The following is a 227,633-nucleotide window of genomic DNA, read 5'->3' as shown; positions in this document are numbered from 1 at the left end:
GAAGGCGAGGAAGAGCCCGGTGGCCGGCAGCAGGTACTTGGCGGGCAGCCGGCGCGGCGAGAGGTAGATCCAGAACGTCGCGCCGACGGCGGCGGCCAGCACGCCGAGCGCGGCCCAGTGCCCGCCGTCGTACAGCCGGGGCGCCGCGAAGACGGCGAGGGCGGCGACGCCGCCCAGCAGGGCGGTCTTCACCAGGAGCGCGGTGACGGCGCCCGACCGGCGGGGGGCCCGGCGGGGCGGGCGGTCCGGGGTGGCGGCGGAGTCGTCGTCCGGGCGCCTGCTGTCCTGAAGGGTGGGGGAGGTCATGGGTGGTCCCTGGTCCGGAGGGCGCCCGGAGGTGGTGGCCGTCCGGGTGGCTGCGCGCGTGCGGGGGGCCGGCACGCGAGGGCGCGGTGTACGAGGGCGCGGTGTACGAGGGCGCGGTGTACGGAAGAGCGGTGCACGAAGGAGCGGCGGGCAGGAGGCAGGAGGCTCAGCGGGCCTGGCCCAGGGCGGCGCGGATGGCCTCCCCGGCCTGCTTCATGGTCGTGGCCGGGTCCGCACCCGCCACGATGTTCGCCTCGGCCTGGCCGAGCGGCCCCCAGATCGCGTTCATCGCGGGGATCGTCGGCAGCGGCTGACCGCCCGCCCCGGCGGCCGCGAGGGCGGCGATGTCGGGGTCGGTCGCGGACGCCTTGGCGAGCGCGGAGGTCAGCGCGGGCGGCTCCGGCGAGGCCTGGTAGAGCGCCAGCTGGCCCGACTCGGAGCCGATCTCGCGGAGCAGGAACTCCTGGGCCAGCGGCAGGTTCCTGGCCTTGGCGGAGAGGTAGAAGCTCTGCACCCCGACGAACGGCCTGGCCTGGCCCTTGCCCGCCCAGCCGGGCACCGGCGAGATCGCGTAGGGCAGCCCGGCCTGCTTGAGCTGGCCCAGCGCCCAGGGTCCGGCCACCAGGAACGGCGTCTTGCCCCCGGTGAACAGCGCGATGGCGTTGGTGTCCACCGAGCGGCTGAACAGCCCGCCGCCCTTCTCTCCGTACTGCTTGAACAGCTCGCCGGCCGCGATCGAGCCCGGCCCGCCGACCCCGAGGTCCGCGGTGTCGTAGCCGCCGTCCGCCTTGGTGCCGAACAGGTAGCCGCCGGCCGAGGTGAACAGCGGCTGCAACGCGTACGCGTTGCCCTGCTGGCCGATCGGCAGGGCGAGCGGGACCTCGCTCCGGCCCGCCTTGACGGCGCCCTGCCCGGCGGCGGCGAGGTCCTCGAAGGTGGCGGGCGCGTCCGGGGCGAGTCCGGTGTTGCGGAACAGCACCAGGCTCTCGGTCGCGTACGGCAGCCCGTACGGCCGGCCGTCGTGGTTCACGGCCTCCAGGGCGGCGGGCTGGAACAGCGCCTTCTGCGCCGCGGTCAGCGGGACGGGCGCGACGACGCCGTTCTGCACCAGGTTGCCCAGCCAGTCGGAGGCGCCGACCACCAGGTCGGGGCCCTTGCCCGCGTTGGTGGCCGAGACGTAGGCCTGCTGGGTGTTGACGGACTGCGGGACGACGGTGACCCGGACCCCGTGCTCCTTGCCGAACCGGTCGGCGAGCGGCTGGAGGGCGGCGGCCTGCTGGGTCTGCGCCCAGATCACCAGGTCGCCCTCCGCGGCCGGGATCGCCGGGTCGGTCATCGTTCCTCCCGGGGCCGCGCCGCTCGCTGAGGACGGGCCGGCGGCCGGCGCGCCGGCGGGCGAGGTGCCGCCGCAGGCCGTGACCAGCAGGGCGAGGACGCCGAGGGCGGCGTGTCTGCGGTAGCGCATCGTCCGAGACTCCTTCGTCTGGGAGGGGCCCGGGAGAGGCCGGGCCCCGGGAGGGCGGGGCGGGTCAGATGCCGTCCGCCGGGCGGTGCCAGCGGTCGACGGTGAGGTCGAGCCGGGTGTCCCGGTCGACGGTGAGCGGGTGCATGACCCGGAGGCCGTCCCCGTCGACGGCGTCCAGGCCCCAGCCCCGGGAGACGCCGCCGTCGAAGCCGGTGCCGCGCGGGACGGCGATCCGGCCGCGGAAGCGCCCCGGGCCGTCGGGCCGGCAGGGCAGCGGGCCGAACATCACCGGCGCGTCGTCCGGGGTGCCGTCCGGCACGGTGACGACGACCTCCAGGACGGGCCTGGCCGGCAGCTCCGGCGCCACCTCGACCTCGGTGTGCGCGCTCAGCCCGTGCGCCCGGACGGTCACCGCGGTGCGTCCGGCGGCCAGCGGGCGCAGCAGCCCGTGCGGTGAGACGGCGGCGACCTCGGGCCGCTCCGCCCGGCAGTCGGCCTCCAGCGCGGTGTACCGCACGCCGTCGGCCCGGACGGCGACCGGGTTGACGGCGCTCCAGGTCTCGCCGGGGGCGAGCCGCAGGTGCGCGGGGGCGGTGAGCGAGACGACCGGCGAGGGGGCGCCGAACAGGTGCAGCAGCGCGTGCCGGGCCCGGTGGCGCCAGGCGTCCTCGTGGTGGGGCGCGGTCGGGTCCTCGTAGTAGAGGAGGTCGGCGCCGCTGGTGTAGCCGGCCTCGTCGAGGAGCCGGACGGCCAGCTCCCTGGCCGGCCGGGCCAGGATCAGGCCCTCCCGGCCGCCGATGTCCAGCCAGAGCCGGCGGGGTCCGCGGCGGCGGTAGCGCTCGTACACCACCTTCTCGCCGAGGTCGGCGGGGTCGACGTGGGTGAGGAACGGCGAGAGGACGGCGGCCAGGCCGAACACCTCGGGTCGGCGGAAGGCCATGTGGTAGGCGACCAGGCCGCCCATCGAGGAGCCCATCACCGCGGTGTGCCCGGGCCCGGTCCTGGTCCGGTAGCGGGCGTCGACGAACGGCTTGACCTCGTCGGCCAGGAACGCCTCGTAGCGGTGGCCCTTGAGCGGGGTGCCGGGCGTGCGCCAGTACTCGGCGACGTGCGAGTACTCGGTGCCGCGCTCGGCACCGGCGTTGGGCACGCCGACCGCGATCAGCTCGGGGATCAGGCCCTCGGCGTAGAGCCGCTCCAGCGTCCGGTCCAGCGCCCAGGTGGGGCGCTGTCCCTGGTCGAAGACCTGCTGGCCGTCCTGGAGGTAGAGCACCGGGTAGTCGGCGTCCCGGTCCTCGTCGTAGCCGGGCGGCAGGTGGACCAGCAGGTCCCGTTCGTTGCCGAGCGGTTCGGAGCGGAAGCCCGGGATGCGTTCGATCCGGCCGCGGCGCACGGCGGCCCCGGCGCCGCTCACCGGGCCACCGACCAGACGTGCACGGCCGGGCCCTCGGCGGGCAGGTCGCGACCGGGGACGAGCTGCGGCCCGCCGAGCAGGTGGGTGGCGTGCCACTCCCCGGCCACCGGCGGGTGGTCGGCCCGGCTGATCTGCACCAGGATCCGCTCGTGGTCGTCCTCGCGCTCGAACAGCAGGACGTCGCGCTCGGCGAGCAGCCAGCGCAGCCCGCCGCCGGCGAGCGCGCTGTGGCCGCGGCGCAGCCGGATCAGCTCGCGGTAGGTGCGGTAGGTGTGCCGGTCCCAGGTGGACTCGTCCCAGGGGAACGGCTTGCGGCCCTCCTCCAGGCCCTCGCCCAGCACGCCGACCTCGTCGCCGGAGAACACCATCGGAGTGCCGGGAAGGGTGAACAGCAGGGCGGCGCCCAGCAGTTGGCGTTCGGGTCCGGCGAAGCTGCGGAACCGGGCGGTGTCGTGCGAGTCCAGCAGGGTGAGGTTGTGCACCCGGCTGCGCCAGGGCAGGGCGGCGCCGAACGCCGTCATGGTGGCCCGCAGTTGGGCGCCGCCGTAGTCGGGGATCGGTCCGGGCACCGCCCAGAAGTCCTTCTGGTCGTGCCGTTCGGCGAGCCAGGACCAGACCGGGCGGGTGAAGCCCGCGTAGCTCATGGTGCCCTGCCAGCCGTCGCCGCCCAGGGCGAGCGAGGCGTCGTGCTGGTGCTCGGCGAGCAGCACGGCGTCGGGGTTGGCGGCCCGGACGGTGGCCGCGGTGGTGGTGGCGACCAGGCGGTTGAGCTCGACCTCGCCGCGCCGGCCGGCCATCTGGGCCACGTCGACCCGCCAGCCGTCCAGGTGGAACGGCGCCCGGAGGTACCGGGCGACCACCGAGCCGGGGCCCTCGTAGAGGCGGCGGCGCAGTTCGGCCGAGCGGTGGTCGAAGGTCGGCAGGGTCCGCACGCCCAGGAAGGTGGCGTAGTCCTCGGGGCCGCCCTCGCCGAAGAAGTAGAAGCCGGCCTCGGGGCCGTCCGGGTCCTGCTGTGCGGTGCGGAACCACTCGTGGTCGCTGCCGGAGTGGTTGAGGGTGATGTCGCCGATCACCTTGATGCCGCGCCGGTGGGCCTCGGTGGTGAGCGCGATCAGCGCCTCGTCGCCGCCGAGCGCCGGGTCGACGCGGTCGAAGGAGACGGCGTCGTAGCGGTGGTTGGAGCGGCCCTCGAAGAAGGGGGTGAGGTAGATGACGGTGGCGCCGAGGCGCTGGATGTGGTCGATCCGGCGGGCCACGCCCCAGAGGTCGCCGCCGTACATCTGCTGGAGGGCGGCGGCGTCGCCGGTGTGCAGCGGGGCGTCCCATTCGGCGGGGCGGGCCCAGGCGGCGAGCGGGGCGTCGCCGCCGCGGGCGTAGCGGTCGGGGAAGACCTGGTAGACCACCGCGTCGGCGGCCCAGGCGGGCGGCGCCGGGTGGGTGGTGAGGCGGAAGTCGGTGGCGTCCGGCAGGTCGTGGTCGTGCAGGCCGGCCGCGGTGAGCCAGCGTCCGCCGTCCGGGGTGTGCAGCCAGAACCGGTAGTTCATCTCCGGGTTGACCATCGTCAGGCGGGCCCGCCACCAGGTCGCGTCGGCGTCCGTGCGGTCGGGCACCGCGGCCTCGAAGTGCGGTTCGCCGTCCGGGACGGAGCGCAGGAAGACCCGCTCCACCCGCCGGCCGGCCGGCACCCGGACCAGCAGGTCGACGGTCTGCCCGAGCCGTGGCGCGAGGTCGCCGACGTAACGCGCGGAGCCGTCGTGGTGCGGCTGGTGGCGGGCGGCGAGGCGGTGGCTGCGGGCCGTTTCCATGGAGCTCCTCGGTCGGGTGAACAGGGTGATGGAGGGCGGCGTTCCGCTTACCGGGGCCGACGAGGGAACCGTAACGGCGATGAAACAGTTGCGCAATACGTTGCTAAGATTGTTTCACCAGCCTCGCTGACCCACGGCCGGCGGTTTGTAAGATGCAGGCTCGACCAGTCGGGAGGACCAATTGAGCGGCCCGTCACTACGGGACATCGCCGCCCGGGCAGGCGTCAGCGCCGCCTCGGTGAGCAGGGTGATCAACGACCGGCCGGGCGTCTCCGGCGACACCAGGCTCAAGGTCGCCGAAGCCATGCGGGAACTCGGCTGGCAGCCGGACCAGGGCTACGACCCGCACCAGGGCGCGCTGGTCGGCATCGTCGTCCCCGAGCTCGACAACCCGGTCTTCCCCCTGCTCGCCTCCGCGATCGAGGTGCAGCTCGCCAAGCACGGCCTGACCGCCGTGGTCGGCACCTCCACCCGCCAGGGCACCGCGGAGCTGGGCTACATCGACGTCCTGCTGCGCAAGGGCGTCTCCGGGCTGGTCCTGGTCTCCGGCCGGCACGCCAACCCGCACGCCGACCACGGCTTCTACCGGCTGCTGCACGAACGCGGCATCCCGATGGTGCTGGTCAGCGGCCGGGTCGAGGGCCTGACCGTGCCCACCGTCGCCACCGACGAGGCACTCGGCGCCCGGATCGCCGTCGCCCACCTGCGCGAACTGGGCCACCGGCGGATCGGGCTGGCCGGCGGCCAGGGGTACCTGCGGCCCTCGATCAACCGCCTGGACGGCTACCGGCGCGCGATGCGCGAGCTGCTCGGCGAGGACGCCCCGGCCGACTGGTACGCGGAGTCCTCCTACTCGATCGCCGGCGGCGCCGCGGCCGCCCGCCGGCTGTTCGACGCGGGCGTCACCGCGATCGTCGCCGGGAGCGACCTGATGGCCCTCGGCGTCGCCCAGGCCGCCCGCGAGGCCGGCCGTTCGGTGCCGGGCGACCTCTCCGTGGTCGGCTACGACGACTGCTACCTGGCCGCGCACAGCAACCCGCCGCTGACCACCGTGCGCCAGCCGATCCAGGAGATGGGCTCGGCCGTCGCCGAGGCCCTCTGGCGCCAGCTGGAGGGGCACGGCGGGCAGGTCGGGGACTACCTGTTCACCCCGGAACTGGTCGCCCGCGAGTCCACCGGCCGGGTGCGCAACGGCTGACCCGACGCCGAGGGCCGGGACACCCGTGGTGTCCCGGCCCTCGCGCGCACCGCGCCGTCAGTCGAGCGGCACCGTCAGTCGTTCGGCACCGTCGCGTACTTCGGGGTGCCCTCGGCCATCTGCAGCAGGGCGTCCTTGCGGTCCCGCTTCGACAGCTTGTCGATGTACAGGGTGCCGTAGAGGTGGTCGGTCTCGTGCTGGAGGCAGCGGGCGAAGAAGCCGGTGCCCTCGACGCGGACCGGCTTGCCGTCCCGGTCGACGCCGGTGACCGCGGCGTAGTCCGGGCGGGCCAGCTCGGCGTAGGCGGTGGGGACGGAGAGGCAGCCCTCGTTGCCGTCGTCGAGGACGCGGCGGCGGTCGGCCGGGTACTCCTCCAGCACGGGGTTGATCACGTGGCCGATGTGGCGCACGCCCTCGTCGTCCGGGCAGTCGTAGACGAAGACCTTGAGGTCGACGCCGATCTGGTTGGCGGCGAGGCCGACGCCCTCGGCGGCGTACATCGACTGGAACATGTCGTCGATCAGCGCGGACAGCTCGCCGTCGAAGGCGGTGACGTCCTTGACCTCGCGGTGCAGCACCGGGTTGCCGACGACGGTGATCGGGCGCGCGGTGCCCTTGCTGAGGTCGGGCTCCTCACCCATCACCTTCACGGGCGTCTCGGGCGCCGTCCCCTCCACGTCGTGCTCGTGCTGGTGCTGCTCGGCCTGCTCCGCCATGTCTTCCGCTTCCGTCGGTGTACGCGTTACCTCACCAGGGTACTCAGCACACTTCTTCGAGGTCCCGGTAAGCCCGGGTTGCGGGGGCGGCCGCCGCCCAGCGGTCCAGCAGGGTGCGGACGAGGTGCGCCGGGGCGGCGATCCCGCACTCCCGCTCGACCAGCCAGGACATCCCGGCCGCGCCGCCCTGGCTGAGGTGGCTGAGGTGGCCCGGGTGGGCGGCGTCGCCGTCGTCGTGCGGGTCGTGGTGGGCGGCGACGCCGTCGTCGGAGGCCATCCGGCTCTCCGAGCAGGCCCGGCACAGCAGCCGCACCGAGGAGGTCCAGTCCTCGGCCGCGTAGCCGGCGTCGGCGACCAGCTTCTCCAGCGCGTCCCGGTCCCCGGCGGTGGCGGCCTGGAGCAGCACCACGTACGTCGGCACCGGGGACGGCGCCCACAGCTCGATCTCGTCGAACACCGGGTAGGCGACGCCGTCGGTGACCCGCTCGCCGTGCGGGGCGCCGTCGTGCAGCACCACCTCGCCCCAGCGGCGGCCGGAGGAGGGCAGCGGGATGGACAGCACCTCGATCCTGGCCGGGTCCAGCCGGCGGCCCCAGACCACCTCGGACTCGCCGTCCGGGGAGAGCCGCACCGGGGTGGTGCCGAGGTCCAGGCTGACCGGGCCGTCCGGCTGCCCGCCGGGGCCGCCCGGCAGCTTCAGCCCGTACGCCTGCCAGGCGCGGCGGGCCAGCGGCCAGTCCTGGAGGGCGGTGGCGGTGATGCCGAGGTTCCACCAGTCCGGGGCGCCGTGCTCGCGGTCCAGCAGGGCGACGGCGCGCAGGCCGGCCGAGCGGGCCTGCTCCCAGTCCCGGCGGAACTTGTGCAGCAGGGCCAGGTTGAACCAGGAGTCGGAGAGCCACGGCTCCAGGTCGGCGGCCATCACCAGCAGCGCGCCGGCGTCCTCGTAGCGGCCGTCGCCGATCAGCGTGAAGGCCCGGTCGGTCGTCTGCCGCCAGGTGGCGGACGGCCGGTGCCGTGCCCGGTGGAAGATCCTCACGTTCGTCCCTGCCGTCGTCGTCCGCTCAAGTCCCGTGCCACCGTGCCCGTACCGCCTCGGGCGGCGTTCGGAGCCCGGTGCCCCGGGTCGGTGTTCCACGCTACGACCGCATCCAACCACGCCCGCCCCCGGCCGCGCTCCCCACCGCCGAGGTTGGGGCCCGCCCCTCCCCAGCCTGCCCGTCCGATGCCGCCCGCTCAACCCCTGACGGCCGGATCCCGGTTCCCCGGCGCCGCGACGGCGCCGCGACGGCGGCGGACGGCCCGGCGCGCCCGCGCCCCGCGCACCCCGGCTCGCCCCTCAGCGGCGGGTCTGCCCGCCCACCCTGGCCAGGGCGTCCACGACGCGGGCGTCGTAGACCCGGCCGCGGCCCAGCCGCAGCGCCTCCAGCGCCTCCAGCCGCCCGACCGCCTCGCCGACGCCCCGGCCGCGGGCCGCCGTGAGCAGGTCGTCGTGGGCGTTGGCGACCCGGATGATCCGGGACGCCAGCGGCACCGGGCCCTCACCGCCGGCGGGGCCGGAGCAGGGGTCGGCCAGCCGGGCGACCTGCTCGGCGACCTGCCTGGGCACCCCGGTGCGGCTGATCACCTCGCTGCCGAGGCGGGCGATCCGCTGCTGCTCGGCACCGGGCAGCAGGGCGGTGGCGCCGTCCGGCACCGGTTCGACCAGGGACAGCTGGCCGACGTCGTGCATCAGCGCGGCGTACTCCAACAGGGCGAGCTCGCGGGTGCCCAGACCCAGCTCGCGGCCCAGCGCGCACGCCGTGTCCGCGACCCGGCGCGCGTGCCCGTGCGGGGTGTAGCCGGCCACCTCGGTGGCCCGGGCGAGGCTGGCGATGGTCTGCCCGGTGGTGGCCCGCACCGCGGCGGCGCGCCGGAAGGACACCTGGGCGAGCAGCAGCGGGGTGCAGAACAGCGGCAGCGCCCACAGCCCGACCTCGCCGGCCGCGAGGCTGACCAGCATCCCGGTGGCGACGATCGCCGAACCGATGCCGAACAGCGAGCGCAGCTCGTCCTCCAGCGCCGCCGGGAACCGCAGCCCGCCGCCGGAGCGGCGCAGCAGGGCCGCCAGGGTCGCGTCGCAGAGCGCGGCCAGCGCGGCGACGGTGGTCAGGAAGGCCCCGTACGCCGGGCCCGCGGGCGAGAAGCGGTCGACCGCGCCGCCGGTGTACAGCGGCTGGAAGACGGCGGCGGCGAAGCCGACGGCGAGCAGCCGGCGGGCGGCGCCGTCGCGGCGGGCCGGGTCGCCCCAGGGCGGACGGCGGTGCGGCTGTCCCGGCCGGTGCGGCAGGGCGAGTCCGGCCAGCCGGCCCAGCAGCAGGCCGGCCCCGGTCACCGCGACCACCTGGAGCGTCCCGTGCGCGGTCGGCACCCCGCGCAGCGGCCCGAGCAGGGCGTACGCCAGCGCCCCCGCCGCGCCGATGGGCGCCTGCTCCCGATCCCCCGGAAGGGTGATGCGGACACACTCGCCCAGCGCGATCAGCGCGGTGAACGCCAGCGCGACCCCGGGTTCCGCGATCCCGCGCACCCCGACCGCGCCCAGCGCGAGCACCAGCAGCGCGGCGGCGGCCGCGTGCACCGCGCGCGCGGTGCGCCCGCAGGGCGTGCGGCCGAGGGCCACCCGCCGCAGGGCGCGGCGCCCGGCCGGCCCGGATCCCGGCACCACCCACCCGAGCGCCGTACGACCGGAAGCCCTGAGCCCCGAAGAGACGGCTCCGGGGACCGCCCGTCCGGGGGCCCTCACGGCTGCCCGGCCGCGGGGACGTTCCCGCCCTGGGGCGGCACCCGGCCCGGCGCCGCCCTGGCCGGCTCGGGCACCCCGAGCGGGATGTCGGGCACCGCCTCGATGCAGTCCTCGGAGTGCACCACCGGCCGCCAGTCGTGCCCGGCCAGCGCGCCGATCAGCGCCCGCACCATCACCGGGTCGAACTGGCTGCCCGAGCAGCGCTCCAGCTCCGCCACCGCCTCACTGACCGGCCGGCCGCGCCGGTAGGAGCGGGTGGAGGTCATCGAGTCGAAGGCGTCGGCGACCGAGATGATCCGGGCGAACTCGGGGATCCGGTCGCCGGCCAGCCCGCTCGGATAGCCCCGGCCGTCCATCCGCTCGTGGTGGTGCAGGATCCCCGCGTGCGCCTCGCCGAGGAAGTCGATCCCGCGCACCAGTTCGTACCCGTACACCGGGTGGATCTCCACCGCCCGGCGCTCCGCCTCGGTCAGGGGACCGTTTCTGCGCAGCAGCTCGGTGGCCACCCCGAGCTTGCCGACGTCGTGCAGGATGCCGGCGAAGCGCAGGGTACGCAGCCGCTCGGCCTCCATGCCGAGCTGAGTGGCGATCAGCACCGAGGCCCGGCCGACCCGTTCGCTGTGGCCCCGGGTGTAGGAGTCCTTGATCTCCACGGCCTGCACCAGTGCCTGCACGGTGGCCTGGTGGGCGTCCCGCTCGCGCTGGCCCTGGGCGAACACCCAGGCCGAGATGGACAGCGGCAGCAGCGCCAGCAGCGCCGCGAACGCGCCGTACGGGCCCTGCCAGAGCACCGCGACCATCAGTCCGCCGGCCGCGTGCACCAGCACCGGCAGCCCGCACACCGAGTGCGCCCCGCGCAGCAGCACCCAGACCTTGCGACCCTCGGTGAGCATCCGCATGACGCCCACCACCACCCCGTTGACCAGGCAGAACACCGCGACGGCGGCGAACCCGGGCAGTAGCGCGGCGGGGAAGCGGGAGCCGAGCAGCAGCTGCGGGCCGTACAGCAGGTGGAAGACGACCGAGGAGGCGAAGGCGCACAGCGCGAGCTGGGAGCCGTTGAACAGCTGTCGCGGGCGGCAGCCGCGCCCGCTCGGTCCGCCGAGCAGCGCGGCCGGGGCGGCCACCAGGGCGGCGGCGGCCGGCGGCAGCATCAGCACCCCGGCGAACAGCACCGGGAAGAAGGCGTTCACCCCGGGCCTGGCGGGCGTCCGCTCGGGCAGCGCCGGCCGGCGCAGCAGCCGGCGCACCAGCACCAGGCAGGGCGTGGGCAGGCCCTGGGCCAGTGACTCCCAGCAGCCGTGCAGGAAGGCCAGCAGTCCGACCTTGGGCCAGTCCACCGGCCCGCCGAGCCAGCCCGGCACTCCGGGGGCGGCCGGCAGCAGCGGCACCAGACAGCACAGCGCCGCCACCGGGACGGCCACCAGGTAGCGCGCCGCCCCTCGCGGCAGGGTCGCGCCTCCACAGTCGGTAGCGATCTCGACCTCCCCGCCGTACGGACCGGTGTTGCCTCAGCACGCCGGGCGAACCGACGGTGAGCGTCCGTCAGGAGGATAGGCCGCCACCCGGGCGTGGGGACGCATGATGGCGCAATGGCGCAGTTGGCGCATCGCCAACTCACTCGAACGAGTGACAGCGCATGTGCGCAGAACAGGAGCGGCCCCGGGAGCACACACTCCCGGGGCCACTGGACACCCTGATCCGAACCGTCCGACGGCCTGCCCGGGCCTCCCGACAACCTGCCGAATCGCCCGACAATCCGTCCGAACCATCCGACCCGCCGTCACCGACGGGCCGGCACACGCCTACCGTCGGCCGGTCACTCCGCCTGGGCGCCGGCCTCGACCGGCGCGCCCGGACGCCCGGGCGCTTCCCCCGCGGCCGCCCCGCCCGGCCTGGGCGCCGGCCTGGCCGCCTCGGCGTGCAGCTCGACGGTGGTCTCCACCGCGACCACCACCTGCTCGCCCGCGCGCTGCCCCGACCGGATCGAGTCGATCCTGGCCAGCACCTTGCTGCGCAGGTCGGCCGGGGTGTCGTCGCACCCGCAGGAGCGCTTGATCAGCGCCTTGATCGCCTGCTCCAGGCCGTACTGCTTCAGGCAGGGCGAGCACTCCTCGAAGTGCACGCGCAACTTGACGCAGTCGCCCTCGGTCATCTCGTTGTCGAGAAATTCATAGAGGTGGTCGAGGACCTCGCCACACTCGGTTTCGTGCGGATCGCCGCAGCTCATGAGCCCGAGCCCTTCGCTTCCTGCCCTGCCCCGCTGCCGGCCGGGACGAGCCCGCGCTCACGGGCGTAATCCTCCAGCATGCCGCGCAGCTGACGGCGGCCGCGGTGCAGCCGGGACATCACCGTACCGATGGGAGTACCCATGATGTCCGCGATCTCCTTGTACGCAAAGCCTTCCACGTCCGCGAGATAGACCGCGATCCGGAATTCCTCCGGGATCGCCTGGAGCGCGTCCTTCACATCACTGTCGGGGAGGTGGTCGAGCGCCTGGGTCTCGGCCGAGCGCAGACCCGTCGACATGTGCGACTCGGCCCTGGCCAGCTGCCAGTCCTCGATCTCCTCCGCCGCGGTGCGCTGGGGCTCCCGCTGCTTCTTGCGGTACGAGTTGATGAACGTGTTGGTGAGGATGCGGTACAGCCAGGCCTTGAGGTTCGTGCCCTCGCGGAACTGGTGGAAGGACGCGTACGCCTTGGCGAACGCCTCCTGGAGCAGGTCCTCCGCGTCGGCCGGGTTGCGCGTCATGCGCAGCGCCGCCGAGTACATCGGATCCAGGTAGCCCAGGGCGTCGCGCTCGAAGCGCTCCCGCCGGGTCTCCTCGCTCTCCTCCGCCGACACCCGGTAGGTGTCCTCACCGATCGCCTCGGCCAGCTCCTCACCGGTGAGCGCCTCGCCCGTGGGCATGGCGTCGCCCGGGCCACGGCCCGGATCGGCCTCGTGCTCGGTCCCGACGACCGGACCCACCTCCTCGGCATGACGGGCACGGCCCACGGCGGGCCGCCCAGAAATGGAGGATATCGGGCTGACGGGCTTCTCGCCCGCGTCGAACCACTCCGGCCAGGAGGGGGCGAACGCCACAGCGGCCTCTCGCTCCTCAGGCCGTTCGGGGCACGCGATCGAACCCATCTGCCCTGCCTCTCACCGGTGACTCGTGCTGACGGAGACGACAACCACCCGCACCCCGCGCACATTCCCGCTCACGGAGACCATTCACTCGCACGAGTGAGCGAACGGCGACGCTCCGCTCACCGGCCCCCGACCAGGGCCAGCACCCAGTCCCCCACCGCGGCGCAGATCAGGTCCAGCACCTCGTCCTGCCCCACCGGCGCCCGCTTGGGCACCTCGAAACCGTGGCTGCCGTACGGCACCGCCACCAGCTCGTGCCCCGCGGGCAGCCCGGGGAACTCCGCCGGCCCGCCGAACGGGTCCGCCGCGCTCTGCACCACCAGCGTCGGCAGCCCCGACTCCAGCAGCTCGTCGGCCCGGCTCTTCTCCGGCCTGCCATGGGCCCCTCCTCCGCGATGGCGGGCGGAGGAGGGAGGGTGCAGCGGGAACGCCAGCGCCACCACCCCCACCGCCCCGGTCGCCGCGCCCGTCCGGCAGGCCACCCGCGCCCCGGCGCTGCGCCCGCCCACCACCAGCGGCAGCCCCTGCCCGGCCAGCCTCCCGGCCACCGGCCGCCAGCCGAGGTCCAGCGTCCTCGGCGCCGGCCCCAGCCGCTTCCCGGCCACCCGCCAGGGCTGCTCGACCAGCGCCACGGTGATCCCCCTGGCCGGCAGCTTCCCGGCCAGCGCCACCAGGTCCCTGGCCTCGATCCCGCCGCCCGCGCCGTGGCCGAGCGCCAGCACGGCCACCGGCTTCGCGGCCCGGTGGTAGCTGATCCGGGCCTCCCCGGCCTCGGTGGGGACCAGCTCGGTGGTGCTCATCTCGGCGTCTCCAGGAACCTTCGGAACGGAACAGGGCAGGACAGGACAGGACGGGTCAGAACAGGGTGGTCTCGTACTCGGCCTCGGCCCACGGCTCCTTGAGCCCGGGGCCGTTGTTGCGGATGCTGCCGACCGCCGGCGAGACCGGGGTGGCCAGCAGCGCGCCCGGCGGCGGGGGTATCAGCAGCCGGCGCACCTCGTCCGGGTCGGTCAGCCCCGGGTCCAGCCACGCGTCCCAGTCCCGCCGGTCCAGGAACAGCGGCATCCGCTCGTGGATCGGCGCCAGCGCCTCCTCCGCGTCCGTCGTGACGATCGTGAACGTCACCAGCCAGGCCTCCGGGTGCCCGGGCGGCACCGCCCGGTTGCGCCAGAACTCGTACAGCCCGGCCAGCGCCAGCGGGGTGCCGTCCGCCCGGGAGACGAAGTACGGCTTCTTGCGCGCCTTGCCGCGCTCCCCCGGCACCGTCTGCCACTCGTAGTACCCGTCCACCGGCAGGATGCACCGGCGGGCGGCGAAGGCCTGCCGGTACGAGGGCTTCTCGTGCACCGTGTCCGACCGGGCGTTGATCATCTTCACCGCCGTCTCGGCGGAGTTCGACCACTGCGGCACCAGCCCCCAGCGCAGCACCCGCAGCTGCCGCACCGGCCGCGGCCGCTCCCTGCCCAGCCGCTCCAGCACCACGAACGCGCTGTTCGTCGGCGCGACGTTCCAGTTCGGGTCCAGGGTCTCCCCCGGGTCCCAGTGCTCGACGTCGAACAGCTCGACGACGTCCTCGGGCTTGCTGCTGGCTGCGAACCGACCGCACATGCGGGCCAGCTTGCCATGCCGCCGGCCCCGGGACTTCCTCGTCCCCGCACCGGAACCGCCCGCTCCCGCCCGCCCGTCCCCGCATGGGAGGCTGCCCCGAACGGCCCAACGGGACGGGCCCGGTACGACGGACGGAGGCGGAGAGGCACCGATGAACACGGACGACCACACCTTCGGCGACCTGTGGAACCAGGTCACCGGCACCCAGAGCACCCCGCCCGGCTGGCTGGTCCTGGCCACCGGGGCCGTCGCCCTGCTCACCGTCCTGGCCCGCCCGCTCTGGCACGTCGCCCGCAACGCCGTGACCATCGCCCACGAGGGCGGCCACGGACTGGTCGCCCTGGTCACCGGCCGCAAGCTGGCCGGCATCAGGCTGCACTCCGACACCTCGGGCCTCACCCTCTCCTACGGCCGCCCCACCGGCCCCGGCATGGTCCTCACCGCCGCCTCCGGCTACACCGCCCCCGCCCTGCTCGGCCTCGGCTGCGCCGCCCTGCTCGCCACCGACCGGATCACCCTGCTGCTCTGGCTGGCGATCGTGCTGCTGCTCGCCCTGCTGCTGCGCATCCGCAACGCCTTCGGCTTCCTCACCGTGCTGGCCTCCGGCACCGCCTTCTTCCTGGTCTCCTGGTTCGGCAGCGCCGAGGTCCAGGCCGGCTTCGCGTACCTCGGCTGCTGGTTCCTGCTGTTCGGCGCGGTCCGTCCCGTCCTGGAACTCCAGCACCAGCGCAGGATCGGCTGGGCCCGCGACTCCGACGCCGACCAGCTCGCCCGGCTCACCCACGTCCCCGCGATCGCCTGGGTCACCGTCTTCCTGCTCGTCGCCCTGGCCTGCCTCGGACTCGGCGCCTCCTGGCTGCTCCAGCCGCTGTCCTAGCCGGTCCGCGCGACGCGCCGCCCCGAACCGTCCCGACACCCACGCCCGCCCGCACGCCCACACCCACGCCCGCACGCGGAATCCGTTCCGGCACGGCCCCTAGACTTGCCCCATGACCGAGACCCCGTGGCCCGCTCCCGTCGCCACCAGCCCCGTCGACGCCACCGTCAGCATCCCCGGCTCCAAGTCGGTCACCAACCGGGCCCTGGTCCTGGCGGCACTCGCCGACGGTCCCGGCTGGGTGCGCCGCCCGCTGCGCAGCCGGGACTCCCAGCTGATGGCCGACGGCCTGCGCGCCCTCGGGGTCACCATCGAGGAGAAGGTCAACAACGACTCCGGCGGCACCGGCGGCGGCGAGGCCTGGCGGGTCATCCCCGCCCCCGCGCTGCTCGGCCCCGCCTCCGTCGACGTCGGCAACGCCGGCACCGTGATGCGCTTCCTGCCCCCGCTCGCCGTCCTCGCCGACGGCCCGGTGCACTTCGACGGCGACCCGCGCTGCCGCGAGCGTCCCCAGCACGGCGTGATCAACGCCCTGCGCGCGCTCGGCGCCCGGCTCGACGACGAGGGCCGCGGCGCCTTCCCGCTCACCGTGCACGGCACCGGCTCGCTGGACGGCGGCCCGGTCGAGCTGGACGCCTCCTCCTCGTCCCAGTTCGTCTCCGCGCTGCTGCTCTCCGGCGCCCGCTACAACCACGGCATCGAGGTCCGCCACGTGGGCGGCCCGGTCCCGTCGCTGCCGCACATCCGGATGACGGTGGAGATGCTGCGCCTGGCCGGCGCCCAGGTCGACGCCCCCGAGGACGGCGGCGAGAAGGACGTCTGGCGGGTCACCCCCGGCGCCCTGGTCGGCCGCGACATGGTCGTCGAGCCCGACCTCTCCAACGCCGCCCCGTTCTTCGCCGCCGCCCTGGTCACCGGCGGCCGGGTCACCGTGCGGGACTGGCCCGCGCACACCACCCAGCCCGGCGACCAGCTGCGCGAGATCTACACCCGGATGGGTGGCGCCTGCGCGTTCACCGACGAGGGCCTCCAGTTCACCGGCACCGGCCGGATCCACGGCATCGAGGCCGACCTGCACGATGTCGGCGAGCTCACCCCGGTGATCGCCGCCGTCGCCGCGCTCGCCGACTCCGAGTCCCACCTGTACGGCATCGCCCACCTGCGCCTGCACGAGACCGACCGGCTCGCCGCGCTCGCCAAGGAGATCAACGACCTGGGCGGCGACGTCAGCGAGACCGAGGACGGCCTGCGGATCCGCCCGCGCCCGCTGCGCGGCGGCGTCTTCCACACCTACGAGGACCACCGCCTCGCCACCGCCGCCGCCGTCATCGGCCTCGCCGTGCCCGGCGTCGGGGTCGAGAACGTGGCCACCACCGCCAAGACCCTGCCCGACTTCCCCGGGATGTGGGCCGAGCTGCTCGGCGGAGCGGCGGCGGACGCCTGAGCGGAGACTGAGCACATGCGCCGCTACGGCAAGGACGCCGACGAGGACGACATCCGCAACCGCCCCGCCCGCCGGGGCTCCCGGCCGCGGACCCGGATCAGGCCCAAACACGAGGACGCCGCCGAGGCGATGGTGCTGACCGTCGACCGCGGCCGGATCACCTGCCTGGTCGATCCGGGGACGAAGCAGGAGCACGAGGTCGTCGCCATGAAGGCCCGCGAGCTGGGCCGCAAGGGCGTCGTCGTCGGCGACGTGGTCAACCTGGTCGGCGACCTCTCCGGGGACGCCGACACCCTGGCCCGGATCGTCCGGGTCGAGGAGCGCGGTTCGGTGCTGCGACGCACCGCGGACGACGACGACCCGTACGAGCGGATCGTCGTCGCCAACGCCGACCAGCTGGCCATCGTCACCGCCCTGGCCGACCCCGAGCCACGCCCCCGGCTGATCGACCGCTGCCTGGTGGCCGCCTACGACGCGGGCATGGAACCGCTGCTGGTGCTCACCAAGTCCGACCTCGCCCCGGCCTCGATCCTGCTGGACTCCTACGCCTCGCTCGGCATCACGTACGTGGTCACCCGCCGCGACGAGCTGGAGACCACCGGCGCCGAGGCCGTCCGCGAGCACCTGCGCGGGCTGTCCACGGTGTTCATCGGCCACTCCGGCGTCGGCAAGACCACCCTGGTCAACGCGCTCGTCCCGGACCGCAGGCGGCAGACCGGGCACGTCAACGCGGTCACCGGCCGCGGCCGGCACACCACCGTCTCCGCCCTGGCGCTGCGGCTGCCCCCGCCGCCCGGCGCCAAGCCCGGCTCGAAGAAGGCGCTGGACCCCGGCTGGGTGATCGACACCCCCGGCTTCCGCTCCTTCGGCCTCTCCCACATCGACCCGTCCCGGGTCATCCTGGCCTTCCCCGACCTGGAGCCCGGCACCGTCGACTGCCCGCGCGCGTGCAGCCACGACGAGCCGGACTGCGCGCTGGACGCCTGGGTCGCCGAGGGCCACGCCGAGGCCGCCCGGCTCTACTCGCTGCGCCGGCTGCTGGCCAGCAAGGAGGGCGAGGTCGAGTAGGACGCGGAGCCGGTGGCCCGTTCGAGGTGTCGGAGCGGGCCCGCCTGGCGATCATAGGAAAGTCGGGCCGTTCACGTCCCGACCCTCGATCGACAGGGAGGGCACCCGATGGCATGGGCCCTGGTGGTCCTGGCCGGCCTGCTGGAGACCGGCTTCGCGATCAACCTCAAGCTCAGCGAGGGCTTCACCAAGCTCTGGCCCACCATCAGCTTCTGCGTGTTCGCCCTCGGCAGCTTCGGCCTGCTCACGCTCTCGCTGAAGACCCTGCCGGTCGGTCCCGCCTACGCGGTGTGGACGGGCATCGGCGCGGCCGGCACCGCGATCTACGGCATGGTCTTCCTGAACGAGACCAGTTCGGTGCTCAAGCTGGTCTCGATCTCCCTGGTGATCGCCGGTGTCATCGGCCTCCAGCTCAGCGGCACCGCGCACTGAACGGCCGCGCGCCCGCGCCCGCTCCGTCCGCCCCCCGGTCCGCTCCGTACCGCTCCGCGAGCCCGGCTGTGCCGATCGGGGGAGGCTCGCTAGGGTTTCGGACATGGCCGATTACCACGACGACCTCCGACTCGCCCACGTCCTCGCCGACTCGGCCGACTCGGTCACCCTGGAGCGCTTCCGCGCCCTCGACCTGAAGGTCGAGACCAAGCCCGACCTCACCCCGGTGAGCGACGCCGACAAGGCCGCCGAGGAGCTCGTGCGCGGCGTGCTCCAGCGCGCCCGCCCGCGGGACGCCGTCCTCGGCGAGGAGTTCGGCCTCCAGGGCTCGGGCCCGCGCCGCTGGGTGATCGATCCGATCGACGGCACCAAGAACTACATCCGCGGGGTCCCGGTCTGGGCCACCCTGATCGCCCTGCTGGAGGACGGCCCGGACGGCGTCGAGCGCCCGGTGGTCGGCATCGTCTCCGCCCCCGCGCTCCAGCGCCGCTGGTGGGCGGCCAAGGGCCTCGGCGCGTTCGGCGGCCGCAGCCTGACCAAGGCCTCCCGGCTGCACGTCTCCGGCGTCTCCCGGATCGAGGACGCGTCCTTCTCGTACTCCTCGCTCTCCGGCTGGGAGGAGCGCGGCCGCCTCGACCCGTTCCTGGACCTCACCCGGGCCTGCTGGCGCACCCGCGCCTACGGCGACTTCTGGTCCTACATGATGGTCGCCGAGGGCGCCGTCGACATCGCCGCCGAGCCCGAGCTGTCGCTGTGGGACATGGCGGCCAACTGCGTCATCGTGGAGGAGGCCGGCGGCCGCTTCACCGGCCTGGACGGCATCCCCGGCCCCGGCGGCGCCGACGCCGTCGCCTCCAACGGCCTGCTGCACGAGGAGGCCCTGCGCCGGCTGAGCGTCTGAGCGTGGTCGCGGCCCCCGCGACCGGTGGGAACCGGTCGCGGGGGCCGCCGTCCTGCCGGGCCCGGTGCTACTGCTTGCGCAGCTCCCGGACCGCCGCGTCCAGCCGCTGCCCGTAGTCGGCGTCGGCCTTGCGGAAGTTGTCGACCGCCCGCTCCACGATGTCCTCGCGGTCGGCCGAGACCTTGGCGATGAAGCCCGCCAGGTTGGCGATCAGGCGCTGCTTCTCCTCCTCGGAGAACAGCCGGTACAGGGTGCCCGCCTGCACGAAGTCGTCGTCCTCGGCGTGCGAGGGCGCCACGTGGTTGCCGGTGAGGCCGTCGACGGCGGTCGCGGCCCACAGCGGACGGCCGGTCTGCACCGGTCCGCCGAAGCTGTTCGGCTCGTAGTTCTTCTGCCGGCCGTGGCGGCCGTCGTACAGGTGGCCGTCCCGGCTGTTGGTGCGGGCCTCGGTGGCGTGCGGACGGTTCACCGGCAGGTGGTCGGCGTTGATGCCGACCCGGTAGCGGTGGGCGTCGGCGTAGGCGAACAGCCGGCCCTGGAGCATCTTGTCGGGGGACGGGCCGATGCCGGGCACGAAGTGCGCCGGGGAGAAGACCGACTGCTCGACCTCGGCGAAGACGTTGTCGGGGTTGCGGTTGAGCTCCAGCCGGCCGATCTCGATCGGCGGGTAGTCGGCGTGCGGCCAGACCTTGGTCAGGTCGAAGGGGTTGAAGCGGTACTGCGCCGCGTCGGCCGCCGGCATGATCTGGACCTGCACCGTCCAGCTGGGGAAGTCGCCCTGCTCGATCGAGCGGCGCAGGTCCCGCTGGTGGCTGTCCGGGTCCTCCCCGGCGAGGGTGTTGGCCTCGGCCTGGGTGAGGTTGCGGATGCCCTGGTCGGTCTTGAAGTGGTACTTGACCCAGAAGTGCTCGCCGGCCTCGTTCTGCCACTGGTAGGTGTGCGAGCCGTAGCCGTTCATGTGCCGGTACGAGGCCGGGATGCCGCGGTCGCCGAACAGCCAGGTCACCTGGTGGGTGGCCTCGGGCGACAGGCCCCAGAAGTCCCAGACGTTGTCCGCCTCCTGCGAGCCGCTGTACGGGTCGCGCTTCTGGGTGTGGATGAAGTCGGGGAACTTGACCGCGTCCTTGATGAAGAACACCGGGGTGTTGTTGCCGACGAGGTCGTAGTTGCCCTCCTCGGTGTAGAACTTCAGCGCGAAGCCGCGCGGGTCGCGCACCGCGTCGGCCGCGCCGAGGTTGCCCGCCACGGTGGAGAAGCGCAGGAAGACCTCGGTCTGCCCGCCGACCTCGGACAGGAACGCCGCCCTGGTCCACGGGGTCACGTCGGCGGTCACCGTGAAGGTGCCGTACGCGCCCGCGCCGCGGGCGTGCACCACGCGCTCCGGGATCCGCTCCCGGTTGAAGTGCGCGAGCTTCTCGAACAGCAGCTGGTCCTGGATGAGCGCCGGGCCACCGACGCCCGCCGTCTCGGTGTTCTGGTTGTCGGCGACGGGGGCACCCGCCTCCGTGGTCAGGGTGGGGCGCTGCTCGTCCTGGATCGTCATGGGAGTGCCTCCGCGGTGTCCGGTCGTGATGACACGATCCTAACTTGGACTTTGTCCAAGTCAACACTGGAACCAATCTCGGAGCCTGACCTATTCTGGATGCATGAGTGACCTGCTGGAGAGACTGCGCGCAAGAGGCTGGCGGCTGACCTCGCAGCGCCGGGTCGTGGCCGAGGCCCTGGACGGCGACCACGTCCACCTCACCGCGGACGAGGTGCACGCCCGCGCGGCGGCCCGGCTGCCGGAGATCAGCCGCGCCACCGTCTACAACGCGCTCGGCGAACTGGTCGCCCTCGGCGAGGTCCTGGAGGTCGCCACCGACGGCCGCGCCAAGCGCTACGACCCCAACGCGCACCGCGCCCACCAGCACCTGGTCTGCTCGGGCTGCGGCGCGATCCGCGACGTCCACCCGCACGGCGACCCGCTCGCCGCCCTGCCCGGCGCCGAGCGGCACGGCTTCGCCGTCACCGCCGCCGAGGTCACCTACCGCGGGCTGTGCCCGAACTGCCGCGGGTAGCCGACCGGTTGCCCGGCCAGGACGCGCCCTGCGTGCTCAGCACCGCACGCGGCGCGCCCTACCCGCTCAGCACCGCACGCGGCGCGCCCTACGCGCTCAGTTCCGCGCTCAGCGCGCCCAGCAGCCGTCCGGCCCGCTCCGCCACCTCGGCCGGCCCGTAGTCGATCGCCCGCCGGCACCAGTTCTCCGCCTGCGTCGGCTCCCCCCGGCGCAGCGCCAGCAGGGCCAGCCGCAGCGCCGCCCGGCCGTGCCCGGCGTCGGCGGCCCGGGTGTACCAGAGCATCGCCTCGGCCTCGCTGTCCTGCCGGGCCAGCAGCAGTCCCAGGTTGAACGCGGCGCTGCGGCTGCCCGCCTCGGCCGCCCGCCGGTACCAGCTCTCGGCGATCTCCAGCGCCCCGCGCTCGGCCGCCCGCACACCCATCCGCACCTGCGCGCGCCGGTGCCCGGCGTCCGCCGCCAGCGCGTACCAGTGCTCGGCCTCGGCGTCCGCGTCGCCGCGCCGGTCCAGCAGCGAGGCCAGCCGGAACGCGCCCTCCGCCGAGCCGCCGGCCGCCGCCTGCCGGTAACGCTCCAGCGCCCCGGCCAGGTTGCCGCGCTGCTCCTGGGCGACCGCGAGTTGCAGGGCCGCACCCCCGTGCCCCTCGGCGGCGGCGCGCGCGTACCACTCGTGGGCCTGCCGCTGCTCGCCGCGGCCGGCGTGCAGCACGCCGAGGTTGAACGCGCCGTCCACACTGCCGGCCTCGGCCGCCTTGGAGAACCAGGGCTGGGCGCCCGACTCGTCGCCGCGCTGCAGCAGCACCACGGCCAGCGCGTTGCAGGCCTCCCGGTGCCCGGCGTACGCGGCCCTGCGGTACCACTGCTCGGCCTGCTGCTCGCGGCCGGTGCCGGCGCAGAGCAGGCCGAGGTTGAAGGCGCCGTTCTGGTCCCCCGCGTCCAGCGCGGCGCGGTACCAGCGCTCGGCCGCGGCGGCCTCGCCCCGGCTCGCGTGCAGGGCGCCCAGCGCGTTGGCGGCGTTGCCGTCCCCGGCCTCGGCGGCCTCCCGCCACCACTCGGCGGCGGCGGCCGGGTCCCCGGAGTCGCGCAGCAGGAAGCCCAGCGCGCAGGCCGCGCGCGGCTCCCCGTTCTGCGCGGCCTGCCGGTACCAGCGGGCCGCCTCGTCCAGCAGGGACCGGTCGGTGCGGGCGCGCTCCTCCAGCAGCACGCCCAGGCGCAGCGCGGCGCGGGCGTGGCTGCGGGCGGCGGCGGTGCGGTACCAGGTCTCGGCGGTCTCCTTGTCCCCGGCGGCCTCGCGCATCCGGGCCAGCCGGTAGGAGGCCTCCCGGTGCCCGGCGTCGGCGGAGACCTTGAACCAGCGTTCGGCGCGCACGTCCCGCCGGTGCTCCATCAGGTCGCCCAGCGCGTAGGCGCCGAGCGGGTGGCCGTGGTCGGCGGCGAAGTGCAGCCAGTACTCGGCGGCCTCCTCCTCGCCCTGGTCCCGCAGTTGCAGCCCGAGCGCGTGCGCGGCCGGCGCGCTGCCGGCGACGGCGGCCTGGCGCCACCACTGGCCCGCCTCGGCCCGGTGGCCCTGCTGGTGCAGCAGCACGCCGAGGTTGTTGGCGGCGGCGCGCAGCCCGGCGGCCGCGGCGGCGCGCAGGTAGGGCTCGGCGTCCTCCAGCTCGCCGCGGCGCAGCAGCAGGGTGCCGAGCCGGCCGGCGGCGTCCGGGTCGCCGCTGTCGGCGGCCTGCCGGTGGCGGGCCTCCAGGGCGGCGGACTCCCGGGCGGCGAGGGCGGATTCGAAGCTGGTCGAGTCGAGGCCGGCCGGGTCGATCGCGGCGCCGGCGGCCGGCTGCCCGCCGGAGTCCTCCCCGTACGCGCCGACGGCGGCGGCGAACTGACGGGTCGGCACGTGGACCAGGCTGTCGGGCCCGTAGCCCGGGGCCGGGGGGCGCTCGGACAGTCCGCTGGTGCGCTGGGCGGGCAGGGCTCCGGGGCGGCTTCCGGGGGTCTCGGCGCTCTCCGCCCAGGCGTCGGTGTCCGCCTCGACGGCCGCCGCGGACCTGGCGCCTGACTTGCCGATCAGCCTCATGCCGACTCCCGCTCCCCCAGAGTGTCGCGGCATCGTGCCCCGGCGCGCGGCCGGGGGGACTCCCAGGAGAGGCGCCGGATCCGACGGCCGGTCAGCAGCCGTGCACCGTCCCCCATGTGTCCCATCGTCGCATCACCCAGTACCCGCGTACACCTGCCCCGGCCGAATTCCGGCGGGGCCGACCCGAAGCCGACGGAATTGCTTCGGCGCTTTGTCGATTTCCCGACACTTCAGCCCCACAAACCCCGCTGCCGTCGTCCTTGGCGACGGTCGATAGTACCGGAGCGGTTCCCGCCGCTTCCGGGTGAGAACGGTGACGGAAACACCAGAGGCCCGGAGGAATGATCCTCCGGGCCTCTGGCCTTTGTAGCGGGGACAGGATTTGAACCTGCGACCTCTGGGTTATGAGCCCAGCGAGCTACCGAGCTGCTCCACCCCGCGCCGTTGGACAAACCATAGCACGGGCGCGGGGTGGAACGGAAAACGGTTACCGCAGCTCAGCGGGCTACGGCTGCGGCGCGGGTGATCCGCCGCCGGTGGCGCCCGGGGCGGGAGTGCCGCCGGGGGCGGGCGCCGGGCTGCCGCCGCGGGCCGCCTCGGCGGCCTTCAGGGCGTCGCCGAGCGCCTTCTGGGCGGTGCCGTAGGCCACCCAGTCACCGTTCTTGAACGCGGTCTGGCTGTCTCCGTACGCCTTCTCCGCGTCCGAGAGCGCCTTCTGGAGCTCCGGCGAGATCGTCCCGCCCGGCGCCGGCGTGGTGGGCGTCGTCGGTGTGGTCGGGCTGGTGGGCGTCGTCGGCGCGGACGGCGCGGTCGGGGTGGTCGACGGGGGCGCCCCGCCGAACACCTTCTTCAGCGCGGCCTCCAGGGTGTCCTCGAACGCCACGTTGTCGTCCCCGTACACCGCCAGGACCTTCTGCATCGTCGGGTACTTGGCGCCACGTCCCCGCACGTACACCGGCTCGATGTTGAGCAGTCCGCCGCCGACCGGCAGGGTCAGCAGGTTGCCGTACTCCAGCTCGGCGTCGCCACCGCTCTTCAGCGCGAAGATCTGGTTGGCCACCTCCTGGCGGGAGTTGAACTTCGACTGCACCAGGCCGGGGCCGGGGGCGCCGCTCTCGCCGGTCATCTTCAGGATGCGGATCTTCCCGTAGTCGTCCCCCGGGTCCGCGTTGACGGCCATGAACGCCGCCAGGTTGGGCCGCTGGTTCGGCACGAAGGTGCTGGTGAGCGAGAAGCTCGCGGTGTTGGTGTCCGGCATCCGCACCGTCACGTAGTACGGCGGCTGGACCTGCCTGGTGTCGCTGCTCGGGTCCACCGGGACCTGCCAGATGTCACTGCCGTTGAAGAAGGAGTTGGCGTCGGTGACGTGGTACTGGCCGAGCAGGTCGCGCTGCACCTTGAACATGTCCTGCGGGTAGCGCAGGTGCGGCAGCAGCGTCTGCGGGATGTCCGCCTTCGCCTCCACGGTGCCGGGGAAGGCCTTCATCCAGGTCTTCAGCACCGGGTCCTTCTCGTCCCACTGGTAGAGCTTCACCTCGCCGGTGTAGGCGTCCACCGTGGCCTTGACCGAGTTGCGGATGTAGTTGACCTGGTTGGCGGCGGTCAGCAGCTCACCGCGCTGGTTGGTCAGCGAGTCCTTGGTGGCGGCGCCCAGCGTCGTCTTCGAGGCGAACGGGAAGCCGTCCGAGGTGGTGTAGCCGTCCAGCACCCAGAGCACCCGGCCGTCCTGCACCACCGGGTACGGGTCGGCGTCGATCGACAGCCACGGCGCGACCTTCTCCACCCGCTCCTTCGGCGTCCGGTTGTAGATCACCTTGGCGCCGTCGGTGATCGCCCCCGCGTAGAGGATCTGCGGCTCGGCGAAGCGCACCGCGTACGCGGCCCGGGTCAGCGGGTTGTCCAGCGAGACACCGCTGTTGCCCTCGTACGTGGTCTCGGCGTTCTGGCCGGTCTTGGGATCGGTGTAGTCGATCTCCTTGTTGGAGCCGCCCACGATCGAGTACGTGGTGGTCTTCTCGCCGTAGTAGATCCGCTGCTGGTAGTCGCCCAGCGTGCCGGTGGCCGGCAGGCCCGACTCGGTGAAGACCGGCTGGCCCTTGTCGTCGACCTGGTTGCCCTTGGCGACCACCGCGCCGTAGCCGTGGGTGTACTTGAAGTGGTCGTTGATCCAGTTGCGCTGCACGCCGTTGAGGTCCAGCTCGCGCAGGCCGATCACGCTGTCCTGCTTGTCCTGCCCGGTGCCGTAGCGGTCCACGTCCAGCGTGTTCGGGAAGGCGTAGTAGTTGCGCTGCTGCTCCAGCGACTGGAACGCCGGCGAGACGACGTTCGGGTCCAGCAGCCGGATGTCCGAGATGGTCTGCGCGTCGGGCTTGAGCGCCTCGGAGTTGGTGGTGCCCTGCGGGGAGTACGGGGTGGTCTGCGCGTCCGCGATCCCGTACGCCTGGCGGGTGGCGTCGATGTTCTTCTGGATGTACGGCGTCTCCTTGGCCTGCTCGTTCGGCTTGACCTGGAACTGCTGCACGATCGCCGGGTACAGCCCGCCGATCAGCACCGCCGACAGCACCATCAGCCCCAGGCCGATCAGGGCCGGCGCCCAGGTGCGGCGGATCGGGGTCAGGAAGAACAGCACCGCGCAGATGATCGCGACGAAGAACAGGATGGTCTTGGCCGGCAGGAACGCGTTGGCGTCCACGTAGCGCAGCCCGGTCCAGCCGGAGACGCCCTTGTAGGAGCCGGTCTTCACGGCCAGCGCGTACCGGTCCAGCCAGTACGCGACGGCCTTCAGCAGCACGAACACGCCCAGCAGCACCGCCAGGTGCCCCTGCGCGCCCGCGCTCGCCCGGCGGCCCGGGCCCTGGAGCCGCAGCCCGCCGTACAGGTAGTGCACCAGCGCGGAGGTCAGCAGCGAGACGATCACCGCGCTGAACGCGAAGCCCAGCACGAACTCGTAGAACGGCAGGTCGAAGGCGTAGAACGAGACGTCCATGCCGAACTGGGCGTCCTTCTCACCGAAGGAGGTCGAGTTCGTCCACATCAGCCAGGTCCGCCACTGCCCGGACGCCGCGGCACCGGCCACCAGGCCGATCACCAGCGAAACGCCGATCAGCGCCCAGCGCTTGAACGGCGCCAGGCCGGACCGGTAGCGGTCCAGGCTCTGCTGCTCCACCGACATCGCCGACAGCGGCGGCCGCAGCCGGTGCGCCAGCCAGATGTTGAAGCCGACGATCACCGCCATCAGCAGGCCGAACACGGCGAACAGGCCGGTCTTCGTCCACAGCTGGGTGGTGAACACCGAGGAGAAGTGGACCGACCTGAACCACAGCCAGTCCGTCCAGAACCCCGCGAACATGACGAACAGCAGGAAGAGCACCGCGAGCACGCCCAGGGTCAGCAGGGCCACCCGCGCCCGCCGGGAGGGCGGGCCTACCCTTCGCCGGAAACCCGGCCCTGAGCGTTCGGGCATCTGGAAGACCACGGTGGCACCTCGGCTGTGTCGTCTGGATTCGTTCGGTCGTCAGAGCAACTTAACCAGGCTTTGGCCGAGTTCCCACCGTTAGCAGACGGTTACGACTTCCGCCCGCCGCCGGCCGTCCGCACCGGGCCCTCCCCGGGCCCTCCCGGCCCGTCCCGGGGCCGCCCGGGGCCGTCCCGCCGCACCACCCGGCGAGCGTGTCCCGCCCGGCGTGTGAGGATTGAGACATGTCCGACGCGTCTGATCTGAACAACTCCCCCGACGACGTCTCCAAGCTCCCGGCCGCCACCCCGCTGACCCGGGCCGCGCTGGAGATCGACGAGTACGCCTCCACCCTCGGCTGGGACCTCCCTGCCCGGCTGTTCGCCCTGGTGGACAGCGCCGCCCTGCGCAAGGCCAACCCGAAGATCGCCAAGCAGCTCGGCCTCGCCGACGGCGACGAGGCCGGCCTCACCCCGATCGAACAGGACGAGCTGCCGGCCGGCATGGAGCTCGACAAGTTCCTCGGCACCATCGCCTGGCCCGACTCCGTGGCCGGCTGCGCCCTGGTCGTCGAGCGCCTGATGCTGCCGCCGGGCGCCGAGCAGTCCCGTCCGCGGGGCGCCAACGACACCCAGCTCGCCGAGTGGGTGGCCAACCACCCCAAGCGCGAGGAGGTGCGGATCACCGCCGCGGTGCTGCGCGACGGCAAGAAGGAGATCGCCCTGCGGCTGCGGTCCAAGGACGTCGCCCGCGAGGTGCTGACCGGCCCCGACCTGGTGCCCGGCCTGACCGAGGCACTGCTGGCGACCTTCGCCTGACGCCTTTCCCGACCGGTTTCCCCGACCGGCCTCCCCGGCGGTGGCTCGGTGGCTGCGAGGCGGCCGCGAGGCCGCTGTCCGGCCGGCTACGAGGCGGCGCAGGACGGCAGCGCGGAGGTCTGCCCGGAGCGGACCTGCTCCAGCGACTTCAGCGCGCCGTCCAGCGTGTCCGCCTTGATCAGGGTCAGCCCGGACGGGGTGTTCTTGGTGGCCTCGGCGCAGTTCGAGGACGGGGTGAAGAAGTACTCGGCCCCGGCGTCCCTGGCGGCGATCAGCTTCATCGAGATGCCGCCGATCGGGCCGACCTTGCCGTCGTCGTCGATGGTCCCGGTGCCGGCGACGAACTTCCCGCCGGTGAGGTCGCCGCCCGGGGTCAGCTTGTCGATGATGCCGAGCGAGAACATCAGGCCGGCGCTCGGGCCGCCGACGTCCTGGAGGCCGATGTCGATCTGGAACGGGTAGGTGTGCCTGAGTCCGGTGCCGATGCCCACCACGGCGAGTTCGGCCCGCTCGGCCGGGGCCTTCGGGTCGAGGTCCTTGGCCCGTACGGTCGGGACGGTGACGTCGGTCTTCCCGCCCGGGGCCGCGGCGGTGCCGCCGGCGGCGTCCTTGACCCGCGGCACGACGGTGAAGACCACGGACTCGCCCGGCTTGTGCTTGGTGACGGCGGCCACCACCTGGTCGACCCCGCCGACCGGTGTGCCGTCCACGGCCACGATCTGGTCGCCCGCGTGCAGCTTGCCCTCGGCCGGCGCACCCGCGGTGACCGACTTCACGATCAGCTCGCTGCCGACCGGGATGCCCAGCTGCTTGAGCGCCGCGGTGCGGGCGCTGTCCTCGGAGGAGGCGAACTCCTCGGCGTTCTGCTTCTTGGCGTCCGCGTCCGACTGCCCCTTCGGGTAGACGTTGTCGTGCGGCACCACCAGCACGTCGTCCCGCAGCCAGCCGACCACCGCGTTGACCAGGCTGGGCTCGTACTTGGCCCCGGTGACCTGGACGGTGGTCATGTTGAGGTGCCCGTCCGTCGGGTACGACTCGTGCCCGCTGATGCTGATCACCGGCTTGCCGCCCTGGTTCCCCAGCGTGTTGTACGTCGGCCCCGGGCTCATCTCCGTGTACGGCACCTTCATCAGCACCGAGACGCAGAGCAGTGCTATGAGCAGCAGGGTGGCAGCGAGCATCGTCGCGGAGCGGCGTGGCATGCCTCGACAGTACGGGACGGGGCTGACCCGGTGCCCGCCGGGCTACCTGCCGGAACGCTCACCGGGGGCGGCCGCTCCCGCGGTGGTGCGCTCCATGGCGTCCATGAAGCGCCGGTGCTCGGCGAGTGAGGCCGGGTCGCCGGTCGCCCGCGGGGCCCGCTGGGCCCACCCCGCCCAGAGGGCGGCGACCAGGACGGCGACAATCGGAATGATCAACCAGGCGAGCACACCCATACCAGCACTCCCAGCTCGTCGTGTCTATGAGCAGATTAACCACTCCGGCGGACAACGCGGCCGGCGCCGTCCGGGTTACGGGACGGCCGATCGGCTCACTTCCAGGGAGTATCCGGGGCGCCGTCGCAGACCCGTTCGTGTGAGGCCCCGGCGCGCCTGACCCGACGGACGCACGAGGTGTGCCGATCGGTTCCGCGGCACCGCGGCCGGTCTCAGCAGCCGCCCGCGCCGATCCACTCCTCCTCGCCGTCGGCGAAGACCTGGTGCTTCCAGATCGGCACCTCGTGCTTGAGGTCGTCGATCAGCCGGCGGGCGGCCGCGAAGGCCTCGCCGCGGTGGGCGCAGGAGACGGCGACGATCACGGCCTTGTCGGTGATCTCCAGCCGGCCCACCCGGTGGACCGCGGCGAGCGCCCGGACCGGGAAGTCCGCGGCCACCTTCTCGGCGATCCGGCGCATCTCCCGCTCGGCGGTGGGGTGGCAGCTGTACTCCAGCGCGGAGACCGACCTGCCGCCGTCGTGGTCCCGGACCGTCCCGACGAACACGGTGGTGCCGCCGGCCGCGTCGTCGCCGACCGCCTCGTACACCTCGTCCAGCGAGAGCGGGGTGTCACGGATGGCGAGCAGCCGGATGGGGTCGTGGTTCTCGGACATGCCCCCATGATTCCCCATCCGGGACGGCCCGGGGCAAGCCCTTTCCACGCCGCGACACGCGGATTTCACCTCGCGGGAAGTGCCGTCCGCGGCCCCCGGCCGGTCAGAACCTGCGCCGCTTGCGGGCCCGGCGCACCAGCGCCGCGGTACCGACCAGCGCCACCGTCGCCCCGGCCGCCCCCAGGCTGGTCGCCGCCTCCTTGCCGCCCAGCCGGCGCCCGGCCACCGCGTGCTTGCCGGACACCTGGGCCAGCAGCTCGGCCAGCACCTGCTCGTTGGTGTGCGCCGGGCGCCAGCCCGCCTCGTGCAGCCTGCTGCCGGACACCACCCACGGGTACATCGTGTACGCCAGGTCCCCGGCCGGGGCCGGGGTCAGGCCCAGCCGGTGCAGCCGCGCCGCCGTCCCGAGCGCCAGCGAGGCCGGCAGCTCCATCCGCCGGATCCCGGACAGCCGCTCCACGTCCTCCTGCTCCAGCCAGCCGTCGCAGCCGACCGTCACCTCGCCCTCGACCAGGCCCAGCACCGCGTACTCCAGCGCCGCCGCCAGGTCGTCCGCGTGGCAGAACTGCCAGCACGGCCGGGATCCGGCCACCACCAGCAGCCGGGGCGCCTCGAAGTGCCTGGTCAGCACGGTGTCCACGCCGGGGCCCACCACCACGGCCGGCCGCAGCACCGTGACCTGGAGGCCCGGGTGGGCGCGCGGCGCCCGGCGGGCCAGCCGCTCGATCTCCAGCAGGTCCCCGACCAGTGACGCCTCCTCGGTGGCCCGCAGCTCGGAGTCCTCGGCCAGCGGCACCTCGTTGTCGGCCAGCGCGCCGTAGACCATCGCGGAGGTGCACAGCACCACCCGGTGCACCCCGGCGGCCGCGGCCGCGGTCAGCACCGTCTGGGCGCCGCGCACGTTGTAGGCGCTGCGGGCCCGCGCGTCGGACTCCATCCCGAAGTCCATCGCCAGGTGCACCACCACGTCCACCCCGGAGAGCCGTTCGGCCACCGCGGGGTCGCGAACGTCGAGGACCCGCCACTGCACGCCGGGGACGTCGCCGCGGCGGTCGTCCACCGCGAGGACCTTCCGGACGTGCGGCGAGGCCACCAGCCGGGCGGCGACCCGCTCGCCCAGCACGCCCGCGGCGCCGGTCACGGCCACGGTCAGCGGCCGTCCGCCGTAGGCTGGAGGCGGCGACGCCGTGGTGTCCGACGCGTCCTCTCCTCCGGTCAGCCCAGAGCGAACGTCCGAGGGCGGGGAACTCACCGGCCATCCTCCACGGTTAGCTTTATGTGCGTACGGACGTGTGTCACGTACGTCCATCCTGCCCGAGGCGAAGGCCCGGCGGTGCACCCGGCGCGGGCCTGCCGCGCGGGAGCCGCCCCCGAGTCCCCCACTCCGCCGCCGCCCCGGGCGCAGATTTCACCGCCACACCCGTATGACGGCCGACCGGATCGAGGACCCCGTGAGCGACCTTCCCTTCGGATTCGGCGTTCCGCCCGAGGAGCCCGAGGACGGCAAGGGCAAGCCCGACGACGCGCAGAAGAAGAAGGACCAGGACCCGGCGGACAGCGGTCAGCCGCCGTTCGGCTTCGGGAGCGGCAACCCCTTCGGCGCGATCTTCGGCATGCCCGGCGCCCCGGGCGGCCCCGGCGGCGCCGGTGCCGACAACCCCTTCGCCGCGATGTTCGGCGGCATGAACCCCGGCGACCTCGGCGCCGCCTTCCAGCAGCTCGGCCAGATGCTCTCGTTCGAGGGCGGCCCGGTGAACTGGGACCTCGCCAAGAACATCGCCCGCCAGACCGTGGTCGCCGAGCCCGCCGAGGGCAAGAGCAAGGACCGCTCGGTCAGCGCCGCCGAGCGCTCCGCCGTCGCCGAGGCCGTCCGCCTGGCCGACCTGTGGCTCGACGGCGCCACCGAGTTCCCCTCCGGCGCCGGCACCGCCGTCGCCTGGAGCCGCGCCGAGTGGGTCGAGGCCACCCTCCCGGTCTGGAAGGACCTGGTGGACCCGGTCGCCGAGCGGGTCGGCAACGCCATGGGCGGCGTCCTGCCCGAGGAGATGCAGGCCATGGCCGGCCCGCTGATGGGCATGATGCGCTCGATGGGCGGCGCCATGTTCGGCACCCAGATCGGCCAGGCGCTCGGCGCCCTCGCCGGCGAGGTGGTCGGCTCCGCCGACGTCGGCCTGCCGCTCGCCCCGGCCGGCAAGGCCGCGCTGCTGCCGCAGAACGTCGCCGAGTTCGGCGAGGGCCTGAGCGTGCCCGCCGACGAGGTCCGCCTCTACCTCGCCCTGCGCGAGGCCGCCCACCAGCGCCTCTTCGCCCACGTGCCGTGGCTGCGGGCCCACCTGCTGGGCGCCGTCGAGGCCTACGCGCGCGGCATCAAGGTCGACACCTCCCGGATGGAGGAGCTGGTCGGCCAGCTCGACCCGAGCAACCCGGAGGCGCTCCAGGACGCGCTGGCCGGCGGTCTGCTCCAGCCCGAGGACACCCCCGAGCAGAAGGCCGCGCTGGCCCGCCTGGAGACCGCCCTCGCGCTGGTCGAGGGCTGGGTCGACGCCGTCGTGCACGCCGCCGCCGAGCCGCACCTGCCGCAGGCCGGTGCGCTGCGCGAGACCGTCCGCCGCCGCCGCGCGGCCGGCGGGCCCGCCGAGCAGACCTTCGCCACCCTGGTCGGCCTGGAACTGCGCCCGCGACGGCTGCGCGACGCCTCCCGGCTCTGGGCGCTGCTCGCCGACGCCCGCGGCGTCGAGGGCCGCGACGCGCTCTGGGAGCACCCGGACATGCTGCCCACCGCCGCCGGCCTGGACGACCCGGACGCCTTCGTGCACCGGGACTCCGCCGACGGCCTGGAGGGCGGCATCGACTTCGACGCGTTCGACAAGCTGCTCGGCGATGCCGCGGCCGGCAAGCCCGACCTCACCGAGCAGGGCGAGCAGCCGAAGGACGACGAGGACGGCACCGACGGAAAGGGCGGGCCGACCGCATGACGACCACCGGGGCTCCCGCGACCGGGGCTCCCGCGACCGGCCTGCACGCGGACGCCGTCCGCACGCTGACCGGGTGGCGGCCCGCCGACCAGGACCAGGAGCAGCTGCGGCTCGACTACCTGGAGCACCTCGCCACCCGGCCCGACGGCCTCTTCCGCTCCTGCCTGCCCGCGCACATCACCGCGAGCGCGGCGGTCGTGGACCCGGCGGCCGGGCGGGTGCTGCTCACCCTGCACCCCAAGGTCGGCATGTGGCTCCAGATGGGCGGGCACTGCGAGCCCGGTGACCGCGACCTCGCCTCGGCCGCACTGCGTGAGGCCGTCGAGGAGTCCGGCATCCCCGACCTGGTGCTGCTGGAGGCCGGCGGCGCCCCGGTGCCGGCCAAGCTGGACCGGCACCTGGTCCGCTGCACCGGCAAGGACCGGCCGGAGAACACCCACCTGGACGTCCAGTACATCGCGCTGGCCCCGGCCGGCGCGCAGGCGATGATCAGCGAGGAGTCGCTGGACCTGCGCTGGTTCGACTACGACCGGCTGCCCGAGCTCACCGACCACTCGGTGCGCGACCTGGTGGCCAGGGCGCGGCAGCTGACCGGCTGAGGTGCGACGACGGAAGGGGGCGCGGACCTGTCGGTCCACGCCCCCTTCCGTCGTTCCTCCGGTCGGTCCCGGCCCGTGGCGCCCGGCCCGGGCACCTGCCCCGCCTCAGCCGCAGGAGGCGGCCGGGTCGGGCCCGGCCGGCCCCGCAGGGGCGTGCCGGGCGCCGGGGATGTGCGGCAGCCGGGCGGCGGACACCACACCCTCCAGGTAGCCGCGGGCCCGCTCGGTTCGGGGGTAGGCCTCCAGCAGGGCCCAGAACGCCGGGCCGTGGTCCGGCACCAGCAGGTGCGCCAGCTCGTGCAGCAGCACGTAGTCCAGCACGTACTCGGGCATGCCCTGGAGGCGGTGGGAGAGGCGGATCGTCCCCTCGCTGGGGGTGCAGGAGCCCCAGCGCGAATTCTGGTTGGTGACCCAGCGGACCTGACTGGGCCGGGCCCGGTCGTCCAGGAAGGCGGCCGACAGCTCGCGGGCCCGGGCCATCAGGGCCTCGTCCCCGGGGATCCGCCGGGACTCCTGGGCGGCGAGCTTCTCCAGCATCTGCGCGACCCAGCGCTGCTCCTCCGCGTGCGACATCCGGGCCGGGATCAGCACGACGGTGCGGTCGCCCTCGCGGTAGGCGGAGACGGTACGGCTGCGGCGGGCGCTGCGGCGCACCTCGACCCGGCTGCGGTCGTGCGGCTCGGGGGGAACGGCGCCGGTGGGCGGCGCCTGCGGTGACGCCGGCCCCGGCTGCTGCCGCTGGTCCGGGCGCCCGCGCGTGTTCGGCGTCGCGACCTGCGACCCGGACGCCGCACGGGCACGCCGACGCGACGCCGGTGGATGGAAGTCCCGCTCGGCTGCCATGGCACACGACGTTACCCGGTACCACGGACAGAAGTCCGCTGCCATGGCCGGAATCTTTCATGGAGTGATCGGGAACGAAAAGTCGACAGCGGGTGTCCGGAAACCGACGCCGGAGAGGATGGCCAGTTATCCACAGGGTGCGCGAACAGATCGGGTGATCATGTGCACAGTCCTGTGGATAACATTCCGCACGACATCGGCGCGATGGGGCAAGCTGCGGTCAGCCGTCCGGAAACGATCGGAAGGGAGATCGTCGTGCACCTCGCCCTCAAGCCCGCCCTGTCCCGCAGCTGGCGGGACTCGGAGACCTTGCAGTTCGGCACCGTCACCCGGTTCGCCGGGGTCCTCGGCAACGCCGACAAGACCCTCTGCGACTTCCTCGCGCTGCTCGACGGGACGCGCGACCGACCGGAGCTCCTGAGCGAGGGCGAACGCATCGGGCTCGGCCGCGAACCGGCCGACGCCCTGCTCGCCGACCTGGAGGAGACCGGTCTGCTGGACGACGCGGCCGCGGCCACCCGGGCCCTGGCCCGCTTCCCCGATCCGCACCGGGCCCTGCTCGGCCCCGACCTCGCCTCGCTCTCCCTGGTCCACTCCGGCCCCGGCGCCGCACCGGCGATCCTGGGCCGCCGGGCCGACGCGCGGATCGAGGTACGCGGCGCGGGCCGGGTCGGCGCCGCGGTGGCGGCGGTGCTCGCCGCCGGCGGCACGGGCACGGTCACCGTCACGGACAGCGGCCGGGTGAAGCCCGACGACTGCTCGCCCGCGGGGCTGCCGCCCGAGGACATCGGGCGGCTGCGCTCGACCTGTGCCCGCGAGGTGGTGCAGCGGGCCACCGGCCGGAAGCCGGCACCGCTGCCACGGGGGAAGCCCGGCGACCCGCCACCGGACTTCGTGGTCCTCGCACCGCGGGACGGCAGCGCCGCCTTCGCGGGCGGGACGTACGAGGCCCGGCTGCTGCTCCGGGCCGGAGTGCCGCACCTGTACGTGGGCGTGGTCGAGGAGTTCGGCGTCGTCGGACCGCTGGTGATCCCGGGAATGTCGGCGTGCGGGCACTGCCTGGTGCTGCGGCGGGAGGACGAGGACGCGGCCTGGCCGCGGGTCCTCGCCCAGCTGGCCGACGGCGGCCCCGGCCGGGCCAGGACACCGGCCTGCGACACGGCCCTGGCGACGGCCGTCGCCGGCCTGGCGGCCCTGCACGCGCAGGTCTACCTGGACGGGGGCCGGCCGCCGAGCGTGGACGGGTGGTGCGAGGTGTCGGCGAGCGACGGGATGCTCCGGCGGCTGCGGCTCCGCGGGCATCCGGACTGCGGGTGCCTGTGGCAGCCGTTGCCGCCGGCGTGAGGAGGTGAGGACGGACGACGGAGGAGGGAGGACGACGGTTCCGTCCCCGGGCTGGGGTCCGGCGGCTGCGAGGCTCGGCAGCCGCCGTACCCGGCCCCGGGACGGCACATGACCCGGGCGGACGCCTGGCCGTGCGAGCCCACGGTCGGGTGAGCCACCGGCCGTGCGAGCCGACGGCCGGCGGCGGCCGGAGCCCGCTTGATCGCCCGCGCCCTGCCCTGGGCGGGGCGCGGGCCGGGTGAGAGGTGGGTGCGGGCGGAGGGTGCGGCGGGTGGTGGGCGGGCGGGGTGGGGGGGGTGGGGGGGAGGGGGCCCCGAAGAAGCGAGCAACATCACACCCCGGCGTAGGAAGTCGACGCCGCCGACTTCCTACGCCGAACCACCGAAGGCCCCCACCGGCTCCACCGGACCAAGCCCCCCAACTCCCCGCAAAGGGACGGCACTCCCGGCCCCGCCCCGCGGAATTCCGCGGGGCCGACAGCGGGGAGCGGGCACAATGGCGTAGAGATGGTCGGCCGCCCGGAACCGGGGGCCGGGGAATGGAGGCCTGGGGTGAGCGATCTTCCGCGCAAGGCAGTGACCCGCACGGCACGGCTCGCCGCCCTGCCGCTGGGGATAGCCGGTCGCGCCACGCTCGGCCTGGGCAAGCGGATCGGCGGCCGGTCCGCCGAGGTGGTCACCGCCGAACTCCAACAGGCCACCGCGGACCAGCTGTTCAAGGTCCTCGGCGAACTCAAGGGCGGGGCGATGAAGTTCGGGCAGGTGCTGTCCGTCTTCGAGGCCGCGCTGCCCGAGGAGGTCGCCGGGCCGTACCGGGCGGCGCTCACCAAGCTCCAGGACGCCGCTCCCCCGATGCCCGCCGCCAAGGTGCACACCGCGCTCGCCCAGCGGCTCGGGGACGACTGGCGCGAGCTGTTCCTGGAGTTCGACGACCGGCCCGCGGCCGCCGCCTCGATCGGCCAGGTGCACAGGGCGGTCTGGCACGACGGCCGCGAGGTCGCCGTCAAGGTGCAGTACCCGGGCGCGGGCGACGCGCTGCTCGCGGACCTCTCGCAGCTGAGCCGGGTGGCCTGGCTGCTGGGCCCGCTGATCCCGGGGCTGGACATCAAGCCGCTGATCGCCGAGCTGCGCGAGCGCGTCGCGGAGGAGCTGGACTACGAGCTGGAGGCGCAGGCCCAGCGCCGGCACGCCGAGGAGTTCGCGGGTGACCCGGACATCGTGGTGCCCGGCGTGGTGGCCCAGGCCGACCAGGTGCTGGTCACCGAGTGGATGGCCGGCACCCCGCTGGCCGAGGTGATCACGGGCGGCGGTCAGGAGGAGCGCGACCGCGCCGGGCAGCTGCTGGCCCGGTTCCTGTTCGCCGGCCCGTCCCGGACCGGCCTGCTGCACGCGGACCCGCACCCGGGCAACTTCCGGCTGCTGAAGGACGACGGCCCGGTGTCGGGCTGGCGGCTGGGCGTGCTGGACTTCGGCACCGTGGACCGGCTGCCCGGCGGGCTGCCCGCGCCGATCGGGGCCTCGCTGCGGATGGCGCTGGCCGGGGACGCCGCGGGCGTGCTGCGGATGCTGCGCGAGGAGGGCTTCGTGAAGCCCTCGATCAAGCTGGACCCGGACGCGGTGCTGGACTACCTGCTGCCGATCATCGAGCCGGCCGCGGTGGAGAACTTCCACTTCACCCGGACCTGGATGCGCGCCCAGGCGGCCCGGATCGCCGATCCGCGCTCGCCCGCTTACAACCTGGGCAAGCAGCTGAACCTGCCGCCCGCGTACCTGCTGATCCACCGGGTGACGCTGAGCACCATCGGGGTGCTCTGCCAGCTGGGTGCCAGGGCGCCGTTCCGCGCGGAGATGCTGGCGTGGCTGCCCGAGTTCGCCGAGCGGCCGTCCCCAGCGAAGCCCGAGAAGGCCACGAAGCAGGCCCGTCCGGCCCGCGAGGACGCCGGACCCGCCCGGCTCCGCAAGGACTGACCCCACCAGCACGACAACCGCAGCACGCGCCAACGACCGCAGGCCGCTCCCACCGGTGGGGAGCGGCCTGCGGCACGACGGGGCCCGGATCAGGGTCCGGTGAGGGCCGGGGCCCTGCTACATCAGCGCGACGGCGAGCGCCTTGCGGGCCCGCAGCGAGGCCCGCTCGGCCCGCTGCCTGAGCTTGCGGGCCCGGATGACCCGGCTGACGAGCCGTTGGTTCTCGGCCTCGTGCATCCTGTCTTGCATATGGGCACGGGCCAGGGATTCGTGGATGAGTTGCATCTCGAGGATCCTGTTCTGGGTCTGAAGTTCGGTGGCCTGCTCTGCGCGGGCGGTGGGATCGACGGCGGCGGGGTTCATGTCGTGGTCCTGCTCGTGGTGCTTGCTCGGGAACGGGATGCGGGCTGCGGCGTCGGCCTTGGCGGCGGCGATCCGCACGGATCGGCGGAGGGCGCTGTCCAGCGGGGGCTGCTCTCCCCGACGGATGGCCCTGGCCTCGTGGGCGGGGTTCACGCCATGACCTCGGTCTTGCGCGGACGGCCACGGGGACGCTTGCGGGCGACGACGATGCCCTGGACGAACAGCTCGCCACCCCAGACGCCCCACGGCTCACGCCGCTCCAGGGCGCCGGCCAGGCAGGTCTCCTTCACCGGGCAGGTGCCACAGAGGGACTTCGCGTACTCGACGTCGGCGGGCGTCTCGGCGAAGAAGACCTCGGGGTCGAAGGCGCGGCAGGGGATGGGGAGACCGAGGGACTCGGCCTGCTCGATCGAGCTGAGCTGCATGGAAAGAACCTCCGGGGGGTCGGCCTGGTCGGCCTTGGGGATCTGGCTTGTCTGCGGTACGGACGGGGTGGGCGGCGTGATGACCGTGGACACTGTGGGCGTCTTCCTCGTCTTCTCAGTGGTTCCGGCCCAGGTGACTGGTGGTGCTGGGCCGGAGGCCCCGGAGGGCCTGGGGTGGTCTTGCGTACCGGACAAAACAGAAGGGCCGCGGATCCCGGTGTGACGGGTTCCGCGGCCCTGGAGGTGCCGACCTGAGGCTGGCTCAGGTTAGTTCTCTCCAGGGTTCAGGGCCGCGGAAGGCCCACATCCGGATGGCCTTGGCGCCCGTGAAGGCGCCGACGGCCTGGTTAATCTGCTGCTCGTTCTGCTTCTGGGTGTTTCCGGCACCGATGACCTGCGCATAGTCGCCATGCATGGCGGCGGCTACTGCTGCCTTCGGTGCCTCGGTCGGTCGCTCGTCGCGCAGGGAGCGCGACGTGCCGAACGACGCCCAATCGCGGGACAGACCGGTCTCGACGGAGGCGCCGTCGACGTTCCTGCTGCTCGTGAAGCACAGATCAGTGTGCCCAAGGCCACTGACAGCGGGGACGACGAAGACACCGGTGGCGTCGAGACCCAGACCGGTTCCACCGAGTTCGGCGAGCACCCGCAGGCGGGCGGCACGCACGGAGGCAGCGACAACGGTCTGGCCAGTCATTTTGGTGATCATGATGTTTCCCACTGTCTTCGCCTCCTCTCGGCGTCTCGCGGAGCCTGGTCTCCCTGGCTCCGAATGTTCGGATGTCTGTCTCGGTAAAGCTGTGGGGCGAGGGGAGATCGGCACAGGTTCGACCCCGTGCGACCGCGTCCCCTTGACCGCTCCGGCAGGCTATTGCGCTCCCGGTACGTGGCGCAAACTATTTTTCACGCGAGTTCTTCGGCACGTAGCACGACGGGTTCCGAAGCCGCCCGGACAGTCCCCGTGGACCGCGCCCGGACCGGCTCACGCCGGATCGGCCGGATCGCCGTCCTCGACACCGTCCGGTTCCTCCTCGGGCTCCTCCCCCGCACACAACGAGAGCACGGCCGCCCCGTACTTGTCCAGCTTCATGGCGCCGACCCCGGAGATGACCGCCAGCTCCTGGCGGCTGGCGGGCACGTCCTCGGCGATCGCCATCAGCGTGGCGTCGGTGAACACCACGTAGGCCGGCGCGCCCTGCTTCCTGGCCCGCCCGGCCCGCCACTCGCGCAGCCGCTCGTACAGCCCCTCGTCCATCGTGGACGGGCAGCTCTCGCAGCGGCGCAGCTTGCGTTCGACGGCCTCGGTGAGCACCTTCTCGCAGACCCGGCACTTGACCGGGCCGCGGACCCGTCGCGCGGCGGAGCGCTCGCCGGACTCGACGCCCCCTCGCCCGCCTCGCGCGCCGGTGCGCGCGCCCGGGGCGGAGGAGCCGGGGCGCAGCCCGTCCAGGAAGCGGCTGGGCTTGCGGCTCGCCCGGCCGCCCGGGGAGCGGGAGAGCGCCCAGGACAGCGTGAGGTGCTTCCTGGCCCGGGTGACGCCGACGTAGAGGAGCCGGCGCTCCTCCTCGACCTGCTCGTCGGTCTTGGCGTAGATGATCGGCAGGGTGCCCTCGGTGAGGCCGACCAGGAAGACGGCGTCCCATTCGAGGCCCTTGGCGGCGTGCAGCGAGGCGAGCGTGACGCCCTCGACGGCCGGGGCGTGTTGGGCCGCGGCGCGGGCGTCCAGCTCGGCGACGTAGGCGGCGAGGTCGGTGTCCTGGCCGGCCGCGGTGCGGGTCCGCTCGAACTCCTCGGCCAGCCGGACCAGGGCGGCCAGCGACTCCCAGCGGTCCCGGACGGCGCCGGAGCCGGCCGGGGGCTCCGCGGTGAAGCCGCGGGCGGCCAGCACCGCGCGGACCTGGCCGGCCAGGTCGGGCGCGTCGTCGGTGAGCGGGTCGGAGGAGGCCCGGGCGGCGCCGCGCAGCAGCACGCCGGCGTCCCGGACCTCGGGGCGTTCGAAGAACCGCTCCGCGCCCTTGAGCTGGTAGGGGACGCCGAGGTCGGCGAGGGCCTGCTCGTAGACCTCGGACTGGCCGTTGGTGCGGAACAGCACGGCGACCTCGCTGGCGCGCACCCCGGCGGCGAGCAGCTCCTTGATCCGCCGGGCGGTGGTCTCGGCCTCGGTGGGCTCGTCCTCGTACTCGGTGTAGACCGGCTCGGGGCCGGCCTCGCGCTGGGAGACGAGCTCCAGGCGGTGCCGGGCTGCCTCGCCGCGGGCCTGGGAGAGCAGTCCGTTGGCGAGGTGGACGACCTGGGGGGTGGAGCGGTAGTCGCGGACCAGCTTGACCACCGTGGCCTCGGGGTGCCGGGTGCGGAAGCCGAGCAGGTAGTCGGGGGTGGCGCCGGTGAAGGAGTAGATGGTCTGGCTGGCGTCGCCGACGACGCACAGGCTGGCGCCGCCGTCGGGGCCGGTCCACCGGTCGAGCAGGCGCTGCTGGAGCGGGGAGACGTCCTGGTACTCGTCGACGGTGAAGTGCCGGTACTGGGAGCGGACCTGGTCGGCGATGTCCGGGCGGTCCTCCAGGATGGCCGCGGTGAGCAGCAGGACGTCCTCGAAGTCGATGTTGCCGCGGCGGCTCTTGGTCTCCTCGTAGACGCGGTAGACCTGGGCGGTCTCGGCCGGGTCGCGGGGGGCTTCGCGGACGGACTTGGCGACGGCCGCGGGGTAGTCCTCGGGGGCGATCTGGGTGACCTTGGCCCACTCGATCTCGGCGGTGAGGTCGCGCAGTTCGGTGCGCTGGACGCGCAGGCCGCAGCGGCCGGCCGCCTCGGCGACGAGCTGGACCTTGCGTTCCAGGAGCTGGGGGACGGGGCCGCCGACGGCGCGCGGCCAGAAGTACTGGAGCTGGCGCAGCGCGGCGGCGTGGAAGGTGCGGGCCTGGACGCCGTCGACGCCGAGCTCGCGCAGCCGGCCGCGCATCTCGCCGGCCGCGCGGGCGGTGAAGGTGACGGCGAGGACCTGTTGGGGGTGGTAGACGCCGCTGCGCACGCCGTAGGCGATCCGGTGGGTGATGGCGCGGGTCTTGCCGGTGCCGGCGCCGGCCAGGACGCAGACCGGGCCCTGCAGGGCGGTGGCGACGGCGCGCTGCTCGGGGTCGAGCCCGGCCAGCACGGCGTCCGGGCCGGTGGCGGCGCCGGGGTCGGCCCAGGGCGAGCCGTGGGGGCCGTCGTAGGGGCTGCCGCTCAAGAGGTCTTCCTGCATGCGTTCCATCCTCTCAGCCCGGTGGGACAACGTGGGCGGAGTTGTCCACAGGCACGGTGTGATCGCAGGATGATCGCTCCGCACGACGGTCGACGGCGCGCCGGAATGCCCGCCGTCCGGTGGACGTTCCCTCCGGAGACCGTACGCACCTCTCTTCCGAAGGAGCCCCCTCGATGTCCGGCAGCGTGACGATGTACAGCACGACCTGGTGTGGGTACTGCAACCGACTCAAGAGCCAGCTGGACCGTGAAGGCATCGGCTACACCGAGATCAACATCGAGGAGGACCCGGCGTCGGCGTCCTTCGTCGAGTCGGTGAACGGCGGCAACCAGACCGTTCCGACGGTGCTGGTGGTGCCGGCCGCCGGCGGCGAGCGGGTCGTGATGACCAACCCGAGCCTGCTCCAGGTCAAGAAGGCCCTGGCGGCCTGAGCCCCCCTCCGGGCCTGAGCCCTCTTCGGGCCTGGCCCCCCCTTCAGCCTTCAAGGGCGCCCGAACCCGGCCCCGGGCCGCCCGGGGCCGGCGCGTGTCACGGCGCGTCGGCCCGGGCCGGGTCGACGGGCGCGGCGGGGGCGGGCAGCGTGGTGCGCGCGCCGAGGTCGCCGACGCCGTAGACGAGCCGGCTGCGGTCGGCCGAGTAGCGGGTCTCGATGACCCGCACCGGGCCGCGCCGGTCGTAGGTGACGCGGGTCTGCACCACCAGCGGCACACCGGGGCCGCCCTGGAACCACTGGGCCTCCTCGGGGCCCGGCATCCGCGCGACCAGGTGGTCCACCGCGCCGATCTCGGTGCGCCCGAGGGTGGCGAGCACCGCCTCGTCGCCGCCCTCGACGGGGTCGGGCTCCATCAGCGGGGTGCCGGCGGCGAGGCCCGCCCGGTAGTGGCTCTCCTCGATCGAGTAGGGCTCGCGGTCGAGCAGCCGCAGCTGGCGGCGGACCACGATGGCCTCGCCGGGGCGCAGTCCGAGCCGTTCGGCGATGTCCACCCGGGCCCGGACGATCATCATCTCGAAGTCGGTGCCGAGTTCCCGCCCGGCTTCGGCGGCTTCGCCGAGGTAGACGGCGGAGGGCGCGGCGAGGCAGTCGCGCGGCGCGGGGGGCAGGGTGGGCCCGTAGGCGCGGTGGTCCAGGACGGGGTGTTCGCGCAGGTACGTGCCCTTGCCCTGGAGGCGGACCAGTCGGCCCTCGTTGACCAGGACGTCGACGGCGAGCCGGACGGTGTTGCGGGCGACGCCGTACTGGCGCTCCAGTTCGCTCTCGACCGGCAGGGCGGCGTCGGAGGTGAACTCGCCCTCGGCGATCCGGCGGCGCAGGTCGGCGGCGAGGCGCTGGTATTTGGGGGATTGGGCGGTGCCCCGGGGGATTGTCACCCTCGTGAATGTAGCGAGCGCGGCGAGGCGGTTTCAGCCGTTTCCGGCAATATCGTCCGAGCGGGTCGATCGCGAACCCCCGGGGACTCCCTCCGGTAGCAGAACTGGCCCGTCCGGATACGAACAGCGGGCCCGTGGCGAATGCGGGAAGGGATTGAAAAGGAAAAGGGGGGCGCATGGAATTTGCCACGCGCCCCCCGTCCGGATCTCTTTCGTCCGGACCCCTTTCGTCCCGGCCCCCTCGACGGGGACCGACCGAGAGCGGCGGGGACCGACGGGGACCGACCGAGACCGGCGGGGACTACCAGCGCGCCGCCGAGGGCAGCGGTTCCCCGTACCAGAGCTCGACCAGGTGCCGGGCGATCGAGATGCCGGACGGCGGCAGGATCTCGCCCGCCTCCATCCCGGCCCGCAGCTCCTCCCGGGAGAACCAGCGCGCCTCGGCCAGCTCCTCGCCGTCCACGGTGATCTCGGTGCCGCCGGGCAGCGCCCGGCCGGTGAAGCCGAGCATCAGGCTGGACGGGAACGGCCAGGGCTGGCTGGCGACGTAGCGCACCTCGCCGACCTGCACGCCCGCCTCCTCGTGCACCTCGCGGGCCACCGCCTGCTCGATCGACTCCCCCGGCTCGACGAAGCCGGCCAGCGTCGACCAGCGGCCCTCAGGCCACAGCGCCTGGCGGCCGAGCAGGCAGCGGTCCCGCTCGTCGGTGATCACCATGATCACCGCCGGGTCGGTGCGCGGGTAGTGCTCCGCCGCACAGGAGGTGCAGCGCCGCACGTGGCCGGCGCCGGCCTTCTCGGTCGGGTGCCCGCAGCGCGAGCAGAAGCTGTGCAGCCGGTGCCAGTGCTCCAGCGCCACCGCGTGCACCAGCAGCCCGGCGTCCCGGTCGGACAGCAGCCCGCCGACCTCGCGCAGCCCGGCCGGGCGGGCGTCGCCGTCCAGCCGCCCGGGCAGGCTCTCGCCGGCCAGCGCGAAGTACGAGACGCCGTCCCCGTCGGTGCCGAGGAAGTACCGGTCGCCGGTCTGCGGCGCCTCGAAGGAGGGCATCAGCACGAGTTCGGTGCCCTGGGCGGTGTCGACCACGAACGCCTCGCCGCCGGCGATCGGCAGGACCCGGGTGCTCGGGTGGCTCCAGGCGGCCGCCAGCCAGGGCTCGTCCAGGCGGTGCTCGGCCGCCCGGTCCACCCCGGACCGGGCCAGTGCCAGGTGCAGCGGGCGCTCGGTCTCAGGCACGGTGCTCACGTCTGTTCCATCCCCACGTGGTGAATCATCCGGATGAGTGATCTGGCTGCCATGGTGCGTGCGGCGGGGGTCATTCCCCCGGCCGGAAGTTCTCCGCCAGGTCGCCCCAGAGGTACGCGGCGGTCTCCACGCCCTTGGCCAGCAGGTCCAGCTCGACCTTCTCGTCGACCGAGTGCCAGCCGTCCGAGGGCACCGAGATGCCGAGGAACAGCACCGGCGCGCCCAGCACGTCCTGGAGGTCCGCGGCCGGACCGGAGCCGCCCTCGCGGGTGAAGAGGATCTTCTGCTCGAAGGCCCGGCCCATCGCGCGGACGGTGGACCGGAGCGCCGGGTGGTCCAGCGGGGTCAGGCAGGGGCGGGTCGCCCCCGGGAAGACCAGCTCGTGGCGGATGCCCTCGGGCACCTGCCCGGCCACCCAGGCCCGCACGGCGCCCTGGACCTTCTCCACCTCCTGCCCGGCGACCAGCCGGAAGGACAGCTTCAGGTGCGCCGAGGCGGGGACGATGGTCTTGCCGCCGGGGCCGGTGTAGCCGCCCCAGATGCCGTTGACCTCGGCGGTCGGACGGGCCCAGACCCGCTCCAGGGTGGAGAAGCCCGCCTCGCCGCGGGTGCCGTGGGACTTGGCGACCCGCAGCCACTGCTCCTCGTCGAAGGGCAGCTCGGCGAACAGCTCGCGCTCGCGCTCGGTCAGCTCGACGACGCCGTCGTAGAAGCCCGGGATCGCGACCCTGCGGTCGGCGTCGTGCAGCGCGGCGGCCAGCTCGGCCGCGACCTGGGCCGGGTTGGGGACGGCGCCGCCGAAGGAGCCGGAGTGGATGTCGGTGTCGGGCCCGTACAGGTCGACCTGGGCGTCCGCCAGGCCGCGCATGCCGGTGCAGACGGTCGGCGTGGTCGCGGACCACATGCCGGTGTCCGAGATGACGACCACGTCGGCGGCCAGCCGCCCGGCCTCGCGCCGGACCAGGCCGGCGAAGTTCGGCGAGCCGGACTCCTCCTCGCCCTCGATCAGCAGCTTGAGGTTGACGGCCGGCGCGGTGCGGCCGGTGGCGGCCAGGTGGGCGCGCACGCCCAGGGTGTGGAAGAACACCTGGCCCTTGTCGTCGGCGGCGCCGCGCGCGTACAGCCGGCCGTCGATCACGGTCGGGGTGAACGGCTCGGTCGCCCAGCCGTCCTCGCGGGCCGCCGGCTGCACGTCGTGGTGCCCGTAGACCAGGACGGTCGGCGCGGCCGGGTCCCCGGAGGGCCACTCGGCGAACACCGCCGGCAGTCCGTCCGTCTCCCACACCTCGGCCACCGGGAAACCGGTCTCGCGCAGCTTGGCGACCAGCCACTGCGCCGAGCGCCGCACGTCGCCGGCCCGGTCCGGGTCGGCGGAGACCGAGGGGATGGCCAGCCACTCGGAGAGGTCGGCGAGGAAGGCCGCCTGGTGCCGGTCGATGTAGGAGCGGACGACGCTGTCCGGGGTTCTCGTCATACCGACGACTGTAGTTCGCCCGTGCGGGTGCCCGCCCCGGCCGTCCGGCTGCCGGGCGCTCCCGGGGCTGTAACCTCCGTCACCCCCGTCGCGGCGGCAGCGCGCGACGGGGGTGACGGAGACGGCGGGAGCGGGCGGCGGCCTCAGCCCGAGCGGCGCAGCAGGGTGATCCGCGAGCGGGTCATCAGCGCCGCGAGCCCGGCCGCGAGCAGCGGCAGCAGCAGCACGGTGGCGGCGATGGTGGGCCACGGGAAGACCAGGGTCGCCTTGTTGGCGAGCTCCTCGGCGCTCATCCCGGGGTACTTGCCCGCCGCGGCCTCGACCTTGCGCAGCGCCACGCCCGGCACCACGCCGCAGACCACGCCGAGCAGGGCGCCCATCGCGGCGATCACGCCGCACTGGAAGCCGGACAGCGAGCGCCGGATGCGGGGTTCGGCGCCGACCGCCGCGAGGGTGGTCAGGTCCCGCTGGGAGTCGGCGGCCGCCAGTCCGGTGGCGATGCCGGCCGCGCCGAGGGCGACGATGGCGGCGAAGGCGTTCAGGCCGAGGCGGACCAGGTCGGCCTGGGACTCGTAGCCGCGCTCGACCTTGAGCACGTCGTGGTCGCTGAGCTTGGCGAGCGCGCCGTCGGCCCGCTGCTGGGCTCCGTCGGAGGGCATCGAGGCGGGCAGCCAGACCGAGCCGGCCGGGGTGGCCCGGAAGCCGAGCCGGGCGGCGGTGGCCGGGCTGACCAGGGCCTGGCCCGGGGCCCGTACGGTGGCCTGGACCAGTACGGCGTCCACGGTGGTCTCGGTGCGCAGGGGCTTCTCCGAGGAGGGACCGTTGCCGGTGCTCGCGGGGTTCGGGACGGTGTACTCGAGGAAGGTCTTGCCGTCCTTGATGTAGCGCGCGTCGAAGACCACGGCCTTGCCGGCGGCGAGGGCCTGGACGGCCCCCTGGTCGGTGACGCCGAAGAGGTTGCGCAGCAGGGTGGCGTCGCCGGCGACCAGCGGGCTGTACGGGGTGCCGCGGCGGTCGTTGGTCTGGCAGCGCTTGTCGGTTTCCAGGATCCGCTCGCGCTCGGCGTTGGTGAGTTCGTTCTCCGGGAGGGCGGCGGGGCAGCGCTCCTCCTTGGGCGGTTCGACGCCGATGTAGCCGCACCAGCTGCCCTCGCCGCAGTCGGCCCTGGGCTCGACGCGCTGGACGTCGGCGCGCGGGCCGAGGTCGGGGATGCCGCGTTCGACGGCCTCGCGCATCTGCGGCAGCAGCTTGAGGTCGGCGTCGGCCAGCCAGCCGGTGCCGAGCATGACGGCCCCGGACGGGCCGGCGGCGGCGTAGTCGCGCCGGTACTCCTCGTCGACGCTGGCCATGTAGACGCTGACCGCGACCGAGCCGGCGACGGCGGCCATCACGGCGGCCACGGCGGGTGCGGTGCGGGCGCGGTGGCGCACCGAGTCGCGCAGGGCGAGCCGGGGGCCGAGCGAGAGCCAGCGGCCGAGCCGGCCGAAGAGTCCGACCAGGTACGGCACGAGGACGACCATGCCGAGTTCGGCGAGGGCCGAGCCGCCGAGGACGGCGAAGCTGCTGTTGCCGATGCCGTTGGTGGCGCCGTACAGGGCGAGGGCCGCGCCGCCGCCGAGCATCAGCAGCCCGAGGGCGGCGAGCCTGCGGCTCGGCGGCTTGAGGGTGTCGCGGCCGGTGAGCGCGGCCACGACGTCCTGGCGGGAGGCCTGGACGGCGGGCACGACGGCGGCCAGCAGGCCGGTGACGAGGCCGACCAGGAGGATGCCCAGCAGGTCGAGCGGTTGCAGGTCGAAGTGGCCGAAGCGCCGGCCGGAGTGGTCCTCGGCCATGGTGCGCAGCGCGGCGACCAGGCCGATGCCGAGGCCCAGGCCGGTGAGGGCGCCGGTGACGCCGAGCACGATGCCGCCGCCGAGCACGACCGCGCGGACGTTGGCGCGCTCACCGCCGGCGGCGGCGAGCAGTCCGAGCTGGCGCCGGGAGCGGCGGGCGCCGACGGCGAAGGCGGGGCCCGCGAGGAGGACGATCTCCAGCAGAGCCATGCCGACGACGGTCGCGAGGATGACGACGTTGGTCCGGTCGAAGTAGCTGGTTTCGTCGCCCCCGCGCGACCGCAGCTCGGCGTAGTACGGGACGTCGTCGCGGGCCGGCGGGTCGGTGAGGACGGCGCGGGAGGTCAGCAGGAAGCCGTACTCGTTGACCTCGGTGACCTTGTGCCAGTCGAGCGCGGCGCCGGCCGGGAGCTTGACCAGCCAGCGGGTGGGCACGTCGGTGCCGGACGCGCGGGCGTCGGTGCTGCCGGTGGCCTTGGCGAGCCGGTCGAGCAGGGTGCCGGGGCGGGCGAAGAGTTCGGTGGAGCGCAGTTCGCCCGGGTACTCGTAGGTGCCGGTGATGGTGAAGGGGACGTCGTCCAGGCCGCGGACGGTGGTCCTGTCGCCGAGCTTGAGGCCGGAGCGCTTCAGGAAGTCCGTGGTGACGGCGGCCTCGGTGTCGGCGGCGGGGGCGCGGCCGCTGACCAGGTCGATCCGGCCCGCCCAGACCGGGTCGGCCAGGTCGGCTTCGCTGACCCGGGTGCTGAGCAGGCCCTGGCTGCTGGTCGCCGCGGTGTACGGGCCCTGGCGTTCGGGCACCAGGGTGGCGCCGGGCGGGAGCAGTTGGCGGGCCAGTTCGGCGGGGTCGGTGTCGAGGGCGCGCTGCTGTGCGGCGGTGTGCCTGGGGGTTTCGCCCTCCTTGGCGTCGTCCTTGGGGCTCTGCATGCTGAAGCCCTGCTCGGGGTCGGGCGCCTGCTTGACGGAGGAGCCGCGTTCGACCAGGTCCAGTTCGCCGGCGGCCTGCCCCATGACCCGTACCGCGTGTTCGGCGGGTGAGAGTTCCGCGCTGCGGAAGACCACGTCGGCGCCGGTGACGCCGAGGACGGGCAGGGCGACCATGGCGATGACGAGGGCGCTGCGGCCCTTGGCGCGCAGGGCGTCGCGGCGGGCGATGCGCAGGGCCACCCGCCAGGCGCTGAGCTTCACTCGTCCACCTTCAGGCTGTTGCCGGCGGCGCTGACGAGCAGGCTGGCCGCGTCCTGGCTGGTGGACTCGTCGACCATGCGGCCGTCGCGCAGGAAGACGACCCGGTCGGCCCAGGCGGCGTGCCTGGCCTCGTGGGTGACCATCATGGCGGCGGCGCCGGAGTCGCAGCGGGCGCGCAGGACGGCGAGGACGGCCTCGCCGGTGGTGGAGTCGAGGGCGCCGGTGGGTTCGTCGGCGAGGACCAGGCGGCGGTCGCCGATCAGGGCGCGGGCGATGGCGACGCGCTGCTGCTGGCCGCCGGACATGTCGTCGGGGAAGCGGTCGGCGAGTTCGGGGATGCCGAGCTCCTCCAGGGCGACGAGGGCCTCGCGGCGGGCGGCGCGGGTGGACAGCCCGTCGAGTTCGCGCGGCAGCGAGATGTTCTCGGCGGCGGTGAGTGCCGGGATCAGGTTGTAGTCCTGGAAGACGTAGCCGACGGAGCGTCGGCGGACCTGGGCGAGCTTCTTGCGGTTGAGCTCGCCGAGGGCGACGCCCTCGACCAGGACCCGGCCGCCGCTCGGGGTGTCCAGGCCGCCCGCCAGGGTGAGCAGGGTCGACTTGCCGGAGCCGGACGGGCCCATGACGGCGACGAACTCTCCTGGGTGGACCCTGAGGTCGACGCCGCGCAGGGCCTGGACCTCGGCGGCGCCCTGGCCGTGGACGCGGGTGACGTTCTCCAGGTGGAGCACCGGCGTCTGCCGGGCCTCTTCGGTGTGGGACACGAATTCCCCCCTTGTGCTGGGTGTGGGCCCGGTGTCGGGACCGGAGCCTGGTGGTTCGGGTGGTGCGGGGGCTCAGGCGCGCAGGCGGCGGCCGCGCTTGGCGGGCGCGGCGCCGTCACGGACGGCCTCGGCGGTGCGGTTCCGCAGGAGTTCGGCCTGCTGGGAGAGCCGGGTCTCGCAGTGGTCGAGCCAGCGGATCTCCGCCTCGGTCTGGAAGATCAGCTGGTCCAGGACGAGCAGCCAGGCCAGGTCGTTGCTCTCGGAGGGCACCACGCCGGGGCGCTTCTCCCCCGCGAGGGCGCGGCCCTTGAGCCGGGTGTAGTCCTGGAGTGCCTTGATGCTGTGCCGGCGCTGGCCCTGGACGACGGCGGAGACGTCCACCCCCGGGACGGTCACGGCCATGGCGAGTTTGATCGCCAGTTCGTCGCGCGGGGGGCTGGTCCGGGGCACCGGGGTGTCGAACCAGCTCCGCAGTTCGGTGCGGCCGGCGTCGGTGGCGGCGTAGAACTGGTGGCCCTCGCCGTCCTCCCCCGCGGGCTCGACCAGGCCGTCGCGTTCCAGCCGGGAGAGCGTGGTGTAGACCTGCCCGACGTTGAGCGGCCAGGTGGCGCCGGTGCGCGCCTCGAACTCGGTGCGCAGCTGGTAGCCGTAGCGCGGGCCCTGGTCGAGCAGGGCGAGCAGACCGTGACGGATGGACATACCGAGTATGTATACCCGGTATGCCCTACCGTCTCAAGCCGCGCCCGGCGTCCCCGGCGAGCGGGTACCGTCGTGCGGTGTGAGCCAGTTGCGCATCGCCACCTTCAATCTGTTGCACGGCCAGCCCCTCGCCCCCGACGGCGCCCCGCGGCCCTACCCGTCCGACGCCGGTGCGCCACTGGCCGAGGCCGTGGCCGCGCTGGACGCCGACGTGCTGGCGCTCCAGGAGGTGGACCGGCACCAGGCGCGCTCCGGCGGCACCGACCAGGCGGCGGTCGCCGCCGCGGCGATGGGCGCGAAGGACTGGCGCTTCGCCGCCGCCCTGCACGGCAGCCCGGCGCCGGTGGCGGGCTGGGTGCGGGAGCCGTCGGGGCCGAACGGCCTGCGGGTGTACGGGCCCGGCGAGACGGGCGACGGCGCCCCGCCGTCGTACGGGACGGCGCTGCTGACGAGGCTTCCGGTGCGGCACTGGCGGGCCAGGAGGTTCGCCCCGGCACCGTTCGGGCTGCCGCTGCGGGTGGCCGGGCGGCGCGGGCTGACCCCGGTGCCGGACGAGCCGCGGACGGCGCTGGCGGCCGTACTGGAGGGCGAGCGGGGGCCGTTCACCGTGGTGGCGGCACACCTGTCCTTCGTCCCCGGCTGGAACATGGCGCAGCTGGCGGGCATCCGGCGCTGGATCGCCGACCTGCCGCAGCCGTACCTGGTGCTGGGCGACTTCAACCTGGTCGGCGCGGTGCCGCGCACGGTGCTCGGCGGGGCGACGGCGCTGGAGCGCACCGCGCCGCGGGTGCGGGTGCGTGAGCTGCGGGCGGCCCGGCGGGCCCGTCCGGCCCTGGCCGAGCCGCGCCGGCGCCGGGTGCGCGAGCCGCGCGCCCGTCTCCAGGGCTGGTACGACCTGGCGCGCACGCCGACCTATCCCTCGCACCGGCCCGCGGTGCAGTTCGACCACGTGCTGGCGATCGGCGTGCCGCGCGCGGCGGTCGGCCCGACGGCGGCGCCGCGGGCGACGGTGTCGGACCACCGCCCGCTGCTGGTCGAGGTGTCCCTGTAGCGGCGTCCCTGTAGTGGTGTCCCGGCATCGGTGTCCCGGTAGCGGTGCCCCCGCGGAGGTGCCCGGCAGCCGCCTACCGGCGGGTCAGGACCCCGGCCTGCTGCGGGAGGTGGACCCCCACCGCGTGCGAGTCCCCCGGCCCGAGGGCGGGCGGGGGGTCGAACTGGAGCAGCAGCATGGCCGCGTCGTCGCCGAGCTGGCGTCCGACGTGGCGCACCACGTCCTCGTGCAGCCGTTGCAGGACCTCGGCCGGGCGGCCGGCGGCGCAGCGCGGGAAGCGCTCGGCGAGCGGGTAGAAGACGCCCGCGCGGTCGCGGGCCTCGATCACCCCGTCGGTGAACAGCAGTACCCGGTCCTCGCCCTGGAGCAGCACCCGGTGCACCGGCGGGCGGACGTCGGCCGGGTCGAGGACGCCCAGCGGCGGTACGGTCTCGGCGAGTTCGAGCGGGTGGACCTCCTCGCCGCGCAGCAGCAGCGGGGCGGGGTGGCCGCAGTTGACGATCTCCGCGGCGCCGTCGGGGCCGACGCCGATCAGCACCAGGGTGACGAACTCCTCCTCCACGCCCGGGTGGTCGTTCTCGTGCAGGGCGCGGTCGAGGCTGACGGCCAGCCAGCCAGCCACCCGGTCGAGGGCGGGCTCCTGGTGGGCGGCCTCGCGGAAGGCGCCGAGCACGGCGGCGGCCGTCTCCACCGCGCCGAGGCCCTTGCCGCGCACGTCGCCGACCACGGCCCGCACCCCGTGGCGGGTGTTGACCACTTCGTAGAGGTCGCCGCCGATCCGGGCGTGCGCGGCGGCGGCCTCGTAGTGGACGGCGGTCCGGACGGTGCCGACCCGCTCGGGGACGGGCCGCAGCAGCACCCGGCGGGCGATCGAGGCGACCAGCTGGGCGTCGGCCAGCGCCCGTTCCTGGCGCAGCCTCAGGGTGGCGCTGACCCAGCCGATCGTGGCCACGAGCAGGATCGCGAAGACACTGGCGGCGTGCACCGACTCGCCGAGCGTGTCACTGCGGATGGCCATCAGGAAGGCCGCGGCCTCGGTGCCGAGGCCGATGGCGAGCGGGTACCAGGTTCGGCGGCTGACCACGGCGGCCAGCGCGGGCACGGCGGTGAGGGCCGGTTCGACCGTCACCTCGGTGCCGCTGAGGTAGTCGAGGGCGACGATCAGCACCATGCCGATGAACGGCAGCGCCAGCGCCGTCCTCGGCCAGGTGCCGGTCGCGCGCGGAGCGGGCCCCTGGGTCGGCCCGGCGAACCGCTCTCTGATCCATCCGGTCGCGCTCAACTTCGGTTTCTCCAGCAGAAGACGCCGATGCCGGGGGCACCTGCGGTGATGACTGAGGGTAGGGAATGCGGGCCTCGCTGGCGGCCGGAGTTCGGGGGTTGACCGGTTACCGACCCCACAATAGGCGCGAAACGTGCACGACGCACAGGTTTCGGGCACTGGCATGATGACTTGGATGCTCTGCGTGACTCAATAGTCACTGTTCCCGATCAGGAGCCGTTCCAACTCTTTTCGGTCGGGAAGTCCTGCGGGACGGACGATCCGGCCACTGCGGACGTACAGGAACGAAGCCGCGACCTGCTCGGGATCCACGCCCGCGTGCTCGGCCCAGGCCAGCCGGTAGACCGCGAGCTGCAACGGGTCGGCGGTCTCCTCCCGGTGGGTCTTCCAGTCCACCACTTCGTAGCGTGACGCACCACCGGATTCCGACAACGCGTCATCTTCCCGGTAGACGGCGTCGATCCGGCCCCGCACCACCCGGCCCGCCAGCACCAGCTGGAACGGCACCTCCACCCGGTGGGGCTTGCGCTGCGCGTACGGGGTGCGCAGGAACGCCTCCTTGAGCCGCTCCAGGTCCTGCTCGTCCTCGATGCCGTCGTCGTCGGCGCCGGGCAGCGCGCCCGGTTCGATCAGCAGCAGCGGCTCGATCCTGGACTGCACCCAGGCGTGGAAGCGGGTGCCGCGCCGGGCCGCGGGCTGCGGGGGGCGGGGCATCGGGCGGGCCAGGTCGTGGGCGAAGCCGTCCGGGTCGGCGGCCAGCCGCAGTAGCTGGGTGGCGGACAGCGCGGCGGGCAGCGGCACCTCGCGCCCGGTGCGCCGGGATCGCTCCAACTCGCCCAGCAGCGCGGTCAGATCGCGGTCCCAGGAGGCCACCTGGCGCTGGTCCTCGGGGGCCATCGGCTCGGGCTCGGGGGCCGTCGATCCGGGAGCCGTCGGCCCGGCCTCGCCGCCCTGGGCCGGAGGGCCCGCCGGAGTTCCGGCGAGCCGGCGGCGCACCACCTCGGCGACCCGGCGGCGGGCGTGCTGGGCGGCCGGGTCCAGCGGCAGCGGCCAGGGGCGCTCGACGGGGGACGCCAGCGCCGGGTTCTCGGCCCCCTTCTCCGGCTGCTCGGCCCAGTGCTCGACCTCGCCCGCGCCGGGCCGCTCGCAGTGCTCGCGCAGCTGCTCCAGGAAGGCGGACGGACCGCGGGCGGTCTTCTGGCTCGGCCCCCACCAGTGCCCGGAGGCCAGCAGCAGCGACCTGGGCCGGGTGAACGCCACGTAGCCCAGCCGCAGTTCCTCGACGCCGGAGTGGTCGGCCAGCGCCTTCCTGAACGCCGTCATCGACTTCCCGTTCCACTCCCCGCGCACGTCCGGGAGGGTGTCCGCGTCCCCGCGCAGGGCGTGCGGGAGCACGCGCTTGGTGCTCGTCCAGCGTTCGCGCGGGCTCGACGAGGGAAACGCGCCCCGTACCAGGCCGGGGACGGCCACCACGTCCCACTCCAGGCCCTTGGACTTGTGCGCGGTGAGCACCTTCACGGTGTCCTCGCCGCCGGGCAGGCTGCTGTCCAGGCCGCGCTCGTACTGCTGGGCGGCGCGCAGGAAGCCGAGGAAGGCGGCCAGGCCGGGGTCGCCGTCGAGGTCGGAGAAGGAGGCGGCGACGTCCAGGAAGGCGTGCAGGGTCTCCCGCCGCCGGGCGGCCAGGGCCTGCGGGGAAGCCGTGAGTTCGACCTCCAGACCGGTGACGGACAGCACCCGGTGCAGCACGTCCATCAGCGGGTCGGCGAGTGAGCGGCGCAGCTCGCGCAGCTCGGCGGCGAGCCGGGCGAAACGCACCCGCGCCTCGGCGGAGAACGGCAGCTCGTCCGGCTGGTCGCCGTCGAGGAAGGTCTCCACCGCGTCGGCCAGCGACACCACCTCGGTCGGGTCGGCCTCGGCGACCGCGGCGGCCAGCGCCTCGACGCCCTCGTCCCGGTCGGTGCGCACGAGTTCGGCGGCCCTGCGGCCGAGCAGCGCGAGGTCGCGCGGGCCGATCCGCCAGCGCGGGCCGATCAGGAGCCGCACCAGCGCGGCGTTGGCGGTCGGGTCCTGCAGCACCTCGCAGACCGCCACCAGATCGGCCACCTCGGGCAGTTGCAGCAGCCCGCCGAGGCCCACCACCTCGACCGGCACCTCGCGGGCGACCAGCGCGGCGTGGATGTCGGGGAAGGCGGCGCCGCCGCGGCACAGCACGGCGATCCGGCCCGGCGCGGTGCCGGTGCGCACCAGGTGGGCGATCGAGTCGGCCAGCCAGTCGATCTCCTCGGCGTGGGTGGGCAGCAGCGCCGCCCGGACGAAGCCGTCCTGCTCGGCTCCGGGGGCGGGGCGGAGCGCCTCGACGCCCTCGTGCATCTCGCGCAGCGGGGCGGCGAGCGTGTTGGCGAAGGCGAGCAGCCGGCCGCCGCTGCGGCGGTTCTCGCTGAGCGCGTAGCGGTCGGCGGGGCGGCCGTCGGCCTTCGGGAAGTGCCGGGGGAACTCGTCGAGGTTGGCCACCGAGGCGCCGCGCCAGCCGTAGATCGCCTGGCAGGGGTCGCCGACGGCGGTCACCGGGTGGCCGCTGCCGGTGCCGTCGGGGCCGGCTCCGAAGAGTCCGGCGAGCATCAGCCGCTGGGCGACCGAGGTGTCCTGGTACTCGTCGAGCAGCACCACCTTGAACTGGCCGCGCAGCAGTTCGCCGACCTCCGGGCGCTGCTGGGCCAAGCGGGCGGCGGCGGCGATCTGGTCGCCGAAGTCCATCAGCCCGGCGGAGCGCTTGCGGCGCCGGTAGTCCTCGACCAGGCGCAGCAGGTCCAGCCGGGCCCTGGCGGTGGCCGGGACGGCCCGCAGGTCGTCGTTGGTCAGCCTGACGGTGGCGAGGGTGTCCAGCAGCCGTTCGTCGAACTCGCGCAGGGTCTGCGGCTCGACCAGGTGCTCGGCGAGTTCGCCGTCCAGCGCGGTCAGGTCGGCGACCAGGTTGGCGAAGGTGCCGGTGAGCGCGGGGAACGGGCCGCGGGCGGTGCGCAGCACCTTGGCGGCGAGCTGGAAGCGGGTGGCGTCGGCGAGCAGCCGGACGTCCGGTTCGATGCCGATCCGCAGGCCGTGCTCCTTGAGCAGGCGGCCGGCGAAGGCGTGGTAGGTGGAGATCTCCGGGTCGCCGAGCGGCTCGGCGGCGTCCCGGTCGACGGCCCCGGCCCTCAGGAGGGAGGCGCGCACCCGCTCGGAGAGCTCCCCGGCGGCCTTGTTGGTGAAGGTGAGGCCGAGCACCTCCTCGGGCCGCACCGCGCCGGAGCCGACCAGCCAGACCACCCGGGCGGCCATCACGGTGGTCTTGCCGGAGCCGGCGCCGGCCACGATCACGGCCGGTTCCAGGGGTGCGCCGACGGCCGCCATCTGCTCCCGGTTGAACGGGATCCCCAGCAGCTCCTTGAGCTGGTCGGGATGGCTGAGCACGGCGGTCACTCCGCAACCGTAACCGGAGTGGCGGACAATCCTCATCCGACCGGTTCGGGCACCGTCACCCGGCCGCTTCGGGCACCGTCACCCGTGCGCTTCGTTCGGGCACCGTCACTCGACCAGCTGGGCGCCGTCGCGCTGGGCGGAGCAGCTGCGGCGGAAGGAGCAGCGGTCGCAGCCGCCGCCGGTCTGCGGGACGAAGCGCTCGGCGAGGACCTTCCCCGCCGCCTCGGCGAGCAGGTTCTCGATCCACGGCTCGCCCTCGGGCGGCTCCTGCCGCTGGATCCTGGGTGCGTCCTGGGCGGCCTTGGCGGCGGGCTCGCGCAGGTGGACGAGTTCGGCGCCGCCGGTGTCCGGCGGGTGCTCGGTGAAGCCGGGCAGTTCGTTCAGCGCGCCGGCCCGGACGGCGAGCTGGTAGACGGCGAGCTGCTTGTGGTCGGGCAGCGACTTGTCGGTGGGTATCTGCTTGCCGGTCTTGAAGTCGACCACGTAGGCGCGCCCGGCGGCGTCCTTCTCCACCCGGTCCATCGAGCCGCGGATGCGCACCGAGACGCCGCCGACGTCGAGGGTGACGTCGAAGCCGTGCTCGGTGGCGACCAGGTCCCGGCCGCGTTCCAGGACGTGCCAGTTGAGGAAGCGCTCCAGGGCGGCGCGGGCCTCGGTCTTCTCCTGCTGGGACTTCCAGGGCGCGTCGAAGGCCAGCGCGTCCCAGACGGTGTCCAGCCGCTCCATGAGCACGGCGAGGTCGGCGGGGGTGCGGCCGGAGCCGACCTCGTCGGCGAGGGCGTGCACCACGTTGCCGAAGCCCTGGGCGGCCGAGCCCGCGCCGCGCGCCCTGACCTCCTTGTCCAGGAACCACTGGAGGGAGCAGCTCTCCAGCTGCTCCAGGCCGCTGCCGGACAGCCGTACGGGCACGTCGGCGCTGCGCAGCGGTTCGGGGGCGGAGGTCGGGTCGTCCAGGCCCCACCAGCGCTCGGGGTGGGCGGCGGGCACCAGCGGCAGCCCGTCCTCGTCGGCTGCGGCGGCGAGGGTGGCGAGCCGTTCGGCGGCTGCGCGGCGCAGTTCCGGCGAGCGGGCCGGGTCGACGGTGACCGCGCGCAGTTCGGCGACCAGCGCGGCGACCGACAGCGGACGGCGCGGGCGGTGGGTGACGTCCTCGACGGTGACCGGCGGGGTGCGGCGGACCACCCTTCCGGTCCGGGGGTCGACGTCCTCGCGGTAGAGCTCGCGCAGGAAGCGGGAGGGTTCGTCGCCGTCGTCGGCGGGGGCCTTGACGGCGGTGACGATCAGCCGCTCCTTGGCGCGGGTCGCGGCGACGTAGAAGAGCCGGCGTTCCTCGCCGAGCAGCGCGCCGGGGGAGAGCGGTTCGGCGAGGCCGTCGCGGCCGATCCGGTCGGCCTCCAGCAGGGAGCCGCGGCGGCGCAGGTCGGGCCAGAGGCCGTCCTGGACGCCGGCCACCACGACCAGGCGCCACTCCAGGCCCTTGGAGCGGTGGGCGGTCATCAGCCGTACCGCCTCGGGGCGTACGGTCCGGACGGTGAGGGTGTCGGCGGCGATGTCCTGGGCTTCGAGTTCGGCGAGCAGGTCGAGGGCGCTGCGGTGGCCGGTGACCTGTTCCTCGGCCCGGGCGGCCGTCTCGAACAGGGCGCACAGGGCGTCCAGGTCGCGGTCGGCGTTGCGGCCGGCCGCGCCGCCGCGCAGGGCGGACCGCTCCAGGCGCTCGCGCCAGCGGCGGCTGCCGTCCCACAGCTCCCACAGCGCTTCCTCGGCGGTGCAGCCGCCGGCCAGCAGTTCGCGGACCTTGCGCAGCAGGGTGCCGAGGTCGCGGGCGCGGCGGGCGTACGCGGGGTCGAGGGCGACGAGGCGCTCGGGTTCGGCGAGGGCCTCGCGGATCAGCTCGCCGGCCGGGCGCGGGGCGGTGGCGGGGCGGCCGTCGGCGCGCAGCGCGGCGCGTTCCTCCTCGCGCAGGGCGCGGCCGAGGCGGCGCAGGTCGGAGCCGTCCAGGCCGCCGAGCGGGCCGGTGAGCAGGGCGTGCGCCAGGTCGGTGGTGAGCGGATCGGCGATGAGCGGGTCAGTGGCGTCCGGGTCGGTGGCGTCCCGGTCGGCGGCTTCCGGGTCAGATGCGTCCGGGTCGGTGGTGTCCGGGCCAGTGACGTCCCGGTCGCCCCGCCTGTCCCGGGCGGCCTGCTGCGACGCCTGCTGGGCGCAGACCCGCAGGGCGAGCAGCAGCTGGGCGACGGCCGGCTCCTCGCGCAGCGGCAGGTCGTCGCCGTCGATCTCCAGCGGGACGCCGGCCGCGCCGAGCGCCCGCCGCACGCCGGGGATGGAGCGGGCGCCGGCCCGGACCAGCACGGCCATCTCGCCCCAGGGCACGCCGTCCTCCAGGTGGGCGCGGCGCAGCAGGTCGGCGATCGAGTCGAGTTCGGCGCCGGGGGTCGGGTAGGTGTAGACCTCGACCCTGCCGCCCTCGCGGGAGGGCAGCAGGGCGCGGTGCTGGGCGAGCTTGTCGGCGGGCAGCCGGCCCATCGGCATCCGGCGGGCGATCTCCCTGGAGGCGGCGAGCAGCACGGCGCCGGAGCGCCGGGAGACCCGCAGCACCCTGACCTCGGCGGGGCTGCCGTCGGCCCGCAGGAAGGTCTGCGGGAAGTCGAGGATGCCGTTGATGTCGGCGCCGCGGAAGGCGTAGATCGACTGGTCGGGGTCGCCGACCGCGACCAGGTCGCGTCCGCCGCCGGCCAGCTGGCGCAGCAGCCGAACCTGGGAGGGGTCGGTGTCCTGGTACTCGTCGACGAAGACGACCTCGTAGCGCCGCCGCAGCTGCGCCCCGATCTCGGGGCGTTCGGCGAGCAGCACCGCGCGGTGGACGAGTTCGGCGTAGTCGAGGACGCCGCGCAGGTCGAGCACGTCGAGGTAGTCGGCCAGGAAGTGCGCGGCAGCGGCCCAGTCGGGGCGCTGGACGCCCCGGGCGAAGCGCTCCAGCTCGGCCTCGCCGAGGCCGAGTTCGCGGCTGCGGGCGAGGACAGCGCGGACCTCGTCGGCGAAGCCGCGGGTGGTCAGGCAGGCCCGCAGGTCCAGCGGCCACTGGATGCGGGTGCTGCCGAGCCTGGCGTCCTCGGCGCCGCCGGCCAGCAGTTCGCGGACCATGACGTCCTGCTCGGGGCCGGAGAGCAGCCGCAGCGGCTCGGCGTAGTCCTCCGGGTCCTGGTGGGCGCGCAGCAGGGCGTAGCAGAAGGAGTGGAAGGTGGTGGCCTGCGGGGCGGCGGCGGTCCCGAGCCGGCCGGACATCCGGTCCCGCAGTTCCGTCGCGGCCTTGCGGCTGAAGGTGAGGACGAGGATCTTCTCGGGGTCGGTGCCGTCCTCGATCCGCCGGGCGACCGCCTCGACCAGCGTCGTGGTCTTGCCGGTGCCGGGACCGGCCAGCACCAGCAGCGGCCCGCCGGCGTGCTCGACCACGGCGCGCTGGTAGGCGTCCAGCACGGGTGGGCCGGGCTGGACGAGCGGGCTGCGCACGAGCCGGTAGGGGGAGCTCGCGCGCCTGTCGACGGCTCGCTCGCTTCGCTCACTCACGTTGCTGATCCTGGGGTCGGACTGGGGCACGGCGGGGGCGGACCCGTCGGGCCCGCCCGTATCGAGCCTACGGTCCTGCCCCGTCATTCCCGTCCGGGTGGCACCGATCGGCTCGGGCGGGGCCTACCGGATCGGCTCGCCGTCCCAGCGGGCCCGCCGGAGGTCGACCCGGGGCGGGTCGGCGAGTTCGCGCAGCGGGGTGCCCTCGTCGCCGTAGTGGTCGAGGGCGCGGTGTTCGTGCCCGGGCAGCAGCCGGCCGTCCGCGCGGATCACCCGCCACCAGGGCACCGAGCCGCCGTACAGGGCCATCACCCGGCCGACCTGCCGGGGGCCGCCCTGGCCCAGGTACTCGGCGACGTCGCCGTAGGTCATCACCCGACCGGGTGGAATCCGCTCGGTCAGGTCGAGCACCAGTTCGGCGAACGGCGGGAGGGTGCCGGGAGGGCCTTCGTCTGTTGCGTCCGTCACCTGCGGCATCCTTCCCTACGGGGGCGCACCCGCGGCCCCGTACGTACGATCCGCCGCGCCCGATCCGGCCCCTGTCCCGCACGGGGGGCCGGGGCATGCCACCATCTTCCGGGGCGGTGAGTGGTGATACGAGGACAAGACCAGATGACCGGGACGGCTGACGTGGGCGTGGACAAGGACTCCGACGAGTCCGCTGCCGCGGTGCCCCCGGCGCCCGGCGGCGGGAACGAAGGCCGCCCCGAACCGGGGCCGACGCCGAAAGTCTCCCTGATCAAGGACCGGACGATCAAGACCCCCACGCCCGCGAGGACCCCCGAACAGCCCGGGCCGCCCGCGGCCGAGACGACCCGGCCCCCGGAGCCCGAGGACCCCCGGCCCGAGGACCCGCAGTCCGGGGACCCGCAGTCCGAGGCCCCCCGGCTCCACGAGCCCGACCCGCTGGACGACGCCCCCCACCTGGACGTCGACGAGCCGCTGCTCGCCGCCCGCGCGCACCGCCCGTCCGACCTGATCCGCTTCCTGGCCGGCGTCCTCGGCATCGTCGCCGTCTTCGTCCTGGCCGGCATCGCCACCTCGACCACCACCGGCATCGAGCAGGACATCGCCTCCAACGCGCCGCACTTCTCCGCGGTGCTCTCCACCATCACCGGCCTGGTCTCCAGCGTCGCGGTCCTCGCCGTGCCGCTGGCCTTCGCCGTCGAGCGGCTGATCAAACGCGACGGCCTGCGGGTCGCCGACGGCGTGCTCGCCTCGGTGCTCGCGTACGGCGTCTCGCTCGGCATCGACTGGTGGGTGGCCGAAGGCGCCTCCGAACACATCAGGGACGCGCTGACCAGGCTGCCGCTGGACAGCAACGGCACCCTCACCGACCCGGTGCACGGCTACCTCGCCCCGGTGATCGCCTACATGACCGCCGTCGGCATGTCGAGCAGACCGCGCTGGCGGGTCGCCCTGTGGGTGGTGGTGGTCTTCAGCGGGGTCACCGAGCTGCTCGGCGGCTACACCACCCCGCTGTCGCTGCTGCTCACCGTGCTGATCGGCTGGTCCGTCGCCTACGGCACGCTGTACGCGATCGGCTCCCCCAACATCCGGCCCACCGGCCAGCACCTGATGATCGGCCTGCGCAAGGTCGGCTTCACCCCGGCCGGCGCCGTGCGCACCCCCGACGCCCCCGGCGGCACCCGCCGCTACCAGGTCACCCAGCAGGGCGGCCCCCCGCTGGACGTGCACATCATCGACCGCGAGCAGCAGGCCTCCGGCTTCTTCTACCGGGCCTGGCGGCGGCTGCGGCTGCGCTCGGTCGCGGTGCGCCGCAGCCCCCAGTCGCTGCGCCAGGCGCTGGAGCAGGAGGCCCTGATCGCGTACGCGGCGGCCGCCTCCGGTGCCCTCGCACCGCAGCTGGTCGCCACCTCCGAGCTGGGCCCGGACGCCGCGATCCTGGTGTACGAGAACGTCGAGGGCCGCACCCTGGACGAGCTGGCCGACGAGGAGGTCACCGACCCGGTGATGGCCTCGGTCTGGCAGTCGGTGGCCGCCCTGCACGAGCGCCGGATCGCCCACCGCCGGCTGACCGGCGAGTCGCTGCTGGTGGTGGACGAACGGACCGGCTGTCTGGTCAACCTCTCCGGCGGCGACATCGCCGCCACCGACCTGACCCTGCGGATCGACGTCGCCCAGCTGCTCACCACCTTCGCGCTGCGGATCGGCCCGGAGCGCACCGTCGCCGTCGCCAACGCGGTGCTCGGCGCCGAGCGGGTGGCGCAGGCGCTGCCGCTGCTCCAGCCGGTCGGGATGAGCCGCTCCACCAGGGTCGACCTCGCCAAGCTCACCAAGGAGCGCAAGACCGCCGCCCGGGCCAGGGCGCTGGAGCAGGTCGCGGCCGGCGAGCGCACCCAGGAACAGGCCGAGGAGGACATCGCGGCGGCCGGCGAGGACCTGCTGAGCCGCATCCGCGGCCAGATCCTCCAGATCGCCCCCGAGGCCCCGATGGCCCCGGCCAAGCTGGAACGGCTGAAGCCGAAGAGCCTGATCATGGTGATCGCGCTCACCTTCGCCGCCTACCTGGCCCTGACCACCATCAAGCCGGCCCAGCTCAAGCTCTCCCAGATGAACTGGGCCTGGGCCGCGGCCGCCCTGCTCGCCGCCGCCTTCAGCTACGTCGCCGCGGCGATGAGCCTGACCGGCTTCGTGCCCGAGAAGCTGCCGTTCCGGCGCACCGTCGCCGCCCAGCTGGCCGGCTCCTTCGTCAAGCTGGTCGCCCCCGCCGCGATCGGCGGCATCGCGCTCAACACCCGCTACCTCCAGAAGGCCGGCATCCGGTCCGGCCAGGCGGTCGCCTCGGTCGGCGCCTCCCAGCTGGCGGGCCTGACCGGGCACCTGCTGCTGCTGTTCAGCTTCGGCCTGATCACCGGCAGCCAGACCAACGGCGACCTCTCCGCCTCCCGCGCGGTGATCATCGGCGTGCTGACCGCCGCCGTGCTCGCCCTGGTGGTGGCCGCCGTCGCGCCCCTGCGCCGGTTCGTGCTGGGCCGGCTGCGCTCGCTGTTCTTCGGCGTGGTGCCGCGGATGCTCGACCTGATGCAGACGCCCAGCAAGCTGGTCACCGGCTTCGGCGGCATCCTGCTGCTGACCCTCTCCTTCACCGCCTGCCTGGACTTCTCGGTGCAGGCCTTCGGCGGCGACGTCAGCTTCTCGGCCGTCGCGGTGGTCTTCCTGACCGCCAACGCGGCCGGCTCGGCGATCCCCACCCCCGGCGGCATCGGCCCGGTCGAGGTCGCCCTGATCGGCGCCCTGACCGTCGCGGACGTCTCCCCCACCATCGCCACCCCGGCGGTCTTCCTCTACCGGGCACTCACCTTCTGGCTGCCGGTGCTGCCGGGCTGGATCGCCTACAACGTGCTCCAGCGCAAGAAGGCCCTCTGACCCCGGCTCGACGCAGGCAGGTGGGCCCCGGCCGTCGGGCCGGGGCCCACCTGCGTCGCCCGGACGGCCCACGACCCGCCCGAGCAGGGCGGACGCCCGTCCTGCGACATATGCACCTTTGGATCCGCCATATTCCACCTTGGCGTTAAATTTGCATGTTTGAAAAACTCCCGTCAAGGTCCCGAAATGGAAACGTGAAGTCTGTTTCCCGCCACTGCCGAGCCCGGCGGTTGCCCGTCCGTCGACCGCCGTGGAACTATCAACGGGCGGGCTCAAAGGGGGGATGTCCGCGAACAGCACGGAATTCTTGACGAAATCCCCCGTGGTAAAAGAACCAGGGAGTACAGAATGCGTGCACTGAAGCAGTTCGCCGCCGTCGCCGCCGTCGCGGCCTCCGTCGCGCTCATGGCGGCGCCGGCTCACGCGGCCGAGCGGGACAGCGTCTGCAACACCGGCGAGGTGTGTCTGTGGGCGGACTGGAACTGGACCGGCGCCATGCTCGACACGAACTACTCGACCAAGTACCTCGGCAGCGTCACCATGAACGACGGCTACAGCGCCAACGACCGGGCGTCCTCCACCAAGAACTACGACAACGCCAACACCGTCTACTTCTACGAGCACGAGGGGTACGCCGGCGGCAAGATGGCCGAGGGCCCCGGCAGCATCCGCCAGAACCTGGCGTCCAACTCCTTCAGCAGTGGCGCGGGCGCCAACGACAACATCGGCTCGTTCTGCTTCAGCAGCAACTCCGGCTGCCCCCGCTGATCCCCCGGGTGGCCGGCCCCCGCGCAGGTGGGGGCCGGCCACCCGCCGCCGTTCCGGAACCCGACCAGTGGACTTCAACGTGCCCCGATACCGGTCAGCCGTGCTCGCTCTCGCCCTCCTCTCCCTCGCCGGATGCGCGGCGGAGCGCGACACCCACCCCAAGGGCCTGTCGGCCCCCGCCGTCAACGCGTACGACGAGATCGGATTTCCACTCTCCGACTACATCTTCTCGATCCAGGAGAAGACCGACCTCGAAAACGCGGCCCGATTGACCGTCGCCGACTGCATGCGCGACCGCGGATATCCCGTCGACTGGCCGGCCCGAAATCCCCAGGGTGCCACCTGGCGCCTTTACGGCGTCATCGACATTCGTGATGCGAAAGAACTCGGATATCAGGCCCGACTGCCCGAGGGAATGACCGGGCAGGACGCCGACGCCGCGGAGAAGAACGAACGCGACGGATTGTTCGCCGGATGGTCGGCCGAAAAGAAACTCGCGTACGAGGGAAACGCCCCAGAGGCCACCGGAGCGCCGTCCGCCGGCGCCACGGCAGACGCGTCCGGGGGGAATGGCTGCCGGGACACCGCGGCCGGATTCCACCCCGCCGACGGCACCGGCTCGGACGCCGCGGAGGCGCTCCAGGGCAAAGTCGGCCAGAAGGTCGAGGAACAGCGGGCCGCCAAGGACAGCACCGCCACCTGGTCCTCGTGCATGAAGGCCGCCGGCTACGACTACAAGGGCCCCTGGGACGCCAACGACTCGCCGGAGTGGCACGGGGAGCAGCACCCCGGCGAGCGCCAGAAGGCGGTCGCCACCGCCGACGCCCGGTGCAAGCTCAGCTCGAACTGGGTCGGCATCAGGGTGGCCCTGGAGAAGCAGTACGAGTCGGACGCGATCCGCGACAACCTCGACAAGCTCAAGGAGAACAAGGCGCGCGACACCAAGCTCCTCGAACAGGCCCGCGCCGTCATCGCCCGCCACTGACCACACCCGGGCAACGGAAAAGGGCCCGCCGGACGGCGGGCCCTTCCACGTGCGGGTCGGTCAGTAGACCGGCTTGTGCGGCTCGATCTGGTTGATCCAGCCGAGCACGCCGCCGCCCAGGTGGACGGCGTTGCCGAAGCCGGCGGCCTTGACCACGGCCAGCACCTCGGCCGAGCGCACGCCCGACTTGCAGTGCAGGACGATCTTCCTGTCCTGCGGCAGCTTCTCCAGCGCGTCGCCCATCAGGAACTCGTTCTTCGGGATCAGCACCGCGCCGGGGATGTTGACGATCTCGTACTCGCCGGGCTCGCGGACGTCGATGAGGTAGATGTCCTCCTTGTCGTCCTGCCACTGCTTGAGCTGGTGCGAGGTGATGGTCGAACCGGCGGCGGCGGCCTGCGCCTCCTCCGACACGACGCCGCAGAAGGCCTCGTAGTCGATCAGCTCGGTGACCGTCGGGTTCTCACCGCAGACGGCGCAGTTCGGGTCCTTGCGGACCTTCACCTGGCGGTAGTTCATCTCCAGGGCGTCGTAGATCATCAGCCGGCCGAGCAGCGGGTCGCCGATGCCGGCCAGCAGCTTGATCGCCTCGTTGACCTGGATCGAGCCGATGGACGCGCACAGCACGCCCAGCACGCCGCCCTCGGCGCAGGAGGGGACCATGCCCGGCGGCGGGGCCTCCGGGTAGAGGCAGCGGTAGCAGGGGCCGTGCTCGGCCCAGAACACGCTGGCCTGGCCGTCGAAGCGGTAGATCGAGCCCCACACGTACGGCTTGCCGAGCAGCACCGCGGCGTCGTTCACCAGGTAGCGGGTGGCGAAGTTGTCGGTGCCGTCCACGATCAGGTCGTAGCCGGAGAAGATCTCCATGACGTTGGAGTTGTCGAGGCGGTCCTCGTGCAGCACCACGTTGACGTACGGGTTGATCTCCTTGACGGAGTCGCGCGCCGACTCCGCCTTGGAGCGGCCGATGTCCGACTGGCCGTGGATCACCTGGCGCTGGAGGTTCGACTCGTCGACCACGTCGAACTCCACGATGCCCAGCGTGCCGACACCGGCGGCGGCCAGGTACAGCAGGGCCGGCGAGCCCAGACCGCCGGCACCGACGCACAGCACCTTGGCGTTCTTCAGCCGCTTCTGCCCCGCCATGCCCACGTCCGGGATGATCAGGTGGCGGGAGTACCGGCGGACCTCGTCAACGGTGAGCTCGTCGGCCGGCTCGACCAGGGGTGGCAACGACACGGGGACTCCGATGGGTCGTGTTCGGGTGGCCAGGGCCAACCTCGGCGTGGGGTTGTTGCTCCGCCACTGGGGTGGCTCTCTACGCCAACAGTGTCACGCCCCTCCACTATTCCGAGACAGCTCGTCCGATGGGCGAGACGAGCGGCATCGGATCGTGGAACCGGCGGCGCGGCCGGGGAAGGCGCCCCGAGCCCGTGGTTGACGGGCCCGGGACACCGCGCGGCGCGCTCACACCCGGCAGGCCGTCTCCAGCCAGACGTCGCCGAGCGACTCCTCCAGCGGCACCTGCGTCCGCCATCCGAGACGGTCCCTGGCGGTGCGGACGTCCGCCTGCCGCCACGGCACCGGCTCGCCCGGTACGGCCCTGCCCTCCGGCCGGTGTCCCTCGGGGCGGTGCCCCGGCAGGTGCTGACCGGGCTGGTGGTGGCCCGGCTGGTGATGGCCCGGCAGGTGGTGGCCCGGCAGGTGGTGGCCCGGCAGGTGGTCGCTGCCCGCCCCGGCGAGCTGCGCGGGCAGCAGGACCTGCCGGTTCTCCTCGACGATCGAGCCCTCGAAGCCCGAGGCCCGCACCAGCAGCTGGGCCGCGTCCCTGGCCCGGACGGCGTGCCCGCTGCCGACGTTGATCACCCCGGTGGCGGCCGACACCGCGGCCGCCTGGATGGCCCGCGCGACGTCCCGCACGTCCACGAAATCCCGGTATCCGGACAGGTCGGGCATCCGCACCTGGTTCTCGTCCCGCTCCAGCGCCCGCCGCAGGCCCTCGGCCAGCCGCCCGAACAGCGAGGCGGTCGGCGCCCCGGGGCCCACCACGTCGAACACCCGCAGCACGGCCGCGTCCAGCCCGGAGGCCAGCACCAGCTCCGTCCCGGCCAGCTTGGACACCCCGTACGGGCCGACCGGGCGCGGCTCGGCCTGCTCGGACACCGGCACCCCGCCGGGCACCGGACCGTACTCGGCGGCCGAGCCGACGTGCACCAGCCTGGCCGGCTCCCGGCTGCGCCGGATGGCCTCGCAGACGGTCGCGACGGCCAGCGTGTTCGACCGGATCAGGGTGCGCGAGCTGCCGTAGGTGGCGCCCGCGCAGTTGATCACCACCTGCGGCGCGACCGCGTCCAGGAACCGGGCCAACGCGCCCGGGCTCCCCGTGGTCAGGTCGAAGCGGATGTCGGCCGAGTCGCGTCGGCCGAGCACCGTCACCTGCAACTCCTGGTCCATCAGCAGACGATCGGTGACCCGGCGGCCGATGAAGCCGTCGGCGCCCAGCAGCAGCACCCTCATCGGGGGCGTCCTTCCACGAAGCGAGGTCGGGGACGACCTGGCGGACTGAATTCAACGAACGGGACGAGAACGGGGATCACCCAACGGATCCCGGGTGGATCGACGGCACGGACGGACGGCACGGGCGGCGCTCAGCGGTGCGCGCCGGCCAGTACCCGGCGGGGCGGGCGAACGGGCGCGGCGCCGGGCCGGCCCCGCCACCGCCCCCGCCACCGGGGAAGGCCGGGTACTGCGAGACCGGTTCCAGGTGGATCTCCCGGAAGGCGACGGTCACCGGCTCCACGGCGAAGCGTTCCTGCGCCCGCAGCCGGCCGGTCGCACCGGCCTCCGGCAGCACGCCCGGCATGCGGACGGACACCCTCGGTGAGCAGGGCAACGCGCACGGGAGACCTCCAGGGCAGAGCGGATTCGCTGGGCGGGATCGCGGTCGGATCGACGGATTTCCGGGCGGCCCCCGCGGTCGTCCGGGGCGCCCCGAACGACGGCGGGGACGGTCGGACGGGGGGTCCGGCGGCCCCGGCGGGGGTCGCGGTGCCTCCGGGCGGCCCTCCGGCGGCCCGGTCGCGGACGCCCCGCGTTCCGTTCCCCGGGCGCCCGCTCCGGTGGGCCGGGCCCGGCCCGCCCGGGTCCCTCGGCCGCGACCGCACTCCGGTTCCTCCGGCGGCCGCGGCTCCCCCACACCTGTTCGGTCCGACAGCAGAAAGGTAGGACCGGCCCGGGCCGATCCATCGGTCACATGCCTGCCTGCCACCTGATCGAGTGAACCGCCGTGACCTCCGCCACCACCGGGCCGTTTCCGGGCGGTATGCGCGGCCGCCCGCGCGAGCCCGCCGCGGCGCCGGCGCTCAGCCCGTCGTGCCGTTCCGGTCGGCGGCGCCCTCCCGGCCCACGGCGTGCCCGATCAGCTCCCGCACCGCCCGGGCGACCGCGTCGGGGTGCTCCATCATCGCCACGTGCCCGGACTCCGGCAGCACCAGCAGCCGGGCGTCCGCGAAGGCCGCGCAGGCCCGGCGGGCCGAACGGTAGGAGACCAGCTTGTCGCGCAACCCGTACACCAGCAGCACCGGCACCCCGACCTGCTCGGCCTGCCGCCACAGCGCCTGGTCGCCGCGCTCGGTGTACGCCGAGACGATGCCGCGGGCCGAGCCGGCCAGCGCCCGCATCGCGTGCGGCACCTCCAGCCGGCGCCGGTACTCGGCCACCGCCTGGGCCCTGGCCGTCGGGCTCAGGCCGTCCGGGTCGCCGTAGACCAGCCGCAGCAGGTCCTCGGTGGCCGCCTCGGCGTCGCGGCCGCCCGCGGACAGCCGGCGCAGCAGCGCGGGCACCCCCGGCACCGCCAGCAGCCCGGTCGGCCAGGCGGAGCGCTGCGGGGGCAGCTCGGGCAGGGCCGGGGAGACCAGGGTGAGGCTGCGCACCAGGTCGGGGCGCAGGGCCGCCAGCCGGACCGAGACCGCGCCGCCCAGGGAGTTGCCGAACAGGTGGACCGGGCCGCGGCCGGCGGCCTCCAGGTAGCCGATCACCGCGCGGACGTGGCCGGAGACGGTCAGGTTGCCGTCGGCGGGCGGGTGGGAGCGGCCGAAGCCGGGCAGGTCCACGGCCTCGCCGTCGACCAGTCCGGAGAGCCGGCCCATCAGGGCCTCCCAGTTGGCGGCCGAGCCGCCGAGGCCGTGCACGAAGAGCCCGGGCTCGCGCCCGTCGGTGGCACGGTCCCCGGCGGCGCGGTGCACCGCGAGCACCGCGCCGGGGACCTCGACCGTACGTACCTGCTGCTCAGCGCCGCTCATGGTGGACGATGGTAGTGAGCCGGGACCGGGGACCCCCGGGGTGGTCGGGCCGTCCGGTGCCCCCGTCACACCACTGCCGAGGCCGAGGTCAGCGCCGTATTGTGGGCTCCTGACAATCAGGCCGACCCGCTTTTCTCGCCTCCGCCGAACGCGGGCGCGGTTACCGAAAAGTAGAATCGGTCCTCTTGCCACCCCGAACGAACCCCGAAGTGAGGAGCGCCGTGACGGCCATCCAGGAGGCGCAGGAGCGCCCGCGCGGTGCCCGCCTGCCGCGAAGCGCCCGCCGTGAACAACTGCTCGGTGCCGCCCAGGAGGTGTTCGTCGCCCAGGGCTACCACGCGGCCGCCATGGACGACATCGCCGACCGCGCCGGGGTGAGCAAGCCGGTGCTCTACCAGCACTTCCCCGGGAAGCTGGACCTCTACCTGGCGCTGCTGGACAAGCACTGCGACGCCCTGGTCGAGTCGACCCGCGACGCGCTGTCGGCGACCACCGACAACAAGCAGCGGGTGGCCAACACCATGGAGGCGTACTTCAACTACGTCTCCAGCGAGTCCGGCGCCTTCCGGCTGGTCTTCGAGTCGGACCTGACCAACGAGCCGGCCGTGCGCGAGCGGGTCGAGCGGGCCTCCGAGGCGAGCGCGACGCTGGTCAGCAAGGTGATCCAGGAGGACACCGACCTGCCCGAGGCGGAGTCCAAGCTGCTCGCCGCCGGGGTCTGCGGCCTGGCCCAGATCACCGCCAGGTACTGGCTCTCACAGGGTCTGGAGATCCCCCGCGACGAGGCGGTGCGACTGGTCGCCAGCCTGTCCTGGCGCGGCCTGAAGGGCTTCCCGATGCACCCGGGCGAGCAGTCCGGCGAGGACGCCGCCGACCAGGACTGATCCACCGACCTTCGCCTGGCCGGTGATCCGGTGCTCTATGGTGAAGCCGTACGGCGCGGTCGCCGGGAACGCTTGTCCCAGGCGGTCCGGTGCCCGTGCGTGGAGGCTGCAACCCGGAGGGACGGAAGCCGTGGAGGTCAAGATCGGCGTGCAGAACGCGCCTCGCGAGATCGTGATCGAGAGCGCACAGACTGCGGACGAGGTCCAGAACGCGGTCGCGAAGGCGCTGGAGGGCTCGGAGAAGATCTTCGCGCTGTCCGACGAGCACGGCCGTCGCATCATCGTCCCGGCCGAGCGCCTGGCGTACGTGGAGATCGGCGAGTCGGCCGCCCGCAAGGTCGGCTTCGGCACCACCTGAGGCGCCGCCGCACAGGGATCGCCCGGTGCCCCGTTCCCCTTGGGGGAGCGGGGCACCGTCGTGTGTACGGCCGCGCGGACCGGGGTACGGCGAGGGTGCGGCGCCGGTGCGCACGCCCGTTCCCCCGGGAGGCAGTCTTGCTGGTCGAGTCGATCGTCTTCGCCGTCGTCGGCCTGGTGACGGGCGGCACCGCGCTGCTGGCCCTGCCCTCGTACTTCCGGGCCTCCCGGGCCCTGACGCTGGGCACCGCGCTGGCGGCGGCGCTGGTCGGCGGGGCGATCGCGCACTTCACCCTGTACGGGCACTACCCGGCGGTGTCCGTCGCGGCCTCGGCGCTGACCTCGGGCGTGGTCACCTCGCTGCTGGCCAGGCCGGACCTCGCCGCCGGGCGTGCCCCGGCGCACCGGCACCACCCGCACCGGTCGGGCGCCCACCGCACGGCGCGGCGGCACCGGGCGGCCTGACCGGCCGGGCGGCTCCCAGGGCGGGCCCCGGCGTCGCCCCGCAGGCGGGGGTTTGAAGACGGGCCCTAGGAGGCCAGGCCGAGGGCGGCCATCCGCTTGGTGTGCGCCTCGGTGATCCGGTTGAACATCTTGCCGACCTCGACCAGGTCGAAGCCCTGCACCTGCACGCCACCGACCAGCAGGTTGGACAGCGCGTCGCGCTCGGCGACCACCCGCTGGGCCTGGCTGAGCGCCTCGCCCATCAGCCGTCGGCCCCACAGCGCGAGCCGGCCGCCGGCCCGGGGGTCGGCCTCGATCGCCTGGCGCACCTTGTCGACCGCGAACTGGGCGTGACCGGTGTCGGACATGACGCTCAGCACCAGGTCGCGGGTGTCGTCGTCCAGCCGGACGGCCACCTCGCGGTAGAAGTCGGTCGCGATGGCGTCGCCGACGTAGGCCTTGACCAGGCCCTCCAGCCAGTCCGAGGGCGCGGTCATCCGGTGGAACAGCTCCAGCGGCTCGACGAACGGCCGCATCGCCTCCTGCGGGTTCGCGCCGGTCTCGGCGAGCCGGTCGTGCAGGCGCTGGTAGTGCTGGAACTCCGCGGAGGCCATCCGGGCCAGCGCCGCCTTGTCGGCGAGGTCGGGCGCCAGCTTGGCGTCCTCGGCGAGCCGCTCGAAGGCGCTCAGCTCGCCGTACGCGAGCGCGCCGAGCAGATCCAGCACGGCCGCCCGGTAGCCGGGGTCGGCCGAGCACGTGGCCCAGTCCCCGATCGAGCCGGCCGCCTCGTCCTGCGTCTCACCATGGGTCTCCATGACCCGCCACCTTACGGCCTGTCCCCGGACTCCCGAAGACGAGCCGCGGGCCGCGCCCGGGTGGCTCCCCGGCCGTCGGCCGCGCCCGGATGACCGGCCCGACCTGCCGGTCCGGCGGCAGTTGCCGGGGGCAATGTCAGACGCGTCACGTGTTCGAGTCGTCGCCTGACTGTATGGTGGTACGGAGCCCCGTCGTGTTCGCACGGTGTCACCGCCGTCTCGGTAACCCCCGCGAGCCCGCTCCACAGCGGCACCGTCCAGCCGGACGTGTCCGCACCGGAGGCACGGGTACTCACGTACGCGGATGCCCGGTCGGAGAGCCGATCGGCTCCGACCATGGCTTGGACTTCAAGCCTTGGCACCGCATCAGTGGCCGAGCGAGGGCCGCCGAGACCACGCCCCGAGGCGGAGGTCCCGCGCAGGTCCCTCACGGGAATCCTCCCCGACGCCGCCGGCGACGCGCCCCGCACCAGGGAAGCGCGCACCGGCCGGCCGCAGGGACCGGCGCGGTTGTGCGTCCGCGCAGCTGTATCAGGGCCGCCCAGGCCCGTACGCAGCCGCGCGGCTGCCCGCCCGCCGCTCGCTCTCGGCCCCTCCACACGGAAGAGGCAGCACCCTGTCCACCACCGCTGAACCCATCAAGACGACCTTCCGGGACCTGGGGATCCTCCCGGAGACCGCCGAGGCGCTCGAAGCCGTCGGCATCGTCCACCCCTTCCCCATCCAGGAGATGACCCTGCCGGTCGCGCTGACCGGCCACGACGTCATCGGCCAGGCCAAGACCGGCACCGGCAAGACCCTCGGCTTCGGCCTCCCGCTGATCGAGCGGGTCGTCGTGCGCGCCGACGTGGACGCCGGCCGGACGACCGAGGAGCAGCTCTCCGAGTTCCCGCAGGCGCTGATCGTCGTCCCGACCCGCGAGCTGTGCACCCAGGTCACCAACGACCTCCAGACCGCCGGCAAGGTGCGCGACGTGCGCGTCCTCGCCGTCTACGGCGGCCGGGCGTACGAGCCGCAGGTGGAGGCGCTCGCCAAGGGCGTCGACATCGTGGTCGGCACCCCGGGCCGGCTGCTCGACCTGGCCGGGCAGAAGAAGCTGAACCTGTCCAAGGTCCGCGCCCTCGTCCTGGACGAGGCCGACGAGATGCTCGACCTGGGCTTCCTGCCCGACGTCGAGAAGATCATCACCATGCTGCCGGCCAAGCGGCAGACCCTGCTGTTCTCGGCCACCATGCCGGGCCAGGTGATCAGCCTCGCCCGCCGGTACATGAGCCAGCCGACCCACATCCGGGCCACCGCCCCGGACGACACCGGCGCGACCGTCGCCAACACCGAGCAGCACATCTTCCGCGCGCACTCGCTGGACAAGGTCGAGATGGTCTCGCGCATCCTCCAGGCCGACGGCCGCGGGCTGGCGATGATCTTCTGCCGCACCAAGCGCACCGCCGCCGACGTCTCCGACCAGCTGACCCAACGCGGCTTCGCGGCCGGCGCGGTCCACGGCGACCTCGGCCAGGGCGCCCGCGAGCAGGCCCTGCGGGCCTTCCGCAACGGCAAGGTGGACGTGCTGGTCTGCACCGACGTGGCAGCCCGTGGCATCGACGTCGAGGGCGTCACCCACGTCATCAACTACCAGTGCCCCGAAGACGAGAAGACCTACCTGCACCGGATCGGCCGCACCGGCCGCGCCGGCGCCTCCGGCACCGCCGTCACCCTGGTCGACTGGGACGACATCCCGCGCTGGCAGCTGATCAACAAGGCGCTGGACCTGTCGTTCAACGACCCGGAGGAGACCTACTCCACCTCCGCGCACCTGTACGAGCTGCTGAAGATCGCGCCGGGCACCAAGGGTGTCCTGCCGCGCTCGGAGCGGACCCGTGCCGGGCTCAACGCGGAGGAGGTCGAGGACCTCGGCGAGACCGGTGGACGCGGCGCCCGCTCGGGCCGTGGCGGTCGCGGTGGGCGCGGCGGACAGGACGGGCAGGACGGTCAGCGCGGGCAGCGCGGGCAGGGCGGCTCCGGCCGTCCGGGCGCCGCCGCGGTCGAGGCCGAGGAGCAGAAGCCGCGCCGCACCCGTGAGCGCCGTCGCACCCGTCGGGGCAGCGAGGTCGGCGCCGAGGGCGAGGCCGCGGCCGTCGTGACCGAGGCCGCCGAGGCCGCCGTGGCGGCTCCGGCCGTCGAGGGTGCCGAGGGCGAGGCCGCGCCGCGCCGTCGCCGTCGCCGCTCGCGCGGCGGGGCCGCGGCGGCCGAGGCCGTCGCGGTGGTCGAGGCCGTCGCGGTGGTCGAGGCCGTCGCGGTGGTCGAGGCCGTCGCGGTGGTCGAGGCCGTCGCGGTGGTCGAGGCGGCTACGGTCGCCGAGGCCGTCGCCGTCGCGCCCGTCGTGGCCGAGCCCGTCGCCGTGCCCGCCGTGGCCGAGCCCGTCGTGGCCGAGGCGGTCGTCGCCGAGGCTCCGGCCCCGGCCAAGAAGGCCACCCGTACCCGGGTCCGCAAGCCGAAGGCGGAGGCCGCCGAGGTCGTCGCCGAGGCGGTCGCGGTCGTCGAGGCCGCCGCCGAGGCGATCGTCGCCGAGACTCCGGCCCCGGCCAAGAAGGCCACCCGCGCCCGCAAGCCGAAGGCGGAGGCCGTCGAGGCCGCCGCCGACGTGGTCGTCGCCGAGGCTCCGGCCCCGGCGAAGAAGGCCACCCGCGCGCGCAAGCCGAAGGCCGAGGCCGTCGAGGCGGCCGCGACCGTCGAGGCAGTCGCCACCGAGGCCCCGGCCCCGGCCAAGAAGGCCACCCGGGCCCGCAAGCCGAAGGCCGTCGCCGAGACCGCCCCGGAGGCCCCGGCCACCGAGGCCGCCGAGGCCGCCACCGAGGTCCCGGCGCCGCGCAAGCGCACCCGCGCCCGCAAGGCCGCCGCGCCGGTGGAGGCCACCCCGGAGAGCTGACACTCCCCGCGTCTCCCCCGAGGGGGCGGGCCAGGCCGTGGTGGCCTGGCCCGCCCCCTCGGGCGTTCCCGGCCCGACGACGCGGCCCGGCGGGGGGCCGCGGGCCACGGCCTTAAGCTCGGGGCGTCGGGGAGTCGCCGGCGGGACAGCAGGCCACCGGCAGGACAGCCAGGAGAGCAGCCCATGAGCACGCCGCCGTTTCTGACGCTGCCCGGGTGCGCGCGTGCCGAGCGGGTGGTGACCGGGCGCGGCGAGTTCGCGGCGCTGCGGGCGGAGCCGGACGGGCCGGTGCGCGGTTCGGCGCTGCTGGTGCCGGGCTTCACCGGCAGCAAGGAGGACTTCATCGCGCTGCTGGAGCCGCTGGCCGCCGCCGGGTACCGGGTGACCGCGGTGGACCAGCGCGGGCAGTACCAGACCGGCGGCCCGGACGACCCGGCGGCGTACCGGGTCGGGGCGCTCGGCGCGGACGTCCGGGCGCTCACCGGGGCCCTGGCGGCCGACGGCGCCCCGCTGCACCTGCTGGGGCACTCCTTCGGCGGCCAGGTGGTGCGCGAGGCGGTGCTCGCCGCGGCCGCCGACGGCCCGCTGCCCTGGCGGTCGCTGACCCTGGTGTCCACCGGTCCCGGCGCGATCGACCCGGCCGAGGCGGCCCGTACCAAGCTGTTGCTGGACGCCTTGCAGATGATGGACCTGGAGCAGATCTGGCAGGTCATGCGGCAGCTGGAGGCGCAGAGCGGGCGGCCGAGGCCCGCCCGGGAGCCGGCCGTCGCGGAGTTCCTGCACCGGCGCTGGCTGGCCAACGTGCCGCAGTCGCTGACGGTCACCGGCGGCCACCTGGTCGCCGCGCCGGACCGGGTGGCCGAGCTGGCCGCCGTCACCGCCGGGCTGCCGCTGCTGGTGCTGTCCGGGGTGCGGGACTACGCCTGGCCGGTCCCCGAGCAGACCGCGATGGCCGAGCGGCTGGGCGCCCGCCGGGTGGTGGTCGCGGACGCCGGGCACTCCCCCAACGCCGAACAGCCGGCCGCCACGGCCGAGGCGCTGGCCGCGCTCTGGGCCTGACCGGCCCGCTCCGACCCGCTCCGTTGCGGGCCGGTTCCCCCGTTCGCCGAGAAGTGGTCTGTACCACTTCTTCAACTTCGACCGGCTTCAACACAGGACAAAATTCGTTAGTTACGGTAATCTTTGATTCTGTCCGGGAATCATCGCCAGTCTCCAGCAGGGCGCCGATCATCCGAAACCCGGACGTCACGGACGGGCAACGGCCCGGTAGCACCGCCACGTCACCGTGGTTCACGAGGCACTGGACGCACCAGGCAAGCAGGGGGAGCCCTTGCCGCAGCAGACCGCCGCACGCGCGACGACGACCCGCCCGGTCCGGCCTCACCGCCGGATCCGCAGGACCCCTGAAGGGCTGATACCGACTCAGCCGCAACCGCCCCGCCCCGCGGGGCCAGGAAAGGAGACGCCCATGACACAGACCATGCGCTTCGAGATCGTCCGACTCGACGGACCCGACGGCTCCGCCGCCGACAGCCTGATCGCCGACGCCGCCACCGTGCGCGAGTTCGTCCAGGCCGCCGCCCGCACGGGCGAACGCCTGCTCATCCGTCCGTGCCCGACCATCTGACCCGGCGCGGCGCCCCCGAACGGGAGTCCTCACCCGCCGCCGACGAGCCGGGAGCGTCCGATCCGGACGTTCCGATACCCGACTGACGCCCTGTCACCGCATTCGCCGATGACGGGGCGTCAGTGTGTCCGGCCCCGGAGCCCCGGACGTTTGCCGCCGCCCGGGACGGGACATCCCCCAACGGGAGCCGCCCGCGAAGCGCCCACCGAGCGCCGGCCGGGCGACCGCCACCGACAGGTTCCGCCGAGCCCTCCGTACGGGTGATCGTCCTTGACGCGGCGGTCCGGAGGGAGGAGCGTTGACGGCTATGAGGGGCGAGCCAAGCTGCCCGAGGTGCGCCGGTCGGGTCCGCGCCCCCGGTCTGTTCTCAGACACCTGGCAGTGCGACCGGCACGGAGCGGTCCACCCGATGCAGCCCGTGCTGCCCCCCAGTGTGGAAGCCCTGGGCGTCGCCGTCGCCCGCTCGCAGGTCCCCGTCTGGCTGCCCTGGCCGCTCCCGGTCGGCTGGCTCTACACCGGCATCGCCCACGTCGGCGACGACATCTCGGGCGCCCGGGCCACCGCCGTCGCCTGCTCCGGTCCCGCGCCGCTCGGCGGCTTCGGCGAGCTGGTGCTGATCGCCGAGGAGCTCGGGGTCGGTCTCGGGGCCCGCTACGCGGGACTGCCGGGGCCCGACCCCGGCGACTCCGTCGGCCTCTACAAGCCCGCCGACGCCAAGCTGATGGCCGCCGGCCGGCCCACCCCGATGTTCCACGTCCCGGACGCCCCGGCCGACCGCGCGGTGTTCGCCGGCGAGGCCCGCGGGCTCTGGCTCTGGGCGGTCGCCTGGCCCGAGCAGTCCGCGCTGGTGATGTACGACGAGCTGGTGCTCACCGACCTGCGGGAGGCCGGCGCCGAGCTGGGCCTGCTGCCCTGCGGGGCGCTCTCCCCGCGGCTGCTCGGGTAGGCCCGTCCCCGGACCGCCGTCGTGCGCCCGGCATCCAGCCCGCGTCCCGTCCGGCTTCCAGTCCGGCGGGTGGGAGCCCGGACAGTCGGACCGGCCCCCGCTCCCGGGGCGTGACGGCCTATCCTGGCGGCACCCGCGAGCCCCGAGGAGCCTGATCCGTGCGCATCGACCTGCACGCCCACAGCAACGCCTCCGACGGCACCGACAGCCCGTCCGAACTGGTCGCGGCGGCCGTCGCCGCGAACCTCGACGTGGTGGCGCTGACCGACCACGACACCGTGGCCGGCCACACCGAGGCCGCCGAGGCCGTGCACGCGCTGCCCGGCGGCACCCGGCTGACCGTCGTCCCCGGCGCCGAACTGTCCTGCGTCGTCGAGGACATCAGCATGCACCTGCTGGCGTACCTGTTCGACCCCGAGGAGCCGGCGTTCGCGCGCGAGCGGGAGCTGGTGCGCACCGACCGGTTCCGGCGCGGGCGGGCGATCGTGGAACGCTGCCGGGAGCTCGGCGCGGAGATCAGCTGGGAGCAGGTGCAGCGGATCGCGGGGGAAGGCTCGGTCGGCCGGCCGCACATCGCCAGCGCGCTGGTCGAGGCGGGCGTGGTGGCCACCGTCTCGGACGCCTTCACCGCCGACTGGCTGGCCAACGGCGGGCGGGCGGACGTCCGCAAGCACGAGACCGACCCGGTCGAGGCGGTCCGGCTGGTCCGGGCGGCCGGCGGAGTGCCGGTGTTCGCCCACCCGGGCGCGGTCAAGCGCGGCCGGACGGTCTCCGACCAGGTGATCGCCGACCTCGCGGCGGCCGGGCTGGCCGCGCTGGAGGTCGACCACACCGACCACGACGAGGAGACCAGGGTGCGGCTGCGCGGCCTGGCCGGCGAGCTGGGCCTGCTGGCCACCGGCTCCAGCGACTACCACGGCGCCCGCAAGACCGTCCGGCTCGGCGAGTACACCACCGACCCCGAGGTGTACGAGGCGCTGCTGGCGCAGGCCACCGGCATGAAGCCGATCGAGCGCTGAGCCGAACCGGAGCCCGGAGCAAGGGATGATGAGTCCCCCGCTCCGGGCTCCGGTCGTTTCCGCCCCCCTGCCCGACCCGGCGTCAGTCCAGCCGGACGCCGCGCCGGTCCGGGTCGCGCAGGTCGGAGCCCTGGTCCAGCCAGCGCTCCTGGAGCGCGGCCGCGCCGTGCACCCGCTTCCAGCCCGCCTCGTTGGGCGTCATCGGCAGCAGCGGCAGGAAGCGGACCGGATCGGCCGGATCGGCCAGCTCCAGGTCCTCGACCAGGCCCCCGGGTTCGGCGGCCAGCACCGAGGTGAAGGGCGCGCCGTCCCAGAGCGGGGAACCGAGGTCCAGCGAGCCCCCCGGGGCCACCACCAGGCCCTCGACCTGCGGGGTCGCGGCAAAGGTCGCCAGGGTGCGCAGCACGCTGTCGCGCCCGCCCCTGACGGTCAGCAGCAGTTCGACGCGCGGGCCGCGCACCTGGTCGGCGACCGGCGAGGTCGGGTCGGCCATCGGCGCGGCGGACATGCCGAGCGTCGCGTACCGCACCAGGCCCTGGGCGTCCGGGCCGAAGCGCAGCACCTCGATCCGGTCGGCGCCGAGGAAGGTGACCGCGGCGCGGCCGCCCGGCTCGCCGAGGGTGGAGATCAGCCGGGCCTCGACGGCGGCCAGCACCGCCTCCCGGGAGAGCTCGGGGGAGCTGCCGCCGTGGGGATCGCCGAAGGACGGGAAGTCGTGCGCCATGCCGGTGAGCGTAACCCCCGGGGCCGCGCGGGCCGCGTCCGGGCAGGTCGGGGGCGGTCGCGGGCGGGGGGTGGTACCGGATCCCGTAAAAGCTTGGGAAACCTCTGGGAAACCCGTCGGCGTCGACGCCCGGTCAGCTGTTAGGGTGAGCGACTGGCCACCGGGATCGTTCGTCCCGGGGCGGCGGCATGAAGGAGGTGGTTGCGGTGGATACCGGCCGACCATGCAGTACCGGCAGCTCTGCCCGGCCCCGACTTCCCCGTACCCCTCGCCCCGCGGGCCCAACCGGCTGAATCAGCCGCGGTAGCCCCGGGCGCAGGCCCCACGGTGAACGGACCGGCCGGGAGAGCACTTTCATCCCCTTCTTCACCGGTGTTCTCCGCCGTCGTTCCGCGGCCGAACGTTTCTTCTTCCACGTCGCCGCACGACGGTTCCTGCCTCTGGGAGCCTGCCATGTCGATGATCAACAGCCTGCGCGCCGCCGTCCGCACCAACCGCCGTCGCGGCGCGGCCGGCGTCTACGACGTCGCCGAGGACGCCGCCTCGGCGGTCGTGGACTGCGCGGTCTACCAGCACGGCAGGCGCAGGGGCGAGACGTGCAGCCCGCGCGAGGCCGCCCGCCGGGTCAAGGCCGCGCACCAACTCCCCGAGGGCGAGGGGTCGTTCAGCTGGATCGGGCTGCACGAGCCGACCGAGGCGGAGTTCGAGGGGATCGCCCAGCGCTTCGGCCTCCACCCGCTCGCGGTCGAGGACGCGGTGCACGCGCACCAGCGGCCGAAGGTCGAGCGCTACGACGACGTGCTGTTCGCCGTCTTCAAGACCATCCGCTACGTCGAGCACGACCAACTCACGCCCACCAGCGAGGTGGTGGAGACCGGCGAGCTGATGGTCTTCGCCGGCCGGGACTTCGTGATCACCGTCCGGCACGGCGGCCACGGCTCGTTGCAGGAGCTGCGCCACCGGCTGGAGGCGGACGCGGACGAGGCCGGGCTGCTCGCCAAGGGGCCCGCGGCCGTTCTGCACGCGATCGCCGACCACGTCGTGGACAACTACCTGCTGGTCGCCGAGCGGCTCCAGAACGACGTGGACGAGATCGAGTACGGCGTCTTCTCGGCCAAGGGCGGACGCAGCGCCGACGTCGGCCGGGTCTACCAACTCAAGCGCGAGGTCCTGGAGTTCAAGCGCGCGGTGGTGCCACTGCTGCGCCCGATGCAGCAACTGTCCGAGCCGCTCCAGCGGCTGGTCGACCCGGACATCCAGAAGTACTTCCGGGACGTCGCCGACCACCTGGCCCGGGTCGCGGAGCAGGTGCACGGCTTCGACGAACTGCTGAACTCGCTCCTCCAGGCGAACCTGGCGCAGGTCTCGGTGGCGCAGAACGAGGACATGCGCAAGATCACCGCCTGGGCGGCGATCTTCGCGGTGCCCACCATGATCACCGGCGTCTACGGCATGAACTTCGAGTACATGCCCGAGCTGCACCACAAGTACGGCTACCCGACGGTGCTCGGCGCGATCGCGCTGATCTGCGTCGGGATGTACCGGGGCTTCCGCCGCAACGGCTGGCTCTGACCGCACCGACGGCCGGAGCCGGGACGACGGCAGGGACCGGGACCAGGACGAGGACCGGGAGCAGGACGAGGACCGGGCCCAGGACAGGACCGGGGCCGGGGCCGGGCACGACGGCGGTCAGCGCCGCCCGCCGCGGGCGACCAGGACCAGGCCGAGCAGGATCAGCACCATCGCCGGGTAGGCGGCCACCGGGGGCCACTGGCCCAGCCAGAGGGCGGCGATCAGGGCCGCGCCCGGGGTCTCCAGCAGGATCGCGGTGGAGGTGATGGACGGTCCGAGGTTGCGCACCACCCGGTTGGTCAGCGAGTGGCCGAGCAGTTGGGCGGTGACCATCAGCAGCACGATCTGCCACCACACCCCGGCGGACCACCCGGCCAGCGGCGTCCCGGCGGCCAGGCAGACCCCCAGCAGGACCACCGCCGTGGTGGCGTAGCAGACCAGGGTGTACGCGGTGGTGCTGACGGTCTTGCGGACCTCGGCGCCCAGCAGCACGTAGGCGGCGGAGGCCAGGCCCGCGGCGAGCGCGAGCGCGTCGCCGAGCAGCGCTTGCGGGGAGAGCGAGAGGTCCACGCCGGTCAGCACCAGTACGCCGGCGAAGGCGACGAACGTGCCGATCCAGACCGGCCGCGGCGCCCTGACCCCCATCAGCCGCATCAGCAGGATGGTCCACAGCGGGGTGGTGGTGACCAGGGCGGTGGCCGAGGCCACCGAGGTCATCCGCAGGCTGGGCATCCAGAGCGCGAAGTGCACGGCCAGCAGCGTCCCGGCGGCCACCGCGAGCAGCAGCGCCCGCCGGCCGATCCCGCGCAGTTCGGCGCGGTGGCGCAGCAGCGCGTACGGGCCGAGGGCGCCGACCGACATCGCGTTGCGCCAGAAGGCGATCGCCAGCGCGGGTGCGGCGGTGGCGCTGATCAGCGGGCCGGAGAAGGAGATGCCGCCGATCGCCACGGCGAGCAGCAGCAGGTCGAGGGTCGGGAGCGGATGCGGATGCGGGTGCGGGTGCGCCGGACGCGGGTCGGCGGTCGCGGGGTCGGCGGAGGGGGCGGTCGCGGGCCGGGCGGCGGGCACGGCGCTCCTTGCTGGTCACGAGGGGTGGGGCGGCGGCGGGGCGATAGTGGGGCGGTCATACGGTAAGGCCCGTGGTGCCGTAATGGAACTGTCGCCCGGAGGGTGAGACATCCGGACGACGGGGAGGCGGCCCCGGGGGAAGCCGTACGCTGTGCGCCATGGACCGTACGCCCGCCCCCGCGACCGCCGACGACTTCCTCGACCGGGCCCTGCTGGAGGAGGCCGCGAAGAAGTCCGGCCTGCTCTGGGTACGCGCGGACGGCCAGGAGCACGCCCGGCCGCTGTGGCACGCCTGGCACGACGGCGCGGTCGTGGTGGTCGGCGGGGGCGGCGAGCAGCCGCTGCACGGCCTGGAGCCGGGCACCGGGGCCACGGTCACCGTCCGCAGCAAGGACAAGGGCGGCCGGCTGACCGGCTGGAGCGCCCGGGTGGTCGAGCTCGCACCGGACGGCGAGGCCTGGCGGGGCGCCGTCGAGGAGCTCAGGGGCAAGCGGCTGAACGCGCCCGACACCGACGCCATCACCGACCGCTGGGCCCGCGAGTGCCGGGTGCTGCGACTGGAGCCGGCCGGCCCGCTCACCGAGCGCCCGGGGGCGATGCCGGACGGTTCGCACGGCGCGCGGCCGATGGCCACCCCGGCCACCACCCGCCGCCCGATCCCGGCCGGCCTGCCCAAACTGCTGTTCAAGCGCCGTTAAAGGTTCACGCCGAGGACTCGTCCGGCGGCTACCGTGCCACCGGGCCGGGCCCCGGACGCGCGGGTAGCCTTGGCCGCGAGTGCGCCCCCGGCGCATCCGGTACGGCGTCGAGCGAGTCGAGGGAGTCCATGGCAGGACCAGGCACCCGGGTCTTCATCTCCCATCTGTCCGCCATCGCCGTCTTCGACCCGAACGGCGACCAGGTCGGACGGGTCCGGGACGTGGTCGTGTCGCTGCGGCTCGGCGGCCGCCCGCCGCGCGTGCTGGGCCTGGTGGTCGAGGTGGTCGGCCGGCGCCGGATCTTCCTGCCGATGACCCGGGTGACCAGCCTGGAGTCCGGCCAGGTGCTCACCACCGGGGTGATCAACCTGCGCCGCTTCGAGCAGCGCCCGTCCGAGACCCTGGTGCTCGCCGAGCTGCTGGACCGCACCGTCACCTGGTCCAAGACCGGTGAGGGGGTCACCGTGCTGGACGTCGGCATGGTGCAGACCCGGCTGCGCGAGTGGGAGATCAGCAAGGTCTTCGTCCAGGTCGGCCGCGCCGGGAGGCTGCGCAAGGGCAAGGGCGAGCGGCTCACCCTGGACTGGCAGGACGTCACCGGTTTCTCGCTGCCGGAGCAGGACCAGGGCGCCGCCAACCTGCTGGCCACCTTCGAGCAGCTGCGTCCCGCCGACCTGGCCAGCGTGCTGCACCACCTGTCCGCCAAGCGCCGTGCCGAGGTGGCCGCCGCCCTCGACGACGAGCGGCTGGCCGACGTCCTGGAGGAGCTGCCCGAGGACGACCAGGTCGAGATCATCGGCAAGCTCCAGAAGGAGCGCGCCGCCGACGTCCTGGAGGCGATGGACCCGGACGACGCCGCCGACCTGCTCTCCGAACTGCCCGGCGACGAGGCCGAGCGGCTGCTCCAGCTGATGGAGCCGGACGAGGCCGCGCCGGTGCGCCGCCTGCTGTCGTACGAGGAGGACACCGCCGGCGGTCTGATGACCACCGAGCCGGTCGTCCTGGAGCCGGACGCGACGGTCGCCGAGGCGCTGGCCCGGGTCCGGGTCAGCGACCACAAGCCCGCCCTGGCCGCGCAGGTCTTCGTCTGCCGGCCGCCGAACGAGACCCCGACCGGCCGCTACCTGGGCACCGTGCACTTCCAGCGGCTGCTGCGCGAGCCCCCGTACGTCCTGGTCGGCTCGCTGGTGGACGACGACCTGGACCCGCTGCCGCCGGACACCCCGCTGTCGCTGATCACCAGCTACCTGGCGACCTACAACCTGGTCGCCGCGCCGGTCGTGGACGAGGCAGACCACCTGCTCGGCGCGGTGACCGTCGACGACGTGCTCGACCACCTGCTGCCGGACGACTGGCGCGACGCCGCGCTGCACGCCGACGACGAGACCCGCGACGACGACACGGAAGGGGTGACCGGTGGACGGTGACCGGAACGGACGGCCGGACGACTCCGCGCGCCGGCGCCTCCAGGGTGAACTCCGTCAGCTGCGCCAGCTGCGCGAGCTGCGCACCCGCGAAGGAGGCCGGGACCGGCGCGCGGAGACCACGCCGATCACCGGCACCGGCCGGGCCAGGCTCGACCAGCCCCGCACCGCCCGCCCCGGCCTGCTCTCGCTGCCCTCCTACGACCCGGAGGCGTTCGGCGTCCTGTCCGAGCGGATCGCCCGCTTCCTCGGCACCGGGCGGTTCATCGTCTGGATGACGGTGGTGGTGGTCGTCTGGATAGCGTGGAACACCCTGCTGCCGGCGAGCGTGCGCTTCGACGAGTACCCGTTCATCTTCCTGACCCTGGCGCTGTCGCTCCAGGCCTCGTACGCGGCCCCGCTGATCCTGCTGGCGCAGAACCGCCAGGACAACCGGGACCGGGTCAACATGGAGCAGGACCGGGCCCGCAGCGACCGCAACATCGCCGACACCGAGTACCTGACCCGCGAGGTCGCGGCCCTGCGGCACGGCCTCGGCGAGGTGGCCACCCGAGACTTCATCCGGTCCGAACTCCAGTCCCTGCTCAGGGAGATCGAGGAGCGCCGGGAGACCTCCGGCTCCCTGTAACCGGCGGCACGCTACCGGCAAGTCAAGGCAATCCGGCGGCGCCGTACCATCAAGGCATGGCCAACGAGACAGAGGTTGCGGCCGGCGTCACGGAGGAGTCCGTACGCCAGGCGCTGGCGACCGTCAACGACCCGGAGATCAACCGCCCGATCACCGAGATCGGCATGGTGAAATCGGTCGGGATCACCGAGGGCGGCGCGGTGCACGTCGCGGTCTACCTGACGGTCTCCGGCTGCCCGATGCGCGACACCATCGTCACCCGGGTGCGCGAGGCGGTCGGGAAGGTCCCCGGCGTGACCGGCGTCGAGGTCGAGCTCGACGTGATGAGCGACGAGCAGCGCAAGGAGCTGTCCCAGCTGCTGCGCGGCGGCGCCCCCGAGCGGGAGATCCCGTTCGCCAAGCCGGGCACGCTGACCCGGGTCTACGCCGTCGCCTCCGGCAAGGGCGGCGTCGGCAAGTCCTCGGTGACCGTGAACCTGGCGGCCGCGATGGCCGCGGACGGCCTGAAGGTCGCCGTGGTGGACGCCGACATCTACGGCCACAGCGTGCCGCGCATGCTGGGCGTCGAGGGACGGCCGACCCAGGTCCAGGACATGATCATGCCGCCGCAGGCGAACGGCGTGAAGGTCATCTCGATCGGCATGTTCACCCCGGGCAACGCCCCGGTGGTCTGGCGCGGCCCGATGCTGCACCGCGCGCTCCAGCAGTTCCTCGCCGACGTGTACTGGGGGGACCTGGACGTGCTGCTGCTGGACCTGCCGCCCGGCACCGGCGACATCGCGATCTCGGTGGCCCAGCTGGTCCCCAACGCGGAGATCCTGATCGTCACCACCCCGCAGATGGCCGCCGCCGAGGTGGCGGAGCGGGCCGGCACCATCGCGGTGCAGACCCACCAGAAGATCGTCGGCGTGATCGAGAACATGTCCGGCATGCCGTGCCCGCACTGCGACGAGATGATCGACGTGTTCGGCACCGGCGGCGGCCGGATCGTCGCGGACGCGCTCACCCGCACCGTCGGCGCGACCGTCCCGGTGCTCGGCTCGATCCCGATCGACGTCCGGCTGCGCGAGGGCGGCGACGACGGCCGCCCGGTCGTGCTCGCCGCACCCGACTCCCCGGCCGGCGCCGCCCTGCGCGCGGTGGCCGGCAAGCTCGGCGGCCGCCAGCGAGGGCTGTCGGGGATGTCGCTGGGCCTGACGCCCAGGAACAAGTTCTGAGGCGGTGACCGACGAGGGGCCGGGTGACCACCCGGCCCCTCGTCGTACCGCCACGGGCCCTACGGCCGGGTGTAGGCGGCCAGTTCCGGGACGGTGGAGAAGCCGATGCCGTAGGCGCTGACGCCGCGGCCGTAGGCGCCCAGCAGGACGCCGGGGGCCTCGCCCGCCAGCACCCAGCCGTACTCGGACTCGCGGTAGCGGAAGGGCTGCGGCAGGCCGTTGACGGGCAGGCTGAGGGTGGACCAGCCGGGGCCCGCCAGGTCGTCGGCGAGGTCCCAGGCGAGGCTGCTCTGCTGGTCCAGCCAGTCCTGTCGCAGCGCGCGGTCCAGCTGCCCCGGCCAGGTCGCGGCGAGCAGGCCGGAGCCGGCCAGCCAGGCGGCGGAGGAGGCGGAGGTCGCCTCCAGGGTGCCGGTGTTGTCGGCGCTGCGGCGGCTGTCCCGGCGGGCCACGGTGACCACGACGGCGAACTTCCGCACGTCGCGCGGCTCGTACCGCTGGGCCGGCTCCTCGCCGTGGCCGAGCGAGCCGTAGTCGACACTGCCCGCGGCCCGGCCGCCGGCGCCGGCCTGCACCAGGAAGCGGCGGCCGGTCCAGCCCTCGTCCAGCCCGTACCAGGGAAAGTCGGCGGACAGGTAGGGCACCAGTGGGTCCGCCGGACGGGCCTGCCCGCCGACCACCGGGCCACCGGCCGTGGCCGTCGCCCCTCCCGCCTGACTCGTCGCGTCCATCCCCGGGCCTCCTCAAACACACGTTTGCCTGCCGTGGCGCGCTCCCATGGTGGCGCACCGCGGCGTTCCCCGGAGCCGTTCCTGGTCCGCGACGGGTCGCGATGTGACGGACGGCTCAGCGGGAACAATCAGCACAATAGCGGCGCACGAGCCGCCGCCCCGCTCAGCCGGGTGGCCGGGCGGGGCGGCGGCGCGGTTCCGGGCACCGTGCGCGGCGTGCCGGCGCGCTGCCGGAGCGCCGCGCGCGACGCGGACCGGCGGCGCGGATCAGGTGGCGTCGGGGTCGAACGGGGGCCGCTCGCCGGGCGCCAGCGGGGCCCCGGCGGAGGCGGGGGCCGGCTCGGACTTCTCGAAGCTGACGCTGCCGCTGCGGCCGTTCACCGGCGCCGCCGGCTTGTCGTCCAGGACGGAGCGGATGTCCAGCGAGTCCTTCATGTCCTTGAGGCCCAGCGGGTCCTCCTGGTCGCCCATGAGCTGCTTGCGGACGAAGGTCTTGGGGTTGAGGTCCTCGAACTCGAAGTCCTGGAACTCGGGGCCCAGCTCGCTGCGGATGTCCTCCTTCGCGTTGTCGGCGAAGGAGCGGATCTTCCGGACGACGTTCATGGTGTCCTGGATCAGCTTCGGCAGTTTGTCCGGACCGAAGATGATGATCGCCATCACGACCAGGGTCAGGACCTCCAGCCCGCTTACGTCGCTGAACACCCTTTGCTCCCTAGCTCGTCGGACGACGGTTCCTACAGGGTAATGGCCACCGGCGAGTCCCTGGTCCACGCTGGGATGAAGCCGTGGTAAAGACCTGCTGGTGGCCGAGGCCGTGCGGACGAACGGTCGAGGGCCTGTGCCCGGTCCTTCGAGGGCCGCTCTACCGGGTCTGCTGGCGCAGCGCGGCCACGCCGCCCGGGTAGCGCTCGGGGGAGCCCGACGGGGTCGCCTCGCGGGTCGCGGCGACCGGTCGGCCGGGGAAGTCCACCGGGACCTGCGCGTTCATCGGGACGAGGCCGCCACCGCGGCCGCTCCCGGCCCCGGGCGGGCTGACGGTGGTGCCGTGGCGCTCCTCGCCCTGCGGGGTGAGCCCGCCGACGCCGCCGAGCGTCACCGCGGCGACGGAGAAGGCTCCCGCGGCGGCGAAGACCAGCCGGCGGCCGCGGGCGGGGGCACGGAACGCGGTCGCGGACGGCTCCGGACGGGCCGGGGCGTCGGCGGTGGGTTCGGGACGGCCGGAGCGCCGGCCCATCAGCGGCCGCAGCACCGCGCCGCGGCCGAAGGCGCGCGGGTCGACCCCGGGCAGCGGGGAGTCGGCGCCGAGCGCGCCGGCGCCGAAGGAGGCCCCGGCACCGCGGCCGAAGGAGCCGCCGTCGAGCCGGCTGCCGCCGAGCGTGCCGGTGGCGGCGACCCCGCCGCCGGGCAGGTCGTCGTCGTCATCGCGGCGGCCGCGCCCGGCCTGCCAGTCGTGGTCGGCCGGGGCGTCCTCGGGCAGGTTGCCGACGGCCATCAGGCGGGCCATCAGCCCGGCGGACGGGCCGGGCGTGCCGGTGCGGGTCAGCAGGTGCTTGACGGCGCGGCCCTCGTCGGCCTCGGCGAGGCACTGCGGGCAGGTCGCCAGGTGGGCCTGGACCCGGTCGCGCGAGTCGTGGCCGAGTTCGCCGTCCAGGAAGCCGGAGAGGCGCTCGCCGAGGTGGTGCTCCTCGACGGCGGGTGCGGCGGGGCGGACGGGAAGCGCGTGCAGCGCCGAGTCCGCGGGCAGCGCCACCGGGGGCAGCACGGGCTCACCGGGTTCGTCGCCTCCGCGACGGCCCGGCAGGCCCCAGCTCCGTCGGGTCGGAGGCCGGTCGGACGGGTCCGACCGGTCCGAACCGGACCGGCTGGTTCCGCTCACGACCGCCTCCGTCCGCGCCCACCGGGCGCGACCGCGGCCTCGACCGCGCCGACACCGACGGGCACCGGCTCCTCCGAGCCGCCGCGGCGCTCACGGCCGGGGGCCGAGCCGGGGGCGCGGTGCTTGAGCGCGGCGCGCAGGTGCGAACGGCCGCGGTGGATGCGACTGCGGACGGTGCCGAGCTTGACACCCAGCGTGGCGGCGATCTCCTCGTAGGACAGGCCCTCGATGTCGCAGAGCACCACGGCGGCGCGGAACTCCGGGGCGAGGGTGTCCAGGGCGTGCTGCACGTCGGCGTCGAAGTGGGTGTCGCTGAAGTGCTGGGCCGGGCTGGGCTCGCGGGAGGCGAGCCGCTCGGCCGCGTCCTCGCCGAGCGCGTCGAAGCGGATGCGCTGGCGGCGGCGGACCATGTCCAGGAACAGGTTGGTGGTGATCCGGTGCAGCCAGCCCTCGAACGTGCCGGGGGTGTAGGTCGACAGCGAACGGAACACCCGGACGAAGACCTCCTGGGTGAGGTCCTCGGCGTCGTGCTGGTTCCCCGTCAGTCGGTAGGCGAGCCGGTAGACGCGGGCGCTGTGCGCCTCGACGATCTCCTCCCAGGTGGGCGGAGTCCAGGTCTGCGCGTCGGGACCCTCGGTGAAGGTCGCGAGGGCGGGCGCCTCGGTGGCCGGCGTCGCGGCGACGGGCTGGTCCAGGTCGGAGTGCGCAGGCTGGTTCATCACGGGCTTCGGCGTACGGGCTGACGCGGTGCCGCGGGGGTGCCGCCGCACAGGGACGTCGCCCTCGGCCACACCTCCTCGGTCGGCTCTTCTGCCCAGCAGGGCCACCACCATATCCACCTCACCCGTCAAGCCCGGATAAAAGTGCCCGGGAGGACTTCCGCACCCGGTCCGTCATGACAACGGCCCGCCGCCGTACGCAGTTCCCGGTCGGCCAGTAACCTGTGCCAGGAAATATCGACATCCTTCGGCACCGGGTCGCCGCCCGGAGCTCCGGAAGAGGCAGCCATCAGCGAGTTCGGGCCCGCACGCGCGGCTCTCGCCGACACCTACGTGGGCGAGGACGCGGTGCTGACCTACGCCCGGGCACAGTCCGCGCGGACCGGGATACGGGCGATCGGGCCGAGCGGAGGGGCCTGCCTACGGCTGCTCGCGGCCGCGCTGGACGCCAAGGCGGTGGCCGAGATCGGCACCGGCACCGGGGTGTCCGGGGTCTACCTGCTGCGCGGGATGCGGCCGGACGGCGTGCTCACCACCGTCGACTCGGAGCCGGTGCGCCAGCAGCTGGCCCGCGAGGCGTACCAGGCGGCCGGGTTCGCGGCCAACCGCTCCAGGTTCATACCGGGCCGGGCGCTGGAGGTGCTGCCCCGGCTCGCCGACGGCCAGTACGACCTGGTGTTCTGCGACGGCGATCCGGCCGAGTCCTGCGAGTACCTGCTGGAGGCGCTGCGGCTGCTGCGGCCGGGCGGGATGGTCTGCTTCGAGGGGGTCTTCCAGGAGGGCCGGCTGGCCGAGCCAGACCTCCAGGACCCGCAGACCGGGGCGGTCAGGGACCTGGTCAGGGACGTGCGGGAGAGCGAGGCCCTGCTGCCGGCGCTGCTGCCGGTGTCGGACGGGCTGCTCTGCGCCATCAAGCGCTGAGCGGCCGCCGAGAGGCCGCCGGGCAGCCCCTGTGCGGCCGTTCCGGGGCCGTGGGCCACCGGGCCCCGGCGGGGCGGAAAACGCGCGGGCCCGGGCCGACGTGACGTCGTACCCGGGCCCGGCTGCACATCCCCAGGAGATGGCGAGCACCTGCTGCGGTCAGCCGCAGGCCTTCTTCAGGGCCTCGCCGAGGGCGTCGGCCTCGTCAGGCGTGAGCTCCACCACAAGGCGTCCGCCGCCTTCGAGCGGAACGCGCATGATGATGCCCCGCCCCTCTTTGGTGACTTCGAGCGGGCCGTCACCCGTCCGCGGCTTCATGGCCGCCATGCTCGTTCCCCTTCCTGCAACCGCTCAGCTACGCACCGGCAGTCCGTCCACCGCCGGTATCGAACGCATTGATCGGAAGCCATTATCCCGCATGCCACGGGCTGATGACCAACATCACTCTCGGTGCAACCACGGCCGGACCGCCCCCAACCGTCGCAATTCATGTCATAAGCCCCGGCGTGGCGGCGGTGCGGACGCCACGGGAAGGTGCGATACCTCACACTCCCCAGGCCCCCGCGTGCTCCGGCATCCTGACACACACGACTGACACCGCCACGACCCCGGGAGCCCTCACCCATGTCCGATTCCGTGCAGTACGAGCTGGACGGCGGCCTCGCCGTCATCACCATCAACCGCCCGGAGGCGATGAACGCCCTCGACGTGGCCACCAAGGTCGCGCTGCGCGACACCGTGACCGCGGCGGCCGACGACCCGGCGGTGCGGGCCGTGCTGCTGACCGGGGCGGGCGAGCGGGCGTTCTGCGTCGGGCAGGACCTGAACGAGCACCTGGCCATGCTGAATCGGGCCGAGGAGACCGGCGAGGGAGCGCTGCGGACCGTCGCCGAGCACTACAACCCGCTGGTGCGGGCGCTGGCCGGGATGCGCAAGCCGACCGTCGCCGCGGTCGGCGGGGTGGCGGCCGGCGCGGGTGCCTCGCTCGCCTTCGCCTGCGACTTCCGCGTCCTCTCCGACCGGGCCGGCTTCAACACCGCCTTCACCGGGATCGGGCTGACCGCCGACTCGGGCGCCTCCTGGACGCTGCCCCGGCTGGTCGGGCACGCCAGGGCGACCGAGCTGCTGATGCTGCCCCGGACGGTGAAGGCCGCCGAGGCGATGGAGCTGGGCCTGGCCACCAAGGTGGTGCCGGCCGGGGAACTCGCCGCCACCGCACGGGTCTTCGCCCGCGAGCTGGCCGAGGGCCCGACCGTCGCCTACGGCGCCGTCAAGGAGTCGCTGGCGTACGGCGCCTCCCACTCGCTGGACGAACTCCTCGACAAGGAGGACGAGTTGCAGACACTGGCCGGCGAGAGCGAGGACCACAGGATCGCGGTGCGCGCCTTCATCGCCAAGGAGAAGCCGACGTACCTGGGCCGTTGACGCACCCGGGCCGTTGACGCACCCGGGCCGTTGACGCACCCGGGCCGCCGACGGCCTCGGCGGGTCCGGGCCGGCCGGCCCGGACCCGGTGGTCAGCCCCGGGCGCCGGTCCGGACGTGGCAGTCCGCCAGGTGGTCGTCGACCAGCCCGCAGGCCTGCATCAGGGCGTAGGCGGTGGTCGGGCCGACGAAGCGGAAGCCCTCCTTCTTCAACGCCTTCGCCAGCGCCGTCGACTCGGGCGTGACGGCCGGCACCTCGCCCAGGGCGCGGGGGGCCGGCCGGCCGGGCTCCGGGGCGAACCCCCAGATCAGCGCGTCCAGGCCGCCCTCCAGGTCGCGGGCGACCCGCGCGTTGGAGATCGCCGCCTCGATCTTGGCCCGGTTGCGGATGATGCCCGGATCGGCGAGCAGGCGCTCCTGCTCCGCCTCGCCGAACTCGGCGACCTTGGCGATCTCGAAGCCCGCGAACGCGGCCCGGAAGCCCTCGCGGCGGCGCAGGATGGTCAGCCAGGACAGTCCGGACTGGAAGGCCTCCAGGCTGACCCGCTCGAACAGCGCGTCGTCGCCGTGCACCGGGCGGCCCCACTCGGTGTCGTGGTAGAAGCGGTAGTCCTCGGGGGAGTCGCCCCAGCCGCAGCGGCGCAGGCCGTCCGCGCCGAGCACCGCGCCGTCCGCCGCCGTCACCGGTCCCGCCCCGGCTTCGCGTCCTCGGGGGTCTGCTCCCCGGCCGGCTGCTTGGTGAGCGCCACGGCCGGCTCGACCACCTGGGCGAACTCCTCCAGGCCGGGCAGCGGTTCGGCCGCCGGGTCGGGGGCGGCGGTCGCCTCGACGGCGCCGCGCAGGTGGGCGGCGGCCTCCAGCTCGGCGATCCGCGCGTCGCGGTAGGCGAGTTCGGCACCGAGGCGGTCCAGGACGTCGTCCACCTCGTCCATCCGGTAGCCGCGCAGCGCCATCGGCAGGCGCAGTTCGTCCACGTCCGCCTTGCCCAGCGGGCGGTCCTGCGGCAGCCGTGCGGAGACGCGGTCCGGTGCCGCCTCCGGCATCGAACCTCCCCCGCCGAGCGCCACCAGGGCGGCACCGCCGACCACCACGGCCATGGCGACCACGATCACCCAGAACACGAGCTGTCCTCCCGAACTCCCGGCCGGTCCGCTATGAGGTGGCAGGGAACCACACTGATCATGACAGCATGGTCCCTTAGTGAGGCCGGGGGCCATCATCGCACCCGCAGGAGCTGTGGAGGAGACATCGGTGGCACTGCGCCTGGGACCGCGGGAATTCGGTGACGACGAGCTGGTGATCATGGCGATCGTCAACCGGACGCCGGACTCGTTCTTCGACAGGGGTGCGACCTTCGCCGACGAGGCCGCCTTCGCCGCCGCGGACCGGGCGATGGCCGAGGGCGCGGCGATCCTGGACATCGGCGGGGTGAAGGCGGGGCCCGGCGACGAGGTCACCGTCGAGGAGGAACTGCGGCGCACCGTGCCCTTCGTGGCCGAGCTGCGCAAGCGCCACCCCGAGGCGGTGATCAGCGTGGACACCTGGCGGCACGAGGTCGGCGAGGCGGTCTGCGAGGTCGGCGCCGACCTGCTGAACGACGCCTGGGGCGGGGTGGACCCGAAGCTCGCCGAGGTCGCCGCCCGGCACGGAGCCGGGCTGGTCTGCACCCACGCCGGCGGTGCCGAGCCCCGCACCCGGCCGCACCGGACCGGGTACGAGGACGTGATGGCGGACATCCTGCGGGTGACCGTGGGGCTGGCCGAGCGCGCGGTGGAGCTGGGCGTACGGCGGGACGCGGTGATCATCGACCCGGGCCACGACTTCGGCAAGAACACCCGGCACTCGCTGGAGGCCACCCGGCGGCTGCCGGAGATGACCGCGACTGGCTTCCCGGTGCTGGTCTCGCTCTCCAACAAGGACTTCGTCGGCGAGACCCTGGACAAGCCGGTGAACGAGCGGCTGCTCGGCACCCTGGCCACCACGGCGGTCTCCGCCTGGCTGGGCGCGCAGGTCTACCGGGTGCACCAGGTCGAGCAGACCCGCCAGGTGCTGGACATGGTCGCCTCGATCCGGGGCACCCGCCCCCCGGCGGTCGCCCGCCGGGGGCTGGCCTAGGGCTCGGGCCTAGATCTCGTTCGCGGGCCGGCGGGCGTCGGCGAGGATCTTCATGACCTCGTCGATCTCGTCGGTGACGTGGAACAGCTCCAGGTCGTGCGGGGCCGCCTTGCCCTGCGCGACCAGGGTGTCCTTCAGCCACTCGTAGAGGCCGCCCCAGTACGCGCTGCCGAAGAGGATCACCGGGAAGCGGGTGACCTTCTTCGTCTGCACCAGGGTGAGCGCCTCGAACAGCTCGTCCAGCGTGCCGAGGCCGCCGGGCAGGACCACGAAGCCCTGCGAGTACTTCACGAACATCGTCTTGCGGACGAAGAAGTAACGGAAGTTCAGCCCCAGGTCGACGAACTCGTTGAGGCCCTGCTCGAAGGGCAGCTCGATGCCGAGCCCGACGCTGAGCCCGCCCGCCTCGGAGGCGCCGCGGTTGGCCGCCTCCATCGCGCCCGGGCCGCCACCGGTGATCACCGCGTAGCCGGCCTCGGCGAGGGCCCGGCCGATGGCCGTACCCGCCTCGTACTCCGGCGAGTCGGCCGGGGTCCTGGCGGAGCCGAAGACGCTGATCGCGGGCGGGAGTTCGGCGAGGGCGCCGAAGCCCTCGACGAACTCGGAGGTGATCCGCAGCACCCGCCACGGGTCGGTGTGCAGCCAGTCGGTGGGGCCGGTGGTGTCCAGCAGGCGCTGGTCCGTGGTGCTCGTGCCGACCTGGTCCCGGCGCACCAGCACCGGGCCCTTCTGCTTCTCGGGCCAGGCCTTCTTCTTCCGCGGCACCCCGACCTGCTCGGGACCGTGGCCGTAGTGCTTCTCGTCTCCTGTGCCTGTCATGACGAAACCCTACGCCCGCCTTCCCCCGTTTTCAGGCAACGGGGGAAGGTCGGTTGGGCAACCGGAAGGTGGCGTTCGACCGCGGGCCGGCCGAGCCGGGCCGCCCGGCTCAGCCGGTCAGCCAGGCGCGCAGCCGCTCCTCGGCCTCGGCGATGGCGCTCAGCGAGCAGTGCTCCTCCCGCTTGTGCGCGAGGTTCGGGTCGCCGGGCCCGTAGTTGACCGCGGGGACGCCGAGCGTGCTGAACCTGGCGACGTCGGTCCAGCCGAACTTGGCCCTGGCCTGGCCGCCGGTGGCCGCCAGGAAGGCCTGGGCGGCCGGCTGGGCGAGACCGGGCAGGGCGCCCGCGGCGAAGTCGGTGACCACCACCTCGAAGCCCGCGAAGACCTCCTGCACGTGCTTCCTCGCGTCCGCCTCGTCGCGGTCCGGGGCGAAGCGGAAGTTGACCGTGACGACGCACTCGTCCGGGATCACGTTGCCGGCCACGCCGCCGTCGATCCGGACCGCGTTCAGGCCCTCGCGGTACTCCAGGCCGTCGATCTCCACCCGGCGCGGCCGGTAGTTCTCCAGTCGGGTGAGCACCTCGGCGGCGTGGTGGATGGCGTTGTCGCCGAGCCAGCTGCGGGCCGAGTGGGCGCGCACGCCGGTGAGCCTGACCTGCGCCCGCAGGGTGCCCTGGCAGCCGCCCTCGACCATGCCCCCGCTCGGCTCCATCAGCACCGCGAAGTCGCCGGCCAGCAGCTCCGGGCGGTCCTTGGCCAGGTGGCCCAGGCCGTTGCGGCTGGCCTCCACCTCCTCGCAGTCGTAGAAGACGAAGGTGAGGTCGCGGTTGGGCTCGGTCAGGCCGGCGGCCAGCCGCAGCTGGACGGCCACCCCGGACTTCATGTCCGTGGTGCCGCAGCCGTACAGCAGGTCCCCCTCGACGCGGGAGGGGAGGTTGTCGGCGATCGGCACGGTGTCCAGGTGGCCGGCCAGCACGACGCGTTCGGCGCGGCCCAGGTTCGTCCGGGCCACCACGTTGTTGCCGTGACGGTCCACGGTGAGGTGCGGGTAGCCGCGCAGGGCGGCCTCCACGGCGTCGGCGAGCGCCTGCTCGTCGCCGCTCACCGAGGGGAAGTCGACGAGCCTGGCGGTCAGCGTGCCGCCGTCGAGAGTGAGGTCCAGGGGCGTCGGGTTCGGGCTGCTCATGGGCGCCAGCCTAGTCCGCGCGGGGCGGCCGCCCGGTGACCCGGACCGGCCTCACCGCCCGGACCGGGGGGCGCTCCGGAGGAGAGCGGGCGGGCAATCGGCAACCGGGGGGCGCCGCACATCCGTCCGAGTGGGTACGGTGTCGGATCAAGGAGCAGGCACGAGAGGGGCGACGGTGGCCAGGAGAAGGAGCAGCGTGGAGCTGGGCGACGAGGAGGAGCCCACTCGACGCCGCGGGCCACTGCGCGCCCTGCTGATGGTGATCGTGGGGCTGCTCGGTCTCGCCCTGGTCTCCGGGCTGGCCGTGGTCGGGATCTGGTGGTTCGGTTTCAAGCCGGACGCGTCCGAGGAGTGCACGGTGAAGACGGCGGCGGGCAACGGCACGCTGGAGCTGCCGCAGGCCGCCAACGCCGCCACGATCGCCGCGGTGGCGCGTTCGCGCGCGCTGCCGGACCGGGCGACCACGATCTCGCTGGCGACCGCGATGCAGGAGTCCAAGCTGCGCAACCTCGCGGGCGGCGACCGGGACTCGATCGGCCTGTTCCAGCAGCGGCCGTCGATGGGCTGGGGCACCCCGGCGCAGATCGCGGACCCTGTGTACGCGACCAACAAGTTCCTGGACGGCCTGGTCAAGGTCCCCGGCTACACCCGGATGCCGCTGACCGACGCCGCGCAGACGGTGCAGAAGAGCGGCTACCCGCAGGCCTACGCCAAGCACGAGACCAAGGCGACGCTGCTCACCTCGGCGCTGGCCGGCCGCGAGCCCGCCTCGTTCTCCTGTGTGGTGCGCGACTACGCCAGGCCGGACCCGGAGGACTCCTCCTCCCCCGCCCCGGGTGCCACCGCCGCCCCGGGCGCCACCGCGGCTCCGGTCGCGGCTCCGGACCGGGCCCAGGTGCTGTCCGACCGGGTGCGCCGGGAGTTCGGCCGCACGGTGACCCCGGCGACCGGCTACGCCTCGACCATCAAGGGCGCCGAGAACGCGGTCTCGCTGACCCCGGACCCGGCCACCACCGCGCTGACCTCCTCCTCGGACGCCGGTGCGGACGGCGGGGTGAGCGCCGAGCGGGCCATCGGCTGGGAGGTGGCCCACTGGGCCGTCGCCCAGGCCCAGCAGCTGGGCGTCGCGACGGTCGCCTACGACGGGAAGATCTGGCGCAAGTCCAAGTCCGAGGACGGCTGGCAGACGCAGACCTCGGGCACCTCGACCAAGCTCGTCCAGGTCACCCTGGCGCCGGTCGGCAAGGGCTGACGCACAGGTGTTCGGGTTGCCGCCGATCGGGTGATTCGGGTCAACGCCGGTGGACCGGCCGCCCGTTCCGGCGAACCAGGGTGGAGAACCGTCACTCCCCTTGGCCGGGGCCGGTTCGACGGCGTCCGACCGGGCCCGGCGGACGGCATCGTCGCAGTCGTACGATCCGATGGTCGGTCAGACATCTCCCTTGCCCGGGCCGAAACCTTCTGGCTTCTCAAGCGGTAACAACGTCGTCCGCCCGGTCGTCCACACCCGGTCCCCGGGGCGGACGGGACGGACCCAGACCCCTTCGAGGAGCCCCATGTCTCACTCCCTCACGCGCCGGATCGCCCAGGCCGCGCTCGTCGTGGCCGCAGGAGCGACCCCGCTGGTCGCGGCCGGCTCCGCGTCCGCCCTGGGCGGGGACGCCCTGCTGCCCAAGAGCGACCTCGCGGCACCGCTGGGCCAGCTGACCAACACCGACACCGGTTCCACCCTCCAGCACACCACCCACCAGCTCGGCCAGGCCGCCGGCAGCACCGGCGCGGCCACCGTCGCCGCGGGCGTACCGGCCTCCGCCGACGCCGCCGGCAACATCGTCGCCCAGCAGCTGCCCGAGGCGAACGAGAAGGCCGGCTCGCTGACCGCTCCGGTCGACCAGACCGCCGCGACCGCCGGCCAGCTCTCCTCGGTCACCCCGAGGGTCGCCTCGGCTCTGGCCGGCAAGCTCGGCGAGGCCGTCACCGGCAAGAGCACGGGCAACCGCAGCGCCCTCGCCGACACGGGCCCGCTCGGCGGGCTCACCCAGGCCGGCACGGTCACCCAGGCCGTGCCGGGCGCCGAGAACCTCACCGGGGCCGTCCCCGGCGGCACCGCCGTCGCCGACGCGCTGCCGGTCGGCGCGGTGCAGCGGGCGCTGCCGCTCGGCTCGGTCCAGCAGGCCCTGCCGGCCGACCTCCCCGCCACCGACGTGCTCGGCCTGGCCGAGCACGGGTCGGCCAACCGCCTCGGCGGTGCCGACCTCGGCCAGAACAGCCCGCTGTCCGGCCTCACCGGCGCGCTCGGCCCGCTCAGCGGCCTGCTGGGCGGCCTCAACGGCGGCGGCCTGAACGGGCTGCCGCTGTAGCTCACACGGCCCGGCCGGGCGCCACGGCGCCGGGCCGTGCTCCGCACCGCCGCCCGGCCGCGATCCGTACGGCCGGGCGGTGTTCCGCACCGGCGGGGCTCCGTGCGCCCGTACGGTGCTCCGCCCGGGTGTGCTCCCGTACGGCCGGGCCGGAACGGCCGAAGGGGCCGGTGTCCGTGACACCGGCCCCTTCGCCGTACGGCCCCTCAGGGAGGCTCAGCGCCCCGCGTTCAGCCGCTCCACGGCCGCGGCGACCCGCTCGTCGGTCGCGGTGAACGCGACCCGCACGAAGCGGTCGCCGGCCGGACCGTAGAAGTCGCCGGGCGCCACCAGGATGCCCAGCCCGGCCAGTTCGGCCACGGTCTCCCAGCACGGGCGGTCCTGGGTCGCCCACAGGTAGAGGCTCGCCTCGGAGTGCTCGATCCGGAAGCCGTACGCCTCCAGCGCCGCCCGCAGCGCCGAGCGCCGGGCCGCGTACCGCTCACGCTGCTCGGCGACGTGCGCGTCGTCCGCGAGCGCCGCGACGGTCGCTGCCTGGACCGGCGCCGGCACGATCATGCCGCCGTGCTTGCGCACCTCCAGCAGCTCCTTGACCACCACCGGGTCGCCCGCCACGAAGGAGGCGCGGTAGCCGGCCAGGTTGGAGCGCTTGGAGAGCGAGTGGATGGCCAGCAGGCCCTCGTGGCCGTCGCCGCAGACGTCCGGACGCAGGACGGAGACCGGATCGGCCTCCCAGCCCAGCTCCAGGTAGCACTCGTCGCTGACCAGCAGCGCCCCGTGCTCCCTGGCCCACTCGACGGCGCGGCGCAGCTCGTCGGCGCCCAGCACCCGGCCGGTCGGGTTGGAGGGCGAGTTCACCCAGAGCAGGCGCACCCGGGAGCCGTCCAGCTCGTCCACCGAGCCGTACTCGACCGGTTCGGCGCCGCACAGCCGGGCACCCACCTCGTAGGTCGGGTAGGCCAGCCGCGGGTAGGCGACCTGGTCGCCGGGGCCGAGGCCGAGCTGGGTCGGCAGCCAGGCCACCAGCTCCTTGGAGCCGACGGTCGGCAGCACGGCCTGCGGGCCGATCTCCGCGCCGAGCCGGCGGTGCAGCCAGCCGGCGATCGCCTCGCGCAGCTCCAGCGGGCCCCAGACGGTCGGGTAGCCGGGCGTGTCGGTGTGCGCGGCCAGCGCCTTCTGGATCACCTCGGGGACCGGGTCCACCGGGGTGCCGACGGAGAAGTCGCAGAGCCCGCCGGGGTGGGCCAGCGCGGTCCTCTTGTACGGCTCCAGCTTGTCCCAGGGGAAGACCGGGAGCTTGTCCGAAACGCGGCGCGCCGCCCCCGGGTGGCCCGGGAACGGCGCGCGCGTGCTGTTGGTGCTCACAGCTGTTCTGCCACCGATCGTCAGTGGTCGGCGTTCTGCGGCGGCAGAGCGGCGATGAAGGGGTGGTCACGCTCGATCAGGCCGAGCTTGGAGGCGCCGCCGGGCGAGCCCAGGTCGTCGAAGAACTCGACGTTCGCCTTGTAGTAGTCCTTCCACTCCTCCGGAGTGTCGTCCTCGTAGAAGATCGCCTCGACCGGGCAGACCGGCTCGCAAGCGCCGCAGTCGACACACTCATCCGGGTGGATGTAGAGCGATCGCTCGCCCTCGTAGATGCAGTCAACCGGGCACTCTTCGATGCACGCCTTGTCCTTCACGTCGACACAAGGCTGCGCGATGACGTAGGTCACGCTGTCTTTCCTCCTCGGAAGGGCCTGGTGGCCCGTTCTGTTCTGCTGCCGTGCGCGGTGAGCGCGGCGTCGTCGATGCCCGCCCCTAGTATCGCGGGTCGGAGACCGCAAATGCACAGGAGGTGGCCAGATGACGACGGGCAACCCGGCGGACGATCGTCCCGAGGTCCGGATAGATCGCTCTGACGTGGGACGACGCGTGTCCGTACGGCGCCTCTCGGAGTTCGTGGACGACCGGCCGGTGTTCCGGGATTCGATCGGTGTGCTCACATCGTGGGACGATCATGGGTTGACGATCGTCCCCCGCGCCGGCGATCCGGTGTTCTTGCCGGAGAAGCTGCTGGTCGCAGGCAAGGTGGTGCCGCGGTTTCCGGTCCGACGCGCGACCTTGCCGGTCACCACGCCGGTCGAGCTGCAGCGGATCGCGGGACGCGGCTGGCCGGCCGTCGAGCGGGAGCCGCTCGGCGAGTGGACGCTGCGCGCCGCGGCCGGGTTCACCCGGCGGGCCAACTCCGTCCAGGCGCTCGGGGAGCCCGGGCTGCCGCTGCCTCAGGCGCTGGCGGCGGTCCGCGCCTGGTACGCGGCGCGCGGCCTGCCCGCGTACGTCGAGGTGATCTCCCCCGGCTCGCCGGATCCGCTGGTCGCCGAGCTCGACCGGCTGGGCGCCGGGTACGCGCCCACCCTGGTCCGCACCGCCCCGCTGGCCGGCCTCTCCCGGGTCGGCTCCGGGCACGACCGGGTACGGCTGGCGCGGACGGCGGACGCGCGGTGGATGTCGGTGTACCGGCGGGTCGGCGGCGACCCGGCGGTGGAGGAGGCGGCCCGCCAGGTGCTGCACGGCGGGCCCTCGGTCTGGTTCGCCACCGTGCCCGGCGCTCCGGGACAGCCGCCGGCGGCGATCGGACGCTGCGTCATCGACGGCCCCTGGGCCTGCTTCGGCGCGATCGAGGTCCAGCCGTACGCCCGGCGGGCCGGGCTGGCGACGGCGGTCATGGCGGTGCTCGCCTCGCGCGCGGCCGAGGAGGGGGCGAGCGGCGCCTACCTCCAGGTCGAGGCGGAGAACGCGGGAGCGATCGCGCTCTATGACGGACTCGGCTTCGCGACCAGTCACACTTACCACTACGCCCTCCTTCCCCAGGGATAGCGGCCGCGCCGTCCCGCCTCCCCCGTCCGTCCGCCGCCTTGTCCGTCCGCCGTACGAAAGCCGTCGCCGTCACCGTGACCGAGCAGAGCAGAGACCGCTTCCGGACCGCCGCCCGCGCCGAACAGCCCGACCCGGTGCTGCTGTGCCTGCTCGCCGCCGCCGAGCACGGCATGGTGCCCGACCCGGACGACCCCGGCGAACCACCGGGCGTGGACGCACTGCTCGCCGCCTGCGAGGCCGCGCTGGAGCGGCACGCGGCGGCGGTCCGGCTGGCGGTCGCCGAGCGGGCGCCCGTCGGGCCCGAGGAGACCGCCGCCCTGCTCGCCGCGGTGCTCGGCGGACGGGAGCGCTTCCACGGGCAGCCGGCGGACTACCGGCGGCTGGAGTCCTCGCTGCTGCCCGAGGTGCTGCGGCGCCGGCGCGGGCTGCCGATCACGCTCTCGCTGGTGTGGATGGCGGTCGGCCGGCGGGCCGGGCTGACCGTCCACGGCATCGCGCTGCCCGGCCACTTCATCGTCGCGGTGGGCGGCCCCGCGGGCGGCGAGGACTACGTCCTGGCCGACCCGTTCCACGGCGGACGACTGCTCGACCCGGAGGACGCCGAGCAGCTGGTCGCCGCCGCAGGGCAGGAGTTCGGCCCCGCCCTGCTGACCCCGGCCCAGCCGCTCGACATCGTGCTGCGGGTGCTCGGCAACATCCGCGCCTGGGCCGCCGACCGCCCCGAACACGCCCGCACCCAGCTCTGGGCCGCCGAACTCGCCCTGCTGCTGCCCAGGCACCCCGCCCAGCTGCGCCTGGAGCGGGCCGAACTCCTCGTCCGCACCGGGGACTTCCTCGGCGGCTCGGCGGAGATGGACGCCTACGCGCAGATCCTGGACGCCTTCGACCCGGACACCGCCGCCAAGGTCCGGCAGGAGGCCAGGGCGGCCAGGCACCGGCTGAACTAGGTGTACTGACCACGGAGATCGGTGACAGGGCTCACGGTGCCGACGGGTCAGAGCCAGCCCTTCTCCCGGGCGATCCGGACCGCCTCGGTGCGGTTGCGCGCCTCGGTCTTCTGGATCGCCATCGACAGGTAGTTGCGCACCGTCCCCTCGGACAGGTGCAGCCGCCTGGCGATGTCCGCGTTCACCGCGCCGTCGGCGGCCGCGCCCAGCACGTCCCGCTCGCGCGGGGTCAGCGGGTTGGCGCCCTCGGCCAGCGCGGCGGCGGCCAGCGCCGGGTCGATCACCCGCTCGCCGCGCAGCACCCGGCGGATCGCCTCGGCCAGCTCGGCGGCCGGCGCGTCCTTCACCAGGAAGGCGTCCGCGCCGGACTCCATCGCCCGGCGCAGGTAGCCGGGGCGCCCGAAGGTCGTCGCGATGACCACCTTCGTCCGGGGCGCCTGACGACTCAGCTCGGCGGCCGCCTCGATGCCCGTCATCCCCGGCATCTCGATGTCCAGCACGGCGACCTGCACGTCGTTCGCCAGCACCGCCGCCACCACCTCGTCCCCGCGCCCGACCTGCGCGACGACGTCGATGTCCCCCTCCAGCCCGAGCAGCGCGGCCAGCGCCTCCCGGACCATTCCCTGGTCCTCGGCGAGGAGGACGCGGATCGAGGCCCCGTTGTCAGTGTCGTTCATGGCCACGACCTTAGAGGGCGGGGTTGAGTCTCCCCCAGGGGGAGACGCCAAGGTGGACCACATGGACGGCACGGACGGCACGGACGACACCGATGGCATCGGCGGCAGCGACGGCAGCGACGGCAGCGACGGCGCGGACGGCAGCGACACGCTCTACTCGATCGGCGACCTCGCCCGGCGCACCGGACTCACCGTCAAGGCCATCCGGTTCTACGCCGACACGGGCCTCGTGCCGCCCACCGCCCGCACCACCGCCGGCTACCGGCGGTACGACGTCCACGCGCTCGCCCGGCTGGACCTCGTCCGCACCCTGCGCGAACTCGGGCTCGACCTGCCCGCGATCCGCCGGGTGCTGGAGCGGCAGGCCCCGCTGCCCGAGGTCGCCGCCGCGCACGCCGAGGCGCTGGAGGTGCAGATCCGCACGCTGCGGCTGCGCCGGGCGGTGCTGCTCGCCGTCGCCCAACGCGGTTCCACCCCCGAGGAGATGAGACTCATGCACAAGCTCGCCAAGCTCTCCGACGCCGAACGCCGGCGTCTGGTCCACGACTTCGTCGACGAGGCCTTCGGCGGCCTGGACGCCAACCCGGAGTTCGTCGCCATGATGCGCTCCGCGATGCCCGAACTGCCCGACGAGCCACGGCCGGAGCAGGTCGAGGCCTGGGTCGAACTGGGCGAACTCGTCCAGGACCCGGACTTCCGCGCGGCCGTACGGAAGATGGCCGAACACCAGGCCGCCGAACGCGCGGACGGGGACCGCACCGGCCTGCACACCGAACTCACCGGGACGGTGACCTCCCGGGTCCGGGCCGCGCTGGCGGCCGGCGTCGCCCCGGCCTCCCCCGACGCCGGCCCCGTCGTCGCCACCCTCACCGCCGCCTACGCCGAGGCCTTCGGCCGCCCGGACGACGCCGCACTGCGGCAGTGGCTGTTCGACCGCCTCGGGACCGCCGACGACCCCCGCGCCGAGCGCTACTGGCAGCTGATGGCGACCGTCAACGGCTGGCCGGTCCAGGAGAGCCTGCGGGACGTATTCGAGTGGTTCACCGAGGCCCTGCGCGGCAGACTGGCGTGATGATCACCGTGGAACCGCTGCGCCCCGACCACGCCGACGCCCTGCTGGCCTTCGAACGCGCCAACCGCGCGTACTTCGCCCGCAGCGTCCCGGACCGCGGCGACGCCTACTTCGCCGGGTTCGCGGAGCGCCACGCCGCCCTCCTCGCCGAGCAGGCCGAGGGCACCTGCCGGTTCCACGTGGTGCTCGACGCGGACGGGGAGGTCGTCGCCCGGGTCAACCTCGTCGACCTCGCCGACGGCAGCGCCGAACTCGGCTACCGGGTGGCCGAGTCCGCCACCGGCCGCGGCATCGCCTCCGCCGCCGTGGCCGAGGCCTGCCGCCTCGCCGCCACCGCCTACGGCCTCCGCGCCGTCACCGCCGTCACCACCGTCGACAACCCGGCCTCGCAGGCCGTCCTCACCCGCAACGGCTTCCGACTCGCCCACGAGTTCCTCCTCGACGACCGCCCCGCCCTCGCCTACCAGCGCCCCCTCCCCGACGCGTAGGAGACCGAGCCGACGTCCCACGCCGAAGAGCGGTACCCGAACCCTCGCCGGCTCAGGCGATCGGCATCGGCCCCGCCCGCAAGGCTGCCGCCACCTCGATCAATCCGGAGCGTTCGAGGATCCCCAGGACGTCCTCGAAGGTCGTCGGCGGGTTGCGCCGGGCATCCGCGATCTCCTGGACGCAGGAGTACACGACCCGGTCGTCCAGTCCGATGAGGTCGAGGACGAAGTCATCCGGCGACTTCGCCTCGATCCCCCATTCCGCCAGGCAGCTCTCCGGGAAGCCCTTGAGGTTGGCCGTCACAGGAGGTCGCGCAGCGTGTTCGGGTACAGCACGCACGCGTCGTAGACGACAACGAATGCCATGGCTCAGTCCAGTCCCAACTCCTGGTCGAGGCGCGAGAGCTCGTCGGCGGCGTCCTTGCGCCGACGATCGTCCGCCCGCCGGTAGGCCGCCAGGTCGTCCAGACGGACCCGGCGGTGCCGCCCGACCAGCCGGTAGGGCATCTCCCCCCGCTCCAGAAGCCCGATCAGGTAGGGCCGCGAGACGTTCAGCATCTCGGCGGCCACCTGCGTCGACACCTCGGCGTCGACGGGCACCAGTTGGACACCCTGCCCTCCGGCCACGGCGGCGAGGATCGCCGCGAACATCTCGACCGTCGGACGGGGGAGCACCAGCACGTCGTCGCCGGTCTCGGTGAGGATCCGCACGTCCTCGTCGGGCCGCGCGGTGTGGGCCAGGTAGTCCTTGAGTCTCCGCAGCGCGCGCGCCGCGGATTCCGCGTCAACCGCACCCGGGGCGATCTTCCGGCCATCGGTCATGGATGACATGACAGCCTCCTCGCTCAATGAATTATTCGCAATATTCGAAGCAAACGCAACGAGTATCACCCATGCCAGGGACTTCGGCCTCGGTCATTGACGCCCGGGGTCCACGTCCTGCGGCAGCCGGCGCCGGGCGGCTTCGACGCTGTCGGTGATGCCGGTGTGGAAGACGAGGACGGCCCGGGCGGCGTCGCCGTCCGGGCCGGGGACGGCGTGCGGGTCGAAGCCGGGAACGAGCACGGCAGGCACGCCCCGAACGGCGGTCAGTCCGGCCTGCCGGGTTCCCCGAGCAGGTGGCGGGCCGCTTCGGCGAGGGTGAGTTTGGGGTCGGTCCAGGAGCAGACCTCCAGCCAGGAGAGGCGTCCGTCCTCGGCGAAGAGGAGGACCTCTCCGTCGCAGCCGATGACGGCCCCGGCCACGACCTCCGCGCGGGTGACGGTGCCGGGGCCGGTGAAGTACGCGGTGCAGCCGCAGGCGCAGCGGCACTCGATGCGCAGCCGCGGGACCTGGGCGCGCAGGGGGTGGCCCTCGGGGAGGAGGGCGTCGAGGACTCGGGTGACGTCGGCGGGGAGCTGGGTCATGGGCGGCGGCGCAATCGCTTGGTGAGGGCGGACAGTTCGTCGATCCGGAGGAGGTGGGCGAGCAGGAGGTACAGGACGGCGAGGGCCGCGGCGGCCGTGACGAGGCCGTACCTGGTGGCCCACCAGGCGGCGGCAGCGGCCGGGAGGGCGGCCAGCAGCGGTTTCACGTGGGCCCCGAGCACGCGCAGCGGCCCGAGCCGGCGGCGCAGCAGCAGGGCCGCGGCCAGGACAGTGAGCAGGAACGATCCGCCGTAGCACCCGGCCATCCCGGTGACGGCCCAGCGCAGCGGCAGCAACTGGTGGCAGAGCACCGCCCCGAGGGCCGTGGCGGCGACGGGCAGCAGGTTGAGCAGGAAGGGCGTGCGGCTGTCGCCGAGCGCGTAGAAGGTGCGGGTCAGCGCGTACGAGGCCGAGTAGAGGACCAGGCCGGGCGCGAAGGCGGTCAGCATCCCGGCGATGGCCAGGACGTCGGCCGGATCGGTGCGGCCGTGCCCGAAGGCGAGCGCGCACAGCTGCGGCGCGAGGACCGCGAACGCGCAGGCCGCCGGGACGGTGACCACCCCGACGGTGCGGACGGTGCGGGCCAGCAGCGAGCGGACGGCACGCGGGGAGTCGGCGGCGCTGAGCGCGGGGACGACCGCCGTGACCACCGAGACCGTGACCACCCCGTGCGGCACGATCCACAGCAGGTACGCGCTGCTGTACGCGGTGTACCCGACGCCCGGCAGCCCGGCCGCGGCGGCCTCGGCTCCGGCCGCGGTCGACAGCCTGGTCACCACCCAGTAGCCCACCTGGTCGCAGAGCACCAGCAGCAGCGTCCACCCGGCGGCCCGCAGAGGCTCGCCGAGCCCCGCCTGCCGCCAGTCCCAGCGGGGGCGCAGCCGTACCCCGGCCGCCCGCAGGCAGGGCAGCAGCACCAGGCTCTGGGCGACCACGCCGGCCGTCGTCCCGGCTCCGAGGACCGTCAGGTCCGCGGCGGAGAAGGAGTGCCGGCCGAGGTAGCCGCCGAACACCCCGATCACCACCAGGTTGTTGAGCACCGGGGCCCATGCCATCGGCGCGAACCGCTGCCGGGCGTTGAGGAGTTGGCCGAGCACCGTGAACAGCCCGTAGAAGAACACCTGCGGCAGGCACAGGTACGCCAGCAGCACCGTGTCGCCCAACTGCGCTCCGCCGTACGAGGTGTAGGCCCGCACGACGTACGGCGCGGCCGGCACCACCACCGCCGTCAGCACCAGCAGGGCGGCGACCAGAACCGTCACCAGCCGGTCGACGTGCGCCGCCCCGCCGTCCGCCGACTCCTTCGCGGCGCGCACCAGGTGGGGCACCAGCGCGGTGTTCAGCGCGCCGCCGATCAGCAGCACGAAGAGGATGTTGGGCACCGTGTTGGCCACGTTGTACCCGTCCGCGAGCACCCCCGAGCCGAGGACCGCCACCAGCAGCGCCGAGCGGACGAAGCCGGTGGCCCTGGACACCACCGTGCCCACCGCCATCACCAGGCTGGGCGGGAGCGTACGGCGCGGCCTGCGGTGCCGGGCGGGCGCGGCCGTGGCGGCTCTCCGGCCGCCGGCCGGGACGCGGGCCCCGGCAGCCCGCTCCTGGAGGACGGCCATCCCCCACCCCCTCTCGCTCGGGACACCGGCCCGAGGCGGACCGGCGAAATCGGCGAGAGCATGCACCCGCGCCCCTGAAGCGAGGCTGAGAAAGCTGAAGACCGCTTAAGGAACGGATCCGGCGCCGGTGGCATCCTGAGCCGCATGGAGATTCTGGTGGTGGAGGACGACGCCCAGGTGGCGGCGGCCGTACGGCGCGGCCTGGAGGCCGAGGGCTACACCGTCGACCTCGCCCCGGACGGCCTCACCGGCCTGCGGCTGGCCCAGCGGCACGCCTACCGGGCGATCGTGCTCGACATCATGCTGCCCGGCCTGAACGGCTACAAGGTGTGCGAGGCGCTGCGCGCCGACGGCGTCACCACGCCGATCCTGATGCTGACCGCCAAGGACGGCGAGTACGACGAGGCCGAGGGCCTGGACACCGGCGCCGACGACTACCTCACCAAGCCGTTCTCCTACCTGGTCTTCCTGGCCAGGCTGCGCGCGCTGATCCGTCGCAGCCAGAGCCCCGGCCCGCTGCTGCGGGTCGGCGACCTGTGGCTGGACCCCGCGGGCCGGCGCTGCGGCCGGGCCGGTGCCGAGATCACCCTGACCGAGCGCGAGTTCGCCGTCCTGCGCTGTCTGGCCGAGCACCCCGGCGAGGTGCTCTCCAAGCGCCGGATCGTCGACGAGGTGTGGGACATCGCCTTCGACGGCGAGGAGTCCATCGTCGAGGTGTACGTCAGCATGCTGCGCCGCAAGGTGGACACCCCGTTCGGCGTCCGCTCGATCACCACCGTGCGCGGCGCCGGCTACCGGCTGGAGGCCTGAGCGGTGCCCGGCAGGCTCTCCACCCGTCTGCGCACCTCGCTGGCGGCCGGACTGGCGGCACTGCTGCTGCTCGGCGTCGGCGCCTGGTGGCTGCGCGACCACATGTACGACGCCCAGCTGGAGGCCGCCGAGGCGGACGCCCACGCCCAGGCCCGCGAGATCAGCAACGGCTACAAGCACGGCCAGCAGCTGGCGGACCACGGGCAGCTGCCCTACCTGGTGCTGAACAGCGCGGGCCAGGTGGTGACCATGGGCGGCCCGCTGACCACCCAGCACCTGGCCGGGGGGCCGCCCGTCCTCGTACCGCAGCCGGCGCCGGACGACTGGCAGTCGGTGCAGCGGATCACCATCGGCCCGGCCGGGCCGGTCGCCGCCAACCGCTACTCGGGGCGCACCTTCACCGCGATGGGCAGCTGGAGCCCGCTGCTGTGGCCGTCGAGCGAGGAGAACGGCCAGCCGGTCAAGCCGAAGGTCGGCCCGGTCACGGTCTACGTGCTGGCCACCCCGTTCGCCGCCGAGGCCTCGCTGCGCACCATCGACCCGGTGCTGCGGCTCGGCGTGCCGCTCGCCGCGCTGCTGGTCGCGCTGATGGCCTGGACGGCGACCAGCCGGGCGCTGCGTCCGGTGGAGGCGATCCGGGCCCAGCTGGCCGAGATCGGCGAGCACCGGCTGGACCGTCGCGTCCCGGTGCCGCGCTCCGGCGACGAGATCACCAGGATGGCCAGGACCACCAACGCCACCCTGGACCGGCTGGAGCGCTCGGCCGCCCAGCAGCAGCGCTTCGTCGCGGACGCCTCCCACGAGCTGCGCAGCCCGATCGCCGCGCTGCGCACCAACCTGGAGGTGTCGCTGGCGCACCCCGAGCGGACCGACTGGCCGGCGGCGACCCAGGAGGCGCTCACCTCGGTCGAACGGCTCCAGCAGCTCACCGAGGACCTGCTGTTCCTGGCCCGGGGCTCGCACCCGGCGACAGCCGGCCGGCTCTCCTCCGTCGACCTGTCCGCCGTGCTGCGGGAGCTGGCCGACCAGTGCCGCCCGGCCCTCGGCGCCCGGGTCGCCCTGCGGGTGGACGCGCCGGAGCCGGTGCTGGTGCACGGCAGCCGGATCCGGCTGCACCGGCTGGCGCGCAACCTGCTGGACAACGCCCGGCGGCACGCGGCCGCCGAGGTGGTGCTGTCCGCCCGGCGGACCGGGCAGCACTGCGTCCTGGAGGTCAGGGACGACGGCCCCGGGGTACCGCCGGAGGACCGCGAGCGGATCTTCGAGCCGTTCACCCGGCTCGACGAGGCGCGCAGCAGGGACGCCGGCGGCAGCGGTCTCGGCCTGGCCATCGCGGCGGACATCGCCACCCGGCACGGCGGCACCCTGCGGGTCGCCCCCGCCCGGAGCGGCGCGCGCTTCGTGCTGGAACTTCCGGCGGGCTGACGGGACCCCGGGCGGACTCCGGACAGGTCCGCCCGACGGGCCTAGTGGACGCCCTGGTGGGGCTGCGGAGCGGCCGCGGAGACCGTCCGCAGCGGCACCGAGGCCCGCAGCCTGAAGCCCCTCCCGCGCTCCCCCGGCCCGGTCTCCAGCCGTCCGCCGACCAGCGCCAGCCGTTCCTCCAGCCCGGACAGGCCGTTGCCCGGCTGGGACTTGCCGGGCCCCCGCCCGTCGTCGGTGATCTCCAGGACGGCGTAGCGCTCGCCGCTCGTCTCCCAGCTCACGTCCGCCGTCACCGTGCAGACGGTGGCGCCCTCGCCGTGCCGGACCACGTTGGTGACGGCCTCGCGCAGCGCCCAGGCCAGTGCGCCCGCCTCCTCGTCGGCCAGCGACGGCCAGCTGTCCACCAGCCGCGGGGCGGCCTCCAGCCGGACCTGCGCGGCGGCCAGCGCGGTACCGGCGGCGGCCAGTTCGACCTGGAGGGTCGGCCGGCGGAAGCCGGTCACCGCCTCCCGGACGTCGATCAGCGACTGCCGGGCGACCTGCTCGATCTCGGCGACCTGCGCCCGCGCGGCCTCGTCCTTGCCGGCGTCCATGAACCGCCCGGCCAGCTCGCTCTTCAGGGTGATCAGCGACAGCGAGTGCCCGAGCAGGTCGTGCAGGTCGCGGGCCAGCCGCAGCCGCTCCTCGGAGGCGGCCAGGTGCGCGACCGTGGCCCTGGCCTCGCGCAGTTCCTTCATGGTGGCGACCAGCCGTTGCAGACCGGTCATCGCGACGCCGGAGAGGAAGGCGCTGAGCGCGAAGGTCGAGACGTTGTCGACGCCGGCCCCGATGCCCGTCCCGACGGCGGCGGTGAGCACCGCCATGGCGACCATCGCGCGCAGCGCGTGCCGGACCGGCGTGATGATCGCGACGCACACCGAGGCGTAGATGAACAGCGTCAGGAACGCGGCGCCGAGGACGACCGAGGCGGCGACGGCGAGCCCGACCATCGTCGTGACGATCACCAGGCAGGCCCGCGGCCGCATCCCGGCCTGCGAGCGGAAGATCACCAGCAGGACGTAGGCGATCATGAACCCGCCCAGGCAGCACCAGCCGAGCACCGTCCCGGCCGTGCTGTGGCCGCCGTTCAGCAGGTCGCCCGCCGGGTAGGCCAGGTAGAGCATCCACAGCATCATCCAGGCGACCTTGACCAGCAGCTGTCGCCTGCTCTCCACCGGGGAGCCGGGCACGTTCATGAAGGAGGCGCGCGCCACGCCCGCCTCCGACGGCTCGTCGGAACGGTGGGCCTGGCGCGCGTCACTCATGCCGGTCATCATGCCTGGCGGGTGTCACGGCGGTACAGCGCCGCCGCGGCGGTGGCGAACACCACGAGGAAGGCGGCCAGCCCGGCGACCGCGACGGTGTCCAGGGAGTGCCCGGGCTGGGTGAAGGTGGCCAGCTTGTTGTACAGGTACACCGGGTTGAACCGGGCGAACTTCTCCATCGAGCCGCTCACCGGGAACCAGGTGCCGCCGAGCAGCGCCATCGCCATGTAGGTGATCATCACGATGCTCTGCACCGCGTCCGGCGCCGCCGCGTACCCGAGCGCCACGCCGAGCGCCGCGAAGACGAAGCTGCCCAGCCAGAGCGCCGCCGCCAGTCCGGCCCACTGCGCCGCGGTGAGCGAGACGCCCTGGCTCGCGCCGACCGCGAAGACCACGGCGATCGCCGGCAGCGTGGTCACCGCGCTCGCCGCGATCTTGCCGAAGGTGTACGCCCGGCCGGGCAGCGCGGTCAGCCGCAGCTGGCGCACCCAGCCGCTCTTGCGCTCCAGCGAGATCCGCTGCGCGCTGCCGGTCAGCACCGCGCCGACCGCGCCGAAGGTGGCCATCGAGACCATGAAGTACGTCTTCACCGGCAGGCCGCCGGCGAGCTTGGTGGTGTCGTAGGCGTGGATGAAGAAGAAGTACATCAGCGCCGGGTAGGCGATGGTGAAGAGCAGGTAGCGCCGGTTGCGGAGGGTCCGCAGGATCTCCAGCTTGATCAGGGTGGTCATCGCACGCTCTCCTTCTCGGCGTCGTCCTCGCGGTCCAGCTCTCCCGTGATGGTCAGGAAGGCCTGTTCCAGACCCAGGCCGGTGACCTCCAGTCCGCGCGGGTACAGGCCCGCCCGGTAGAGCCCGGCCACGCTCGCGTCGGCGTCCGCGGTCCTGATCCGTACCGTCCGCACCCCGGGGACGCGGGCGGTGACGTCCAGCGACTGCACGGCCGGCAGGGCGCGCAGCACCCCCTCGTCGAAGGGCCGCCCGTCCGCGTCGTGGAGTTCGAAGGCGATCCGGCGCGCCCCGGCCCGCGCCTTGATCTCCGCGGAGCTGCCGTCGGCGATCAGCCGGCCCCGGTGCAGCACCAGGACGCGGTCGGCGATCGAGTCGGCCTCCTCCAGGTAGTGGGTGGCGAACAGCACCGTGCGCCCGGCGTCGGCCTGGGCCCGCATGCTCGCCCAGAACGCCTGCCGGACGCTGACGTCCATGCCGGTGGTGGGCTCGTCGAGCACGATCAGGTCGCTGTCGCCGGCGATCGCCAGGGCGAAGCGGACCCGCTGCTCCTGGCCGCCGGACAGCTTGTCGACCCGGCGGTCGGCGATCTCCGTGATCCCCGCGTCGGCCAGCACCTCCGTGACCGGCCGGCCGGTCGGATGCACGTCGCAGGCGAGCCGGACCAGCTCGCGCACCTTGACGTCGGACATCAGCCCGCCGCTCTGCAGCATCGCGCCGACCCGGCCGGCCTCGATCGCCGCCCGCGGGGTGCCGCCGAACAGGGTCACGCTGCCCTGGTCGGGGGCGCGCAGGCCGAGCAGCAGGTCCAGGCTGGTGGACTTGCCGGCGCCGTTCGGCCCGAGCAGGGCGACGGTCTCGCCCGGCCTCAGCACGAGGTCCAGCCCGTCCACGGCGCGCACCCGCCCGTAGCTCTTGCCCACGCCGCGGAATGCGGCCACCCCGGTATCCATCGCCCGGCTCCTGTCTCTGATGGTGTCACGCCTGTGGTGTCACAGCCGGTGCTGTTCGCACCACCTCAGAGTCCCGCGCGGGCGGGTCGCGGCGGCAGTGTCCGCCGTCGTGCCCTCGGCATGACGGATGTCATGCCGGCGGCCGGTACCCGCATCACGGGCACCGGCCGCCGGAGCCGCCGGTCAGGGACGGTGGTCGGGCCGTGGGGCCGGCCCGGCCCGACGGCCCGGCCGCCGGAGCCTTCCGCCGCTCAGATCCCCAGCGAGCGCTTCACGAAGTCGACCTGGAGCAGCAGCAGGTTCTCCGCGACCTCCTCCTGCGGGGTCATGTGGGTGACCCCGGACAGCGGCAGCACGGTGTGCGGGCGCCCGGCGGCGAGCAGCGCCGAGGACAGCCGCAGGGTGTGCGCGGCCACCACGTTGTCGTCGGCCAGCCCGTGGATGATCATCAGCGGGCGCTCCAGCCCGGCCGCGTACCCGCTCAGCGAGTTCGCGGCGTACACCTCGGGGCGCTCGGCCGGGTCGCCCAGGTAGCGCTCGGTGTAGTGGGTGTCGTACAGCTCCCAGTCGGTCACCGGAGCCCCGGCCACCGCCGTGTGGAAGACGTCCGGGCGGCGCAGCACGGCGAGCGCGGCGAGGTAGCCGCCGTACGACCAGCCGCGGATGGCGACCCGGTCGAGGTCCAGCGGGAACTCCCCGGCGAGCGCCTGCAGCGCCGCCACCTGGTCGTCCAGGGTGGCCCCGGCGAAGTCGAAGGCGATCGACTTCTCCCAGGCCGGCCCGCGGCCCGGGGTGCCGCGCCCGTCGGCGACGATCACGGCGAAGCCCTGGTCGGCGAACCACTGCGACTGCAGGTGCGGGTTGTGCGCCTGGTAGACGCGCTGGCCTCCGGGGCCGCCGTACGGGTCCATCAGGACGGGCAGCAGGCCGTCCCGCTCGCGGTCGTAGCCGGTGGGCAGGAAGACGGCGGCCGGGATGCGGCGCTCGCCGGCGAAGCGGAAGACCGGACGGGCCGTGATGACCGGGGTCTCGGCGTACGAGGCGACGGTGGCGACGTCGTCGACCGCCAGGCCCTCGGGCAGGTCCCTGGCGACCTGGACCAGGGTGCCGGGCAGGTCGGGCTCGGCGGTGGCCCGGACGGTGATCCCGCCGCCGTGCACCGCGCTGGTGACGGAGGTGAACGGCCGTCCGTTGGAGGACTCCCAGCTCAGCCGCGTGCCGTCGTGGCTGATCCGGCCGACGGCGACCCAGCCGGGCTCGGGGTCGGTCTCCTCGGTGCCGCCGGAGGCGCTGAAGAACACCTCGTCCTCGGTGACCGCGACGACCGAGCGGACGTGCAGGTCGGCCCCGGTCACGGCGCGCCCGCCGATCACCAGCGCCCGCACGCCCTCCCGTCGCCCGCTACCACCCTTCTGAGGCGCTTCGCGCACCTCCTCGGTGTCGGAGATCCGGACCAGCTTGCCGTCCGGGGTCCAGGCCGGCGAGCCGGGGAACAGCTCCAGCCAGGTGCCGTCCTTCTCCTCGTGCAGCACCTCGGTGGCGCCGGTGGCCACGTCCAGGCCGAGGATCCGCTGGCCGCGCTGGTCACGGGTCTGGACCAGCAGCAGCGGGACGCCGCCCTTCGACCAGTGCACCCGGCCCAGGTACGGGTGGGCCCCGCGGTCCCAGACCACCTCGGTGCGCCCGCCGTGCAGGTCGAGCAGCCAGAGCCCGACCTCGGCGTTGGCGGCGCCGGCCTTCGGGTAGGCGACCTCGGCGGGCTCGCGGTCCGGGTTCGCCGGGTCGGCGATCCACCAGCGGCCCACCGGGCTGTCGTCGGCGCGCTCGACCAGCAGCCGGTCGCCCTCGGGGGACCACCAGAAGCCGCGGTCGCGGTCCATCTCCTCCTGGGCGATGAACTCGGCCTGGCCCCAGGTGACGTTCGGCCCGTCCGGCTCGGCGAGCACCCGGTCGCCGCTGCCGTCGGTACGGGTCAGCCGCAGCTCGCCGGCGGTGTTGGCGTACGCGACGCACGAGCCGTCCGGGGACGGGCGCGGGTCCAGCAGCGGCCCCTCGGCGGGCAGTTCGGCGGTGGCGCCGGTGACCGTGTCCGCGGTGAACAGGCGGCCGGAGAGGGCGAAGGCGGCCAGGGTGCCGGCCGCGTCCAGGGCGTAGCCGACGATGCCGGCCGAGCCCTCACGGCTGCGCTCGCGGCGGGCCTTCTCGGCCGGCGAGAGGTCCTCCTCGCCGCCGCCGAGCAGCGTCGCCGGGTCGGCGACGACCCGCTCCTCGCCGGTCGCGGTGTCGAGGGTCCAGAGCAGGTTGGCGCGGTCACGGCCCGACCGCGAGCGGAGGAAGACGACCCGCGAGCCGTCCGGCGCGACGGAGAAGGAACGGGGCGCGCCGACGGTGTAGCGCAAGGTCCGCGCGTACTGCCGCGGGAAGGTGTCGGCAGAGGTGTGGGAGGTCATGGCACCAGACCCTATGACGCCGGACCACCGCCCCCGGGAGCATGTTGATCACTCGTTCGGAGCATCATCGCCAAGTACGCCCCAAAGAGGTCGAAACCGCCTCCGACCGGCCCACGCGCCGCCCGGACGCCGCGCCGCCCGACCCGCATGGCCTCACTGAATGTGATGCTCCCCTTACTCATCGGGTATGACTTGTCCGGCGAGTGACCGTCGGCCCCGTCCCGTCCCGGACCGCGGCCACCCGCAGCCCCCAGTCCCGCACCGTCCCGCGCCGCCCTCCGGGGAGCGGCGCGCCCGAGAAGGGGTGTGAGCCGACATGGCCATGAACATCTCCGCCGCCGTGCTGATGCTGGTCATCGTGGTGGTGCTGATCCGCCGCTCCGGCCTGAAGCTGGCACACGCGATCGTCTGCGCGCTGCTCGGCTTCTACCTGGCCTCCAGCTCGATCGCCCCGTCGATCAGCCAGGTCACCAGCAACCTCGCCGGAATGATCAACGGCCTGAGGCTCTGACCCCCGCGGCCCGGTGGTCCAGGGCCTGTCGCCACACTCCCGTCTGCGGGGCGACGCTCCCCCAGCCTTCGGCCGGGAGGTACCCCCAGGGCACGCACCTCGCCGCGTTGTCGTCGGTCGCCAATGCTCCGCACGGACTCCCTCCTCCGCCTTGCGATGCACGCACCCCAACACCGCCCCGCCCACCCTCCAGGCGGACGACGGGAGTGCGGCGACAGGCCCTAGGCTTCCTCCCATGACCGCGACTACCGGCCGCCGCCTCCTCCTGGTCCACGCGCACCCCGACGACGAGTCGATCGGCAACGGCGCCACCATGGCCCGGTACGCCGCCGAGGGCGCCCGGGTCACGCTGGTGACCTGCACCCTCGGCGAGGGCGGCGAGGTGATCCCGCCGGAGCTGGCCCACCTGACGGCCGATCGGGAAGACACCCTCGGCGCGTACCGGATCGGCGAGCTGGCCGAGGCGATGCGCGCCCTCGGCGTCACCGACTTCCGCTTCCTCGGCGGCCCGGGGCGCTACCGCGACTCCGGGATGATGGGCGTGCCCGAGAACGACGTGCCCGGCTGCTTCTGGCGGGCGGACGTCGAGGAGGCGGCCGGCCACCTGGTCGCGGTGATCCGCGAGGTGCGGCCGCAGGTGCTGGTCACGTACGACGACGAGGGCGGCTACGGGCACCCGGACCACATCCAGGCGCACCGGGTCGCGATGCGCGCGCACGAGCTGGCCGCCGACCCGGCGCACCGTCCGGAGCTGGGCCCGGCCTGGCGGATCGCCAAGGTGTACTGGAACCGGATGCCCCGCACGGTGATCGAGGCCGGGCTCGCCGGGACCGCCGCCGAGGCGTCCTTCCCCGGCGTCGCCCGGCCCGCCGACGTCCCCGGAGTGGTCGAGGACGCGGTGGTCACCACCGTGCTGGACGGCACCGCGTACGCGGACCGCAAGGCCGCCGCGCTGACCGCGCACGCCACCCAGATCACCGTGGACGGCGCGTCCTTCGCGCTCTCCAACCACCTCGGCCAGCCGCTGCTCGCCACCGAGTACTACCAGTTGGTGCGCGGCCAGGCCGGGCCCGGCGAGCCGGAGGACGACCTGTTCGCGGGCCTCGCTCCGGAAGCCTCCGATGCCTCGCACGGCTCGCACGGCTCGCACGCCGAGGAGGGCGCCCGATGAGCAAGCCCGCCCCCCAGCCGCCGCGCCGCCCGTTCCCCGCCGCCGTCCTCGGCACCCGCGAGGAGCGGCTGGCCGAGCCCCAGCCCCCGCGCGCCGCCCGGATCGCGGCCTACCCGCTGCTCTTCCTGCTGGGCGTCGCGGTGTCGGTCTGCGGATCCTTTGTGCAGGCCCTGTGGCCGCCGGTCGGAGTCCTGCTGGCGCTCGGCGCGACCGCCGGCACCTTCTACGGCGGTCTGCGGATCACCGGCACCCGGCTCGGCGCGGGTGTGCCCGCGGCCGGCTGGTTCCTGGCGATGCTGCTGCTGATCGTGCCCCGGCCCGAGGGCGACAACGTGCTGTGGTCCAACGCCACCTCGCTGGCCTGGCTGTTCGCAGGCTCGGTGCTGGGCGTGATCTGCGCCACCCTGCCCACCCGCACCAGCTGGTTCCCCGGGGTGCCCGGCCCCCCGCGCTGACCCGGGTCGTGCACGGCGTACGGTACCTCGTACGACGCGCAGTCAGGAGCGTACGGCCTTACTCTCATACCGGAGGAACCGGACGTATCCGGATCTGTCCGAAGCCGTTCGCCGCTCAGTTCTTCCCAGTATGGTGGTCCCGCAGAACGCCGTACCCGACCGCCGCCCGCCCCAGTCAAGGCCCGGCGACCACGAACCGCGGTCGCGCCGCACGGCCCGCCCGCGAACCCGGAGCAGAGCAGCATTGAGCAGCCGCGAATCTGACAACGCCCACCCGACGCCCCGGCGCACGGGTCCGGACGCCTACCCGTCGGGCACCCCGCCCTACGGCACACCGGGGCTCCCCGGCGGCGACCGAACCGCGGCCGGCGCCGGCCAGGGCGCCGCGTCGGGCGGCGAGGACGACGGTCCGAAGACCGAGACCACCCTGACCACCCGGGTCCGGATCAACATCCCCGGCTCGCGTCCGATCCCGCCGGTCGTCGTCCGCAGCACCGTCAAGAACGAGGACGGCCCGGGCGATGACGCCCCGGCCGCCGCACCCGATCCGGGCGCCGCGCGGCACCGCTCCGCGCCGGCCTCGCCCGTCCTCGGCGTGATGGACGGCGGCGGCCGCCCGGCCGCCCCGCCGAACCTGCCGCCGGAGTGGCAGATCCCGCCGATCCCGCCGGCGACCTCCGAGTCGGAGTCCACCGGCGCGTGGTTCCGGCCCCGCCAGAAGAAGGCCCCGGCGGCCGAGCCCGCCCCGGTCGCCGTGTCGGCAGCCGCCCCCGCGACGGCAGAGGCCGCGGCCGGGCTGGATGCCGTCGCCGAGCCGCGCCCGCAGGCTGCCCGTCAGACCGCCCGCGCCAACGGTGCCCCGAACGGCCGTCCGGTGCCCGCCCAGGGCAAGCAGCCGCAGCCGGCCGCACCCGCCGCGCCGTTCCACGCCGAGGCCCCGGTGGAGGAGCCCGGCGTGTACGAGGCCGCCGACCCCTTCGCGCCGGTCACCGACCCGTTCGGCACCGCCGCCCCGGACGCCGGGGCACACGGCGGCCGTCCCCGGCAGAACGGCTTCCAGCCGAACGGCCACCCGGCGCCCGCACCGCAGGCCGGGCCGGGCCCCGAGGACACCTCGGTCGACGGCTTCGCGCCGATCCGCGACAACACCCCGCCGCCCGCCGGGATATCCGGCCTGCCGCAGAACGGCGCCCCGCACGGCGCCGACGGCCGTCCGCAGCCGGGCCTGTTCGCCTCGGCCCCGACCGGCACCGACCCGTTCGCCGCCCAGCGCCAGGCCGCCGCCGGCCAGGACGGCCTCGCCGCCCCGGCGGGCCCCGGCGCCCTCTTCCCCGGCGCGCCGGGCGCCGCCCCGCAGCCCGGTGGTCCGCGGCAGACCGGCCGCGACCCGGAGGCCACCGAGTTCACCCCGCTGCCGACCCCGGCCGCCGGCCCCCGGCCCGAGGGGTCCGCGGACGCCGAGGCCGCCGCCTCCCCCGCTCCTGCCCCCGCGAAGGCGAAGGCCGAGCCCGCCGCTCCCGCCAAGGCCAAGAAGGGCGGCGCCGGCAAGAAGCTGGTCAAGCTGGGCGTCTACGGCGTCTGCGCGGCGCTGTTCCTCGGTGCCGCCGCGTACGGCACCGGCCTGATGCTCAACCAGTCGGACGTCCCCAAGGGCACCGTGGTGCTCGGCGCCGAGATCGGCGGCAGCAGCCGCGACCAGGCGATCCACCAGCTGGACGAGTCGGTCGGCAAGGCCGGCCAGCAGCCGCTCAAGCTGAAGATCGGCGACCAGTCCGTGGACCTGGACCCGACGGTCGCCGGCCTGAGCTTCGACACCACCGCCACCGTGGACGGCCTGGCCCGGCACAGCTACAACCCGCTGGACGTCTTCAAGTCGCTCAAGGGCGGCACCAAGACCGTCGCCCCCGAGGTCAAGGTCGACAAGGCCAAGCTGAAGGCCGCCCTCGACACGCTCGCGGCCGGCTCCGGCCAGGGCCTCCAGGAGGGCTACGTCAAGTTCGGCGAGAACGGCGAGCCGATCGTCGTCCCCGGCCGGGCCGGCCAGGCGGTGGACTCGGCGAGCGCCCTGGACGTGATCGCGCAGGCCTACCGCGACCGCGCCGACGGCAAGCCCGAGCAGCCGATCGCCCTCGCCGTCACGGCCGCCCAGCCGAAGATCTCCACCCAGGCCCTCCAGGGCGCCGCCGACACTCTCGGCAAGCAGGTGGCCGTCGGCAAGGTGCACGTCGTGGCCGGCACCAAGTCCTGGGACTTCGGCCCGAAGACCGCCGCCAAGGTGCTCACCCTCGTTCCGGACGCCTCCGGCAAGATCGCGCCCAAGTGGGACCTCGACGCGCTCTCCGGCCAGCTGGGCAACGTGTTCGACAAGGTGAAGGTCAAGAAGAACGGCCAGGTCGCCGCGATCGCCCCGCAGGACGTCGCCGACGGCATCACCTCGGTGCTCGACAAGACCAGCGACAAGGACCGCACCTTCAAGTTCGCGATCTGACCCGTTCGCGTCCGACGCCCTCGCGTCCGACGAACCCGCGCCGACGGGGGGCGGGCCCGCATCCCGGGCCCGCCCCTCGGCAGTGCCCCCGGCACCCCCCTCGACAACGCCCCTCCCGGTCAGCAAGATGTGACGCCACACCATCCGTCACATCCACCCCGGGGAACACGCCGATGCGCCGCCGCCTCCAGCACCACGGGACGGCCCTGCTCGCCGGTCTCACCGCCCTCACCCTCTCCCTCGCGCTCTGCTCCTGCACCTCGGGGCAGGGCTCCGGCGCCCTGGCGTCCGCCCCCGCGTCGCCCAAGCTCACCTCGATCGACATCAACCCCCACGACCGGGCCGAGCTGCGCCAGGGCGGCACCCTGAACCTGGCGATCGCCCAGTTCTCCCGGCAGTGGTCGCCGATCCACACCGACGGCGGCGAGTCCTCGACCATCGCGGTCAGCAAGCCGCTGCTGCCGACCTTCTTCCGCTCGGACGCGGCCGGCACCCAGACCCCCAACCCGGCCTACCTCCAGGAGGCGCACGCCGAGGTCAGGGACGGCCGGCAGGTGGTCACCTGGACCCTCAACCCGAAGGCCCACTGGTCCGACGGCACCCCGATCACCTGGCGCGACATCGAGGCCAACTGGCGCGCCCTGAACGGGAAGGACCCGGCCTACCGGTCCTCCAGCAGCACCGGCTTCGAGCTGGTCTCCGGGGTCGAGCGCGGCAAGGACGACTTCCAGGCCGTGATGACCTTCGACCGCCCGTTCTCCGAGTGGCAGTCGATGTTCAACAGCGCCGGCAACGCCCCGCTGCTGCCGGCCTCCCGGATCTCCACCCCCGACCTGTTCAACACCGCCTACCTGGACACCATCCCGGTCACCGCGGGCCCCTTCAAGGTCGAGCAGCTGGACCGGGCCGGCCAGAGCGTCACCCTGGTCGCCGACCCCTCCTGGTGGGGCGACAAGCCGGTGCTGGACCGGATCGTCTTCCACGCGATGCTGCCCGACGCGATGCCCGCCGCCTTCGCCGAGGGCCGGCTCGACCTCGTCAACAACGGCCCCGACGTGGCCGGTTACCAGGTCATCAAGAACACCAGGGGCGCCGTGGTGCGCCGGGCCGGCGGCCCGGACTTCCGCCAGTTCACCCTGAACGCCCGCACCCCCGCGCTCGGCGACGCGACCGTGCGCCAGGCCGTCTTCCAGGCGATCAACCGGGACGTGGTGATCCGCGCCGACCTCAGCGGCCTGGACTGGCCCGCCGTCCCGCTCAACAACCACCTGCTGGTCACCAACCAGAACGGCTACCGCGACAACTCCCTGGGCCTGGCCCGCTACGACCCGGCCGAGGCGGCCCGCAAGCTGGACTCGGCCGGCTGGAAGCTGGACGGCGACGTACGGAAGAAGGACGGCCGCGAGCTGAACCTGCGGATGGTCATCCCGGCCGGCGTCACCCCGGCCCAGACCGAGGCCGCCGACACCACCAGGATGCTCAAGGACGTCGGCATCAAGGTCACCACCGTGACCGCCCCCGCCAACGAGTTCTTCGACAAGTACGTGAACCGCCACGACTTCGACATCGCCGCCTACTCGCTGCTCGGCACCCCCTTCCCGGCCAGCGGCAACCGCGCCAACTTCGTCCAGAGCGGCGGCACCAACCAGACCGGCACGGGCAGCCCCGCGGTGGACGCCGCGCTCGACCGGGCCGCCTCCGCGACCGAGGCGGCCGCCGTCTCCGAGGCGATCAACCAGGCCGACGGCGAGCTGTGGAAGGTGGCCGGCGTCCTGCCGCTCTACCAGCGCCCGCAGCTGTACGGGGCCCGCGCCGACCTCGCCAACATCGGCGCCCAGGGCCTGTCCGACATCGTCTGGGAGAACGTCGGCTTCGTGAAATAGGGCACCCCGCCGGCCGGTGGCGGGCCTCAGCCGTGCAGTGTCTCGCGCCAGTAGTGGCAGGCGCTGCGGCGGCCCGCCAGCTCCGCTCCGTACTCGCTCGTCACCGGCACCAGCGGCGGGAGTTCGGCCCGGCAGCGGTCCTGCGCCCGGTCGCAGCGGGGGTTGAAGGCGCAGCCCTCCGGGATCCGCAGCAGGCTCGGCGGCATGCCCTTGATGGCGTGCAGGTTCCGGCCCTTCTGGTCCAGCCGGGGGATCGAGTCCAGCAGGCCCCTGGTGTACGGGTGCGCGGGCCGGGCGTACAGCTCACGCACCGGGGCGGTCTCGACGATCCGGCCCGCGTACATCACCGCGATCTTGTCCGCGACGTCCGCCACCACACCGAGGTCGTGGGTGATCAGGATCAGCCCCATGTTGAACTCGGCCTGCAACTCGGCCAGCAGGTCCATCACCTGGGCCTGGACGGTGACGTCCAGAGCGGTGGTGGGCTCGTCCGCGATGATCAGGTCCGGCTCCAGGGCCAGCGCCATCGCGATCATGATCCGCTGGCGCATGCCCCCGGAGAACTGGTGCGGGAAGTCGTTCACCCGCTCCCGGGCCGCCGGGATGCGCACCCGCTCCATCAGCTCGACGGCCTTCTCCTTCGCCTCCTTGCGCGAGGCCCCGCGGTGCGCCCGGAACATCTCCCCGAGCTGGTAGCCCACGCTGAGCACCGGGTTCAGCGCCGACAGCGCGTCCTGGAAGATCATCGCGATGTGCCGGCCCCGCACCGAGCGCCTGGCGTTGGTGCTCATGGTCAGCAGGTCCTCGCCGCGGTACAGGATCCGTCCCGAGGTGATCCGACCCGGCGGGATGTCCAGGATGCCCATCACCGCCTGCGCCGTCACCGACTTGCCGGAGCCCGACTCCCCCAGTACCGCCAGGGTCTCCCCGGCCGCGACCGAGTAGCTCACCCCGTTGACGGCCCTGGCGACGCCGTCCCGGGTGTGGAACTCCACGTGCAGGTCGTCGACCTCCAGCAGCGGCGTCCCGGGCTCCAGGCTCTCCCGACCGCCGCCGATCACCTCCACCGCGTCCATGTGGGCAGCCCTCCTCAGCGCAGCGGCGTCCACCGATGGGCGCAGAGCAACTATCAAGGAACGGACCGCACTTGGCGAGCCTGCGGCAGATCTCTTTTCCGTCACGGAACAGGGCGCGCCCTCACCTGCGAGGACGCGCCCTGGTAGTGGACCGCTCAGTCGGAGCCCTGCCCGCCGTCCCGCTCCGGGGCGTCCTGCCCGCCGTCGCGCTCCGGGGCGTCCTGCCCGCCGTCGCGCTCCGCCGCGCTCTGCCCGATCTCGCGCTCCGCCGCGAAGTGACACGCCGAGTCGTGCCGCGCCGCCCCGCCCAGCCAGGACGGCGGAGCCAGCAGCGGCACCTCGACCTCGCAGCGCTGCTGCGCCTTCCAGCAGCGGGTGCGGAAGCGGCAGCCGGACGGCGGGTTGGCCGGCGAGGGCACGTCGCCGGTGAGCACGATCCGGTCCCGGGTCTCCCGCGCCGTCGGATCCGGCACCGGCACCGCGGAGAGCAGCGCCTGGGTGTACGGGTGGGTCGCGTGGTCGTAGATCTCCGCGTCGCTGCCGATCTCGACCATCTTGCCCAGGTACATCACCCCGACCCGGTCCGAGATGTGCCGGACGATCGAGAGGTCGTGCGCGATGAACATGTACGACAGGTTGAACTCGCCCTGGAGCTGCTCCAGCAGGTTGATCACCTGCGCCTGGACGGACACGTCCAGCGCGGACACCGGTTCGTCGCAGATGATGATCTCGGGCTTGAGCGCCAACCCCCGGGCGATCCCGATGCGCTGGCGCTGTCCGCCGGAGAACTGGTGCGGATAGCGGTTGATGTACTCGGGGTTGAGCCCGACCACGTCCAGCAGGTCCTGGACGGCCTTGCGGCGGTCGCCCTTGGGCGCCACCTCGGGGTGGATCTCGAACGGCTCGCCGATGATGTCGCCGACCGTCATGCGCGGGTTGAGCGAGGTGTACGGGTCCTGGAACACCATCTGGATGTTCCGCCGGACGGCCTTCAGGGCCGCCCCGGAGAGCCTGGAGATCTCCTCCCCCTTGTAGCGGACGGACCCTTCGGTGGCCGGCTCCAGGTTCATCAGCACCTTGGCCAGCGTGGACTTCCCGCAGCCGGACTCGCCGACGACGCCGAGCGTCTCGCCCTGCATCAGGTCGAAGCTGACGCCGTCGACCGCCTTGACCGCGCCGACCTGCCGTTTGAGGAGGACGCCCTTGGTCAGCGGGAAGTGCTTGACCAGGTCCCGGACTTCGAGGATCGGTTCGCCGCGCCGCACCGGCTGTTCGAAGGCGACCTCCTCCGGCAGCGCCGCGCCCAGTGCGCTGGCCCCGTCAACGGTCATGGAGGGTCTCCTTCCAGAAGAAGCAGGCGCTGCCGCGCCCCTCCAGTGGCGTCCCGTCCTCCTCGGTGACCGGGAACAGCTCCGGCACCTCGGTCCGGCAGACGTCCTGGGCCCGTGGGCAGCGCGGGTTGAAGGCGCAACCCCTGGGGATGCGCAGCAGGTTGGGCGGCAGGCCCTTGATCGCGTAGAGCTCCTGGCCCTTCTGGTCCAGCCGGGGGATCGAGTCCAGCAGGCCCCTGGTGTACGGGTGCGCGGGCCGGGCGTACAGCTCACGCACCGGCGCGGTCTCGACGATCCGGCCCGCGTACATCACCGCGATCTTGTCCGCGACGTCCGCCACCACGCCCAGGTCGTGGGTGATCAGGATCAGCCCCATGTTGTACTCGGCCTGCAACTCGGCCAGCAGGTCCATCACCTGGGCCTGCACCGTCACGTCCAGGGCCGTGGTGGGCTCGTCCGCGATGATCAGGTCCGGCTCCAGGGCCAGCGCCATCGCGATCATGATCCGCTGGCGCATGCCCCCGGAGAACTGGTGCGGATAGTCGTTCACCCGCTCCCGGGCCGCCGGGATGCGCACCCGCTCCATCAGCTCGACGGCCTTCTCCTTCGCCTCCTTGCGGGAGACCCCACGGTGCGCCCGGAACATCTCCCCGAGCTGGTAGCCCACGCTGAGCACCGGGTTCAGCGCCGACAGCGCGTCCTGGAAGATCATCGCGATCTTCTGGCCGCGGATCCGCCGCCGCTCGTCCTTGCCCATCGTGAGCATGTCCTGGCCCCGGAAGCGGATCTCGCCCCGCGGGATCCGGGCCGGCGGCATGTCCAGGATGCCCATGATCGCCTGCGCCGTCACCGACTTGCCGGAGCCGGACTCGCCCAGCACCGCCAGCGTCTCCCCGGCACTGACGCTGTAGTTGACGCCGTTCACGGCCCTGGCGACGCCGTCCCTGGTGACGAACTCGACGTGCAGGTCCCGGACGTCGAGCAGCGGGCCCTGGTACGGCGCCTCCCGCCGGCTCCCGGTGGTGTCCACCGCTGTACTCACGATGCGCTCCCCTCGCTCAGCGAAGCTTCGGATCGAGGGCGTCGCGCACCGCGTCGCCCAGCATGATGAAGGCCAGCACGGTGATCGAGAGCGCCACGGCCGGGAAGAACAGCACGTACGGCGCGGTCCTGATCACCTTCTGGGCGGAGGAGATGTCGATGCCCCAGGAGATGGTCGGGTCCTGGAGACCGATGCCGAGGAAGCTCAGTGTCGCCTCGGTGGCGATGTAGCCGCCGAGCGCGATCGTCGCCACCACGATCACCGGGGCGATCGCGTTCGGCAGGATGTGCCGGAACATCAGCCTCCCGGTCCCGGCGCCGAGCGCCCGGCCGGCCACCACGTAGTCGGACTGCTTCACGGTCAGCACCGCCCCGCGCATCACGCGGGCGATCTGGGTCCAGCCGAGCACGCCCAGCGCGATGACCACGCTCCACACCGTGCGGGTGGCGAACGCGTTCAGCAGCACCAGCGCGCCGAGCAGCAGCGGGATGCCGAAGAAGATGTCGGTGATCCGGGAGATCACCGCGTCGATCCAGCCGCCGAAGTAGCCGGCGACCATCCCGGTCAGCCCGCCGACCACGGTGACGGCGGCGGTCACGAAGATGCCGACGGTGATCGAGGCCCGGGCCCCGTACACCACCCGGGCGAAGATGGACCGGCCCTGGGCGTCGTAGCCGAACCAGCCGGTCCCGAAGACGTCGCCCCAGTCCGGCCGCCTGAGGTAGTCGTTCACCAGGTCGGCCTTGCGCGGGTCCGCGTCGGTGAACGCCCAGGGGAAGACCGCCATCACCACCAGCAGCAGGATCAGCACCGCCGAGATCAGGAAGATCGGCCGCTGGCGCAGGTCCCGCCAGGCGTCGCCCCACAGACTGCGGGCCTCCTCGCGCTTCTCCGCGTCGCGCTCGACCAGAGTCTCCTGCTCGACCGCCATGCCCTGCTCTCCCGCGTAGTCGAGGCGTGAGACGCCCGGCTTGGGATGCGGCTCGTACGAGTCCTCGTCGTGGATGTCAGGCATAGCGGATCCTCGGGTCCAGGACCGCGTAGAGCAGGTCGACGAGCAGGCTGGCGACCAGGTAGACGATCACCAGGACGGTCACGATGCCGACCACGGTGGGGCCCTCCTTCTGGTTGATCGCCCGGTACAGGACGTTGCCGATGCCCTGCACGTTGAAGATGCCCTCGGTGACGATCGCCCCGCCCATCAGCGCGCCGAGGTCGGTGCCGAGGAAGGTCACCACCGGGATCAGCGAGTTGCGCAGCAGGTGGCGGGAGATGACGGTCCGCCGGGGCAGGCCCTTGGCGACCGCGGTGCGCATGTAGTCGGCGCGCAGGTTCTCGCCGATCGACGTCCGGGTGAGCCGGGCGACGTACGCGAGCGAGAGCGAGCCCAGGACGACCGCCGGCAGCACCAGCTGGGTGAGGTCGTAGCTGTCCTGCACCGTCGGGGTGACCCAGCCCAGGTTGGTGGCGAACACCGTCTGCGCGATGTAGGCGAGCACGAAGACCGGGATCGAGATCACCACCAGGGTCATGATGAGCACCGCGGTGTCCGCGACGCTGCCGCGCCGCAGGCCGGAGACCAGGCCGAGGGCGAGGCCGGCGACCAGCTCGAAGACGAAGGCCAGCAGGGCCAGCCGGATGGTGACCGGGAAGGCGTCCGCCATGATGTCGGAGACCGGCCGGCCGGTGAAGCTGGTGCCGAAGTCCCCCTGGAAGAGGTTCCCCATGTAGTGCAGGTACTGCTTCCAGAGCGGCTGGTCCAGGTAGTACGTGTGCTTGATGCTGGCCACCACGGCCGGGTCGGCGGCCTTCTCGCCGAACAGTGCCGACACCGGGTCCCCCGGCAGCGTGTAGACCATCAGGAAGATCAGCAGCGTGGTGCCGAAGAACACCGGGATCATCTGTAGCACCCGTCGCAGCACGTAACTGCCCATCCGAGCCTCCTTCCTAGGTGTCCTGGATTGCCCGGCCGACCGGTGCGGTCGTCCGAGAGACCGCGCCCCGCCCTCCGTGCGGGGAGGGCGGGGCCGGCGCGCCGGTTCGGGGGCCGGGCCAGGGGCTCAGCCCTTGACCTCGACCTGGGTCCAGGCCGGGTTCCCGAAGGAGTCGAACTTCACGTTCTGCACCTTGGAGGAGTAGCCCGAGTTGGTGCGGTAGTACCAGAGCGGGATGGCGGGCATCCCGCTCGGCAGCACCGCCTCGGCCTGCTGGTAGCCGGTGACCGTGTCGGCGACGCTGGCCGCCTCGTCGGCCTTGGTGGCGGCCTCGTCGAACTGCGGGCTGCTGTAGCCGAAGTCGTTGGACGCGGCGCCGGTGCGGTACACGTCGGCCAGGAAGTTGGCGTTCAGCGGATAGTCCTGCACCCAGCCGGTGCGGAAGGCGCCGTTGAGCGTGTGCCCGGTGATCGCCGCCCGCGCGGTCTTGAAGTCGGGCTTCGGGTCACCCAGGCAGTCGACGCCGGTGTTCTGCCTGATCGAGTTGCAGACCGCGTCGACCCACTCCTTGTGGCCGCCGTCCGCGTTGTAGGTGATCAGCAGCTTGTTGCCGGGAGCGCCGCCGCCCTCCTGGATCAGCTGCTTGGCCTTGGCCGGGTCGAACGTGCAGAACTCGCCGCAGGTGCCGTCCTTGTAGCCCTGGACGCCCTCCGCCACCCAGGCGGTGGCGGGCTTGCGGGAGCCCTGGAGCACGGTCTTGGTGATGGTGTCGCGGTCGATCGCCATCGACAGGCCCTGGCGCACCTTGGCCTTGTCCGGCGAGGACCAGTCGGCCTGGTAGAGGGTGAAGCCGATGTTCTGGATGGCACCCTGCGGCTCGTCCACCGCGCGGTCGCCGAGGTCGTTCTTGTAGGTGGCCAGCGCGGACGGCGGCACCTGGTCCATCACGTCCAGGTTGTTGGACTGGAGGTCGGCGTAGGCGGCCTCGGACGTGGTGTACATCTTGAAGACGATGCCGCCGTTCTTCGGCTTGTCCACGCCCTGGTAGTCCGGGAAGGCCTTGGTGGCCACCTGGCTGTTGTGCGACCAGCTGACGAACTGGTACGGGCCGTTGCCCACCGGCTTCTGGCCGTAGCCGGCCGGGTCCTTGAAGAAGCCCTCGGGCAGCGGCGAGAAGGCGATGTAGCCGAGCTTGTACTCGAAGTACGAGACCTTGTGGTCCAGCTTGACGGTGAAGTGCAGGTCGTCGGTGACGGTCAGCCCGGACATCTTGTCCGTGGTCGGCGAGCCGGTGGCCGGGTGGATGTCCTGGTAGCCCTCGATGTCGGAGAACCAGGAGCTGTTGATCTGGTTGTTGGCGGGGTTGGCGCCCCAGTTCCAGGCGTCGACGAAGCTCTTGGCGTTCACCGGGGTGCCGTCGTGGAACTTCCAGCCGTCCTTCAGCGTGACCTCGAAGGTCTGCGAGTCGCTGGTGTCGATCTTGTCGGCGACCTGCATCCGGATCTTGGCGTTGCTCGGGTCGTAGTCGACCAGCCCCTTGAAGAGGTTCTGGAGGATGCGACCACCGCCGACCTCGTTCGCGTTGGCCGGTTGCAGCGGGTTCTGCGGCTCGTTGCTCTGGTAGCTGAAGGTCTTGCCGGCGTCCGACGAGCCGCTGCCTCCTCCGCTGTCGTTGTTGCTGCACCCGGTGGCCACCAGGGCCACGGACGTCGCAGCGGCGAGGACCCAACGAGCACGGGCGGCTACGGGCATGGAGGTTCCTCCTCAGGGGGGTGTGTGTCGCATCACACCCCATGAGAAGCGCGGCCCGGCGACGGCGCGCGTCAGGTGCACCCGGACGGGTGCCGTGCCCCCGTCACGGAGTTGACGCGGCGCCGGACCCGCGGACGCGGGAAGGGCCCGCGGCGCGAACGCCACGGGCCCTTCCTGGGTGTACGGGGGGATCAGGCCGCGGCCTGCTCCCTGACCTCGGGGAAGTGGCAGGCCGACTCGTGCGCGGCCGGGCCCTCCAGCAGCGAGGGGACCGCGAGCAGCGGGACCTCCTCGGCGCACCGCTCCTCCGCCTTCCAGCAGCGGGTGCGGAAGCGGCAGCCGGACGGCGGGTTGGCCGGCGAGGGGATGTCCCCGCTGAGGATGATCCGCTCGCGGGACTCGCGCGCCGCCGGGTCCGGCACCGGCACCGCGGAGAGCAGCGCCTGGGTGTACGGGTGGGTGGCGTTCTCGTAGATCTCCTCGTCCGAGCCGATCTCGACCATCTTGCCCAGGTACATCACGCCGACGCGGTCGGAGATGTGCCGGACGATGGAGAGGTCGTGCGCGATGAACATGTAGGAGAGGCCGAACTCGCCCTGGAGCTGCTCCAGCAGGTTGATCACCTGCGCCTGGACGGACACGTCCAGCGCGGACACCGGCTCGTCGCAGATGATGATCTCGGGCTTGAGCGCGAGACCGCGGGCGATGCCGATGCGCTGGCGCTGTCCGCCGGAGAACTGGTGCGGGTACCGGTTGATGTACTCCGGGTTCAGACCCACGACGTCCAGCAGGTCCTGGACGGCCTTGCGGCGGTCGCCCTTGGGCGCCACCTCGGGGTGGATCTCGAACGGCTCGCCGATGATGTCGCCGACCGTCATGCGCGGGTTGAGCGAGGTGTACGGGTCCTGGAACACCATCTGGATGTTCCGCCGGACGGCCTTCAGGGCCGCCCCCTGGAGCGTGGAGATGTCCTCGCCCTTGAAGAGCACCTGGCCGGAGGTGGCCCGCTCCAGGTTCATCAGCACCTTGGCCAGCGTGGACTTGCCACAGCCGGACTCGCCGACGATCCCGAGCGTCTCGCCCTTCTTGAGCTCGAAGGAGATGCCGTCGACCGCCTTGACGGCGCCGACCTGCTTCTTCAACAGGATGCCCTGGGTCAGCGGGTAGTGCTTGACCAGGTCCTTGACCTCCAGGATGTTCTCAGCCATGGAGGGTCTCCTTCCAGAGGTGGCACGCGCTGCGGCGGCCGGTGAGCTCCTTGCCGTCCTTGTCCGTCACGTGGTGCAGCGCCGGGATCTCCGTGCGGCACAGGTCGGTGGCGACGTCGCAGCGGGGGTTGAACGCGCACCCGGTGGGAACCTTGAGCAGGTTCGGGGGCAGGCCCTTGATCGCGTAGAGCTCCTGGCCCTTCTGGTCCAGGCGCGGGATGGAGCGGAGCAGGCCCTTGGTGTACGGGTGCGCGGGGTTCGCGTACAGGTCGTGCACCGGGGCGGTCTCGACGATCCGGCCCGCGTACATCACGGCGATCTTGTCCGCGACGTCGGCGACCACGCCGAGGTCGTGGGTGATCAGGATCAGGCCCATGTTGTACTCGGCCTGGAGCTCGGCCAGCAGGTCCATCACCTGGGCCTGGACGGTGACGTCCAGGGCGGTGGTGGGCTCGTCCGCGATGATCAGGTCGGGCTCCAGGGACAGCGCCATCGCGATCATGATGCGCTGGCGCATGCCGCCGGAGAACTGGTGCGGGTAGTCGTTCACCCGCTCCCGGGCGGCGGGGATGCGCACCCGGTCCATCAGCTCGATGGCCTTCTCCTTCGCCTCCTTGCGGGAGGCGCCCTGGTGCACCCGGAACATCTCGCCGAGCTGGTAGCCGACGCTGAGCACCGGGTTCAGCGCGGAGAGCGCGTCCTGGAAGATCATCGCGATCTTCCGGCCGCGGACCCGCCGCCGCTCCTCGTTGCTCATCTTGAGCATGTCCTGGCCGCGGAACAGGATCTCGCCCTGGGTCACCTTGCCCGGGGGCATGTCCAGGATGCCCATGATGGTCTGCGCCGTCACGGACTTGCCGGAGCCGGACTCGCCGAGCACGGCGAGGGTCTCGCCGGCCGCGACGGAGTAGTTCACGCCGTTCACGGCCTTGGCCACGCCGTCCCGGGTGTGGAACTCCACGTGGAGGTCCTTCACCTCCAGGAGAGGAGTGCCAACTTCGAGACGGTCGTTCTTCTGGTCGTTCTCGATCACGGTGGTCATCGGGTCGTCACCTCTTCTCTCAGCGGAGCTTCGGGTCGAGGGCGTCGCGCACCGCGTCGCCGAGCATGATGAACGCCAGCACGGTAAGGCTCAGCATTCCGGCGGGGAAGAACAGGGCGAACGGCGCCGTACGGATCACCTTCTGGGCCGAGTTGATGTCGATGCCCCAGGAGATGGTCGGGTCCTGGAGACCGATGCCGAGGAAGCTCAGCGTCGCCTCGGTGGCGATGTAGCCGCCGAGCGCGATGGTGGCGACGACGATCACCGGGGCGATCGCGTTCGGCAGGATGTGCTTGAACATGATCCGGCCGGTGCCGGCGCCGAGCGCCTTGGCCGCCGTCACGAAGTCGGCCTGCTTGACCGTGATCACCGAGCCGCGCATGACACGGGTCATCTGGGTCCAGCCCAGGGCGACCAGCGCGAAGACCACGCTCCAGACGGTGCGCGTGGTGAACGCGTTGAGGACCACCAGCGAGCCGAGCAGCAGCGGGATGCCGAAGAAGATGTCGGTGACGCGGGAGATGATCGTGTCGACCCAGCCCCCGAAGTAACCGGCCACCATGCCGGCGAGGCCGCCGAGGATGGTGACACCCAGGGTCACGCAGATGCCGACCACGACCGAGGCGCGGGCGCCGTAGACGACGCGGGCGTAGATGCTGCGGCCCTGGAGGTCGTAGCCGAACCAGTCCGCCTGGAAGAAGTGGCTGTAGTTCGGCTTCGTCAGGTAGTGGTTGCGCAGGTCGCCGGCCCGCGGGTCCACCGAGGTGAACAGGCCGGGGGCGATGGCGATGACGATCAGCAGCAGGATCAGCAGCGCGGAGATCACGAAGATCGGCCTGCGTCGCAGGTCGTGCCAGGCGTCCGAGCCGAGGCTGCGGGCCTTCTCCTGCTTCGGCGCCGGGGCGTCCGCGGCGCGCTGGGCCGGGACGTCCCCGGCGGTCTTCTTCTCGGTCAGGTCAGGCATACCGGATCCTCGGGTCCAGGACCGCGTAAAGCAGGTCGACGATCAGGCCGGCGGCCAGGTAGACGATCACCAGGAAGGCCACGAAGCCGGAGACCGTCGCGCCCTCCTTCATGTTGATCGCTTGGTAGAGCGCGTGGCCCACGCCCTGGACGTTGAAGATGCCTTCGGTGACGATCGCACCGCCCATCAGGGCGCCGAGGTCGGTACCGAGGAAGGTGACCACCGGGATCATCGAGTTGCGGAGCAGGTGGGTGCCGATCACCTTGCGCCGCGGCAGACCCTTGGCCACCGCGGTGCGGACGTAGTCGGCCTTGATGTTCTCGGCTATGGAAGTACGGGTGAGGCGCGCGACGTAGGCCAGCGAGAGCGAGCCGAGCACGAAGGCCGGCAGCACCAGCTGGGTGATGTCGTTGCTGTCCTGGACGGTCGGGGTGACCCACTTCAGGTTCTGCCCGAAGACCGTCTGGAAGATGAAGCCGAGCACCGGGACCGGGATCGAGATCAGCAGCAGGGTGAGGACCAGCGTGCCCTTGTCGAACATCTTGCCGCGGCGCAGACCGGAGTACAGGCCGATGCCGATGCCCAGGACGATCTCGATGGCGAACGCGAACAGCGCCAGCCGGACCGTGACCGGCAGCGCCTCGGTGATCTTGTCGATGACCGGGCGCTGGTCCAGACCGGTGCCGAAGTCACCGGTGAGCAGCTTCCCCATGTAGTCGAAGTACTGCTGGATCAGCGGCTTGTCGAAGCCCTGCTGGTGCTTCAGAGCGGCGAGCTGCACCGGGTCCGGTGCCTTGTCGCCCCACAGTGCTGCCACCGGGTCTCCAGGCAGCAAGTGCACCATGAAAAAGATGAGTGCGGTCGTTCCGAGGAACACCGGGATCATCTGGAGCAGTCGCCTTGCGACAAAGCGCCCCATCGTGCCTCCATGTATGGCCCTGCCGAGCCCGTCAACTCGGCAAGAGATAAGTCGGCGTGCCAACGGCCGGTGCCAGTCCTCGCCCTTGTGGGGATGGACGGGCACCGGCCGTTGTCACCGGGTCAGGCGGTGCCGACCGATTACTTCTTCTTCTTGACCTCGACGTCGGTGTAGACCGGGTCGCCGAAGGAGTTGAACTTCACGTTCTGGACGTTCTTGGAGTAGCCGGAGCTGGTCTTGTAGTACCAGAGCGGGATGGCCGGCATGTCCTTGGCCAGAACGGCCTCGGCCTGCTGGTAGAGCTCGGCGGTCTTCTCGACCGAGGTGGCGGCGTCCGCCTGCTTCGACAGGGCGTCGAACTCGGGGCTGGAGTAGCCACCGTCGTTGGCCGCGGCACCGGTGCCGTAGACGTCGCGCAGGAAGTTGGCGTTCAGCGGGTAGTCCTGCACCCAGCCGGTCCGCATCATGCTCTGGACCTGCTTGTTCGTGATGATGTCACGCGAGGTCTTGAAGTCGGGCTTCGGGTCACCGAGGCACTCGACGCCGGTGTTCTGGCGGATCGAGTTGCAGACCGCGTCCACCCACTCCTTGTGGCCGCCGTCGGAGTTGTACAGGATGCCGATCTTGCCACCGGGGACGCCGCCGCCCTCGGTGATCAGCTGCTTGGCCTTCTCCGGGTTGAACTTGCAGGCGTCGCCGCAGGTGCCGGCCTTGTAGCCCATGACGCCGGGCGCCACGAACGAGTCGGCGGGCAGGCGGTTGCCGTTCAGCACGGTCTTGGTGATGGTCTCGCGGTCGATCGCCATCGAGAGGCCCTGACGGACCTTCTCCTTGCCCGGGGTGTTCCAGTCACCCTGGTACAGCGCGAAGCCGATGTTCTGGATGGCGCCCTGCGCCTGGTCGACCGCGCGCTTGCCCAGGTCGTCCTTGTACTTCGGCAGGTCGGTCGGGTCGACCTGGTCCAGCACGTCCAGCGTGTCGGACATCAGGTCCTTGTACGCGGCCTCACCGGCGGTGTAGTTCCGGAAGACGACGCCACCGTTCTTCGGCTTGTCGATGCCCGTGTACTTGTCGAAGGAGGCCAGCGTGATGGCCTTGTTGTGCTCCCACGACACGAACTTGTACGGGCCGTTGCCGACCGGCTTCTGGCCGTAGCCCGCCGGGTCGGCGAAGAAGCCCTCCGGCAGCGGGAAGAAGGCCGAGTAGCCGAGCTTGTACGTGAAGTACGAGACCGGGCTGGTCAGTTCGATGGTGAAGTGAGTGTCGTCGACGACCTTCAGGCCGGACATCTCGGTGGCGGTCGGGTCGCCCTTGTCCTTGTCCGGGTGGACGGCGTCGTAGCCGACGATGTCCGAGAACCAGTCCGAGTTGATCTGGTTGTTCTTCGGGTTCGCCGACCAGTTCCAGGAGCTCACGAAGGACTTGGCGGTGACCGGGGTGCCGTCGTGGAACGTCCAGCCGGACTTCAGCGTCACGGTGTAGTTCTTGGCGTCGGTGGTCTCGATCTTGTCGGCCACCTGGTTGCGCAGGGCACCGGTCGCGGGGTCGTAGTCGACGAGGCCCTTGAAGAGCTGCTTGACGATACGGCCGCCCTGGTTCTCCATGGCGTTGGCCGGCTGGAGCGGGCGCTGCGGCTCCGCGCTCTGGTAGCTGAAGCTGGCCCCGGGGTCGACCGCGGCGCTGTCGGAGCTACCCCCAGAGGAGTCGCTGCTGCTGCACGAAGTCGCAGCGAGGGCGACAGCAACAGCTGCGACAACCCACTTGGCCTGGCTCGCACCGCGCATCGGTGTGCCTCCTGAATTCGACGTTGCAACGAGGAGGGCATCGCGGAACGGTTCTCACCGGGTCCGCCGTGCCGTCCGCGCTCGTGGTTTCGGCGCGCACCCCTGCGCGTTCACCCTTGACCCGAGCCTGACTGCACCCACTATCCGTCACGCACGGACACGAAAGTGACCAGTGACGATCTCAATTAGGTCACATGAACAGTCGGTAAGTTTCGAAAACCGGACATTTGAGACATAGCCAGACAGGCACCAAACGGACAGTCGTCACGGATGACGAACTGCCGCGTCCGCTCAGCGGACGCCTCGGCGTGATGAGCGCTATTCCGTTAATAGCGGCCCCGGCAACTTGGAGTAGTTGAAAAAGTTCGCCCCCCTCTCCATGGGAAAGGGGGGCGAATCATTCCGGCCAAAGGCCGTTCAGCGCGTCCGGATCACGCCTTCTTGGCGCGCGAGGCAGTGCGTCCGCGGTCCTTCTGGTCAAGGACGACCTTACGGATGCGAACCGTCTCCGGGGTCACCTCGATGCACTCGTCCTCGCGGCAGAACTCCAGCGACTGCTCCAGCGAGAGCTTGCGCGGCGGGACGATCGACTCGGCCACGTCGGCGTTCGCGGACCGCATGTTGGTGAGCTTCTTCTCCTTGGTGATGTTCACGTCCATGTCGTCGGCGCGCGAGTTCTCACCGACGATCATGCCCTCGTACACCTCGGTGCCCGGCTCGCAGAAGAGCACGCCGCGCTCCTGGAGGTTGGTCATCGCGAAGGCGGTGACCACACCGGCCCGGTCGGCGACCAGCGAGCCGTTGTTGCGGGTGGTCAGGTTGCCGAACCACGGCTCGTGGCCCTCGTGGATCGAGTGGGCGATGCCGGTGCCGCGGGTGTTGGTGAGGAACTCGGTGCGGAAGCCGATCAGGCCGCGGGACGGCACGACGAACTCCATCCGGACCCAGCCCGAGCCGTGGTTGGACATGTTGTCCATCCGGCCCTTGCGGATGCCCATGAGCTGGGTGACGGCACCCATGTGCTCCTCCGGCACGTCCACGGTGAGGCGCTCGACCGGCTCGTGGGTCTTGCCGTTGACCTGCTTGGTGACGACCTGCGGCTTGCCGACGGTCAGCTCGAAGCCTTCCCGGCGCATGGTCTCGATCAGGATGGCCAGCGCCAGCTCACCGCGGCCCTGCACCTCCCAGGCGTCCGGACGCTCGGTGTCCAGCACGCGCAGCGAGACGTTACCGATCAGCTCGCGGTCCAGGCGGTCCTTCACCTGGCGGGCGGTGACCTTGCGGTCCACCTTGCCGGCGGCCTTGGCGTCCGCGCCCTTGCCGCTGCCGCCACGGCCGACCAGCGGGGAGGTGTTGGTGCCGATGGTCATCGAGATGGCCGGCTCGTCCACCGTGATCAGCGGCAGCGCGACCGGGTTCTCCGGGTCGGCGAGGGTTTCGCCGATCATGATCTCGCCGATGCCGGCGACGGCGCAGATGTCACCGGGGCCCGCCACCTCGGCCGGCTTGCGGGTGAGCGCCTCGGTCATCAGCAGCTCGGAGATGCGGACGTTGGAGGTCGTGCCGTCGCGCTTGATCCAGGCCACGGTCTGGCCCTTGCGCAGCTCGCCCTGCTCGACGCGCAGCAGCGCGATGCGGCCGAGGAAGTTGTCGGCGTCGAGGTTGGTGACGTGGGCCTGGAGCGGCGCGTCCTCCTCGTACGTCGGGGCAGGGACGTGCTCCAGCAGGGTGGAGAAGAACGGCTCCAGGCTGGTGCTGTCCGCGGGGACGGTGCCGTTCTCCGGCTTGGTCAGCGAGGCGACGCCGTCACGGGCACAGGCGTAGACGATCGGGAACTCGATCTGGTCCTCGTCCGCGTCCAGGTCCAGGAACAGGTCGTAGGTCTCGTTGATGACCTCGTCGATCCGGGAGTCCGGACGGTCGGTCTTGTTGATGCAGAGGATGACGGGCAGCCGCGCGGTGAGCGCCTTGCGGAGCACGAAGCGGGTCTGCGGCAGCGGGCCTTCGGAGGCGTCGACCAGCAGGACGACCGCGTCCACCATCGACAGACCGCGCTCGACCTCGCCACCGAAGTCGGCGTGGCCCGGGGTGTCGATGATGTTGATGGTGATCGGTGCGCCACCATCCTTGGGGTGGTACTTGACCGCGGTGTTCTTCGCGAGAATGGTGATGCCCTTCTCGCGCTCCAGGTCGTTCGAGTCCATCATGCGGTCGTCGAGGTGCTGGTGGGCGGCGAAGGCGCCGGCCTGCTTCAGCATGGCGTCGACCAGCGTGGTCTTGCCGTGGTCGACGTGGGCGACGATGGCGACGTTACGGATGTCGTTGCGCGTGGGCATGCCTTGCTGATTCTCCCGGAATCGTGGGTTGCGGCGCCCGGCTGCGTGACGCGCACTTGCGATCCCTGTCGATCGCCGCCGCCCGTTCCGCCTGCTACTACCGGTCCACCCGCCGGGCACATGGCCATGCCTCGGCTTCCTCCTATCGTACGGGGAAGCACCGAGGTGGGCAGAAACGAGCAGGTCGGGCGGGATCAAGATCACAGGTGGGTCATGCTCCCTTCACCTGGCGGCCGGACTCCGACACTCTTCCGTTCGTGATCCGACGACTCCGGGCCTCGCTGCCCCGGCTGCGGCCGCGGCCGGAGCCGGAGCCCGCGGAGGCGGCGCGCTAGCGGCTCCAGCCCACGTCCTGGAAGCGCGGCCACCCGAAGCCGTACGTGCCCGCGCCGACCACCCCGGTCCTGACGCCGGCCAGCTCCGGCCGCTGGTAGAGCGGCACCGAGTGCCCGAGCTGCCAGATCCGCAGGTCCGCCTCCTGGAGGAGGTCCAGCCGGGCCGCCGGGTCCAGCTCGGCGGCGGCCCGGTCGAACAGTCGGTCGATCTCCTCGGTGCCGCTGCGGCCGAAGTTGCCGCCCGGGTCGAGTGCGCCGTCGGCGTCCGGCCGGGGCTTGGCGTACGCGGGGCGCTGCTCGCTCGCCGGGCTGGGGCCGACCGGCCAGGAGAACAGCGCGAGGTCGTAGTCCCCGGCCGCCAGGTGTTCCCCGAGGAAGGACTCGGCGGGCGCGGCCACCGGTCGCACCACGATCCCGGACTCGGCGAGGACGGCGGTGAGCGTGTCCGCGGTGCGCTGGGCGGTCGCCGAACCGGCCGGGACGAGCAGGGAGAGGGCGAGCGGCCGGCCGCCCTTCGTCCGGGGGCCCCCGCCGGCGGACCGCATCCAGCCCGCCTCGTCCAGCAGCCGGCCCGGGTCCGCGGAACCGGCCGCGGCGCTGTCGTCCCGGTAGCCCTCCTGGTCACCCGCGAGCAGGTGGCTGCCCAGCGGCTCGGCGGGCAGGCCGAGCGGGGCGAGCGCGGCCTCGGCGATCCGCCGCCGGTCCACGGCCTTGGTGAGGGCGCGGCGCACCACCGGGTCGGTCAGCGGGTCGCGGGCGGCGTTGAGGGTGAGCTGGGTGAGCGAGGCCGCGGCGGCCCGGTGCACGGTGACGCCGGGCAGCGACTCGGCCCGGCGCAGGGCGAGCGCCGCCGCCTCGGGCGCGGCCGCGGGCGGCGGCGCCGGGGAAGCTGAGGGGGACGAGGAAGGGGAAGCGGCACGGGACGAGGAAGGGGAAGGGGAGGCGGCCGGCACCGCCCGGTCCACCGCCGCGGTGAGCGGGGCGACGTCCAGCCGGTCCTGGTCCAGCGCGTCCAGCCGCTGCCCGGGCGGGACGGCGAGGAAGTCGATCCGGTCGGCCTTCGGCGGATCGCCCCACCAGAGCGGGTTGCGCACCACGCTGACCTGCCCGCCCTCGGCGTCGTACCTGGAGAGGGTGTACGGCCCCGCGCCCGGCCGGCCCCCGCCGGTCAGCGCCCGCTCGAAGGCGGCCGGGGTGGCCGTCTCGGCGGCCGGGTAGAGCGGCCCGAACAGCGAGCGCCACTCGGCGTACGGCCGCCGGAAGGTCACCCGTACCTCGTGCGGGTCCGCGCCCTGGGTGATCGAGTCGATGGCGTCGTACCCGGCCGGCCGGGCGCCCCGGTAGGCCGGGTCCAGGCCGGACAGCGCGGCCCGCTGCGCGTCGAGGTCGGCGGCCGAGAGCGGGGTGCCGTCGCTCCAGACGGCGCGCGGGTTGAGCCGGTACGTCACCACCTGCGGCTGCTGCCCCGCCGGGGTGGACTCGGCACCGGCCAGGTAGTCCGGGTCGGGGGCCAGCCGGCCGTGCCCGTCGGGCCGGAACAGCGAGGGGTAGAGCGCGTGGGCGAGCAGCGCCGAGTCGGCGCTCGCCGCGCCCTGGTAGACGTTCAGCGTGGCCGGGACGCCGTCCAGGGCCCAGCGCAGCGTGCCGCCGTCCCGGACGGCGGTGCGGTCGGCGGGCCGGACGTCCCCGGTGGTGGCGGTGGGCTCGGCCGGGACGGGCGCGGGGGCCGGGGTACGGGCGGGGCCCCGGTCGGCGGAGCAGCCGGCGGGGCCGGCGGCGAGCAGCAGCGCGGCGGCTGCGGCGGTGAGCTGGCGGACGCGCATGGCGGCCATCGAACGCCGCGCCCGGTGCCCGGCCCGCGCCGACACGGCGGGCGGCCGGGCGACAGCACCCGTCCGGCCCACCGCTCCGGACGGCTACAGCCCCAGCTCGAACCAGACGATCTTGCCCTTCGGCGTGCGCCGACTGCCCCAGCGCTCGGCCAGCAGGCTGACCAGTTGCAGGCCGCGCCCGCCCTCGTCGGTCTCCTGGGCACGCCGCTGCCTGGGCTGGGCGTAGCCGTCGTCCCAGACCTCGCAGACCAGGCTGCGCTCGCGCAGCAGCCGCAGCCGGATCTCGCCCCGCCCGTGCTTGAGCGCGTTCGTGACCAGCTCGCTGACCAGCAGCTCGGTGGTGTCGACCAGTTCCTCCAGCCCCCTGGAGAGCAGCCAGCTGCACGCCAGCTCGCGGGCCTTGGCCACGGAGGTGGGCTCGGGCGGCAGGAACCAGTTGCCGACGGCGTCCTCGGGGAAGGCGTGCACCTTGGCCATCAGCAGGGCGATGTCGTCCTCGCCGTGGTGCGGGTTGAGCTCGCCGAGCACGTGGTCGCAGAGCTCCTCCAGCCCCTTGCCCTCACCGGAGAGCGCGGAGCGGAAGGCCCGCAGGCCCTCGTCCAGCTGGTGCTTGCGGCTCTCCACCAGGCCGTCGGTGTAGAGCGCGAGCACGGCGCCGTCCGGGAGGGTCAGCTCGACCTCCTCGAAGGGCTCGCCGCCGACGCCGAGCGGCAGGCCGGGCGGTACGTCGAGCATCCGGGCGCTGTCGCCGGGGCTGAGCAGGACGGGCGGCAGGTGGCCCGCGTTGGCGAAGACGCAGCGGCGGGTGACGGCGTCGAAGACCGCGTAGACGCAGGTCGCCAGGTAGACCTCGCGGGCCTCCTCGTCGGCCGTCGAGGTGAGCCGCCCGTACTGGGTGGGCGGGCCGGCCGGCACCGAGTCGTCGCCGAGGCCGCGGGCGATCTCGTCCAGCGCGGTGAGCACCTCGGCCGGGTCCAGGTCGAGCATCGCCAGGGTGCGGACGGCGGTGCGCAGCTGGCCCATGGCGACGGCGGCGCGCAGACCGCGGCCCATCACGTCGCCGATGACCAGCGCGGTGCGGTTGCCGGGCAGCGGGATGACGTCGAACCAGTCGCCGCCGACCTCGGTGTTGTTGTTGCTGGGCAGGTAGCGGCAGGCGATCTCCAGGCCGCTGGCGGCCGGGTTGCCCGGGGGCAGCAGGCTGCGCTGGAGGATCAGCGCCCGCTCGTGCTCGCGCCGGTAGAGCCGGGCGTTGTCGATGCAGACGGCGGCGCGGGCGACCAGTTCCTCGGCGATCGCGACGTCGCGGGCGTCGAAGGGCTCGCTGCCGATCGCCCGGGAGAGCTGGACGAGGCCGAGCACCTGGTCGCGGGCGACCAGCGGGACTATCAGCGTGGAGCGCAGCAGCGGGTCGGGCCCGGGCTCGGGGATGACGCTGCGGCCGGTGCGCAGGGCCCGGGCGTGCGGGGAGCGGCGCGGGTAACAGAGGGTGCCGCCGGCCTCGGCGATCGGCAGGGCGGTGACCGAGCCGAGCACCGAGGAGGCGCCGCCGACCACGCTGGAGACGGCGACCCGGCGCAGTTCGCCGCTGCCGTCGGTGAGCACGGTGTCGCCGAGCCGGCCGGCGCTGGGGACGGTCTCGCCGGAGAGCAGCGCGGTGTAGAGGTCGACGGTGGCGAGGTCGCAGAACGGCGGGACGACGACGTCCAGGAGTTCCTTGGCGGTGGTCTCCAGGTCGAGCGTGGAGCCGATGTGGGCGCTGGCCTCGTTGAGCAGCGCCAGGTTGCGGCGCACGCCGTCGGCCTCGCGCTCGGCGACGTGCCGGCTGGTGACGTCGGTCACCTGTCCGGCCACGCCGACGGTCTGCCCCGCGGTGCCGTTCAGGCGATACAGCGAGACGGCCCAGAGCCGGTTGCCCTCGCGGGTCGGGACGGCGCCGTGGAAGCGCAGGTCGAAGACGGGCTCGCCGGTGGCCAGGACCTTGCGCAGGGCGGCGGTGAGCCGGTCGGCCTCGGACGGCGGGAAGAGGTCGTGCGGGGTGAGGCCCTCCAGGTCGGTGGGGACCAGGCCCATCCCGGAGGCGAAGGCGTCGTTGACCCGCTGCAGCCGCAGCCGGCCGTCGAACAGCACGAAACCGGTGGGCGTCTGCCCGAATACGGCCTCGGAGGCGGCCAGGTCGGTCTCGATCCGGCGCAGCCGTCCGAGGTCGACGGCCAGGCAGGTGGCGCCCGCGGTGGGCAGGGCGCTGTCGGGCATCAGGTAGAGCTCGGCGAGGCCCTCCCCGCCGGCGGCGTCCTGGTACGGGGTGGTGCCGACCCACTCCTCCCCCGCCAGGGTGCGCTCCAGCCGGGCGCGGCCGCGCTGCCAGAGCTCGCGGGGGACGAAGGTGGTGATCGGGTCGGCGCCGACGGCCTCGGCGGCCGGGACGCCGAAGAACTCGGCGGCGCGCTCGCTCCACTGGCTGATCCGCCCGTCGGGGCCGATCGCGAAGGTGGCGACCCGGATGTAGTCGTAGATCGATCCGGGGTCACCGGCGCCCCGCGACCGGTCCTCCGGTACCGGATGGTGGCCGCGGCTGGTGGCCCGGCCGCCCGGTACGGGCAGGTGCGAGGCACCGGCCTGTCCGGGCACGGCGGCATGACCGCTGCTGCTCTGCGCGCTCCGCGCCGGAGTGCTGTTCAACGGACCGACCCCTCCAACCCGCGACCGTCCGGATGTCGAGAAGACCGAGTATTCATCATCGAGGGGTACGTTCACACGCCCTCAACATCACAACATCAGATCGGGCGAAGGTTTTTGTCCTACCGCCCGCGCAACCACAATGCCACGCTCGCGCCCCCTTCCGAGTCGCGCGCTCCCCCTGGGCTCCCGACGGCATGTGCGGCACGGCTCTCCCGACGTTCGTTCCGATCACGATCCGTCGGGCTCATTACCCGGTAGTGCCTGCTCGAACCAGACCACCTTGCCGATGCCCTCGGCCCTGGCGCCCCAGCGCAGGGCCAGCCGGTGGACCAGTTCCAGACCGCGCCCGCCCTCGTCGGCCTCGGCCGCGTGCCGCTCCCTGGGCGGGTCGGGCAGCGGGTCGGAGATCTCGACCAGCAGCGTCTCACCGAGCGTCAGCCGTACCCCGATGGGGGCGCTGGCGTACCGGACGGCGTTCGTGACCAGCTCGCTGACCAGCAGCTCGGCGGTGTCGGTGAGCCCCTCGACGCCCCACTCGGCGAGCGCGGCGCGGACCAGCCGGCGGGCCCGGGAGACGGCGGTGGGCTCGGCGGGCAGGGTCCAGCCGGCCGTCGGGGTGCCGGCCTGGCCGTGGCCGAGCCGGGCCAGCAGCAGCGCCACGTCGTCCGGCTCCCGGCCCTGCTCCATGGTGTCCAGCACCGCCTCGCAGGCGGCCTGGATGGAGGCGTGGGAGTCCTGGAGCACGGTGACCAGCCGGCCGAGGCCGACGTCCAGGTCCTTGTCGCGGGACTCGACCAGGCCGTCGGTGCACAGCGCCAGCAGGCTGCCCTCGGGGATCTTCAGTTCGACCGACTCGAACGGGACTCCGCCCACGCCGAGCGGGGCGCCGGAGGGCAGGTCCAGGATGCGGCCGGTGCCGCCGGGCAGCGGACCGCCGGTGCGGGTCGGCTCCGCGCCGTCCGGGCCGGGCACCACCAGCACCGGCGGGATGTGCCCGGCCTTGGCGACGGTGAGCCGGGCCGTCGCCGGGTCGAAGACCGCGTAGATGCAGGTGGCCAGCAGCGCCTCGTCCGGGCCCTGGGCGAGGTCGTCGGCCAGCTCGTGGACGTGCCGCAGCAGGACGTCCGGCGGCAGGTCGAGGGCGGCCAGCACCCGGACGGCGGTGCGCAGCCGTCCCATGGTGGCGGCGGCCCGCAGGCCGTGGCCCATCACGTCGCCGACCACCAGCGCGGTGCGGTCGCCGGGCAGCGGGATGACGTCGAACCAGTCGCCGCCGACCTCGGTGCCGCTGCTGCCGGGGACGTACCGGTAGGCGACCTCGACGCCGGTGGGCTGCGGGACCTGCTGCGGGAGCAGGGTGCGCTGGAGGGTGAGCGCGGCGGTGCGCTCGCGGGCGTAGAGGCGGGCGTTGTCCAGCGAGCTGCCGGCCCGGTCGGCCAGCTCGACGGTGAAGGCCAGGTCGTCCCGGTCGAAGCCCTCGCGGTAGCCGGCCCGGCTGACCAGCAGCAGGCCGATCACGATGCCGCGGGCGCGCAGCGGCACGACCAGCATCGAGTGCACGCCGAGGTCCCTGGCGGCCTGCATCTTCGGATCGCCGGGGTAGGTGACGTCCTCCAGCCGGTCGGCGCCGGACAGCAGCTCGGGCACTCCGGTGCGCAGCACCCGGCCGCAGGTGGAGTCCTCGGCGAAGGTGATCCTGGCGCCGCGGCGCAGCATCACGTCCACCTCGGGGCCGTCCTGGACGGAGGCGGTGCCGAGCTGGAGCAGCGAGGTGCGCCGGTCGTGGCCGTGCCGGGGCAGGTCGTCACCGTGCGCGACGGCCTGGAGCAGGACCACCGCCGAGTGGTCGGTCAGCCTGGGGACGACCGAGCCGGCCAGCTCCTGGGCGATCCTGGAGGCGTCCAGCAGATCGCCGACCCGGGAGCCGAACTCGTTGAGCAACGAGAGCCGGCGCCGGGCGTGCTCGACCTTGGCGACCGCCCGGTAACGCTCGGTCACGTCCATCACGGTGCCGGAGATGCCGAGCACCCGGCCGGAGCGGTCGGTCATCCGGCTGTAGGAGATCGAGCGGTAGCCGGCCCTGGTGGTGACCGGGGAGGCCAGGGTGACGTCGATGACCGGCTCGCCGGTGGCCAGCACCTGGCGCTGGATGGCGGTGATCTCGTCGGCGGCCCGCTCCGGCAGGGTCTCGCCGGTGGTGCGGCCGACGTGGTCCTCCAGGGCGACGCCGTTCATCTCGGCGAGGGTCTGGTTGACGGCGGTGTAGCGCAGGTCGGTGTCCATGATGGCGATGCCCAGCGGGGACTGCTCGAACAGCGCGTCACGCACCGCGAGGTCCCGCTCGACGGCCCGGACGGCGGTCGCCTCGGCCATGTTGACCTGGAGGAACGGGGTGCCGTCGCCGTCCACCAGGAGGGAGATCCTGGCGTCCACGGCGACCGGCGCGCCGTCCCGGTCGCGCAGTTCGGCGTAGCCGGCCCAGCGGCCGTGCCGCAGGGTGTCCTGGATCGCGGCCCGGATCCGGGCGACCTGCGTGGGTTCGGGGATCAGCTCCTCGATCCGGCGGCCGACCAGCAGTTCGTTCGGCCAGCCGAGCAGTTCCTCGGCGGCCGGGCTCCAGAGCACCACCCGGCCCGCGGTGTCCAGGATCGCGATGGCGACCTTGAGCATGTCCAGCAGGCTGCCCTCGGCGGGCGATCCGGGGCCCGCCTGGCTCTCGGCGGGACCGCCGGGGAACGGCCGTCCGGGACGGCTGCGCAGGCCGGGCGCGGTGCCGGCCCCGGACACCGCCAGGGTCGGCGCCGGCTGGGCGGGCCGCGCGGCGTCGGGGGCCTCGACAGCGCCGCCGCGGCGGCCGGAGGGCGGCTGGGGGGCGGCCGGACGGGCGACGCGGCGCAGTCGGGCGCGGGCGGCGGCGCTCCCCGCGGAGCCTGCCCGCCGCTCTCCCCCGCCACCCTTCCCGGTACTCGACACCGACGTGGCCTCCGGCTCTGGTCGGGATCGGCGTCGCCGGCTGGGGGCGGCTCACCGATGGTGACGAATAGTGCCGAAAAGTGACATACCCAGCAGTTCCCAGGCTATCCCGGAGGCTGGGTCGTCTTGTCCGATTGACCTACCCGGCGGACTGCGCGTCGTCACCCGCGGGTGCGCCGTCCGCGGCCGCCGCCCCGCCCTCCGCGAGCAGCCGGGCGACGTGCGGCAGCACGTCACGGTCGTGGTCGATCCAGTCCACGGCGTCCAGTTCGCCCGGGCCCAGCCAGCGCAGCGCGTCGTGGTCCTGGAGTGCGCGCGGCTCGCCGGCCAGCAGTTCGGCGGCCCAGAAGTGCAGCTCCAGACCGGGGCGCACGGCCCACGCGCCGGGCAGCCGGGTCAGCGCGCGCGCCCGGACGCCGAGCTCCTCCAGCAGCTCCCGCTCCAGCGCCTGCGCCTCGGTCTCACCGGGCTCGGCCTTCCCGCCGGGGAACTCCCACCGCCCGGCCACCGCCTCGGGCGCGTTGCGCCGGGCGGCCAGCACCCGGCCGCCGCGGACCAGCGCGCCGCCGACGACGATCCGGGGGGTGCCGGGGGTGCCGGGTGCGGGGTGGGTGGGGTGGGTGGCGTGGGTCGCGTCCATGGGGCCGACCCTACGGGCTGTCGCCGGCGGGCCCTGGCGGCTCAGGCGTTCCGGACGGTCCGATCCGCCGGTTCCGGCCCGGCCTCCCCGTCCGCCTCGACCCAGTACAGCTGCTTGTGGCCGCGGGACTCGAAGTCGGTGGCCAGCCGCCGCGCTTCGGCCGGGTCGAGGCCTCCGGCGACCAGGAAGCGGTTGCCGTTGTCGTCCTGCCGCATCACCCGGTAGGTGTCCATGCCGGGAGGGTACCGGGGGCCGCCGCGGGCCGTACGGCTCCGTGGCGGGCCCGCCGGCCCGCTGCGGCGGGTCGACGCCCGGGCACCGCTCGCGCGGGCGCTCAGACCCGCAGGTCGGGCGCCTGCTCGCCGGTGGACAGGCTCAGCCCGCGGCGGATCTCCAGGGTGATCGGCGCGGTCTTGGCGACCAGGGCCCTGGCCCGGCGGACGTCACCGGCCACGTCGTCGCCGGAGGCCGCGGCGTCCCAGGCGGCGGCCGCCTGCGACTGGGCGTCGACCAGCTTGACGATGCCCGGCCGGACGTCGGCCGGCCAGGGCGCCCCGGGGTTGCCCAGCACCGCCGCCTCGGTCCTGGAGGCGACGGCCATCCGCCGGGCCCACGCCCGGTACTCCGGCCCGGCGACCGAGACGTCCCGGCCCGGCTGGTCCAGGTAGACGTCGTTGAAGCCCCGGACGGCCTCCAGGTAGGCCAACTGGGGGGCGGTCAGGCTGTTCCGGTCGGTGCGGACCGTCCCCCGGTGCCGGTCCTCGTAGTCCTCGAAGCCGCAGGTGACGTACCGCTCGCCGGACTTCCAGTTCTGCGCGGTCGGGTACAGGTAGACGTCGTCCATGCCGTCCGGCAGGGCCCACTGGTCCAGCGCGTACTCGTCCAGCACCTTGCGGCACAGCCGGGCGGCCGACTCCCTGGCCTCGCTCTCGCCCGGGTACGGGCCGTCGCCGCCGGGGATCTCGACGGTGCCGGCCACCTCGCCGTTGTGCGGCTCGGCGCAGGGCACCCGGTGCACCCAGGACACCGTCTCGTCGCCGTCCCCGCCCGGCGCAGGGACGCCCCCGGGGGAGTCGTAGCAGTCGCCGGTCTTGAGGTCGGACCAGTGCACCGAGCCCGGCGGCTTCTGGGCCTGGCCGAAGCGGCCGGCCCGCGCCGAGCCGAAGTCCGCCGCACCGAGGAGGAGGGCCAGCAGCACCGTGCCGATCGTGCCGAGCACCAGGCCGGTCACCGCCATCCCGGAGCCGCCCTCCTTGCGGCGGTTGATCTGGACCAGCGCGAGGATGCCGAACACCAGGGCCACCGGGGCCACCAGGAGCAGGCCGGTGACCAGGGAGCCGACGGCGAAGCCGTTGGTCGGGGCGGGCCCGGGGACGAAGCCGGGGGCGAACCCGGGAACGGCGGGGGCCTGGCCCGGGGCCGCGGCGTACGGGTGGCCTGGCTGGAGGCCCGACCGTTCGGCCGGGGTGACGGAGGCCCAGCCGCCGGCGGGCAGCGGGTACGGCGGCTGGGGCGGGGCGGCCGACGGCGGGACGGCCCGCGGGGCCGGGCTCGCGAGCGGGCCCGCGGTGACGTCGGGCGCGGCCCAGGGGTCGGCGGGGGCTTCGGGCTCGGCCGGCTCGGCGGTGTCGTCGGGGGTGACGGCGGGGGTGACGGCGTCCGGGGCGGCGGTGTGCTTGCGGAAGTCCACCCGCGGGTCCTGGCCGGCCGCCGGATCCTCCGCCACCGTCTCGGCAGCCGTCGCCTCGACAGCCTCCGCCGCCGGAGCCGCCGGGTCCGCGTCCGTACCGGCCCCCGCGGCCGCGGGCGACTCCGGCCCCGGGACGGGCGGCCCGGACTCAGGCTTGGACACGTGGACTCCCCCAACCCGCCGCGGCGGGCACTCGGCTCGGCACTCGGCACCATGGCTCGGACCCGAACGGGCCCGATCTGAACGGTCGCGCGACTTTACCCGATCTTTCCGAACGCCTGCCCGTCCTCCCCGGCCCGCCGTCCGCCCGCTCAGCCCCGGGCCAGGACCTCCCCGTGCAGCATCGAGAACCAGCCGTCCCCGGCGTCGCTCCACTCCCGCCAGCCGGCCGCGATCCGGTCCAGCTCGTCCGGCTCCGCGAAGCCCCGCTCGACCGCCGTCCGGCCCAGCGCGGTGCCGGTGACCCGGTCCGCCCACATCCCGCCCCACCAGGCGCGCTGCCCGGGCGTCGCGTACGTCCAGGTGGTGGCGCTCGCGGTGACCTCGGTGAAGCCGGCCGCCCTGGCCCAGGACAGCAGCCGCCGGCCGGCGTCCGGCTCGCCGCCGTTGGCGCGGGCGGTCCGCCGGTACAGCTCCAGCCACCGGTCCAGCGCGGGCACCTCGGGGAACCAGGTCATCGAGGCGTAGTCGACGTCCCGGGCCGCGACCACCCCGCCCGGCGCCGTCACCCGCCGCAGCTCGCGCAGCGCGGCCACCGGGTCGGCCACGTGCTGTAGCACCTGGTGGGCGTGCACGACGTCGAACTCGCCGTCCCGGTACGGCAGCCGGTGCACGTCGGCGCGCTCGAAGACGACGTTGGACAGGCCCCGCCCGGCGACGTACCCGACGGCCTGCTCCAGCACCTCGGCGGAGGTGTCCACCGCCACCACCCGCCCCTGGGGGCCGACCAGCCCGGCCAGGTCCGCGGTGATCGTGCCCGGCCCGCAGCCGACGTCCAGCAGGGACTGCCCGGGCCGCAGTCCGGGCAGCAGGTAGCCGGCCGAGTCGGCGGCGGTGCGGGAGCGGTGCGAGCGCAGCACGGCCTCCTGGTGGCCGTGGGTGTAGACGGCGGCGGGCTGCGGTCCGGTCATGAGGTCCCCCTGGGCGTGGTCGGCTCCGATGTTCCGCGACGCCCTCGACGCTACTCCCCGTCCCGTATCCCGAGAAGATCTGTCTCAGATGTCGAATGCTGGGCGCCGGGGCGGGACCGGCCGGCCGTACCGTGGAGGCGCCCCCGACAGAACGGTCCCCGCCCATGCCCGGCCAGCGCCCCTTCGTCCTGCTGAGCGCCGCCGTCTCGCTCGACGGCCACCTCGACGACGCCTCCCCCGACCGGCTGCTGCTCTCCGGCGCCGCCGACTTCGACCGGGTGGACGAGGAGCGCGCGGCCGCCGACGCGATCCTGGTCGGCGGCAACACCCTGCGCGCCGACAACCCCCGGCTGCTGGTCGCCGACCCCGGGCGCCGGGCCGCCCGGCTGGCGGCCGGCCGGCCCGAGCACCCGCTGAAGGTGACGCTCAGCGCCAGCGGCTCACTCGACGGCGGCCTGCGGTTCTGGCACACCGGCGGCGCCAAGCTCGCCTACACCACGGACGCCGGGGCCGCGGCGCTGCGCCCCCGGCTGGACGGACTGGCCGAGGTGGTCGCGCTCGGCGGCGCGGTGGACCTCGGCGCGGTGCTGGACGACCTGGGCGCGCGCGGGGTGCGCCGGCTGATGGTCGAGGGCGGCGGGGGCGTGCACACCCAGTTCCTGGCCCAGGGCCTGGCGGACGAGCTCCAGCTCGCCGTCGCCCCGCTGCTGGTCGGCCAGGCCGAGGCTCCCCGGTTCGTCCGCCCGGCCGCGTTCCCTGGCGGCCCGGCCCGGCGGATGCGGCTGCTGGGGGCACGTACGGTGGGCGACGTCGTCCTGCTCAGGTACGCCCCGAAGGAGCCCGCGCCGTGACCGAGCCCGCGTCCACCGACCTCGCCCACCTGCGCCGGGCCGTCGAACTCTCCCGCCGCTGCCCGCCGTCCGGGACGGCCTTCTCGGTCGGCGCGGTGGTCGTCGGCGCCGACGGCACGGTGCTGGCGGAGGGGTACAGCCGGGAGACGGACCCGCACGACCACGCCGAGGAGGCGGCCCTGGCCAAGCTGCCCGCGGGCGACCCGCGGCTGCGCGAGGCGACCGTCTACAGCTCGCTGGAGCCCTGCGGGCAGCGCGCCTCGCGGCCGGTGCCGTGCGCCCGGCTGCTCGTCGCGGCGGGCGTGCCGCGGGTGGTGGTCGCCTGGCGGGAGCCCGACCTGTTCGTCACCGACTGCCAGGGCACCACACTGCTGGAGGCCGCCGGGGTCGAGGTGGTGGAGCTGCCGGAGCTGGCCGGGGAGGCCCGGGCGGTCAACATCCACCTGCTCGGCTGAACTTTTGTATCATCGGGAAACAAAGAGCTTCCGTTTCCGGCTCTCCCGCAGCCATTCTCCCCGAGGAGCCGTCCCATGTCCGCTGCCCCCGTCCGGCTGACCGCCCGCGCCGTCCTCCTGGACATGGACGGAACCCTGGTCGACTCCGATGCCGTGGTCGAGCGCTGCTGGAGCCGCTGGGCCGAGCGGCACGGCCTGGACCCCGCCGAGGTGCTCGCCGTCGCCCACGGCCGCCAGGGCCACGCGACCATGGCCGTGCTGCTGCCCGAGCGCCCGGCCGAGGCCAACCTGGCCGACAACGAGCTGATGCTCGCCGAGGAGCGCGCCGACACCGAGGGCGTCGTCCCGGTGCCCGGTGCGCCCGCCTTCCTCGCCTCGCTGGCCGGCCTCCCGCACGCCCTGGTCACCTCCGCCGACCAGCCGCTCGCCCGGGTCAGGATGGCCGCCGCCGGCCTGCCGCTGCCGCCCGTCCTGGTCACCGCCGAGTCCGTCGGCGCCAGCAAGCCCGATCCCGAGGGCTTCCTCAAGGGCGCCGCCGCCCTCGGCTTCGCCCCCGCCGACTGCCTCGCCTTCGAGGACTCCGGCGCCGGCATCGCCGCCGCCAGGGCCGCCGGCGTCCGGGTCGTCGGCGTCGGCCCGCGCGCCCTCCCCCACCGGCCGGACGCCCAGGCCGGCACCCTCGCCGCCGTCACCGTCACCGCCGGGCCCGACGGCCTGCTGACCGTCACCGTCGGCTGAGTCCGGCACCGGCCCAAGGCATCCGGCCGCCCGGGCCCCGTACGGACACGGGACCCGGGCGGCAGACGGCGAAGCGGACCGGGGCTACCGCTCCGCCGCCTCGATCATCCCGGCGGCGAGCGTCGCCCCGTCCTGCGGGTCGATGAGCAGGAACGAGCCGGTCCGCCGGTTCTCCCGGTAGTCGTCGACGGCGAGCGGCTCGGCGGTGCGGATCCGCACGCCGCCGATGTCGTTGACGGAGAGTCCGTCCTCGCAGGGCAGCCGCCGGGCGTCGGTGACGTCGATGCGGTGGTCGATCCGCTCCACCACCGCGGGGACCGTCCTGGTGGTGTGCTTGAGCAGGACGCGCTGCCGCTCGCGCAGCGGGCGCTCGTGCAGGTGGCACAGGTTCGCGGTGATGTTCCGCAGGATCCGGGGGGCCGGGCCCGCGGCCAGCATGTCGCCCCGGGAGATGTCGACGTCGTCGGCGAGCCGGACGGCCACCGACTGCGGCGCCCACACCCGGTCGGCCTCCTTGCCGAGCACGGTGAGGCCGGCCACCGTACTGGTCTCCCCGGACGGCTGGACGGCCACCGGGTCGCCCACCCTGAGCTGCCCGGAGGCGAGCTGACCGGCCAGCCAGCGCTCCACCCGGTCGCCCGAGGGGTGCCGGACCACGTACTGCACCGGCAGCCGCAGCGGCCGGCCGGCCGGCTCCGCTCCGAGCGGCACGCCCTCCAGGTGGGACAGCAGGGTCTCGCCGCCGTACCAGTCCATCCTGGTCGACGGTTCGACCACGTTGTCGCCGGTCAGCGCGGACATCGGGATGGCGGTGACGTCGGTGATGCCCAACTCGCGGGCCCGGCGGCCGAACTCGTCCACGATCCCGGTGAAGACGGACTCCCGGAAGTCGACCGCGTCCATCTTGTTGACCGCCAGCACGATGTGCGGCACCCGCAGCAGGGCCGCGATCGCGCCGTGCCGCATGGTCTGGGCGACCACGCCGTTGCGCGCGTCGACCAGGATCACCGCCAGGTCGGCGGTGGAGGCGCCGGTCACCATGTTGCGCGTGTACTGCACGTGCCCCGGGGTGTCCGCGAGGATGAACCGCCGCGCGGGCGTCGCGAAGTAGCGGTAGGCCACGTCGATGGTGATGCCCTGTTCCCGCTCCGCCCGCAGGCCGTCGGTGAGCAGGGCCAGGTCGGGGCTGTCCTGCCCGCGCCTGCGGGACACCTCCTCGATGGCCAGCGCCTGGTCGGCGAGGACCGACTTGGTGTCGTAGAGCAGCCGTCCCACCAGGGTCGACTTGCCGTCGTCGACCGACCCGCAGGTGGCCAGCCTCAGCAGGCCGCCCGAGGGCCGGCCGGTGGAGCGCGTCTGATCTGCCGCTTCCGCGACGCCCGTTGACATGTCTAGAAGTACCCTTCTCGCTTGCGGTCCTCCATGGCTGCCTCGGACAACCGGTCGTCGGCCCTGCTCGCACCGCGCTCGGTCACCCGGCTCGCGGCGATCTCCGCGATCACCTCGCCCACCGTCGAGGCGGACGAGTCGACCGCGCCGGTGCAGGACATGTCGCCGACCGTGCGGTACCTGACCTGACGGTCGACCACGGACTCGCCGTCCCTGGGGCCGCCCCAGTCGCCGGGCGCCAGCCACATGCCGTCGCGCCGGAACACCTTGCGCCAGTGCGCGAAGTAGATCTCCGGCAGCTCGATGCCCTCGTGCTCGATGTACTGCCAGACGTCCAGTTCGGTCCAGTTGGACAGCGGGAAGACGCGGAAGTGCTCACCGGCCTGGTGCTGGCCGTTGTAGAGCTGCCACAGCTCTGGCCGCTGCCTGCGCGGCTCCCAGGCGCCGAACTCGTCCCGCAGGCTGAACACCCGCTCCTTGGCGCGCGCCTTCTCCTCGTCGCGCCGGCCGCCGCCGAAGACCGCGCCGTAGCGGCCGTCCCGGATGGCGTCCAGCAGCGGAACGGTCTGGAGCGGGTTGCGGGTGCCGTCCGGCCGCTCGCGCAGCGTCCCGGCGTCGATGTAGTCCTGCACGGACGCCACGTCGAGCCGCAGGCCGTGCTTCCCGACGATCCGGTCGCGGTAGGCGAGCACCTCGGGGAAGTTGTGGCCGGTGTCCACGTGCAGCAGGGAGAACGGCAGCGGGGCCGGGGCGAACGCCTTGAGCGCCACGTGCAGCATGACGATCGAGTCCTTGCCGCCGGAGAACAGCAGCGTCGACCGGTCGAACTCCCCCGCCACCTCGCGGAAGATGTGCGCCGCCTCGGCCTCCAGCACCTCCAGGTGCGTCAGCGGGGGCGCCGGGTCCGGCAGCGGGCCGTGGTCTCCGGGGCGGTCGGCGGCCACCGGCCGCGCGGGGGCCGTCACGACAGGCCCCGGGCGGTGAGCAGCGCACGCACCTGCCGGACCGACTCGTCGACGGTCTGGTCCTGGGTGTGGACACGCAGATCGGGGTCGACCGGCACCTCGTAGGGGTCGTCCGCGCCGGTGAGACCGCTGAGTTCGCCCGCCGCCTGCCTGGCGTAGAGGCTCTTGACGTCCCGGTCGGCGCAGACCTCCAGCGGGGTCGCCACGTGCACCTCGGCGTAGCGCGCGCCGCGCGCCGCGTGCAGCTCGCGGACCGCCGCGCGGGACTGCGCGTACGGGGCGATGACCGGCACCAGCACGGTGACGCCGTGCTCGGCGAGCAGGGCCGCCACGTAGCCGATCCGCCGCACGTTGACGTCCCGGTCCTCCTTCGAGAAGCCCAGCTCGGCGGAGAGGGCGGCGCGGACCTCGTCGCCGTCGAGCACCTGGACCCGGTGCCCCTCGGAGCGCAGTCGCCCGGCGAGGCCCGTCGCGATGGTGGTCTTGCCCGCGCTGGGCAGCCCGGTCAGCCAGACCGTGCCGCCCTGCCACTCGGCGGGCGTGCCGTTCGGTTCGCTCATGTGCGGATCTCCCTTTCACGAGAGCTGTGGGTCGGCGTCCCCGCGTGGGAGATGTGCACCGTGGTGCCGGCCCCCGCGAGTGCCCGGCTGACGGGTTCGGGGGTGCGTCCGTCCGCGATGCGCACGGTGGCGACGCCGCCGGCGAGCGCTTCGCGCGCGGCGATGAGCTTGAGCGCCATGCCGCCGGTGGCGGACGGGTCGGGCGGGCCCGCCGGGGATATCCCGAGGGTGCTCCGCAGGCTGGCCGGGTCGCCGGAGTCGGCGAGGACCCCGGGGGCGCCGGTGAGCAGCAGGAGCCGCTCCGCGCCGAGGGCGGCGGCCAGGGCCGCCGCGGCGCGGTCGGCGTCGACGTTGACGGGCCGGTCGTTCTCGTCGATGGCGGGCGGTGAGAGCACCGGGACGAAGCCGGCCCGCAGGAGGGTCTCGGGGAGCGTGGTGTCGACCGTGTCGATCCGGCCGCTGTGGTTGTCGCGGATCAGCACGGTGCGGCCGTCGACGACGGCGCGGACGGCGGACTTCCGGCGGGCGCGGAGCATCCCGCCGTCCATGCCGGTGAGGCCGACCGCGGGCACCTTGTGGCGGGAGAGCTCCGCCACGAGTCCGGGCTTGACCGAGCCCGCCAGGGCGAGGACGACCACTTCGAGGGTGTCCGGGTCGGTGTAGCGCGCGGACACGTTGTCCGGCGCGACGAGGGTGCGTTGGGCGACGCCGAGTCGGCCGGCGAGGCGGCCGATCTCGCCCGAGCCGCCGTGGACGAGGAGGATCGAGTGGCCCTCGTGGACGAGGCCGGCGATGTCGGCGCAGATGCCCGCGGCGTCCACGGCCGGGTTGCCGCCGCATTTGACGACGGTCAGCGGTTTGGTGGTCACGGTCGCTCCGGTTGGCCGGGGTTACAGGGGGTGGAGGCCGGGGAAGGTCAGGCCGAGGTTCTCGGGTAGTCCCATGCGGATGTTGAAACACTGAAGGGCGTTGCCGGAGCCGCCCTTGACCAGGTTGTCCAGCGCGGCGATGGTGGTCAGCCGGCCGGTGTCCTCGTCGAGGGCGTAGCCCACGTCGCAGAAGTTGGACCCCAGCAGGATCTTCGGGTCCGGGTAGCGGAAGATGCCGCGCTGGTGCGCGACGATGCGGACGAAGGGTTCCCCGGCGTACTGCTCGCGGTAGGCCCGGCGCACGGTCTTCAGGTCCACGCCGGGGCGCAGGGTGGCGTGGCAGATGGTCTGGACGCCGCGGACCGCCTCGACGCCGGTGGCCGTCATCGCGGCCGACAGGCCGAGGTGCCGGGAGATCTCGGCTTCGTGTCGGTGCCCGGTCGGCGCGAACACCCGCATGGCACCGCTGCGTTCGGCGTGCAGGTTGGCCGGGCCGGCGGTGGCGCCCGAGCCGCTGGACCCGGTGCGGGCGTCGAACTGGGCCCCCCGGTCGAGGTCGATCAGGCCGCGGGCCACCAGGGGGTACAGGGCGAGCACGCCGGCCGTGGCCATGCAGCCGGGAACGCTGATCAGGTCCGCGGAGCGCAGGCCCTCGCGGTACAGCTCGGGCAGCCCGGGCACGAAGTCGCCCAGCAGGTGCGGGGCCCGGTGCTCCTCGCCGTAGTAGCGCCGGAAGACCTCGGTGTCGTCGAGCCGGAAGTCCCCGGTCAGGTCGACGACGACCTTGGAGCGCCGGGTCCACTGCTCGACCTGGGTCATCGCCACCCGGTGCGGCAGCGCCAGGAACACCGCGTCGCAGTCCGGGACCTCCTCGGCCGCGCAGAACGACAGATCGGTGGAGGACCGCAGGTTCGGGTGCACACCGTCGATCCGCTTGCCGGGGAAGCGGGACGAGACCGCGCCCACCAGCTCGACCCCGGGGTGTCCCAGCAACAGCCGCAGCAGCTCCCCGCCGATGTAGCCGGCCGCGCCGACCACCGCCACCCGCATCATGACCGCACCCCCCTCGCCGACATGCTCCGACCCACCACCACGACTCCCTCCATTGCGAACCGACCATCCGTCACAGGGAAACTACGTACCCGGCCGTACCTCTCGCGTCCGCGGCAAACGCATTCCGCAGGACGCACCGCACTGACGTCGCCGCCGCGCGGCTACACGCTCCGATTACTCCGGGTCCGGTGCCGTCGCCCGGACGCCGGCCGTCACCGCAGGGAGTGGACCTGCTCCGCCACCGTGGACGGATCGCCCGGCCAGAGCCGGAGCTCCCGCAGGTCCGGGCGCAGGACCACCGCCGCGACGGTCCGCTCGCGCCGGATGTCGCCGTTGTCGCGCACCAGGACCGGTGGCGTCGAGAGGAGCCGGTGATGGCCCGCGGTGTCGCCCGCGGCCGGGATGCCGGCCTCCCGGACGGCGTCCAGGCGCCGCCGCGACGAGTTCTTGGCGAAGACGTTGATCTCGTCCCGTCCGGCGAACCGCGCGTCCAGGAAGTGGTTGGTGTGCGCCGGATCGGCGTCTTCGAGGACGCTGCGCTCCCGGCCCAGGGACTCGACGCACACGGCCCGTTCCTCTCCGCACACCGTGAACGAGCGCGAACTGGCCAGCGGGAGCCCGCACAGCAGCTCGACCGCGTGGTCGACGCTGTCGGCGCTGTCCAGCACGTGACGGATCGCCAGGTACGGCGGCACTCCGGGCTCCCACTCCCCGCCGAGGACGAGGTTGAGGCCGACGGCGATCCCGGCGTCGTTGACACCGAGGTAGCCCAGGAGCCCGGCGAAGCTGAGCACCAGGGAGCGGTGCCGCGGCCCCGAGACCGCCAGGACGGCGATCTGGTCGTCGAGGTTCCCGTTCAGGTCGACCGTCTGGGCCAGCACCGGCCCGCCGCGGACCGAGGCGTAGGTGGTGCAGTCCCCGGCGGTGACCCGGCTGTAGCCCAGGAGTTCGCGACGCAGTTGCAGCAGCCAGGCCTCGTCGCGCTCGATGCCCGCGCCGGCGGCGAGGCCGTCGACCTCCTCGGCGAGATCGGGCAGCGTCGTGGCCACGACCTCGCGGTGGGCGGCGATGGACGGCCGCAGCGCGTCGAGGTCCATCGGCCGGTCGCTGAGGTGGCCGAGGCGGGCGAGCGAGTCGTCCAGGAAGCCGCGGAGCCGTCCGGCCAGCGCGCGCCCGTGGGCGAACCCACGGGTGTGCGGCGGGCCGGACAGTTCGAGCAGCGGCGCGCCGTTCACGCGCACGGGTTGACGGCCTTGCCGGCCCGGCTGAGCTGCTCCCCGACCGAGAGCCACTCGGCGCGGAGCACCGAGTAGTAGATGGCGTCGCGCCGCCGGCCCTCGGGCATCGGGTTGAAGCTGCGCATGACGCCCTCCTCGTACGCGCCGATGTTGCGCAGTCCGGCGCGGGCCTGCACGTTGAGCACGTCGGTCTTGAACTCGACGCGCTCGGCGCCCAGGACGTCGAACGCGTGCCGCAGCAGCAGGTACTTGACCCACCGGTTGACGCCCTTGCCCTGGAAGTCGACGCCGAGCCAGGACCAGCCGATCTCCAGGCGCCCGTCGGCCTCGGCGAGGTTGCCGTAGCTGGAGCTCCCGGCGACCTGGCCGGTGCACTTGTCGACGACGATGTAGACCGCGCGCCTGCCGGCGGCCTGGTCGGCGAGCATGGCGTCGAAGAACCGCTCGTAGTCGGCGTCGTTCCCGACCCGGGAGACGAAGTACGTCCAGATCCGGTCGTCGAACGCGATCTTGCGCAGCGGCTCCCGGTCGGCCTCCGAGATCGGGTGGAGTTCGACGTGCTCGTTCTCGAGGAGCGCGGAGGCCTGCCGGCTCCAGGTGGTGCTGTTCAAGGAAGTCATCCGTTCTGGGGGGCGTGGCGCCGGAGGGCGTCGACGACGTTACCGAGGGTGCGCATGCCGGCGAGGTCGTCCTCGGTGAAGTTGTCGAGACCGACGTCGGCCGCCCGGCACAGGGAGGTCAGGAACAGGACCTTGTTCAGGGACGTGATCCCGTACGTGTGGACGAGGTCCTCGGCCGGGTCGAGGGCCGTCGGATCGGGGTGGTCGCGCAGCACCCGGGATAGCTGTTCGCGGGCCAGGGTGTCGAGGTCAGTGGGCATGGATGCCTGCCTTCGGGTCGTCGATCCGGTCGCGGTGGCGGTCGGCGATGCGCTTGCGGATCGGCTTGAACTGGGAGGTGAGGAGCCCGTTGTCGACGGCGAAGGGCTCGTCGGCGACGATCACCCGGGAGATCCGCTCGTCGGGCTCGGAGGCGGCGTTGACCAGGGCGATCGCCCGGGCGATCGCGTCGGTGTCGACCGGGCCGGGGTGGGGGGAGACGACGGCGACCAGTCCGGCCGGGCTGGGGTGGTACAGGACGCACTCGGCCACCGCGCCGGTGTCCCGGAAGCGCGTCTCGACGGGCCTGACGATGACCTTCTTGCCGTTGTCGAGGACGATGACGTCGTCGGCGCGGCCGAGGATGTACAGGAACCCGTCCTCGTCGAGGCGCCCGAGGTCCCCGGTGCGGACGATGCCGCCGGGCCTGAACATCCGCTCGCTGTCACCGGGAGCGGCGTACGTGTAGGCCGTGTTGACCGGGTGGTCGCTGCGGACGCAGACGACGCCCTCCTCGTCGATGACGATCTCCTTGCCGGGCAGCGCCCGGCCCACGCTGCCCTCCCGGTGGGCACCGGGGTGGTTCTTGGTGGTGATGCAGGTCTCGTTGAGCCCGTAGCCCTCGAAGATCGGGAGCCCGAGCCCGGTGTAGAACCCGAGCGTCGCCTGGTCGGCGGGGGCCGAGCCGGTCCACAGGTAGCGGACGCGGTCGCCGAAGAGCTCGGCGGCGGCCTTGGCCGGCTCGACGCCGTCGGCGATGCTGCTTTCGAGGTGCCGCCTGGCGGTGTCGAAGAAGGCGGGGACCCCCATGACGACCGTGGGGCGCACGGTCGGCATCACGGCGAAGACGGACTGGTAGGTCGTGATGGTGATGTCGTGTCCCCAGTACAGCGCCGAGTAGAGCCAGTAGCGCTGCTGGAGGAGCGAGAGCGGAAGGAACGTCAGGACGTCGTCACCCGGGCGGTGTTCGAACAGGCTCTGGACGGCGCGCAGCGAGGAGTCGATGCTGCCGGCGGTGGCTTCGAGTCCCTTGGGGGCGCCGGTGGAGCCGGAGGTGAACTTGACGGTGGTGCACTCCGTGGCGGCCCACCGCTCCGGGGCCGGTTCCCCGGCGGCCCCGACGGCCCCGGCGGCCTCCTCGGCGTGGCCGGCGACGGTCGCGATCGACACGGCCTCGGCCGGGGAGCCGTCGGACAGCGGGACGTCGGTGTAGAGCAGGTCCAGGCCGTAGCGCTCGACCAGGTCGGCGTCGGGGCGGAACTTGCCCGGCTCGAACCCGGCGGTCTGCGCCTTGAGCATGAGGGCGGCGAGGTCGAGCAGCACCCATTCCAGCCGGTTGGCCGAGAGGATGCCGATCCGGTCGCCCGCGCGGACGCCCCGGCGGCGCAGGGCTCCGGCGACGGCCCTGGCCCGGTCGTGGAACTCGGCCAGCGGCATGGTGGTGCGGTGGCCCAGGCCGGTGACGGTGATGGCGCCGTCGTGCGAGGGCCTGGTGGCGATGATGCGGTTGATGATCGATTCGGTCATTGCTGCTACCGGTCCTTCGCGGCTGCGATGTGGTGGGCCATGGCACGCACCGTGCCGGGCACGGTCTCCTCGGGCGGTCGGCTCCTCGGGCGGTCGGCTCCTCGGGCGGTCAGCCGGTGCCGAAGAAGCGGGTGCCCGAGAGGGTGCAGCGGCTGCCGGGCTCGACCAGGTCGGCCGTGTCGGGCCAGGTCTCGATCGCCGGGATGCCGAGGGCGGCTGCCAGTCCGGCCGAGAAGCGCGGCATCAGGGGGGCCGAGACGGTGGCGAGGAGGCGGGCCGCGGCCAGTTCGAGGGCGACGGCGGTACGGGCCTCGGAGCTCCACCGGTCGATCCCGGCCAGGGCGGACTGCCGGCGGGAGAAGGTCCGGACGTCGGTGACGATGCCGTCGAGCACGGCCGCGGCGGACCGCAGCGAGAACCCCTCGGGGTTGAGTGCGGCGGTGGCCTCGTCGAGCCGCAGCGACAGCCGGGCCAGGAAGGCGGTGTGCTCGGCGGTCCAGGTGCCCGCGTCGGGGACGACGCCGTCGAACCGGGCGTCGACGCGCTCGCCCAGGCCGGTCAGCCACTCCTGCCACTGGCCGACCAGGGTGTCGGCGCAGGCCCGGTCGAACTCGGCGCGGCGGAAGTCCGTGCGCTCGCCCTCGGGGCGGGTCCCGGAGAGGTAGTAGCGGACGGCGTCGACGGTGTCCGGGGTGAGGATCTCCTTGCCCCAGATCGCGTGCCGCCGGCTGGTGGAGAACTTCTGGCCTTCGAGCAGGTAGAACTCGTTGACGTGGTAGTCGATGTCGGGGTTCCACTCCGGGAAGGCCAGCCGGTACAGGACCGGGTAGAGGATGGAGTGGTAGAAGCTGTTGTCGTAGCCGAAGAAGTGCACGATCTTCCAGTCGGGGGACGGCACTTCGCGCGACCAGTCCTCCCCCAGTCCGGCGCCGAGCCGCTCGATGCCGTGGAGGAAGCCGTAGCTCATCTCCGGCCAGACCCAGATGACCTGGCCGTCCGGGTCGTCGCCGGCGGGCCGCACGCCCCAGTCGGAGGGGTGGGAGACCGGCAGGTCGAGCGTCTCGCGGGCGAAGACCCGCTGGGCCAGCTCGCGCAGGCGGGCCGGGACGCGGCCGAGCCCGTGGTGCTCGGCGACGGCGTCGGCGAACTCGTGCAGCGGCAGCGTGTAGCGCTCGGCCTCGTCCTGCTTCGGCGCGGTGCCGCTGATCCGGGAGGCCGGGTCGACCAGGTCCGCGACCAGGTTGGGCTCGCCGCACTCCTCGCAGATGTTGCCGCTGGTGCCGTGCGCGCAGCCGGGGCAGGCGCCGCCGACGTTGACCTCGTAGAGGTACGCGCCCGTCTCGGCGTCGAAGAGCGCGGGCGTCGCCCTGGGGCCGACGCTTCCGGAGTCGACCAGCCGGGAGAAGAAGCGCCGCAGGCCCTCGGCGTAGCCCTCGTCCTTGTTGGTGACGGAGTACTGGTGGACCTCGATGTCCATCGCCTTCAGCGTCGCGGCGATCTCGGCCGAGTAGTGGGCGGCGACCTCGGCCGCGGTGGTGCCCTCGCGGGTCGCGACGGCCTCGACGTAGCTCTGGAAGTCGTCGCTGCCGGTCAGGTGCCAGGCCCGGTTGCCGTTGAGGCGCTGGTAGCGGACGTAGACGTCGGCGCCGAGGTAGGGGCCGGAGAGGTGGCCGAGGTGGAGGTCGCCGTTGGGAGTCGGCGGGGTGGAGAACACGAACTGCGGGCGCTCGGTGAGGTTCGGGCGGACCCGCGACTGCGCCGAGACCCGGGCGCGGGCCGAGTCGCGCCAGTACTGGGTGAGGAAGACCAGGTCCGTGTCACCGGTGTTGGCGAGGATGTGGGACTCGAACGGCTCGAACAGCACCACCGTGCCGGGCCCGGCCCGATGGGTGCGGCCGTCGACGGTCAGCTCGCCCGTACCGGCGACGATGACGAAGAACTCGGTCTCGTCGTGCCGGTCGGTGTGGGTGGAGGCACCGGGGGCGACCCGGCCCCAGCCGGCGCCGACCCCGAGGCCCTCGACCGAGGACATGTCGATGCCGAAGGCCGCGGTCAGTTCGGACTCGCTGTAGTGGTTCAGGATCATGACTGCCTCTGCGGTGGCTGGGAGAGGGTGCGGACCGGTGCGAGGTCCAGGGCGGCGACGGTCTCGGCGGCGATGGCGGGGGCCAGGCGGTAGCCGGAGCCGCCGGCGGCTCCGGCGAAGACCAGGCCGGGCCGCAGTTCGGCGACGACGGGTTCGCGGCGCGGGCTGTACGCGTCGCAGAACACCCGGCCCGAGGTGCACCGGGCCGCCAGCCCGGGCGCGAAGCGGCCCAGGACGGCCCGGGCGTCGTCGAGGTCGGAGCGCTCCAGCCCGGGTTCGAGGTCGTCGGGGGCGACGTCCCAGCGGTCGCAGGTGTAGCTGAACAGGTAGTGGCCGCGCTCGTGGAGGGGCAGCAGGAAGGCGTCCTCGTCGTGGAAGACCGCGAGCGGGGCGTCCGGCGCCGGGGCCGATTCGAGGTGGGTGGCGACGACCTTCTTGACGCGCAGGCCGAACGGGGCGAGCAGCTCGGCCCAGGCGGGGTGCGCGATCCACGGGCCCGGGGCCAGCACGACCCGGCGGGCGAGCAGTTCCTGCCCCTGGCCGAGGGTGATCCTGTGGTGCCCGTCCTCGGCGGCGAGCGCCGTGACCTCGGCCCCCTCCAGGACGGCCACCTGGTCGCGCAGCCGGGCCAGGACCCGGCCGGTGACGGCCTGGACGTCGGCGTAGTGGCACCCGTCCAGGGTCCAGGCGCGGGCACCGGCCGGAGCCGCCCAGCCGCGGGCCGGGTCGGCCGGGGCGGTCTCCCCGCCGAGCCGCAGGTAGCTGGTGGGGACCGCGTCGCCGGCGCCGGTGGCGACGACCGTCGCGGCCACCTCCCGGATCGGCAGGTCGAGTTCGGCCGCCAGGCGCTCCCAGACCCGGTGGGAGTGCTCGGTCATGGACCGGACGCGCTCGGTCGCACCGCGCGGGAAGTGGACGCCGGCCGAGCGGCTGGAGGCGCCCTGGCCGACCAGGCCGCGTTCCAGGACGGCGACGGACAGGCCGGGGAAGGCCGCGACCGCCTCGTGGGCGATGAGCGCGCCGATGACTCCGCCGCCGACGACGGCGAGGTCTACCGTGTCCACTGGGTGCCCCGCCCGCTCTTGGCCGACCAGTCGATGAACGACATCGCCAGCTCGGGGGCGGTGCTGCCGCGCAGGGAGTTGACGATGCGCTGGGCCCGCCAGGCGTTCAGGCTCAGGTTCACGTCGGGCAGGCCGCGCTGGCCGCGGACCGCGTTCTGCATGAAGATGTTCCGGTCCGGCGGGCCGTCCCAGCTGACCGCGAAGTCCTCGTTGACCCTGACCTCGCCGTTCTCGGTCTCGATGCGGCCCATCAGGGGCTCCAGGAAGGTCTTCGGCGCGGGGCGGAAGCCGGTCGCCCACACCACCGCGTCCACCGGCAGGCACTCGCTCTGGCCGGACTCGTCGTTGTGGCGCAGCATCACCTCGAACGCCCCGCTCGCGGTGCGGTCGGCGGACACCACGTTCCGGTTGGGCAGCAGCCCGAACCGGTGCTCGTCCCGCTCGATGAACTGGAGCCGGTACAGCACCTGGTAGATCGCCCTGAGGGTCGACTCGGAGATCCCGTCCGAGCTCAGCAGGTGGGCCGAGTTGAGCTCGGCCCGCTTGGACTCGGACAGCCGGTAGAAGTACTCGGAGTACTCCGGCATGTAGAAGTCGTTGGTGAACGTCGAGTCGTCGATCGGGAAGTAGTTGCGGCGCCGGGAGACCCAGGAGACCCAGGCCGGGCGCTCGGCGTCGGACCGCGAGATCAGGTCCAGGAACGCCTCGGCCCCGGACTGGCCGCCGCCGATGACGGCGACCCGCTTGCCCGCCAGCTCCTTCGCGTGCCGCAGGTACTGGCTGACGTGCAGGTGGCCGGCGCCCAGGTGCGGGACGGCGTAGTCGGGCACCCACGGGACCGTGCCGACGCCCACAGCGATGTTGTCGGCGGTGACCTGGCGGCGGTCGGTGGTGACGCGGAAGACCCCGTCGAAGTCGACCCGCTCGACGGTCTCGGAGAAGGCCACGTTCTCGTTGGTCTCGGCCGCCCAGGCCAGGTAGTTGCGGAACTCGGTGCGCGGCACCTCGGCGAACTGGGCGTTGAGGAAGTGGTACATCCGGCCGTGCTCGTGCAGGTACGACAGGAACGAGAAGCGGTTGGTCGGGTCGGACAGGCTCACCAGGTCCTTGAAGATCGACACCTGGAGGGTCGCGCCGGTGATGAGCTGGTCGTCGTGCCAGGTGAAGCTCGGCTTGCGGTCGAGGAACAGGTTCGGCTGCTCCGGGTCACCGTGCAGCAGTGCGGCCAGACTCAGGTTGGCCGGGCCCGCCCCGATGCCGACGAGCCGGAGGTGACTGGGCTGCTCGGCGGCACCGGACGCCGTCGTTGGCTTCGGTACAGGTCCCACGTCAGGTCCTTCCTGTGGTGGTGCAGGCTGTTGGGCTCGGTCCCGGTGCCGGTCGCACCGGTCGTTCACAGGGCGTCGGCGATCGTCATCTCGATCACTTCGGACGCCCCCTCGTAGATGCGCAGGGAGCGGACCTGGCGGTAGAGCCGCTCCATCGTGCTGCCGGCGACGATCCCGGCGGCGCCGAAGATCTGGACGGCGCCGTCGACGATCTCGCCGGCCGCCTCGGTGCCGTAGAGCTTGGCCGCCGAGGAGTGCCTGGCGTAGTCGAGTCCGGCGTCCATCGCCCAGGCGGCGCGGGCGGTCAGCAGGGAGGCGGCCGAGAGCTTGACGTCCATCCGGGCGAGCGAGGCCTTGACGAGCTGGAGGTCGGCGAGCCGGCCTCCGTAGGCCCTGCGGGTACGGGCGTGGCCGAGGGCGAGCCGGAAGGCGCGCCTGCCGAAGCCGATCGCCGCGGCGGCCACCGTCGCCCGGGCCCGTTCGAGCGCGTCGAGGGAGACCACGAGGCCCTGGCCGCGTTCGCCGAGCACGGCCTCGGGGCCCACCCGGAAGTCCGTGAACGTCAGTTCGGCCCACGAGCGGGGGGCGATCGCCCCGACGGGCTCGGCCTTGAAGCCGGGGGCTGAGCAGTCGACCACGAAGGTGGTCAGGCCCAGCGGGCCCGGGCCGTCCCCGGTGCGGGCCAGGACGACGCACACGTCGGCGATGTCGCCCTGGGCGATCCACGCCTTGGTCCCGTTGAGGACGAACCCGTCCCCGTCGGGGGTCGCTTCGAGCACCGCGGCGGCGAGGTCGGACCCCGCGCCGGGCTCGGAGACGGCCAGCGCCCCCGCACTGGTCCCCGCGGCCAGGCCCGGCAGGTGGCGGCGACGCTGCTCCTCGGTGCCGTGGCGGGCGATCGCGGCGGCGGTGAGCTCCTGGATCGAGTAGGCGAAGTCGGCCAGGTCCTCGTGGTACGCCAGGGCCTGGCGCCTCAGACACAGGGACCTGAGGTCGGAGTCGGGCCGGTCGGGGTCGAGGTGGCTCAGCCACCCCGACCGGCCGAGGTCGGCGAGCACGGCCCGGCCGGTGGCGGCCGGATCGGTGGTGTCCAGGCCCGCCCACGCCTCGGCCCGGTCCCCGCACCACGTCACGATCCCGTCGGCGAGGGCGCGGTGCGCGTCGTCGTACAGCGGCAGGGCGAGGACGCCGGGATCGAACACTTCGGAGAGACTCATCGTGATCCTCACTCGGGTGGTCGGCTCGGTGGTCGGCCCGGAAGCGGGCTCCAGCCGGTCGACCGGGTCGGTGTCGAGGGAGCGGGCGGCGGAGGCCCGGCCGTGCCGGGCGGATCCGCCGCCGCGCCCCTTCCTCGCCGCTGTGCCGTGCCACGTCGTCGAGGTGGACGCTGCCGGTCGCGGAGGCCGGCGTCCGCCCGACGTGGGACCGGGCCTACCGCGAACCGGCCTACCGCGGGACGGGGTCCGTCTCCGTCAGCAGAATTCCAGGAAGAACATGTCGCGGTACCCTTCCGGATTCGGCGCGAGCACCTCCACCGGGGAAACCGAGTGCAGGCAGGTCTTGTCGTCCAGGAATATGTAGTCGCCCGGGTCGGCCAGGGTGCGGCTCAGAATCGACGACTCGGCGTTGTCGTAGAGCGTGCTGACCCCGCCGGCGATTCCCTGTCGCGCGACCAGCATCATGACGATGTGTTCGACGCCGTCCCGGTGGATTCCCTCCGGGGTCGGGTTTCCGGCCTCCCCCTCGGTGGCGACGATGCGGTGCTGGTGGATGTTGACGTGCCGGACCCTGGGCACCTGTTCGCCGTCGGGCGCCGCCTCCTCGATGCGGGTGGCGAAGTGCGCCAGCACCCGCCGGAACACCGGGGTGTCCAGCAGCGCCGGGTCGACCGGCTCGAAGCGGCGGACGACTCCGCCGTTCAGCTTGTTGATCTCCTTGCTCTGCAGGAAGCCCTCCTGGTCGACCACCCGGACGGTGTCGGCGTCGAGGTCGTAGGAGATCGCGGAGTACTTGCGGCGCCGGTACACGCCGCCGTCCCCCATGTGCGGGTCCAGCGGCAGGTTCTCCCAGAACCGGCCGAACCTGTCCCAGTCGTCGCTTTCCTGGAGCAGGTCGTCACGCACGTTGCCGAGCGAAAAGTTTGGCTCTTCCATTCTTTCGGTCTCCTCCGGACGGGATGTCGAGCCGGACGTCCTCGGCGAACGCCCGCTGGGAATTCGGTCTGCCACGTCGAAATGGACGATACGGGTGCGCCGGTATTCCGGGCGTCCGCTGCCGGTTCACTTCGACGACGCGATGCGTTGACTTCCGTCCTCCGCATTTGCGCATTTCGCTTACCCGGCCGGCGCGACCGTTCCCGGCCGGCCGCCGGGGCCCACTACGCGGCCGGCCGGCGCGCGTCGATCAGCGCGGCGAGGTCCGCGACGGGTGTCTCGCCGACCAGCTCGCCCATCTCCACGGTGACCGAGGTCTCCTGGAGGACCCGGAACTGCACGGCGACCACCTGTAGGGATCCGGCGCCGAGCTGACGCAGGGTCCGCCGGTCGACGTCCTCGGACTCGGGCAGCTGCACGATCTCGCGGACCAGGGTCCGCAGCCACTCCAGCGTGGCCCGGTCGACGCCGGCGGTCCCGGGCCCGCCCGGTGCGGCGCTCACTGCGCCCCGCCCTGGTCGGCGCGGGCCGTGACGGTCAAGTTCTGCACTTCGGTGACTCCTTCGTGGATGCGCGACGGCCGGTCCGCCGGCGCGGCCGTCCGGTCAGGCCGCGGGGTCCGCGGAGTCCGCGCGCAGCAGGACGCACACCCGCAGCCCGGACACGCTGGACGCCAGCAGGTAGAGCCCGCCCGGACGGACGGCGCCGGCGGACTGCCGGTCGACGAGGTTGATCAGCGGGTCCGCGGCGAAGCAGTGCCCGACCCTGGCGATGTTCGACGTGTCCAACTGGGCCTGGCGGAACCCGGCCTGGAGTTCCTTCATCGTCACGATCGGCAGGTAGATGTTGTTGTGCAGCAGGCCGTCGATCGCCTCGACCCCGATGCCGGTCCCGGCGGTCAGCCGCTGATTGGCCGCTCTGGCCAGATCGGCGCTGATCTCGTTGCCCCGGCCGAGCGTGGCCGGGTCCTGGGCGTACGCGTCGCCGACCCACGTGTAGGACTCCGGGGCGCCGTCCGACCGCCGGGTGACCAGGCAACTGGCCGCGCCGTCGCTGAACAGCGCGAAGTCGGCGATCCGCGCGGACTCGGCGGACACCCGGTCCGTCGTGATCACCAGCACGGTCCGGTGCCGGCCCGCGGCGACCGTCGAGGCGGCGGCCTGGAGTCCGGTGAGCAGGTTCGCGCACCGGTTCAGGGTGATCCCGGTGACCGGGACCGGCCCGAGCCCCAACCCGCCGAGAACCGACGCGATCAGCTCGCCGTGCGCCTCGACCTCTGCGGGGAAGGCGTTGGAGCACAGCACCAGCGCGTCGACCTCGCCCGGCTCGACGGCGGCCGCGCGCAGGGTCTCGCGGCCGGTCCGTACGGCGAGGGCGGCCAGGTCGAGCTCCGTGCGGTGGACCGCCCCCCAGCCCCACATCCCGGCGTCGGGCACCATCCGCTGCCGGTCGACGTACTCGGCGAACCCCTCGATGTCGGTGTGGTCGACCGGGGTCTCGCCGAGCACGTACCTGGGCGCGCGCAGGACCACGCCTGCGGTCTCGTCCGGCGCCATGTCACTTCAGCCGTTCGCGCAGGTACTCGGCGATCAGGTCCATCGCGTCCCGGGAGATCTCCAGGATCGCCGACATGGCCAGGAAGCCGTGCGTCAGGTTCTCGTACCGGTGGTAGTCCACCGGCACGCCCGCCCGGGCGAGCGCGTCCGCGAAGGCCTCGCCCTCGTCGTGCAGCGGGCAGTACTCGGCCGTCATCACCAGCGCCGGGGGGAGCCCGCCGAGGTCGTCCGCCTTGAGCGGCGAGGCCAGCGGGGAGTCCCCGTCGGCGGGATCGGCGAGGTACTGGCTCCAGAACCACGCGGACGAGTGGGCGTTGAAGAACATCGGGTCCTGGTTGTCCCGCATCGACTGCGTGTCCGCGGCGTTGTGGAACGGCGGGTAGACGAGCACCTGGGCGGCGATCTGCGGCCCGTCGTCGTCGGCCCTGGCCATCAGGGCCATCGCCGCGGCCAGGTTGCCGCCGGAGCTGTCCCCGCCGAGGGCGATCCGCGCGGGGTCGGCGCCGATCTCGGAGGCGTGCTCCGCCACCCACTTCACACCGGCGTAGCAGTCGTCGGTCGCGGCCGGGAACGGGTGCTCGGGCGCGAGCCGGTAGCCCACCGACACGACCACGCAGGGCGTCAGCTTGGCCAGCGCCCGGCAGATCGCGTCCGAGGTCTCCAGCGAGCCGACGACCCAGCCGCCGCCGAAGAAGTACACCAGTACGGGGAGCGGGCCGTCGCTCCGCGGGCGGTACACCCGGATCGGCAGCCGGCAGGCCGGGCCGTCGATCTCCAGCTCGAAGATCTCCTCGGGCTGCTCGTGCCAGTCCCAGGCCGTGGCCTCGGTCTCCGCGTCCGATCGCCTGGCCTCGTCGATGGACATCGTGTAGAGCGGCGTGAACCCGGTCGCGACGCGGTAGTCCCGGACACTCGCGATGGTCGGATCAAGCGGCATGCGAACTTCCCCAGTCCTTCGGCTCCGACGGTCTGTTCCGGACGCTCATCGGCCGATGAGGTGCTGCTGCGCCGACGGACGCATCCGCAGGCCGTGGATGCCGCCGTCCACGGCGAGCACCGTGCCCACCGAGGCGCCCGACAGCGGGCTCGCCAGGTAGGCGATCGCGCCGGCGATCTCGTCGGTCGTCACCAGCCGGCCCATCGGCAGGGTCTGGTTCATCGCCTCGCGCGCGGCCTCCGGGTTCGGCGTCCGGCTGAGCTGCCCGGTCACCCAGGGCGAGTCCGCCGCGCCGGGGGCGACGCAGTTGACCCGGATGCCCTCGCGGACGTGGTCCGCCGCCATGGCCAGCGTGAGCGCGTAGACCGCGCCCTTGCTGGTCGAGTAGAGGGCCCGCTTCTCCAGGCCGGCCCAGGCGACGATCGAGCAGGTGTTGACGATCGCGGCGGAGGGCGAGCGGCGCAGGTGCGGCAGCGCGTGCCGGGAGACCCTGACCATGCCGACCACGTTGATGTCCAGGACGCGCCGCCACTCCTCGTCGTCGTTCTCGGCGACGTTCCCGACGGCGGCGACGCCGGCGTTGTTCACCACCACGTCCAGCCGGCCGAACCGCTCGACCACGGCGGCCACGGCGGCCTCGACCTGGGCGTCGTCGGTGACGTCGGCCTCGATGCCCAGGATGTCGTCCGGGACGCCGTCCAGCTTGAGGTCGAGCACGGCGACGTCGGCGCCCCTGCTCTTCAGCATCTTCGCCGTGGCGAGGCCGATGGCCCCCGCACCGCCGGTGACGATCGCGGTCAGCCCTGTGAAGTCGCTCACTGGTTTCTCCTGTTCATTGCGGACGTTTGCGGACGATGTGCGGACGGTCTTGCGGGAAAAGGGGATGCCTCGGCGCGGCGTCACCGCGTGCGTGCGGACGCGCCCGCTTCGTGCGGCGGGACGTGGTCCCGGGTCAGGAATCCGGTTCGCCGGCCCCGGGGGCCGTCACCCGGCGGTCGTCACTCGGGGCCGTCACTCGGCCGCAGCCGCCGTGGCGGCCGGCCGGCGGAGCCCCAGACTGAGCTGGACGCTCAGCAGGCCCAGCACGGCGACCAGGATCCACAGCGCCCCCGGGCTGCTCGCGTACACGGCTCCGCCGACCACCGGGCCGGCGCCCGTGCCGACCGTGTACGCGGCGCCGTACAGCCCCTGGTAGCGGCCGACCAGCCCCGGCGGGGTCAGGCTCACCAGGTGGGCCTGGACGATCGAGGAGGACACCATCTCGCCGAGCGTCCAGACCAGCACCGTCGCCACCAGCGGGCCCATCCCGTCGGTGAACCCGGTCAGCGCGAGCCCGGCGCACGTGAACAGGTTGCCGGCGGCCAGCACGTACTCCGGCCGGTACCGGGCGACCACGCTGATCAGCGGCAGCTCCAGCAGCACCACCAGCAGACCGTTGAGCCCCATCAGGAGCCCGAAGTCACGCTCGCTCAGGCCCACGGCGGTGACGTGCAGGGGCAGGCCGACGCTGGTCTGGATGTAGACGAACATCGAGAACACGGTCATCAGCAGGAACCGCACCAGGGTGCGGTCGGCGAGCACCTGCCGGTACCCGACCGCCGGCTCCGCCACGGCCGGCTCCGCCGCCTCGTCGGAGCCGGACCCCTCCCCGGGCGCGTCCCGCAGCAGCACCGCCACGATCGCGCCGAACACCAGGAGCACGGCGGCCTCCACCAGGAAGAGCCCCCGGTAGGAGATGCTCGACACCACGCCGCCGAGCACGCCGCCCAGCGCCGCGCCGACGTTCTGCGCGAACCGGAGCACCCCGAAGGCGGCGAGCCGCTGCCCGGGCGCCACGCAGTCGACCAGCACCGCCGCCATGGCCGGCCGGTAGATCTGCGACACCACGCCGATGAGACCGACCACCACGACGACCAGCGGGAGCGGTCCGAGGAACGGCACGCTCGCCGTCAGCCCCGAGGTGGTCACGACCGACAGCAGGATGGCCGGCCGCCGGCCGATGGAGTCGGTGAGGTGGCCGCCGATGACGTTGCCGAGCACCCTGCCCAGGCCGGACGCGCCCAGCACCAGCCCCGCGGAGCCGGCGGAGTAGCCGCTCCTGGTCAGGTAGAGCACGATGAACACCGGCAGGAAGGTGCCGACCTGGAGGATCAGGTTGCCGAGGCTGATGATCCAGACCCGGTGGGGCAGGCCGCGCAGGGTGTCACGGAACCGCGGCTCGCCGACGCTCGACCGTACGGCTTTGTCGGACAACGTGACTCCTTACTCGGCGGCTTCTGCCCGGTCACCGGGGACGGGCCTCAGGGCCCCTCGGCGTAGAGGTGGTCGCGCTCGATCTCCCGCAGCTTCCGGTAGTCGGCGTCGAGCTGCGCCGGGTCCTCGGAGATGAGCAGGACGTACCCCACCTGGGTCGCGACGTCGATCGTCCGGGGCAGCGGCTGTCCTTCCGGGTGCCACAGGACGGTGCGGGCGTGGGACGGGAGCCCGCGGACGGCGGCCAGCGCCTCCTCGGACGGGACCACCCCGCGCTCGCTCGGGTTGACGAGGTGGACGAAACGCAGGCGTTCCAGCAACCGGTAGGCGGTGGTGGGCAGTCGGTCGAACCCGTCCGGATCCGTCACCGCCCGCACGACCAGGTCGACCTGGTTGGTGCCGAAGCAGCGGTCGAGGATCTCCGGGACCTGCCCCCCGCCGAAGCGTGCGGCGCACTCGACCAGCACCGGCCCCCTGGCGGTCACCATGACCTCGGTGTGGCCGGCCCAGTTCCTGATCTCCAGGGCGTCGAGCACCCGGTGGACGTAGGACTCCACCTCCTTGGCGACCGGATCGTCCGGCGCCAGGGGCTCGTTGTAGTCGTAGATGATGTTGCCGCCGGGCAGGCGGGTCTTGTAGTACCGCCAGATCTCCACGGTGTGGTGCCCGCCGTCCCGGCTGACCGTGTTGACGAAGTACTCGTCCCCGTCCAGGAACTCCTGCGCCAGCACCACGGTGTTGGGCATCGCGTGGCGGTCGGTGCTGGTCATGATCTTCTCGTGGACGGCGCGGACCTGCTCCGCGGACGTACACGCCACGACGTTGTCGGTGCCGGCGCTGGCGACCGGCTTCAGGACGACCGGGTAGCCCGCCGTCTTCTCGGCCCACTCGACGATCTCGTCGGCGTCGGACGAGACGATGGTGTCCGCGTGCTCCAGTCCGGCGTCGCGCAGGGCCAGGACCATGTCGTACTTGTTGCGGCGGGCCGTCGGCCTGCTCATCCCGTTGCCGGGAGTGCCGAGTTCGGCGGAGAGCCGGTCGGCCAGCTCGACGCCCGACTCGCCGGCCGCGATCACCCAGGCGACCTCCTGCTCGCGCAGCGCGGCCGCCGTCGCGTCGATGTCGCCGTCGTGCCGGATGTCGGCCACGAAGCCCTCGGGGAACGGCAGCCGGGCCATGTGGACGTCGGGGCTCGGCGACTGGACGTGCACGCACTCCATGCCGAGCCGGTGCAGCACGGGCAGGAGGTGGCGCCCCATCGAGAACGCGTCGACGAACGCCACGCGCCTCGTTCGCGCGCGGGAACTGGTTGGCATCGTCAGCTACTTCCCTTGTGAGTCGGAACGAACCCCGGACGGAGGTTCCTGGCGGGCCGGAGACCCGGTCGCGGCTGCGCACCGCCGACCCGCTTGCCGGGGAACCGGGGCGCCACCGCGCCCACCTGCCTGATCGCCTACTCGCCCCAGTCCTCTTCGACCTCGGGTGCGAGGGCGAGGACGGCCGGGCTCAGCGCCACGATCTCCAGCTCGCTCCGGCAGCCGGCGCAGTCGACGATCTCGTTGAGCCGCGCCGTTTGACTGATCTGCACCTCGTCCTCACACTCCGGACAGGCCAGCATGGTGCTCATGTGACGGTTTCCTTTCCATCGGTTGTTCCGGGGCGGAACGCCGTGTCGACGGCGGTGGGGACCGGTCCGCACCCTCGGTTCCGGTGGTGTCCCGGTGCGGTACCGGTCGGTCTGCCGCATCGAAAAGGACGGTACGGCCGGGTCGGCGCCGGGTGCGTCCGCGACAAGCTCATCCGTGGGGACGCACCGCGTTGACCTCGCCGTCCTTCGGCTACGTACCTCGCTTACCCCGGCGCGGACCCGCCCGTGCCACCCTCGTGCTGGTCTGGGTGCTTCTTTGCACCAGCCCTGGAACTCGGCCCGGAGGTCGCGGCGCGTGAAATCCGTACTCATCCTCTCCAAGTGGCAGGCCGGCGGCGTCCTCCTCGCCGCCGGACAGCTGCGGGCCCGCGGCCTGCGGTCGGTCCTGGTCTCCGAACTCGCGGACAACCGCCACCGTGACGACTGCGACGACCACGTCCTGGTGGACTGGGACGGCGAGGACGTGCCCGCGCTCGTCGCCCGGCTCGACGAGCGCGGGATCGTCCCCACCGCCGTCGTCAGCCTGATCGAGGCGCTGATCCCCTGGAAGGACGCGCTGGCCGCCCACTACGGCCTGCCGGGAGCCGGCGCCGGCCTGGAGGTGCTGGCCAGCAAGACGCTGGTCAGGGACCGGATGCGGGCCCTGGGGCTGTCCACCATGCGCTACTGCGGCGACCCGGCGGAGGTGGACTTCTTCCCCGCCATCATCAAGCCCGCCCGTGACTCCGCGGCCTCGCGGCTGGTCCACCGGGTCGACGGCCCGGACGAACTCCTCGCCTGGCAGCGCCACCTGGCCGACGGCGGGCACTCCGGCACCGAGATGGTCTACGAGGAGTTCCTGCCCGGCGTCGAGTTCTCCGTGGACGGCCCCGTCGTGGACGGCCGCTTCCACCCGGTCCTGGCGGTCGAGAAGCCCGACCACGACGACGTCAGGCACCACGACGCGGGGCTGCGGGTCCACCCGCCCCAGCAGGACCACGTGCGGGCGGGCGTGCGCGCCCTGACCGAGGCGGTCAGCGCGTTCTGCGCCGACCTGCGCCTCGACCAGCACTGGCTGCACGTCGAGGGCCGGTCCGACGAGGACGGCCGCACGGAACTGGTGGAGATCAACCTCAGGTTCGGCGGCGGCATGTACCCCACGGCGATCCGCGAGGTCAGCGGGATCGACCCGATGGAGGCGGTCGTCTCCATGGCGCTGGGCGAGTTCTCCCTGGACCGGCTGGGCCCGGTTCGCGACCGGGCGATCGTCGGCTGGGTCGACGTGGAGGCCGAGGAGCTCGGCCGGGTCGAGATGCGCACCACGGAGGACGACCTGCTCGGACTGCCGGGCGTGATCAAGGCGGAGCTGGTCGACGGCTACCTGGTCCACAGCCTGGAGCAGGAGAACTACTTCATCCGCTTCGCGATGACCGCCGACTCCGTGAGCGAGTTGCGGGCCCGGGCCGAGACCGTCCTGGGCGCGCTCGACTACCGCATCGTCCCGCCCCCGCACACGGACTGAACCGGCACCACGACGCCCCGGTCCCCACCCCGCCGCTCGGGGGTGGGGACCGGGGCGTCGTCCGCTCCGCCGGTCCGCGGGCACCCGGCCGGCCCGGAACGCCGGCAGGGCGTGCCCCGGGGGCCCCTTCCGGGTCCGCGGGACACGCCCTGAGGCACCGGCCACGCGCCGGTCCACGGGTCAGCACACCTGGATCAGCGGCTCCGCCTCCACCCGGAACGCCGCCGCGGTGCGCTGGACGGCCTCCTCCACGGCGGCCGTGGACGTGCCGCGGAAGCGGAACCTGCCGCCCACGTGCTCGTAGTAGGAGTCGGCCTCCGGCAGCACCTCGCCCGGTTCCAGCACCACCTCGGCGTACGGGCCGGGCGACCGCCCGAGCATGGACGTCACCGCGGTGATCCGGCACGGCCTGCTCTCCGGCGCCGGGACGAGCAGCCAGCCGCCGACCTCCTCGCCGCGCAGCGCGGGCAACGCCCGCGGGGGCAGGGCGAGTTGGTTGCGGAACGCGACCTCCATCAGGTCGAGTCCGTGGATCTCCCGCCACAGCAGCGGGATCTCCGCTCCCCCGACCCTGGCGCCGATCTCCAGGAAGGTGCACGTCCCCGCCGCACGGTCGACGAACACCTCCAGGTGGAACACGGTGGGCCGGTCCGTGAGCGCGCGCAGGACCCGCCCGGCGAAGTCGGCGACGAGCCGCTCCAGCGCCGGATCGCTCTCCTCGACGGAGCCCAGGACGGTGCCGCCGCGGAAGTCCATGCAGTTGTTGAGGTAGCGGGACGCCCGGACGACGGACACCGTGTCGCCGTCGCCGGAGCCGTCGACGTGGAAGATCGGGTTCGGGTCGAACGTCTGGACCAGGTACGGCCCGTCGTCGAAGCGCAGCCCGGCCAGCTCCTCGGGCGTGTCGATCCGGACGACGCCCGAACTGGAGCTGCCGATCGTCGGTTTGACGATCACCGGCCACCCGTGGACCCGCGCGAAGGACAGCACGCTGCCGGCGTCCGGGGCCGGGGCGAAGTCCGGGACGGACAGGCCCGCCGCGGCGACCTTGGCGACCATCACCAGCTTGTCCCGGAACGGCAGCAGCTGGTCGGTCCGCGGCCCGGGGACCTGCCACCGCTCGCGCAGCGCGGCCCCGGCCAGGAGGTCGTCCTCCTTGAGCGCGACGATCCGCTCGGGTCGCCCGTACCGCCGGACCAGGTCCTCGACGGCCGCGGTGACCTCGGGCAGGTCGTCGGTGGCCTTCACCACGGCGACGCCGGCCGCCGACCCGGGCACGGAGGCGAGCCCCACCTCGGTGCTCACGTACGTCACCCGGTGGTACCGGTGGTCGATGTAGCCGGCGTACTCCGCGTACCGCTCACCCCAGCGGTTGACCACGATGACGTGCGACGACGGTGGCAGCTCGGTCGTGACGGGCCCCGACTCCCGTGCCGTGGTCACGCGGTGACGTCCACTCGCTCGGTCCGCCCGGCGCGGGCCGCCGCGTCGAGGGCGGTGCGGACGGTCCGCACCACCCGCTCCGCGGTGAGGCCGTAGTGCGCGACCAGGTGTTCCTGGTTGCCGACCTCGTCGACGAACCGGTCCGGCATGCCCAGCCTCAGCACCCGGGTGGGCGCCTCCTCGGCCACCGCCTCGGCCACCGCGCCGCCCAGGCCGCCGCTGCGCCAGTGCTCTTCGAGGGTCACCACGAGCGAGGCCGGCCGGACGGCGGCCACCAGCGTCCGCGTGTCGAACGGCCGCAGCGTGTGCATGTTCAGCACGGTCGCCTCGATGCCCTGCCCGGCGAGGAGGTCCGCCGCCGCGAGGCAGGCGAGCACCGGGTACGGGCCGCAGCTCGCGAGCACCACGTCGCCGCCCTGCCGCAGCGTCTGCGCCTTCCCGATGACCGGCGGCGGGACGGCGGGCAGCGCCGGGGACGGCTTGCGGCCGAGCCGGAGGTAGAGCGGTCCGGCCAGCTCCAGGCTCTGTTCGACGAACGCCTCCGTGGCGGCGGCGTCGGCCGGGACCACCACGGTCATCCCGGGCAGGACCCGCATCACGGCGAGGTCCTCCAGGGCCTGGTGGGTCGGGCCGAGGTGGCCGGCGGCCAGGCCGCCGTGGGTGGCCGCGATGCGGACCGGCAGCTTGTTGTAGGCGATGTCGATCTTGATCGGTTCCAGGGCCCTGGACGTGGCGAAGGCGGCCATCGTGTTGACGAACGGCATCCGCCCGGACGCGGCCATCCCGGCCGCGATGCCCATCAGGTTGTGCTCGGCGATGCCGAGGTTGAGGTACTGGTCGCCGGCCGCGGCGGCGTGCTCGGCGCCGAACAGGCCGGTGTCGGAGTCGAGGCACATCAGCTCGGGGTGCCCGCCCAGCAGGGCGAGCAGCCTGTCCCGGTAGGCCTCTCGGGTCGCACGGCTCATTCGGCGGCCTCCGTGGAAAGGGCGCGGATCGCCCGCGCGTGGTTGCGCGGCGACAGCGTCACGTAGTGGCTGGCGCTGCGGCCGGCGAGGAACGGGAGCCCCTGGCCCTTGACCGTGCGGGTGATCAGCACGCTCGGCTTGCCCGGCTCCCACGGGGCGGCGGCGAGGTGTTCCGCCAGTGCGGCCGGGTCGTGCCCGTCCACGTCACGGACCGCCCAGCCGAAGCTGCGCCAGCGGTCGGCCAGCGGCTCCATCGGCGCGATGCCGTCGGTGGCGCCGGTCAGCTGCAGTCCGTTGCGGTCCACCACGGCGACCAGCCGGTCCAGCCGCAGCGACGCGGCCGCGATGGCCGCCTCCCACACCGAGCCCTCCTGGAGCTCGCCGTCGCCGAGCAGCACGAAGCTGCGCGAGGCGCGGCCGGCGTAGCGGGCGGCCAGCGCGAAGCCGCAGCCCAGCGCGAGGCCGTGGCCGAGCGATCCGGTCGGCAGCTCCACGCCGGGCACCGCCCGGACCGGGTGGCCCATCAGCCTGCTGCCGGGGCGGCCGTATCCGGCGAGTTCCGCGACCGGGAAGAACCCCCGTTCGGCCAGCGTCGCGTAGAGGCCGACGGCGGCGTGGCCCTTGCTGAGCAGGAAGCGGTCGCGGTCCGGGTCGTCCGGCCGCCGCGGGTCCACGTTCAGCACCGAGAAGTACAGCGCGGTGAGCACGTCGGCGCAGGAGAACGCACCGCCGAGGTGACCGCCCTCGGGGCCCGCGCACATGTCGACGACGTGCGCGCGGATGCGGGCGGCGACCGCCTCCAGCGAGTCCCGCTCCAGGAGCTGACCCGTGGTCACGACGCCGCCTTCGCGAGGGTGGCCACCATGTCGAGGTTCTGCCACACCTTCTCGAAGGCGTCCGCGTACAGGGCGAGCAGGTCCCCCGAGCCCGGGTGGAGGTGGCGCTTCTGGATGGTCAGGGAGTCGGCGATGACCGCGCGGGTCACCGGATAGCCCTCCCCCGCGACCGTGCCGGGCGCGCCGGTCACCGCCCACGGGTGGCCCGAGCCGAAGCCGACGCGGTCCACGAACACCTTCTGGTCGGGCAGCGGCATGAGCTGGTACTGCGACATCGGCACGCCCTCGGCGCGCAGCAGCCGCCGCACGGTCGAGCGCAGGGCCTCCGGCCGCACCCCGTCCAGACCGAACGCGGCCGGGTCGAACCGGAACCGCAGGATGTGCCAGGCGTGGGTGGTGTCGGGGAGCGCGGTCGGCACCCGGAGCCCCGGCAGCTTCGCGAGCCGCGCGAGGAACCCGGTGATGTTCCGCTGCCGCGCGCGCTCGTACTCGTCGAACCGGGCGAGCTGCGCGACGGTGAACGCGGCCTGGAGGGCGTTCATCTTGTGGTTCCAGCCCAGGCCGTACGAGACGTAGTCGCGCTCGCGGCCGGCCTCGATCACCTCGCCGAACTGCCGGCCCCGGCGCATCGCCCCGGCCAGCTCGTCGTCGCCGGTGACCAGCAGGCCGCCCTCGCCGCAGGTCGGGATGTTCTTGCTGACCTGGAGGCTGAACGAGCCCGCGTCGCCGATCCCGCCGACCGGCCGCCCGCGGTGGGTCGCCCCGGGCGCCTGGGCGGCGTCCTCGACCACCCTGAGGTCGTGCCTGGCCGCGATCTCGGTGATCCGGTCCATGTCGGCGGGCGCGCCGTGCAGGTGCACGGGGATGATCGCCCTGGTCCGGTCGGTGATCCGGCGCTCGATGTCGTCCGGATCGATGTTGAAGGTGACCGGGTCGATGTCGGCGAACACGGGCACGGCCATCTGGTGGACCGGGGCGAGCCCGGTGGCGATGAAGCTGAGCGCGGGCACGATCACCTCGTCCCCGGGCCCGACGCCGAGCGCGGCCAGCGCGAGGGACAGGGCCGCGGTGCCGTTGGACACCGCGACGCAGTGCCCGAAGCCGAAGCGCCGGGCCCAGCTCTCCTCCAGGATGGAGACGGCGTTCACGCCGTCCGTGTCGGACACCAGCCGCGGGCCGTCGAGCGCGTCGAGGACGGCCTTGCGGTCCTCGTCCTCGATCAGCGGCCACTCCACCCGGCGCCGCTCCCTCGGCACGGCCGCGGTACCGCCCAATGCTGCCAGCTTGCTCATCATTCTCCCGTCCAGAGCGTCACGGTGGTCGAACTGCGGGCGGTCACAGTCGCGCCGCCACGGCGCCGACGGCGTCGACCGCACGCGCGTACGCGCCGCGCAGCACCGTGGCGTGGTGCGCGATGTCGGCCGCGGCCGCACGGGGGTCCTGGAGGCCGTGCGCGCCGGTGAACCGCAGCCCGGTCCACGCGTGCGCGACGGCCTCGACGGCCCGTCCGGCGCCGGCGAGCGCCGGGTCGTCCCACTGCCGGCCGCAGCGGCGCAGCAGTTCGCCGTGCAGCGAGGCCTGCGCCTGCATCCCCCAGCCGAACGGGTACAGCTCGCGCAGCGCGCCGGCGTCCCCGGCCCGGCAGCGGTCGAGGAGTTCCGCGGCGAACTCGTCGTACCCGGCGAGGCCGGTACGGGCCGGGCCGGCCGTGGTGAAGCCCTCGACGTCGGTGCGCAGGTAGCCGCCGAGCAGTTCGGGGGTCAGCGGCGCGGGCGGGGCGTCGAGGCGGACGTCGAGGCAGCGCCGGCCGATCCGCGAGTCGCTGAAGAACGCGTCCTGGACGTCGGTCGGGTTCGCCGAGCCCCAGCTGCGCAGGAACTCCTCGATCGGGACGGCGCCGCGGAAGGCCGGCGGCATCGCGTCCGAGACGTACACCACCCCGCGGGTCTCGTCCAGGCCGTAGACCACCACCAGGTGGGCGGCGTGCACGTCGCCGTACGCGGGCCGGAACGGCAGGTGGAAGTTGTCCACGGCGGCGATGACCGGCCGGTTGCCGGCCAGCGACTCGCGGACCTCCCGCCAGACGTCGTCCTCGTCGGCGGGCTGCCACCAGCGCGAGTGCAGTCCGTGGTGCGGCGCCAGGGCGGCGCCGAGGTCGGGGCCGCCGGACTCCTGGTCGGGGCACGGGTAGTAGAACTCCTCGGACCTGACGTCCCCCGGCAGGTGCAGGAACCGCCAGCTCGCCCCGAGCACGGCCAGCGGGTCGGCGCCCTCCCGGACCAGGAGCGAACCGAAGGTGGCCTGGAGGCAGCTGACCAGGTCGCGGTACCACAACTCCGGTTCGGGGCCGGTGATGTGGTACGTCCGGGCCGTCGCTTCGACGGTCATGTCAGGGCTCCGTCCGCTGGAGGGTGACCGCGAAGACGTGCACCGCGACGTTGCGGGGCAGCAGGATGCCGGTCAGGCCGGCCCGCCGGGTGACCGGCACGCGCTGCGCCCACATGACCGCGGGAACGCCCCGCTGCACGTGGTGCGGGTAGTGCATGACGAGGCTCTCGAACGCCTTGACCTCGCCGAACCACGCGGGCGCCGCCCAGAAGTCGGAGATCCGCAGCGGTTCCGCGTCGACCGAGCCGTCGGCGAAGTTCAGCTCGACGGTGTCCTCGCAGCGCCGTTCGGACGCGGCCAGGACGTGCACCCAGTCGTAGCGGCCCTCGGGGACGCGGATGAACTGTCCGGCGCAGCGGACGTTGTCCGGTCCTTCGCAGACCGGAGGGAACTCGAAGGGGACTCCGTCCACGTGGACGAGGCTCTTGCCCTCCGGCAGGTACTCGGCGGCGAACGAGTTTCCCCACACATTGAATTTCCCCGCCCTGGTCTCCGTCGCCGCGGAGATGGCCGTGTTGTTGCGATGGCCGGATATGTCGACCGGTTCGCACAGTCCGGCTCGGGCGGAGGACACCGAAATGCCCGTCAAGTGACCCACCTCACTGGAAAGCCTTTTCGCATTCCGCACTGGATGACTGGCTCGCGGTGTCCGTCCGTCCCGCGATCGCCTTCGAATGTCCCGGCCGCCGGACCGGGACGGCCGCCGGGCGGTCCCGCCGGGTATTCCGGCCGGCCGCTCCCGGATTCACGACTTCGCACCTTCACGCCCTCACGGCCTCTCGGCTTCGCGGCCTTACGGCCGGAGCGCGGCGGCGCGCAGCTTCTCGTAGTACGGCAGGTGGAAGTCGCGGTGGGCCCGCAGCACCGGGTCCGCGGCGACCTTCTCGGCGCCGTCGCTGCGGCCGCGCGCGAAACCGGTGGTCTCGCTGGTCGACTGGTGCCACTTGCTGGTGGTCTGCCACTCCGACCGCATCCCCGCCCCCCAGTTGAGCGCCTCCGGGACGAAGGGGATGCCCACCGCCGCGCAGTACGCCCGCACGGTCTCGGCCGGCCGGTCGAGCAGGTCGTCGGAGTCGACCACGACCGGCGTGGTCCCGGTGGCGTTCTGCACGGCGGTGAAGATCTCGTACAGCCGGGCGAAGCCGATCTCGTCGCGGCCGAGGTCCGGGTTGAGCGCATGGTGCGACGCGATGGCCTCGGCCGGGTGCCGGATGATGAAGGTGTGGGTCGCGGCCGCGAGGAAGTCCTCGTCGGCGAGCAGCGCCGGGTAGTGGAAGTCCGTGGTGTCCTTGAAGAACACCGGCTTCTCCGCCGCGATGGCGCGCAGCCGCGCGAGCACGTCCTGCTCGGTGTGCGCGACCCGGTCGCCGACCTCGACCTCGCCGAAGTCGACCACCCGGGAGAACGGCTCGTGCACGACGACGCGGTCGTCCCGTTCCGTCATCATCCGCGCGAACGCGGTGGATCGGCAGCGCGGCGCGCTCCACAATGCGAGCACCGGTATCCGGTCCGATGTGTGTCCCACGATTTCCCCCTCGTCTCCGACGCGGCTGGACGCAGCCGAACGAAAAGCGCGCACCGGTCAATGCGGCAGGTATGCGAATCCGGTCCAGCGTGGCACGGGTGCGACCGGACCCGGGTAAGCAGACTTCGCAGTCGCCGGGGGTGAAAGTCATCACGGTGCGTCCCCGGGCCTGAACTTGTCGCGGACGCGCCCGGGGCCGGCCTGCTCGTAGTTTCCTATTCACGCGTCAGGCCGGTTGTACCGTCCGGTCAATCAGTGCCCCTAATACGGAGGTCACGTGTCAGCGACAGAGCGCCCGGGGGACCGCGGGATCGCGGTACTCGCCAGCAGGATCGGCGCGGACGAGAAACGGCTGTTCGACGCCTTCGACCGGCGCGGCGTCCCCTTCGAGCACGTCGACACCCGCCGGCAGTGGTTCCCGGCCGGGCAGCACGGCCTGCCCTGGGGGCTCGCGCTGAACCGGGAGATCGGCCAGGTCCGCGCCGAGTACGCGGCCCGCTGCCTCGACGCCGCGGGCGTCGAGGTGGTCAACAGCCCGGACGCCACCGAGGTCTGCGGCGACAAGTGGCGCACCACCCTGGCCTTCCTGACGGCCGGGGTGCCGACTCCGCGCACCGCGCTCGGCCTCACGCCGCAGGCCACGCTGGAGGCCCTGGACTCCATCGGCTACCCGGCCCTGATCAAACCGCTGGTCGGCTCCTGGGGCCGGCTGGTGGTCCCGCTGGCCGACCGGGCCACCGCGGAGGCCGTGCTCGAGTACGTCGCCGCGCTGCCGGGCCCGCAGTCGCACCTCGGGTACGTGCAGGAGCTGATCGACAAGCCCGACCGGGACATCCGGGTGATCGTGGTCGGCGGTGAGGTGCTGGGCGCCGTCTACCGGAGCGGTGAGGCCCTGCGCACCAACGTGGCCCTCGGCGGGCAGACCCGGCCGTGCGAGGCGACGGCGGAGATCACCAAGCTCTCGCTCGCCGCCGCCTCCTCCGTCGGCGCGGACATCGCCGGTGTCGACCTGATCGAGGACCGGGACGGCCGGCTGCTGGTGCTGGAGGTCAACCACCGGGTCGAGTTCTCCGGCTTCCAATCCGCGCTCGGCGACCGGGTCGACGTCGCGGACCACATCGTCGGCCGCCTACTGGAGCGAGCGCAACGATGAACTGGGCGTTCACATCCTCCGGCAGCGTCACCGAGACGTACGCCGTCGGACTGCTGCGCAACATGCTGGAGATCCCCTCCACGTCCTACCAGGAGCGCGCGCTGGCCGACTACCTGGCCGAGGCGATGACGGACCTGGGCTTCCTGACCCACATCGACGGCGTGGGCAACGTCATCGGCGTCATCGAACGCGGTGACGGCCCGACCGTCATGCTGCTGGGCCACATGGACACCGTCTCGGGCCAGGTCCGGGTCCGCTCCGAGGACGGCCGGCTGTACGGCCGCGGCGCGGTGGACGCCAAGGGCCCGCTCGCCGCGATGATCTGCGCCGCGGCCGGCGCGGTGGACTTCGCCGGCCGGCTGGTGGTGATCGGCGTCGTCGAGGAGGAGACCCCGCGCTCCCGTGGCGCGATGGCGATCCGGGCCGCCCACCAGCGGCCGGACGCGCTGGTCATCGGCGAACCCAGCGGCTGGTCGAGCGTGGTGCTCGGCTACAAGGGCAAGCTCGACCTGCGCTACACCGTCAAGTGCCCCGCCACCCACCCGAGCAACCCGGCGCCGAAGGCCTCCGAACTGGCCGTCGCCTGCTGGGACGCGCTGGTCGACCTGCTCGGCCCGGACGCGAGCCACGGCGTGTTCGCCCAGCCGGGCGCGACGCTCTGCCGGCTCAACGCCGACATGACCTCGGCGACGGCCGACCTCAGCATCCGCATCCCGCCGGGATTCGACGTCGACGCCCTGGTGGGCGCGCTGCGCGAGCGGCTGACGGCCGGCGACCTGGACGTGGTGAACTCGGTGGCGGCCTGCCGGGTGGGCCGGTCCGACCCGGTGGTCCGCGCCCTGGTGTCCGGGGTCCGGCGACTGCACGCCCAGCCGCGCCTGGTGGTGAAGACGGCCACCTCGGACATGAACACCCTGGCCGAGGTCTGGGACGTCCCGATGGCCACCTACGGCCCGGGCGACAGCAGCCTCGACCACGCCGACGACGAGCACATCGTGCTGTCCGACTACCTGCGCGGCATCGACGTGCTGACCCTCGCCGTCACGGAGCTGGCGCAGCTGCCCGTGCGCGCGGACGCCCCGGAGGCCGCGGCGCCCCGGCCCGAGAGGAGCCTGCGGTGACCGACCTGACCCAGCGCCTCGCCGCGCTGCCGGCGGAGCGCCGCACCCGGTTCCTCGCCCGGCTGCGGGAGCAGGCGCGCGCAGCGGCGGAGCGGGGCCCGACGCCGCGCGGCGACACCGGTCCGGTGCCGCTGTCGCCCGCGCAGGAGACCCTCCGGTTCCTCGACGGCCCGGCACCGGACGCCCCGGTCGGCGGAATGCCGCTGTGCCTGCGCCTGCGGGGCGGCCTGGACGCGCGGGCGCTGCGCTCCGCGCTGGCCGCGGTCGTCGCCCGGCACGACGCGCTGCGGACCGTGATCGTGGAGCGCGAGGGCGGCCCGATGCAGGTGGTCGTCCCCGAGGTCCCGGTCGAACTGCCGCTGGTCGAGGCCGAGGGCGCGGACCACGGGCAGCGGCTCGCCGCCGCGCGGGCCCTGGTGGAGGCCCGGAGCGGGGCACCGTTCGACCCGGCCAGGATGCCGGTCTGGCGCGCGCTGCTGGTCAGGGTGGCGCCGGACGACCACCTCTTCCTGTTCGACCTGCCCGACGTGGTGTGCGACGCCCGCTCGCGGGACGTGCTGGCCCGCGACCTCGCCGAGTGCTACCGCTCGCGGCTCGCCGGCGACGCCCCGCGACTGCCGGAACTCCCCGTGCAGTACCCCGACTTCACGGTGTGGCAGCGCGCCCGGCGGCGCACCGCCGACCTGGACGCGGCGGCCGCGTACTGGCGGGAGAAGCTGGCCGGCTCCGAGGTCCTGGAGTTCCCGACGGACCGGCCGCGCGGCGACGCCAGGACCTTCGCGGGCGGCGCCGACAGCTTCCCCGTCGGGCACGAGGGCGTGCGGCGGGCGGGCAAGCTGGCCGGGGAGGAGGGCGCGAGCCCGTCCGACGTCCTCACCGCCGCGTTCCTCACCCTGCTGCACCGCTACTCGGGCCTGGACGACCTGGTGATCGGCTCGCCCGACCCGGACCGGCCGCACGACGCCGTGTCCCCGGTGGTCGGCCCCTTCACCGACCTGCGGGTGCTGCGCACGGACCTCTCCGGCGACCCGACCTTCCGCGAACTGGTCCGGCGGGTCGGGCGCGTGACGTCCGAGGCGTACGAGAGGGGCGGCCTGTCCCTCGACAGGCTGGTCGCCGCCGCCGACCCGGTCCTCGACCCGTCCCGCTCCCCCGTCTTCCAGATCGTGTTCGGCGTGGCCTCCCCGGACCGGGACCAGGACCAGGACCAGGACCTCGCGACCGCCCTGCCGGGCATCGAGACCTCGCGCGAGAGCGTCCGCGTCCGCGGCTCCCGGTTCGACATGAGCTGGAGCCTGGCGGAGCGGACCGCTCCCGGCGCCGACGCCGTGCTGCGCGTCGAGTTCAACACCGACCTGTTCGACGCCGCGAGCGTCGCCAGGTTCGCCCGGCACTACGACGGGCTGCTGCGCACCCTGACCGCCGCCCCGGACACCCCGCTGTCCGCCGCCGAGGTACTGAGCCCGGCGGACCTGGCGTTCCTGGCCGAGGTCGGCCGCGGGCCGGTGCGGCCGATCCGCGAATCCACCGTCGTGGCCGAGTTCGAGGCCCGCGTCCGGGAGGCTCCGGACGCCGTGGCGGTCCTCGTCGACGGCGTCGAGACCGGCTACGCCGAGCTCAACACCCGGGCGAACCGGCTCGCCGCCCTGCTGCGCGGGCGCGGCGTCGGGCCCGGCATGCGGGTCGGCCTCTGTCTGCACAGGACCGTGGACGTGCCGACCGCGATCCTCGCGGTGCTCAAGACCGGCGCGGCCTACGTGCCGCTCGACCCGGCGCACCCGCCCGCCCGCGTCGCGGAGATCGCCTCCGACGCGGACCTGCGCGCGGTGATCGCGCACACCGGGACCGGCGGGGCCGTGGCCGAGGCCGGCGCGCCCGTCGTGACGCTGGACGACGTCCGCGAGGAGCTGGCGGCGCTGCCCGGCGGGAACCCGCCGCTCGCCGCGCGGCCGGACGACGTCGCGTACGTCATCTACACCTCGGGCAGCACCGGCAAGCCGAAGGGCGTGCTGCTCGAACACCGCGGCGTGGTCAACTTCGTCGACTCCACCCGGGACCTGTTCGAGCTGACCCCGGCCGACCGGGTGCTCGGGTTCGCCTCGGTGACCTTCGACGTCTCCGTCTTCGAGACGTTCTCGGCGCTGCTCACCGGAGCACGGCTGTGCCTGGCGACCGACGACGAACGGCTGTCCGTCGACCGGCTCCAGGCGCTGATGGAGCGGGCCGGCATCACCGTGATCGACCTGCCCCCGACCGTCATGCCGCTGCTGGCGCCCGAGAAGTTCACCGACCTGCGGATCGCGTTCGTCGGCGGCGAGGCGTTCAGCGGTGAGCTGGTGAACCGGTGGAACCCCGGACGTCGGCTGTTCAACGGCTACGGGCCGACCGAGTGCACGGTCACGGTGATCGTGGAGGAGTGCCCCGGCACCTGGGACGCCTCGCCGCCGATCGGCCTGCCGATGGCCAACCACGTGGCGCACGTGCTGGACCGCGACCTGCGCCAGGTGCCGGTCGGCGTGCCCGGCGAACTCGTGATCGGCGGCGCCGGACTGGCGCGCGGCTACCTCGACCGGGACGAGCTGACCGCCGAGAAGTTCGTCGCCGACCCGTTCGGCACCGCGCCCGGTGGACGGCTGTACCGGACCGGCGACCTGGTGAAGCGGCTGGCCGACGGCCGGCTGGTCTTCCTCGGCCGGCTCGACCAGCAGGTCAAGATCCGCGGCCTGCGGATCGAACTGGGCGAGGTGGAGTCGGCGTTGACCGCCTTCGACGGCATCGGACCGGTCAGCGTGCGGACCCGCGCCGACGACGGCGGGGACAAGTACCTGGTCGGCTACCTGACCGGGATCACCGAGCAGCAGGTGCCCGCGGTGCGCGAGCACCTCGGCACCCGCCTGCCGTCGTACATGATCCCGTCGTACTTCGTGGTCCTCGACGAACTGCCGCTCACCAGCAGCGGCAAGGTCGACTGGCGCCGGCTGCCCGCGCCCGACCGCGGCCGCACCGACGACCGCCCCGGCGACGAGTCGCTCACCGTGACGGAACGGCGGCTGCTGGACGACGTGCTCGCACCCCTGCTGCGCGGCGGCCGGATCGGCGTGCGCGACGACTTCTTCCTGGCGGGCGGCAACAGCCTCCAGGCCGTCCAGCTGATGTCGGCGATCGGCCGCAGGTTCGGGGTGGAGATCACGCTCGGCGACTTCTTCGCCTCGCCGACCGTCTCGCACCTGGCCTCCGTCATCGACGCCGACCGCGCCGCCCGGCGCGACGACGGCGACCCGCTCGACGCGCTGGCGGGCCTGTCCGGGCCTGTCGGCGCCGGGACGGCCGCGCGGGCGGACGACCGGGCACCGGTGGTGATGCGCGCGTCGGGCCCGGCCCGGGTCGTCCTGCTGCACCCCTCCGGCGGCGAGCTGTTCTGCTACATGCCGCTGGTCAGGGCGCTGCGCGCGGACATCGGGGTGGCCGGGTTCGCCGCCGACCCGCTGGACGCCGCCGTCGCTCCACCGGACGCCATGGCGGCCACCGCCGCCAGGATCGCGCGGTCCCTGACCGCGAGCGGTCTGCCGGGGTCGTTCTGCCTGGCCGGCTGGTCCTACGGCGGTGTGCTCGCCTTCGAGGTCGCCCGGCAGATCGAGCTGGAGACCGGGCAGCGCCCGCCGCTCGTCCTGCTGGACGCCGCGTACGACGAGGACACCGTCCCCCTGGACGAGCCGACGGTGCGGCAGCGCTTCGTGCACGACGTCGCCAGGCTGGCGGGCTGCACCGGCCCCGCGGTGCACGCGGTGCTGGACGACCCGGCCGCCGGGGTGGCCGCCGTCCGCCGGACCCTGACCGGGCTCGGCGTCGAACTGGAGCTCACCGAGCAGGAGTTGGACTCCCGCTTCGCCACCTTCCGGTCCTGCGCCCTGTCGATGCAGGAGTACCGCCCGCCGGCCTCGTACGGCGGCCCGGTCACGGTGCTGACCGCCTCGCCCCACCCCGCCATGGAGGAGCAGTGGCGGGCGGTGTGCACGGGCCCGTTCCGGGCCGGGAGCGTGCCCGCCGACCACTACACCCTGTTCACGGAACCGGCGCTGGACCGGGTCGTCGCGGCGATCGAAGAGATGCTCGCCCCTTGAGGAGACGCAGATGCGGTACGGGTTCACCGAGGACCAAGAGCGGTTCCGCGCGGAGGTGCGGAGGACGCTGCGCTCCCCCGAGGTGCGCACCGCCGCGGCGGCGGCCACCGGCGCCGACGGCGTCGAGCCGGACCAGCGCCCGCTCTACCGCCTGCTCGGGGAGCTGGGACTGCTCGCCGTGCACTGGCCGGCCGAGTACGGCGGAGCGGGCCGGCCGCTCACCGACGCGGCGATCGTCGCCGAGGAACTGGTGCGCGCGGGCGTCCCCGACACCCTGCACGTCAACACCATCCAGATCGTCGGCCAGTTCCTGCTGATGGCGGGCAGCGACGGGCAGAAGCGCCGGTACCTGCCCGCGCTGGCCCGCGGCGAGAGCTTCGCCTCGGTGCTCTACACCGAGCCGGACGCGGCGTCGGACCTCGGCGCGCTGCGGGCCGTGGCCGAACCGGACGGCGACGGCTACCGGATCACGGGCACCAAGGTGTTCAGCCTGAAGACCCGGTTCGTCGACCTCGGGCTGTGCGCGGCCCGCACGACGCCGGGCGCGGGGAAGTACCAGGGGATCAGTCTGTTCCTGGTCGACATGTCCGCTCCCGGCGTCGCGGTGTCGGTCATCCCCGGCATCGGCGACGAGCACTTCCACCGGATCGACCTGGACGCGGTCGCGGTGCCGGGCGACGCCCTCCTCGGGCCGCGCGACGAGGGGTGGCCGCTGCTCAACCAGGCGCTGGCCATCGAACGCACCGGCCTCGACTACTACCTCAAGGCCGAACACTGGCTGGAGGCCGCGCTGGAGGCCCTGGTCGACGGCGGGACGGACGACCCGCACGACGCGGACCTCGAACGGATCGGGCGCTGGTACGGCGCGCTCACCGCCGACCACGTCCTCGCCTGGGAGGTGCTCACCGGCCTGGCGGCGGACCGGGTCGACCAGGTCGCGGCCGCCGTCGCGAAGTACCACAGCAGCGAACTCGCCCAGAGCGTCGCGGCCTGGGCCGCCGGCGTCCCCACCCCTGAGCAGCGGGCCGACCGCACCCGAGCGGCGCAGACCCTGGACTCGGCCTTCCGGGAGGCGCCGGGGCTCACGCTGTCGGCGGGCACCTCCGAGGTGATGCTCCAGATCACGGCCGCCGCGTTCGACTCCATCGGACAGCAGGAGCACTGACATGGACCTCACCCCCGACCCGCTCTTCATCCAGCTGCGCAGGGCGCTGCGCACCGGCCTGGACGGCCTCCCCGCCCTGGACGGGATCCACGGCGCGCCGGTGGCCGACGGGGCCTGCGGCCCGACCCGGCCGGTGCTCGACGCCCTGGACGCGGCCGCCTTCGAACGGCCGGCCGCCGCCGGCGGCCTCGGCCTCGGCCTGACGGCCGGGGTGCTCGTCAGCGAGGAGCTCGGCCGCGCGGCCCGCGGGAACTCCTACCGGGCCGACGCGGTGGCGGCCGACACGGGCGCCCCGGCCGGCTCGGCACTGGCCGGCCTGGAGGCGCTGCCCGCCGGCGGCGGGGTCACCGCGACCCCGCGGGCCGGCGGCTGGGAACTGACCGGCGCGGTCACGGTCGACGACCCGGGCGCCGGGACGTTCCTGGTGGCCACCAGGACGGGCGACGGGCCGGTGCTCGTCGCGGTGCCGCGCGAGGCGGCCGGTGTCACCGCGGAGGGCGGGTGCTGGCCGCCGGTCGTCCGCTTCGGGGCCACCCCGGTCACCGCGGCGGACGTGGTCGGGCCGCTGGACGACTCGCCCACCGGTCCGCTCGCCAGGGCCCGGCTGCGGCAGGCGGGCTACCTGCTGGGCATCGCCGACGGCGCGCACCGGATCGCGGTGGAGTACTCCGGTTTCCGGCGGCAGTTCGGCACCAGGCTGCGTGACCTGCCCGCGGTCGCGTTCCCGCTGGCGCGGGCCGTGGTGGCGTTGCGCGCGACCGGGGCGGCGGTCTACCGGGGGGCCTGGCTGGCCGACTCCGAGCCGGACGCCGTCGGCACCGCGCCCCTGGTGGCGCTGGCGACGGCCGCCGAGACCGCCCGCGACGTGGTGCGGCTGGGCATGCAGAGCTGCGGGGTGCGCGCGATGACCCCGGAACTGGGCCTGCACCGGTACTTCCGGCTGGCCGCGGCCGAGTCCGCCCGGTACGGCGATCCCGCCGCGCTGTGGCGGACGGTCGGTGCCGAGCGCGTCCGGGCGGCCCGGAGCGCCGCCGGTACGGGACTTCCCGTCGCGGCGACGACCCGGCCGTAGGGCCCGGAGACAAGCCCCAGGGGCTCGGCTCGCGTGCGGGCCCCTGGGGCTCAGCTCGCGCGCAGGCCCCTCGGCGACACCAGCCTCCCGTCGCCGAGGGGCTGTCCCGCGGAGTGGATGAGTCCGGTCCGGTAGGCCAGCGAGACGAGTTCGGCGCGGTCCCTGACCCCGAGCTTGGTGCGCACCCGGTAGAGGTGGGTACGGACCGTCGCCTCCCCGATGATCAGTTCGCGGGCCACCTCCTCGGTGGACATGCCCCGCGCCACCATTCTGGTCACTTCCCGCTCCCGCGGGGTCAGTTCGGTCACCTCGGGGCACGACGCGGTCTCCTGGGGCTCCGGCTGCGCGCGGAACCAGGTGACCAGCCGCTGCGCGATGTTCGGCGCGAGCATGGTCTGCCCGGCGGCCGCCGCCTGGATCGCGGTGATCAGCTCCTGCGGGCTCGCGTCCTTGCCGAGCAGGCAGCTCGCGCCGGCGTGCAGCACGTCGCTCACCGTCTTGTCGGTGTCGGAGGCGGTGAACACCACCACATTGGGCGCCTCGCCCTCCTGACCGAGCCGGCGGATCATCTCCAGGCCGGAGATGGTCTGGAGGTTCAGGTCCGTGACCACGACGTCCGGCCGCGTGGTACGCACCAGGACGATGGCTTCCATGCCGTTGTGGGTCGTGCCGATCACGTCGATGTCCGGCACCGCGTCGAGGAGGGTCTTGAGACCGTCCGCGATGACCGGCAACTGGTCACAGATGAGCACCCGAATGGTCATTGTGTTCCCCCTCGATAAGGATTGGGCAGAAGCCGCGACGTCGTGAACGGGATGCAGACCGGGGCCACCGCGCGACGCGGTGGCGGCTCTCAGCTGTTCCTGGCGGCCCGGCCGAGGGGCCGCAACCCGCGGTTGCGGCCCGTCGGTTCAGCCGTTTCCGTTGTTGCCGTCGGTCCCGGAGACGACCGTGTTCGGCACCAGGACGACGGCGGCGGCGGTGTGCTTGGCCGGCTCCGGCACGTCGGAGACGGCGGTGAGACCCCCCAGCAGGGCACCGAGGGCGAGGACCGGGGCGGCGATGGGAATGACGCGCATGAGGTGAGCTCCTTTGGTGGGGCAGGCTTTTGTCGACTCCGCTGATGCTCCCGATTTGACTTCCCGGCCCGTTCCCCTCTCGACACCCGCCCGATACCCACACAACGCCGGAGCCTCCCCGGCCGTACCGGTTTCGGACGGTACGGCACGCGCTGCCCGGTCGCCGGCGCGCGGCACCCACCCTGCCGTCCCCGCCGTCCCCCTGCCGTCCTCCGCCCCGGGCCGCCCGCCCCGCGGCCCCTCACCGCGCGGTCTCCTGCACCCCCATCAGCGAGAAGAGGCGGCCCGCCGCCGCCCGGTGCTTCCTGGCCGCGTGCCGGTCCCCCTGGGCGTCGGCGGTCCTGGCGAGGTCCCACAGCGCGCTCGCCTCGTCGTGGCGCAGCTCCATGCGGCAGGCGATCTCGTAGGCCAGGAGCTGCTGGGCCCGCGCCGCGCTCAGGTCGCCGTGCGCGTACAGGGCGCGCCCGGCCGAGAGGTGGACGGTGGCACGGTGGATGTCGTCGGTGCAGCGGGTGGCCTCGGCGAGCGCGTGGGTGGCACTGCTCGCCGCCTCCTCCAGCAGGCCCATGCACACCAGCACGTCCGTCCTGCGGGCGAGGACCAGCGGCAGCACGGAGGGCATGCTCATCCGCCGGCACCGCTCCAGCGCCGCGTCGGCCCGGGCGAGCGCCTCGTCGTAGCGGCCCAGGCCCTCGATCGCCTGCGAGAGGTTGCTCAGCGCGTCCACGGAGAGCTGGATCTCCTGGATCGAGTCGAAGATGGCCACCGCCCGCTCCGCCGAGTCCGCCGCCTCCTCGAACCGCCCGAGCCGCACCTGGATGAGGCTCAGGGTGCTCAGCGACGAACCGTCGAGCCGGGTGAAGCCGAGTTCCTGGGCGGCGAGGTTGGCCTCCTCGCTCAGCCGGAGCGCCCGGTCCAGCTCCCCCAGGCTGTTGTACGCCTGCCCCAGCCGCGCCTTGCACTCCGCCTCGCTGTGCGCGTCCGCCATCAGCTGGGACAGGTCCACCGCCTCCTCCAGCCGGGCCACGGCCTCCCGCAGCTGGCCCAGCCGCCACTTGCCCATGGCCAGGTTCATGAGGTTCAGCCGGGTCAGCGGCCGGTCCCCGAGCTTCCGCGAGGCGCTCACCCCCTTCTCCAGCGCCGCGTTCGCCTGGGCGTCGTAGCCGCGGATGCTCGAATGGAAGCCCAGCTCGCGCGGCAGCCGCGCGGCGTGCCAGAACAGCCCCCTGTCGTACGCGGCGTCGACGGCCAGCAGCAGGCTGTCGCGGTGCTGGTCGAGCCACTGGAGCGCCGCCTCCTTGTCGGCGTACCGGTGGCCCCCGGCGTCCTCGCCGGTGTCCCCGAAGCGGCGCCGCCCGGGGAAGAGCACGTCGCACGCGTTCTCCGCCCGGTGCAGGTAATGGTCCAGCAGCCGCCGCACCGCCTGGGCGTCCTCCGGCGCCTTCTGGCTCTGCGCCACCCGGTGCACGAAGCTGCGCACCAGGTCGTGCAGGGCGTACGCCCCCGGCTCCCTGGCCTCCAGCAGCCGTACGTCCACCAGCTCTTCCAGCACGTTCTCGGCCGTCATCGGGTCGGTGTCCAGCAGCGCGGCGGCCTCGTCGGCGTCCAGGTAGCGCCCGGGGTGGTGTCCCAGGAGCCGGAAGGCCGTCCGCTGCTCCTGGGGCATGGACTGGTACGACAGCAGCAGCGCGCCCGCGACCCCCCGGCCCTCGCTGGCGAGTTCGTCCAGGCGCCGCTCGTGGTCCCGCAGCCGGTCGACGAGCCGCTGGACGGTCCAGCGCGGGCGGTTCGCCAGCCGGGCGGCGGCGATCCTGACCGCCAGCGGAAGCCCCCCGCACAGCCGCACCAGCTCGCGGGCCGCCTCCGGCTCCCGCTCCACCCGCTCGGCGCCGAGGGTGGTGCGCAGCAGCTGGTGGCTGTCCGGCTCGGGAAGGGCGCCCACGGTGAGCCACTCGGCCCCGTCCAGCCCGGTCAGCCGGGGGCGGCTGGTGATCAGGACCAGGCTGTCGGAGGAGGCCGGGATCAGCGCCCGCACCTGGTCGGAGGCGGCGGCGTTGTCCAGGACCAGGAGCATCCGGCGGCCGTGCATGTAGGACTGCCACAGCGCGGCGCGCCCGGCCGGCACCACGGGTATCTCGCTGCTGGGGATGCCGACGGCGGCCAGCAGGTCCCCCTGGGCGTGGAACGCGCTGAGCGGCGTCTGGCCCGGGGTGAAGCCGTGCAGGTCGACGAAGAGCCGGCCGCACGGGTACTGCTCGGCCAGTTGGTGGGCCGCGTGGATGGCCAGCGCCGTCTTGCCGCCGCCGCCCATGCCGTCGATGGCCAGGACCGTCGGCGAGCCCTCGGGGGCGTGCCCGGCCGCGTCCCGGATCCACTTCAGCTCGGAGGTCCGTCCCGAGAAGTCCGGCACGTCGAACGGCAGCACGTGCGGAGCCTCGGTGGCCGAGTGCCTGGCCCTGGACGCGGAGCGCTCCCGGCGGGAGAGCACCGGGTCCTGGCGCAGGATGCGCTCGTGCAGATCGGTCAGCTCGACGCCGGGGTCGATGCCCAGTTCGTCGGCGAGGTGGTCCCTGGCGCGGGCGAACTCGCTCAGCGCGGCGGCCTGCTGGCCGGAGTGGTAGAGGGCGAGCATCAGCCGGCTGCGCAGGGTCTCGCGCAGCGGGTGCTCGTCCACCAGGGTGCGCAGCTCGCCCGTGATCTCGGAGGCCTCGCCCGCCTCCATGCACAGGTCGTAGAGCTGCTCGGCGGCGGTGAGCCGCTGTTCCTCCAGGGCCGTCGAGGCGGCGTCGACGACGCGTCCGCCGGATCCGGCCAGCACCGGCCCCCGCCAGAGGGCCAGTGCCTCGCGCAGCCGCGCCGCGGCCCGGTCCGCCTCCCCCGCGTCCGAGGACTCCCTGGCCTGCCGCAACAGCCGCTGGTAGCGCAGCAGGTCGAGCTGTCCGGTGTCGACGACCGCGCGGTAGCCGGGCCCGTCGGTGACGATGGTGTCCGGTCCGTACGGGATGAGGCGGCGCAGCTTGGCGACCGTCTTGCGCACCTGGTGCTCGGCGCTGTCCGGCGGCTTCTCGTTCCAGGCGGCCGTCACCAGGCGGGAGATGGGCACGACCCGCCCCGCCTCCAGGAGCAGTACGGCGAGGACGCGCCGTTGCAGGGGCCCGTTGATCGGAACCGGTTCCGATCCGCTGCGGACTTCCAGTGAGCCGAGGACCGCGAATTCCGGTTTGGGACCGGTGGCGCCTCCCATGTCATCCGATGTCCCGGCCTGCACCCGATCCTCCCCCGTAGATGGGACGCACGTCCTCGTGAGAATAGGTCACCTCATGGAGTACATGCACCTGCCATGTTCGACTCCGGCGATCCATTTCCGTGCTTCCCCGCAGCTCCGGGAGGGGTCGAGGCCGCCCGGCGCGCTATTCGGTTGGCCGGATATCGGCGATGAGGTCCTCCCGCGCATTGGAGACCCGCTCCTGGGTGAGTTCCGGGCTATCGCCCTCCACGACGACATAGCCGCGCCGGGCGCGCGGGTCGCCGACGGGGGGGATCAAGTCGCCGACGGCGTACGGGAAGCGGGCTCCGCGAACCCACGGCGTCACGGCGATGTCCTCCGTACCGGTGTACGTCTCCAGCCTGCCCCCGGGCAGCAGGAAGAACCCGATCTCCGCGCACTGCGAGGCGCTCGGCACGACCGGGGGTCCGCCCAGGAGGGCCGCGAAGACCGCCGCCTCGAAGTCGAAGCCGCGCGCGATCTCCACGAGCAGCGGGATCCGGTCGGCGGCCAGGTGCGCCCGGCAGGACACGATCCGCGGCCCGTCGGGCAGCAGCGCCACCTGGGTGTGGGCCGGGCCGAAGCGGTACCCGCTCGCCTCCAGCCAGTCCACCGCCGCCGCCTCGATGACCTTGCGCTCGTCGTCGGTCAGCGGCGCCGGGTGGAGGTAGCCCGTCACCAGGAAGTGCGGGCGCCCCGTGGTGCGTTGGGCGGTCACGCCGACGACGTGGTGGTAGCCGTCCACGGTGAGCGTCTCGACGCTCAGCCGGGGAGCCTGCGCGGGGGCCCGTTCGCAGGCCTGGAGCCGCTTGTACGCCTCCGGCGGGTTGGGGGAGAGCCCGAGCCGCCACGCCTCCTCGGCCACCGGCAGGACGGAGTCGCCGTGGCCGCAGTGCAGCAGCGCGTCGATCCCGTGGCGGCGCGTGATCCGCGTGATGGTCTCGCGCAGCCGGTCCTCGTCGGTGAAGTCGGTGAGCAGCAGCTCTTCTGAGCCCTCCTCGATCCGCCGCGCGAAGTCGTCCTCCAGCTGGACCGGGTCCCATATCGACCAGATACGGAACCCCAACTCGGCCCCTCGTCGTACGAGTTGGTGGCTCGGCATCACCAGGAGCAGTCTGGATCGCGAACCCCTCTGGGAGTGTGCACACATACACGCCACTGTGGCCTGCGGTCTTCCCGCCCTGTTCCCCTTCCCTTCCCCACCACCCGGCCCCGCCCGGTGGGCACCCCCGCCCCCGGCCGACCGCCGAGGCGGCGGCAGGCCGTCCGCCCCATGCCGAAGCGGAATGTTCAGCACAGGGCTCTGGCCTGCACAGACGATCCCCTTGAGTGATCACGTCCAGGACCGATGCGGCACCGTCGGGGTTCATCCGACACACCGGGACGTTCGGGGCGAGGCGTCCTGCCACCACGATGAAACTCATTGTGTACACATGGGACACTTGGTACTCTTTGATGCATGACGCAGCCACTGCCCATAGAGTCCGTCCGTGCCGTGCGCGCACACCTGGCGGAGGTGGTGGAGCGCGCGGACCGCGACGACGTGCCCACGGTGATCACCCGGCGAGGCAAGGAGGTCGCCGCCGTCGTCTCCATCGAGATCCTGCGCAAGTACCAGGAATGGGAAGAGCGTGAGATCAACCGGATCATCGACGAGCGCATGGCCAGCCCGGCCCCCGGCATCCCGATCGAGGACATCATGAGGGAGACGCTGGCGCGCAGTGAGTGACTACCGAACCGTCTTCCGCCCTGAGGCGCAGGCCGAGCTTCGGAAGATCCCTCGCGACATGGCGCTGCGCATCCTGGCCAAGCTGACCGAGCTGGAGACCGACCCCCTCGGCTTCAACACCACCGCACTCGTCTCCCAGCCCGAGCGACGCCGCCTGCGCGTCGGCGACTACCGGGTCGTCTACACGATCGACAACGGGGAACTGGTGGTCTGGGTCGTTCACGTGGGCCACCGGTCCACCGTCCACGAGACCTGATCCCACTGCCACACCGTCGGAGAATCCGGCACCCATCCGGCGCGGTGACGACGAAGGGGGCGGACTCGACAGCGTCCGCCCCCTTCCGGCCCGCAGGTCCACCGCGTCAGCGACGTGGTGTCACCTCACCCGCTCACACGTTGAAGCGGAACTCGACCACGTCGCCGTCCTGCATGACGTATTCCTTGCCCTCGATCCGGGCCTTGCCCTTGGAGCGGGCCTCGGCGATGGAGCCGGTCTCGACCAGGTCGGCGAAGGAGATCACCTCGGCCTTGATGAAGCCCTTCTGGAAGTCGGTGTGGATGACTCCGGCGGCCTCGGGGGCGGTGGCGCCCTTCCTGATCGTCCAGGCGCGGGTCTCCTTGGGGCCGGCCGTCAGGTAGGTCTGGAGGCCGAGGGTGTCGAAGCCGACCCGGGCGAGGGTGGCCAGGCCAGGCTCCTCCTGGCCCATCGACTGGAGGAGCTCCAGGGCCTCGGCGTCGTCCAGCTCGATCAGCTCGGACTCGATCTTGGCGCTCAGGAAGATCGCCTCGGCCGGGGCCACCAGCTCGCGCTGGGCGTTCTTGAAGTCCTCGTCGGCCAGCTCGTCCTCGTCCACGTTGAAGACGTAGATGAAGGGCTTGGCGGTCAGCAGGTGGAGGTCGCGGATCGGGGCGGTGTCGAAGCCGGCCTCGAAGAGGGTCTTGCCGGTCTCCAGGATCGCCTGCGCGGCCTCGGCGGCGGCCAGCACGGGGGCGGTGTCCTTCTTGAGGCGCGCCTCCTTCTGGAGCCGCGGCAGGACCTTCTCGACGGTCTGGAGGTCGGCCAGGATCAGCTCGGTGTGGATGGTCTCGATGTCGTCCTTGGGCGACACCTTGCCGTCCACGTGCACCACGTCCGGGTCGGTGAAGGCGCGCACGACCTGGCAGATCGCGTCCGACTCGCGGATGTTGGCGAGGAACTTGTTGCCCAGCCCCTCGCCCTCGCTGGCGCCGCGCACGATGCCGGCGATGTCGACGAAGTCGACCGTCGCCGGGAGGATGCGCTGGGAGCCGAAGATCTCGGCGAGCTTGGCCAGCCGCTCGTCCGGGACACCGACCACGCCGACGTTCGGCTCGATGGTGGCGAACGGGTAGTTGGCCGCCAGCACGTCGTTCTTGGTCAGGGCGTTGAACAGGGTCGACTTGCCGACGTTCGGCAGGCCGACGATTCCGATCGTGAGCGACATGAAGCGCAGTCCCGTGGGCTTGGAGGAGTTGGGTCGGCACCGTACGGGCCGACCCCCAAGTCTACGGGCAGCCCCCGCCCCGCCTCACTCCTCGGTCGCCGCGGCCCGGCACGGGCCCGTTGATCATGGTGCGCCGCCCCGGCCGGGCCGGCCGGCCCGCCTGAGTGACGATCACATCACTACTCCGCCCGGAGACACGGGGCAGGACCTGAACGGTCCATTACACAGTGTGGCGATGATCGGACCGTACGTTGGGCGGGTGGAGCAGAGCATCCGTACCCAGCCGCCAGGGCCAAGACGCCGTCCGTCGACCCGCGCGGCCGCAGCCGCCGTCCCAGGCCCAGGCCGGGCTCCCGGGACCGCCGGAGCCCCCGCCGAGTCCTCCCCCGCCTCCCGGCTGCGCCCGGTGGCCGGCCCCTCCGCCGGCCGCCCGCCCGGCCCCCGGCTGCGCCTGCGCCTGCCGCTGCGCGGGCGCGGCGACGAGCAGCCGGACGGGCGGCGGCGCACCGGCCGGCCGACCCGGCTGACGGCCGTCGGCACCGGCGTGGCCGCCGTCCTGGCGACGCTCGCGGTGGCCGGCCTGGACCTGCTGCTGTTCGACGGCCTGGGCTGGCTGTTCGGCCTCGGCTACCTGGTGGTCTGCTTCCAGCTGGCCGTCCGGGTGCGCTACGCCGACCTGCTGGCCGCGCCGATCAGCGGGCCGATCGCCTTCGCCCTCGCCCTGCTGCTGCTCGAACCGGTGAACTCCCCCGGCGTCACCGCCCAGGTGGTCTCGCTCGCGACCGGGCTGGCGCTGCGGGCGGACTGGCTGTTCTCCGGCACCGGGCTGGCCACGCTGATCGTGCTCGCCCGGTTCGTCGCCCAGCGCCGGATCCACCGCTCCCGCTGAGGCCCGTCCCCGCCGGAACCGCCCCAGCCGGGGCCGGCCCTCAGCCCCCCGCCCTGGCCGCCGCCATGGCGGCCCCGACGATGCCCGCGTCGTTGCGCAGCTCCGCCGGCACCACCCGCGCCGCGCGCTCCTTCAGCCGCGGCAGGAACTTCTCGTGCTTGCGGCTCACCCCGCCGCCGATCACGATCAGCCGCGGCGAGAACAGCATCTCCACCAGGTCCAGGTACTCGTCGACCCGCTCGGCCCACTGCTCCCAGTTCAGCCCGTGCCGCTCCTTGGCGGCCGAGGAGGCCCGGCGCTCGGCGTCCTTGCCGCGCAGCTCCAGGTGGCCCAGCTCGGTGTTGGGCACCAGCACGCCGTCCACGAACAGGGCGCTGCCGATGCCGGTGCCGAAGGTGAGCACCAGCACCACGCCCGACTCGCCCCGCCCGGCGCCGTGCGTCAGCTCGGCCAGCCCGGCCGCGTCCGCGTCGTTCAGGACGGTCGCGGGCATCCCCAGCGCCTCCCGGAAGAGGCCCGCGGCGTCCAGGCCGATCCAGCCCTTGTCCACGTTGGCCGCCGTCCTGGTGCGGCCGTCGACCACCACCCCGGGAAAGGTCAGCCCGACCGGGCCCTGGTGGTCGAAGTGGCGGACCACCTCGCACACGGCGGCGACCACGGCCTCGGGGGCGGACGGCTGCGGGGTGAGCACCTTGTGGCGCTCCTCGGCGAGCGTGCCCCTGGCGAGGTCGACCGGCGCGCCCTTGATCCCCGAGCCGCCGATGTCCACGCCGAATACCGCCGTCATCACGTCCACCCTCCGCCGTCGGCCGCGGACCCGCTGGTCCACGGCCCGTGAATTGTCCACAGCCTGTGCACAAAGTTACGAGAGGGCGCCCGCCGACGCACAGCAGAGGGCCCGGTACCCCGCACGGGGGTACCGGGCCCTCCGGAGGATCAGAGCTTGCCCGCCGCCTCGGCGCGCAGGTCGCGGCGCAGCTCCTTGGGCAGCGAGAAGATCAGGTGCTCCTCGGCGGTCTTGACCGTCTCGACCGTGTCGTAGCCGCGCGCGGCCAGGAACTCCAGCACGCCGTCGACCAGGATCTCCGGCACCGAGGCGCCGCTGGTCAGGCCGACCGTGGTGACGCCCTCCAGCCACTCCTCGCTGATCTCCTCGGCGAAGTCCACCAGGTGGGCGGCCTTGGCGCCGTACTCCAGGCCGACCTCGACCAGGCGGACGGAGTTGGAGGAGTTCCTGGAGCCGACCACGATCAGCAGGTCGGTCTCGGGGGCCAGCTGCTTGACCGCGACCTGGCGGTTCTGGGTGGCGTAGCAGATGTCGTCGCTGGGCGGGCTGACCAGCCCGGGGAAGCGCTTCTTCAGCTCGCCGACGGTGGCCATGGTCTCGTCCACGGACAGCGTGGTCTGGGACAGCCAGACGACCTTGGACTCGTCCCTGACCTGCACGTTCGCGACGTCCTCGGCACCGTCCACCAGGTGGATCCGGTCCGGCGCCTCGCCCATGGTGCCGACGACCTCCTCGTGGCCCTCGTGGCCCACCAGCAGGATGTCGAAGCCCTCGTCGGCGAAGCGCACGGCCTCCTTGTGCACCTTGGTGACCAGCGGGCAGGTGGCGTCGACGGTGGCGAGCTTGCCGGCCCGCGCCTCGTCGTGGACGGACGGGGCGACGCCGTGCGCGGAGAAGACGACGATCGAGCCCTCGGGCACCTCCTCCGTCTCGTCGACGAAGATCGCGCCCTTCTTCTCCAGGGTCTGCACCACGTACTTGTTGTGGACGATCTGCTTGCGGACGTAGACGGGGGCCCCGTACTGCTCCAGGGCCTTCTCCACGGCGATCACGGCGCGGTCGACTCCCGCGCAGTAGCCCCGGGGGGCGGCGAGCAGGACACGGCGCTGCGCGGTCTTGGACATGGCTCCATCGTACGGGCGGCCACGAGTCGCGCCGCCCCTGGCGGGGAGCCGCGCCGATGGTGGGCGAATTCCGTGCAGACCCGGTCAACAGCGCTCAAAATATGGTGTCTATGAGCTCTGTGAGCGAGCAGGTGACGCCGAGCGGCCTGCGCCGCAGCCTGGGCGTCCGCGATCTGATGGTCTACGGACTGCTGTTCATCGCCCCGATGGCCCCGGTCGGCGTGTTCGGCGTGCTGGACGCCAAGAGCCACGGCGCCGTCGCCACGGTGTACCTGGCCGCGACGGTGGCGATGGGCTTCACCGCCTTCTCGTACGCCCAGATGGTCCGCGCGGTGCCGCAGACCGGGTCGGTGTTCGCCTACGCGCGGGCCGGGCTGGGCGAGGGGCCCGGTTTCATCGCCGGCTGGATGGCGATGCTCGACTACCTGCTGATCCCCGCGGTGGCCTACCTGTTCTCCGGGATCGCGCTGAACTCCCTGGTCCCGGACGTCTCGCGCTGGGTGTGGACGGCGCTCGCGGTGGTGGTGACCACCGCGCTCAACCTGGTCGGGGTGCGGACGGCGGCGGCGGTCGGCTTCGCGGTGCTCGCGATGGAGATCCTGGTGCTGGCGGTGTTCGTGGCGGCGGCCGTGGTGGCGCTGGCCCAGGGCGGGGCCCAGCGCGGCTGGGACACCCCGTTCACCGCCGTCGGGGACTTCTCGCTGACCGCGGTGATCTCCGCGGTGTCCGTCGCGGTGCTCTCGTACCTGGGCTTCGACGCGATCGCCACCTTCGTGGAGGAGGCGGTCGGCGCCTCGGCGGCGGTGGCCAGGGCGGTGCTCTGGTGCCTGGCGCTGGCCGGGGTGCTGTTCGTCGCCCAGACCTACCTGGCGGCGCTGCTGGAGCCGACCGGCCCGGAGCAGCTGGCCGCCGACCCGGTGGCGCAGGGCTCGGCCTTCTACGACACCGTGGAGAGCGGCGTCGGGCACTGGCTGCACGTGCTGGTGGCGGCCGGCAAGGCGGTCGGCGCGGCCTTCGCGGCGCTGGCCGGGCAGGCCGCGGCCGGGCGGCTGGTCTACGCGATGGGCCGGGACGGACGGCTGCCGCGCGTCCTCGGCTCGGTCGATCCGGCCAGCGCGGTGCCGCGCCGGGCGCTGCTGGCGGCCGCGGTGATCACCATGGCGGCGGCGGTCTGGGCGGCGAACCGGGACGACGGTCTGGACCAGCTCACCTCGGTGGTGAACGTGGGCGCGCTGACCGCCTTCGCGCTGCTGCACGCCTCGGTGATCGGCTGGTACACGGTGCGGCACGGCTCGCGGCGGTGGCTGCGGCACCTGGTCGTGCCGGTACTGGGGATCGCGGTGATCGGGGCGGTGGTGTACGAGGCCTCGGCCACCGCGCAGATCGTCGGGCTGGTCTGGCTGGCGGTCGGCCTGGTGGTGCTGGCCGTCCAGGGTGCCACCGGCCGGGGCGGTGGCCTGGGCCCCCGGGGCGGCGGCGGTGGCCGGACCGGCGGACGCCGGCAGCCGTAGCCGTAGCCGCGGCCGGGGCGGCGGCGACCGGCGCCGGACCGGAGGCCTCGGCGGTCTCGGCCGTGTCGGCGGACGCCGCTAGCCTCGTACGCATGGCCAACACCAGCTCCCCCGAAGCGCCGCTCCCGGTCGGCAAGGTCTCCGCGCTGATCGGCGGCTGGATCGACCGGCTCGGCGCGGTCTGGGTGGAGGGGCAGATCACCCAGCTCAGCCGCCGTCCGGGGGCGGGTGTGGTGTTCCTGACCCTGCGCGACCCGCAGGCGGACGTGTCCCTCACGGTGACCTGCTTCCGCTCGGTGTTCGACCAGGTCGCGGACGTGGTGCAGGAGGGCGCGCGGATCGTCGTGCACGCCAAGCCGGAGTGGTACGCGGCGCGCGGACAGCTGTCGCTGCGCGCCTCGGAGATCCGGCCGGTGGGCCTGGGCGAGTTGCTGGCCCGGCTGGAGCAGCTGAAGCGGCGGCTGGCCGGGGAGGGCCTGTTCGCGGCTGAGCGCAAGCGGCCGCTGCCGTTCCTGCCACAGTGCGTGGGGCTGGTCACCGGGCGCGACTCGGCGGCCGAGCGGGACGTGCTGGAGAACGCCAGGCGGCGCTGGCCGGCTGTCCGCTTCGAGGTGCGCAACGTCCCGGTGCAGGGGGTCAGCGCGGTGGAGCGGGTGAGTGCGGCCGTGCGGGAGCTGGACGAGCACCCCGGGGTGGACGTGATCATCGTGGCCCGCGGCGGCGGCAGCGTGGAGGACCTGCTGCCGTTCTCGGACGAGGGGCTGGTGCGGCTGGTCGCGGCCGCCCGTACGCCGGTGGTGAGCGCGATCGGGCACGAGCCGGACCAGCCGCTGCTGGACTTCGTCGCCGACCTGCGCGCCTCCACCCCGACCGACGCAGCCAAACGGGTGGTTCCCGACGTCGGCGAGGAGCTGGCCAAGGTCCGCCAGCTGCGGGACCGCGCCCGCCGGCACGTGCGGTCCCGGGTCGAGCGCGAGCAGCACGGGCTGGACGGGCTGCGCAGCCGCCCGTCGCTGGCCGCCCCGCACCGGATGCTGGACGGCCGCGGGCAGGAGGTGGACGGCCTGCTGGAGCGGGCCAGGCGCACCCTGCGGCACCGGCTGGACCACGCCCAGAGCGACCTCGGGCACACCCTGGCCCGGGTGGTCGCGCTCTCCCCCGCGGCCACCCTGGAGCGCGGCTACGCGGTGCTCCAGCGGGCGGACGGCACGGTGGTGACCGACCCGGCGCAGGCCGCTCCCGGCGAGGGGCTGCACGCCAGGGTGGCGGGCGGCGGCTTCGACGTCACCGTGGCGCCCGGGTAGCCGGCGACGCCGGGGGCTGGGGAGTGTCGGCCCGAGCCCCTACGCTGGCACCCATGGCAGAGCAGCGGGAACAGCAGGACGCGACGGCGGCACCGAACCCGGACGACGCGCTGGGCTACGAGCACGCCAGGGACGCGCTGCTGGAGGTCGTCCGGCAGCTGGAGACCGGCGGGACGTCGCTGGAGGAGTCGCTGGCCCTGTGGGAGCGCGGCGAGCAGCTGGCCAAGGTGTGCCAGCGCTGGCTGGACGGTGCCCGGGCCCGGCTGGACGCCGCGCTGGCCGCCGAGGAGGACGGGGCCCGGGGCGGCGAGTGACGCCGGGCGGTGAGTGACGTGGGTCACATCGACTTGGGGAATCGTTGAATATTCACCTATGTTGGTGGAAGTGAACGGCCACGGCCGATCACACCGACGAACCCCAATTCCGCTTGAGGTGCAGAAGCATGACCACCGACGCCCTGGTACTCGACGCCGCCGCTCAGGACCTGCTGTTCCGTGAGGCCCGCACCGCGAACACCTTCACCGACGAGCCCGTCTCCGAGGAGCAGATCCAGGCCATCTACGAGCTGGTGAAGTTCGGCCCGACCGCCTTCAACCAGCAGCCGCTGCGCGTCGTCCTGGTCCGCTCGGCCGAGGGCCGCGAGCGCCTCGTCCAGCACCTGGCGGACGGCAACAAGGCCAAGACCGCCGCCGCCCCGCTGGTCGCCATCCTGGCCGCGGACAACGAGTTCCACGAGGAGCTGCCGACCCAGCTCCCGCACTTCCCGCAGGCCAAGGACATGTTCTTCTCGGAGCGCAGCGTCCGCGAGCAGTCCGCCACGCTGAACGGCGCCCTCCAGGCCGCCTACTTCATCATCGGCGTGCGCGCCGCCGGCCTGGCCGCCGGCCCGATGACCGGCTACGACGCCGCGGGCCTCAACAAGGAGTTCTTCGGCGACGGCGAGCACTCGGTGCTGGCCGTGGTCAACATCGGCAAGCCGGGCGAGGAGGCCTGGTTCCCGCGTTCGCCGCGCCTGGCCTACGACGAGGTCGTCACCACGGTCTGACCCGTCCCGCGCGAAGGGCCCCGCACCGGTTCGTCCGGTGCGGGGCCCTTCGGCGTGCGCGGGAGGAGCGGCGCGGGGGCGGGGCTACTTGAGCGCCTGCGCCAGCTCGGCCAGCTCCTCGTAGGAGGCGGTGCCGGTGAGCAGGGTGGTCCCGGAGCCGGTCTGGGCGGCCAGCGCGCGGGCCTTCTCGCCCTGCACCCGGTCCCAGCTGCGGCCGGACACGTCGGAGGTGCCGTCCGGCTTGGCGCCCGTGACGTAGTCGGCCACCAGCGCGTCACGCTTCGCGTCGCTCTGCTCGATCGCCGCGTACTGGCCCGAGGGGGTCACGAAACCGAGGTGCCAGGCGTTGCCCTTGCCGTTGTTCATGTCGGCCGGCCGGTAGCTGACCGAGGTGGCCCGCCACTTGTCCGGCAGCCCCTCGGGGGAGAGCAGCGGATACGGCGCGGCACGCTTGGCCGAGGCCGCCGCCACCTTGTACTCGACCGCGTGCACCGGGTCGCCGCTGGCGTCGTGCGGGAGGAACAGGTATCCGATCCAGACGACGAAACCGACCGCCAGCATCGACAGGACCATGTCCCGTACGGTCTGCCGGCCCCTCATGCCCTTGCTGTCTGCTGCCACCCCCACATGGTGACTCATCCACATCACGCGACACTCACCAGGGGTGTTCACGCACGGGTGAAACGGAACGAAACGGTGGTTTCCGCCCGGGGCAGCGACCCGCGCCACAGACAGTCATCTCGTGGGCAGATACGATCGCAGGACCCTCACCACGGCGTTCGACCAGGCAGTAGTCGGGCGCTTACTGGCCGTCGCGTACAGAGAGGTAACGACGATGACCGCGCAGTACCCTCACCACCTTCCCAGTGCCCTGGAGGTCGCGCCGGAGGCTCCCGACCGGAACCTCGCGCTCGAACTCGTCAGGGTCACCGAGGCGGCCGCGATGGCCGCCGGCCGGTGGGTCGGACGTGGCGACAAGAACGGCGCGGACGGCGCCGCCGTCAAGGCGATGCGCACCCTCGTCTCGACCGTCTCGATGAACGGCATCGTCGTCATCGGCGAAGGCGAGAAGGACGAAGCCCCGATGCTCTACAACGGCGAGCGGGTCGGCGACGGCACCGGCGCCGAGTGCGACGTCGCGGTGGACCCGGTGGACGGCACCACGCTGACCGCCAAGGGCATGAACAACGCGGTGGCCGTGCTGGCCGTCGCCGACCGCGGCACCATGTTCGACCCCAGCGCCGTGTTCTACATGGACAAGCTGGTGGCCGGCCCCGAGGCGGCCGAGTTCGTCGACATCACCGCCCCGCCGGCGGTCAACATCCGCAGGGTCGCCAAGGCCAAGGGCAGCGCCGTCGAGGACGTCACCGTCGTCGTGCTCGACCGCCCGCGCCACGACAGCCTGGTCCGGGAGATCCGCGAGGCGGGCGCCCGGATCAAGTTCATCTCGGACGGCGACGTGGCCGGCGCCATCATGGCCGCCCGCGAGGGCACCGGCGTCGACCTGCTGATGGGCGTCGGCGGCACCCCCGAGGGCATCATCGCGGCCTGCGCGATGAAGTGCATGGGCGGCGTCATCCAGGGCCGGCTGTGGCCCAAGGACGACGCCGAGCGGCAGAAGGCCCTGGACGCCGGCCACGACCTGGACCGGGTGCTCACCACCGACGACCTGGTCAGCGGCGAGAACGTGTTCTTCGTCGCCACCGGCATCACCGACGGCGAGCTGCTGCGCGGCGTGCACTACCGCTCGGAGACCGCCACCACCAGCTCGCTGGTGATGCGCTCCAAGAGCGGCACGATCCGCGAGATCAACTCCACCCACAAGCTCTCGAAGCTGCGGGCGTACAGCGCGATCGACTTCGACCGCGCCAACTGAGGCCCGGAAGAACGCGCTTCGCGGCCCCGGCGGAATCCCCCTCCGCCGGGGCCGCGGCGCGTCCTCCGTCCCCTCTCGGACCCGCCGTCACCCGGCTATCCGGCGCCGCGCGGCCGCCGCCACCCTGGCCGCCTCGCGCAGCTCCGTGTCCCGGCGGCGGCGCCGGGCCAGCACCACCCGCCGCTCGGCGGCCGTCAGCCCGCCCCAGACCCCGTACGGCTCCGGCTGGGCCAGCGCGTGCTCGCGGCACTCCAGCAGCACCGGGCAGCGGGCACACACCTGTTTGGCCTGCTCCTCGCGCGACAACCGGGCCGCCGTCGGCTCCTTGGAGGGCGCGAAGAACAACCCCACCTCGTCCCGGCGGCACGCCGCGCCGGTGTGCCAGGGATTGTCGTCGCCCGCGGGGGCACCGGCCGGACCGCCCGGGGGCTGCGGCTGCGGCCGGACGCCGGGGCGGCGCTCCAGTACCTGCGCGGCGGCGACTGGCGAGGTGGTGCGGGACTCGATCGGATGCAGCACGGCCGTACTCCTGACGAGGCTCTCGGACACGGGGACCCCTCGCTCCGCTGCCGGCTGCGAGCCCCCGCTGTCCAACCCCGGCACGGCCGCTCGGCCGCCTCCGGTGCGCAGCCGTACAAGAAGCGATGTGCGGAAGGAACTACCCCGCCCGGCCGCGATTCATGCACACTGCACGCAAACGACTACGCAGCGCACCGGCCGCAACGCCGAGCGCCCGGCCGGGAGTTGCCCCCGGGCCGGGCGCCGTGCAGATCAACGGTGCTCAGTCGGTGCCGAGTTGGCGGCGCACCCACTCCTTCAGCTTCTTGCCGCGGCGCGGCTTGGCGGTGCAACCGCCGAACAGGGCAAGGCCCTTGACCCGGACAACCGGAGCGTACGGGTCCGCCGCGGTCTGCTCCCGGACGTCGAAGCCGCCGAACAGGCCGATCCCGCTGCCGTGCAGGCTGACGTTCTCCGGCACCCGGACGTCGACCCCGCCGAACAGCGCCATGACGGTGATCTCCACCTCGGGAGACTCGAACACGGCGTCGCCCAGGTCGATCTCCACCCCGCCGAACGCGGCGAAGGCGCTCAGCTTCGAGCCCACCCGCCAGCGGCCCTTGCGGGACGCGCCGCCGAAGACGGCCACCACCCACGGGGACTCCTGGCGCGCGGGCGGCTGCGGCGGCGCCTGCGGGGCGTTCAGCGGCGGCTTCTCGAAGGACAGCGGACGGGCCGGCAGGTCCCTGGTCAGCGGCGCGAGGTCCCCGAAGGTCTTCGCGGCGTAGGCGGCCTCGATGCGCTCGGCGTGCTCGTCGGCGTCCAGCCGGCCCTCGGCGTAGGCGTCCCGCAGCAGCTCGGCGACCTTCTCGCGGTCGGCGTCGGAGACGCGCAGCTCCGCCTCCGCGACCGGCGCGTGCGGCCGTGGCGCCGCCGCGGCCCCGCCCTCGGGCCTGAGCGCGGGCTTGGGTTCGGGTTTGGTCATCGGTACGGGCGCCGGCACCAGAGGCTGCCCCGGATCGTCCTGCGACGGCGAGTTTTCCACGGGGTCAGCCTAGTCGCTCGAACTGGGGCGCGAGTGAGCCCGGTCACGCAAGGCCCACCTGTCCGCATGCCGACTTCCGCCGGGTCCTACCCTGGATGGTGCTTCGCCGACGCAGCCGGACCAACTGGATACCTAAGGACCGCCCCCATGGCTCCCACGCCAGACTTCGAGTACAGCGACCTGCTCCCCCTGGGCGCTGACCCGACCCCGTACCGCAAGCTGACCTCCGAGGGTGTCTCCACCTTCGAGGCGGGCGGTCGCACCTTCCTCCAGATCGAGCCCGAGGCGCTGCGGCTGCTGACGGCCGAGGCGATGCACGACATCTCGCACTACCTGCGCCCCGCCCACCTCGCCCAGCTGCGCCGCATCCTGGACGACCCGGAGGCCAGCCCCAACGACCGCTTCGTCGCGCTCGACCTGCTGAAGAACGTCAACATCTCGGCCGGCGGCATCCTCCCGATGTGCCAGGACACCGGCACCGCGATCGTCATGGGCAAGCGCGGCCAGAACGTGCTGACCGAGGGCGGCGACGAGTCCGCCATCGCGCGCGGCGTCTTCGACGCGTACACCAAGCTCAACCTGCGCTACTCCCAGATGGCCCCGGTGACCATGTGGGACGAGAAGAACACCGGCAACAACCTGCCGGCCCAGATCGAGCTGTACGCCACCGACGGCGACGCGTACAAGTTCCTGTTCATGGCCAAGGGCGGCGGCTCCGCCAACAAGTCGTACCTGTACCAGGAGACCAAGGCCATCCTGAACGAGGCGAGCATGCTCTCGTTCCTGGAGCAGAAGATCCGCTCGCTGGGCACCGCGGCCTGCCCGCCGTACCACCTGGCCATCGTGATCGGCGGCACCAGCGCCGAGTTCGCGCTGAAGACCGCCAAGTACGCCTCGGCGCACTACCTGGACAACCTGCCGACCTCGGGCGACGCGAAGACCGGCCACGGCTTCCGCGACCTGGAGCTGGAGGCCAAGGTCACCGAGCTGACCCAGAAGATCGGCATCGGCGCCCAGTTCGGCGGCAAGTACTTCTGCCACGACGTGCGCGTGGTGCGGCTGCCCCGCCACGGCGCCTCGCTGCCGGTCGCGATGGCCGTCTCCTGCTCGGCCGACCGCCAGGCGCTCGGCAAGATCACCGCCGAGGGCGTGTTCCTGGAGCAGCTGGAGACCGACCCGGCGAAGTACCTGCCGGACACCACCGACGAGCACCTGGACGACGACGTGGTGCGCGTCGACCTCGACCAGCCGATGTCCGCGATCCGCGCCGAGCTGTCCAAGTACCCGGTGAAGACCCGGCTCTCGCTCACCGGCACCCTGGTGGTCGCCCGCGACATCGCCCACGCCAAGATCAAGGAGCGCCTGGACGCCGGCGAGGGCATGCCCAAGTACCTCCAGGACCACCCGGTCTACTACGCGGGCCCGGCCAAGACCCCCGAGGGCTACGCCTCCGGCTCCTTCGGCCCGACCACGGCCGGCCGGATGGACTCCTACGTCGACCAGTTCCAGGCGGCCGGCGGCTCGATGGTCATGCTGGCCAAGGGCAACCGCAGCAAGCAGGTCACCGACGCCTGCGCCGAGCACGGCGGCTTCTACCTCGGCTCGATCGGCGGCCCGGCCGCCCGCCTCGCCCAGGACTGCATCAAGAAGGTCGAGGTGCTGGAGTACGCCGAGCTGGGCATGGAGGCGGTCTGGCGCATCGAGGTCGAGGACTTCCCGGCCTTCATCGTCGTCGACGACAAGGGCAACGACTTCTTCCGCGAGACCACCGAGGGCCCGCTGATCACCAGCCTGCGGATCCGCTCCAAGGAGTAGCCCGCCCGGGAGAACACTCCCGCACGCCCCCTCGCCGCCCCGGCCGCCCCCGCGGCCGGGGCGGCCGTGTCTGCCGGTGCGGACCGAACGTGGGTACCGTGGACGGCATAGGTGGATCACCCACGTCATCCACGGAGGTGTACAGGTGAGCATGACCAACGTCGACGTCGACGACAAGGTTCTCGCGGAGGCCATGCGGCTGATGGGGACGACGACGAAGAAGGACACCATCAACAACGCCCTCACCGACTACGTCAACCGGCTGAAGCGGCTGGAAGCCCTGGAGAAGCTGTCCCGCCGGGCCGCCGCCGGCGAGTTCGAGCCGACCATACGGGTGTACGAGTCCCGCAAGCGGGCACAGCGCGAGGAAGCCGAATGATCGACAGCTTCCTCATCGACACCTCGGCCTACGTCCGGCTGGTGTCGGAGCGGGAACTCCGGTCGCAGTGGCGGGGGCACATCGAGTCCGGCTTGATCAGGATCAGCAAGTCGACCCGGATCGAGATCCTCTTCTCCGCCCGGAACTCGGCACACCGGGACGACTTGGAGGACGAACTCGCGGCACTGTTCGGCCCGGTCGTCAACGCCCCGAAGTCGATCTGGGACTGGATCGACACCGCCCAGTACAAGCTCACCCAGAAGAGCCAGCACCGGGCGGCCGGGCTGGCGGACCTGCTGCTCGCCGGCACCGCCGTTCACCACGACATGACCGTGCTGCACGTGGACGACGACTTCGCCACTGTCGCCCGGGTCGTCGGTGAGCTGCGCGAGCGGGACATCCGCCGGGCCGCCGCCGACTGACTGCCGCTGTGGCGCTCAGGCGTCGAAGTCGTACTCCAGGACGTACGAGGCGGAGTCCAGGATCATCTCGTTGAGCTCGACGACCTGGCCCTCGTCGGCGAAGGCGGTGCGGCAGATCAGGATGACCGGGGTGCCGGCGGCGAGCTCCAGCCGGGCGGACTCCTCCGCGCCGGGCATCCGGGAGCGGACCTCCTCGCGGAAGTGCACGGGCTTGGCGCCGATCTCGGCGAGCCGGGCGTAGGTGCCGCCGGGGCCGGTGTCCTCACGGGTGATGGCGGTGCCCGCGACCAGGACGGCGGGCAGGTACGAGGTCGAGAGAAGCACCGGCTTGCCGTCCAGGACGAAGCGGCGGTGCCGCACGCACATCGGGGCGCCGGGATCGACCCCGAGCACCCGAGCCACGTGCTCGGGCGCGCCCTGCTCGGTGACGGACACCTGGTCGACCACCAGGCTGCGGTTGTCGATGTCCGCCGACCATATCGACCGGCCCGAGCCCCACTGCCCCTGCGCCAGCCGCTGGATGCCGCGCCGGCGCAGCGGCCGGAACTCCCGGACGAACACCCCGGCGCCGCGGCGCGCCTCGGCGAGGCCCTCGCTCTGCAGCACGCCGAGCGCCTGACGGGCGGTCATCCGGGCCACGCCGTACTCGTCCATGAGGTCGTTCTCGCCGGGCAGGCGGTCCCCCGCGCGGTACCGGCCGGCGTCGATGGCCGTCTTCAGCGCTTCGGCGATCCGCTGGTACTTGGGCTGCTTGCCGCCACTGCTGCCGGTCATCTCCGCTCCCTCTGCCTGGGACAAATCGTAGGCGCGCCCACGGTCGCCGGTAAGCAGATACGACGATCGTTGACATCTCTAGAGATATTAGCTTCTCTAGAGATGCCGGCCAGTCGCCGACCAGAGCGAGGAGCAGCACGGTGAGCACCCGACAGCGGAACGCCCCGGCCTACCGGCCACACGTGGGTGAACTCGTCCTCGACCGGAGGACCGGACGCACCGGCGTCTACATGGACACCATCGGCGGCGAGCACTACCTGCGCCCCGAGACGGGCGGCCGGGAATGGACCGCCGAACCGCACCAGGTCGACCCCGCCCCCGGGCCCGGCGATTCAGCCGAATACGATCTTCTCCGTCGATTTCGGCAAAACGCAGGCAAACGGCAACATTCCGACCGCCGCAATCCCCCCGGGTGAATCCGGAATTCCGGAACGCCCCGTACCCGCCGTCGGGCACGTTACGGATATCGCCGGTCACCATGAGTGCACCACCGGCACGTTTCGGCCACCGGCGCGCCCACCGCGTGAAGCGACGCGCACATAACAGACGAGTGCCCCCGTCCCGGACGGGGGCACGGGGGCACTCGACCGGAAACGGCTTACGGGTGGCCGCCCACGACGCTCTCCGGCACGTACTTCTTGCCCGGCTCACCGGTGGCCGGCGCAGTCGGCTCCACCACGTGCTCGGCCTCGTCACCGAAAAGCCCGGACTCTATGTCCGCCTTCTGCTCGTCGGTCGGCGCGGCGTACTCGGCCGGGTTCGAGGCCGCGGTGACCGCACCCTCGACAGCCTTGCCCGCCTCCACAGCGGCGGCCGGGGCCTCGGTCTTCGCCTCGTTCTCGGGCTTCGACGCCACCGGGTTCTCGCTCTGGTCGTTGGCCATTGGGCGGCCGCCTTTCGGTCATCAAATGTGTCTTGCCCGGCCTCCATGGCACGGGCGCGGGGACAGTATCGTAGGGTTGATTAAATGTCCGATAAACATCGTGCGACTTGCGGTGCCGTCCGGCAGAGTCGGGCGTCCGCCTAAGCTGAAGCACCGCGGCGGACCGCCGAGCGCCCTTTCACGGAATCGACACCACAGGCCATCGGGGGACTTCATGGAGTTTCGGGAGACGCCGCAGGCCTCTGCGCTGCGCTTCCAAGTCCTCGGCCCGGTCCAGGCCTGGCTCGACGGCAACCCCGTCCCCCTCGGATCCCCCCAACAGCAAGCCGTTCTGACGGCCCTTCTGCTGCATTCCGGACGCCCGGTCGCCACGCAGGACCTGGTCGACGCGCTCTGGGGCGAACGGCCTCCGGCCCAGGCCGTGGCCGCGCTGCGGACCTACGTCTCCCGCCTGCGCTCCGTCATCGAGCCCCGCCGGGAGATCCGCCGGCCCGCCGAGCTGCTGGTCTCGGTCGCGGACGGGTACGCGCTGCGCATCCCGGGCGAGGCGCTCGACCTGACGGTCTTCGAACGGCTCTCCACCGAGGCCACCGCCGCCAGGACCGCCGGCGACAGGCACGAGGCCCACCGACTGCTGGCGCAGGCGCTGGACCTGTTCAGCGGCCGCCCGCTCACCGGCATCCCCGGCCCCTACGCCGACAGCCAGCGGCTCCGGCTCGCCGAACGCCAGGTGACCGCCGCCGAGGAGCTGTGCGCCGCCGCACTCGACATCGGCCTGCACGCGGAGGTCGTCGGCGAGCTGAACAACCTGACGGCCGAGCACCCGCTGCGCGAGCGCCTGCGCGAGCTGCTGATGCTGGCGCTGTACCGCTGCGGACGCCAGGCCGAGGCGCTCGGCGTCTACTCCGACACCCGCAAGCTGCTGATCGAGGAGCTCGGGGTCGAACCAGGCGCGGGCCTGTCCACGATGCACACACGCATCCTCGCGGCCGACCCTGCTCTCCTCCTCTCCGCCTCGTCCGCCCCCGTCGCCCGCGACGACGGCTCGGCCGCAACCCCGGCCCCGGCCCAACTCCCGGCTGACGTATCGGACTTCAGCGGCCGTACCGAGCTGGTGGGTGACCTCTCCGCGGTCCTGATGAACGCCACCGGGCAGGCCGTGGTGGTGACCTCGCTGGCCGGCATCGGCGGCGTCGGCAAGACCACCCTCGCGGTGCACGTCGCCCACCGGGTCCGGGCCGAGTTCCCCGACGGCCAGCTGTACGTGGACCTGCGTGGAGCCGGCACCTCGCCGGCCGACCCCGTCGTCGTCCTCGGTGACTTCCTGCACGCGCTCGGCGTCACCGAGAACCCCGACTCGCTCGAACAGCGCTCCGCCCTCTACCGCTCGCTGCTCGCCAACCGGCGGATGCTCATCCTGCTGGACAACGCCCGCGACGCCGACCAGATCCGGCCGCTGATCCCAGGCGTCTCAGGCTGCGCGGTGCTCGCCACCAGCCGCTCCCGGCTGGCCGGCATCCCGGGTGCACAGCTCTTCGACGTCGAGGAGCTGACCTCGGACGAGGCGCTGGCGCTCTTCTCGGCCATCGTCGGTGAGCAGCGGGTCGCCGCCGAGCCGGAGGCCGCCGCGGCAGTGATCACCGCCTGCGGCTTCCTGCCGCTGGCCGTCCGCATCGCCGCCGCCCGGCTGGCCAGCCGTCCGCGCTGGAGCGTCTCCGACCTGGCCCGTCGGTTAGCCGATCAGCGACGGCGGCTGGACGAGCTCCAGCTCGGCAACCTCGCCGTGGAGACCACCATCGGGCTCGGCTACGGACAGCTGTCCCCGGCCGAGGCCCGCGCCTTTCGGCTGCTCGCCCTGATCGACTCCCCCGACATCCCGCTGGCGGCCGCCGCGGCGCTGCTCGGCATGGACGAGTACACCGCCGAGGACCTCGCCGAGGCGCTGGTCGAGGCGAACATGCTGGAGTGCTTCACTCCCGGCCGCTACCGCTACCACGACCTGCTCCGGCTCTACGCCCAGCGGCAGAACGAGCGGATCGGGGACACCGAGGAGCAGGAGCAGGCGGTTCTGCGGCTGCTCGGCCTGCTGATCCCGACCGTGCGCAACGCGGCACAGGTCATCGAGCCGGACGACCAGCTGCCCGAACTGCTGACCACTCTCACCTCGCCCGGTCTCGACCTGCCGACGAGCCAGGCCGCCCAGGACTGGCTCGGCACCGAGGGTGCCCTGGTGCTCAGCGCGGCCGAGGCGGCGGCGAGCGGCCCCGGAACCCTGCAACGTGCTGCCATCGACCTGCTGAACTACCTGTTCAGCATCGACCCGGACCCGACCCGCGGCCCGCGCGTGCTCCGGGTCCTGGAGGCCATCGGCGAGGACGCCCAGCGCCGTGACGACTCCGCCGGGATCGCCCGGGTGTACTTCGTCCTCGGCACCCTCCAGTCCGTCACCAGCGACTTCCAGGGCTCCGAGCAGTCCTTCCGCCGGAGCCTGGAGCACCAGGCCTCGGACGAACCGACCGTCCTCCTCCTCGCCACGGCCAACATGCTGGGCGTGATCCTGAACGTGGGCAACCGTCCGGCGGAGGCGCTGCCGTTCCTCGAACAGGCCAGGGCCACCAGCCAGGCCGTCGCCGCGCCCGTCCTCGAGGCCAGGATCGTCAGCAACATGGCCCGGGTGCAGCACCGGCTCGGCATGACCGGGACGGCGATCCGCTCCGCCGAGGAGGGCGTCGCCGCCGCCAGGGCGTCCAGGAACGGTCCGCTGCTCGCCCAGACCCTCTACCAGCTGGGCGTGGTGCTCCCCGGCGGCGAGGCCGTGCCGCACCTGCGGGAGGCGCACCGGCTGTACCGGGCCCAGCGCAACTCGCTGTGGGAGGGCTACACCCTGGCCAGGCTCGCCTCCGCCCTGCTGGTCTCCGAGCAGCCCGCCGAGGCCGCCTCGGCGGCCGGCGAGTCGCTGGCGATCGGGCAGGAGATGGACTCCGCCTACTGCCAGGGGCTGGCGAACGCCACGCTGGGCGAGGCCCTGTTGACGCTCGCCCAGCCGGCCCGTGGACTCGCCTGTCTCCAGGAGGCGCACGCGATCTTCACTCGGCTCGGTGTGCCTGAGGCCTCCCCCGTGGCGGACCTCATCTCCCAGCAGCACACCGAGCCCCTCTCTCCCCCCGCGCCGTAAGGCCTCCGTCCCCCAACGGAGCACCTCCCCCGTTCCGCGCGCTGGCGCTCCCGCAGCCCCCCGGCTGCGGGAGCGCCCTCAACGCTTCCCCGGCGCTGGACTCCACTGTGCACCGGACCGATTGACGTTCGATAAACGTCAGATATTCAGCCCACGGATCGGAGAAACCGCAGGTCATCGACGCCCTCCAGGCGCGCCGTCCGGCGTGCGGGCTCCGGCGCACAACCCCGCCCGCACCCTCGTGCTTCCGCAACTCCGGCCACACCGGACCAAGTACGGCGAGTTGGCCGGAAAGGGACCCCATGGCGCAGTGATCACGCATATTCTCAGATGCCAGTACGCACACGAGTGTCTGCCGGAAACGCATCGGGGTGCAGTCCGTCCGTGTGGTACGCAGAGCGTGATGTACCGCCACCGGCAGCGGCCCGAGAGGCCGCGGAGGAGCCACCGGAGGCCACGGGTGGAAGGGTGCCTCGCAACGTGACGACCGGACAGATATCCGACCCGTTCCCCGTCGGCGAGGACGCCGGGGACGACGAGCCCGAGGTACGGCGCCGCCGGGCGGCCCGGGCCCTGCAGGCGGTCGCCTTCGACACCATCGGCAACGGGTACGGCGAGGCCTTCCCCGCCAAGGATGGACAGCTGGCCTGCGGCCGGCGGCTGCTCGCCGGGCTCGAACCCGGCGCCCGGGTCCTGGACGTGGGCTGCGGCACCGGTGACCCGACCGTCCGCCAGCTGGCCGCCGCCGGACTCCGGGTCACCGGTGTGGACCTCTCCGACGGGATGCTCACCCTGGCCGGGCGGACCGGCTTCCCCGGCGAATTCCCGCCGGTGTTCCATCGGATCGACCTGTACGATCTGGCCACCGAGCGCGCGGACCGGGTCTGGAACGCCCCCGGACTGGGGCCGGACGGCCGGGGCCGCTTCGCCGCCGTCACCGCGTTCTTCTCGCTGATCCTGCTGCCCCAGGACGAGATCCCTACCGTGCTCGGGCGGCTGCGCGAACTCCTGCGGCCGGGCGGACTGCTGGCGCTCGGTATGGTCGAGGCTGACCTGGATCACGTTCCGCTTCCGTTCCTTGGCAGAGAGCTGCGGATCAGTGGGTATCTGAGGGAGGATCTGGAGCGGGTTCTGGTCTCGGCCGGCTTCGCCGTCGAGGAGTGCTCGGGGCATCCGTACGCGCCGGCCAGTACCTCGCTGCCGCCGGAGGAACAGCTGTTCCTGTGCTGTCGACGCGTCGGCTGATCGAACCGGGACAGCAGGCCGCACCCGCGACCGCGCAACAGAACAGCTCACCGACCACACCGAATCCAGGACAGGCAGCCGTGCGCGACCAGCTCAAGACCGAGGCGGAGCAGCCGACCGCCGTCCCGGGCCAGCGCCGCCAGGTCCCGGCCCCGGCCCCGGCCGTGACACCGGCCCTGACCCTGGCCCCGGCAGCGCCTGCGGGCCCGGCGAGGCGAACGGCCGCGCGTCCGGAGCGCACCGAGATGGCGGACCGCCTGGCGTACCTCGACTCGGCGACCCGGCGGATCAACAGCGCCCTGGACCTCGCCGCGACGCTGCGCAACATCGGCCGGGTGCTGGTCCCGACCATCGCCGACGCCGCCGTCGTCCACCTGCGCGACCCGCTGCCCAACGTGGAACGCGAGCCCGGCTTCCCCGAGGAGCTGCGGATACACCACAGCACCGGCACCCGAATCGGCCGCCGCGGCCGCCCGAGCGGTCTGGACGACCGGCGGCGCTCCCGCTACGGCGCCCGCTCCACCGCCGACGGCGGCCCGGCCACCCCGGTGACCCGCGGCGGAGCGCTCGCCCACGCCCTGCTGAGCCGCCGCCCCGCCGAACCGGCCGTCCTCGGCACCCCGGGCGCCGCGCGCACCGAGGTCCTGCTCCGCGAGCTGTACGGCCCCCGCGGGGTGGCCCGGCTGGCGGCCGGCACCTCCGTCCTCGCCCTGCCGCTGCGCGGCCGCAAGGCCGTCCTCGGGCTGCTGATACTGATCCGCCGCCCTCCCGAACGCACCGGCCGCCCGGTCTTCGACGCCGCGGACACCGCGACCGCGGCGCACCTCGCCACCCAGGCCGGGCTGGCCGTGGACACCGCGCTGCGCTACGCCCGCGAGTGGGAGATAGCGAACGAACTCCAGCGCAGCATGCTGCCGCTGCGCCTGCCGCAGTCGCACGGTGTGCGGATCGCCCAGCGCTACCTGCCCGGTGAGCGCGGCGCGCAGGTCGGCGGCGACTGGTACGACGCCGTCCCGCTGCCCGGCAACCGGGTCGCCCTGATCGTCGGCGACGTGATGGGCCACTCGCTCACCTCGGCCGCGATCATGGGCCAGCTGCGCACCAGCGCCCAGACCCTGGCCGCCCTCGACCTGCCGCCGCACGAGGTGCTCTACCACCTGGACGAGCAGGCCCAGCGGCTCGGCCGCGAACAGCACCTGGCCACCTGCGTGTACGCGGTGTACGACCCGATCGCCAACCGGGTGGTGATGGCCAACGCCGGGCACGTCCCGCCGGTGCTGGTCCGCCCCGACGGGACGGCCGAGCTGGTGGAGCTGGACTCCGGGGCGCCGATCGGCGTCGGCGGGGTGGACTTCAACTCGGTCGAACTGCCCGCGCCGCCGGGTTCGGCGCTGCTGCTGTTCACCGACGGCCTGGTGGAGACCCGTACCCGCCCGATCAGCGACGGCCTGGAGCTGCTCCGCGCCCGGATCGCCGCGGCCCGCTGGCAGTCCCCCGAGCAGTTGTGCCAGGAGGCGCTGCGGATCCTGCCGCCCGGCGACCGCGGCGACGACATCGCCCTGCTCGGCGCCTGCTTCGACGGCATCCCGGCCGGGGACGTCGCGCACTGGTACCTCCAGCCGCGCAACGAGACGCCGGGCCGGGCCCGCCGGCTGGCCGCGCACACGCTGCGCCGCTGGGGGCTGGACCAGCTCTGCGAGGCGACCGAGCTGATGGTCAGCGAGCTGGTGACCAACGCCGTCCAGCACGCGACCCGGCCGGTCACCCTGAGCCTGGTGCGCACCTCCCGGCTGCGCTGCGAGGTCGGCGACGACAGCCCGCTGCTGCCGCGCCCGCGCCGCACCGGTCCCGAGGAGGAACGCGGACGCGGGCTCCAGATAGTCGCCCGGTGCGCGGACCGCTGGGGCGCGACCCGGCTGGGCACCGGCAAGGTGGTCTGGTTCGAGCAGCGGCTGCCGCAGCCGTAACCCCCCGGTCCCGGCCCGGGGCGCGACGGCGCGCCCGGCGGGAACGGTCCCACCGGGCGCCTCGTACGGGCCGTCGGCCCCCTCCGTCAGACCCCGGCCGTCAGCCCCTGTCCGTCAGATCCCGGCCGGTTCCTTCGCCGACGGCTCCTGCTCCTGCTCCTTCAGGCGGGCGATCAGCTGCTCGCCCTCCATGTCCACCCGCGGCACGACCTTCTCCAGCCGCTTCGGGAACCACCAGGCGGCCCTGCCGAACAGTGCCATCGCGGCCGGCACCAGTGCCATCCGCACCACGAAGGCGTCCACCAGCACGCCCACCGCGAGGGCGAAGCCGATCGGCTGGACGATCGGGTCGTGGCCGAAGACGAACGAGCCGAACACCGCCACCATGATCAGCGCGGCCGCGGTGACCACCCTGGCCCCGTTCCGCACACCGGCCACCACGGCCTCGCGCGGCGCCGCGCCGTGGACGTGCTGCTCCTTCATCCCGGAGACCAGGAACAGCTCGTAGTCCATCGCCAGCCCGAACAGCACGCCGATCAGCAGGATCGGCACGAAGCTCACCACGGGGCCGACCTTGGGCACGTCGATCAACCCGTCCAGCCGGCCCCACTGGTAGACCGCGACCACCGCGCCGAGCGAGGCGGTGACGCTGAGCAGGAAGCCGGCCACCGCCTTGAGCGGGACGAGCACCGAGCGGAACGCCAGCGCCAGCAGCAGCACCGCGATGCCGACGATCACCGCGAGGAACGGCGGCAGCGCCTGGCCGAGCTTGGTGGAGACGTCGATGTTGGCGGCCGTGGTGCCGGTGACGGCGATGTCCGCGCCGGTCGCCGCCTTCAACTCCGCCTTCCGGTCACGGATCTCGTTGACCAGCGCCCTGGTGTCCGCGTGGTCGGGACCGGTCCGCGGGATGACGGTCACCAGCGCGGTGCCGCTCGCCTGGTCGACGGCCGGCGGCAGCAGCGTCCCGACGCCCCTGAGGCTCTGGAGCTCCGCGGCCACGCCCTGCACCGCCTGCTCGGGCCGCGGCGCGCCCGCGGCGTCCACCACGACCACCAGCGGCGCGTTGAAACCCGGCCCGAAGCTGTCGCCGACCAGGTCGTACGCCTTGCGCGCGTCCGTCCCCGCGGCCTGCGAACCGCCGCCCGGCAGGCCCAGGTCCAGGCTCGCGGCGGGCACCGCCAGGGCGCCGAGACCGGCCAGTCCGACCAGCAGGACGGGCAGCGGACGGCGGACCACGAAGCGGCCCCAGCGCTCGCCCAGGGTGGTGCGGCCGCCGGTGCGCAGTGCCCGCTTCCAGACCGGCAGCCGGTCGATCCGGCGGCCGGCGAAGCCGAGCAGCGCGGGCAGCAGGGTGATCGCCACCAGGACGGCCACCACGACGGCGGCGGAGGCGGCCAGGCCCATCACGGTGAGGAACGGGACGCCCGCGACGGCCAGTCCGGCGAGCGCCACGACCACGGTGAGTCCGGCGAAGACGACGGCGCTGCCGGCGGTCGCGGTGGCCCGGGCGGCGGCCTCGTCCGGCTCCAGCCCCTCGTCCAGGTGGCGGCGGTGCCGGGAGACGATGAACAGCGCGTAGTCGATGCCGACCGCGAGGCCGACCATCAGGGCGAGCACCGGCGCGGTGGTGATGATCTCGAAGGAGCCGGAGAGCGCCAGGATCCCGGCCATCGCCACGCCGATCCCGACCAGGGCGGTCAGCAGCGGCAGCCCGGCGGCGACCAGCGTGCCGAGGGTGATCACCAGGACCACCCCGGCGACCACCAGGCCGACCGCCTCGGCGCCGCCCTCGATCTCGGCCATCCGGTTGTACGCGTCGCCGCCGAAGGCCACGTCCAGCCCGGCCGCGCGGGCCGGCTCGGCGGCGGCCTTCACGGCCTCGCGCTGCCGGTCGGTGACGTCGGCGAGCTTGTGGTCGAAGGAGACCAGGGCGATCGCGACCCGGCCGTCGGGCGAGACGGCTCCGGTCGCGTACGGGTCGGGCACCGCGGCCACGCCGGGGACGGCGGCGATCCGGCCGACCGCCTCGCCGATCGCCTCGCCCGCCTCCGGGGTGGTGGCGCCACCGGGGGCCGGGGCGGCGAAGACGACCTGGGCGGAGCCGTGGCCCTGCTCGGGGAAGGTGTCCTTGATCCGGTCCAGCGTGCTCTGCGCCTCGGTGCCCGGCACCTTGAACTCGTCGCTGGTCTTGCCGGCGAAGGCGCCGGCGGCGCCGCCGACCGCGATCAGCAGGGCGATCCAGACCGCCAGCACGGCGCGCCTTCGCCGGAAGCTGAAGTGCCCCAGTCGGTACAGGTAGGTGGCCATGGGTCCCCTCGGTCTGTCGTCGGACAGGCGGCTGCCTGGACGGAACCCGCCCCACGGTAGACGCAACTTTGTCAGTTGACAAAGTTGGACGACAAAATCGTATGACGCAGTTGCCCGACCATAGCGCTACCCTGGCTGGATGGCTCACGTCCCCGCCTCCGAGCGCCGACCCCAACTGGTCCAGGCCGCGATCGACCTGATGGCCCGGGAAGGAATCGCCGCCGGCAGCACCCGCGCCATCGCGGCCGAGCTGGGCGTGGCGCAGGCGACGGTGCACTACACCTTCGGCACCAAGAAGGACCTCTACCGGGCGGTCGTCGAGCAGCTGAAGTCCGACTTCGTCGGCGAGGTGCGCGCCGCCTCCCCCGGCGACGGCGCGTTCGGCGAGCAGGTCCGCACCCTGGTGCACGCACTCTGGGAGGCCACCACCGGCGAGCACGGACGCTGCGTGCTGCTGAGCGAGTTCGAGGCGCTGGCGATGCGCGACCCGGACATGCGGGAGATCATGCTCGGGCTCCAGCACGACATCGAGGGCACCGCCACCGAGATGATCGGCGCCCTCGCGGCCGCCCACGGCCTGACCCTGGCCGTGCCCGCCCACCGGATCGCCGTCCACTTCCTCAGCGGCTTCGACGGGCTGACGGCCCGCCACCTCGCCCTGCGCAGCCCCGGGAACCGGCCAGGACCGGACACCGTGGAGGCACTGGAGCTGCTGGTCGCGACGACCGTCGGACTCTGCCTGGGCACCCCGGCGGTGGGCCGGCCCACGCCGTAGCGCCCGCCGGGGACGGGCCTCAGGAGACGATCCGGACCGGAAGCTCCACCAGCACCTCGCGCAGCGCGGCCGCGAAGCGCTCGTACTCGGCGCTGCGGGCCGAGCCCGGCCGGACGGCCAGCCCGATCCGGCGGCCGGGGGCAGGGGCGGCGAAGCGGACGGCGGCCAGCCGGTCGGTGCGTCCGGCTTCGACGTCCAGCGCGGTGGCGGGCAGCAGGGTCACCCCGAGGCCGCCGGCCACCAACTGGACCAGGGTGGACAGACCGGCCGCGCGGGTGGTCGAGCCCGTCGGGTCGACGCCGACCTCGCGGCAGATGTCCAGCGCCTGGTCGCGCAGGCAGTGGCCCTCCTCCAGCAGCAGCACGTCCAGGTCGAGCAGCACGTCGCGCGGCACGTCGATCCGTCCGGCGAGCGGGTGGCCGGGCGGGGTGAGCAGCACGAAGTCCTCGTCGAACAGCGGGATGTCCCTGGTCGGCGAGGCCCCGCCGGCCGGCAGCGCGAGCAGCAGGACGTCCAGCCGCCCGGCGGCCAGGCCCTCCAGCAGCGAGGAGGTGCGCTCCTCGTGGACGTGCAGCTCCAGCTCCGGGAAGCCGTCGCGGACCAGCCGCAGCACGGTGGGCAGCAGGTAGGGCGCGACGGTCGGGATGACGCCCAGGTGGAGCGGCCCGGTGAACGGGCGGCGGGCGGCCTCGACCTCCTCGGTGAGGGCCTGGAGGGAGGCGAGCACCCGGCGGGCGTGCTGGTGCACACGCTCCCCCAGTGGGGTGACAATCACCTTGCGCGTCGTACGCTCGACCAGTTGCGCGCCGAGCGACTCCTCCAGCGCCGCGACCGCCCCGGACAGTGCCGGCTGGCTGGTCCCGGTGGCGGCGGCGGCCTCGCGGAAGTGCCGGTGCTCGGCCACCGCGACGAAGGCCCGGAGCTGGGCGACCGTCGGGGTGCGGGGGCTGCGGACTGTGGCGCTCGCCACAGTCGGGGCGGCCTTGGAGCCGGCCTTCCTGCGGGGACCCGGCCGCGACATGGGGGATTCGGTACTGATAGCAATCTCCGATCAGACACATCCAGTGTAGCTATTTCCCTGATCAGTCCACGATGTGGAACTGTGAGTGGTGTCCGGATTCCGGACAAATTCCCCTCACCTCACTTCAGGAGAAGCGAACGTGCTCACGATTGGTGACAAGTTCCCCGAGTTCGACCTCAAGGCCTGTGTCGACCTGGACGCCGCGAGTGCCTTCGCCGACATCAACCACAAGTCCTACGAGGGCAAGTGGAAGGTCGTCTTCTTCTGGCCGATGGACTTCACCTTCGTCTGCCCGACCGAGATCGCCGCGTTCGGCAAGCTGAACGACGAGTTCGCCGACCGCGACGCCCAGATCCTCGGCGTCTCCGGCGACTCCGAGTTCGTGCACCACGCCTGGCGCAAGGACCACAAGGACCTCCGCGACCTGCCGTTCCCGATGCTGGCCGACGTCAAGCACGACCTGATGCGCGCCTGCGGCGTGGAGGGCGAGGACGGCACCGCCCAGCGTGCCGTCTTCATCGTGGACCCGAACAACGAGATCCAGTTCGTCATGGTGACCGCCGGCTCCGTCGGCCGTAACCCCAAGGAGGTCCTGCGGGTGCTGGACGCCCTGCAGACCGACGAGCTGTGCCCGTGCAACTGGACCAAGGGCGAGGACACCCTCGACGCCCAGGCCCTGCTGGCGGGCTGACCCATGGCCCTCGACGACCTGAAGGCCGCCCTCCCGGACTACGCCAAGGACCTCAAGCTCAACCTGGGCTCGGTCATCGGCAACTCCGACCTCCCCGCCCAGCAGCTCTGGGGCACCGTGCTGTCCTGCGCGATGGCCACCCGCAGCCCCGGCCTGCTGCGCGAGCTGGAGCCCGAGGCCAAGGCCAACCTCTCCCCGGAGGCGTACACCGCCGCCAAGGGCGCGGCCGCGATCATGGGGATGAACAACGTCTACTACCGGACGCTGCACCTGCTCTCCGACAAGGAGTACAGCACGATGCGGGCCGGTCTGCGGATGAACATCATCGGCACCCCGGGCGTCGAGAAGATCGACTTCGAGCTCTGGTGCTTCGCGGTCTCGGCCATCAACGGCTGCGGCCAGTGCCTCGACTCGCACGAGGCCGTCCTGCGCAAGGCCGGCGTCGAGCGCGAGGTCATCCAGGCCTCGATGAAGATCGCCGCCGTCCTGCAGGCCGTGGCCGGCGTCCTCGACTCCGAGGCCGCCCTGGCCGCCGTCGACGCCTGACGCACCCCGGCACCCCGACGGGCCGCTCCCGGACACCACGTCCGGGAGCGGCCCGTCGTCGTTCTCCCGGACCGCGCCGCGCCTCGGGCCGGCGGCCCCGCCGCGGCGGGGTCAGTCGGCGACGGGCGCGGCCGGCGGGGCGGAGCGGGCGGGCCCGGGCTGAGTCGGCCCGGACTGAGCAGGCCCGGGCCGGGCGGGCCCTGGGTGGCCGGCCGCCGTCCGCTCGGCGGCCTCGCGGGCCGCTTCGAGCGCGGTGAAGACGGCCTGGCCCGCCTCGTTGCGGCGGCGCAGGTGGGAGACCACGGTGTTGGTGACGGCGATCAGCGGGACGGCGACGACCGCACCGCCGATGCCGCCGATGATGCCGCCGGCCGCGACGCCGAGGACCACGCCCAGCGGATGGACCCGTACGGCCCGGCCGAGGATCAGCGGCTGGAGGATGTGGCTCTCCACCTGCATCACCGCGACCAGCACCACCAGCACCATCAGCGCCGTCCACGGCCCCTGGGTGACCAGCCCGATCAGCACCGCGACGGTGCCGGTGACCAGCGCGCCGACCAGCGGGACGAAGGCGCCCAGGAAGATGATCACGGCCAGCGGCATCGCCAGCGGCACACCCAGCAGGTCGATGCAGATGCCGATGCAGACGGCGTCGATGAACGCCACGCAGACCGTGCCGCGCACGTACGCGGTGAGCGTGGTCCAGGCCTTCGGGCCGGCTCCGGCCATCGCGAAGCGGGAGCGCCTGGGCAGCCCGCGGATCAGCCAGGTCCAGATCCGCTCACCGTCGTAGAGGAAGAAGAAGGTGCTGAAGAAGGTCATCATCACCGCGGTCAGCACCTCGACGGCGATCTGCGCGCCGGTGAGCGAGACCGAGGTGAGCCGGTCGGTGTTGGTGGTGATGGCCTTGGTGATCTGGTCCGCGAAGTTGGTGATCTGCTGCTCGGTCAGGTGCAGCGGACCGGTGATCAGCCAGTCCTTCAGCTGGTTGACGCCGGTCTTGACCTGGTTGGTGACGACCGTCAGGTTGGTGGTCACCTGCCAGACCACGAACCAGCCGACCAGCCCGATCCCGGCCAGACCGCTGAGGAACACCCCGCCCGCCGCGAGCGAGCGCGGCACCCCGCGCCGCCGCAGCCAGGAGACCGAGGGCGCCAGCAGCGCGGTGATCAGCAGCGAGGCCAGCACCGAGAAGGCGACCAGCCGCAGCATGTCGACCACGTAGAAGACGACGTAGAGCGCGGCGCCGAGCAGCAGCAGCCGCCAGGTCGACTCGGCGGCCACCCGCAGCCCCCAGGGCACCGCCTCGGCGGGCGTGGCCGGGCGGCCGGGGTGGTACTCCCGTCCGAGCCCGGCGTGCGCGGTCGGTGCGGGCGCGACGGCCGGAGCCGCCGCGGCGGCCGGCGGGGCCACCTCCGCCGCCTGCGCCGCCTGGACCGTGCCGACCGCGTCGCCCGCCTTCACCGTGTCGACCGCGGAGCCCGTCGGCACCGCCGGGGTCGAGTCGCCCCGCGGAACCGGGACCGGCCCCGGCCGCTCGACGAGCGCGGGGACGCGCCCGTCGGCGAATGCCGGCACCCGCCCGTCGGCCGGCGTCGGGACGGCCGGGTCGTGCAGGTCCGCCGCCATCGCGGCACGGCGGCGCCGCTCGATCACGGCGGCCGTGCTCGCCACCACGGCCATGCCCTTGGCCACGGCCTTGAAGGCCTTTCCGCCCCGCGCCATCCTCGCTACCACCGCTCCCCTGCCGAACCCGCCGTGCCCGGCGGTACGCCGCGGGTCCTGCCGCGGCCGTCAGGGATGACGCTACCCGGCACGGGCGCGGCGAGTCCGGTCGCCGACCTGTTCGACTCGAACCGTCCATCCCGAGGACCGGACAAATCGCCAGGTTTCAGATGGTTTCGGACACACTTCGCTGGGGAGGAGTCGGGACGAGACCCCGGAGCCGAGTCACCGAGGTCGCCCCACGGCCAACCGCCGGCGGACCGGCCGGTGCGGGAAGCAACCAGGACCCCTTCCCGCGCCCCGCGTCCGCACCCGGGACCGCACCGCCCGAAGGCGCACTGGTCAGCGCAGCCCGGGCGGCGCGGTCCGCCTCTTCCCCGCGGAACACGCCCCGGCCCGGGAGCACTTCGGTCCGGGACACCCGGCCCGGGGCCGCCCGCTCCGGCAGACGCCACGACCCCCGGTCACCCGCCCGAACAGGGCGAGCGGCCGGGGGCCGTGGTGAACCGCGCCGCCGGAGCGGCGACTGTTCCTAGTACCAGTGGTGCGACTGCCAGAACGACCACGCGCCACAGGGGCTGCCGTAGCGGGAGTTCATGTAGCTGAGGCCCCACTTGATCTGGGTGCCCGGGTTGGTGCGCCAGTCGGCACCGGCCGAGGCCATCTTGTTGCCGGGCAGCGCCTGGACCAGGCCGTACGCGCCGGAGCTCTTGTTGGTCGCGGTGTAGTCCCAGCCGCTCTCGCGCTTCACGATCTGGCTGAAGCACTGGAACTGCGCGTCGTTGCCGACGATCTGCCGGGCCTGGTCCTGGACCGAGCCGGGGCTGACCGACACCGGCGGCGCGCTGTCCTCGACGGCGGTCATCGCCGAACGGGACTTGGAACGGTTGGCGGCGGCCTCGTCGGCCTTGCGCTTCTCGTCCGCGGCCTTGGCCGCCTTGTCCGCCTCGGCCTTCTCCGCGTCGGCCTTGGCCTGGGCGTCGGCCTTCGCCTGGGCGTCCGCGGCGGCCTGCTGGCGCGCGGCCTCCTCGGCGGCCTTCTGCTCCGCGGCCGCCTTCGCGGCGGCGTCGGCGGAGGCCTGCTGGGCGGATGCCTGCTGGCCGATGTTGTCACTGATGGTCTGCGCCTGGGCGCCAGAGGGGACTTCGGCAAGCAGGGTCGCGCCGGCGACGTCGACCGTCTGCGTCACCTTGCCCTCGCTGCCCGCGGCCATACCCACGACGGCACCGACAGCGGTGACGGCGGTGGCGGAGGCCACAGCGACTCCCCGGACCGAGATCCGAGTCACATGAATTCCTTCCAGCATCGCCCACGCGTGACCGTACGGGCGCAAGATGCCCCTTGGCACGGACCTCCGCACGGTGCTCTGGTCACGGGAGGTGCTGGCCCGGCGTCCGGCCGAGGTGAGGCGACCGGGCGTTGGAATTCGGGCGGCGTACGGCTCAACGGTCTTCAATTGTGCGCCCACCGACCGGAGTTGGTGGACCTTCCGGGGCCTGACTCCCGGAGTCCGGGAGCCCTGCCGCGCCGTACGCGGGGCCTGACAGAACCCTCACCATGCCGCACCGGACACGGTCGACGCAATTCCCGCCCGCGTGGCGCATGTCACATTCACCGTCCGGCGGTTTCCCTGACAGAAAGCACTCGATGTGATGAAACGGGTGGAGCCCGCTCCGTCAGGAACGGGCCCCAGGCCGCAAGTTGACCGTATTGTCCGACTATGTACCGGTCAGGGGCGGATCACGGGTGGATGTCCTCCAGCATCTCCGTGACCAGCGCCGCGATCGGCGAACGCTCCGAGCGGGTGAGCGTGATGTGGGCGAAGAGCGGATGGCCCTTCAGCTTCTCCACCACCGCCACCACGCCGTCGTAGCGGCCCACCCTGAGGTTGTCCCGCTGCGCCACGTCGTGGGTGAGCACCACCCGCGAGCCCTGGCCGATCCGGGACAGCACCGTCAGCAGGACGTTCCGCTCCAGCGACTGCGCCTCGTCCACGATCACGAAGGCGTCGTGCAGCGAGCGCCCCCGGATGTGGGTCAGCGGCAGCACCTCCAGCATCCCGCGGGAGATGACCTCCTCGATCACGTCCGGGGTGGTGACCGCGGACAGGGTGTCGAAGACCGCCTGCGCCCAGGGGCCCATCTTCTCCGCCTCGGAACCCGGCAGGTAGCCGAGCTCCTGGCCGCCGACCGCGTACAGCGGCCGGAAGACCATCACCTTGCGGTGCTGCCTCCGCTCCAGCACCGCCTCCAGCCCCGCGCACAGCGCCAGCGCCGACTTGCCCGTCCCCGCCCGGCCGCCCATCGAGACGATGCCGATCTCCGGGTCGAGCAGCAGGTCCAGCGCCACCCGCTGCTCGGCGCTGCGCCCGCGCAGCCCGAACGCCTCGCGCTCGCCGCGCACCAGCCTCACCCGGCCGTCCCCGGTGACCCGGCCGAGCGCGCGCCCGCGCTCCGAGGTCAGCACCAGCCCGGTGTGGACGGGCAGCTCGGCGGCCCCGTCGACGTCCAGCGCGACGTCGTGGCCGGCCGCGAACAGCGCGTCCACCTGGTCCGCCGGGACGTGCAGGTCGGACATGCCCGTCCAGCCCGAGGTGATCGCCAGCTCGGCCCGGTACTCCTCGGCGAGCAGCCCCACCGAGCTGGCCTTGATCCGCAGCGGCAGGTCCTTGGACACGACGGTGACGTCGTAGCCCTCGGCCTGGAGGTTGCGGGCGACCGCGAGGATCCGGGTGTCCGCCTCGCCGCCTCCGGAGCGGTAGCCGGCCGGCAGTATCGACACGTCGGAGTGGTTGAGCTCGACCCGGATGCTGCCGCCGAGCTCGCCGACCGGGATCGGCTCGTCGAGCCGGCCGTGGCGGACCCGGTAGTCGTCGAGCAGCCGCAGCGCCTGGCGGGCGAAGTAGCCCAGCTCCGGATGGTGCCGCTTGGCCTCCAGCTCGGTGACGACCACCACCGGGAGGACGACCTCGTGCTCCTCGAAGCGGGTCATGGCGAGCGGGTCCGCCAGGAGCACGCTGGTGTCGAGAACGTACGTGCGCCGGTCTGGTGTCCGGCGGCTCTTCGAACTGACCACTAGGCCTCCAGAGCGGATGACCCTGCGTCATCCGCGGCAAGCCGGCCCCGCTGCCCCGGTGGCCCCGGGACCGGACTGACTGGAGTATTCCCAGGCGGGGAGCGGTGCATTCGCGCCCCCGGCGAACTGACGGATCATTGCCGGTGAACGTTTGGCCTCGCGCGGCCGCCGGGTAGGCCAGGCCTACGGCGGTCATTTTCCCCGGACGGCCGGGGCAGGGCCCCGGGAGCGGGGCCCGCCTCCCCCGGCTACAGCCCCATCCGCCGGTGGCGCTGCTCGAACGCCCGCAGCGCGCGCAGGAAGTCGACCTTGCGGAAGGCTGGCCAGTACGCCTCGCAGAAGTAGAACTCGCTGTGCGCGCTCTGCCAGAGCAGGAAACCGGACAGCCGCTGCTCGCCCGAGGTGCGGATGATCAGGTCCGGGTCGGGCTGGTTGCGGGTGTACAGGTGCTCGGAGATGTGCTCGACGGTCAGGACCTCGGCGAGTTCCTCGATCGAGGTGCCGCGTCCGGCCTGCTCCTGGAGCAGCGAACGGACGGCGTCGGCGATCTCGTGCCGGCCGCCGTAGCCGACCGCGACGTTGACCGTTATCCCGTCGATCCCGGCGGTCTGGTCCGCGGCGCGCTTGAGCACGTCGGCGGTGTGCTGCGGGAGCAGGTCCAGCGCGCCGACCGGGTTGACCCGCCAGCGGCGGGCGGCGGCCAGACCGGTGACGGCGTCCTCGATGATGCCGAGCAGCGGGACCAGCTCGTCGGCCGGGCGGTCCAGGTTGTCGGTGGAGAGCATCCACAGCGTGACGACCTTGACGTGGGTCTCGTCGCACCAGCCGAGGAACTCGCTGATCTTGTCCGCACCGCGCTGGTGGCCGTACGCGGTGGAGCCGCCGGTCGCCTTCGCCCAGCGGCGGTTGCCGTCCAGGATCACGCCGATGTGGTGCGGGGTGCGCGCGAGGTGGACCTCGACCCGTCGGCCGTAGAGCCCGTACATCCCGCCGAGCAGGGTGCGCAGACCCGGCGTCCGTTCGACGACATCGCGCAGACCCATGTTTCGCGGCCCCTCCGTACTCGTTGCAACTGGTGCGTCACCGCCCCCGGCGCAGCCTACTCCGGCGCGCAGGTGCACGGTAAAGCCGCAGGTAGCGGTCTGGTCACGGTCCTGTACGAAGTCTGTCGCGACCGGCGTGTCGGGGGTCGTCCCGAGGGGTCACGGAAGCGTTCGGGGGCGCACGGG

At 73.4% G+C, this 227,633-nt stretch carries 198 protein-coding genes, 1 tRNA gene and 1 pseudogene (1 of these 200 cut by a window edge); 72 read left to right on the top strand and 128 right to left on the bottom strand.

Translation table 11 applies throughout. The annotated features are described in order from the left end of the window. The 4 genes from ACIQOW_RS12725 to ACIQOW_RS12710 form a co-directional block, all read right to left on the bottom strand. A protein-coding gene (locus ACIQOW_RS12725; RefSeq protein WP_401083409.1) for an ABC transporter permease subunit crosses the window boundary here: on the bottom strand, positions 1 to 306 show its 5' end (the start). Its footprint begins 1,314 nt before the window's first position; only the first 306 of its 1,620 coding nucleotides appear in the window; the start codon lies at positions 304 to 306; its stop codon lies beyond the left edge, outside the window. A 166-nt stretch (positions 307 to 472) separates the two neighbouring features. Beyond that, positions 473 to 1,771: an extracellular solute-binding protein gene (locus ACIQOW_RS12720; protein WP_401083407.1), complete on the bottom strand. Its 1,299-nt coding sequence runs from the start codon at positions 1,769 to 1,771 to the stop codon at positions 473 to 475. A gap of 64 nt (positions 1,772 to 1,835) precedes the next feature. Next, positions 1,836 to 3,185: an alpha/beta hydrolase gene (locus ACIQOW_RS12715; RefSeq protein WP_401083405.1), complete on the bottom strand. Its 1,350-nt coding sequence runs from the start codon at positions 3,183 to 3,185 to the stop codon at positions 1,836 to 1,838. Further along, positions 3,182 to 4,990: a glycoside hydrolase family 13 protein gene (locus ACIQOW_RS12710; RefSeq protein ID WP_401083404.1), complete on the bottom strand. Its 1,809-nt coding sequence runs from the start codon at positions 4,988 to 4,990 to the stop codon at positions 3,182 to 3,184. Before ACIQOW_RS12710 ends, ACIQOW_RS12715 begins: the two co-directional genes overlap by 4 nt. A 181-nt stretch (positions 4,991 to 5,171) precedes the next feature. On the opposite strand from ACIQOW_RS12710, the gene ACIQOW_RS12705 reads away from it, so the two are divergent. Next, on the top strand, positions 5,172 to 6,188 hold the full coding sequence (locus tag ACIQOW_RS12705; protein WP_401083402.1) for a LacI family DNA-binding transcriptional regulator: 1,017 nt from the start codon (positions 5,172 to 5,174) through the stop codon (positions 6,186 to 6,188). A gap of 74 nt (positions 6,189 to 6,262) precedes the next feature. Here ACIQOW_RS12705 and def read toward each other — a convergent pair whose 3' ends face one another. From def to ACIQOW_RS12665, 8 genes are all read right to left on the bottom strand, one after another. Next, entirely contained in the window at positions 6,263 to 6,904 is a 642-nt protein-coding gene (gene def, locus ACIQOW_RS12700; protein ID WP_401083400.1) for a peptide deformylase, read from the bottom strand. A 43-nt stretch (positions 6,905 to 6,947) separates the two neighbouring features. Continuing rightward, positions 6,948 to 7,940 (bottom strand): c-type cytochrome biogenesis protein, encoded by a 993-nt coding sequence (locus ACIQOW_RS12695; RefSeq protein ID WP_188299282.1) that lies wholly within the window; start codon positions 7,938 to 7,940, stop codon positions 6,948 to 6,950. A gap of 300 nt (positions 7,941 to 8,240) precedes the next feature. Next, positions 8,241 to 9,560 (bottom strand): HD-GYP domain-containing protein, encoded by a 1,320-nt coding sequence (locus ACIQOW_RS12690; RefSeq protein ID WP_401083742.1) that lies wholly within the window; start codon positions 9,558 to 9,560, stop codon positions 8,241 to 8,243. A 119-nt stretch (positions 9,561 to 9,679) separates the two neighbouring features. Then, positions 9,680 to 11,107: an HD-GYP domain-containing protein gene (locus ACIQOW_RS12685; RefSeq protein WP_401083398.1), complete on the bottom strand. Its 1,428-nt coding sequence runs from the start codon at positions 11,105 to 11,107 to the stop codon at positions 9,680 to 9,682. Positions 11,108 to 11,502: 395 nt separating this feature from the next. Continuing rightward, complete coding sequence (rsrA, locus tag ACIQOW_RS12680) at positions 11,503 to 11,913, bottom strand: mycothiol system anti-sigma-R factor (RefSeq protein ID WP_401083396.1); 411 nt, start codon at positions 11,911 to 11,913, stop codon at positions 11,503 to 11,505. Continuing rightward, on the bottom strand, positions 11,910 to 12,767 hold the full coding sequence (locus ACIQOW_RS12675) for a sigma-70 family RNA polymerase sigma factor (protein ID WP_317619982.1): 858 nt from the start codon (positions 12,765 to 12,767) through the stop codon (positions 11,910 to 11,912). Before ACIQOW_RS12675 ends, rsrA begins: the two co-directional genes overlap by 4 nt. A gap of 167 nt (positions 12,768 to 12,934) precedes the next feature. Further along, positions 12,935 to 13,615, bottom strand: coding sequence for an alpha/beta family hydrolase (locus tag ACIQOW_RS12670; protein ID WP_401083393.1), 681 nt, complete (start codon positions 13,613 to 13,615; stop codon positions 12,935 to 12,937). A 55-nt stretch (positions 13,616 to 13,670) separates the two neighbouring features. Beyond that, positions 13,671 to 14,423, bottom strand: a complete 753-nt coding sequence (locus ACIQOW_RS12665; protein WP_401083391.1) for an SOS response-associated peptidase — start codon at positions 14,421 to 14,423, stop codon at positions 13,671 to 13,673. Between the two features lie 151 nt (positions 14,424 to 14,574). Here ACIQOW_RS12665 and ACIQOW_RS12660 point away from each other — a divergent pair, with 151 nt between their 5' ends. The 5 genes from ACIQOW_RS12660 (at position 14,575) to hisN (ending at position 19,145) form a co-directional block, all read left to right on the top strand. Continuing rightward, entirely contained in the window at positions 14,575 to 15,300 is a 726-nt protein-coding gene (locus ACIQOW_RS12660) for a M50 family metallopeptidase (protein WP_401083390.1), read from the top strand. Between the two features lie 112 nt (positions 15,301 to 15,412). Then, on the top strand, positions 15,413 to 16,744 hold the full coding sequence (gene aroA, locus ACIQOW_RS12655) for a 3-phosphoshikimate 1-carboxyvinyltransferase (protein WP_401083389.1): 1,332 nt from the start codon (positions 15,413 to 15,415) through the stop codon (positions 16,742 to 16,744). 15 nt (positions 16,745 to 16,759) lie between these two features. Further along, the gene (gene rsgA, locus ACIQOW_RS12650) at positions 16,760 to 17,812 is read left to right on the top strand and encodes a ribosome small subunit-dependent GTPase A (protein ID WP_401083387.1); all 1,053 of its coding nucleotides are present in this window, start codon (positions 16,760 to 16,762) and stop codon (positions 17,810 to 17,812) included. Between the two features lie 108 nt (positions 17,813 to 17,920). Then, entirely contained in the window at positions 17,921 to 18,244 is a 324-nt protein-coding gene (locus tag ACIQOW_RS12645) for a multidrug efflux SMR transporter (RefSeq protein WP_188295756.1), read from the top strand. A gap of 103 nt (positions 18,245 to 18,347) precedes the next feature. Continuing rightward, positions 18,348 to 19,145, top strand: coding sequence for a histidinol-phosphatase (gene hisN, locus ACIQOW_RS12640; RefSeq protein WP_401083384.1), 798 nt, complete (start codon positions 18,348 to 18,350; stop codon positions 19,143 to 19,145). Between the two features lie 67 nt (positions 19,146 to 19,212). Here hisN and ACIQOW_RS12635 read toward each other — a convergent pair whose 3' ends face one another. After that, a complete protein-coding gene (locus tag ACIQOW_RS12635) occupies positions 19,213 to 20,688 on the bottom strand; it encodes a catalase (RefSeq protein ID WP_401083382.1) in 1,476 nt (491 codons plus the stop codon). Between the two features lie 103 nt (positions 20,689 to 20,791). Between ACIQOW_RS12635 and ACIQOW_RS12630 the strand changes: the two genes are divergently transcribed. Then, positions 20,792 to 21,205: a Fur family transcriptional regulator gene (locus ACIQOW_RS12630; RefSeq protein WP_188295753.1), complete on the top strand. Its 414-nt coding sequence runs from the start codon at positions 20,792 to 20,794 to the stop codon at positions 21,203 to 21,205. 88 nt (positions 21,206 to 21,293) lie between these two features. Here ACIQOW_RS12630 and ACIQOW_RS12625 read toward each other — a convergent pair whose 3' ends face one another. From ACIQOW_RS12625 to ACIQOW_RS12615, 3 genes are all read right to left on the bottom strand, one after another. After that, positions 21,294 to 23,270, bottom strand: a complete 1,977-nt coding sequence (locus ACIQOW_RS12625; RefSeq protein WP_401083380.1) for a tetratricopeptide repeat protein — start codon at positions 23,268 to 23,270, stop codon at positions 21,294 to 21,296. Between the two features lie 367 nt (positions 23,271 to 23,637). Then, positions 23,638 to 23,711: transfer RNA gene (locus ACIQOW_RS12620), tRNA-Met, on the bottom strand. 64 nt (positions 23,712 to 23,775) lie between these two features. After that, positions 23,776 to 26,733 carry a UPF0182 family protein gene (locus tag ACIQOW_RS12615; protein WP_401083741.1) on the bottom strand — a complete coding sequence of 986 codons (2,958 nt, stop codon included), beginning with the start codon at positions 26,731 to 26,733 and terminating at the stop codon, positions 23,776 to 23,778. Positions 26,734 to 26,969: 236 nt separating this feature from the next. Here ACIQOW_RS12615 and ACIQOW_RS12610 point away from each other — a divergent pair, with 236 nt between their 5' ends. Next, positions 26,970 to 27,542, top strand: a complete 573-nt coding sequence (locus ACIQOW_RS12610) for a PPA1309 family protein (RefSeq protein WP_401083378.1) — start codon at positions 26,970 to 26,972, stop codon at positions 27,540 to 27,542. An 86-nt stretch (positions 27,543 to 27,628) separates the two neighbouring features. On the opposite strand, the gene ACIQOW_RS12605 is transcribed toward ACIQOW_RS12610, so the two are convergent. The 4 genes from ACIQOW_RS12605 to ACIQOW_RS12590 all read right to left on the bottom strand — a co-directional run bounded on the left by ACIQOW_RS12605 (position 27,629) and on the right by ACIQOW_RS12590 (position 30,883). Further along, positions 27,629 to 28,744, bottom strand: coding sequence for a PDZ domain-containing protein (locus ACIQOW_RS12605; protein ID WP_401083376.1), 1,116 nt, complete (start codon positions 28,742 to 28,744; stop codon positions 27,629 to 27,631). 42 nt (positions 28,745 to 28,786) lie between these two features. Next, positions 28,787 to 28,960 carry a hypothetical protein gene (locus ACIQOW_RS12600; RefSeq protein ID WP_223244787.1) on the bottom strand — a complete coding sequence of 58 codons (174 nt, stop codon included), beginning with the start codon at positions 28,958 to 28,960 and terminating at the stop codon, positions 28,787 to 28,789. A 230-nt stretch (positions 28,961 to 29,190) separates the two neighbouring features. Beyond that, the gene (locus ACIQOW_RS12595) at positions 29,191 to 29,631 is read right to left on the bottom strand and encodes a molybdenum cofactor biosynthesis protein MoaE (protein ID WP_401083373.1); all 441 of its coding nucleotides are present in this window, start codon (positions 29,629 to 29,631) and stop codon (positions 29,191 to 29,193) included. Between the two features lie 103 nt (positions 29,632 to 29,734). Beyond that, positions 29,735 to 30,883 (bottom strand): NAD-dependent epimerase/dehydratase family protein, encoded by a 1,149-nt coding sequence (locus ACIQOW_RS12590; RefSeq protein WP_401083371.1) that lies wholly within the window; start codon positions 30,881 to 30,883, stop codon positions 29,735 to 29,737. A gap of 199 nt (positions 30,884 to 31,082) precedes the next feature. On the opposite strand from ACIQOW_RS12590, the gene ACIQOW_RS12585 reads away from it, so the two are divergent. Both ACIQOW_RS12585 and ACIQOW_RS12580 read left to right on the top strand, forming a co-directional pair. Beyond that, complete coding sequence (locus ACIQOW_RS12585) at positions 31,083 to 32,606, top strand: zinc-dependent metalloprotease (protein ID WP_401083370.1); 1,524 nt, start codon at positions 31,083 to 31,085, stop codon at positions 32,604 to 32,606. Next, the gene (locus ACIQOW_RS12580; RefSeq protein ID WP_401083368.1) at positions 32,603 to 33,205 is read left to right on the top strand and encodes an NUDIX hydrolase; all 603 of its coding nucleotides are present in this window, start codon (positions 32,603 to 32,605) and stop codon (positions 33,203 to 33,205) included. The genes ACIQOW_RS12585 and ACIQOW_RS12580 overlap by 4 nt, the downstream gene beginning before the upstream one ends. A gap of 105 nt (positions 33,206 to 33,310) precedes the next feature. On the opposite strand, the gene ACIQOW_RS12575 is transcribed toward ACIQOW_RS12580, so the two are convergent. Next, entirely contained in the window at positions 33,311 to 34,048 is a 738-nt protein-coding gene (locus ACIQOW_RS12575; protein WP_401083366.1) for a M48 family metallopeptidase, read from the bottom strand. 255 nt (positions 34,049 to 34,303) lie between these two features. Between ACIQOW_RS12575 and ACIQOW_RS12570 the strand changes: the two genes are divergently transcribed. Both ACIQOW_RS12570 and ACIQOW_RS12565 read left to right on the top strand, forming a co-directional pair. Further along, positions 34,304 to 35,392, top strand: a complete 1,089-nt coding sequence (locus ACIQOW_RS12570; protein WP_401083364.1) for a TOMM precursor leader peptide-binding protein — start codon at positions 34,304 to 34,306, stop codon at positions 35,390 to 35,392. A 551-nt stretch (positions 35,393 to 35,943) separates the two neighbouring features. Further along, the gene (locus tag ACIQOW_RS12565; RefSeq protein WP_401083363.1) at positions 35,944 to 37,359 is read left to right on the top strand and encodes an ABC1 kinase family protein; all 1,416 of its coding nucleotides are present in this window, start codon (positions 35,944 to 35,946) and stop codon (positions 37,357 to 37,359) included. A 117-nt stretch (positions 37,360 to 37,476) separates the two neighbouring features. On the opposite strand, the gene ACIQOW_RS12560 is transcribed toward ACIQOW_RS12565, so the two are convergent. From ACIQOW_RS12560 to ACIQOW_RS12545, 4 genes are all read right to left on the bottom strand, one after another. Further along, positions 37,477 to 37,875 (bottom strand): hypothetical protein, encoded by a 399-nt coding sequence (locus tag ACIQOW_RS12560; RefSeq protein ID WP_317620264.1) that lies wholly within the window; start codon positions 37,873 to 37,875, stop codon positions 37,477 to 37,479. Then, a complete protein-coding gene (locus tag ACIQOW_RS12555) occupies positions 37,872 to 38,240 on the bottom strand; it encodes a WhiB family transcriptional regulator (RefSeq protein ID WP_401083361.1) in 369 nt (122 codons plus the stop codon). The genes ACIQOW_RS12560 and ACIQOW_RS12555 overlap by 4 nt, the downstream gene beginning before the upstream one ends. A 169-nt stretch (positions 38,241 to 38,409) precedes the next feature. Then, positions 38,410 to 38,856, bottom strand: a complete 447-nt coding sequence (locus ACIQOW_RS12550; RefSeq protein ID WP_401083359.1) for a hypothetical protein — start codon at positions 38,854 to 38,856, stop codon at positions 38,410 to 38,412. 273 nt (positions 38,857 to 39,129) lie between these two features. Next, positions 39,130 to 41,298, bottom strand: a complete 2,169-nt coding sequence (locus ACIQOW_RS12545) for an ATP-dependent DNA helicase UvrD2 (RefSeq protein ID WP_401083739.1) — start codon at positions 41,296 to 41,298, stop codon at positions 39,130 to 39,132. Positions 41,299 to 41,561: 263 nt separating this feature from the next. Here ACIQOW_RS12545 and ACIQOW_RS12540 point away from each other — a divergent pair, with 263 nt between their 5' ends. After that, the gene (locus tag ACIQOW_RS12540; RefSeq protein WP_401083357.1) at positions 41,562 to 41,819 is read left to right on the top strand and encodes a mycoredoxin; all 258 of its coding nucleotides are present in this window, start codon (positions 41,562 to 41,564) and stop codon (positions 41,817 to 41,819) included. A gap of 97 nt (positions 41,820 to 41,916) precedes the next feature. On the opposite strand, the gene ACIQOW_RS12535 is transcribed toward ACIQOW_RS12540, so the two are convergent. The 6 genes from ACIQOW_RS12535 to ACIQOW_RS12510 form a co-directional block, all read right to left on the bottom strand. Next, on the bottom strand, positions 41,917 to 42,756 hold the full coding sequence (locus tag ACIQOW_RS12535) for a GntR family transcriptional regulator (RefSeq protein WP_401083355.1): 840 nt from the start codon (positions 42,754 to 42,756) through the stop codon (positions 41,917 to 41,919). 301 nt (positions 42,757 to 43,057) lie between these two features. Next, complete coding sequence (gene nudC / locus ACIQOW_RS12530; protein WP_401083354.1) at positions 43,058 to 43,999, bottom strand: NAD(+) diphosphatase; 942 nt, start codon at positions 43,997 to 43,999, stop codon at positions 43,058 to 43,060. 70 nt (positions 44,000 to 44,069) lie between these two features. Then, positions 44,070 to 45,473 carry a dipeptidase gene (locus ACIQOW_RS12525; protein ID WP_401083352.1) on the bottom strand — a complete coding sequence of 468 codons (1,404 nt, stop codon included), beginning with the start codon at positions 45,471 to 45,473 and terminating at the stop codon, positions 44,070 to 44,072. Between the two features lie 143 nt (positions 45,474 to 45,616). Then, a complete protein-coding gene (locus ACIQOW_RS12520; RefSeq protein WP_401083350.1) occupies positions 45,617 to 48,490 on the bottom strand; it encodes an FtsX-like permease family protein in 2,874 nt (957 codons plus the stop codon). After that, on the bottom strand, positions 48,487 to 49,251 hold the full coding sequence (locus tag ACIQOW_RS12515) for an ABC transporter ATP-binding protein (RefSeq protein WP_401083349.1): 765 nt from the start codon (positions 49,249 to 49,251) through the stop codon (positions 48,487 to 48,489). Before ACIQOW_RS12515 ends, ACIQOW_RS12520 begins: the two co-directional genes overlap by 4 nt. Before the next feature lie 72 nt (positions 49,252 to 49,323). Continuing rightward, on the bottom strand, positions 49,324 to 49,950 hold the full coding sequence (locus ACIQOW_RS12510) for a PadR family transcriptional regulator (protein ID WP_401083348.1): 627 nt from the start codon (positions 49,948 to 49,950) through the stop codon (positions 49,324 to 49,326). Positions 49,951 to 50,029: 79 nt separating this feature from the next. Here ACIQOW_RS12510 and ACIQOW_RS12505 point away from each other — a divergent pair, with 79 nt between their 5' ends. After that, on the top strand, positions 50,030 to 51,001 hold the full coding sequence (locus tag ACIQOW_RS12505; RefSeq protein WP_401083347.1) for an endonuclease/exonuclease/phosphatase family protein: 972 nt from the start codon (positions 50,030 to 50,032) through the stop codon (positions 50,999 to 51,001). Positions 51,002 to 51,074: 73 nt separating this feature from the next. Here ACIQOW_RS12505 and ACIQOW_RS12500 read toward each other — a convergent pair whose 3' ends face one another. The 4 genes from ACIQOW_RS12500 to ACIQOW_RS12485 all read right to left on the bottom strand — a co-directional run bounded on the left by ACIQOW_RS12500 (position 51,075) and on the right by ACIQOW_RS12485 (position 59,777). Next, the gene (locus ACIQOW_RS12500) at positions 51,075 to 52,283 is read right to left on the bottom strand and encodes a PP2C family protein-serine/threonine phosphatase (RefSeq protein ID WP_401083346.1); all 1,209 of its coding nucleotides are present in this window, start codon (positions 52,281 to 52,283) and stop codon (positions 51,075 to 51,077) included. 189 nt (positions 52,284 to 52,472) lie between these two features. Beyond that, complete coding sequence (locus tag ACIQOW_RS12495) at positions 52,473 to 55,739, bottom strand: UvrD-helicase domain-containing protein (protein ID WP_401083345.1); 3,267 nt, start codon at positions 55,737 to 55,739, stop codon at positions 52,473 to 52,475. Between the two features lie 105 nt (positions 55,740 to 55,844). Then, the gene (locus ACIQOW_RS12490) at positions 55,845 to 59,387 is read right to left on the bottom strand and encodes an ATP-dependent helicase (RefSeq protein WP_401083343.1); all 3,543 of its coding nucleotides are present in this window, start codon (positions 59,385 to 59,387) and stop codon (positions 55,845 to 55,847) included. A gap of 36 nt (positions 59,388 to 59,423) precedes the next feature. Next, positions 59,424 to 59,777: an MGMT family protein gene (locus ACIQOW_RS12485; RefSeq protein ID WP_401083341.1), complete on the bottom strand. Its 354-nt coding sequence runs from the start codon at positions 59,775 to 59,777 to the stop codon at positions 59,424 to 59,426. Positions 59,778 to 59,912: 135 nt separating this feature from the next. Here ACIQOW_RS12485 and ACIQOW_RS12480 point away from each other — a divergent pair, with 135 nt between their 5' ends. The 3 genes from ACIQOW_RS12480 (at position 59,913) to ACIQOW_RS12470 (ending at position 64,443) form a co-directional block, all read left to right on the top strand. Further along, entirely contained in the window at positions 59,913 to 62,690 is a 2,778-nt protein-coding gene (locus ACIQOW_RS12480; protein WP_401083339.1) for a flippase-like domain-containing protein, read from the top strand. A 348-nt stretch (positions 62,691 to 63,038) separates the two neighbouring features. Then, positions 63,039 to 63,458, top strand: a complete 420-nt coding sequence (locus ACIQOW_RS12475) for a peptidase inhibitor family I36 protein (RefSeq protein WP_401083337.1) — start codon at positions 63,039 to 63,041, stop codon at positions 63,456 to 63,458. Between the two features lie 100 nt (positions 63,459 to 63,558). After that, complete coding sequence (locus ACIQOW_RS12470) at positions 63,559 to 64,443, top strand: hypothetical protein (protein ID WP_401083335.1); 885 nt, start codon at positions 63,559 to 63,561, stop codon at positions 64,441 to 64,443. Positions 64,444 to 64,503: 60 nt separating this feature from the next. Here ACIQOW_RS12470 and moeZ read toward each other — a convergent pair whose 3' ends face one another. The 4 genes from moeZ to ACIQOW_RS12450 form a co-directional block, all read right to left on the bottom strand. Beyond that, on the bottom strand, positions 64,504 to 65,682 hold the full coding sequence (gene moeZ / locus ACIQOW_RS12465) for an adenylyltransferase/sulfurtransferase MoeZ (protein WP_188297778.1): 1,179 nt from the start codon (positions 65,680 to 65,682) through the stop codon (positions 64,504 to 64,506). A gap of 228 nt (positions 65,683 to 65,910) precedes the next feature. After that, entirely contained in the window at positions 65,911 to 66,960 is a 1,050-nt protein-coding gene (locus ACIQOW_RS12460) for an NAD-dependent epimerase/dehydratase family protein (protein WP_401083333.1), read from the bottom strand. Positions 66,961 to 67,036: 76 nt separating this feature from the next. After that, complete coding sequence (locus ACIQOW_RS12455; protein WP_401083332.1) at positions 67,037 to 67,306, bottom strand: hypothetical protein; 270 nt, start codon at positions 67,304 to 67,306, stop codon at positions 67,037 to 67,039. A 499-nt stretch (positions 67,307 to 67,805) separates the two neighbouring features. Further along, a complete protein-coding gene (locus ACIQOW_RS12450) occupies positions 67,806 to 68,744 on the bottom strand; it encodes an alpha/beta fold hydrolase (RefSeq protein WP_401083330.1) in 939 nt (312 codons plus the stop codon). 221 nt (positions 68,745 to 68,965) lie between these two features. On the opposite strand from ACIQOW_RS12450, the gene ACIQOW_RS12445 reads away from it, so the two are divergent. From ACIQOW_RS12445 to ACIQOW_RS12435, 3 genes are all read left to right on the top strand, one after another. Continuing rightward, positions 68,966 to 69,628 carry a TetR/AcrR family transcriptional regulator gene (locus tag ACIQOW_RS12445; RefSeq protein WP_401083328.1) on the top strand — a complete coding sequence of 221 codons (663 nt, stop codon included), beginning with the start codon at positions 68,966 to 68,968 and terminating at the stop codon, positions 69,626 to 69,628. 130 nt (positions 69,629 to 69,758) lie between these two features. Continuing rightward, entirely contained in the window at positions 69,759 to 69,986 is a 228-nt protein-coding gene (locus ACIQOW_RS12440; protein ID WP_401083326.1) for a DUF3107 domain-containing protein, read from the top strand. Between the two features lie 137 nt (positions 69,987 to 70,123). Continuing rightward, the gene (locus tag ACIQOW_RS12435) at positions 70,124 to 70,450 is read left to right on the top strand and encodes a hypothetical protein (protein ID WP_401083325.1); all 327 of its coding nucleotides are present in this window, start codon (positions 70,124 to 70,126) and stop codon (positions 70,448 to 70,450) included. Between the two features lie 65 nt (positions 70,451 to 70,515). On the opposite strand, the gene ACIQOW_RS12430 is transcribed toward ACIQOW_RS12435, so the two are convergent. After that, positions 70,516 to 71,244, bottom strand: coding sequence for a ferritin-like fold-containing protein (locus ACIQOW_RS12430; protein ID WP_401083323.1), 729 nt, complete (start codon positions 71,242 to 71,244; stop codon positions 70,516 to 70,518). 730 nt (positions 71,245 to 71,974) lie between these two features. Here ACIQOW_RS12430 and ACIQOW_RS12425 point away from each other — a divergent pair. The 5 genes from ACIQOW_RS12425 to ACIQOW_RS12405 all read left to right on the top strand — a co-directional run bounded on the left by ACIQOW_RS12425 (position 71,975) and on the right by ACIQOW_RS12405 (position 77,762). Then, complete coding sequence (locus ACIQOW_RS12425; RefSeq protein ID WP_401083321.1) at positions 71,975 to 74,170, top strand: DEAD/DEAH box helicase; 2,196 nt, start codon at positions 71,975 to 71,977, stop codon at positions 74,168 to 74,170. A 183-nt stretch (positions 74,171 to 74,353) separates the two neighbouring features. Then, on the top strand, positions 74,354 to 75,229 hold the full coding sequence (locus ACIQOW_RS12420; protein WP_401083320.1) for an alpha/beta fold hydrolase: 876 nt from the start codon (positions 74,354 to 74,356) through the stop codon (positions 75,227 to 75,229). A gap of 409 nt (positions 75,230 to 75,638) precedes the next feature. Next, on the top strand, positions 75,639 to 75,797 hold the full coding sequence (locus ACIQOW_RS12415; protein ID WP_188295023.1) for a hypothetical protein: 159 nt from the start codon (positions 75,639 to 75,641) through the stop codon (positions 75,795 to 75,797). Between the two features lie 307 nt (positions 75,798 to 76,104). Then, entirely contained in the window at positions 76,105 to 76,743 is a 639-nt protein-coding gene (locus ACIQOW_RS12410; protein WP_188295012.1) for a DUF6758 family protein, read from the top strand. 158 nt (positions 76,744 to 76,901) lie between these two features. Beyond that, on the top strand, positions 76,902 to 77,762 hold the full coding sequence (locus ACIQOW_RS12405) for a PHP domain-containing protein (protein ID WP_401083317.1): 861 nt from the start codon (positions 76,902 to 76,904) through the stop codon (positions 77,760 to 77,762). An 82-nt stretch (positions 77,763 to 77,844) separates the two neighbouring features. Here the strand turns inward: ACIQOW_RS12405 and ACIQOW_RS12400 are convergent, their stop codons facing one another. Beyond that, complete coding sequence (locus ACIQOW_RS12400; protein WP_401083315.1) at positions 77,845 to 78,486, bottom strand: suppressor of fused domain protein; 642 nt, start codon at positions 78,484 to 78,486, stop codon at positions 77,845 to 77,847. A gap of 453 nt (positions 78,487 to 78,939) precedes the next feature. Here ACIQOW_RS12400 and corA point away from each other — a divergent pair, with 453 nt between their 5' ends. Continuing rightward, the gene (gene corA / locus ACIQOW_RS12395) at positions 78,940 to 80,058 is read left to right on the top strand and encodes a magnesium/cobalt transporter CorA (protein WP_401083313.1); all 1,119 of its coding nucleotides are present in this window, start codon (positions 78,940 to 78,942) and stop codon (positions 80,056 to 80,058) included. A 117-nt stretch (positions 80,059 to 80,175) separates the two neighbouring features. Here the strand turns inward: corA and ACIQOW_RS12390 are convergent, their stop codons facing one another. Then, positions 80,176 to 81,126 carry a DMT family transporter gene (locus ACIQOW_RS12390; protein WP_401083311.1) on the bottom strand — a complete coding sequence of 317 codons (951 nt, stop codon included), beginning with the start codon at positions 81,124 to 81,126 and terminating at the stop codon, positions 80,176 to 80,178. A gap of 158 nt (positions 81,127 to 81,284) precedes the next feature. Between ACIQOW_RS12390 and ACIQOW_RS12385 the strand changes: the two genes are divergently transcribed. From ACIQOW_RS12385 to ACIQOW_RS12370, 4 genes are all read left to right on the top strand, one after another. Next, complete coding sequence (locus ACIQOW_RS12385; protein WP_401083309.1) at positions 81,285 to 81,824, top strand: hypothetical protein; 540 nt, start codon at positions 81,285 to 81,287, stop codon at positions 81,822 to 81,824. Positions 81,825 to 81,952: 128 nt separating this feature from the next. After that, positions 81,953 to 83,251 carry a magnesium transporter MgtE N-terminal domain-containing protein gene (locus ACIQOW_RS12380; RefSeq protein WP_401083307.1) on the top strand — a complete coding sequence of 433 codons (1,299 nt, stop codon included), beginning with the start codon at positions 81,953 to 81,955 and terminating at the stop codon, positions 83,249 to 83,251. Between the two features lie 76 nt (positions 83,252 to 83,327). Further along, positions 83,328 to 83,876, top strand: a complete 549-nt coding sequence (locus ACIQOW_RS12375; RefSeq protein ID WP_401083737.1) for a DUF1003 domain-containing protein — start codon at positions 83,328 to 83,330, stop codon at positions 83,874 to 83,876. 56 nt (positions 83,877 to 83,932) lie between these two features. Next, on the top strand, positions 83,933 to 85,093 hold the full coding sequence (locus ACIQOW_RS12370) for an Mrp/NBP35 family ATP-binding protein (RefSeq protein WP_188295019.1): 1,161 nt from the start codon (positions 83,933 to 83,935) through the stop codon (positions 85,091 to 85,093). Positions 85,094 to 85,152: 59 nt separating this feature from the next. Here ACIQOW_RS12370 and ACIQOW_RS12365 read toward each other — a convergent pair whose 3' ends face one another. From ACIQOW_RS12365 to sigE, 4 genes are all read right to left on the bottom strand, one after another. Continuing rightward, complete coding sequence (locus ACIQOW_RS12365; RefSeq protein ID WP_188295020.1) at positions 85,153 to 85,821, bottom strand: hypothetical protein; 669 nt, start codon at positions 85,819 to 85,821, stop codon at positions 85,153 to 85,155. 267 nt (positions 85,822 to 86,088) lie between these two features. Further along, positions 86,089 to 86,523: a sec-independent translocase gene (locus ACIQOW_RS12360; RefSeq protein WP_401083303.1), complete on the bottom strand. Its 435-nt coding sequence runs from the start codon at positions 86,521 to 86,523 to the stop codon at positions 86,089 to 86,091. A 160-nt stretch (positions 86,524 to 86,683) separates the two neighbouring features. Then, positions 86,684 to 87,583 (bottom strand): zf-HC2 domain-containing protein, encoded by a 900-nt coding sequence (locus tag ACIQOW_RS12355; RefSeq protein ID WP_401083301.1) that lies wholly within the window; start codon positions 87,581 to 87,583, stop codon positions 86,684 to 86,686. A 110-nt stretch (positions 87,584 to 87,693) separates the two neighbouring features. Next, on the bottom strand, positions 87,694 to 88,416 hold the full coding sequence (gene sigE / locus ACIQOW_RS12350; RefSeq protein ID WP_401083735.1) for an RNA polymerase sigma factor SigE: 723 nt from the start codon (positions 88,414 to 88,416) through the stop codon (positions 87,694 to 87,696). Between the two features lie 288 nt (positions 88,417 to 88,704). Here sigE and ACIQOW_RS12345 point away from each other — a divergent pair, with 288 nt between their 5' ends. After that, positions 88,705 to 89,337: an O-methyltransferase gene (locus ACIQOW_RS12345; RefSeq protein WP_188296514.1), complete on the top strand. Its 633-nt coding sequence runs from the start codon at positions 88,705 to 88,707 to the stop codon at positions 89,335 to 89,337. Between the two features lie 159 nt (positions 89,338 to 89,496). Here ACIQOW_RS12345 and ACIQOW_RS12340 read toward each other — a convergent pair whose 3' ends face one another. Further along, a complete protein-coding gene (locus tag ACIQOW_RS12340) occupies positions 89,497 to 89,664 on the bottom strand; it encodes a DUF3117 domain-containing protein (RefSeq protein ID WP_014137929.1) in 168 nt (55 codons plus the stop codon). A gap of 297 nt (positions 89,665 to 89,961) precedes the next feature. Here ACIQOW_RS12340 and ACIQOW_RS12335 point away from each other — a divergent pair, with 297 nt between their 5' ends. After that, positions 89,962 to 90,762, top strand: coding sequence for an enoyl-CoA hydratase-related protein (locus tag ACIQOW_RS12335; RefSeq protein ID WP_401083299.1), 801 nt, complete (start codon positions 89,962 to 89,964; stop codon positions 90,760 to 90,762). Between the two features lie 92 nt (positions 90,763 to 90,854). On the opposite strand, the gene ACIQOW_RS12330 is transcribed toward ACIQOW_RS12335, so the two are convergent. Together ACIQOW_RS12330 and ACIQOW_RS12325 are read right to left on the bottom strand one after the other, a co-directional pair. Next, the gene (locus ACIQOW_RS12330) at positions 90,855 to 91,445 is read right to left on the bottom strand and encodes a DNA-3-methyladenine glycosylase I (protein WP_188296510.1); all 591 of its coding nucleotides are present in this window, start codon (positions 91,443 to 91,445) and stop codon (positions 90,855 to 90,857) included. Further along, entirely contained in the window at positions 91,442 to 91,882 is a 441-nt protein-coding gene (locus ACIQOW_RS12325; RefSeq protein WP_188296509.1) for a DivIVA domain-containing protein, read from the bottom strand. Before ACIQOW_RS12325 ends, ACIQOW_RS12330 begins: the two co-directional genes overlap by 4 nt. 181 nt (positions 91,883 to 92,063) lie before the next feature. On the opposite strand from ACIQOW_RS12325, the gene folP reads away from it, so the two are divergent. Next, positions 92,064 to 92,876: a dihydropteroate synthase gene (gene folP, locus ACIQOW_RS12320; protein ID WP_401083733.1), complete on the top strand. Its 813-nt coding sequence runs from the start codon at positions 92,064 to 92,066 to the stop codon at positions 92,874 to 92,876. A 9-nt stretch (positions 92,877 to 92,885) separates the two neighbouring features. Here folP and ACIQOW_RS12315 read toward each other — a convergent pair whose 3' ends face one another. Further along, the gene (locus ACIQOW_RS12315; RefSeq protein WP_401083296.1) at positions 92,886 to 93,695 is read right to left on the bottom strand and encodes a TIGR00730 family Rossman fold protein; all 810 of its coding nucleotides are present in this window, start codon (positions 93,693 to 93,695) and stop codon (positions 92,886 to 92,888) included. 109 nt (positions 93,696 to 93,804) lie between these two features. Continuing rightward, positions 93,805 to 94,881: a succinyl-diaminopimelate desuccinylase gene (gene dapE, locus ACIQOW_RS12310; RefSeq protein WP_401083294.1), complete on the bottom strand. Its 1,077-nt coding sequence runs from the start codon at positions 94,879 to 94,881 to the stop codon at positions 93,805 to 93,807. 196 nt (positions 94,882 to 95,077) lie between these two features. Between dapE and ACIQOW_RS12305 the strand changes: the two genes are divergently transcribed. Both ACIQOW_RS12305 and ACIQOW_RS12300 read left to right on the top strand, forming a co-directional pair. Continuing rightward, positions 95,078 to 96,133, top strand: a complete 1,056-nt coding sequence (locus ACIQOW_RS12305) for a hypothetical protein (protein WP_401083292.1) — start codon at positions 95,078 to 95,080, stop codon at positions 96,131 to 96,133. Positions 96,134 to 96,437: 304 nt separating this feature from the next. Further along, positions 96,438 to 97,241 carry a hypothetical protein gene (locus ACIQOW_RS12300; protein WP_223244198.1) on the top strand — a complete coding sequence of 268 codons (804 nt, stop codon included), beginning with the start codon at positions 96,438 to 96,440 and terminating at the stop codon, positions 97,239 to 97,241. 216 nt (positions 97,242 to 97,457) lie between these two features. Here the strand turns inward: ACIQOW_RS12300 and dapC are convergent, their stop codons facing one another. Then, the gene (dapC, locus tag ACIQOW_RS12295; RefSeq protein ID WP_401083290.1) at positions 97,458 to 98,606 is read right to left on the bottom strand and encodes a succinyldiaminopimelate transaminase; all 1,149 of its coding nucleotides are present in this window, start codon (positions 98,604 to 98,606) and stop codon (positions 97,458 to 97,460) included. Between the two features lie 20 nt (positions 98,607 to 98,626). Next, entirely contained in the window at positions 98,627 to 98,953 is a 327-nt protein-coding gene (gene fdxA / locus ACIQOW_RS12290; RefSeq protein ID WP_030061559.1) for a ferredoxin, read from the bottom strand. Between the two features lie 289 nt (positions 98,954 to 99,242). On the opposite strand from fdxA, the gene ACIQOW_RS12285 reads away from it, so the two are divergent. Together ACIQOW_RS12285 and ACIQOW_RS12280 are read left to right on the top strand one after the other, a co-directional pair. Then, positions 99,243 to 100,097: a GNAT family N-acetyltransferase gene (locus tag ACIQOW_RS12285; protein WP_401083288.1), complete on the top strand. Its 855-nt coding sequence runs from the start codon at positions 99,243 to 99,245 to the stop codon at positions 100,095 to 100,097. Positions 100,098 to 100,171: 74 nt separating this feature from the next. Further along, positions 100,172 to 101,044, top strand: coding sequence for a transglutaminase family protein (locus tag ACIQOW_RS12280; protein ID WP_401083286.1), 873 nt, complete (start codon positions 100,172 to 100,174; stop codon positions 101,042 to 101,044). 47 nt (positions 101,045 to 101,091) lie between these two features. Here the strand turns inward: ACIQOW_RS12280 and ACIQOW_RS12275 are convergent, their stop codons facing one another. Then, a complete protein-coding gene (locus tag ACIQOW_RS12275) occupies positions 101,092 to 101,721 on the bottom strand; it encodes a response regulator transcription factor (RefSeq protein ID WP_188296372.1) in 630 nt (209 codons plus the stop codon). 61 nt (positions 101,722 to 101,782) lie between these two features. On the opposite strand from ACIQOW_RS12275, the gene ACIQOW_RS12270 reads away from it, so the two are divergent. Next, on the top strand, positions 101,783 to 102,793 hold the full coding sequence (locus ACIQOW_RS12270; protein WP_401083283.1) for a MerR family transcriptional regulator: 1,011 nt from the start codon (positions 101,783 to 101,785) through the stop codon (positions 102,791 to 102,793). Beyond that, positions 102,793 to 103,281, top strand: coding sequence for a GNAT family N-acetyltransferase (locus tag ACIQOW_RS12265; RefSeq protein ID WP_401083281.1), 489 nt, complete (start codon positions 102,793 to 102,795; stop codon positions 103,279 to 103,281). The genes ACIQOW_RS12270 and ACIQOW_RS12265 overlap by 1 nt, the downstream gene beginning before the upstream one ends. A gap of 52 nt (positions 103,282 to 103,333) precedes the next feature. On the opposite strand, the gene ACIQOW_RS12260 is transcribed toward ACIQOW_RS12265, so the two are convergent. From ACIQOW_RS12260 to murJ, 5 genes are all read right to left on the bottom strand, one after another. Continuing rightward, positions 103,334 to 103,585, bottom strand: a complete 252-nt coding sequence (locus ACIQOW_RS12260; protein ID WP_401083279.1) for a hypothetical protein — start codon at positions 103,583 to 103,585, stop codon at positions 103,334 to 103,336. Positions 103,586 to 103,650: 65 nt separating this feature from the next. After that, positions 103,651 to 104,112: a helix-turn-helix domain-containing protein gene (locus ACIQOW_RS12255; protein ID WP_401083278.1), complete on the bottom strand. Its 462-nt coding sequence runs from the start codon at positions 104,110 to 104,112 to the stop codon at positions 103,651 to 103,653. A gap of 84 nt (positions 104,113 to 104,196) precedes the next feature. Continuing rightward, positions 104,197 to 104,355 (bottom strand): hypothetical protein, encoded by a 159-nt coding sequence (locus ACIQOW_RS12250; protein ID WP_401083276.1) that lies wholly within the window; start codon positions 104,353 to 104,355, stop codon positions 104,197 to 104,199. 14 nt (positions 104,356 to 104,369) lie between these two features. Next, positions 104,370 to 104,687: a hypothetical protein gene (locus ACIQOW_RS12245; protein ID WP_401083274.1), complete on the bottom strand. Its 318-nt coding sequence runs from the start codon at positions 104,685 to 104,687 to the stop codon at positions 104,370 to 104,372. Next, a complete protein-coding gene (gene murJ, locus ACIQOW_RS12240) occupies positions 104,684 to 106,300 on the bottom strand; it encodes a murein biosynthesis integral membrane protein MurJ (RefSeq protein WP_401083272.1) in 1,617 nt (538 codons plus the stop codon). Before murJ ends, ACIQOW_RS12245 begins: the two co-directional genes overlap by 4 nt. Positions 106,301 to 106,444: 144 nt before the next feature. Between murJ and ACIQOW_RS12235 the strand changes: the two genes are divergently transcribed. Together ACIQOW_RS12235 and ACIQOW_RS12230 are read left to right on the top strand one after the other, a co-directional pair. After that, a complete protein-coding gene (locus ACIQOW_RS12235; RefSeq protein WP_188296377.1) occupies positions 106,445 to 107,110 on the top strand; it encodes a response regulator transcription factor in 666 nt (221 codons plus the stop codon). Positions 107,111 to 107,113: 3 nt separating this feature from the next. Next, entirely contained in the window at positions 107,114 to 108,535 is a 1,422-nt protein-coding gene (locus ACIQOW_RS12230) for a sensor histidine kinase (protein WP_401083270.1), read from the top strand. Positions 108,536 to 108,576: 41 nt separating this feature from the next. Here ACIQOW_RS12230 and ACIQOW_RS12225 read toward each other — a convergent pair whose 3' ends face one another. The 4 genes from ACIQOW_RS12225 to ACIQOW_RS12210 form a co-directional block, all read right to left on the bottom strand. Further along, on the bottom strand, positions 108,577 to 109,839 hold the full coding sequence (locus ACIQOW_RS12225) for a sensor histidine kinase (protein WP_401083268.1): 1,263 nt from the start codon (positions 109,837 to 109,839) through the stop codon (positions 108,577 to 108,579). Positions 109,840 to 109,847: 8 nt separating this feature from the next. After that, the gene (locus ACIQOW_RS12220; RefSeq protein WP_401083266.1) at positions 109,848 to 110,570 is read right to left on the bottom strand and encodes an ABC transporter permease; all 723 of its coding nucleotides are present in this window, start codon (positions 110,568 to 110,570) and stop codon (positions 109,848 to 109,850) included. Then, the gene (locus ACIQOW_RS12215) at positions 110,567 to 111,520 is read right to left on the bottom strand and encodes an ABC transporter ATP-binding protein (RefSeq protein WP_401083264.1); all 954 of its coding nucleotides are present in this window, start codon (positions 111,518 to 111,520) and stop codon (positions 110,567 to 110,569) included. Before ACIQOW_RS12215 ends, ACIQOW_RS12220 begins: the two co-directional genes overlap by 4 nt. A gap of 251 nt (positions 111,521 to 111,771) precedes the next feature. Further along, on the bottom strand, positions 111,772 to 113,970 hold the full coding sequence (locus ACIQOW_RS12210) for a prolyl oligopeptidase family serine peptidase (protein ID WP_401083262.1): 2,199 nt from the start codon (positions 113,968 to 113,970) through the stop codon (positions 111,772 to 111,774). Positions 113,971 to 114,286: 316 nt separating this feature from the next. On the opposite strand from ACIQOW_RS12210, the gene ACIQOW_RS12205 reads away from it, so the two are divergent. From ACIQOW_RS12205 to ACIQOW_RS12185, 5 genes are all read left to right on the top strand, one after another. Beyond that, positions 114,287 to 114,481 carry a DUF2304 family protein gene (locus ACIQOW_RS12205; RefSeq protein WP_188296382.1) on the top strand — a complete coding sequence of 65 codons (195 nt, stop codon included), beginning with the start codon at positions 114,287 to 114,289 and terminating at the stop codon, positions 114,479 to 114,481. Positions 114,482 to 114,716: 235 nt separating this feature from the next. Continuing rightward, positions 114,717 to 115,652, top strand: a complete 936-nt coding sequence (gene mshB / locus ACIQOW_RS12200; protein ID WP_401083260.1) for an N-acetyl-1-D-myo-inositol-2-amino-2-deoxy-alpha-D-glucopyranoside deacetylase — start codon at positions 114,717 to 114,719, stop codon at positions 115,650 to 115,652. Next, positions 115,649 to 116,107 carry a DUF6113 family protein gene (locus tag ACIQOW_RS12195; RefSeq protein WP_401083258.1) on the top strand — a complete coding sequence of 153 codons (459 nt, stop codon included), beginning with the start codon at positions 115,649 to 115,651 and terminating at the stop codon, positions 116,105 to 116,107. The genes mshB and ACIQOW_RS12195 overlap by 4 nt, the downstream gene beginning before the upstream one ends. 244 nt (positions 116,108 to 116,351) lie before the next feature. After that, complete coding sequence (locus tag ACIQOW_RS12190) at positions 116,352 to 118,595, top strand: peptidoglycan binding domain-containing protein (RefSeq protein ID WP_401083256.1); 2,244 nt, start codon at positions 116,352 to 116,354, stop codon at positions 118,593 to 118,595. A gap of 173 nt (positions 118,596 to 118,768) precedes the next feature. Further along, positions 118,769 to 120,478, top strand: a complete 1,710-nt coding sequence (locus tag ACIQOW_RS12185; RefSeq protein WP_401083254.1) for an ABC transporter family substrate-binding protein — start codon at positions 118,769 to 118,771, stop codon at positions 120,476 to 120,478. Between the two features lie 26 nt (positions 120,479 to 120,504). On the opposite strand, the gene ACIQOW_RS12180 is transcribed toward ACIQOW_RS12185, so the two are convergent. The 19 genes from ACIQOW_RS12180 to ACIQOW_RS12090 form a co-directional block, all read right to left on the bottom strand. Beyond that, a complete protein-coding gene (locus tag ACIQOW_RS12180; RefSeq protein ID WP_401083252.1) occupies positions 120,505 to 121,554 on the bottom strand; it encodes an ABC transporter ATP-binding protein in 1,050 nt (349 codons plus the stop codon). A 155-nt stretch (positions 121,555 to 121,709) separates the two neighbouring features. After that, the gene (locus tag ACIQOW_RS12175; RefSeq protein ID WP_401083250.1) at positions 121,710 to 122,885 is read right to left on the bottom strand and encodes an ABC transporter ATP-binding protein; all 1,176 of its coding nucleotides are present in this window, start codon (positions 122,883 to 122,885) and stop codon (positions 121,710 to 121,712) included. Then, the gene (locus ACIQOW_RS12170) at positions 122,875 to 123,927 is read right to left on the bottom strand and encodes an ABC transporter ATP-binding protein (protein ID WP_401083248.1); all 1,053 of its coding nucleotides are present in this window, start codon (positions 123,925 to 123,927) and stop codon (positions 122,875 to 122,877) included. The genes ACIQOW_RS12175 and ACIQOW_RS12170 overlap by 11 nt, the downstream gene beginning before the upstream one ends. Before the next feature lie 16 nt (positions 123,928 to 123,943). After that, complete coding sequence (locus tag ACIQOW_RS12165) at positions 123,944 to 124,858, bottom strand: ABC transporter permease (protein WP_401083731.1); 915 nt, start codon at positions 124,856 to 124,858, stop codon at positions 123,944 to 123,946. A gap of 76 nt (positions 124,859 to 124,934) precedes the next feature. Next, complete coding sequence (locus ACIQOW_RS12160) at positions 124,935 to 125,861, bottom strand: ABC transporter permease (protein WP_401083247.1); 927 nt, start codon at positions 125,859 to 125,861, stop codon at positions 124,935 to 124,937. Positions 125,862 to 125,987: 126 nt separating this feature from the next. After that, complete coding sequence (locus ACIQOW_RS12155; RefSeq protein WP_401083245.1) at positions 125,988 to 127,613, bottom strand: ABC transporter substrate-binding protein; 1,626 nt, start codon at positions 127,611 to 127,613, stop codon at positions 125,988 to 125,990. 191 nt (positions 127,614 to 127,804) lie between these two features. After that, positions 127,805 to 128,821, bottom strand: a complete 1,017-nt coding sequence (locus tag ACIQOW_RS12150) for an ABC transporter ATP-binding protein (RefSeq protein WP_401083243.1) — start codon at positions 128,819 to 128,821, stop codon at positions 127,805 to 127,807. Beyond that, positions 128,814 to 129,863 (bottom strand): ABC transporter ATP-binding protein, encoded by a 1,050-nt coding sequence (locus ACIQOW_RS12145; protein WP_401083241.1) that lies wholly within the window; start codon positions 129,861 to 129,863, stop codon positions 128,814 to 128,816. The genes ACIQOW_RS12150 and ACIQOW_RS12145 overlap by 8 nt, the downstream gene beginning before the upstream one ends. Before the next feature lie 19 nt (positions 129,864 to 129,882). Then, positions 129,883 to 130,827, bottom strand: coding sequence for an ABC transporter permease (locus ACIQOW_RS12140; protein ID WP_188296645.1), 945 nt, complete (start codon positions 130,825 to 130,827; stop codon positions 129,883 to 129,885). Beyond that, a complete protein-coding gene (locus ACIQOW_RS12135) occupies positions 130,820 to 131,746 on the bottom strand; it encodes an ABC transporter permease (RefSeq protein ID WP_401083239.1) in 927 nt (308 codons plus the stop codon). Before ACIQOW_RS12135 ends, ACIQOW_RS12140 begins: the two co-directional genes overlap by 8 nt. A 140-nt stretch (positions 131,747 to 131,886) precedes the next feature. Next, a complete protein-coding gene (locus tag ACIQOW_RS12130) occupies positions 131,887 to 133,530 on the bottom strand; it encodes an ABC transporter substrate-binding protein (protein WP_188296647.1) in 1,644 nt (547 codons plus the stop codon). A 431-nt stretch (positions 133,531 to 133,961) separates the two neighbouring features. Then, positions 133,962 to 135,866 carry a translational GTPase TypA gene (gene typA, locus ACIQOW_RS12125; protein WP_188296648.1) on the bottom strand — a complete coding sequence of 635 codons (1,905 nt, stop codon included), beginning with the start codon at positions 135,864 to 135,866 and terminating at the stop codon, positions 133,962 to 133,964. Between the two features lie 331 nt (positions 135,867 to 136,197). Then, positions 136,198 to 138,024, bottom strand: a complete 1,827-nt coding sequence (locus ACIQOW_RS12120; RefSeq protein WP_401083236.1) for an ABC transporter family substrate-binding protein — start codon at positions 138,022 to 138,024, stop codon at positions 136,198 to 136,200. Positions 138,025 to 138,117: 93 nt separating this feature from the next. Next, positions 138,118 to 140,715 (bottom strand): SpoIIE family protein phosphatase, encoded by a 2,598-nt coding sequence (locus ACIQOW_RS12115; RefSeq protein ID WP_401083234.1) that lies wholly within the window; start codon positions 140,713 to 140,715, stop codon positions 138,118 to 138,120. A 228-nt stretch (positions 140,716 to 140,943) separates the two neighbouring features. After that, the gene (locus ACIQOW_RS12110; protein ID WP_401083231.1) at positions 140,944 to 143,688 is read right to left on the bottom strand and encodes a SpoIIE family protein phosphatase; all 2,745 of its coding nucleotides are present in this window, start codon (positions 143,686 to 143,688) and stop codon (positions 140,944 to 140,946) included. Between the two features lie 139 nt (positions 143,689 to 143,827). Beyond that, a complete protein-coding gene (locus ACIQOW_RS12105; protein WP_401083228.1) occupies positions 143,828 to 144,328 on the bottom strand; it encodes an NUDIX domain-containing protein in 501 nt (166 codons plus the stop codon). A gap of 41 nt (positions 144,329 to 144,369) precedes the next feature. Then, positions 144,370 to 144,561, bottom strand: coding sequence for an SPOR domain-containing protein (locus ACIQOW_RS12100; protein WP_401083225.1), 192 nt, complete (start codon positions 144,559 to 144,561; stop codon positions 144,370 to 144,372). 101 nt (positions 144,562 to 144,662) lie between these two features. Then, positions 144,663 to 146,180 carry a DUF4190 domain-containing protein gene (locus tag ACIQOW_RS12095; RefSeq protein WP_401083222.1) on the bottom strand — a complete coding sequence of 506 codons (1,518 nt, stop codon included), beginning with the start codon at positions 146,178 to 146,180 and terminating at the stop codon, positions 144,663 to 144,665. A 149-nt stretch (positions 146,181 to 146,329) separates the two neighbouring features. After that, on the bottom strand, positions 146,330 to 147,148 hold the full coding sequence (locus tag ACIQOW_RS12090) for a methyltransferase domain-containing protein (RefSeq protein ID WP_401083219.1): 819 nt from the start codon (positions 147,146 to 147,148) through the stop codon (positions 146,330 to 146,332). Between the two features lie 164 nt (positions 147,149 to 147,312). Here ACIQOW_RS12090 and ACIQOW_RS12085 point away from each other — a divergent pair. Together ACIQOW_RS12085 and ACIQOW_RS12080 are read left to right on the top strand one after the other, a co-directional pair. Continuing rightward, positions 147,313 to 148,454, top strand: a pseudogene (locus tag ACIQOW_RS12085) (dihydrofolate reductase family protein). A 75-nt stretch (positions 148,455 to 148,529) separates the two neighbouring features. Beyond that, positions 148,530 to 149,192 (top strand): HAD-IA family hydrolase, encoded by a 663-nt coding sequence (locus tag ACIQOW_RS12080; protein ID WP_401083217.1) that lies wholly within the window; start codon positions 148,530 to 148,532, stop codon positions 149,190 to 149,192. Positions 149,193 to 149,276: 84 nt separating this feature from the next. On the opposite strand, the gene ACIQOW_RS12075 is transcribed toward ACIQOW_RS12080, so the two are convergent. The 21 genes from ACIQOW_RS12075 to ACIQOW_RS11975 form a co-directional block, all read right to left on the bottom strand. Further along, on the bottom strand, positions 149,277 to 150,581 hold the full coding sequence (locus ACIQOW_RS12075) for a sulfate adenylyltransferase subunit 1 (RefSeq protein ID WP_401083214.1): 1,305 nt from the start codon (positions 150,579 to 150,581) through the stop codon (positions 149,277 to 149,279). 2 nt (positions 150,582 to 150,583) lie between these two features. Then, positions 150,584 to 151,525: a sulfate adenylyltransferase subunit CysD gene (cysD, locus tag ACIQOW_RS12070; RefSeq protein WP_401083729.1), complete on the bottom strand. Its 942-nt coding sequence runs from the start codon at positions 151,523 to 151,525 to the stop codon at positions 150,584 to 150,586. A 17-nt stretch (positions 151,526 to 151,542) separates the two neighbouring features. Further along, positions 151,543 to 152,106 carry an adenylyl-sulfate kinase gene (cysC, locus tag ACIQOW_RS12065; protein WP_401083211.1) on the bottom strand — a complete coding sequence of 188 codons (564 nt, stop codon included), beginning with the start codon at positions 152,104 to 152,106 and terminating at the stop codon, positions 151,543 to 151,545. Beyond that, a complete protein-coding gene (locus tag ACIQOW_RS12060) occupies positions 152,103 to 152,975 on the bottom strand; it encodes a [LysW]-aminoadipate kinase (protein WP_401083208.1) in 873 nt (290 codons plus the stop codon). The genes cysC and ACIQOW_RS12060 overlap by 4 nt, the downstream gene beginning before the upstream one ends. A 21-nt stretch (positions 152,976 to 152,996) precedes the next feature. After that, positions 152,997 to 154,028: an N-acetyl-gamma-glutamyl-phosphate reductase gene (gene argC, locus ACIQOW_RS12055; RefSeq protein ID WP_401083205.1), complete on the bottom strand. Its 1,032-nt coding sequence runs from the start codon at positions 154,026 to 154,028 to the stop codon at positions 152,997 to 152,999. A 212-nt stretch (positions 154,029 to 154,240) separates the two neighbouring features. Continuing rightward, positions 154,241 to 155,269, bottom strand: coding sequence for a C45 family autoproteolytic acyltransferase/hydolase (locus ACIQOW_RS12050; RefSeq protein ID WP_401083202.1), 1,029 nt, complete (start codon positions 155,267 to 155,269; stop codon positions 154,241 to 154,243). Next, positions 155,260 to 155,877 (bottom strand): GNAT family N-acetyltransferase, encoded by a 618-nt coding sequence (locus ACIQOW_RS12045; protein ID WP_401083199.1) that lies wholly within the window; start codon positions 155,875 to 155,877, stop codon positions 155,260 to 155,262. The genes ACIQOW_RS12050 and ACIQOW_RS12045 overlap by 10 nt, the downstream gene beginning before the upstream one ends. A gap of 5 nt (positions 155,878 to 155,882) precedes the next feature. Beyond that, positions 155,883 to 156,146, bottom strand: a complete 264-nt coding sequence (locus tag ACIQOW_RS12040) for an acyl carrier protein (RefSeq protein WP_401083196.1) — start codon at positions 156,144 to 156,146, stop codon at positions 155,883 to 155,885. Then, positions 156,136 to 157,671, bottom strand: coding sequence for an AMP-binding protein (locus ACIQOW_RS12035; protein ID WP_401083193.1), 1,536 nt, complete (start codon positions 157,669 to 157,671; stop codon positions 156,136 to 156,138). Before ACIQOW_RS12035 ends, ACIQOW_RS12040 begins: the two co-directional genes overlap by 11 nt. A 109-nt stretch (positions 157,672 to 157,780) precedes the next feature. Continuing rightward, the gene (locus tag ACIQOW_RS12030; protein WP_401083190.1) at positions 157,781 to 159,757 is read right to left on the bottom strand and encodes a class I tRNA ligase family protein; all 1,977 of its coding nucleotides are present in this window, start codon (positions 159,755 to 159,757) and stop codon (positions 157,781 to 157,783) included. Next, entirely contained in the window at positions 159,754 to 160,821 is a 1,068-nt protein-coding gene (locus ACIQOW_RS12025) for an NAD(P)/FAD-dependent oxidoreductase (protein WP_401083187.1), read from the bottom strand. The genes ACIQOW_RS12030 and ACIQOW_RS12025 overlap by 4 nt, the downstream gene beginning before the upstream one ends. Continuing rightward, positions 160,809 to 162,149, bottom strand: coding sequence for a lysine N(6)-hydroxylase/L-ornithine N(5)-oxygenase family protein (locus tag ACIQOW_RS12020; protein ID WP_401083184.1), 1,341 nt, complete (start codon positions 162,147 to 162,149; stop codon positions 160,809 to 160,811). The genes ACIQOW_RS12025 and ACIQOW_RS12020 overlap by 13 nt, the downstream gene beginning before the upstream one ends. 65 nt (positions 162,150 to 162,214) lie before the next feature. Then, entirely contained in the window at positions 162,215 to 163,366 is a 1,152-nt protein-coding gene (locus ACIQOW_RS12015; RefSeq protein ID WP_401083181.1) for an acyl-CoA dehydrogenase family protein, read from the bottom strand. A gap of 255 nt (positions 163,367 to 163,621) precedes the next feature. Beyond that, a complete protein-coding gene (locus tag ACIQOW_RS12010) occupies positions 163,622 to 164,302 on the bottom strand; it encodes a 2OG-Fe dioxygenase family protein (protein WP_401083178.1) in 681 nt (226 codons plus the stop codon). A 224-nt stretch (positions 164,303 to 164,526) separates the two neighbouring features. Continuing rightward, positions 164,527 to 164,805, bottom strand: a complete 279-nt coding sequence (locus ACIQOW_RS12005; protein WP_188294958.1) for an acyl carrier protein — start codon at positions 164,803 to 164,805, stop codon at positions 164,527 to 164,529. A gap of 102 nt (positions 164,806 to 164,907) precedes the next feature. Further along, positions 164,908 to 165,858 (bottom strand): 3-oxoacyl-ACP synthase, encoded by a 951-nt coding sequence (locus ACIQOW_RS12000; RefSeq protein WP_401083175.1) that lies wholly within the window; start codon positions 165,856 to 165,858, stop codon positions 164,908 to 164,910. Between the two features lies 1 nt (position 165,859). Next, positions 165,860 to 166,795, bottom strand: a complete 936-nt coding sequence (locus tag ACIQOW_RS11995) for an alpha/beta hydrolase (protein ID WP_401083172.1) — start codon at positions 166,793 to 166,795, stop codon at positions 165,860 to 165,862. A 45-nt stretch (positions 166,796 to 166,840) separates the two neighbouring features. After that, positions 166,841 to 167,614 (bottom strand): SDR family NAD(P)-dependent oxidoreductase, encoded by a 774-nt coding sequence (locus ACIQOW_RS11990; RefSeq protein ID WP_188294961.1) that lies wholly within the window; start codon positions 167,612 to 167,614, stop codon positions 166,841 to 166,843. Between the two features lie 192 nt (positions 167,615 to 167,806). Then, positions 167,807 to 169,048: an MFS transporter gene (locus ACIQOW_RS11985; RefSeq protein WP_401083168.1), complete on the bottom strand. Its 1,242-nt coding sequence runs from the start codon at positions 169,046 to 169,048 to the stop codon at positions 167,807 to 167,809. A gap of 47 nt (positions 169,049 to 169,095) precedes the next feature. Continuing rightward, entirely contained in the window at positions 169,096 to 170,331 is a 1,236-nt protein-coding gene (locus tag ACIQOW_RS11980; RefSeq protein ID WP_401083165.1) for an ATP-grasp domain-containing protein, read from the bottom strand. A 170-nt stretch (positions 170,332 to 170,501) separates the two neighbouring features. Beyond that, the gene (locus ACIQOW_RS11975) at positions 170,502 to 170,675 is read right to left on the bottom strand and encodes a lysine biosynthesis protein LysW (RefSeq protein ID WP_223243763.1); all 174 of its coding nucleotides are present in this window, start codon (positions 170,673 to 170,675) and stop codon (positions 170,502 to 170,504) included. Positions 170,676 to 170,991: 316 nt separating this feature from the next. On the opposite strand from ACIQOW_RS11975, the gene ACIQOW_RS11970 reads away from it, so the two are divergent. Beyond that, complete coding sequence (locus ACIQOW_RS11970) at positions 170,992 to 172,197, top strand: acetyl-CoA carboxylase biotin carboxylase subunit family protein (RefSeq protein ID WP_401083162.1); 1,206 nt, start codon at positions 170,992 to 170,994, stop codon at positions 172,195 to 172,197. A gap of 180 nt (positions 172,198 to 172,377) precedes the next feature. Here ACIQOW_RS11970 and ACIQOW_RS11965 read toward each other — a convergent pair whose 3' ends face one another. The 7 genes from ACIQOW_RS11965 to ACIQOW_RS11935 form a co-directional block, all read right to left on the bottom strand. Then, entirely contained in the window at positions 172,378 to 173,640 is a 1,263-nt protein-coding gene (locus tag ACIQOW_RS11965) for an acetyl-CoA carboxylase biotin carboxylase subunit family protein (RefSeq protein WP_401083159.1), read from the bottom strand. Beyond that, the gene (locus ACIQOW_RS11960) at positions 173,637 to 174,605 is read right to left on the bottom strand and encodes a transketolase family protein (protein WP_401083156.1); all 969 of its coding nucleotides are present in this window, start codon (positions 174,603 to 174,605) and stop codon (positions 173,637 to 173,639) included. The genes ACIQOW_RS11965 and ACIQOW_RS11960 overlap by 4 nt, the downstream gene beginning before the upstream one ends. Next, positions 174,602 to 175,441, bottom strand: coding sequence for a transketolase (locus ACIQOW_RS11955; protein WP_401083153.1), 840 nt, complete (start codon positions 175,439 to 175,441; stop codon positions 174,602 to 174,604). Before ACIQOW_RS11955 ends, ACIQOW_RS11960 begins: the two co-directional genes overlap by 4 nt. Further along, positions 175,438 to 176,733, bottom strand: a complete 1,296-nt coding sequence (locus tag ACIQOW_RS11950) for a DegT/DnrJ/EryC1/StrS family aminotransferase (protein ID WP_401083150.1) — start codon at positions 176,731 to 176,733, stop codon at positions 175,438 to 175,440. The genes ACIQOW_RS11955 and ACIQOW_RS11950 overlap by 4 nt, the downstream gene beginning before the upstream one ends. A 43-nt stretch (positions 176,734 to 176,776) precedes the next feature. Then, the gene (locus ACIQOW_RS11945; RefSeq protein ID WP_401083147.1) at positions 176,777 to 177,829 is read right to left on the bottom strand and encodes a BtrH N-terminal domain-containing protein; all 1,053 of its coding nucleotides are present in this window, start codon (positions 177,827 to 177,829) and stop codon (positions 176,777 to 176,779) included. A 1-nt stretch (position 177,830) separates the two neighbouring features. Next, positions 177,831 to 178,298 (bottom strand): hypothetical protein, encoded by a 468-nt coding sequence (locus ACIQOW_RS11940; protein WP_401083144.1) that lies wholly within the window; start codon positions 178,296 to 178,298, stop codon positions 177,831 to 177,833. A gap of 324 nt (positions 178,299 to 178,622) precedes the next feature. Beyond that, on the bottom strand, positions 178,623 to 179,354 hold the full coding sequence (locus ACIQOW_RS11935; protein WP_401083141.1) for a sulfotransferase family protein: 732 nt from the start codon (positions 179,352 to 179,354) through the stop codon (positions 178,623 to 178,625). A 277-nt stretch (positions 179,355 to 179,631) separates the two neighbouring features. Between ACIQOW_RS11935 and ACIQOW_RS11930 the strand changes: the two genes are divergently transcribed. From ACIQOW_RS11930 to ACIQOW_RS11910, 5 genes are read left to right on the top strand one after another with little or no spacing between them, the layout of a single operon-like run. Then, positions 179,632 to 180,507 (top strand): RimK family alpha-L-glutamate ligase, encoded by an 876-nt coding sequence (locus ACIQOW_RS11930; RefSeq protein ID WP_401083138.1) that lies wholly within the window; start codon positions 179,632 to 179,634, stop codon positions 180,505 to 180,507. Beyond that, complete coding sequence (locus ACIQOW_RS11925; protein WP_401083135.1) at positions 180,504 to 181,628, top strand: M20/M25/M40 family metallo-hydrolase; 1,125 nt, start codon at positions 180,504 to 180,506, stop codon at positions 181,626 to 181,628. Before ACIQOW_RS11930 ends, ACIQOW_RS11925 begins: the two co-directional genes overlap by 4 nt. Next, positions 181,625 to 185,749 carry an amino acid adenylation domain-containing protein gene (locus ACIQOW_RS11920; protein WP_401083132.1) on the top strand — a complete coding sequence of 1,375 codons (4,125 nt, stop codon included), beginning with the start codon at positions 181,625 to 181,627 and terminating at the stop codon, positions 185,747 to 185,749. Before ACIQOW_RS11925 ends, ACIQOW_RS11920 begins: the two co-directional genes overlap by 4 nt. A gap of 10 nt (positions 185,750 to 185,759) precedes the next feature. Beyond that, a complete protein-coding gene (locus ACIQOW_RS11915) occupies positions 185,760 to 186,914 on the top strand; it encodes an acyl-CoA dehydrogenase family protein (RefSeq protein WP_401083129.1) in 1,155 nt (384 codons plus the stop codon). Position 186,915: 1 nt separating this feature from the next. Continuing rightward, on the top strand, positions 186,916 to 187,986 hold the full coding sequence (locus tag ACIQOW_RS11910; protein WP_401083126.1) for an acyl-CoA dehydrogenase family protein: 1,071 nt from the start codon (positions 186,916 to 186,918) through the stop codon (positions 187,984 to 187,986). 50 nt (positions 187,987 to 188,036) lie between these two features. Here the strand turns inward: ACIQOW_RS11910 and ACIQOW_RS11905 are convergent, their stop codons facing one another. From ACIQOW_RS11905 to ACIQOW_RS11890, 4 genes are all read right to left on the bottom strand, one after another. Continuing rightward, positions 188,037 to 188,750 (bottom strand): response regulator transcription factor, encoded by a 714-nt coding sequence (locus ACIQOW_RS11905; protein WP_188296163.1) that lies wholly within the window; start codon positions 188,748 to 188,750, stop codon positions 188,037 to 188,039. Positions 188,751 to 188,897: 147 nt separating this feature from the next. Continuing rightward, positions 188,898 to 189,065 carry a hypothetical protein gene (locus ACIQOW_RS11900; protein ID WP_188296162.1) on the bottom strand — a complete coding sequence of 56 codons (168 nt, stop codon included), beginning with the start codon at positions 189,063 to 189,065 and terminating at the stop codon, positions 188,898 to 188,900. A gap of 241 nt (positions 189,066 to 189,306) precedes the next feature. Then, positions 189,307 to 192,168 (bottom strand): BTAD domain-containing putative transcriptional regulator, encoded by a 2,862-nt coding sequence (locus ACIQOW_RS11895; protein WP_401083121.1) that lies wholly within the window; start codon positions 192,166 to 192,168, stop codon positions 189,307 to 189,309. A gap of 307 nt (positions 192,169 to 192,475) precedes the next feature. Next, positions 192,476 to 193,396: a phosphoribosylglycinamide synthetase gene (locus tag ACIQOW_RS11890; protein ID WP_401083118.1), complete on the bottom strand. Its 921-nt coding sequence runs from the start codon at positions 193,394 to 193,396 to the stop codon at positions 192,476 to 192,478. 393 nt (positions 193,397 to 193,789) lie between these two features. On the opposite strand from ACIQOW_RS11890, the gene ACIQOW_RS11885 reads away from it, so the two are divergent. Beyond that, positions 193,790 to 194,059, top strand: coding sequence for a type II toxin-antitoxin system Phd/YefM family antitoxin (locus ACIQOW_RS11885; protein WP_401083115.1), 270 nt, complete (start codon positions 193,790 to 193,792; stop codon positions 194,057 to 194,059). Next, positions 194,052 to 194,315 (top strand): type II toxin-antitoxin system RelE/ParE family toxin, encoded by a 264-nt coding sequence (locus ACIQOW_RS11880; protein ID WP_401083112.1) that lies wholly within the window; start codon positions 194,052 to 194,054, stop codon positions 194,313 to 194,315. Before ACIQOW_RS11885 ends, ACIQOW_RS11880 begins: the two co-directional genes overlap by 8 nt. A gap of 133 nt (positions 194,316 to 194,448) precedes the next feature. On the opposite strand, the gene ychF is transcribed toward ACIQOW_RS11880, so the two are convergent. Continuing rightward, a complete protein-coding gene (gene ychF, locus ACIQOW_RS11875) occupies positions 194,449 to 195,522 on the bottom strand; it encodes a redox-regulated ATPase YchF (RefSeq protein WP_401083109.1) in 1,074 nt (357 codons plus the stop codon). Positions 195,523 to 195,928: 406 nt separating this feature from the next. On the opposite strand from ychF, the gene ACIQOW_RS11870 reads away from it, so the two are divergent. After that, the gene (locus tag ACIQOW_RS11870; protein WP_401083106.1) at positions 195,929 to 196,411 is read left to right on the top strand and encodes a DUF6542 domain-containing protein; all 483 of its coding nucleotides are present in this window, start codon (positions 195,929 to 195,931) and stop codon (positions 196,409 to 196,411) included. A gap of 40 nt (positions 196,412 to 196,451) precedes the next feature. Here ACIQOW_RS11870 and ppgK read toward each other — a convergent pair whose 3' ends face one another. Then, positions 196,452 to 197,198: a polyphosphate--glucose phosphotransferase gene (ppgK, locus tag ACIQOW_RS11865; RefSeq protein WP_401083104.1), complete on the bottom strand. Its 747-nt coding sequence runs from the start codon at positions 197,196 to 197,198 to the stop codon at positions 196,452 to 196,454. A gap of 149 nt (positions 197,199 to 197,347) precedes the next feature. Next, entirely contained in the window at positions 197,348 to 198,322 is a 975-nt protein-coding gene (locus ACIQOW_RS11860; protein ID WP_401083101.1) for a 4-hydroxy-3-methylbut-2-enyl diphosphate reductase, read from the bottom strand. Between the two features lie 110 nt (positions 198,323 to 198,432). Here ACIQOW_RS11860 and ACIQOW_RS11855 point away from each other — a divergent pair, with 110 nt between their 5' ends. From ACIQOW_RS11855 to ACIQOW_RS11840, 4 genes are all read left to right on the top strand, one after another. Next, on the top strand, positions 198,433 to 199,833 hold the full coding sequence (locus tag ACIQOW_RS11855) for an APC family permease (protein ID WP_401083098.1): 1,401 nt from the start codon (positions 198,433 to 198,435) through the stop codon (positions 199,831 to 199,833). 92 nt (positions 199,834 to 199,925) lie between these two features. Continuing rightward, positions 199,926 to 201,137: an exodeoxyribonuclease VII large subunit gene (gene xseA / locus ACIQOW_RS11850; protein ID WP_401083094.1), complete on the top strand. Its 1,212-nt coding sequence runs from the start codon at positions 199,926 to 199,928 to the stop codon at positions 201,135 to 201,137. Positions 201,138 to 201,190: 53 nt separating this feature from the next. After that, positions 201,191 to 201,451, top strand: a complete 261-nt coding sequence (locus tag ACIQOW_RS11845; RefSeq protein WP_401083091.1) for an exodeoxyribonuclease VII small subunit — start codon at positions 201,191 to 201,193, stop codon at positions 201,449 to 201,451. A 128-nt stretch (positions 201,452 to 201,579) separates the two neighbouring features. Beyond that, positions 201,580 to 202,182, top strand: a complete 603-nt coding sequence (locus ACIQOW_RS11840; protein WP_401083088.1) for a malonic semialdehyde reductase — start codon at positions 201,580 to 201,582, stop codon at positions 202,180 to 202,182. A gap of 84 nt (positions 202,183 to 202,266) precedes the next feature. Here the strand turns inward: ACIQOW_RS11840 and ACIQOW_RS11835 are convergent, their stop codons facing one another. After that, a complete protein-coding gene (locus ACIQOW_RS11835; RefSeq protein WP_401083085.1) occupies positions 202,267 to 202,803 on the bottom strand; it encodes a DUF4245 domain-containing protein in 537 nt (178 codons plus the stop codon). A gap of 214 nt (positions 202,804 to 203,017) precedes the next feature. Here ACIQOW_RS11835 and glpX point away from each other — a divergent pair, with 214 nt between their 5' ends. Further along, a complete protein-coding gene (glpX, locus tag ACIQOW_RS11830; RefSeq protein ID WP_188296149.1) occupies positions 203,018 to 204,058 on the top strand; it encodes a class II fructose-bisphosphatase in 1,041 nt (346 codons plus the stop codon). A gap of 87 nt (positions 204,059 to 204,145) precedes the next feature. Here the strand turns inward: glpX and ACIQOW_RS11825 are convergent, their stop codons facing one another. Further along, positions 204,146 to 204,523: a WhiB family transcriptional regulator gene (locus ACIQOW_RS11825; RefSeq protein ID WP_223244097.1), complete on the bottom strand. Its 378-nt coding sequence runs from the start codon at positions 204,521 to 204,523 to the stop codon at positions 204,146 to 204,148. A 316-nt stretch (positions 204,524 to 204,839) separates the two neighbouring features. After that, positions 204,840 to 205,541, bottom strand: coding sequence for a DUF1707 domain-containing protein (locus tag ACIQOW_RS11820; protein ID WP_401083081.1), 702 nt, complete (start codon positions 205,539 to 205,541; stop codon positions 204,840 to 204,842). A gap of 207 nt (positions 205,542 to 205,748) precedes the next feature. On the opposite strand from ACIQOW_RS11820, the gene ACIQOW_RS11815 reads away from it, so the two are divergent. From ACIQOW_RS11815 to ACIQOW_RS11805, 3 genes are all read left to right on the top strand, one after another. Further along, positions 205,749 to 207,416, top strand: coding sequence for a fumarate hydratase (locus ACIQOW_RS11815; RefSeq protein WP_401083078.1), 1,668 nt, complete (start codon positions 205,749 to 205,751; stop codon positions 207,414 to 207,416). A gap of 145 nt (positions 207,417 to 207,561) precedes the next feature. After that, positions 207,562 to 207,795, top strand: coding sequence for a type II toxin-antitoxin system VapB family antitoxin (locus tag ACIQOW_RS11810; RefSeq protein ID WP_401083075.1), 234 nt, complete (start codon positions 207,562 to 207,564; stop codon positions 207,793 to 207,795). Continuing rightward, positions 207,795 to 208,217, top strand: a complete 423-nt coding sequence (locus ACIQOW_RS11805; RefSeq protein WP_401083727.1) for a PIN domain-containing protein — start codon at positions 207,795 to 207,797, stop codon at positions 208,215 to 208,217. The genes ACIQOW_RS11810 and ACIQOW_RS11805 overlap by 1 nt, the downstream gene beginning before the upstream one ends. Positions 208,218 to 208,232: 15 nt before the next feature. Here the strand turns inward: ACIQOW_RS11805 and ACIQOW_RS11800 are convergent, their stop codons facing one another. Beyond that, positions 208,233 to 208,991 carry a GntR family transcriptional regulator gene (locus ACIQOW_RS11800; RefSeq protein ID WP_401083072.1) on the bottom strand — a complete coding sequence of 253 codons (759 nt, stop codon included), beginning with the start codon at positions 208,989 to 208,991 and terminating at the stop codon, positions 208,233 to 208,235. 140 nt (positions 208,992 to 209,131) lie between these two features. Between ACIQOW_RS11800 and ACIQOW_RS11795 the strand changes: the two genes are divergently transcribed. Then, complete coding sequence (locus ACIQOW_RS11795; protein WP_401083069.1) at positions 209,132 to 209,407, top strand: hypothetical protein; 276 nt, start codon at positions 209,132 to 209,134, stop codon at positions 209,405 to 209,407. Positions 209,408 to 209,589: 182 nt separating this feature from the next. Here the strand turns inward: ACIQOW_RS11795 and ACIQOW_RS11790 are convergent, their stop codons facing one another. Then, positions 209,590 to 209,874: a hypothetical protein gene (locus ACIQOW_RS11790; protein ID WP_188296142.1), complete on the bottom strand. Its 285-nt coding sequence runs from the start codon at positions 209,872 to 209,874 to the stop codon at positions 209,590 to 209,592. A 214-nt stretch (positions 209,875 to 210,088) separates the two neighbouring features. Here ACIQOW_RS11790 and ACIQOW_RS11785 point away from each other — a divergent pair, with 214 nt between their 5' ends. The 3 genes from ACIQOW_RS11785 (at position 210,089) to ACIQOW_RS11775 (ending at position 216,261) form a co-directional block, all read left to right on the top strand. Continuing rightward, positions 210,089 to 213,049, top strand: coding sequence for an AfsR/SARP family transcriptional regulator (locus tag ACIQOW_RS11785; RefSeq protein ID WP_401083065.1), 2,961 nt, complete (start codon positions 210,089 to 210,091; stop codon positions 213,047 to 213,049). Between the two features lie 573 nt (positions 213,050 to 213,622). Next, positions 213,623 to 214,294 (top strand): class I SAM-dependent DNA methyltransferase, encoded by a 672-nt coding sequence (locus tag ACIQOW_RS11780; protein ID WP_401083725.1) that lies wholly within the window; start codon positions 213,623 to 213,625, stop codon positions 214,292 to 214,294. Between the two features lie 80 nt (positions 214,295 to 214,374). Then, positions 214,375 to 216,261: a SpoIIE family protein phosphatase gene (locus ACIQOW_RS11775; RefSeq protein WP_401083062.1), complete on the top strand. Its 1,887-nt coding sequence runs from the start codon at positions 214,375 to 214,377 to the stop codon at positions 216,259 to 216,261. A gap of 114 nt (positions 216,262 to 216,375) precedes the next feature. Here ACIQOW_RS11775 and ACIQOW_RS11770 read toward each other — a convergent pair whose 3' ends face one another. Beyond that, on the bottom strand, positions 216,376 to 218,571 hold the full coding sequence (locus tag ACIQOW_RS11770; RefSeq protein WP_401083059.1) for an MMPL family transporter: 2,196 nt from the start codon (positions 218,569 to 218,571) through the stop codon (positions 216,376 to 216,378). A gap of 139 nt (positions 218,572 to 218,710) precedes the next feature. Between ACIQOW_RS11770 and ACIQOW_RS11765 the strand changes: the two genes are divergently transcribed. Further along, positions 218,711 to 219,346 carry a TetR/AcrR family transcriptional regulator gene (locus ACIQOW_RS11765; RefSeq protein WP_401083057.1) on the top strand — a complete coding sequence of 212 codons (636 nt, stop codon included), beginning with the start codon at positions 218,711 to 218,713 and terminating at the stop codon, positions 219,344 to 219,346. Positions 219,347 to 219,365: 19 nt separating this feature from the next. Here the strand turns inward: ACIQOW_RS11765 and ACIQOW_RS11760 are convergent, their stop codons facing one another. Next, complete coding sequence (locus ACIQOW_RS11760) at positions 219,366 to 220,367, bottom strand: LysR substrate-binding domain-containing protein (protein WP_401083054.1); 1,002 nt, start codon at positions 220,365 to 220,367, stop codon at positions 219,366 to 219,368. A 139-nt stretch (positions 220,368 to 220,506) separates the two neighbouring features. Between ACIQOW_RS11760 and ACIQOW_RS11755 the strand changes: the two genes are divergently transcribed. Beyond that, entirely contained in the window at positions 220,507 to 221,058 is a 552-nt protein-coding gene (locus ACIQOW_RS11755) for a peroxiredoxin (protein WP_363429921.1), read from the top strand. A 3-nt stretch (positions 221,059 to 221,061) separates the two neighbouring features. Next, positions 221,062 to 221,604, top strand: a complete 543-nt coding sequence (locus ACIQOW_RS11750; protein WP_188296134.1) for an alkyl hydroperoxide reductase — start codon at positions 221,062 to 221,064, stop codon at positions 221,602 to 221,604. Positions 221,605 to 221,715: 111 nt separating this feature from the next. On the opposite strand, the gene ACIQOW_RS11745 is transcribed toward ACIQOW_RS11750, so the two are convergent. The 4 genes from ACIQOW_RS11745 to ACIQOW_RS11730 all read right to left on the bottom strand — a co-directional run bounded on the left by ACIQOW_RS11745 (position 221,716) and on the right by ACIQOW_RS11730 (position 227,447). Beyond that, positions 221,716 to 223,329 (bottom strand): AI-2E family transporter, encoded by a 1,614-nt coding sequence (locus tag ACIQOW_RS11745; RefSeq protein ID WP_401083049.1) that lies wholly within the window; start codon positions 223,327 to 223,329, stop codon positions 221,716 to 221,718. 532 nt (positions 223,330 to 223,861) lie between these two features. Beyond that, complete coding sequence (locus ACIQOW_RS11740) at positions 223,862 to 224,635, bottom strand: lytic transglycosylase domain-containing protein (protein WP_401083046.1); 774 nt, start codon at positions 224,633 to 224,635, stop codon at positions 223,862 to 223,864. A gap of 434 nt (positions 224,636 to 225,069) precedes the next feature. Beyond that, complete coding sequence (locus tag ACIQOW_RS11735) at positions 225,070 to 226,404, bottom strand: PhoH family protein (protein WP_188294916.1); 1,335 nt, start codon at positions 226,402 to 226,404, stop codon at positions 225,070 to 225,072. A 248-nt stretch (positions 226,405 to 226,652) separates the two neighbouring features. Continuing rightward, positions 226,653 to 227,447 (bottom strand): isoprenyl transferase, encoded by a 795-nt coding sequence (locus tag ACIQOW_RS11730; RefSeq protein WP_188294917.1) that lies wholly within the window; start codon positions 227,445 to 227,447, stop codon positions 226,653 to 226,655. Between the last annotated feature and the right edge of the window lie 186 nt (positions 227,448 to 227,633).

The organism is Kitasatospora sp. NPDC091335 (assembly GCF_044757205.1).
In the GTDB taxonomy this organism is placed as follows: Bacteria; Actinomycetota; Actinomycetes; order Streptomycetales; family Streptomycetaceae; genus Kitasatospora.
This window is presented reverse-complemented; position numbering and strand designations above follow the sequence as displayed.

What these genes read in the sequence shown, in the direction of transcription:
- ACIQOW_RS12580 (WP_401083368.1), top strand. Translation starts at nt 32,603, where the DNA reads ATGACGACCACCGGGGCTCCCGCGACCGGGGCTCCCGCGACCGGCCTG.
- ychF (WP_401083109.1), bottom strand. Translation starts at nt 195,522, where the DNA reads ATGTCGCTCACGATCGGAATCGTCGGCCTGCCGAACGTCGGCAAGTCG.
- ACIQOW_RS12275 (WP_188296372.1), bottom strand. Translation starts at nt 101,721, where the DNA reads ATGAACGACACTGACAACGGGGCCTCGATCCGCGTCCTCCTCGCCGAG.
- ACIQOW_RS11820 (WP_401083081.1), bottom strand. Translation starts at nt 205,541, where the DNA reads ATGACCAAACCCGAACCCAAGCCCGCGCTCAGGCCCGAGGGCGGGGCC.
- ppgK (WP_401083104.1), bottom strand. Translation starts at nt 197,198, where the DNA reads ATGACGGCGGTATTCGGCGTGGACATCGGCGGCTCGGGGATCAAGGGC.
- ACIQOW_RS12075 (WP_401083214.1), bottom strand. Translation starts at nt 150,581, where the DNA reads ATGTCAACGGGCGTCGCGGAAGCGGCAGATCAGACGCGCTCCACCGGC.
- ACIQOW_RS12150 (WP_401083243.1), bottom strand. Translation starts at nt 128,821, where the DNA reads ATGGCTGAGAACATCCTGGAGGTCAAGGACCTGGTCAAGCACTACCCG.
- ACIQOW_RS12155 (WP_401083245.1), bottom strand. Translation starts at nt 127,613, where the DNA reads ATGCCCGTAGCCGCCCGTGCTCGTTGGGTCCTCGCCGCTGCGACGTCC.
- murJ (WP_401083272.1), bottom strand. Translation starts at nt 106,300, where the DNA reads ATGGCCGTCCTCCAGGAGCGGGCTGCCGGGGCCCGCGTCCCGGCCGGC.
- ACIQOW_RS12365 (WP_188295020.1), bottom strand. Translation starts at nt 85,821, where the DNA reads ATGGACGCGACGAGTCAGGCGGGAGGGGCGACGGCCACGGCCGGTGGC.
- ACIQOW_RS12040 (WP_401083196.1), bottom strand. Translation starts at nt 156,146, where the DNA reads ATGCCCACTGACCTCGACACCCTGGCCCGCGAACAGCTATCCCGGGTG.
- folP (WP_401083733.1), top strand. Translation starts at nt 92,064, where the DNA reads ATGGCGATCGTCAACCGGACGCCGGACTCGTTCTTCGACAGGGGTGCG.
- ACIQOW_RS12485 (WP_401083341.1), bottom strand. Translation starts at nt 59,777, where the DNA reads ATGCCGCAGGTGACGGACGCAACAGACGAAGGCCCTCCCGGCACCCTC.
- ACIQOW_RS11785 (WP_401083065.1), top strand. Translation starts at nt 210,089, where the DNA reads ATGGAGTTTCGGGAGACGCCGCAGGCCTCTGCGCTGCGCTTCCAAGTC.
- ACIQOW_RS12420 (WP_401083320.1), top strand. Translation starts at nt 74,354, where the DNA reads ATGAGCACGCCGCCGTTTCTGACGCTGCCCGGGTGCGCGCGTGCCGAG.
- ACIQOW_RS12220 (WP_401083266.1), bottom strand. Translation starts at nt 110,570, where the DNA reads ATGACCACCCTGATCAAGCTGGAGATCCTGCGGACCCTCCGCAACCGG.
- ACIQOW_RS12245 (WP_401083274.1), bottom strand. Translation starts at nt 104,687, where the DNA reads ATGACCCAGCTCCCCGCCGACGTCACCCGAGTCCTCGACGCCCTCCTC.
- ACIQOW_RS12120 (WP_401083236.1), bottom strand. Translation starts at nt 138,024, where the DNA reads ATGCGCGTCCGCCAGCTCACCGCCGCAGCCGCCGCGCTGCTGCTCGCC.
- ACIQOW_RS12000 (WP_401083175.1), bottom strand. Translation starts at nt 165,858, where the DNA reads ATGGCGCCGGACGAGACCGCAGGCGTGGTCCTGCGCGCGCCCAGGTAC.
- ACIQOW_RS12540 (WP_401083357.1), top strand. Translation starts at nt 41,562, where the DNA reads ATGTCCGGCAGCGTGACGATGTACAGCACGACCTGGTGTGGGTACTGC.
- ACIQOW_RS12175 (WP_401083250.1), bottom strand. Translation starts at nt 122,885, where the DNA reads ATGACCGTTGACGGGGCCAGCGCACTGGGCGCGGCGCTGCCGGAGGAG.
- ACIQOW_RS11815 (WP_401083078.1), top strand. Translation starts at nt 205,749, where the DNA reads ATGGCTCCCACGCCAGACTTCGAGTACAGCGACCTGCTCCCCCTGGGC.
- ACIQOW_RS12635 (WP_401083382.1), bottom strand. Translation starts at nt 20,688, where the DNA reads ATGACGATCCAGGACGAGCAGCGCCCCACCCTGACCACGGAGGCGGGT.
- hisN (WP_401083384.1), top strand. Translation starts at nt 18,348, where the DNA reads ATGGCCGATTACCACGACGACCTCCGACTCGCCCACGTCCTCGCCGAC.
- ACIQOW_RS12480 (WP_401083339.1), top strand. Translation starts at nt 59,913, where the DNA reads ATGACCGGGACGGCTGACGTGGGCGTGGACAAGGACTCCGACGAGTCC.
- ACIQOW_RS11855 (WP_401083098.1), top strand. Translation starts at nt 198,433, where the DNA reads ATGAGCTCTGTGAGCGAGCAGGTGACGCCGAGCGGCCTGCGCCGCAGC.
- sigE (WP_401083735.1), bottom strand. Translation starts at nt 88,416, where the DNA reads ATGAACCAGCCTGCGCACTCCGACCTGGACCAGCCCGTCGCCGCGACG.
- ACIQOW_RS12090 (WP_401083219.1), bottom strand. Translation starts at nt 147,148, where the DNA reads ATGACCGGACCGCAGCCCGCCGCCGTCTACACCCACGGCCACCAGGAG.
- rsrA (WP_401083396.1), bottom strand. Translation starts at nt 11,913, where the DNA reads ATGAGCTGCGGCGATCCGCACGAAACCGAGTGTGGCGAGGTCCTCGAC.
- ACIQOW_RS12100 (WP_401083225.1), bottom strand. Translation starts at nt 144,561, where the DNA reads ATGGACACCTACCGGGTGATGCGGCAGGACGACAACGGCAACCGCTTC.
- ACIQOW_RS12235 (WP_188296377.1), top strand. Translation starts at nt 106,445, where the DNA reads ATGGAGATTCTGGTGGTGGAGGACGACGCCCAGGTGGCGGCGGCCGTA.
- ACIQOW_RS11995 (WP_401083172.1), bottom strand. Translation starts at nt 166,795, where the DNA reads ATGCCGCTTGATCCGACCATCGCGAGTGTCCGGGACTACCGCGTCGCG.
- corA (WP_401083313.1), top strand. Translation starts at nt 78,940, where the DNA reads ATGTCGATGATCAACAGCCTGCGCGCCGCCGTCCGCACCAACCGCCGT.
- ACIQOW_RS12205 (WP_188296382.1), top strand. Translation starts at nt 114,287, where the DNA reads ATGGCCATGAACATCTCCGCCGCCGTGCTGATGCTGGTCATCGTGGTG.
- ACIQOW_RS11770 (WP_401083059.1), bottom strand. Translation starts at nt 218,571, where the DNA reads ATGGCCACCTACCTGTACCGACTGGGGCACTTCAGCTTCCGGCGAAGG.
- ACIQOW_RS12140 (WP_188296645.1), bottom strand. Translation starts at nt 130,827, where the DNA reads ATGCCTGACCTGACCGAGAAGAAGACCGCCGGGGACGTCCCGGCCCAG.
- ACIQOW_RS12720 (WP_401083407.1), bottom strand. Translation starts at nt 1,771, where the DNA reads ATGCGCTACCGCAGACACGCCGCCCTCGGCGTCCTCGCCCTGCTGGTC.
- ACIQOW_RS12340 (WP_014137929.1), bottom strand. Translation starts at nt 89,664, where the DNA reads ATGGCGGCCATGAAGCCGCGGACGGGTGACGGCCCGCTCGAAGTCACC.
- ACIQOW_RS11790 (WP_188296142.1), bottom strand. Translation starts at nt 209,874, where the DNA reads ATGGCCAACGACCAGAGCGAGAACCCGGTGGCGTCGAAGCCCGAGAAC.
- ACIQOW_RS12180 (WP_401083252.1), bottom strand. Translation starts at nt 121,554, where the DNA reads ATGGACGCGGTGGAGGTGATCGGCGGCGGTCGGGAGAGCCTGGAGCCC.
- ACIQOW_RS12665 (WP_401083391.1), bottom strand. Translation starts at nt 14,423, where the DNA reads ATGTGCGGTCGGTTCGCAGCCAGCAGCAAGCCCGAGGACGTCGTCGAG.
- ACIQOW_RS11900 (WP_188296162.1), bottom strand. Translation starts at nt 189,065, where the DNA reads ATGCGCGTCATTCCCATCGCCGCCCCGGTCCTCGCCCTCGGTGCCCTG.
- ACIQOW_RS11915 (WP_401083129.1), top strand. Translation starts at nt 185,760, where the DNA reads ATGCGGTACGGGTTCACCGAGGACCAAGAGCGGTTCCGCGCGGAGGTG.
- ACIQOW_RS11975 (WP_223243763.1), bottom strand. Translation starts at nt 170,675, where the DNA reads ATGAGCACCATGCTGGCCTGTCCGGAGTGTGAGGACGAGGTGCAGATC.
- def (WP_401083400.1), bottom strand. Translation starts at nt 6,904, where the DNA reads ATGGCGGAGCAGGCCGAGCAGCACCAGCACGAGCACGACGTGGAGGGG.
- ACIQOW_RS12595 (WP_401083373.1), bottom strand. Translation starts at nt 29,631, where the DNA reads ATGTCCGAGAACCACGACCCCATCCGGCTGCTCGCCATCCGTGACACC.
- rsgA (WP_401083387.1), top strand. Translation starts at nt 16,760, where the DNA reads ATGCGCCGCTACGGCAAGGACGCCGACGAGGACGACATCCGCAACCGC.
- glpX (WP_188296149.1), top strand. Translation starts at nt 203,018, where the DNA reads ATGACCGCGCAGTACCCTCACCACCTTCCCAGTGCCCTGGAGGTCGCG.
- cysC (WP_401083211.1), bottom strand. Translation starts at nt 152,106, where the DNA reads ATGAGCGAACCGAACGGCACGCCCGCCGAGTGGCAGGGCGGCACGGTC.
- ACIQOW_RS11740 (WP_401083046.1), bottom strand. Translation starts at nt 224,635, where the DNA reads ATGCTGGAAGGAATTCATGTGACTCGGATCTCGGTCCGGGGAGTCGCT.
- ACIQOW_RS12455 (WP_401083332.1), bottom strand. Translation starts at nt 67,306, where the DNA reads ATGCCGGGCGTGCTGCCGGAGGCCGGTGCGACCGGCCGGCTGCGGGCG.
- ACIQOW_RS12670 (WP_401083393.1), bottom strand. Translation starts at nt 13,615, where the DNA reads ATGAGCACCACCGAGCTGGTCCCCACCGAGGCCGGGGAGGCCCGGATC.
- ACIQOW_RS12490 (WP_401083343.1), bottom strand. Translation starts at nt 59,387, where the DNA reads ATGACGGGGCAGGACCGTAGGCTCGATACGGGCGGGCCCGACGGGTCC.
- ACIQOW_RS11905 (WP_188296163.1), bottom strand. Translation starts at nt 188,750, where the DNA reads ATGACCATTCGGGTGCTCATCTGTGACCAGTTGCCGGTCATCGCGGAC.
- ACIQOW_RS12575 (WP_401083366.1), bottom strand. Translation starts at nt 34,048, where the DNA reads ATGGCAGCCGAGCGGGACTTCCATCCACCGGCGTCGCGTCGGCGTGCC.
- ACIQOW_RS12165 (WP_401083731.1), bottom strand. Translation starts at nt 124,858, where the DNA reads ATGGCGGTCGAGCAGGAGACTCTGGTCGAGCGCGACGCGGAGAAGCGC.
- ACIQOW_RS12210 (WP_401083262.1), bottom strand. Translation starts at nt 113,970, where the DNA reads ATGACCTCCCACACCTCTGCCGACACCTTCCCGCGGCAGTACGCGCGG.
- ACIQOW_RS11840 (WP_401083088.1), top strand. Translation starts at nt 201,580, where the DNA reads ATGACCACCGACGCCCTGGTACTCGACGCCGCCGCTCAGGACCTGCTG.
- ACIQOW_RS12510 (WP_401083348.1), bottom strand. Translation starts at nt 49,950, where the DNA reads ATGTCCATCCGTCACGGTCTGCTCGCCCTGCTCGACCAGGGCCCGCGC.
- ACIQOW_RS12550 (WP_401083359.1), bottom strand. Translation starts at nt 38,856, where the DNA reads ATGATCACCAAAATGACTGGCCAGACCGTTGTCGCTGCCTCCGTGCGT.
- ACIQOW_RS11950 (WP_401083150.1), bottom strand. Translation starts at nt 176,733, where the DNA reads ATGAGCAAGCTGGCAGCATTGGGCGGTACCGCGGCCGTGCCGAGGGAG.
- ACIQOW_RS11750 (WP_188296134.1), top strand. Translation starts at nt 221,062, where the DNA reads ATGGCCCTCGACGACCTGAAGGCCGCCCTCCCGGACTACGCCAAGGAC.
- ACIQOW_RS12270 (WP_401083283.1), top strand. Translation starts at nt 101,783, where the DNA reads ATGGACGGCACGGACGGCACGGACGACACCGATGGCATCGGCGGCAGC.
- ACIQOW_RS11885 (WP_401083115.1), top strand. Translation starts at nt 193,790, where the DNA reads ATGACGCAGCCACTGCCCATAGAGTCCGTCCGTGCCGTGCGCGCACAC.
- ACIQOW_RS12135 (WP_401083239.1), bottom strand. Translation starts at nt 131,746, where the DNA reads ATGGGGCGCTTTGTCGCAAGGCGACTGCTCCAGATGATCCCGGTGTTC.
- dapE (WP_401083294.1), bottom strand. Translation starts at nt 94,881, where the DNA reads ATGAGCAGCCCGAACCCGACGCCCCTGGACCTCACTCTCGACGGCGGC.
- mshB (WP_401083260.1), top strand. Translation starts at nt 114,717, where the DNA reads ATGACCGCGACTACCGGCCGCCGCCTCCTCCTGGTCCACGCGCACCCC.
- ACIQOW_RS12010 (WP_401083178.1), bottom strand. Translation starts at nt 164,302, where the DNA reads ATGGAAGAGCCAAACTTTTCGCTCGGCAACGTGCGTGACGACCTGCTC.
- ACIQOW_RS12255 (WP_401083278.1), bottom strand. Translation starts at nt 104,112, where the DNA reads ATGTCATCCATGACCGATGGCCGGAAGATCGCCCCGGGTGCGGTTGAC.
- ACIQOW_RS12015 (WP_401083181.1), bottom strand. Translation starts at nt 163,366, where the DNA reads ATGAGTCTCTCCGAAGTGTTCGATCCCGGCGTCCTCGCCCTGCCGCTG.
- ACIQOW_RS12315 (WP_401083296.1), bottom strand. Translation starts at nt 93,695, where the DNA reads ATGACAGGCACAGGAGACGAGAAGCACTACGGCCACGGTCCCGAGCAG.
- ACIQOW_RS12630 (WP_188295753.1), top strand. Translation starts at nt 20,792, where the DNA reads ATGAGTGACCTGCTGGAGAGACTGCGCGCAAGAGGCTGGCGGCTGACC.
- ACIQOW_RS11760 (WP_401083054.1), bottom strand. Translation starts at nt 220,367, where the DNA reads ATGTCGCGGCCGGGTCCCCGCAGGAAGGCCGGCTCCAAGGCCGCCCCG.
- ACIQOW_RS12615 (WP_401083741.1), bottom strand. Translation starts at nt 26,733, where the DNA reads ATGCCCGAACGCTCAGGGCCGGGTTTCCGGCGAAGGGTAGGCCCGCCC.
- ACIQOW_RS11800 (WP_401083072.1), bottom strand. Translation starts at nt 208,991, where the DNA reads ATGACCGGCAGCAGTGGCGGCAAGCAGCCCAAGTACCAGCGGATCGCC.
- ACIQOW_RS12525 (WP_401083352.1), bottom strand. Translation starts at nt 45,473, where the DNA reads ATGACGAGAACCCCGGACAGCGTCGTCCGCTCCTACATCGACCGGCAC.
- ACIQOW_RS12400 (WP_401083315.1), bottom strand. Translation starts at nt 78,486, where the DNA reads ATGGCGCACGACTTCCCGTCCTTCGGCGATCCCCACGGCGGCAGCTCC.
- ACIQOW_RS12710 (WP_401083404.1), bottom strand. Translation starts at nt 4,990, where the DNA reads ATGGAAACGGCCCGCAGCCACCGCCTCGCCGCCCGCCACCAGCCGCAC.
- ACIQOW_RS11910 (WP_401083126.1), top strand. Translation starts at nt 186,916, where the DNA reads ATGGACCTCACCCCCGACCCGCTCTTCATCCAGCTGCGCAGGGCGCTG.
- ACIQOW_RS12425 (WP_401083321.1), top strand. Translation starts at nt 71,975, where the DNA reads ATGACCCTGCCGGTCGCGCTGACCGGCCACGACGTCATCGGCCAGGCC.
- ACIQOW_RS12460 (WP_401083333.1), bottom strand. Translation starts at nt 66,960, where the DNA reads ATGAGGGTGCTGCTGCTGGGCGCCGACGGCTTCATCGGCCGCCGGGTC.
- ACIQOW_RS12105 (WP_401083228.1), bottom strand. Translation starts at nt 144,328, where the DNA reads ATGGACGCGACCCACGCCACCCACCCCACCCACCCCGCACCCGGCACC.
- ACIQOW_RS11860 (WP_401083101.1), bottom strand. Translation starts at nt 198,322, where the DNA reads ATGTCCAAGACCGCGCAGCGCCGTGTCCTGCTCGCCGCCCCCCGGGGC.
- ACIQOW_RS12335 (WP_401083299.1), top strand. Translation starts at nt 89,962, where the DNA reads ATGTCCGATTCCGTGCAGTACGAGCTGGACGGCGGCCTCGCCGTCATC.
- aroA (WP_401083389.1), top strand. Translation starts at nt 15,413, where the DNA reads ATGACCGAGACCCCGTGGCCCGCTCCCGTCGCCACCAGCCCCGTCGAC.
- ACIQOW_RS12410 (WP_188295012.1), top strand. Translation starts at nt 76,105, where the DNA reads ATGAGGGGCGAGCCAAGCTGCCCGAGGTGCGCCGGTCGGGTCCGCGCC.
- ACIQOW_RS12185 (WP_401083254.1), top strand. Translation starts at nt 118,769, where the DNA reads ATGCGCCGCCGCCTCCAGCACCACGGGACGGCCCTGCTCGCCGGTCTC.
- ACIQOW_RS11960 (WP_401083156.1), bottom strand. Translation starts at nt 174,605, where the DNA reads ATGAGCCGTGCGACCCGAGAGGCCTACCGGGACAGGCTGCTCGCCCTG.
- ACIQOW_RS11925 (WP_401083135.1), top strand. Translation starts at nt 180,504, where the DNA reads ATGAACTGGGCGTTCACATCCTCCGGCAGCGTCACCGAGACGTACGCC.
- ACIQOW_RS11765 (WP_401083057.1), top strand. Translation starts at nt 218,711, where the DNA reads ATGGCTCACGTCCCCGCCTCCGAGCGCCGACCCCAACTGGTCCAGGCC.
- ACIQOW_RS12625 (WP_401083380.1), bottom strand. Translation starts at nt 23,270, where the DNA reads ATGAGGCTGATCGGCAAGTCAGGCGCCAGGTCCGCGGCGGCCGTCGAG.
- ACIQOW_RS12370 (WP_188295019.1), top strand. Translation starts at nt 83,933, where the DNA reads ATGGCCAACGAGACAGAGGTTGCGGCCGGCGTCACGGAGGAGTCCGTA.
- ACIQOW_RS12605 (WP_401083376.1), bottom strand. Translation starts at nt 28,744, where the DNA reads ATGCCACGCCGCTCCGCGACGATGCTCGCTGCCACCCTGCTGCTCATA.
- ACIQOW_RS12130 (WP_188296647.1), bottom strand. Translation starts at nt 133,530, where the DNA reads ATGCGCGGTGCGAGCCAGGCCAAGTGGGTTGTCGCAGCTGTTGCTGTC.
- ACIQOW_RS12145 (WP_401083241.1), bottom strand. Translation starts at nt 129,863, where the DNA reads ATGACCACCGTGATCGAGAACGACCAGAAGAACGACCGTCTCGAAGTT.
- ACIQOW_RS11845 (WP_401083091.1), top strand. Translation starts at nt 201,191, where the DNA reads ATGGCAGAGCAGCGGGAACAGCAGGACGCGACGGCGGCACCGAACCCG.
- ACIQOW_RS12160 (WP_401083247.1), bottom strand. Translation starts at nt 125,861, where the DNA reads ATGGGCAGTTACGTGCTGCGACGGGTGCTACAGATGATCCCGGTGTTC.
- ACIQOW_RS12660 (WP_401083390.1), top strand. Translation starts at nt 14,575, where the DNA reads ATGAACACGGACGACCACACCTTCGGCGACCTGTGGAACCAGGTCACC.
- ACIQOW_RS12450 (WP_401083330.1), bottom strand. Translation starts at nt 68,744, where the DNA reads ATGAGCGGCGCTGAGCAGCAGGTACGTACGGTCGAGGTCCCCGGCGCG.
- ACIQOW_RS12265 (WP_401083281.1), top strand. Translation starts at nt 102,793, where the DNA reads ATGATCACCGTGGAACCGCTGCGCCCCGACCACGCCGACGCCCTGCTG.
- argC (WP_401083205.1), bottom strand. Translation starts at nt 154,028, where the DNA reads ATGATGCGGGTGGCGGTGGTCGGCGCGGCCGGCTACATCGGCGGGGAG.
- ACIQOW_RS11745 (WP_401083049.1), bottom strand. Translation starts at nt 223,329, where the DNA reads ATGGCGCGGGGCGGAAAGGCCTTCAAGGCCGTGGCCAAGGGCATGGCC.
- ACIQOW_RS12610 (WP_401083378.1), top strand. Translation starts at nt 26,970, where the DNA reads ATGTCCGACGCGTCTGATCTGAACAACTCCCCCGACGACGTCTCCAAG.
- ACIQOW_RS12215 (WP_401083264.1), bottom strand. Translation starts at nt 111,520, where the DNA reads ATGGATACCGGGGTGGCCGCATTCCGCGGCGTGGGCAAGAGCTACGGG.
- ACIQOW_RS12380 (WP_401083307.1), top strand. Translation starts at nt 81,953, where the DNA reads ATGGCAGGACCAGGCACCCGGGTCTTCATCTCCCATCTGTCCGCCATC.
- ACIQOW_RS12430 (WP_401083323.1), bottom strand. Translation starts at nt 71,244, where the DNA reads ATGGAGACCCATGGTGAGACGCAGGACGAGGCGGCCGGCTCGATCGGG.
- ACIQOW_RS12385 (WP_401083309.1), top strand. Translation starts at nt 81,285, where the DNA reads ATGGACCGTACGCCCGCCCCCGCGACCGCCGACGACTTCCTCGACCGG.
- xseA (WP_401083094.1), top strand. Translation starts at nt 199,926, where the DNA reads ATGGCCAACACCAGCTCCCCCGAAGCGCCGCTCCCGGTCGGCAAGGTC.
- ACIQOW_RS11945 (WP_401083147.1), bottom strand. Translation starts at nt 177,829, where the DNA reads ATGACCGTCGAAGCGACGGCCCGGACGTACCACATCACCGGCCCCGAA.
- ACIQOW_RS12225 (WP_401083268.1), bottom strand. Translation starts at nt 109,839, where the DNA reads ATGAGTGACGCGCGCCAGGCCCACCGTTCCGACGAGCCGTCGGAGGCG.
- typA (WP_188296648.1), bottom strand. Translation starts at nt 135,866, where the DNA reads ATGCCCACGCGCAACGACATCCGTAACGTCGCCATCGTCGCCCACGTC.
- ACIQOW_RS12080 (WP_401083217.1), top strand. Translation starts at nt 148,530, where the DNA reads ATGTCCGCTGCCCCCGTCCGGCTGACCGCCCGCGCCGTCCTCCTGGAC.
- ACIQOW_RS12415 (WP_188295023.1), top strand. Translation starts at nt 75,639, where the DNA reads ATGACACAGACCATGCGCTTCGAGATCGTCCGACTCGACGGACCCGAC.
- ACIQOW_RS12300 (WP_223244198.1), top strand. Translation starts at nt 96,438, where the DNA reads ATGTCTCACTCCCTCACGCGCCGGATCGCCCAGGCCGCGCTCGTCGTG.
- ACIQOW_RS12645 (WP_188295756.1), top strand. Translation starts at nt 17,921, where the DNA reads ATGGCATGGGCCCTGGTGGTCCTGGCCGGCCTGCTGGAGACCGGCTTC.
- ACIQOW_RS12030 (WP_401083190.1), bottom strand. Translation starts at nt 159,757, where the DNA reads ATGATCCTGAACCACTACAGCGAGTCCGAACTGACCGCGGCCTTCGGC.
- ACIQOW_RS12475 (WP_401083337.1), top strand. Translation starts at nt 63,039, where the DNA reads ATGCGTGCACTGAAGCAGTTCGCCGCCGTCGCCGCCGTCGCGGCCTCC.
- ACIQOW_RS12195 (WP_401083258.1), top strand. Translation starts at nt 115,649, where the DNA reads ATGAGCAAGCCCGCCCCCCAGCCGCCGCGCCGCCCGTTCCCCGCCGCC.
- ACIQOW_RS11730 (WP_188294917.1), bottom strand. Translation starts at nt 227,447, where the DNA reads ATGGGTCTGCGCGATGTCGTCGAACGGACGCCGGGTCTGCGCACCCTG.
- ACIQOW_RS12035 (WP_401083193.1), bottom strand. Translation starts at nt 157,671, where the DNA reads ATGACCGAATCGATCATCAACCGCATCATCGCCACCAGGCCCTCGCAC.